The 230,686-nt window shown below is 69.2% G+C and carries 180 protein-coding genes, 1 tRNA gene, 2 pseudogenes and 2 riboswitches (1 of these 185 cut by a window edge); of the genes and pseudogenes, 86 read left to right on the forward strand and 97 right to left on the reverse strand.

The window, feature by feature from the left end:
- Both GPY60_RS00005 and GPY60_RS00010 read left to right on the forward strand, forming a co-directional pair.
- Positions 1 to 843 (forward strand): sensor domain-containing protein (locus GPY60_RS00005; protein WP_156685518.1); only part of this gene is annotated, 843 nt, incomplete at its 5' end.
- A gap of 10 nt (positions 844 to 853) precedes the next feature.
- A complete protein-coding gene (locus tag GPY60_RS00010) occupies positions 854 to 1,822 on the forward strand; it encodes an aldo/keto reductase (protein ID WP_156685519.1) in 969 nt (322 codons plus the stop codon).
- Between the two features lie 90 nt (positions 1,823 to 1,912).
- Here GPY60_RS00010 and GPY60_RS00015 read toward each other — a convergent pair whose 3' ends face one another.
- The 5 genes from GPY60_RS00015 to GPY60_RS00035 all read right to left on the reverse strand — a co-directional run bounded on the left by GPY60_RS00015 (position 1,913) and on the right by GPY60_RS00035 (position 8,897).
- Positions 1,913 to 2,665, reverse strand: coding sequence for an SDR family oxidoreductase (locus GPY60_RS00015; protein ID WP_197283494.1), 753 nt, complete (start codon positions 2,663 to 2,665; stop codon positions 1,913 to 1,915).
- An 87-nt stretch (positions 2,666 to 2,752) separates the two neighbouring features.
- Positions 2,753 to 4,507 (reverse strand): diguanylate cyclase domain-containing protein, encoded by a 1,755-nt coding sequence (locus tag GPY60_RS00020; RefSeq protein WP_156685521.1) that lies wholly within the window; start codon positions 4,505 to 4,507, stop codon positions 2,753 to 2,755.
- A gap of 147 nt (positions 4,508 to 4,654) precedes the next feature.
- Positions 4,655 to 6,805: a glycogen debranching protein GlgX gene (gene glgX, locus GPY60_RS00025; protein WP_156685522.1), complete on the reverse strand. Its 2,151-nt coding sequence runs from the start codon at positions 6,803 to 6,805 to the stop codon at positions 4,655 to 4,657.
- A gap of 103 nt (positions 6,806 to 6,908) precedes the next feature.
- Complete coding sequence (locus tag GPY60_RS00030) at positions 6,909 to 8,090, reverse strand: zinc-dependent alcohol dehydrogenase (RefSeq protein WP_156685523.1); 1,182 nt, start codon at positions 8,088 to 8,090, stop codon at positions 6,909 to 6,911.
- Between the two features lie 99 nt (positions 8,091 to 8,189).
- Positions 8,190 to 8,897 carry a GAF and ANTAR domain-containing protein gene (locus GPY60_RS00035; RefSeq protein WP_231639179.1) on the reverse strand — a complete coding sequence of 236 codons (708 nt, stop codon included), beginning with the start codon at positions 8,895 to 8,897 and terminating at the stop codon, positions 8,190 to 8,192.
- Between the two features lie 328 nt (positions 8,898 to 9,225).
- On the opposite strand from GPY60_RS00035, the gene GPY60_RS00040 reads away from it, so the two are divergent.
- Positions 9,226 to 10,536, forward strand: coding sequence for an NAD(P)/FAD-dependent oxidoreductase (locus tag GPY60_RS00040; protein ID WP_156685525.1), 1,311 nt, complete (start codon positions 9,226 to 9,228; stop codon positions 10,534 to 10,536).
- A gap of 107 nt (positions 10,537 to 10,643) precedes the next feature.
- On the opposite strand, the gene GPY60_RS00045 is transcribed toward GPY60_RS00040, so the two are convergent.
- Positions 10,644 to 11,189, reverse strand: coding sequence for a DUF1360 domain-containing protein (locus GPY60_RS00045; protein ID WP_156685526.1), 546 nt, complete (start codon positions 11,187 to 11,189; stop codon positions 10,644 to 10,646).
- 112 nt (positions 11,190 to 11,301) lie between these two features.
- Positions 11,302 to 11,706, reverse strand: a complete 405-nt coding sequence (locus GPY60_RS00050; RefSeq protein WP_156685527.1) for a MerR family transcriptional regulator — start codon at positions 11,704 to 11,706, stop codon at positions 11,302 to 11,304.
- A gap of 144 nt (positions 11,707 to 11,850) precedes the next feature.
- On the opposite strand from GPY60_RS00050, the gene GPY60_RS00055 reads away from it, so the two are divergent.
- The gene (locus GPY60_RS00055; protein WP_156685528.1) at positions 11,851 to 12,294 is read left to right on the forward strand and encodes an Hsp20/alpha crystallin family protein; all 444 of its coding nucleotides are present in this window, start codon (positions 11,851 to 11,853) and stop codon (positions 12,292 to 12,294) included.
- Positions 12,295 to 12,420: 126 nt separating this feature from the next.
- Positions 12,421 to 13,110, forward strand: coding sequence for a PAS and ANTAR domain-containing protein (locus tag GPY60_RS00060; protein ID WP_156685529.1), 690 nt, complete (start codon positions 12,421 to 12,423; stop codon positions 13,108 to 13,110).
- Positions 13,111 to 13,120: 10 nt separating this feature from the next.
- Here the strand turns inward: GPY60_RS00060 and GPY60_RS00065 are convergent, their stop codons facing one another.
- Entirely contained in the window at positions 13,121 to 14,557 is a 1,437-nt protein-coding gene (locus tag GPY60_RS00065) for a WS/DGAT/MGAT family O-acyltransferase (protein WP_156685530.1), read from the reverse strand.
- Between the two features lie 109 nt (positions 14,558 to 14,666).
- On the opposite strand from GPY60_RS00065, the gene GPY60_RS00070 reads away from it, so the two are divergent.
- From GPY60_RS00070 to GPY60_RS00105, 8 genes are read left to right on the forward strand one after another with little or no spacing between them, the layout of a single operon-like run.
- Positions 14,667 to 16,352, forward strand: a complete 1,686-nt coding sequence (locus tag GPY60_RS00070) for an NAD(P)-binding protein (protein WP_156685531.1) — start codon at positions 14,667 to 14,669, stop codon at positions 16,350 to 16,352.
- Positions 16,349 to 19,939 (forward strand): pyruvate:ferredoxin (flavodoxin) oxidoreductase, encoded by a 3,591-nt coding sequence (gene nifJ / locus GPY60_RS00075; protein WP_156685532.1) that lies wholly within the window; start codon positions 16,349 to 16,351, stop codon positions 19,937 to 19,939. Before GPY60_RS00070 ends, nifJ begins: the two co-directional genes overlap by 4 nt.
- Positions 19,939 to 20,958 carry a dihydroorotate dehydrogenase-like protein gene (locus GPY60_RS00080; RefSeq protein ID WP_156685533.1) on the forward strand — a complete coding sequence of 340 codons (1,020 nt, stop codon included), beginning with the start codon at positions 19,939 to 19,941 and terminating at the stop codon, positions 20,956 to 20,958. The genes nifJ and GPY60_RS00080 overlap by 1 nt, the downstream gene beginning before the upstream one ends.
- A 40-nt stretch (positions 20,959 to 20,998) precedes the next feature.
- The gene (ppsA, locus tag GPY60_RS00085) at positions 20,999 to 23,395 is read left to right on the forward strand and encodes a phosphoenolpyruvate synthase (RefSeq protein WP_156685534.1); all 2,397 of its coding nucleotides are present in this window, start codon (positions 20,999 to 21,001) and stop codon (positions 23,393 to 23,395) included.
- 57 nt (positions 23,396 to 23,452) lie between these two features.
- A complete protein-coding gene (gene otsB / locus GPY60_RS00090) occupies positions 23,453 to 27,436 on the forward strand; it encodes a trehalose-phosphatase (RefSeq protein WP_197283474.1) in 3,984 nt (1,327 codons plus the stop codon).
- Positions 27,437 to 27,467: 31 nt separating this feature from the next.
- The gene (locus GPY60_RS00095) at positions 27,468 to 29,120 is read left to right on the forward strand and encodes an acyl-CoA dehydrogenase family protein (RefSeq protein WP_156685535.1); all 1,653 of its coding nucleotides are present in this window, start codon (positions 27,468 to 27,470) and stop codon (positions 29,118 to 29,120) included.
- A 1-nt stretch (position 29,121) separates the two neighbouring features.
- Entirely contained in the window at positions 29,122 to 36,993 is a 7,872-nt protein-coding gene (locus GPY60_RS00100; protein ID WP_156685536.1) for a type I polyketide synthase, read from the forward strand.
- Between the two features lie 12 nt (positions 36,994 to 37,005).
- Entirely contained in the window at positions 37,006 to 42,540 is a 5,535-nt protein-coding gene (locus GPY60_RS00105; protein ID WP_156685537.1) for an ATP-binding protein, read from the forward strand.
- On the opposite strand, the gene GPY60_RS00110 is transcribed toward GPY60_RS00105, so the two are convergent.
- The 6 genes from GPY60_RS00110 to GPY60_RS00135 all read right to left on the reverse strand — a co-directional run bounded on the left by GPY60_RS00110 (position 42,529) and on the right by GPY60_RS00135 (position 48,842).
- Positions 42,529 to 43,311: a 4'-phosphopantetheinyl transferase family protein gene (locus tag GPY60_RS00110; protein ID WP_156685538.1), complete on the reverse strand. Its 783-nt coding sequence runs from the start codon at positions 43,309 to 43,311 to the stop codon at positions 42,529 to 42,531. The genes GPY60_RS00105 and GPY60_RS00110 overlap by 12 nt on opposite strands.
- A 64-nt stretch (positions 43,312 to 43,375) precedes the next feature.
- Positions 43,376 to 44,260: a 3-oxoacyl-ACP synthase gene (locus tag GPY60_RS00115; RefSeq protein ID WP_156685539.1), complete on the reverse strand. Its 885-nt coding sequence runs from the start codon at positions 44,258 to 44,260 to the stop codon at positions 43,376 to 43,378.
- Entirely contained in the window at positions 44,244 to 45,347 is a 1,104-nt protein-coding gene (locus GPY60_RS00120) for a 3-oxoacyl-ACP synthase III family protein (RefSeq protein WP_156685540.1), read from the reverse strand. The genes GPY60_RS00115 and GPY60_RS00120 overlap by 17 nt, the downstream gene beginning before the upstream one ends.
- Before the next feature lie 25 nt (positions 45,348 to 45,372).
- The gene (locus tag GPY60_RS00125) at positions 45,373 to 46,362 is read right to left on the reverse strand and encodes an Acg family FMN-binding oxidoreductase (protein ID WP_156685541.1); all 990 of its coding nucleotides are present in this window, start codon (positions 46,360 to 46,362) and stop codon (positions 45,373 to 45,375) included.
- A 107-nt stretch (positions 46,363 to 46,469) separates the two neighbouring features.
- On the reverse strand, positions 46,470 to 47,939 hold the full coding sequence (locus tag GPY60_RS00130) for a bifunctional aminoglycoside phosphotransferase/ATP-binding protein (RefSeq protein WP_156685542.1): 1,470 nt from the start codon (positions 47,937 to 47,939) through the stop codon (positions 46,470 to 46,472).
- A 15-nt stretch (positions 47,940 to 47,954) separates the two neighbouring features.
- On the reverse strand, positions 47,955 to 48,842 hold the full coding sequence (locus tag GPY60_RS00135; RefSeq protein WP_156685543.1) for a universal stress protein: 888 nt from the start codon (positions 48,840 to 48,842) through the stop codon (positions 47,955 to 47,957).
- A 142-nt stretch (positions 48,843 to 48,984) separates the two neighbouring features.
- On the opposite strand from GPY60_RS00135, the gene otsB (GPY60_RS00140) reads away from it, so the two are divergent.
- Positions 48,985 to 52,695 (forward strand): trehalose-phosphatase, encoded by a 3,711-nt coding sequence (otsB, locus tag GPY60_RS00140; protein ID WP_231639182.1) that lies wholly within the window; start codon positions 48,985 to 48,987, stop codon positions 52,693 to 52,695.
- A gap of 121 nt (positions 52,696 to 52,816) precedes the next feature.
- Complete coding sequence (locus GPY60_RS00145; RefSeq protein WP_156685545.1) at positions 52,817 to 53,632, forward strand: universal stress protein; 816 nt, start codon at positions 52,817 to 52,819, stop codon at positions 53,630 to 53,632.
- A gap of 15 nt (positions 53,633 to 53,647) precedes the next feature.
- Here GPY60_RS00145 and GPY60_RS00150 read toward each other — a convergent pair whose 3' ends face one another.
- The 10 genes from GPY60_RS00150 to GPY60_RS00195 form a co-directional block, all read right to left on the reverse strand.
- Entirely contained in the window at positions 53,648 to 54,535 is an 888-nt protein-coding gene (locus GPY60_RS00150) for a universal stress protein (RefSeq protein WP_156685546.1), read from the reverse strand.
- Between the two features lie 17 nt (positions 54,536 to 54,552).
- A complete protein-coding gene (locus GPY60_RS00155) occupies positions 54,553 to 55,086 on the reverse strand; it encodes a GNAT family N-acetyltransferase (RefSeq protein ID WP_156685547.1) in 534 nt (177 codons plus the stop codon).
- Between the two features lie 97 nt (positions 55,087 to 55,183).
- Positions 55,184 to 56,830 carry a GAF domain-containing sensor histidine kinase gene (locus GPY60_RS00160; protein WP_197283495.1) on the reverse strand — a complete coding sequence of 549 codons (1,647 nt, stop codon included), beginning with the start codon at positions 56,828 to 56,830 and terminating at the stop codon, positions 55,184 to 55,186.
- A gap of 211 nt (positions 56,831 to 57,041) precedes the next feature.
- Entirely contained in the window at positions 57,042 to 57,713 is a 672-nt protein-coding gene (gene dosR, locus GPY60_RS00165) for a hypoxia response regulator transcription factor DosR/DevR (protein ID WP_156685549.1), read from the reverse strand.
- A gap of 98 nt (positions 57,714 to 57,811) precedes the next feature.
- Positions 57,812 to 58,639 (reverse strand): universal stress protein, encoded by an 828-nt coding sequence (locus GPY60_RS00170; protein ID WP_156685550.1) that lies wholly within the window; start codon positions 58,637 to 58,639, stop codon positions 57,812 to 57,814.
- Between the two features lie 17 nt (positions 58,640 to 58,656).
- Positions 58,657 to 59,427 (reverse strand): universal stress protein, encoded by a 771-nt coding sequence (locus tag GPY60_RS00175; protein ID WP_156685551.1) that lies wholly within the window; start codon positions 59,425 to 59,427, stop codon positions 58,657 to 58,659.
- 66 nt (positions 59,428 to 59,493) lie between these two features.
- Entirely contained in the window at positions 59,494 to 60,507 is a 1,014-nt protein-coding gene (locus tag GPY60_RS00180) for a 1-phosphofructokinase family hexose kinase (protein WP_156685552.1), read from the reverse strand.
- Between the two features lie 19 nt (positions 60,508 to 60,526).
- A complete protein-coding gene (locus GPY60_RS00185) occupies positions 60,527 to 62,566 on the reverse strand; it encodes an erythromycin esterase family protein (protein ID WP_156685751.1) in 2,040 nt (679 codons plus the stop codon).
- A 94-nt stretch (positions 62,567 to 62,660) separates the two neighbouring features.
- Entirely contained in the window at positions 62,661 to 62,945 is a 285-nt protein-coding gene (locus tag GPY60_RS00190; protein WP_156685553.1) for a DUF1918 domain-containing protein, read from the reverse strand.
- A gap of 36 nt (positions 62,946 to 62,981) precedes the next feature.
- Positions 62,982 to 63,968 (reverse strand): Acg family FMN-binding oxidoreductase, encoded by a 987-nt coding sequence (locus GPY60_RS00195; protein WP_156685554.1) that lies wholly within the window; start codon positions 63,966 to 63,968, stop codon positions 62,982 to 62,984.
- A 178-nt stretch (positions 63,969 to 64,146) separates the two neighbouring features.
- On the opposite strand from GPY60_RS00195, the gene acsA reads away from it, so the two are divergent.
- From acsA to GPY60_RS00230, 7 genes are all read left to right on the forward strand, one after another.
- Entirely contained in the window at positions 64,147 to 65,946 is a 1,800-nt protein-coding gene (gene acsA, locus GPY60_RS00200) for an acetate--CoA ligase (protein ID WP_156685555.1), read from the forward strand.
- Positions 65,943 to 66,929 (forward strand): pyruvate dehydrogenase (acetyl-transferring) E1 component subunit alpha, encoded by a 987-nt coding sequence (gene pdhA / locus GPY60_RS00205; protein ID WP_156685556.1) that lies wholly within the window; start codon positions 65,943 to 65,945, stop codon positions 66,927 to 66,929. The genes acsA and pdhA overlap by 4 nt, the downstream gene beginning before the upstream one ends.
- Complete coding sequence (locus tag GPY60_RS00210; RefSeq protein ID WP_156685557.1) at positions 66,926 to 67,903, forward strand: alpha-ketoacid dehydrogenase subunit beta; 978 nt, start codon at positions 66,926 to 66,928, stop codon at positions 67,901 to 67,903. The genes pdhA and GPY60_RS00210 overlap by 4 nt, the downstream gene beginning before the upstream one ends.
- The gene (locus GPY60_RS00215; protein WP_156685558.1) at positions 67,900 to 69,099 is read left to right on the forward strand and encodes a dihydrolipoamide acetyltransferase family protein; all 1,200 of its coding nucleotides are present in this window, start codon (positions 67,900 to 67,902) and stop codon (positions 69,097 to 69,099) included. Before GPY60_RS00210 ends, GPY60_RS00215 begins: the two co-directional genes overlap by 4 nt.
- Before the next feature lie 22 nt (positions 69,100 to 69,121).
- Entirely contained in the window at positions 69,122 to 69,382 is a 261-nt protein-coding gene (locus GPY60_RS00220) for an acyl carrier protein (protein WP_156685559.1), read from the forward strand.
- 102 nt (positions 69,383 to 69,484) lie between these two features.
- Positions 69,485 to 70,465 carry an Acg family FMN-binding oxidoreductase gene (locus GPY60_RS00225; protein ID WP_156685560.1) on the forward strand — a complete coding sequence of 327 codons (981 nt, stop codon included), beginning with the start codon at positions 69,485 to 69,487 and terminating at the stop codon, positions 70,463 to 70,465.
- Positions 70,466 to 70,573: 108 nt separating this feature from the next.
- Positions 70,574 to 70,993 (forward strand): pyridoxamine 5'-phosphate oxidase family protein, encoded by a 420-nt coding sequence (locus GPY60_RS00230; protein WP_156685561.1) that lies wholly within the window; start codon positions 70,574 to 70,576, stop codon positions 70,991 to 70,993.
- Between the two features lie 98 nt (positions 70,994 to 71,091).
- Here the strand turns inward: GPY60_RS00230 and GPY60_RS00235 are convergent, their stop codons facing one another.
- From GPY60_RS00235 to GPY60_RS00285, 11 genes are all read right to left on the reverse strand, one after another.
- The gene (locus tag GPY60_RS00235; protein WP_156685562.1) at positions 71,092 to 72,501 is read right to left on the reverse strand and encodes a bifunctional lysylphosphatidylglycerol flippase/synthetase MprF; all 1,410 of its coding nucleotides are present in this window, start codon (positions 72,499 to 72,501) and stop codon (positions 71,092 to 71,094) included.
- A gap of 70 nt (positions 72,502 to 72,571) precedes the next feature.
- Complete coding sequence (locus GPY60_RS00240) at positions 72,572 to 73,045, reverse strand: hydrogenase maturation protease (RefSeq protein WP_156685563.1); 474 nt, start codon at positions 73,043 to 73,045, stop codon at positions 72,572 to 72,574.
- Positions 73,042 to 74,334 carry a Ni/Fe hydrogenase subunit alpha gene (locus tag GPY60_RS00245; protein WP_156685564.1) on the reverse strand — a complete coding sequence of 431 codons (1,293 nt, stop codon included), beginning with the start codon at positions 74,332 to 74,334 and terminating at the stop codon, positions 73,042 to 73,044. Before GPY60_RS00245 ends, GPY60_RS00240 begins: the two co-directional genes overlap by 4 nt.
- Positions 74,331 to 75,086: an oxidoreductase gene (locus tag GPY60_RS00250; RefSeq protein ID WP_156685565.1), complete on the reverse strand. Its 756-nt coding sequence runs from the start codon at positions 75,084 to 75,086 to the stop codon at positions 74,331 to 74,333. The genes GPY60_RS00245 and GPY60_RS00250 overlap by 4 nt, the downstream gene beginning before the upstream one ends.
- A complete protein-coding gene (locus GPY60_RS00255) occupies positions 75,087 to 75,950 on the reverse strand; it encodes an FAD/NAD(P)-binding protein (protein WP_156685566.1) in 864 nt (287 codons plus the stop codon).
- Positions 75,943 to 77,055 (reverse strand): 4Fe-4S dicluster domain-containing protein, encoded by a 1,113-nt coding sequence (locus GPY60_RS00260; RefSeq protein ID WP_156685567.1) that lies wholly within the window; start codon positions 77,053 to 77,055, stop codon positions 75,943 to 75,945. Before GPY60_RS00260 ends, GPY60_RS00255 begins: the two co-directional genes overlap by 8 nt.
- 87 nt (positions 77,056 to 77,142) lie before the next feature.
- On the reverse strand, positions 77,143 to 77,715 hold the full coding sequence (locus GPY60_RS00265) for an Rv1733c family protein (protein ID WP_156685568.1): 573 nt from the start codon (positions 77,713 to 77,715) through the stop codon (positions 77,143 to 77,145).
- A gap of 7 nt (positions 77,716 to 77,722) precedes the next feature.
- The gene (locus GPY60_RS00270; protein ID WP_156685569.1) at positions 77,723 to 78,721 is read right to left on the reverse strand and encodes an Acg family FMN-binding oxidoreductase; all 999 of its coding nucleotides are present in this window, start codon (positions 78,719 to 78,721) and stop codon (positions 77,723 to 77,725) included.
- A 129-nt stretch (positions 78,722 to 78,850) separates the two neighbouring features.
- A complete protein-coding gene (locus GPY60_RS00275) occupies positions 78,851 to 79,117 on the reverse strand; it encodes a hypothetical protein (protein ID WP_156685570.1) in 267 nt (88 codons plus the stop codon).
- A gap of 270 nt (positions 79,118 to 79,387) precedes the next feature.
- Entirely contained in the window at positions 79,388 to 80,767 is a 1,380-nt protein-coding gene (locus GPY60_RS00280; protein WP_156685571.1) for a cytochrome P450, read from the reverse strand.
- A 124-nt stretch (positions 80,768 to 80,891) separates the two neighbouring features.
- Entirely contained in the window at positions 80,892 to 82,208 is a 1,317-nt protein-coding gene (locus GPY60_RS00285) for a hypothetical protein (protein ID WP_156685572.1), read from the reverse strand.
- A 606-nt stretch (positions 82,209 to 82,814) separates the two neighbouring features.
- On the opposite strand from GPY60_RS00285, the gene GPY60_RS00290 reads away from it, so the two are divergent.
- From GPY60_RS00290 to GPY60_RS00325, 8 genes are all read left to right on the forward strand, one after another.
- Positions 82,815 to 83,567 (forward strand): thioesterase II family protein, encoded by a 753-nt coding sequence (locus GPY60_RS00290; RefSeq protein WP_156685573.1) that lies wholly within the window; start codon positions 82,815 to 82,817, stop codon positions 83,565 to 83,567.
- Between the two features lie 417 nt (positions 83,568 to 83,984).
- Positions 83,985 to 85,307 (forward strand): beta-ketoacyl [acyl carrier protein] synthase domain-containing protein, encoded by a 1,323-nt coding sequence (locus GPY60_RS00295; RefSeq protein ID WP_156685574.1) that lies wholly within the window; start codon positions 83,985 to 83,987, stop codon positions 85,305 to 85,307.
- Entirely contained in the window at positions 85,307 to 88,342 is a 3,036-nt protein-coding gene (gene mbtD / locus GPY60_RS00300; RefSeq protein WP_156685575.1) for a mycobactin polyketide synthase MbtD, read from the forward strand. The genes GPY60_RS00295 and mbtD overlap by 1 nt, the downstream gene beginning before the upstream one ends.
- A gap of 39 nt (positions 88,343 to 88,381) precedes the next feature.
- Positions 88,382 to 94,855, forward strand: coding sequence for a non-ribosomal peptide synthetase (locus tag GPY60_RS00305; RefSeq protein ID WP_156685576.1), 6,474 nt, complete (start codon positions 88,382 to 88,384; stop codon positions 94,853 to 94,855).
- Entirely contained in the window at positions 94,852 to 99,270 is a 4,419-nt protein-coding gene (locus tag GPY60_RS00310) for a non-ribosomal peptide synthetase (protein WP_156685577.1), read from the forward strand. Before GPY60_RS00305 ends, GPY60_RS00310 begins: the two co-directional genes overlap by 4 nt.
- Complete coding sequence (mbtG, locus tag GPY60_RS00315) at positions 99,267 to 100,550, forward strand: NADPH-dependent L-lysine N(6)-monooxygenase MbtG (protein WP_156685578.1); 1,284 nt, start codon at positions 99,267 to 99,269, stop codon at positions 100,548 to 100,550. Before GPY60_RS00310 ends, mbtG begins: the two co-directional genes overlap by 4 nt.
- Positions 100,528 to 100,737 (forward strand): MbtH family protein, encoded by a 210-nt coding sequence (locus GPY60_RS00320; protein ID WP_156685579.1) that lies wholly within the window; start codon positions 100,528 to 100,530, stop codon positions 100,735 to 100,737. The genes mbtG and GPY60_RS00320 overlap by 23 nt, the downstream gene beginning before the upstream one ends.
- Before the next feature lie 38 nt (positions 100,738 to 100,775).
- Complete coding sequence (locus GPY60_RS00325; RefSeq protein ID WP_156685580.1) at positions 100,776 to 101,429, forward strand: GNAT family N-acetyltransferase; 654 nt, start codon at positions 100,776 to 100,778, stop codon at positions 101,427 to 101,429.
- Positions 101,430 to 101,438: 9 nt separating this feature from the next.
- Here GPY60_RS00325 and GPY60_RS00330 read toward each other — a convergent pair whose 3' ends face one another.
- Positions 101,439 to 103,853: an FHA domain-containing protein gene (locus GPY60_RS00330; RefSeq protein ID WP_156685581.1), complete on the reverse strand. Its 2,415-nt coding sequence runs from the start codon at positions 103,851 to 103,853 to the stop codon at positions 101,439 to 101,441.
- A 198-nt stretch (positions 103,854 to 104,051) separates the two neighbouring features.
- Here GPY60_RS00330 and GPY60_RS00335 point away from each other — a divergent pair, with 198 nt between their 5' ends.
- Positions 104,052 to 107,126: an MMPL/RND family transporter gene (locus GPY60_RS00335; protein ID WP_370462633.1), complete on the forward strand. Its 3,075-nt coding sequence runs from the start codon at positions 104,052 to 104,054 to the stop codon at positions 107,124 to 107,126.
- 5 nt (positions 107,127 to 107,131) lie between these two features.
- Here the strand turns inward: GPY60_RS00335 and GPY60_RS00340 are convergent, their stop codons facing one another.
- Both GPY60_RS00340 and GPY60_RS00345 read right to left on the reverse strand, forming a co-directional pair.
- A complete protein-coding gene (locus GPY60_RS00340) occupies positions 107,132 to 108,301 on the reverse strand; it encodes a cation:proton antiporter (protein ID WP_231639210.1) in 1,170 nt (389 codons plus the stop codon).
- A 136-nt stretch (positions 108,302 to 108,437) separates the two neighbouring features.
- Positions 108,438 to 108,914 (reverse strand): winged helix-turn-helix transcriptional regulator, encoded by a 477-nt coding sequence (locus GPY60_RS00345; RefSeq protein WP_156685584.1) that lies wholly within the window; start codon positions 108,912 to 108,914, stop codon positions 108,438 to 108,440.
- An 86-nt stretch (positions 108,915 to 109,000) separates the two neighbouring features.
- On the opposite strand from GPY60_RS00345, the gene GPY60_RS00350 reads away from it, so the two are divergent.
- From GPY60_RS00350 to GPY60_RS00360, 3 genes are all read left to right on the forward strand, one after another.
- Positions 109,001 to 109,501: a tautomerase family protein gene (locus GPY60_RS00350; RefSeq protein WP_156685585.1), complete on the forward strand. Its 501-nt coding sequence runs from the start codon at positions 109,001 to 109,003 to the stop codon at positions 109,499 to 109,501.
- Positions 109,502 to 110,469: 968 nt separating this feature from the next.
- Positions 110,470 to 110,715, forward strand: coding sequence for a hypothetical protein (locus GPY60_RS00355; protein ID WP_156685586.1), 246 nt, complete (start codon positions 110,470 to 110,472; stop codon positions 110,713 to 110,715).
- Positions 110,716 to 110,777: 62 nt separating this feature from the next.
- On the forward strand, positions 110,778 to 111,353 hold the full coding sequence (locus GPY60_RS00360) for a hypothetical protein (RefSeq protein WP_156685587.1): 576 nt from the start codon (positions 110,778 to 110,780) through the stop codon (positions 111,351 to 111,353).
- Positions 111,354 to 111,396: 43 nt separating this feature from the next.
- Here GPY60_RS00360 and GPY60_RS00365 read toward each other — a convergent pair whose 3' ends face one another.
- Positions 111,397 to 111,666: an SHOCT domain-containing protein gene (locus GPY60_RS00365; RefSeq protein ID WP_156685588.1), complete on the reverse strand. Its 270-nt coding sequence runs from the start codon at positions 111,664 to 111,666 to the stop codon at positions 111,397 to 111,399.
- Between the two features lie 265 nt (positions 111,667 to 111,931).
- On the opposite strand from GPY60_RS00365, the gene GPY60_RS00370 reads away from it, so the two are divergent.
- From GPY60_RS00370 to GPY60_RS00405, 8 genes are all read left to right on the forward strand, one after another.
- Positions 111,932 to 112,267, forward strand: a complete 336-nt coding sequence (locus GPY60_RS00370) for a hypothetical protein (RefSeq protein WP_156685589.1) — start codon at positions 111,932 to 111,934, stop codon at positions 112,265 to 112,267.
- Positions 112,268 to 112,321: 54 nt separating this feature from the next.
- The gene (locus GPY60_RS00375) at positions 112,322 to 114,844 is read left to right on the forward strand and encodes a heavy metal translocating P-type ATPase (protein WP_231639187.1); all 2,523 of its coding nucleotides are present in this window, start codon (positions 112,322 to 112,324) and stop codon (positions 114,842 to 114,844) included.
- A gap of 35 nt (positions 114,845 to 114,879) precedes the next feature.
- A complete protein-coding gene (locus GPY60_RS00380; protein WP_197283475.1) occupies positions 114,880 to 115,470 on the forward strand; it encodes an L-2-amino-thiazoline-4-carboxylic acid hydrolase in 591 nt (196 codons plus the stop codon).
- A gap of 68 nt (positions 115,471 to 115,538) precedes the next feature.
- Positions 115,539 to 116,033 (forward strand): pyridoxamine 5'-phosphate oxidase family protein, encoded by a 495-nt coding sequence (locus tag GPY60_RS00385; protein ID WP_231639189.1) that lies wholly within the window; start codon positions 115,539 to 115,541, stop codon positions 116,031 to 116,033.
- A 214-nt stretch (positions 116,034 to 116,247) separates the two neighbouring features.
- Positions 116,248 to 116,538 (forward strand): metal-sensitive transcriptional regulator, encoded by a 291-nt coding sequence (locus GPY60_RS00390; protein ID WP_156685752.1) that lies wholly within the window; start codon positions 116,248 to 116,250, stop codon positions 116,536 to 116,538.
- A gap of 199 nt (positions 116,539 to 116,737) precedes the next feature.
- Positions 116,738 to 117,646, forward strand: coding sequence for a hypothetical protein (locus GPY60_RS00395; RefSeq protein WP_197283476.1), 909 nt, complete (start codon positions 116,738 to 116,740; stop codon positions 117,644 to 117,646).
- Between the two features lie 762 nt (positions 117,647 to 118,408).
- The gene (locus GPY60_RS00400) at positions 118,409 to 119,065 is read left to right on the forward strand and encodes a DUF5134 domain-containing protein (RefSeq protein WP_231639191.1); all 657 of its coding nucleotides are present in this window, start codon (positions 118,409 to 118,411) and stop codon (positions 119,063 to 119,065) included.
- Positions 119,066 to 119,864: 799 nt separating this feature from the next.
- Positions 119,865 to 120,737, forward strand: coding sequence for a universal stress protein (locus tag GPY60_RS00405; RefSeq protein ID WP_156685593.1), 873 nt, complete (start codon positions 119,865 to 119,867; stop codon positions 120,735 to 120,737).
- Positions 120,738 to 120,891: 154 nt separating this feature from the next.
- Here the strand turns inward: GPY60_RS00405 and GPY60_RS00410 are convergent.
- From GPY60_RS00410 to GPY60_RS00425, 4 genes are all read right to left on the reverse strand, one after another.
- Positions 120,892 to 120,968 (reverse strand) — tRNA-Met (locus tag GPY60_RS00410).
- Between the two features lie 109 nt (positions 120,969 to 121,077).
- On the reverse strand, positions 121,078 to 121,302 hold the full coding sequence (locus GPY60_RS00415; protein ID WP_156685594.1) for a deoxyribodipyrimidine photolyase: 225 nt from the start codon (positions 121,300 to 121,302) through the stop codon (positions 121,078 to 121,080).
- A 177-nt stretch (positions 121,303 to 121,479) separates the two neighbouring features.
- Positions 121,480 to 124,470 carry a UPF0182 family protein gene (locus tag GPY60_RS00420; RefSeq protein WP_156685595.1) on the reverse strand — a complete coding sequence of 997 codons (2,991 nt, stop codon included), beginning with the start codon at positions 124,468 to 124,470 and terminating at the stop codon, positions 121,480 to 121,482.
- A gap of 139 nt (positions 124,471 to 124,609) precedes the next feature.
- Positions 124,610 to 125,632, reverse strand: a complete 1,023-nt coding sequence (locus GPY60_RS00425; RefSeq protein WP_156685596.1) for a YlbL family protein — start codon at positions 125,630 to 125,632, stop codon at positions 124,610 to 124,612.
- Between the two features lie 78 nt (positions 125,633 to 125,710).
- Between GPY60_RS00425 and GPY60_RS00430 the strand changes: the two genes are divergently transcribed.
- From GPY60_RS00430 to GPY60_RS00445, 4 genes and pseudogenes are all read left to right on the forward strand, one after another.
- Positions 125,711 to 127,063 carry a zinc-dependent metalloprotease gene (locus tag GPY60_RS00430; RefSeq protein WP_197283477.1) on the forward strand — a complete coding sequence of 451 codons (1,353 nt, stop codon included), beginning with the start codon at positions 125,711 to 125,713 and terminating at the stop codon, positions 127,061 to 127,063.
- Positions 127,064 to 127,139: 76 nt separating this feature from the next.
- Complete coding sequence (locus GPY60_RS00435; protein ID WP_156685598.1) at positions 127,140 to 127,877, forward strand: C39 family peptidase; 738 nt, start codon at positions 127,140 to 127,142, stop codon at positions 127,875 to 127,877.
- Positions 127,878 to 127,946: 69 nt separating this feature from the next.
- Positions 127,947 to 128,525, forward strand: a pseudogene (locus GPY60_RS00440) (cyclodehydratase); the annotation flags it as partial.
- Positions 128,526 to 128,626: 101 nt separating this feature from the next.
- Positions 128,627 to 129,460, forward strand: coding sequence for a hypothetical protein (locus GPY60_RS00445; RefSeq protein ID WP_156685599.1), 834 nt, complete (start codon positions 128,627 to 128,629; stop codon positions 129,458 to 129,460).
- Between the two features lie 77 nt (positions 129,461 to 129,537).
- Here the strand turns inward: GPY60_RS00445 and GPY60_RS00450 are convergent, their stop codons facing one another.
- The 3 genes from GPY60_RS00450 to GPY60_RS00460 form a co-directional block, all read right to left on the reverse strand.
- On the reverse strand, positions 129,538 to 130,125 hold the full coding sequence (locus GPY60_RS00450; protein WP_156685600.1) for a hypothetical protein: 588 nt from the start codon (positions 130,123 to 130,125) through the stop codon (positions 129,538 to 129,540).
- 48 nt (positions 130,126 to 130,173) lie between these two features.
- Positions 130,174 to 131,235 (reverse strand): hypothetical protein, encoded by a 1,062-nt coding sequence (locus tag GPY60_RS00455; RefSeq protein WP_156685601.1) that lies wholly within the window; start codon positions 131,233 to 131,235, stop codon positions 130,174 to 130,176.
- Between the two features lie 421 nt (positions 131,236 to 131,656).
- Positions 131,657 to 132,442, reverse strand: coding sequence for an abortive infection family protein (locus tag GPY60_RS00460; protein WP_231639193.1), 786 nt, complete (start codon positions 132,440 to 132,442; stop codon positions 131,657 to 131,659).
- A gap of 120 nt (positions 132,443 to 132,562) precedes the next feature.
- Here GPY60_RS00460 and GPY60_RS27650 point away from each other — a divergent pair, with 120 nt between their 5' ends.
- Positions 132,563 to 132,796 carry a DUF3761 domain-containing protein gene (locus GPY60_RS27650; protein ID WP_156685602.1) on the forward strand — a complete coding sequence of 78 codons (234 nt, stop codon included), beginning with the start codon at positions 132,563 to 132,565 and terminating at the stop codon, positions 132,794 to 132,796.
- Positions 132,797 to 133,312: 516 nt separating this feature from the next.
- On the opposite strand, the gene GPY60_RS00470 is transcribed toward GPY60_RS27650, so the two are convergent.
- A complete protein-coding gene (locus GPY60_RS00470) occupies positions 133,313 to 133,612 on the reverse strand; it encodes a hypothetical protein (protein WP_156685603.1) in 300 nt (99 codons plus the stop codon).
- 7 nt (positions 133,613 to 133,619) lie between these two features.
- Positions 133,620 to 133,737: riboswitch (SAM riboswitch) on the reverse strand.
- A 246-nt stretch (positions 133,738 to 133,983) separates the two neighbouring features.
- Here GPY60_RS00470 and GPY60_RS00475 point away from each other — a divergent pair.
- Both GPY60_RS00475 and GPY60_RS00480 read left to right on the forward strand, forming a co-directional pair.
- Positions 133,984 to 137,427, forward strand: a complete 3,444-nt coding sequence (locus tag GPY60_RS00475) for a caspase family protein (RefSeq protein ID WP_197283479.1) — start codon at positions 133,984 to 133,986, stop codon at positions 137,425 to 137,427.
- The gene (locus GPY60_RS00480) at positions 137,424 to 141,101 is read left to right on the forward strand and encodes a CHAT domain-containing tetratricopeptide repeat protein (RefSeq protein WP_156685605.1); all 3,678 of its coding nucleotides are present in this window, start codon (positions 137,424 to 137,426) and stop codon (positions 141,099 to 141,101) included. The genes GPY60_RS00475 and GPY60_RS00480 overlap by 4 nt, the downstream gene beginning before the upstream one ends.
- A gap of 224 nt (positions 141,102 to 141,325) precedes the next feature.
- Here GPY60_RS00480 and GPY60_RS00485 read toward each other — a convergent pair whose 3' ends face one another.
- Positions 141,326 to 141,820, reverse strand: a complete 495-nt coding sequence (locus GPY60_RS00485; protein ID WP_231639195.1) for a hypothetical protein — start codon at positions 141,818 to 141,820, stop codon at positions 141,326 to 141,328.
- 161 nt (positions 141,821 to 141,981) lie between these two features.
- Positions 141,982 to 143,742 (reverse strand): putative alpha/beta hydrolase, encoded by a 1,761-nt coding sequence (locus tag GPY60_RS00490; RefSeq protein ID WP_231639197.1) that lies wholly within the window; start codon positions 143,740 to 143,742, stop codon positions 141,982 to 141,984.
- A 287-nt stretch (positions 143,743 to 144,029) separates the two neighbouring features.
- A riboswitch (SAM riboswitch) is annotated at positions 144,030 to 144,141 on the forward strand.
- Positions 144,142 to 144,174: 33 nt separating this feature from the next.
- On the opposite strand from GPY60_RS00490, the gene GPY60_RS00495 reads away from it, so the two are divergent.
- A complete protein-coding gene (locus GPY60_RS00495; protein ID WP_156685606.1) occupies positions 144,175 to 144,780 on the forward strand; it encodes a hypothetical protein in 606 nt (201 codons plus the stop codon).
- A 25-nt stretch (positions 144,781 to 144,805) separates the two neighbouring features.
- Positions 144,806 to 144,931 (forward strand): hypothetical protein, encoded by a 126-nt coding sequence (locus tag GPY60_RS27395; RefSeq protein ID WP_255457193.1) that lies wholly within the window; start codon positions 144,806 to 144,808, stop codon positions 144,929 to 144,931.
- A 1,247-nt stretch (positions 144,932 to 146,178) separates the two neighbouring features.
- Here the strand turns inward: GPY60_RS27395 and GPY60_RS26485 are convergent.
- Positions 146,179 to 146,541, reverse strand: a complete 363-nt coding sequence (locus GPY60_RS26485; RefSeq protein WP_197283480.1) for a hypothetical protein — start codon at positions 146,539 to 146,541, stop codon at positions 146,179 to 146,181.
- Between the two features lie 69 nt (positions 146,542 to 146,610).
- On the opposite strand from GPY60_RS26485, the gene GPY60_RS00500 reads away from it, so the two are divergent.
- From GPY60_RS00500 to GPY60_RS00510, 3 genes are all read left to right on the forward strand, one after another.
- Positions 146,611 to 147,654, forward strand: a complete 1,044-nt coding sequence (locus GPY60_RS00500; RefSeq protein ID WP_197283481.1) for a glycosyltransferase — start codon at positions 146,611 to 146,613, stop codon at positions 147,652 to 147,654.
- Between the two features lie 798 nt (positions 147,655 to 148,452).
- Complete coding sequence (locus GPY60_RS00505; protein ID WP_231639199.1) at positions 148,453 to 149,412, forward strand: hypothetical protein; 960 nt, start codon at positions 148,453 to 148,455, stop codon at positions 149,410 to 149,412.
- Positions 149,413 to 149,728: 316 nt separating this feature from the next.
- On the forward strand, positions 149,729 to 151,201 hold the full coding sequence (locus GPY60_RS00510; protein ID WP_156685609.1) for a hypothetical protein: 1,473 nt from the start codon (positions 149,729 to 149,731) through the stop codon (positions 151,199 to 151,201).
- A 202-nt stretch (positions 151,202 to 151,403) separates the two neighbouring features.
- On the opposite strand, the gene GPY60_RS00515 is transcribed toward GPY60_RS00510, so the two are convergent.
- Together GPY60_RS00515 and GPY60_RS00520 are read right to left on the reverse strand one after the other, a co-directional pair.
- Positions 151,404 to 151,649, reverse strand: a complete 246-nt coding sequence (locus tag GPY60_RS00515) for a hypothetical protein (RefSeq protein WP_156685610.1) — start codon at positions 151,647 to 151,649, stop codon at positions 151,404 to 151,406.
- A 71-nt stretch (positions 151,650 to 151,720) separates the two neighbouring features.
- On the reverse strand, positions 151,721 to 152,371 hold the full coding sequence (locus GPY60_RS00520) for an 8-oxoguanine DNA glycosylase OGG fold protein (RefSeq protein ID WP_156685611.1): 651 nt from the start codon (positions 152,369 to 152,371) through the stop codon (positions 151,721 to 151,723).
- 218 nt (positions 152,372 to 152,589) lie between these two features.
- On the opposite strand from GPY60_RS00520, the gene GPY60_RS00525 reads away from it, so the two are divergent.
- Positions 152,590 to 154,410, forward strand: a complete 1,821-nt coding sequence (locus tag GPY60_RS00525; protein WP_156685612.1) for a TOPRIM nucleotidyl transferase/hydrolase domain-containing protein — start codon at positions 152,590 to 152,592, stop codon at positions 154,408 to 154,410.
- Between the two features lie 18 nt (positions 154,411 to 154,428).
- On the opposite strand, the gene GPY60_RS00530 is transcribed toward GPY60_RS00525, so the two are convergent.
- From GPY60_RS00530 to GPY60_RS00555, 6 genes are all read right to left on the reverse strand, one after another.
- Entirely contained in the window at positions 154,429 to 155,019 is a 591-nt protein-coding gene (locus GPY60_RS00530; RefSeq protein WP_156685613.1) for a recombinase family protein, read from the reverse strand.
- A gap of 182 nt (positions 155,020 to 155,201) precedes the next feature.
- Positions 155,202 to 155,681: a hypothetical protein gene (locus GPY60_RS00535; protein WP_156685614.1), complete on the reverse strand. Its 480-nt coding sequence runs from the start codon at positions 155,679 to 155,681 to the stop codon at positions 155,202 to 155,204.
- A gap of 229 nt (positions 155,682 to 155,910) precedes the next feature.
- A complete protein-coding gene (locus GPY60_RS00540; protein ID WP_156685615.1) occupies positions 155,911 to 158,430 on the reverse strand; it encodes an HsdM family class I SAM-dependent methyltransferase in 2,520 nt (839 codons plus the stop codon).
- Positions 158,379 to 161,504: a type I restriction endonuclease subunit R gene (locus tag GPY60_RS00545; protein WP_156685616.1), complete on the reverse strand. Its 3,126-nt coding sequence runs from the start codon at positions 161,502 to 161,504 to the stop codon at positions 158,379 to 158,381. Before GPY60_RS00545 ends, GPY60_RS00540 begins: the two co-directional genes overlap by 52 nt.
- 1 nt (position 161,505) lies before the next feature.
- Positions 161,506 to 162,726, reverse strand: a complete 1,221-nt coding sequence (locus GPY60_RS00550) for a restriction endonuclease subunit S (RefSeq protein ID WP_156685617.1) — start codon at positions 162,724 to 162,726, stop codon at positions 161,506 to 161,508.
- Positions 162,723 to 164,459: a type I restriction-modification system subunit M gene (locus tag GPY60_RS00555; protein WP_156685618.1), complete on the reverse strand. Its 1,737-nt coding sequence runs from the start codon at positions 164,457 to 164,459 to the stop codon at positions 162,723 to 162,725. The genes GPY60_RS00550 and GPY60_RS00555 overlap by 4 nt, the downstream gene beginning before the upstream one ends.
- Positions 164,460 to 164,694: 235 nt before the next feature.
- Here GPY60_RS00555 and GPY60_RS00560 point away from each other — a divergent pair, with 235 nt between their 5' ends.
- A complete protein-coding gene (locus GPY60_RS00560) occupies positions 164,695 to 165,168 on the forward strand; it encodes a DUF488 domain-containing protein (RefSeq protein ID WP_156685619.1) in 474 nt (157 codons plus the stop codon).
- Between the two features lie 348 nt (positions 165,169 to 165,516).
- Here the strand turns inward: GPY60_RS00560 and GPY60_RS00565 are convergent, their stop codons facing one another.
- Positions 165,517 to 166,485, reverse strand: coding sequence for a hypothetical protein (locus GPY60_RS00565; RefSeq protein WP_156685620.1), 969 nt, complete (start codon positions 166,483 to 166,485; stop codon positions 165,517 to 165,519).
- Between the two features lie 252 nt (positions 166,486 to 166,737).
- Here GPY60_RS00565 and GPY60_RS00570 point away from each other — a divergent pair, with 252 nt between their 5' ends.
- Positions 166,738 to 166,929: a hypothetical protein gene (locus tag GPY60_RS00570; RefSeq protein WP_156685621.1), complete on the forward strand. Its 192-nt coding sequence runs from the start codon at positions 166,738 to 166,740 to the stop codon at positions 166,927 to 166,929.
- Positions 166,930 to 167,249: 320 nt separating this feature from the next.
- On the opposite strand, the gene GPY60_RS00575 is transcribed toward GPY60_RS00570, so the two are convergent.
- The 6 genes from GPY60_RS00575 to GPY60_RS00595 form a co-directional block, all read right to left on the reverse strand.
- Positions 167,250 to 168,485 carry an ATP-binding protein gene (locus GPY60_RS00575; RefSeq protein ID WP_156685622.1) on the reverse strand — a complete coding sequence of 412 codons (1,236 nt, stop codon included), beginning with the start codon at positions 168,483 to 168,485 and terminating at the stop codon, positions 167,250 to 167,252.
- Positions 168,476 to 169,369, reverse strand: a complete 894-nt coding sequence (locus GPY60_RS00580) for a bifunctional DNA primase/polymerase (protein ID WP_156685623.1) — start codon at positions 169,367 to 169,369, stop codon at positions 168,476 to 168,478. The genes GPY60_RS00575 and GPY60_RS00580 overlap by 10 nt, the downstream gene beginning before the upstream one ends.
- Entirely contained in the window at positions 169,362 to 169,829 is a 468-nt protein-coding gene (locus tag GPY60_RS26490; RefSeq protein ID WP_197283483.1) for a hypothetical protein, read from the reverse strand. Before GPY60_RS26490 ends, GPY60_RS00580 begins: the two co-directional genes overlap by 8 nt.
- Entirely contained in the window at positions 169,826 to 169,966 is a 141-nt protein-coding gene (locus GPY60_RS26495; protein ID WP_197283499.1) for a hypothetical protein, read from the reverse strand. The genes GPY60_RS26490 and GPY60_RS26495 overlap by 4 nt, the downstream gene beginning before the upstream one ends.
- Positions 169,959 to 170,150: a hypothetical protein gene (locus tag GPY60_RS00590; RefSeq protein WP_231639201.1), complete on the reverse strand. Its 192-nt coding sequence runs from the start codon at positions 170,148 to 170,150 to the stop codon at positions 169,959 to 169,961. Before GPY60_RS00590 ends, GPY60_RS26495 begins: the two co-directional genes overlap by 8 nt.
- A gap of 294 nt (positions 170,151 to 170,444) precedes the next feature.
- On the reverse strand, positions 170,445 to 171,932 hold the full coding sequence (locus GPY60_RS00595; RefSeq protein WP_231639203.1) for a recombinase family protein: 1,488 nt from the start codon (positions 171,930 to 171,932) through the stop codon (positions 170,445 to 170,447).
- Positions 171,933 to 171,983: 51 nt separating this feature from the next.
- Between GPY60_RS00595 and GPY60_RS00600 the strand changes: the two are divergent.
- Positions 171,984 to 172,277 (forward strand): annotated as a pseudogene (locus GPY60_RS00600) (cyclodehydratase); the annotation flags it as partial.
- On the opposite strand, the gene GPY60_RS26500 reads toward GPY60_RS00600, so the two are convergent.
- A complete protein-coding gene (locus tag GPY60_RS26500) occupies positions 172,274 to 172,447 on the reverse strand; it encodes a hypothetical protein (protein ID WP_197283484.1) in 174 nt (57 codons plus the stop codon). The pseudogene GPY60_RS00600 and the gene GPY60_RS26500 overlap by 4 nt on opposite strands.
- 84 nt (positions 172,448 to 172,531) lie before the next feature.
- Here GPY60_RS26500 and GPY60_RS00605 point away from each other — a divergent pair, with 84 nt between their 5' ends.
- Positions 172,532 to 173,875: a macrolide-binding ATPase MABP-1 gene (locus tag GPY60_RS00605; RefSeq protein WP_156685625.1), complete on the forward strand. Its 1,344-nt coding sequence runs from the start codon at positions 172,532 to 172,534 to the stop codon at positions 173,873 to 173,875.
- Between the two features lie 9 nt (positions 173,876 to 173,884).
- Here GPY60_RS00605 and GPY60_RS00610 read toward each other — a convergent pair whose 3' ends face one another.
- The 3 genes from GPY60_RS00610 to GPY60_RS00615 all read right to left on the reverse strand — a co-directional run bounded on the left by GPY60_RS00610 (position 173,885) and on the right by GPY60_RS00615 (position 176,647).
- Positions 173,885 to 174,145 carry a WhiB family transcriptional regulator gene (locus GPY60_RS00610; RefSeq protein ID WP_156685626.1) on the reverse strand — a complete coding sequence of 87 codons (261 nt, stop codon included), beginning with the start codon at positions 174,143 to 174,145 and terminating at the stop codon, positions 173,885 to 173,887.
- 127 nt (positions 174,146 to 174,272) lie between these two features.
- On the reverse strand, positions 174,273 to 174,428 hold the full coding sequence (locus GPY60_RS26505) for a hypothetical protein (protein ID WP_197283500.1): 156 nt from the start codon (positions 174,426 to 174,428) through the stop codon (positions 174,273 to 174,275).
- Positions 174,429 to 174,547: 119 nt separating this feature from the next.
- Positions 174,548 to 176,647, reverse strand: a complete 2,100-nt coding sequence (locus tag GPY60_RS00615) for an ATP-dependent DNA helicase UvrD2 (protein ID WP_197283485.1) — start codon at positions 176,645 to 176,647, stop codon at positions 174,548 to 174,550.
- 116 nt (positions 176,648 to 176,763) lie between these two features.
- Here GPY60_RS00615 and mrx1 point away from each other — a divergent pair, with 116 nt between their 5' ends.
- Positions 176,764 to 177,018, forward strand: coding sequence for a mycoredoxin Mrx1 (mrx1, locus tag GPY60_RS00620; protein WP_156685628.1), 255 nt, complete (start codon positions 176,764 to 176,766; stop codon positions 177,016 to 177,018).
- Positions 177,019 to 177,045: 27 nt separating this feature from the next.
- On the opposite strand, the gene nudC is transcribed toward mrx1, so the two are convergent.
- From nudC to GPY60_RS00645, 4 genes are all read right to left on the reverse strand, one after another.
- Entirely contained in the window at positions 177,046 to 177,978 is a 933-nt protein-coding gene (gene nudC, locus GPY60_RS00625) for an NAD(+) diphosphatase (protein ID WP_156685629.1), read from the reverse strand.
- Between the two features lie 106 nt (positions 177,979 to 178,084).
- Positions 178,085 to 179,155 carry a potassium channel family protein gene (locus GPY60_RS00635; protein WP_156685758.1) on the reverse strand — a complete coding sequence of 357 codons (1,071 nt, stop codon included), beginning with the start codon at positions 179,153 to 179,155 and terminating at the stop codon, positions 178,085 to 178,087.
- Between the two features lie 61 nt (positions 179,156 to 179,216).
- Positions 179,217 to 182,486 (reverse strand): ATP-dependent helicase, encoded by a 3,270-nt coding sequence (locus GPY60_RS00640; protein WP_156685630.1) that lies wholly within the window; start codon positions 182,484 to 182,486, stop codon positions 179,217 to 179,219.
- Entirely contained in the window at positions 182,483 to 185,632 is a 3,150-nt protein-coding gene (locus tag GPY60_RS00645) for an ATP-dependent DNA helicase (RefSeq protein ID WP_156685631.1), read from the reverse strand. Before GPY60_RS00645 ends, GPY60_RS00640 begins: the two co-directional genes overlap by 4 nt.
- A gap of 74 nt (positions 185,633 to 185,706) precedes the next feature.
- On the opposite strand from GPY60_RS00645, the gene GPY60_RS00650 reads away from it, so the two are divergent.
- Genes GPY60_RS00650 through GPY60_RS00660 form a run of 3 tightly spaced genes read left to right on the forward strand, consistent with a single transcriptional unit; the run spans position 185,707 to position 186,987 of the window.
- Positions 185,707 to 185,907 (forward strand): hypothetical protein, encoded by a 201-nt coding sequence (locus GPY60_RS00650; protein ID WP_156685632.1) that lies wholly within the window; start codon positions 185,707 to 185,709, stop codon positions 185,905 to 185,907.
- Complete coding sequence (locus GPY60_RS00655) at positions 185,894 to 186,676, forward strand: alpha/beta fold hydrolase (protein ID WP_156685633.1); 783 nt, start codon at positions 185,894 to 185,896, stop codon at positions 186,674 to 186,676. The genes GPY60_RS00650 and GPY60_RS00655 overlap by 14 nt, the downstream gene beginning before the upstream one ends.
- A gap of 2 nt (positions 186,677 to 186,678) precedes the next feature.
- Positions 186,679 to 186,987 (forward strand): MGMT family protein, encoded by a 309-nt coding sequence (locus GPY60_RS00660; RefSeq protein ID WP_156685634.1) that lies wholly within the window; start codon positions 186,679 to 186,681, stop codon positions 186,985 to 186,987.
- A gap of 49 nt (positions 186,988 to 187,036) precedes the next feature.
- Here GPY60_RS00660 and GPY60_RS00665 read toward each other — a convergent pair whose 3' ends face one another.
- From GPY60_RS00665 to GPY60_RS00675, 3 genes are all read right to left on the reverse strand, one after another.
- Entirely contained in the window at positions 187,037 to 187,891 is an 855-nt protein-coding gene (locus GPY60_RS00665; protein WP_156685635.1) for a TIGR02569 family protein, read from the reverse strand.
- A gap of 36 nt (positions 187,892 to 187,927) precedes the next feature.
- Complete coding sequence (moeZ, locus tag GPY60_RS00670) at positions 187,928 to 189,097, reverse strand: adenylyltransferase/sulfurtransferase MoeZ (protein WP_156685759.1); 1,170 nt, start codon at positions 189,095 to 189,097, stop codon at positions 187,928 to 187,930.
- A gap of 133 nt (positions 189,098 to 189,230) precedes the next feature.
- Positions 189,231 to 190,256 carry a DUF3152 domain-containing protein gene (locus GPY60_RS00675; RefSeq protein ID WP_156685636.1) on the reverse strand — a complete coding sequence of 342 codons (1,026 nt, stop codon included), beginning with the start codon at positions 190,254 to 190,256 and terminating at the stop codon, positions 189,231 to 189,233.
- Positions 190,257 to 190,419: 163 nt separating this feature from the next.
- Here GPY60_RS00675 and GPY60_RS00680 point away from each other — a divergent pair, with 163 nt between their 5' ends.
- Positions 190,420 to 191,106 carry a TetR/AcrR family transcriptional regulator gene (locus GPY60_RS00680; RefSeq protein ID WP_156685637.1) on the forward strand — a complete coding sequence of 229 codons (687 nt, stop codon included), beginning with the start codon at positions 190,420 to 190,422 and terminating at the stop codon, positions 191,104 to 191,106.
- Here GPY60_RS00680 and GPY60_RS00685 read toward each other — a convergent pair.
- Positions 191,093 to 191,368: a DUF3107 domain-containing protein gene (locus GPY60_RS00685; protein ID WP_197283486.1), complete on the reverse strand. Its 276-nt coding sequence runs from the start codon at positions 191,366 to 191,368 to the stop codon at positions 191,093 to 191,095. The genes GPY60_RS00680 and GPY60_RS00685 overlap by 14 nt on opposite strands.
- A 202-nt stretch (positions 191,369 to 191,570) precedes the next feature.
- Between GPY60_RS00685 and GPY60_RS00690 the strand changes: the two genes are divergently transcribed.
- Complete coding sequence (locus tag GPY60_RS00690) at positions 191,571 to 192,341, forward strand: MmpS family transport accessory protein (protein WP_156685639.1); 771 nt, start codon at positions 191,571 to 191,573, stop codon at positions 192,339 to 192,341.
- Between the two features lie 3 nt (positions 192,342 to 192,344).
- Here the strand turns inward: GPY60_RS00690 and GPY60_RS00695 are convergent, their stop codons facing one another.
- On the reverse strand, positions 192,345 to 193,052 hold the full coding sequence (locus GPY60_RS00695) for a ferritin-like fold-containing protein (protein ID WP_156685640.1): 708 nt from the start codon (positions 193,050 to 193,052) through the stop codon (positions 192,345 to 192,347).
- Between the two features lie 263 nt (positions 193,053 to 193,315).
- On the opposite strand from GPY60_RS00695, the gene GPY60_RS00700 reads away from it, so the two are divergent.
- Positions 193,316 to 194,806, forward strand: a complete 1,491-nt coding sequence (locus GPY60_RS00700; RefSeq protein WP_156685641.1) for a DEAD/DEAH box helicase — start codon at positions 193,316 to 193,318, stop codon at positions 194,804 to 194,806.
- 15 nt (positions 194,807 to 194,821) lie between these two features.
- A complete protein-coding gene (locus GPY60_RS00705) occupies positions 194,822 to 196,033 on the forward strand; it encodes an Rv3212 family protein (protein ID WP_156685642.1) in 1,212 nt (403 codons plus the stop codon).
- A 199-nt stretch (positions 196,034 to 196,232) separates the two neighbouring features.
- Here the strand turns inward: GPY60_RS00705 and GPY60_RS00710 are convergent, their stop codons facing one another.
- Entirely contained in the window at positions 196,233 to 197,033 is an 801-nt protein-coding gene (locus tag GPY60_RS00710; RefSeq protein ID WP_156685643.1) for a ParA family protein, read from the reverse strand.
- A 152-nt stretch (positions 197,034 to 197,185) separates the two neighbouring features.
- On the opposite strand from GPY60_RS00710, the gene GPY60_RS00715 reads away from it, so the two are divergent.
- The 3 genes from GPY60_RS00715 to GPY60_RS00725 all read left to right on the forward strand — a co-directional run bounded on the left by GPY60_RS00715 (position 197,186) and on the right by GPY60_RS00725 (position 199,448).
- On the forward strand, positions 197,186 to 197,797 hold the full coding sequence (locus GPY60_RS00715; protein ID WP_156685644.1) for an acid phosphatase: 612 nt from the start codon (positions 197,186 to 197,188) through the stop codon (positions 197,795 to 197,797).
- 83 nt (positions 197,798 to 197,880) lie between these two features.
- Positions 197,881 to 198,975 (forward strand): isochorismate synthase, encoded by a 1,095-nt coding sequence (locus tag GPY60_RS00720; protein WP_156685760.1) that lies wholly within the window; start codon positions 197,881 to 197,883, stop codon positions 198,973 to 198,975.
- Between the two features lie 44 nt (positions 198,976 to 199,019).
- Positions 199,020 to 199,448, forward strand: a complete 429-nt coding sequence (locus GPY60_RS00725; protein WP_156685761.1) for a GNAT family N-acetyltransferase — start codon at positions 199,020 to 199,022, stop codon at positions 199,446 to 199,448.
- Here the strand turns inward: GPY60_RS00725 and GPY60_RS00730 are convergent.
- Positions 199,400 to 199,843, reverse strand: coding sequence for a hypothetical protein (locus tag GPY60_RS00730; RefSeq protein WP_156685645.1), 444 nt, complete (start codon positions 199,841 to 199,843; stop codon positions 199,400 to 199,402). The genes GPY60_RS00725 and GPY60_RS00730 overlap by 49 nt on opposite strands.
- Positions 199,844 to 199,912: 69 nt before the next feature.
- Between GPY60_RS00730 and GPY60_RS00735 the strand changes: the two genes are divergently transcribed.
- Positions 199,913 to 200,887 carry a diacylglycerol/lipid kinase family protein gene (locus GPY60_RS00735; protein WP_156685646.1) on the forward strand — a complete coding sequence of 325 codons (975 nt, stop codon included), beginning with the start codon at positions 199,913 to 199,915 and terminating at the stop codon, positions 200,885 to 200,887.
- Between the two features lie 268 nt (positions 200,888 to 201,155).
- Positions 201,156 to 201,410: a transcriptional regulator WhiB1 gene (gene whiB1, locus GPY60_RS00740; protein ID WP_156685647.1), complete on the forward strand. Its 255-nt coding sequence runs from the start codon at positions 201,156 to 201,158 to the stop codon at positions 201,408 to 201,410.
- 57 nt (positions 201,411 to 201,467) lie between these two features.
- Here the strand turns inward: whiB1 and GPY60_RS00745 are convergent, their stop codons facing one another.
- Together GPY60_RS00745 and GPY60_RS00750 are read right to left on the reverse strand one after the other, a co-directional pair.
- A complete protein-coding gene (locus GPY60_RS00745; RefSeq protein ID WP_156685648.1) occupies positions 201,468 to 202,982 on the reverse strand; it encodes a sensor histidine kinase in 1,515 nt (504 codons plus the stop codon).
- 25 nt (positions 202,983 to 203,007) lie between these two features.
- Positions 203,008 to 203,223, reverse strand: a complete 216-nt coding sequence (locus GPY60_RS00750; protein WP_156685762.1) for a biotin/lipoyl-binding carrier protein — start codon at positions 203,221 to 203,223, stop codon at positions 203,008 to 203,010.
- Positions 203,224 to 203,397: 174 nt separating this feature from the next.
- Here GPY60_RS00750 and GPY60_RS27655 point away from each other — a divergent pair, with 174 nt between their 5' ends.
- Entirely contained in the window at positions 203,398 to 203,472 is a 75-nt protein-coding gene (locus GPY60_RS27655; protein WP_011728008.1) for a 50S ribosomal protein bL37, read from the forward strand.
- A gap of 4 nt (positions 203,473 to 203,476) precedes the next feature.
- Here GPY60_RS27655 and rsrA read toward each other — a convergent pair whose 3' ends face one another.
- Positions 203,477 to 203,782 (reverse strand): mycothiol system anti-sigma-R factor, encoded by a 306-nt coding sequence (gene rsrA, locus GPY60_RS00760; RefSeq protein WP_156685649.1) that lies wholly within the window; start codon positions 203,780 to 203,782, stop codon positions 203,477 to 203,479.
- Positions 203,779 to 204,441 carry a sigma-70 family RNA polymerase sigma factor gene (locus tag GPY60_RS00765; RefSeq protein WP_197283487.1) on the reverse strand — a complete coding sequence of 221 codons (663 nt, stop codon included), beginning with the start codon at positions 204,439 to 204,441 and terminating at the stop codon, positions 203,779 to 203,781. The genes rsrA and GPY60_RS00765 overlap by 4 nt, the downstream gene beginning before the upstream one ends.
- A 273-nt stretch (positions 204,442 to 204,714) precedes the next feature.
- On the opposite strand from GPY60_RS00765, the gene GPY60_RS00770 reads away from it, so the two are divergent.
- Entirely contained in the window at positions 204,715 to 205,563 is an 849-nt protein-coding gene (locus GPY60_RS00770) for an SDR family oxidoreductase (RefSeq protein WP_156685651.1), read from the forward strand.
- Positions 205,564 to 205,569: 6 nt separating this feature from the next.
- Positions 205,570 to 206,055 (forward strand): aminoacyl-tRNA deacylase, encoded by a 486-nt coding sequence (locus GPY60_RS00775; protein WP_156685652.1) that lies wholly within the window; start codon positions 205,570 to 205,572, stop codon positions 206,053 to 206,055.
- 26 nt (positions 206,056 to 206,081) lie between these two features.
- On the opposite strand, the gene GPY60_RS00780 is transcribed toward GPY60_RS00775, so the two are convergent.
- Genes GPY60_RS00780 through GPY60_RS00790 form a run of 3 tightly spaced genes read right to left on the reverse strand, consistent with a single transcriptional unit; the run spans position 206,082 to position 210,141 of the window.
- Entirely contained in the window at positions 206,082 to 206,909 is an 828-nt protein-coding gene (locus GPY60_RS00780; protein WP_370462634.1) for an alpha/beta fold hydrolase, read from the reverse strand.
- 26 nt (positions 206,910 to 206,935) lie between these two features.
- Positions 206,936 to 208,627, reverse strand: a complete 1,692-nt coding sequence (locus GPY60_RS00785) for a PHA/PHB synthase family protein (protein WP_156685653.1) — start codon at positions 208,625 to 208,627, stop codon at positions 206,936 to 206,938.
- Positions 208,628 to 208,629: 2 nt separating this feature from the next.
- Positions 208,630 to 210,141: a long-chain-fatty-acid--CoA ligase gene (locus GPY60_RS00790; protein ID WP_156685654.1), complete on the reverse strand. Its 1,512-nt coding sequence runs from the start codon at positions 210,139 to 210,141 to the stop codon at positions 208,630 to 208,632.
- Positions 210,142 to 210,284: 143 nt separating this feature from the next.
- Here GPY60_RS00790 and GPY60_RS00795 point away from each other — a divergent pair, with 143 nt between their 5' ends.
- Positions 210,285 to 211,478, forward strand: coding sequence for a PucR family transcriptional regulator (locus tag GPY60_RS00795; protein WP_156685655.1), 1,194 nt, complete (start codon positions 210,285 to 210,287; stop codon positions 211,476 to 211,478).
- Between the two features lie 98 nt (positions 211,479 to 211,576).
- Here GPY60_RS00795 and GPY60_RS00800 read toward each other — a convergent pair whose 3' ends face one another.
- Positions 211,577 to 212,179, reverse strand: a complete 603-nt coding sequence (locus GPY60_RS00800; protein ID WP_156685656.1) for an HdeD family acid-resistance protein — start codon at positions 212,177 to 212,179, stop codon at positions 211,577 to 211,579.
- 179 nt (positions 212,180 to 212,358) lie between these two features.
- On the opposite strand from GPY60_RS00800, the gene GPY60_RS00805 reads away from it, so the two are divergent.
- The gene (locus GPY60_RS00805) at positions 212,359 to 213,123 is read left to right on the forward strand and encodes an alpha/beta hydrolase family protein (protein ID WP_156685657.1); all 765 of its coding nucleotides are present in this window, start codon (positions 212,359 to 212,361) and stop codon (positions 213,121 to 213,123) included.
- Here GPY60_RS00805 and GPY60_RS00810 read toward each other — a convergent pair.
- Positions 213,120 to 213,998: a 3-hydroxyacyl-CoA dehydrogenase family protein gene (locus GPY60_RS00810; protein ID WP_156685658.1), complete on the reverse strand. Its 879-nt coding sequence runs from the start codon at positions 213,996 to 213,998 to the stop codon at positions 213,120 to 213,122. The two genes, GPY60_RS00805 and GPY60_RS00810, sit on opposite strands and share 4 nt — an antisense overlap.
- Positions 213,999 to 214,127: 129 nt before the next feature.
- Between GPY60_RS00810 and GPY60_RS00815 the strand changes: the two genes are divergently transcribed.
- On the forward strand, positions 214,128 to 215,471 hold the full coding sequence (locus GPY60_RS00815; RefSeq protein ID WP_156685659.1) for a PE domain-containing protein: 1,344 nt from the start codon (positions 214,128 to 214,130) through the stop codon (positions 215,469 to 215,471).
- A 4-nt stretch (positions 215,472 to 215,475) separates the two neighbouring features.
- Here GPY60_RS00815 and GPY60_RS00820 read toward each other — a convergent pair whose 3' ends face one another.
- The gene (locus GPY60_RS00820) at positions 215,476 to 216,246 is read right to left on the reverse strand and encodes an SOS response-associated peptidase (RefSeq protein ID WP_156685660.1); all 771 of its coding nucleotides are present in this window, start codon (positions 216,244 to 216,246) and stop codon (positions 215,476 to 215,478) included.
- 44 nt (positions 216,247 to 216,290) lie between these two features.
- Between GPY60_RS00820 and aroA the strand changes: the two genes are divergently transcribed.
- Both aroA and rsgA read left to right on the forward strand, forming a co-directional pair.
- Positions 216,291 to 217,559: a 3-phosphoshikimate 1-carboxyvinyltransferase gene (gene aroA, locus GPY60_RS00825; protein WP_197283488.1), complete on the forward strand. Its 1,269-nt coding sequence runs from the start codon at positions 216,291 to 216,293 to the stop codon at positions 217,557 to 217,559.
- Entirely contained in the window at positions 217,556 to 218,539 is a 984-nt protein-coding gene (gene rsgA, locus GPY60_RS00830; RefSeq protein ID WP_156685661.1) for a ribosome small subunit-dependent GTPase A, read from the forward strand. Before aroA ends, rsgA begins: the two co-directional genes overlap by 4 nt.
- 71 nt (positions 218,540 to 218,610) lie before the next feature.
- Here rsgA and GPY60_RS00835 read toward each other — a convergent pair whose 3' ends face one another.
- On the reverse strand, positions 218,611 to 219,084 hold the full coding sequence (locus tag GPY60_RS00835) for a winged helix-turn-helix transcriptional regulator (protein ID WP_156685662.1): 474 nt from the start codon (positions 219,082 to 219,084) through the stop codon (positions 218,611 to 218,613).
- Between the two features lie 88 nt (positions 219,085 to 219,172).
- Here GPY60_RS00835 and GPY60_RS00840 point away from each other — a divergent pair, with 88 nt between their 5' ends.
- The 5 genes from GPY60_RS00840 (at position 219,173) to GPY60_RS00860 (ending at position 223,740) form a co-directional block, all read left to right on the forward strand.
- Positions 219,173 to 220,348: a thiolase family protein gene (locus GPY60_RS00840; protein ID WP_156685663.1), complete on the forward strand. Its 1,176-nt coding sequence runs from the start codon at positions 219,173 to 219,175 to the stop codon at positions 220,346 to 220,348.
- Between the two features lie 22 nt (positions 220,349 to 220,370).
- Entirely contained in the window at positions 220,371 to 221,249 is an 879-nt protein-coding gene (locus GPY60_RS00845) for an NAD(P)H-binding protein (protein WP_197283489.1), read from the forward strand.
- Positions 221,242 to 221,742, forward strand: a complete 501-nt coding sequence (locus GPY60_RS00850; RefSeq protein ID WP_156685665.1) for a DUF302 domain-containing protein — start codon at positions 221,242 to 221,244, stop codon at positions 221,740 to 221,742. Before GPY60_RS00845 ends, GPY60_RS00850 begins: the two co-directional genes overlap by 8 nt.
- A 218-nt stretch (positions 221,743 to 221,960) precedes the next feature.
- Positions 221,961 to 222,461 (forward strand): nitroreductase/quinone reductase family protein, encoded by a 501-nt coding sequence (locus GPY60_RS00855; RefSeq protein ID WP_156685666.1) that lies wholly within the window; start codon positions 221,961 to 221,963, stop codon positions 222,459 to 222,461.
- Between the two features lie 37 nt (positions 222,462 to 222,498).
- The gene (locus GPY60_RS00860) at positions 222,499 to 223,740 is read left to right on the forward strand and encodes an FAD-dependent oxidoreductase (RefSeq protein WP_156685667.1); all 1,242 of its coding nucleotides are present in this window, start codon (positions 222,499 to 222,501) and stop codon (positions 223,738 to 223,740) included.
- Between the two features lie 128 nt (positions 223,741 to 223,868).
- On the opposite strand, the gene GPY60_RS00865 is transcribed toward GPY60_RS00860, so the two are convergent.
- From GPY60_RS00865 to GPY60_RS00885, 5 genes are all read right to left on the reverse strand, one after another.
- The gene (locus GPY60_RS00865; RefSeq protein WP_156685668.1) at positions 223,869 to 225,158 is read right to left on the reverse strand and encodes a fatty acid desaturase family protein; all 1,290 of its coding nucleotides are present in this window, start codon (positions 225,156 to 225,158) and stop codon (positions 223,869 to 223,871) included.
- Positions 225,159 to 225,244: 86 nt separating this feature from the next.
- Positions 225,245 to 226,435, reverse strand: a complete 1,191-nt coding sequence (locus GPY60_RS00870) for a ferredoxin reductase (RefSeq protein ID WP_156685765.1) — start codon at positions 226,433 to 226,435, stop codon at positions 225,245 to 225,247.
- Positions 226,436 to 226,553: 118 nt separating this feature from the next.
- Positions 226,554 to 227,057, reverse strand: coding sequence for a DUF6912 family protein (locus GPY60_RS00875; protein ID WP_156685669.1), 504 nt, complete (start codon positions 227,055 to 227,057; stop codon positions 226,554 to 226,556).
- Positions 227,057 to 227,923 (reverse strand): polyphosphate kinase 2, encoded by an 867-nt coding sequence (ppk2, locus tag GPY60_RS00880; RefSeq protein WP_156685670.1) that lies wholly within the window; start codon positions 227,921 to 227,923, stop codon positions 227,057 to 227,059. The genes GPY60_RS00875 and ppk2 overlap by 1 nt, the downstream gene beginning before the upstream one ends.
- 18 nt (positions 227,924 to 227,941) lie before the next feature.
- Positions 227,942 to 229,360: a WS/DGAT/MGAT family O-acyltransferase gene (locus tag GPY60_RS00885; protein WP_156685671.1), complete on the reverse strand. Its 1,419-nt coding sequence runs from the start codon at positions 229,358 to 229,360 to the stop codon at positions 227,942 to 227,944.
- A gap of 191 nt (positions 229,361 to 229,551) precedes the next feature.
- Between GPY60_RS00885 and GPY60_RS00890 the strand changes: the two genes are divergently transcribed.
- Positions 229,552 to 230,088, forward strand: a complete 537-nt coding sequence (locus GPY60_RS00890; protein ID WP_156685672.1) for an Rv3235 family protein — start codon at positions 229,552 to 229,554, stop codon at positions 230,086 to 230,088.
- A gap of 2 nt (positions 230,089 to 230,090) precedes the next feature.
- Here GPY60_RS00890 and GPY60_RS00895 read toward each other — a convergent pair whose 3' ends face one another.
- Positions 230,091 to 230,686, reverse strand: partial view of a cation:proton antiporter gene (locus GPY60_RS00895; RefSeq protein WP_156685673.1) — the 3' portion only. It continues 556 nt past the right edge of the window; 596 of the gene's 1,152 nt are visible here — the last part of the coding sequence; the start codon falls outside the window, past its right edge; its stop codon occupies positions 230,091 to 230,093.

Genomic DNA, 230,686 nt, shown 5'->3' on the forward strand with positions numbered 1-230,686 from the left:
GTGTTCGCGTTCGTCTTCGCCCCCGTGGGTGCGGTGCTGGGACACCTGGGGCTCGCCCAGATCCGCCGCACCGGCGAGCTCGGCCGCGACCGCGCCGTGGTCGGGCTGGTGCTGTCCTACGCGCTGATCGCCTCGACCGTCGTCGCCCTGGGCGCCTGGGCCGTCGTCACCGCCGTTGCCCCGGCGCCCCACCGGACGGCCGCGCCCGCCCCGACCGGCGCCGCGCCGCCCGCGGCTCCCGTCGTGGCGCCGGAGGCGGTCGGCACGCTGCTGCCCGGGCTCGACGCGCTGCGGAACATCACCGGCGACGCGAACCTCGAGGCGGGCCCCACGCGCGACCGTCCCGGCAGGACGGTCGACGACGGCGCCGTCGACCGCGCGGAGTGCTGGGGCAGCATCGGCCCGGGACTCCCCGACGCCTATTCGGTCGACGCCATCGCGGGCTACCACGCGCAGAAATTCGGCGACACGCGCAGCATGTTCAAGTCGCTGGAGGTGCTCCAGGTGGCCCTCGCGTTTCGCGATTCGCCAACGGCCCAGGCCCAATTGGCGAACGTGCTGTCCGGCTGGCGCCAGTGCGGCGGCAAGACCGTGAACGCGACCTTCACCGAGGGCGTGTCGCTGCCGTTCTCGTTGGGCGCCCCCGCCGACGCCGGCAACGGCATCACCACCCTGGACCTGGTGCCCAAGGGGATACAGGTGCGCTGCGCCCGCGCGATCGCCGCCAAGGCCAACGTCATCATCGACCTGATGGTGGTTTCCAACGGCACGACCGACGGCGACGGCCCCCGCCAGGCGGCCGTCGGCATCGCCAACTACGTGCTGGCCAAGATCCCCGGCTAGGGTGGGCGGGGTGAAATACCTCGACGTCGACGGCGTGGGACGAGTCAGCCGAATCGGCCTGGGCACCTGGCAGTTCGGCTCACGGGAATGGGGATACGGGGACCGGTACGCCTCCGGCGCCGCGCGGGACATCGTCCGGCGTGCGCTGGACTCGGGCGTGACCCTGTTCGACACGGCCGAGGTCTACGGACTGGGCAAGAGCGAGCGGATCCTCGGCGAGGCCCTCGGCGACCGGCGCGCCGACGTCGCCGTCGCCAGCAAGATCATGCCGGTCGTCCCGTTTCCCGCGGTGGTCAAGCAGCGCGAAGCGGCAAGCGCCAAGCGGCTCGGCATCGACAAGATCCCGCTCTATCAGATCCACCAGTCCAACCCGGTGTTCCCCGACTCGGTGATCATGCCGGGCATGCGCGACCTGCTCGACGGCGGAAAGATCGGCGCGGCAGGCGTTTCCAACTACTCGCTGGACCGCTGGCGCAAGGCCGACGCCGCCCTGGGGCGGCCGGTGGTCAGCAACCAGGTGCATTTTTCGCTGGCGCACGCGGGCGCGCTCGAACGCCTGGTGCCCTTCGCCGAGCGCGAGAACCGCATCGTGATCGCCTACAGCCCGCTCGCGCAGGGGCTGCTGGGCGGCAAGTACGGGCTCGACAACCGCCCGGGCGGGGTTCGGGCGGTGAACCCCCTGTTCGGCACCGAGAACCTGCGCCGCATCGAGCCGCTGCTGCAGACGCTGCGCGACGTCGCGTCGGAGGTGGGCGCGAAGCCGGCGCAGGTGGCGCTGGCCTGGCTGATCAGCCTGCCGGGGGTCGTCGCGATCCCGGGCGCGTCCAGCGTCGAGCAACTCGAGTTCAACGTCGCGGCCGCGGACATCGAGCTGCGCCCGGAGTCGCGCGACGCGCTGACCGCCGCCGCCCGCGCGTTCCGTCCCGTCTCGAGCGGGCGCTTCCTGACCGACCTCGTCCGGGAGAAGCTCGGCCGCTAGTTCGATGGCCTGAGCGCGCCGAACGTCGAGTTCATGAGGCGAGAAGGCTGATTTCGCATCAACAAGTCGACGTTGGGCGGGGATTCAGTGTCACGCGAACGCCGGCGGACTCGCGGAGGCGCCCCTGGCGACGACGACAGGCATCGAGGTCGCCGCGTCGGTGCCCAGGATCGTGTGGACGACGTTGACGAGGTCCTCGACCGGCATCAGCTTGCCCGGCATGCAGCCTCGTGACGACCACAGCGGGTGGGCGACCATGGCCAGCTCGCGATCCCAGTCGCCGCTCATCTCCGTCTGCGCCTCGCCCTCGCCGCCGGTGCACTCCCCCGCGATGAGGCAGGTGAAACCGATGCCGGGGTGCTCGGCGCGCCACGACTCCACCAGCCGGTCGAGGGCCGCCTTGCTCACCCCGTACGCCCCAAGTCCCGGCCAGGGCGGCCCGAAACTGCCTGCGGGAGAGGACAAATAGACCGCCTTGCCCGCGGAGGCCGTCAGGTGGGGCACCACCGCCGCCGTCGCCAGCGCCGCGCCGATGACGTTGGTGTCGAAGACGCGCCGCCAGGTGTCGGCGTCGGTGTCGGCGAGCGGGGCGAGCGGACTGATGCCCGGGGTGTAGACGAAGTTGTCGATCCCCCCGAGTTCGGCCGCGGCCCGGCCGATTGCCGACCGGCACGACGCCTCGTCGGTCACGTCGCATTCGATGGCGACGGCGTCCGGGCCGGCGTCCCTGGCGGCCGCCTCGATGCGCTCTCGGCGCCGGGCCAGCAGCGCGACCCGATCACCGCGCCGGGCGAGGCCGACACCGATGCAGCGACCGAGCCCGCTCGAGGCGCCCACCACCACTGTCCTTGACATATTCGCCCTCTCCTGTAACGAGCCGCCGTCGCGGAGAAACCTACCGCACCGGTCGCGGCGTGACGGCCGAGCCGCTCAGTTCAGGACGACGGTGTTCCGCTTTTCGAACTTGGCGCGGTACATGGCCGCGTCGGCGCGGGCGATGACAGTGTCGACGGAGTCGCCGGGAACGGCGAGCGTGGCGCCGATGCTCAGAGTGGTGGTGATCGTCCTGTCGGCCACCTCGATGGGTTCGGCCGCGCGACCGCGAATCTTCTGCGCTATCCGGCCGAGCTCGTCGTCGGTCTGGACGCCGGGCAGTAGGACGAGGATCTCGTCGCCTCCAGTCCTGCCTACGGTGTCGCCCCGGCGAACGCTTCCCCGGATGCGTGCCGCCAGGGTGGCGAGCACGCGGTCGCCGACGCCGTGTCCCCAGGTGTCGTTGATCTGTTTGAAATGGTCGATGTCGCAGAACAAGACGCCCACGGACGCGCCATCGCTGCGCGGATGCTCGAGCGCGGCGGCGAGCCGGCTCAAGGCTTCGGCCCGGTTGGCCAGGCCGGTGAGGGGGTCGAAGCGCGCCAGCCGTTGGAGTCGCTGCTCCGCCTCCACCTGCTCGTCGATGATGCGCAGCGCCGCGATCACGCCGTCGGTGTCGCCTTCGGCGCCGACGTACGGTTTCCCGTGACCCTCGACCCAGTGGTATTCACCGTCGGCCGAGCGAACCCGAAAACGCTCCAACAGCCGCTCGCCGGCCGCGACCCTGCCCATCGCGGAGATCACCGTCTCCCGATCCCGCGGATGGATGTGGCGTTCGAAGTCCGGACCGGTCCAGCTCTCCGGCGGCCAGCCCAGGGCGGCGTGGATCGACGGAGAGACCCACGCAATCTCGCCGTCGCGGAAATGCACGACGACGTCCACCGCATTGTCGGCGAGGATGCGGTAGCGCCGCTCGGCCTCGGCGCGCTCCGCGCTGATCAGCTCCCGTTCGATCAGCAGGCGCTGCTCGTTCTGGATGAACAGGAACGTAATCGCCCCGACGACGAGGGTGCCCAGCAGAATCGAGAAGGTCCACTCCGCGTGTTCGCCTACCCCCAACCCCAGGAAGACTTGCCGCGACACCGCGACGACAATCGGTAGCGCCGCGAGCAGGCCCGTCAACCGCAACAGCGACTTCCGGTCGGGCCGGCCGAGCAGCCAGGCGACCGGAAACCGGTCGGGGCGTGCCAGCCAAATCGCCGCGGCCACCAGCAACAGAGCCACGGCGGTCGACAGCGCCTGGCCGGTCGACGACGACGAGCCCACCACCGCCAGGGCGTCGAACACGTAGGCCCCGACCGTCACAAACGGGATGGCCCCGCCGGCCGCCACCAACAGGGGCCGGACGATGCGTGTCCCCCGGTCCACTCGAATGAGAGCGGCCGCCGCCGACAAGAACAGGCACGAAACGCCGGTCTGCGGGCTCGGCCGCCCCGGCCACGTCCATTGCGACGCGCGGACCGCGTCGCCGAACCACACCTGGTCCAGGCCGGACGACGGCCTGCCCCTGGCGTACTCGACGAGGGTGATCACGGCGAGGGCGCCGATCATCAGGGCCAGAACCCGCCCGGCCCACACCCGCCCCGGCGAGGGGCTCCCCGACTGGAGCGCGATCGCCGCACCCAGCCCGACCAGCCACACCGAGGTCCACGGCATCATCTGCGGCCAGGCCGTATAGAAGCGGGTCAGCGAATCGACACCGGCAGCCCAGCCCACCCAGGTCAAAGCGGCGAGGGCGGAAACGGCCAGCAAAGCGATCCGCCTGGACCAGGCCACGTCGTTCAGACACGCGTCGGGGCTTCGACCGGGCATCGGCTGCCCCTTCCTTCCCCCGCCGCAAGCACCCGACAGTGTGCACGCATCGACACCCGATGCCCGAGGGCACAAGGTAATCAATACAGGGGCGGAAAGTCACCGATCCCACGTCCGCCGGCGACGGCCGGCGTCATGTGGAGCGGATCAGCCCCTGTCCGGGGCGTGCAGCACCACGGCGGTGTGCGCGTCCACGGTGAGCGCGCCTCCCCCGGGCACCTCCTCCGCGGGCGTCTCCTCCTCGGGTCCGGTGAACACCACGAGTTGCCAGGAGGCACCGAATTCCTTTGCTGGCAGCGTGAATTCGATCGGCTCGTAGTGGGCGTTGAAGCACAGCAGGAACGAGTCGTCGAGCACCCGCTGACCCCGCGCGTCCCGGTCGGGGATGCCGTGGCCGTTGAGGAATACCGCGACGGATTTCGCGAAGCCCGCGCCCCAGTCCTCCTCGGTCATCTCCGTCCCCTCGGGGGTGAACCAGGCGATGTCGGGCAGGCCGTCCTGACCCCGCCGGCCCAGTGGCTTGCCCGAGAAGAACCGCCGCCGGCGGAACACCGGGTGATTGGCGCGCAGCGCCGTGACCGTGCGGGTGAACTCCAGCAGGCCGTTGTCGGCCTTGGACCAGTCGATCCAGGTGATCTCGTTGTCCTGGCAATACCCGTTGTTGTTGCCGTTCTGGGTGCGGCCGAGCTCGTCGCCGTGGCAGATCATCGGCACGCCCTGCGACAGCAGCAGCGTGGTGAGGAAGTTGCGCTGCTGGCGCGCGCGCAGGGCGTTGACCTCGGGGTCGTCCGTCGGCCCCTCGACGCCGCAGTTCCAGGACCGGTTGTGGCTCTCGCCGTCGTTGTTGTCCTCGCCGTTGGCCTCGTTGTGCTTCTCGTTGTAGGAGACCAGGTCGCGCAGCGTGAAGCCGTCGTGGGCGACGACGAAGTTGACCGAGGCCACCGGCCGGCGCGCGGTGTGCTCGTAGAGGTCGGCGGACCCCGACAGGCGGTAGGCGAACTCGTCGAGCGTCGACGGCTCCCCGCGCCAGAAGTCGCGCACGGTGTCGCGGTACTTGCCGTTCCATTCCGTCCACTGCGGCGGGAAGTTGCCGACCTGGTAGCCGCCCGGGCCCACGTCCCAGGGTTCGGCGATCAGCTTCACCTGGCTGACGGTCGGATCCTGTTGCACCAGTTCGAAAAAGGTGGCCAGCCGGTCCACGTCGTAGAACTCGCGGGCCAGGGTCGAGGCGAGGTCGAAGCGGAAGCCGTCGACGTGCATCTCGGTGACCCAGTAGCGCAGCGAGTCCATGATCAGCTGCAGGGCGTGCGGATGCCCGACGTTGAGGCTGTTGCCGGTGCCGGTGTAGTCCATGTAGTACCGCTTGTCGTCGTCGACGAGCCGGTAGTAGGCGGCGTTGTCGATGCCGCGGAAGGACAGCGTCGGGCCCATGTGGTTGCCCTCGGCGGTGTGGTTGTAGACCACGTCGAGGATGACCTCGATGCCGGCCTCGTGCAGGGCGCGGACCATCGCCTTGAACTCCTGCACCTGCCCGCCAGGGGATGTCGAGCTGGAGTACTTGAAGTCGGGCGCGAAGAAGCCGATCGTGTTGTAGCCCCAGTAGTTCGACAGACCCTTCTCGACGAGGGTGGAGTCGTTGGCGAAGTGGTGCACGGGCATGAGCTCGATCGCGGTGATGCCGATGCTCTTGAGGTGCTCGATGATCGCCGGGTGCGCCACGCCCGCATAGGTGCCGCGCAACTGCTCGGGGAGGTCCGGGTGGGTCTGCGTGAGGCCCTTGACGTGCGCCTCGTAGATGACGGTGTCGGCGTACTGGTGGTCCGGCGGCCGGTCGTTGCCCCAGTCGAAGTAGGGGTTGATCACCACCGACTTGGGCATGAAGGGCGCGGAGTCCTCGTCGTTGCGGCTGTCCGGGTCGCCGAAGTTGTAGCCGAACAGGGCCTGGTTCCACTCGAAGCTGCCGTCGATGGCCTTCGAGTAGGGGTCCACCAGCAGCTTGTTCGGGTTGCACCGCAACCCGTTCGGTGGGTCGTACGGGCCGTACACGCGGTAGCCGTACCGCTGCCCCGGCTCGATGTTGGGAATGTAGGCGTGCCAAACGAATCCGTCGACCTCGGGCAGAATGACCCGGCTCTCGGTGCCGTCGGCGTCGAACAGGCACAGCTCCACCCGCTCGGCCACCTCGCTGAACACGGCGAAGTTGGTGCCCGCACCGTCGTACGTCGCGCCCAGGGGATACGCCCTGCCTGGCCACACTTCTCCGGTGGGCGTGGGGGCGGTCCATTCTGCGGTTGTCATGGCGCAGTCAATACCCGGCCCGCGCGGCGGTCAAACCGGCGGGTCGCGCCGCGCGCAGCCGGCCGTCTCCAGGATGCGGAAACCCGCTGCGCCACTTATACTTTTATGGCCTCAGCATGACCTTGACGGCCCCGTCCTGCTTCTTCTGAAAGATGTCGTAGCCGTGCGGCGCCTGGTCCAGCGGGAGCACATGCGTGGCGAAGGTGTCGACTCCCAGCGGGTCGTCGTCGGTGAGCAGCGGCATGATGTCGTCGACCCACCTCTTGACGTTGGCCTGTCCCATGCGCAACGTCACCTGCTTGTCGAACAGCGTGAGCATCGGCAGCGGGTCGGCCATGCCCCCGTACACGCCGATCAGCGAGATCGTTCCGCCGCGCCGCACGATGTCGATGGCGGAGTACAGCGCGCTCAGCCGGTCGACGCCGGCGTTCTGCATCACCCGCTTGGCGACGAAGTCCGGCAGCAATCCCGTGGCCTGCTGCAGCACCTGGGCGGCCGGGGACCCGTGGGCCTCCATGCCGACCGCGTCGATCACCGAGTCGGCGCCGCGGCCGTCGGTGAGGTCGCGGATCGCCTCCCCGAGCGAGGAGTCCAGGTGCGCCAGGTCGACGGTATGGATGCCGCGCTGGGCGGCGCGGGCCAGGCGCTCCGGCACCAGGTCGACGGCGATCACCCGGTATCCGAGGTGATCGGCGATGCGTGCGGCCATGTCCCCGATGGGGCCCAGGCCGAGCACCGCCACGGTGCCCCCGTCGGGAATGTCGGCGTACGCGACCGCCTGCCAGGCGGTGGGCAGCACGTCGGACAGGTAGACGAATCGCGAATCAGGCGGTCCCGCAGGGACTTTGATGTGCGTGAACTGGGCCTGAGGGACGCGCAGCAGCTCGGCCTGGCCACCGGGGACCTCGCCGTAGAGCTCGGAATAGCCGAAGAGCGCCGCGCCCATGCCCTGGTCGCGCACCTGGGTCGTCTCGCACTGCGTGTAGAGCTTCTGGTCGCACATCCAGCAGTGGCCGCAGGAGATCTGGAAGGGGATCACGACGCGATCCCCGACGCGCAGGTCGCCGGTCTCGCCACCGACCTCGCGGACGACGCCCATCGGTTCGTGCCCCAGCACGTCGCCCGGCTTCATGAAGGCGCCGAGGATTTCGTAGAGGTGCAGGTCGGATCCGCAGATGTTGGTCGACGTGACCTCGATGATCGCGTCGGTGGGTTGTTCGATCCGGGGATCGGGCACCGACTCCACGCGTACGTCGCGCTTGCCGTGCCAGGTGACGGCCTTCATGGTCGATTCGATACCCGGGTTCGCGACTTTCAAACCCGTGCCGCGCGTCGGCTCGAATCGGCAAGTCCGGCAGGGCGTTTCGGGAAGCGGCCCGGCCCGTCAGTCGCGCCGGCGCTTCAGCGGGTGTTCGCTTTCGATCAGGGCCTGGGCGATGTCGACCACCTTCTTGTTCGACTGCTGCGACAGGCGGGTGAGGAGGTCGAACGCTTCGACGGCGTCCAGGTCGAAGCGTTCCATGATCACTCCCTTGGCCTGGCCGATGGTGTCGCGGGACGCCAGCGCGCTGCGGAACTGGTCCTGGCGGCGCATCACCGACCACGCCAGCGCGGTGTGGGCGGCGAACACGCCGCCCAGATGGATCGAGTCGTCGCCGAACGCGCGCGGCTGCTCGGCATAGAAGTTGAGCGCCGCCATGGCGTGGCCGTCGACGAACAGCTCGTAGGACAGTATCGAGCGGATCGGGGTCCGCTCGAGCGCGAATTGTCGGTAGCGCGGCCAGCGCCGGTCGGCGTCCAGGTCGTCGATGTGCATGACGCAGTGCCGCCAGGCCGACTCCAGGCACGGCCCTTCCCCACAGTCGTTCTGGATGGTGTCCAACAGTTTCGGATAGCGATGCGTCGCGGCGACGTTGACGACGGCGCGGCCCCTCTCCGCGAGCGTGATTCCCGCGTACTGGGAGCCGGCCACATTGCGGACGCCGGCGTCCATGAGGGTGTGCAATGCGGGTTCGGTCGCGGTCTCCTCGCGCTCCAGGCCGGCGACCAGTTCCGCGAGCTGAGAGACGACGGACGTGTAGTCGGTATGCACGGCCCCACCCCCTGTTCTCGAGAGCATTCCGTTTCCAACGTACGCGAAATTCGGGTCCCACCCCGTCTATCAAGTCTTGTCCTCACGGCGAAGTTGTCTACGCAGAAAACGAAATCGGCAGTCCACTCAACGAACATCATCGGCGAAATTCGTTGTGCCGCCGAACCGGGCAGGCCCGACGGGGATGCGGGGACGCGTAAGGCGATCGAATCCCAGTCGGTCGCCGTGATCTGGAAAGCTCTCGCGTGCAAGGGTTTTGGCTTCTTCTGCGGTGATGCTGCGGCCGCCTCGGCCACCCCGCCGCTCGATCGGCCCTACACTCGGCTTGGTGACCTCGATTGTGATCGTCGGCAGTGGCTTCACCGGATTCACCTGCGCCCGCCGGCTGGCGAAGATCCTGCGCCGGCGCCGCGAACCCGTCGACATCACGATCATCTCCCCGGTCGACTACATGCTCTACACGCCGTTGCTGCCCGACGTCGCCGGCGGGATCGTCGACGCCCGCTTCGTCGCCGTCCCGTTGGCGAACGCGCTCAAGGGCGTGCACGCCGTGCGCGGTCGCGTGGACGGCGTGGACTTCGCCCGGCGCACGCTGACGTACTGCGACCCGGAGGAGCGCAGCCACACCCGGACGTGGGACCGGCTGGTGCTCACCCCCGGATCGGTCACCCGGCTGTTCGACGTGCCGGGGCTCGCGACGTGCGCGCGGGGCCTGAAGACGACGGCGGAGGCGCTCTATCTGCGCGACCACTTCATCGAGCAGTTGGAACTTGCCGCCATCGAGGAGGACCCGGGGGTCGCGGCGGCCCGGCGCACCGTCGTCGTGGTGGGCGCGTCGTATTCGGGTACGGAATTGGTGGCGCAGCTGCGCGCCCTGGCCGACGCGGCGGCCAAGCAGATGAGTTTCGACCCCTCCGACGTCCGCTTCCTGCTGCTCGACCTGGCCGAGCAGGTGATGCCCGAGGTCGGCAAGAAGCTCGGCGACGCCGCGCAGAAGGTGCTCCGGCGGCGCGGCATCGACGTGCGGCTCGGCGTGACCCTCAAGGAGGCACACGCGGATCACGTTGTGCTGAGCGACGATTCGCGTGTCGACACCCACACGGTCGCATGGGTGACCGGGGTGACCGGCGCGCCGCTGATCCAGGACCTGGGTTTGCCGACCGAGCGCGGCCGGCTCAAGGTTGGGGCCGACCTGCAGGTGCCGGATCAGGCGGGGGTGTTCGCCGCCTGCGGGGCGGCCGCGGTCCCCGACCTGACCGAGCCCGGAAAGATCACGCCGCCGACGGCCCAACACGCGACCCGGCAGGCCAAGGTGCTGGCCAACAACGTCGCCGCCAGCCTCGGGCACGGCACGCCCAAGCAGTACAAGCACCGCAACCTGGGCCTGGTCGTCGACCTGGGACCGTGGCATGCGGTCGCCAACCCGATGGGTATGCATCTGTCCGGGCTGCCGGCCAAGTTCGTGACCCGGTCCTACCATCTGTATGCGGTGCCACGGGCGGTCAACCGGTGGGCGCTGTCGTTGGCCTACCTCACCGACCTGTTGTTCGAGCGTTCGGTGGTCTCCATCGGGTTGGCCTCCGAGGCGGACGCGCAATTCGCGGCCAGCGAGGGCATCCCGATGCCGAAGACGGGCTGAGCGACCGCTGTCACATCGCGGCGGGCCGCGAGACGTAAATGACTGCGTCCGATTGCGGCTTGGGCTCAAGGGGTTAGGTGTCGCGGCGTACACGTCACCGAGAAAGGTCAGCCCTCGGCCGACTGCTGCGCCATGGCGTAGACGAGCTGGAGGAAGTCCGCACCGGTGAGCACGGTGAACACTCCGGCGATGAGGCGGGTGTAGCGCGGGGCGAAGACCAGGCCGATGGCGAAGCCGGTCGCCACCCACATGTCGAGGCAGAACGGACAGGTCAACAGCTCGCCCAGGCTGTGACGCAGCGGGCTCTCGCCGCGCACCTCCTCCATGACCTCCGCCGGGCCGCCGGCGCCCTTGAAGCGGGTGAATGGCGCCCGCAGCGGGCTCGTCACCGCGTCCTTGGTGATGGTGCGCGAGAGCTTGTGCGTCCCGAGGGTGACGGTGATCAGGTCCTGCAGCGGCCACCGCGCGGGCAGCCGGCGCCCCGTCACCATCGCGACGAGCGTGGCGACGGCCACCACGGTGGTGTAGACCACCAGCACCGTCGCGTAGCCCGCCAGCGGCTGCGGGCTGTCCCCCCGATATGCGTCGGCTTCCCGCCGGGCGCCGTCTATGACTTGGCCGACGGGGGCCTCGGCGTCCGTGAGATCTCCCATTCGCAGATTCCTCCAAGGTCGTCAACGCGCACTCCGGCGCGGTAAGGGGGTTCAGCACGCTGAATACCCGGTGTCGGCGTCGGCAACCCCGCAACGCCGGATTGGCCGCCGGTCAGGAGGCGTCGCCGTCGACGGCGATGTAGTCGGCGGGGCGGCCGTCCGGCTCCCCCGCCGCCCGCGCCGTCTTGACCGCCTTGCGCAGGGTGCGGTTGGTGGAGCGCAGGTCGGTGTTGGCGGCGGACAGGGTGGCGTTGTGGTCCTCGAGCTCGAGAATCCGCGCAATCCCGGCGAGGTTCACGCCGGATTCGACAAGCTCGCTGATGCGCCGCAGCCGCGCCAGGTCGTCGGCGCTGTATCGCCTCGTCCCGCCTTCGCTGCGGGCGGGCGTGACCAAGCCATGCCGCTCATAGAGGCGCAGGGACTGAACCGCGATGCCGGACAGCTCGGCCGCCACCGAGATGCCGTACACCCCGTGATCGCGCGGTGGGGCGCCGCCGTCGACGCCGGCGCCGGCCATCGCACCCCTCCTTAGATCCCCGATGTAGAAAATCTATTTATCACACTTGCACCGGCGTGTCGACAGTGCTATATAAAATCTGTGTCATTAGACATAGGAAATAGCCGATCCCACCACGAAAGATTGGAGTGAGAGGTGACTGCCATGCTGATGCGATCCGACCCGTTCCGTGATCTAGACCGCTTCGCCAACCAGGTCCTCGGCACCGCCGCGCGGCCCGCCGTGATGCCGATGGACGCCTGGCGGGAGGGCGAGAACTTCGTCGTCGAATTCGACCTGCCCGGCATCAACGCCGACACGCTGGACATCGACATCGAGCGCAACGTGGTCACGGTCCGCGCCGAGCGGCCGGCCGTCGACCCCAACCGCGAGATGCTGGCCACCGAGCGGCCGCGCGGCGTGTTCAGCCGCCAGCTCGTGCTCGGCGAGAACCTCGACACCGAACGGATCGAGGCGTCTTACAGCGAGGGCGTGCTCAGGCTGCACATCCCGGTGGCCGAGAAGGCCAAGCCGCGCAAGATCTCCGTCGCGCGCGGCAACGGGCACAAGGTCATCAAGGACCCGCAGCACGAGGTCATCAACGCCTGACCGGACGCAGGGCGGCGACCGCAGCCGGCGGGCCTACCCGTCGCGGCCGCCGCCCTGAGCCGCATGCCGGGATGCCGGGATGCCGGGATGCCGGCTCGAACCCTCTCGAAAGGTCAAGGGTGCGCGATGGATTGGCATCTCAACGGCCAAACGGCCGACGTGGAGACGGCCCTCGCCGGCGGTGTCGGGCGGCCCGCCGGCTGGTTCCGGTTCCACTTCCCCGACCAGCGCTGGGAGTGGTCGGAACAGGTGCAGCTCATGCACGGGTACGCGCCGGGCACCGTAACGCCGACCACCGAGCTGGTGCTCTCCCACAAGCACCCCGACGACCGCGGGCAGGTTGCGGCCACCATCGACCAGATTCTCAACACCCGCGAGGCGTTCAGCACCCGCCACCGGATCGTCGACACGCACGGGACGGTGCGCGACGTAGTGGTCGTGGGCGACCGGCTCCTCGACGACGACGGCGAGGTCGTCGGGACGCACGGCTTCTACATCGATGTCACCCAGCCGGAGGCGCGGGCGCGGCACGACCAGGAACAGATGGTCACCGACCGGCTGGCCAAGATCAGCGAGAACCGCGCCGGCATCGAGCAGGCCAAGGGCATGCTGATGCTGGTTTACGGCATCGACGAAGGCGCCGCGTTCGACCTGCTGCGCTGGCTGTCGCAGGAAGCGAACATCAAGCTACGGCCGCTTGCCGAGCAGATCGCCGAGGACTTTCGCAACCGCGGGGTAGGGCTCGACTCGCGATCGGAGTTCGATCACCTGCTGCTGACCGCGCATCGGCGCGTGCGCCGCGCCGACGACGAATGACGGCGCGCGCTCAGGCGCCCTTGGGTGTGGCGCGCCCCCGGGCGGGCTTGCGCCGCCGCGTGCGGGCCGCCTCGACGAGTTGGGCGACCCCGCGCTCGATCCCCGCGGCCAGCGCGTCGATGTCCGGCGCGGTGTCGTAGTCGGCCGTGATGCCGAAGACGAACGTGTCGGCGTAGCTGACCATCGCGATGCCCGTGCGCACCTGCAGCGCGATCGGGGGGATGGGCAGGATCTCGAGCACCCGGCGGCCCATCAGCGTCTGGTGGCCCCGCGGGCCGGGCACGTTGGTGGCCAGCGCGACGACCGCCCGCTGCGGCAACCGGGACAGTAGCCGAATGGCCCACGCGGACAACGCAAACGGGGCGGCCCTCGCCGCCGACTGCGCCGCGTTGCCGCCTTCGCTCTGGCCGCTGGCCTTGGCCCGGGCGAGCCGGTCGTGCACAAGGTGCAACTGCTCGACCGGGTCGCCCTCGTCGACCGGCAGCAGCGGCAGCATCGCCGAGACCTGGTTGTCGGTCATACCGAACTGGTTGGCCGCGCGCACCGACACAGGAACCAGCGTGCGGAGCGAGTTGCGGCTCGGCCGCTCGCCACGGTCCAGCAACATCTGGCGGTAGCTGGAGGTAATGGCCGCCAGCGCAACGTCATTGAGCGTCACACCGAACGCGCGGCTGACCTTCTTCAGGTCCGACAGCCGCACGCGGGCGGCGCTGTAGCGCCGCATGGAGGTGACCGGCCCGTTGAGCGACGACGACGGCGCCGGATGCAGCAGGCTCGCCGTCAGCTCGGCCATGCCCAGCGCCGCGTGCTCGGCGGCGGTCGCCACCCCCAGCGCGCCCCGCGCCGCCGCGCCGATCCAGGTCAGTGCCTTCAGCGGGTTGAGCCCCGGCCCCTTCGCCGGCAGGCTCACGCCGCGGCTGGCCGGCTGCTTGCTGCCGTGGATCTTGGTGGCGAAGGAGCCGCTTCCGTCTTCGTCGGCTCCCCCGTCGCTAAATCTCGCCAGCATCTGCGCGGTCGCGATCCCGTCGGCGATGCAGTGGTGGACCTTGGTCAGCACGGCCCACCGGTTGTCGCTGAGGCCCTCGATCATCCAGCAGTCCCAGAGCGGGCGCTTGCGATCGAGCCGGCGCTCCATCATCGTCGCGACCATCTCGAACAGCTCGGCGTCACCGCCGGGCTGCGGCACGGCGACGTGGTGCAAGTGGCGCCTCAGGTCGAAGTGCGGGTCGTCGACCCATTCGGGCGGGCGCAGATCGAGCGGATGCGTCCGCAGCACCTGGCTGCACCGCGGCATGGACGCGACGCGTTCGGCGAAGGCGGCGACGAACTCGTCGAAGGCGGGCGCCGGGCCCTCGACAATCGACACGCCGCCGACCGCCAGGCTCACGTGCGGGTCGGAATCCTCCACCTCCAGGAAGCCGGCATCCAGTGCGGTCAGTTGCTCCATCCCGCTACTGTCCGCGCCGGAGTGCCCCTGACGGCAGGGTCGTAAGTCCTCATGTTCTGAGGCCAAACGGCGGCTGTGCGGCCGCGCGCCCGGTCATATCGTGTGCGGGGTGACGGGCGATCAATTCGACGGCGAGGCAGACGCTTTCGCCGCCGTCGCACACGCCGACCTCACCGCGCTGCCAGACCTGCTGCACGACCGGCCGCGCACCGGCCCGGTCCGCGAACGCCGGCCGGTGTACGTCGACCTGCTGCCGCCGTGCAACGCGGGATGCCCGGCGGGCGAGAACATCCAGGCGTGGCTGGCGCACGCGCGGGCGGGACGCCTGGAGGAGGCCTGGCGGCAGCTGACCGCCGACAACCCCTTCGCCGCGATCCACGGCCGCGTCTGCTACCACCCGTGCGAATCCGTCTGCAACAGGGCACGTCTGGACTCCTCGGTGTCGATCCATGCGGTGGAGCGGCTGCTCGGCGACACCGCCCGCGCCCGCGGCTGGGGATTCGCGCCGCCCGCGCCGGCGACGGGCAAGCGGGTGCTGGTGATCGGGGCGGGGCCCAGCGGGCTGTCGGCCGCCTATCACCTGGCCCGGCTCGGTCACCGGGTGGAGGTTCGTGACTCGGGCGCGCAGCCCGGCGGGATGATGCGTTACGGCATCCCCCAATACCGGCTGCCGCGCGACGTGCTCGACGCCGAGATCGACCGCATCGCGGCGCTGGGCGTGCAATTCACCTGCGGGCACCGGGTCGACAACCTGGCCGCCGAACGCGACGCCGGGGGGTTCGACGCGGTGTTCGTCGCCGTCGGCGCCCACCTCGCCAAGCGGGTGGACATCCCCGCCGCCGACGCAAGCTCGTTGCTCGACGCCGTCACCTTCCTGCGCGCCGTCGCCTCGGGCGACACCCCGGAGGTGGGCCGCCGCGTCGCCGTCTACGGCGGCGGCGACACCGCGGTGGACGCCGCCCGGGTCGCGCGCCGGCTGGGCGCCGAGGACGCCGTCATCATCTACCGCCGCACCGCCGCGCAGATGCCGGCCCATGAACACGAGGTCGCCGAGGCCGAGCGCGAGGGCGTGCGGATCAACTGGCTGCGAACGATCACGGCCTTCGACGGCCCGGAGCTGCGGGTCGAGCTCATGCGGCTCGACGAGTCGGGGCGTCCCACGCCCACCGGGCAATTCGAGACGCTCGCGGCCGACACCGTGATCATGGCGCTGGGCCAGGAGACCGAGTCGGCGTTCATGCGCAGCCTGCCCGGCGTCGAGTTCGACCGCGACGGTTCGGTCCGGGTGTCGCCGTCGCTGATGACCGGCTGCCCGGGCGTGTTCGCCGGCGGCGACATGGTGCCCTGCGAACGCACCGTCACGGTCGCCGTCGGCCACGGCAAGAAGGCGGCCCACCACATCGACGCGTGGCTGCGCGGCGGGGACGGGATGCGCCCGCCGAAGCACCCGACCGCCGGGTTCGACCTGCTGCATCCGTGGTACTTCGGCGACGCGTCGCGCCGGTCGGAACCCGAACTCCCTGCGGCCCAACGGATCAGCGGTTTCGACGAGGTGGTCGGCGGACTGTCCGCCGAGGCGGCGGCGTTCGAGGCCGGCCGGTGCCTCTCGTGCGGCAACTGCTTCGAGTGCGACGGCTGCCTGGGCGCCTGCCCGGAGGACGCGGTGATCAAGCTCGGCCCCGGCCACCGCTACCGCTTCGACTACGACCGCTGCACCGGGTGCGGCACCTGCTACGAGCAGTGCCCGGTGCACGCGATCGACATGGTCCCCGAGACGGTTCTAGAGGCGCGATGACACGCACCACCGTCGACGGCAACCAGGCGGCGGCGTCGGTCGCCTACCGCCTCAACGAGGTGTGCTGCATCTACCCGATCACGCCCTCGTCGCCCATGGCCGAGCTGGCCGACGACTGGTCGAACCGGCACCGCGCCAACGTCTGGGGCACGGTGCCGTCGGTGATCGAGATGCAAAGCGAGGGCGGCGCGGCGGGCGCGCTGCACGGCGCCCTGCAGGGCGGGGCGCTGGCGACGACGTTCACCTCGTCGCAGGGCCTGCTGCTGATGATCCCCAACATGTACAAGATCGCCGGCGAACTGACCTCGGCGGTGATCCACGTCGCGGCGCGATCGATTGCGGCCCAGGGGCTTTCAATCTTCGGCGACCACCAGGACGTGATGGCGGTGCGGCAGACCGGCTTCGCGCTGCTGGCGTCGGCGTCGGTGCAGGAGGCCCACGACCTGGCCCTGGTCGCCCAGGCGGCCACGCTGCGCACCCGGGTGCCGTTCGTGCACTTCTTCGACGGCTTCCGCACCTCCCACGAGCTCAACACGATCGAATCGCTTAGCGACGACGACCTGCGGGCCCTGGTCCCCGAGGAGGTGGTGCTGGCGCACCGGGCCCGCGGGCTGTCCCCGGAGCGGCCGTTCATCCGCGGCACCGCGCAGAACCCCGACACCTACTTCCAGGCCCGCGAGACGGTCAACCCGTTCTACGCGCGGGTGCCCGAGGTGGTCGAGGGCCTGATGGACGAGCTCGGCCGGCGCACCGGGCGGGGAATGCACATCGTCGAGTACGCGGGGCATCCCGAGGCCGAGCGGGCCGTCGTCCTGATGGGATCGGGCGGGCAGACCGCGGCCGAGACGGTGACGGCGCTGGCCGCGCGCGGCGAACGGGTCGGGGTCATCCAGGTTCGGCTGTACCGGCCCTTCCCCACCCGGGCGCTGCTCGCCGCGCTGCCGCCGACCGTCCGCGTCGTCGGGGTGCTGGACCGCACCAAGGAACCCGGGTCGCAGGGCGAGCCGCTGTATCTCGACGTCGTCGCGGCGCTGGCCGGCGCCTGCCGCGACGGCGAACGGTCGCAGCTGCCGACGGTGGTCGGGGGCCGTTACGGGTTGTCCTCCAAGGAATTCACGCCGGCCATGGTCGCCGGGGTGTTCGCCGAGCTGGCCCGCGAGCGGCCGCGCGACCGGTTCACCGTGGGCATCGACGACGACGTGAGCGCCTCGAGCATCGGCTGGGACGCCGGCTTCGACCTCGAACAACCCGGCGTCACCAGCGCGGTGTTCTTCGGCATGGGCTCGGACGGCACCGTCGGCGCCAACAAGAACACCATCAAGATCCTCGGCGGCGAGGAGAACGTCTACGCGCAGGGCTATTTCGTCTACGACTCGAAAAAGTCGGGTTCGCAGACGGTTTCGCACCTGAGGTTTGGGCCGGCACCGATCCGCGCGCCGTACCTGGTGCAGCAGGCGTCCTTCGTCGGCTGCCACCATCAACGCTTCCTCGACAAGGTCGACGTCCTGAGCCGCGCCGCCCCCGGCGCCGCGCTGTTGCTCAACAGCTCCCGCCCGCCCGAGCGGGTGTGGGACCGGCTGCCCGGCGCGGTGCAGAAGCAGATCATCGACAAGCAGATCCGGCTGTACGTGGTGGACGCCGGAAAGATCGCGCGCGAGGTCGGACTGGCCGGGCGCATCAACATCGTCCTGCAGACCTGTTTCTTCGCGATCGCCGGCGTGCTGCCCGTCGACAAGGCCGTCGCGAAGATCAAGGACAGCATCGCCAAAACCTATGCGGGGCAGGGCGCGGACGTGGTTGCCCGCGACGTCGAGGCGGTCGACCGCGCGCTCGCCGGACTGCACCGGGTGGCGGTGCCCGAGGCGGCGACTTCCACCCGGCTCCTGGACCCGCCCGTGCCGGCCGACGCCCCCGACTTCGTGCGCAGCGTCACCGGCGAGATGATCGCGGGGCGCGGCGACGCGCTGCCGGTCAGCGCGCTCCCCGTCGACGGCACCTACCCCACCGGCACGGCCGCCTACGAGAAGCGCAACATCTCCGACCTCGTCGCGGTGTGGGACCCCGACACCTGCATCCAGTGCGGCAACTGCGCATTCGTGTGCCCGCACAGCGTCATTCGCACCACCTTCTACGACACCGACCGGCTCGGCGACGCGCCCGCGACGTTCCCCTCCGCGCCGCTGAACGCGGTCGGCCTGCCCGACACCCGCTACACCCTGCAGGTGTACGCCGAGGACTGCACGGGCTGCGACCTGTGCGTCGAGGCGTGCCCGGCCGTGCTGCCCGGCACGCCGGTGCGAAAGGCCATCAACCTGGCGCCGCGCGAGCCGCTGGTCGCCGCCGCGCGCGAGAACATCGCGTTCTTCGAAACCCTGCCGCCGCCCGACCGCTCGATGGTCGACTTCGGCACCGTCCGTGGCACACAGTTCCTGCAGCCGCTGTTCGAGTTCCCCGGCGCATGCGCGGGGTGCGGGGAGACGCCGTACCTCAAGCTGTTGTCGCAACTCTTCGGCGACCGCGTGGTGATCGCCAACGCGACAGGCTGCTCGTCCATCTACGGCGGCAACCTGCCCACCACGCCGTGGACGGTCAACGCCGAGGGGCGCGGTCCGGCCTGGTCGAATTCGCTGTTCGAGGACAACGCGGAATTCGGGCTGGGCCTGCGGCTGGCCGCCGACGCCCATCTCGGGCAGGCCCGCCGGCGGCTCGCCGAAGCGCGCGATGCCCTGGGCGCGGACCTCGTCGACGCCATCCTGGACGCCCCGCAGCGGCGCGAGTCCGAACTGCACGAGCAACGGCTGCGGGTGGCCGAACTGCGTGGCCGGCTCGACCGGCTGGACCCGGCGACCGCCGACGAGTTGCGCAGCGTCATCGACCATCTGGTGCGCCGCAGCGTGTGGATCGTCGGTGGCGACGGCTGGGCCTACGACATCGGCGCCGGCGGCCTCGACCACGTGCTGGCCAGCGGCAACAACGTCAACGTGCTGGTGCTCGACACGGAGGTGTATTCCAACACCGGCGGGCAGATGTCGAAGAGCACCCCGCTGGGCGCGGTGGCCAAGTTCGCCGCCGGGGGCAAGACGGTGCCCCGGAAAGACCTGGCGCTGCAGGCCATCTCGTATGGCAACGTCTACGTCGCGCGGGTCGCGATGGGCGCCGATCCGCAGCAGACGCTGCTGGCGTTCCGGGAGGCCGAGGCCTACGAGGGCCCGTCGCTGATCATCGCCTACAGCCACTGCATCGCGCACGGCCTCGAGATGCGCCACGGCCTCGACCAGCAGCACCGCGCGGTGGACAGCGGGCATTGGCCGTTGATCCGCTACGACCCGGTGCTGCGCGCCAGCGGCAACCCGCCGTTCCTGCTGGACTCGCACCGGCCGCGGCTCCCGCTCGCCGACTACCGCAACAGCGAACTGCGCTACCGCAGCCTCACCGACTCCGACCCCGACGAGGCCGACCGCCTGCTGGCGCTGGCGCAGGAGTCGGTCGACCAGCGCTGGAAGGTCTACGAGGACATGGCCTCCCGCGCCCCGCACGAATTTCCCGCCGACGCGGGATCCCCTTCGACGCCGCGAAGGGAGGGCTGATGGACCTGTCCACCGACTACCTCGGGATGAGGCTGCACACACCCTTATTGGCGTCGGCGTCACCGCTCAGCCGCTCGGTCGACGGCGTGCGGCGGCTGGCCCGTGCGGGTGTCGGTGCGGTGGTGCTGTATTCGCTGTTCGAGGAGCAGCTGCGCCGGGAGGCCGCCCTCAACCAGCGGATGGCCGCGCAGGGCAGCGACAGCTTCGCCGAGTCGCTCACGTACTTCCCGGCGACGATCGAGAACGGCGGTGGCGCGGTGCGGTACCTGCGCCTCCTCGAGCGCGCGGTCGCCGCGGTCGACATTCCCGTCATCGGCAGCGTCAACGCGTCGGCGCCCGGCAGCTGGGCGCACTACGCCCGCCGGATGCAGGACGCCGGCGCGGCGGCGATCGAGCTGAACGTCTACTACCTACCCGGCGATTCGGCCGCCGCCACCGTCGCGGGCCGTGCCGTGGAGGAGCGGCACCTCGACGTGCTGGCGGAAGTCAAAGACGCGGCCAGCATCCCGGTCGCGGTCAAGCTGCTCCCCTACTTCAGCTCGACCGCCGAGATGGCGCACCGGCTGGACGCCGCGGGCGCCGACGGCCTGGTGTTGTTCAACCGCTTCCTGCAGCCCGACATCGATCCCGAGACGCTCGGCACGGTGCGTACCGTCGCGCTCTCCACACCCGCCGACACGCGCCTGCCGCTGACCTGGATCTCTTTGCTGCACAGACGGGTACGCGCATCGCTGGCAGCCAGCACCGGAGTCGAGACGGCGAGCGACGTGGCCAAGTACCTGCTCGCCGGGGCGGATGTCGTCCAGACGGCCTCGGCACTGCTGCGCCACGGCCCCGAGTACGCGGCCGTGCTGCTGCGCGACTTGGGCGACTGGATGCGCCGCAAGGGTTTCCGGCACCTCGGCGAGGTGCGGGGGCTGCTCGCGGCCCCCGGGGTCCCGGACTCGGCGGCCCGGGAACGCGCGGACTACGTCTGGGCGATGCGAAAGGCCAACAGCGGCATCTACGAAACCTACTGAACAGACCTGAAAAGACCTTGAAACGATGGAGGAACACACCATGAGCGACTTGACCTACATCCGCTTCTTCGAAGAGATCGGCATCGCCGACGTGCCGCTGGTGGGCGGGAAGAACGCCTCGCTCGGCGAGATGTACCAGAAGCTGTCCGGCGAGGGCGTGCGCGTCCCGCACGGGTTCGCCACCACGGCGCAGGCCTACCGGCACATGCTGGACCGGACCGGGGCCTGGGACGCCCTGCACGCCGAGCTCGACGACCTCGACCCCGACGACGTCGCCGCGCTGGCGCGCAAAGGCAAACGCGCCCGCGAAATCGTCTACGGCGCAGGCCTTCCCGACGACCTGGCCACCGAGATCACGGCCGCCTACCGCAAGCTCCAGGACGAGTACGGCGAAGACGTCAGCCTCGCCGTGCGCAGCTCCGCGACGGCCGAGGACCTGCCGACCGCCAGTTTCGCCGGCCAGCAGGAAACCTTCCTCAACATCACCGGCGTCGAGAGCCTGCTCGACGCCTGCCGCCGCTGCTTCGCCAGCCTGTTCACCGACCGGGCCATCCACTACCGCATCGACCAGGGCTTCGACCACTTCAAGGTGTCGCTGTCGATCGGCGTGATGAAGATGGTGCGCTCCGACCTCGCCTCCTCGGGGGTGATGTTCACCATCGACACCGAATCCGGCTTCGGCGACGTCGTTTTCGTGACGGGCGCCTACGGGCTCGGCGAGAACGTCGTGCAGGGCGCCGTCGACCCCGACGAGTTCTACGTCCACAAGCCGACCTACCTGGCCGGCCACCGCGCCGTGCTGCGCCGCCTGGTCGGCGACAAGGCCATCAAGATGGTCTTCGTCGAGGGCGGGACGAAAGACACGACCCGCAACATCCCGACCCCCAAGGCGGACCGCGCCCGCTTCTGCGTCAACGACACCGACGTCCTCGAGCTGGCCGGCTACGCCTGCGCCATCGAGCGGCACTACGGCCGGCCGATGGACATCGAGTGGGCCAAGGACGGACTCGACGGAAAGCTCTACATCGTGCAGGCTCGTCCGGAGACCGTTGCCTCGCAGCGCAGTTCGACAAAGCTGCAGACCTACGTGCTGGAGGGCAGGGGCGAGGTGCTCACCGAGGGGCGGTCGGTCGGCGAGCGGATCGCCTCGGGCGTGGCCAACAAGATCGACCACCTCGAGCGCCTGTCGGACTTCCAGCCCGGCCAGGTCCTGGTGGCCGACACCACCACACCGGACTGGGAGCCGGTCATGAAGACCGCGGCCGCGATCGTCACCAACCGCGGCGGGCGCACCTGCCACGCGGCGATCATCGCCCGCGAACTGGGCATCCCCGCGGTCGTCGGCGCGGGTGATGCGACCACCAGCGTGCCGGACGGCACCCTCGTCACGGTCTCGTGCGTGGAGGGCGACACCGGCCGCGTTTACCGCGGCGAGGTGGGCTTCCACGTCGAGGAAACGGAGGTGTCCGACCTCGAGCGCCCCCGCACGGAGATCATGGTGAACCTCGGCAACCCGGACCTGGCGTTCAAGACGTCGTTCCTTCCGAACGACGGTGTGGGACTTGCCCGGATGGAGTTCATCATCAACGAATACATCCGGGTGCACCCGCTCGCCCTGCTGAACCCGGAGAAGGTGGCGGACCCCGAGGCCCGGCGGATCATCGAACGGCTCACCTACGCGTACTCGGACGGCGCCGAGTTCTTCGTCGAGCGCCTGTCGGAGGGAATCGGCACGATCGCCGCCGCCTTCTGGCCCAAGCCGGTGGTGGTCCGGATGTCCGACTTCAAGACCAACGAATACGCCAGCCTGGTGGGCGGCAGCGGTTTCGAGGCGGCCGAGAGCAACCCGATGATCGGGTTCCGCGGCGCCTCCCGCTACGCGCACCCGGCCTACGCCGAGGGCTTCGCGCTCGAGTGCCGGGCGATGAAGCGGGTGCGCGAAGAGATGGGGCTGACCAACGTCGTGCTCATGCTGCCGTTCGTGCGCCGGGTGGCCGAGGCGGACCTGGTCCTGGCGGAGATGGCCAAGCACGGCCTGCGCCGCGGCGAGAACGGCCTCAAGGTGTACGCGATGTGCGAGATCCCCAACAACGTCATCCTCATCGACGAGTTCGCCAAGCGTTTCGACGGGTTCTCCATCGGCTCCAACGACCTGACCCAGCTCACCCTGGGCGTCGACCGGGACAGCGAGATCGTGGCCTTCGACTACGACGAACGCGACCCCGGGGTCAAGGAGATGATCCGGCTGGCGGTCGAGGGCTGCCGCCGCAACGGGATTCACTCCGGGCTCTGCGGTCAGGCGCCCTCGGACTACCCCGACATGGCCGAGTTCCTCGTGCGCACCGGCATCGACTCGATCAGCCTGAACCCCGACGTGGTGGTGAAGACCACCCGCCAGATTCTCGAACTGGAAAAGGAGGCGGCGCAGCTGCAATGAGTCCCAGGCCAACGATGCCGGCGGGGGTCACGGGGAAACGGTCCAGGGAGTTGTGAATTGAACCCACCGGTTGTCATCGACCCGCGCTACTACGACGCGGTGATCTTCGACCTCTACGGGGTGCTCAGGGACGCCGCGTCCATCCAACGGCAGTCCTGGGCTTCGCTTTTCAACGACTACATGGTGCTCAGGCCGACTTTTCGGGGAGAGGACCACTCCCTGTTCACCGACGCCGACTACGACCGGCACCTGAATGGCAAACCCGGACCCGACGGCGTCGCCGCCTTTCTGACGTCGCGGGGCATCACCCTGCCCTTCGGCGCGGCATCGGACGCCGGCGACGACACGATATGCGGTCTGGCGAACCGCCAGCGGCGGCTGTACGCCGAGCTGCTGGACCGCGACGTCCCGCTGCTCGCGGCCATGGTCACGCTGACCCGCAAACTGGCCGAGGCCGGTGTCGCCGCGGCCGCCCACGCGCCTTTGGCCGAGGGCCATCATCTTTGGAGCGCCGACGGGATGGGTGACGGCCTGCTCGACGTCTTCATCGAGGCGGCCGGGCGCGACGCGCAAGGTGACGGGCCGGCCGGCGCCGACGCGGGACTGGTCGTCCTGCGGGACGCCCCGGACGTCCGGGCGGCGGCGAACGCCCTCGGCGTGCGGGCCCACCGCGCGGTGGTCGTGGGCGACAACCAGGCGGGGCTCGCCGCGGGGCGGGACGCGGGATTCGCCCTCGTCGTCGGCGTCGAGGGATCCGACGCACGGCCCGAGGCCGACGCCGACGTCGTGGTCAACGATCTGGCCGACATCGCGGTGCGCACCGGGGACAAGCGGATCTCCGAGATCCCGAACGCGCTGGAAGCGTACGGGCAGCTTGCCGGGATCGCCATCGGCCGCGAATCGGTGCTCTTCCTCAACTACGACGTCGTGCTGCCCCAGGCGGTCGCGGACCCGGGCGCGGACGCGCGCATCCAGAAGGCCGCCCAGGCGCTGGGGAACCTCGCCGCGTTGTCCCCCGTCGTCGTCATCAGCGGCCGCGACGTCGCCGACATCCGCGACCGGGTGGGGATACCCGAGGTCTGGTACGCGGGCAACCACGGGTTCGAACTGCTCGGACCGGACGGTACCCACCACGAACACGACGGCGCGGCGGCTGCGGTCCCCGTCCTGGCCGACGCCGCGGAGAAGCTGCGCGACATCCTGTCCGGCATTCCCGGAATGCAGTTGATACACAAGCGCTTCGCCGTCGCGGTCCACTATCCCGCGGCGGCCGCCGAGCACATCGACGACATCGTCGCGACGACCCACCGGATCGGCAAGAAGAACAAGCTGCAGATCTGTCCCGGTCACGGCCTGGTCGAGTTGCGGCCGAACGTCGCGTGGGACGAGGGCACCAGGCTGGCGTGGATCCGCTCCCACGTGGACAAGCCGCGGTCGCTGATCCCGATCTACATCGGCGGCGACCTCGTCGACGAGGACGCGTTCGACGCGGTGCAACTCGGCGGCGTCGGAATCGCCGTGCGCCACAACACCGACGGCGACCGACGGACGGCCGCGCGGTTCGTCCTCGACGGTCCCGACGAGGTGGGCGAGGTGCTCGAGATGGGCTCGCGGTGGCTGGCCTACACGCACCAGACGTCAACCGAGGCCTGGAAATTCGGCTTCGACGGATACGACCCGGCCACCGAGAAGCTGCGCGAGGCGCTGTGCACCGTGGGCAACGGTTACTTCGCCACCCGGGGAGCCGCGCCGGAATCCAAGGCGGGGCAGGTGCACTATCCGGGCACGTACGCGGCCGGGGTGTACAACCGCCTGTTCGACACCGTCTCGGGTGTCACCATCGACAACGAGAGCCTGGTCAACCTTCCCAACTGGCTGCCCCTCACCTTCCGCGTCGACTGCGGCGACTGGTTCGACATCGACGACGTCACCGTGCTGTCCTACCGGCAGACCCTGGAGACCAGGGGCGCGGTGCTCACCCGGGACGTGCGCTTCCGCGACGGCGCCGGGCGGACCACCACGCTGACACAACGGCGTTTCGTCGCCATGCACGCCCCCCACGTGGCCGGGCTGGCCACGACGATCCGGGCCGAGGACTGGTCGGGCACGCTCACGGTGCGCTCGACGCTGGACGGCAACGTGCGCAACTGTTTGGTCGAACGCTACCGCGACCTGTCCGACCGGCACCTGGATCTGCTCGCAAAGCGCGAGATCGCCGACGACTCGGTGCTTCTGGAGGTCCAGACGAACCAGTCGCGGATCCCGATCGCCCTGGCCGCACGAACCACTTTGTGGCGCAACGGTACCCACTTCCCCCCGGGCGCCGACGCCACGTACCGGCTGGTCGAGGACGGCGCGGAGATCGGTCACGACATCGACGTCACGCTGTCGGCGGGTGAGAAATTGGCCGTCGAGAAGATGGTCACCCTGTTCACGGGCCGCGACGTCGCGACCTCCCAGCCGGCCGACGCGGCCCAGCGCTGGCTGGCCGGGCTCGGCCCGTTCGACGAGGTCCTGGACCGGCACCTGACCACCTGGAGCCACCTGTGGGAGCGCTCGTCGATCGAATTCGACCAATTCACCGACGAACTGCGCGTGCTGCGGCTGCACATGCTGCACCTGCTGCAGACGGTGTCGCCCAATTGCGCCGACCTCGACGTCGGGGTGCCGGCGCGCGGCCTGCACGGCGAGGCCTACCGCGGCCACATCTTCTGGGACGAGCTGTTCATCTTCCCGGTGTTGAACCTGCGCTTCCCGATGATCACCCGGTCGCTGCTGCTCTACCGCCACCGGCGGCTGCCGGAGGCCTGCCGCGCCGCGCGGGAGGCCGGCTACGCCGGCGCCATGTTCCCGTGGCAGTCGGGCAGCGACGGCCGCGAGGAAAGCCAACGGCTGCACCTCAATCCGCGCAGCGGCCGGTGGAATCCCGACGCCAGCGCCCGCGCGCACCACATCGGGATCGCGGTCGCCTACAACGCGTGGAAGTTCTACCAGACCACCGGGGACTTGGCGTACCTGATCGACTACGGCGCCGAGCTGCTGGGCGAGATCGCCCGATTCTGGGTCAGCAGGGCGACTTTCGACCCTGAGCGGGGCCGCTACAGCATCCGCGGGGTCATTGGGCCCGACGAGTTCCACTCCGGATACCCCGAGGCGCCGTACGACGGCATCGACAACAACGCCTACACCAACGTGATGGCGGTCTGGGTCATCATGCGCGCCCTGGACGCGCTGGAGCTGCTGCCCCTGCCGAACCTGCTGGACCTGCGGGAGAAGCTGCGGCTGCGCGACGACGAGCTCGCCCACTGGAACGACGTCAGCCGGCGGATGTTCGTGCCGTTCCACGAGGGCGTGATCAGCCAGTTCGAGGGATACGGCGAACTGGCCGAATTGGATTGGGACCACTACCGGGAGACGTACGGCAACATCCAGCGTCTGGACCGCATCCTCGAGGCGGAGGGCGACGACATCAACCGCTACAGGGCATCCAAGCAGGCCGACGCGCTGATGCTGCTGTACCTGATGTCGTCGACCGAGCTGCGCGAGGTCCTCGACCGGCTCGGCTACCGGTTCACCTCCGAGCAGGTGCCGAGGATGGTCGACTACTACCTGGCCCGCACGTCGCACGGCTCCACGCTGTCGGGCGTGGTGCACAGCTGGGTGCTGGCCCGGGCCAACCGCGACCGTGCCACCGAGTTCTTCCGCGAGGTGCTGAACTCCGACGTCGCCGACATCCAGGGCGGCACCACCTCCGAGGGCATCCACCTGGCGGCGATGGCCGGCAGCGTCGACCTGATGCAGCGCTGCTTCACCGGGCTGGAGACCCGCGGCGGGCGCATCATCCTCGACCCGCACTGGCCGGAAACGCTTGGCGAACTGGCCATCCCGATCCACTACCGCGGCCTGCACCTGCACCTGCGGGTCAGCGGCAAGGGCGTGGTCATCAGCGTCGACCCCCGGGGAACCGGCGAGATCGACGTCGAGTGCCGGGGTCAGGTCAAGCGCCTGACCCCCGGGGGCACCGTCAGATTCGCCGGATAGGGCACGGACACACCACATCGGAGGAGAAGACATGACCGCGACCGTCGGCCTCGACCGCGAGACCCTCGACATGATGCTGGACTCGCTGCAGGAGTTCGTCGCCGCCGCCCTACCGGACGAGCGCCTGCTCGAACTCGACCACGAGGACGTCTGCCCCGAGGAGACCGTCCGCGCGATGTGCGGCGAGGACCTCGGCGTCCAACTCGTGTTCGTCCCCGAGGAATACGGCGGGCTCGGCGGCGGGGCGTTCGACTCCTACCGGGTGTGCGAGAAGCTGGCCCGGATCGACATCGGGCTTGCCACGGCGGTTTTCGCTACGTTCCTGGGTTCCGACCCGATCCTGATCGGCGCGACCGACGAGCAGCGCATCCAGTGGCTGGGCCGCATCGCCGAGGAGGGCATCCTGTTCGCCTACGGCGCCACCGAGCCCGACGCGGGCAGCGACCTGGGCGCCATGAAGACGACCGCCACCCCGGTGGAGACCGACGGGCAGGTGACGGGCTACCGGATCAACGGGCGCAAGCAGTGGATCAGCAACGGCTCGATCGCCGACGTCTACTCCGTGCTGGCGCTGGCGCCCGGCGGCCCGTCCTGGTTCGTCGTGGAGCGCAACACCGAGGGGTTCTCGGCGGCGGCGCCCGAGGACAAGCACGGCATCCGGCTGTCGAACACCGCGGCGCTGTTCCTCGACGACGTGGTGGTGCCGGCCGAGAACCTCGTCGGGCGCGAGGAGGGCCGCGGCCTGACCCAGGCCCAGCAGGTGTTCGGCTACACCCGGGTGATGGTCGGCGCGTTCGGCCTGGGCGGCGGGTGGAGCGCACTGGACCGCGCGATCACCTACTCGCTCAACCGCATTCAGGGTGGCGCGCCGCTGGCGAGCAAGCAGGGTTTCACCCACAAGCTGATCGTGCCGCACGCGGTGCGGCTGGAGGCCGCGCGCGCCTTCCTGGAGGAGACCGCCGCGCGCATCGACGCCGGCGAGGGCGCGGGCGGCGCGCTCAACACCGAGGGGGCGATCGCCAAGTACCTGGCGACCGAGGCCGGCAACGCGGCGGCCGAGGCGGCGATCCAGGCGCACGGCGGGTACGGCTACACCCGCGACTACATGGTGGAGAAGATCAAGCGCGACGTGCGCATCACCATGATCTACGAGGGCACCTCCGAGATCCTGGAGATGACGATCGCCCGCGACCGCTGGCAGCAGCACCTCAAGACGTCCGGGGCCTACTACCGCGACAGGGCGCGCGAACTCGGCGGCGTGGCAAACGAATTCGGCGGCCCCACCGCCGCGCTCGCCCTGGAGTGCCTGGCCGCGGTCCTCGAGGCCTGCCGCGTGGGCCACCTGACCCGCAACCAGCACGTCCTGCTTCGCCTCGGCGAACTGACCGCCTACGCCGAATGCGCCGGGGCGCTCGCCCGCCGCGCCGCGGCGGCGGCCGACGGGGCCCTGCCCGAGAAGGCCGACACCCGCTTCGCGCCCGCCGCGCTGGCCGCCGTTGCCCGCGTGTTCGCCCGGGAGGCTGCGCTCAAGGTCGCCGAGGAGGGCCTGCGGTGGGTGTCGGGGGCCGGCACGGACGCCGACCTGGGCGCCGCACTGCCGCTGGACCGGGTGCGCGCCGCGCAGGCCGGACTGCTCGCCGACATGAACCTGGTCGCGGACGCGCTGTACGGAAGGCAGGCGTGACATGAACCTCTCGGCACCGGAACCCATCGCGGTGGTCGGCGTCAGCGCGATCATGCCCGACGCGCCCGATGTGGAAACATTCTGGGGCAACATCAAATCTGGCCGCTACAGCATCAGCGACGTGCCTCCCGAGCGGTGGGACCCCGAGCTGTACTACGACCCCGACCCGCACGCGCCGGACAAGACGTACTCCCGCATCGGCGGCTGGGTCCGCGACTTCGCCTGGGAGCCGCTGGCGTGGAAGCTGCCGATCCCCCCGGCGGTGAGCGCGCAGATGGACGGCGGTCAGCAGTGGGCCGTCGCCGGCACCCGTTCCGCGCTGCTCGACGCCGGCTGGCCGGACTGGACGGTGGATCCCGAGCGCGTGGCGGTCATCATCGGCAACGCGATCGGCGGCGACAAGCAGCACCGCAGCAACCTGCGCATCCAATTCCCCTCCTTTGCCAGGGAATTGAGCGCCGCGCCGTCCTTCGCCGCGCTGCCCCCCGAGGTCCGCGACGCCGTCCTCGCCGAAACCCACGCGTCCTTCGTCGCCAGCCTGCCGGAGATCACCGAGGACACCATGCCGGGCGAACTGGCGAACGTCATCGCCGGGCGGGTGGCCAACCTGTTCAACTTCCGCGGACCCAACTTCAGCGCCGACGCCGCCTGCGCCTCGGCGCTGGCCGCCATGTCGTCCGCCGTGCGCGGGCTGCAGGCCGGCGACTTCGACGCCGTGGTCACGGGCGGCGTCGACCGCAACATGGACCCGCCCGGCTTCGTCAAGTTCTGCAAGATCGGCGCGCTGTCGGCCACCGGCACCCGCCCCTTCGACGCCGGCGCCGACGGCTTCGTGATGGGCGAGGGCGCAGCGCTTTTCGTGCTCAAGCGGTTGAGTGACGCCGAGCGCGACGGCGACCGGATCTACGCGGTGCTGCTCGGCATGGCCGGGTCCAGCGACGGGCGCGGCAAGGGCATCACCGCGCCCAATCCCGTCGGGCAGCGGCTGGCGGTCGAGCGGGCGTGGCAGGTCGCCGGCGTCGACCCCGCGCACGCGTCCTACGTCGAGGCGCACGGCACCTCCACGCGCGTCGGCGACGCCACCGAGCTGGGCAGCCTGACCGACGTCTTCGGGAAGGCCGGGGCCGCGAGCGGATCGATCGCGCTGGGGTCGGTGAAGTCGAACATCGGCCACCTCAAGGGGGCCGCCGGCGCGGCCGGCCTGCTCAAGACCGTGCTGAGCCTGCACGACAAGGTGCTCGCGCCGAGCCTGCACTTCGAGCACCCCAACGAGAACGTCGACTGGGACGAGATCCCGTTCCGCGTCAACACCCAGCTGCGGGAGTGGCCGGGGTCCGACGGCGGGCCGCGGTGCGCCGGCGTGAGCGCTTTCGGATTCGGCGGCACCAACTTTCACGCCGTCCTGGAGGAGTACGTGCCCGGGCGGCACCGGCCGCCGGACGCGGCGCGATCGTTCCCGGGCGCGGACGTCCGGCGCGACGCCCCGCTGGGCGCGGCCGCCCGCAAGGCGCCGCTGCGGGGCGCGGCAGTGGTGGGCGGCGCCGATGACGCCGACGTGGCCGCGCGGCTCGAGCGGTTGGCCGCCGACGCGGCCGCCGGGCGGGCACCCGAACCCGGGCCGCCCGACCCGGCGCTGGCCGCCGCCGCCCCGGTGCGGGTGGCCATCGACTACGCCGACACCGCAGAGCTGGCGGCCAAGGCCACCAAGGCCGCCCAGGCGCTGCGCGGCGCGAATCCCGCAGGCAGTCAAGCACTTTGGAAGGTGCTGCGCGCCCAGGGGGTGTTCGTGGGGCGCGGCGCGCCCGGCAAGGTCGCGTTCCTCTACACGGGCCAGGGCTCCCAGTACGTGAACATGCTCGCCGAGCTCCGCCGCCGGGAGCCGATCGTGGCGGCGACGTTCGACGAGGCCGACCGAGTGATGCGGCCGCTGCTGGGCAAGCCGCTGACCGAGTACATCTTCGCCGACACCGCCGACGAGTCGAACGCCCGGCGGCTCGAGCAGCAGCTGATGCAGACCGAGATCACCCAGCCGGCGGTGCTCACCACCGACCTGGCCCTGACGCGGATGCTCGACGCGTACGGCGTGCGTCCCGACATGGTGATGGGCCACAGCCTCGGCGAGTACGGGGCCCTGGTGGCCGCCGGCGCGCTGACGTTCGAGGCCGCCCTGGAGGCGGTGAGCGCGCGCGGCCGGGAGATGGCGAGCCTGTCGGTCGAGGACAACGGCGCGATGGCCGCCGTGTTCGCCCCGCTGGCCGAAATCGAGCGCGTCGTCGCCGAGACCGACGGCTACGTCGTCATCGCGAACGTCAACAGCACGAGCCAGGCGGTCATCGGCGGCGCCACCGACGCCGTCGACCGGGCCGTCGAGGCGTTCCGCGCCGCCGGGGTCAACGCGTCGCGCATCCCGGTGAGCCACGCGTTCCACACCGCGATCGTGGCGCCCGTCAGCGAGCCGCTCAAGGCGGTGCTGCGCCGGCTCGACGCGCACCCGCCCAGCCTGCCGATCGTGGCCAACGTGACGGGCGACTTCTATCCCGCCCACGCCGACGTCGACACCATGCTCGACCTGCTCGGCCGCCAGGTCGCGTCGCCGGTCCAGTTCATCGACGGGCTGCGCACCCTGTATGCGGCGGGCGCGCGGGTGTTCGTCGAGGTGGGCCCGAAGAAGGCGCTGCACGGGTTCGTCGAGGACGTGCTGGGCGACGCCGGGGACGTGCTGGCGCTGTTCACCAACCACCCGAAGACCGGCGACGTCGCCTCGTTCAACCAGGCGCTGTGCGGGCTCTATGCCGCGGGGCTGGGGTACGCCGCGCCGCCAGCCGCCGCCGCGCCGCAGCCGAAACCCGTTGAATCACCGAGGAATGCCATGACCGCTCAGATCACCGACCAGCAGTACGCCGAGCTGGGTCGCCGCGTCCTCGACGTTGTGGAACACGGCCTGCCCGGCGGCGCCCCGGGGCTTTCGGGGGCCGCGCGCCCGGTCGCCACCGGATCGGTGGTGATCACCGGCGCGGCGCTCGGGCTGCCCGGCGTCGAGCGGGTCTTCGACGACGACAACATCACCCGGATCCTCGACGGCCAGCAGTTCATCGACGCGATCCCCCACCACCTGCGGCGCGACATGGTCGACCGGCACATCACCCGGCTGGTGAAACGGGCGTCGGGCGATCCCACGTTCGAGGCGATCGACAACGAGGCCCAGGTCGTCAAGCTGGCGGGCCGCGCCGCGCCGCTGGACGTGGTCAGCGAATTCGGCGTAGACGAGGCCCGCGACGGCGCGCTGGACTCGACGACCCGGCTCGCGATCGGGGCGGGATTCGACGCGCTGCGCGACGCCGGCATCCCCTTGGTGCTGCACTACAAGACCACGACCCTGGGCACGCAGCTGCCGGACCGGTGGGCGCTGCCGGAGTCGATGCGCGACGACACCGGCGTCATCTTCGCCTCCGCGTTCCCCGGCATGGACAACTTCGCCCGCGACCTCGAGCGCTACTACGTCGACCGGGCCAACCGCGAGCAGCTGGCGGCGCTGGAGGCGGTGCGCGCCCGGGCCAACGGTGACGACGGCGTCGCCACCGAGCTCGACCGGCGCATCCACGAACTGCGCCACGAAATCGAAACGCACCCCTTCGAATTCGACCGGCGGTTCATCTTCCGCTGCCTGTCGATGGGCCACTCGCAGTTCGCCGAGATCATCGGCGCGCGCGGACCCAACACACAGGTGAACGCCGCCTGCGCCAGCACCACGCAGGCCGTGTCGGTGGCCGAGGACTGGATTCGCACCGGGCGCTGCCGGCGGGTGGTCGTGGTGTCCGCCGACGACGCCAGCTCCGACGCGCTGCTGCCCTGGCTGGCGTCCGGATTCCTCGCCTCCGGCGCGGCGGCCACCGACGACATCGTCGAGGAGGCGGCCACGCCGTTCGACCAGCGCCGCCACGGGATGATCCTGGGCATGGGCGCCGCGGCGTTCGTCGTGGAGTCCGCCGAGGCCGCGGCCGAACGCGGGCTGCAACCGATCTGCGAGGTGCTGAGCACGGTGACCGCCAACAGCGCCTTCCACGGCACCCGGCTCGACGTCGACCACATCGGCGCCGTCATGGAGAAGCTGATCACCCAGGCCGAGGCCCGCGGCGTTGACCGGCACGCCATCGCGGCGAGCACCGAGTTCGTCTCGCACGAGACGTACACGCCGGCCCGAGGCGGCAGCGCGGCCGCCGAAATCCACGCGCTGCGCAGGGTTTTCGGGCCGGACGCCGATGCGCTGGTGATCACCAACACCAAGGGCTTCACCGGCCATGCGATGGGCGCCGGCGTCGAGGACGTCGTCGCGATCAAGAGCCTGGAGACCGGCATCGTCCCGCCGGTGCCCAACTACAAGGAACCCGACCCCGAGCTGGGGCACCTGAACCTGTCGACCGGTGGAACCTACCCCGTCCAGTACGCGCTGCGGCTCGGCGCCGGGTTCGGCTCACAGATCGCGATGACGCTGCTGCGCTGGACGCCGGTGCCCGACGGCCGCCACCGCCTGCCCGATGAACTGGGGTACGAGTACCGGATCGTCGACCGCGACGCCTGGCGGCGCTGGCTCGCGTCGGCGGCCGGCAGCGCCGACGCCGCCCTGGAGGTGGTCCAGCACCGGCTGCGGGTGGTCGACACCGGGCCTTTGGCCATGGCCCCGAAACCCGCGCCGGCCCCGGCGGCTCAACCGGCGCCGGCACCCGTCGTTCAATCACCGCCTCGGTCAACCGAATCCGCGCCGGAGCCGGCAACCGAGGCAGACGACCTGACCGGCACCGTCGTCGGGATTGTCTCCGAGCTGACCGGCTACCCGACCGACCTGCTGGACGTCGACCTCGACCTGGAGGCCGACCTCGGCGTCGACACCGTCAAACAAGCCGAAATCTTCGCCGCCATCCGCGAGCACTACGGCGTCGCCCGCGACGACACCCTCAAGCTGCGGGACTTCCCGACGCTGACCCACGTCGTCGGCTGGATCCGCGAGAAGACCGGCGCACCGGCGTCGTCCCCGCTGGCGGCCCAAACACCGGCTCCCGCAGAAGAACCGGCGCCGGCGTCGGGCGACGACCTGACCGGCACCGTCGTCGGGATCGTCTCCGAGCTCACCGGCTACCCGACCGACCTGCTGGACGTCGACCTCGACCTGGAAGCCGACCTGGGCGTCGACACCGTCAAACAGGCCGAGATCTTCGCCGCCATCCGCGAGCACTACGGCGTCGCCCGCGACGACACCCTCAAACTGCGCGACTTCCCCACCCTCACCCACGTCGTCGGCTGGATCCGCGACAAGACCGCCGATTCCCCGGCGAGCGCCGAGGCGACCCCAAAAAAAGCGCCGGGTGACACGGCGGCGACCGTTGCCGCCGCGTCACCTTTGATCGCCGGGGACGTCGCCGCCACCGACCGGATCCCCCGCCGGGTGCCGGTGCCCACGCTGCGCCCCGGTCTCGACGCGTGCGTGCCGACCGGCGTGGAATTGGGGCCCGGCAGCCGGGTGGCCGTCATGCCCGACCACGGCGGCATCGGCCACGCGCTGGTCAGTCGCCTCACCCGCCTCGGCGTCGAGGTGTTGACGCTGAACCCGGCCGACGACGTCGCAGCGGTGCTCGGGGACAACGTGATTGACGGCGTGTACTGGCTCGCGGCGCTCGACGACGAGGGCCCGCTGGCGGACATGGATCTCACCGGCTGGCGCAAGGCGCTGCGCCATCGCGTCCGCGACCTCTATCTGGCCATGCGGCACGTGTGGGCGCAGAGCCCGTTCATGGTCGTGGCCACCCGCCTCGGCGGCTACCACGGCTACGACGAGGCCGGCGCGACGTGCCCGCTGGGCGGCGCGGTCACCGGGTTCGCCAAGGCCTACCGGCGCGAGCGGCCCGACGCCCTGGTCAAGGCGGTCGACTTCCCGGCCAGCCGCAAGACGTCGGCGCTGGCCGACATCCTCATCGACGAGACGCTGCGCGACCCCGGCTGCGTCGAGGTCGGCCACGCCGGCGGCCGGCGCTGGGGCATCGGCCTGGCCGACCGCCCGTTCCCCGAATCGCCGCCGGCCGAGCTGGTGACCGAAATATTGGGCGAGGAGCCGGTTTTCGTGGTCACCGGCGCCGCCGGCAGCATCGTGTCGGCGATCGTCGCCGACCTGGCCGCCGCGTTCGGCGGCACCTTCCACCTGCTCGACCTGACGCCCGGGCCCGACCCCGCCGACCCGGACCTGATCCGCTACGCCGACGACCGCAAGGGCCTGGAGTCCGAGCTCGCCGACCGGATGCGCGCGCGCGGCGAGCGGCCCACACCGGTCCTGATCAAGCGGGAGCTCGCGCGCCTCGAGCGCCTGGACGCCGCGCTTGCCGCGATGCGGGCCGTCGAGCGGGCCGGCGGCACCGCCCACTACCACAGCGTCGACCTGACCGACGCCGCCGCGGTGGACAAGGTGATGGCCCAGGTGCGCGACACCAGCGCGCGCATCGGCGTGCTCGTGCACGCCGCCGGCATCGAGATCAGCCACGCCCTGGCCGACAAGGAGCCCGGCGAGTTCGACCTGGTGCTGGGCGTGAAGGGCGACGGGCTGTTCAACGTGCTGCGCGCCGCGGACGGCGTACCGCTGGGCGCGGTCGTGGCGTTCAGCTCGGTGGCCGGGCGCTTCGGCAACGTCGGGCAGACCGACTACAGCGCCGCCAACGACCTGCAGTGCAAGGTGCTGAGCGGCCTGCGCCGCACCCGCCCCGAGGTCAAAACCCTGGCCATCGACTGGACCGCCTGGGGCAGCATCGGCATGGCCGCGCGCGGATCGATCCCGACGATCATGGCCGCCGCCGGCGTGGAGATGCTGCCCGCCGAGGCGGGCGTCGCGTGGATTCGCCGCGAGATGACCACCGGCATGCGCGACGCCGAGGTCGTGGTGGCGGGCGCGCTGGGCGCGATGGCCGCCGAGTTTCACGAGACCGGCGGCGTCGACCCGGCGGCCCTCGCGCCGGAGGGCCCCATGGTTGGGGAGGTCGTCCGCGCCGGCGTCCACGACGGGCTCGTCGTCCGAACCGTGCTCGACCCCACCGCCCGGCCGTTCCTCGACCACCACCGCATCGACGGCACGGCGGTGCTCCCCGGCGTGATGGGCATGGAGGCTTTCGCCGAGGCGGCCCGGCTGCTCGCCCCCGACCTGCACGTCGCCGCCATCGAGAACGCCGACTTCCGCGCGCCGCTGAAGTTCTACCGCGACGAGCCCCGGGCCGTGACGATCAGCGCGCTGCTGCGCCCCGACGGCCTCGACCTGCTCGCCGAGTGCCGGCTGTCGGCCGAGCGCGTGCTGCCGGGTTCCGACGAGCCGCAGCGCGTCGTGCACTTCACCGGTCGCGTCCGGCTGACGGCCGATCCGCCCGCGCTCGACGGCCGCGAGCCACCGGCCGAGGACCGGACGCCCGCGCTCACGCCGGACGAGGTGTACCGGCTGTACTTCCACGGCCCGGCCTACCGCGTGGTCGGCTCGGCCTGGCGGCAGGGCGACGGCGCGGCCGCGGAGTTCGCCGACGGCCTCCCGGCGCAGGCCGCCGAGCCCGTCCTGGCCGCGCCGCGGCTGGTCGAGCTGTGCTTCCAGACCGTCGGGCTGCTCGAGGCCGGCGCCGACGGCCACCTGGCGCTGCCGCTGCACGTCGGCGCGGTGCGGCTGAACGGGGCACCGCGGGAGGCGGCCGGGCTGACCGCGACCGTGCGCCGCGACGGCCGGGGCGGCTTCGACTGCGCCGTGCGCGACGGCGACGGCGCCCTGGTGCTGCGCGTCGACGGCTACCGCACGGTGGCGCTGCCCGACCCGCCGCCCGACGACGTCATCGCCCCCATGCGCGCGGTGCTCGGTTAGGAGGACCGACTGATGACCACCGACATCCGGCGCCTGGCGATCGTCAACCGCGGCGAGCCCGCGGTGCGGGCGCTCACGGCCGTCGCCGAGCTGAACCAGGCCGGCGGGCAACCGCCCATCCGGACGATCGCCCTGTACACCGACCCGGACGCCGACGCGTGGTTCGTGCGCGAGGCCGACGAGGCCGTGCCGCTGGGCTCGGCGACCTACGTCGACGAGTCCGACGGCGCGCGCCGGTCGCGCTACCTGGACGAGGCCGCGGTGGTGGCGGCCCTGCGCCGCGCCCGCGCCGACGCCGTCTGGGTGGGCTGGGGATTCGTGGCCGAGCACGCGTCGTTCGCGCAGGCCTGTGAGGACGCCGGCATCATCTTCGTCGGCCCGGACAGCGCCACGATCCGGCTGCTCGGTGACAAGGTGGCTGCCAAGCGCGTCGCCGAGGGGGCCGACGTGCCGGTGGTGCCGTGGAGCGGCGGGCCGGTCGAGGACATCGAAGAGGCCGCCCGGGCCGCCGAACGGCTCGGCTATCCGGTGGTGGTCAAGGCCGCCTCGGGCGGCGGCGGCCGCGGCATCCGCATGGTCGCCGACTCCTCGGAACTGGCCGCCGCGCTGCCGTCGGCGCGCGCCGAGGCGCAGCTGGCGTTCGGCGACCCGACCGTCTTCCTCGAGGCGCTCGTGCCGGCGGCCCGCCACGTCGAGGTGCAGGTGATCGCCGACGGGCAGGGCGCGGTGTGGGCGGTCGGCATCCGCGACTGCACCCTGCAACGACGCCACCAGAAGGTGCTCGAGGAGTCCGCGTCGACGGTGCTCGACGGCCCCAAGGAGCAGGCGATCCGCGACGCGGCCGTCCGGGTGGCCGCCGCCGCGGGCTACCGCAGCGCCGGCACCGTCGAGTTCCTGGTCGACCCCGACACCGGCGGCTTTCAGTTCATGGAGGTCAACACCCGGCTGCAGGTCGAGCACCCGATCACCGAGGCGACGACCGGCCTGGACCTGGTCAAGCTCCAGCTGCACGTGGCCCGCGGCGGACGCCTGGACGGCACCCCGCCCACGGTGACCGGCCACGCGGTCGAGGCGCGGCTGTGCGCCGAGGACCCCGAGAACGGGTTCGCACCCGCGCCCGGCCGGCTGGCACGGCTGCGGCTGCCCGCCGGCGCCGGCATCCGCGTCGACGCGGGGGTGCGCGAGGGCGACCGCATCCCGCCCGACTTCGACTCGATGATCGCCAAGATCGTCGCCTGGGGCTCCGACCGCGGCGAGGCCCTGGCCCGGCTGCGGCGCGCCCTGCGCGAGACCACGGTCGTCGTCGAGGGCGGCACCACCAACCGGTGCTTCCTGCTGGGTCTGCTGGGCCGGCCGGAGGTCACCGCCAGCCGCTTCGACAACCACTGGCTGGACCGGCTGACAAGCGAGGCGGGGCACCTGCCCGAGCCCGATCCCGTCGCGCTGCTGGCGGCGGCCGTGGAGTCCTACGACGTCGACGAGGCCGCCGAGCGGGAGGCGTTCTTCGCGCGCGCCGCCCGGGGCGGGGCGGAGTCGACCGCGGGCGTCGGGCACCGCTGCCGGCTGCGCTACCGCGGGCAGCAGTACGACCTCGACGTCTACCGCACGGGCGCGGCGACCTACCGCGTCACCTCGGGCGGCGGCGTCGCCGACGTCGCCGTCACCCAGCGCGACGCCTACCGCCGGCGGATGGTGGCCGGCGGCCGCATGCACCGCGTGGTCACCGTCGCCGACGGCGCCACGCTGCGCGTCGACGTCGACGGCGCGGCGCACGCCGTGTCCCGCGACGACGGCGGCGTGGTGCGCTGCGGCGGTCCGGCGTTCGTGCTCGCGATCCTCGTCGAACCGGGCGACCGGGTGGCCGAGGGCGACCCGTTGGCGGTCGTCGAGAGCATGAAGATGGAGACCACCATCACCGCGCCGTTCGCCGGCAACGTCGCCTCGGTGGAGACCGCCGCGAACGTCCAGGTGGAGGCGGGCGCCCCGATGGTCCGCATCACCACGTCGCAGGGCGACGACGGCTCGGCCGCGGGCGCGGTTGACTTCGCGGGGCTCGCCGCGGCCGCCGAGCACGGCGACACCCCGCCGTGCGCCCCCGTGTACGGGGCGCTGCGCGGCTACCTGCTCGGCTACGACCTCGACCCCGGCTCGCTGGGCGCGATGTTGAGCCGGCAACGCAAGCTCGGCGAGAGCACCCCACCCGCCGACGCTCACCTGCTGCGGTGCGAGGACGAGCTGCTGGACCTGTTCGCCGACGTCGGCTCCCTCTACCGGCCGCGCGGCGACGCCGACTCCGAGGAACTGACCGGCAGCACCCAGGAGTACATGCTGTCCTACCTGCAGTGGCTCGACCCCGACCGGGCGGGCCTGCCCGACTCATACGCGCAGCGGCTCGAGCAGGCGTTGCAGCGCTACGGCGTGCACGGGCTGGCGCGCACCCCCGAGCTCGAGGAAGCCGTCGTCTGGATGTTCCGCTCGTTCCGCCGGGTCGCCGACCTGGTGCCCGCGGTGACCGCCATCCTCGAGCGGCGGCTGCGCCACCACGCCGAGCTCGCGCAGGCGGCCGACGCGGCGATGCGGGACCGCCTCGACCGGCTGGCCGCCATCGGAGGCCGGCAGCGAACGGTAGCCGAGCTGGCCCGCGACGTGCGGTTCCACTACTTCGACGAGCCCCTGCTGCAGGCGACCGTGTCCGACGAACTCGCCGGCGCCCGAACGGATCTCGGTGCGCTGCGCGACGATCCGGACCGCCCCGACCGGGCCGCCCGCGTCGAGAGGCTCGTCGCCTGCCCGCAGCCGCTGCGGGCGGAGTTGCTGCGCGGGTGGCGCGACAGCCACGACCCCCGGGTCCGGCGGGCGCTGCTGGAGGTCTACACCCGGCGGTTCTACCGGATCAGGGACCTGCGCGCCGTGACGGTCGAATCGCACGACGGCAGGCTGCTCGGCGTCGCCGACTACGACCACGAGGGCCGGCCCGTCCATCTGGTGACGGGGTACGCACCGCTGGCCGAATTGCCGGAGCTCTCGGCGGCGATCGCCGGGCACCTCGCCAAGACCGACGCCGCCAGCGACGTGGTGGCGGACCTGGCCCTGTGGCGCCACGGCGAGGGGTCGGACGACGCGGCGGTGCTCGTCGAGGCCGAAAAGCTGTTGGCCGACTGCGAATTCGGGCGCGCGCTGCACCGGCTGGACCTGACGGTGACCACCGTCGAGGGGTCCGCGCCGGAGCGCTTCCGCACCCACCACTTCACCTTCCGCCAGGACGACGGCCGGTTCGCCGAGGACCCGCTCTACCGCAACCTGCACCCGATGCTCGCCAAGCGGCTCGACCTGTGGCGGCTGGGCAACTTCACGCTGCGCCGCCTGCGCTCGGCGGAGGACGTGTACGTGTTCCACGGGGTGGCGCGCGACAACCCGGCGGACCACCGGCTGTTCGCGCTGGCCGAGGTGCGGGACCTGACCCCGATCGAGGCCGCCGACGGCACGGTGCGCTACCCCCGGCTGGAATTGATGGGTTCGCTTGCCCTGTCGGCGATGTGGGAGGCGCTGGGCACCTTCGACAAGCGGGACCGGCCGGCGGCCAACCGGATCGTCCTCTACGTCCGGCCGCCGTGGACCGTGCCGCGCGACGCCTGGACCGGACTGGCCCGCTCGTCGGCGCCGCTGGCGCTGGGCGCCGCGCTGGAGAAGCTGGTGCTGCGCGTGACGTTCCCGGACGGACGCGAACGCGTCCTGGACGTGGAGGGCCTCGGCGAGGACGTGACGGTGCGGGAACGCCCACTCGGGCCGGAGCCGATCCGGCCGCTGACGCCCTACCACCAGAAGTTGTTGCGTGCCAACCGGATCGGCGCGCCCTACCCGTACGAGATCGTGCGGATGCTGACCCCGCCGGCCGAGGCGGTGGCCCGCTTCCCGACCGGTGAGTTCGTCGAGCACGATCTCGACGAGCGGGGCGACCTGGTCCCCGTGTCGCGGCCGTACGGTGCCAACACCGCCAACGTGGTGGTCGGCCTGCTGCGCAACAACACCGAGAAGGTGCCCGAGGGGATGACCCGGGTGGCGCTGTTCGGCGACCCGACCCGCGGGCTCGGCAACATCGCGGAGCCCGAGTGCCGGCGGATCATCGGGGCGCTGGACCTCGCCGAGCGGATGGGGGTGCCGGTCGAGTGGTTCACGCTGTCGTCCGGCGCCAAGATCGCCATGGACAGCGGCACCGAGAACATGGACTGGATCGGTGCGGTGTTGCGCCGCCTGATCGAATTCACCCAGCGCGGAGGCGAAGTCAACGTCGTCGTCACGGGCGTGAACGTCGGCGCGCAGCCGTACTGGAACGCCGAGGCCACCATGCTGATGCACACGCGCGGGATCCTCGTGATGACCCCCGCCAGCGCGATGGTGCTGACCGGCAAGCAGGCGCTCGACTACTCCGGTGGCGTGTCGGCCGAGGACAACTTCGGCATCGGCGGCTTCGACCGGATCATGGGACCCAACGGCCAGGGCCAGTACTGGGCTCCCACGCTGGCCGACGCGTGTGACATCCTGTTGCGCCACTACGAGCACACCTACGTGGTGCCGGGCGAGCGGTGGCCCCGCCGCCGGGCCACGACCGACCCGGCGGACCGCGACGTCCGCCCGGCGCCCCACATCGCGTCGGGCGGCAGCGACATGGCGACGATCGGCGACATCTTCTCGGCCGAACACAACGCAGAACGCAAGAAGCCGTTCGACATGCGCTCGGTGATGCGGGCCGTGACGGACACCGATTCGGCGCCGCTGGAGCGCTGGCGCCAATGGCGGGGCGCCGAGACCGCGATCGTGTGGGACGCCCACATCGGCGGCGTCCCGGTGTGCCTGCTCGGGATCGAATCGCACACGGTCCCGCGGCGGGGGTTCGTGCCCGCCGGCGGTCCCACCTCGTGGTCGTCGGGCACGCTGTTCCCCCAGGCGTCGCGTAAGCTCGCGCGCGCCATTAACGGCGCCAGCGGCAATCGCCCGCTCGTGGTGCTGGCGAACCTGTCGGGATTCGACGGCTCCCCGGAATCCATGCGGCGCTGGCAACTCGAGTACGGCGCCGAGATCGGCCGCGCCGTAACCAACTTCCGCGGCCCCATCGTCTTCGTGGTGGTGTCCCGCTACCATGGCGGCGCGTTCGTCGTCTTCTCCAAGAAACTGAACGAACGCATCGAGATCGCCGCCCTGGAAGGCTCTTTCGCGTCGGTGATCGGCGGCGCGCCCGCCGCCGCGACGGTGTTCGCCCGGGAGGTGGACCACCGCACCGCCGAGGATCCCGAGGTGCGAGAGGCGGCCGAGCGGGTGCGGCGGGCCGAGGGCGCCAACGCATCGGAGGTCGGCGCCGCGCGGGCGCGGCTGGCCGAGGTCAGCGCGGCCGTCCGGTCGGCGAAACTCAGCGAGGTCGCCGACGAGTTCGACGCCATCCACACCGTCCAGCGGGCGCGGGCGGTGGGTTCGGTGGACCGGATCATCGGCGCCGAGGCGTTGCGGCCCTACGTCATCGACGCGCTCGAGCGCGGAATGTCAAGACAGTAGCGGCCTTTCGAGCCAGGTGTGCCGGGGCAACGCGCGCGCCAGCACGCCGGGAGCGCCGAGGGCCGCCGGCGCCGGGGTGGGCACCCGCGTGACGACGGTCAGCACGAAGCGGCCCTCCCGGCGCCACCAGCCGGGCAACACGGTGCCCTCGGTGTCGCCTTCGACGGCCCGCACGGTCAGCGCGCCCCAGCCGTCGTCGCGCGGCGCGCCGGGGGTGACGTCGAGCGTGTGGGTGTCGCGGTCGAGCCCGGTGCCGAGCGCCTTGAGCGCGCTCTCCTTCGCCGACCACAGGAGGTTGGCCATCGCGTCGCGCTCGTCACCGGGCGCGCACGAGTCGACCAGGCCCCGTTCGGTCGCGGTGAGGAAGTCGCTGACGAAGCCCGGCGAACGGGGCTCGACCAGCTCGAGGTCGCAGCCGACGGGGTCGGCGCCCGCGACCACGCACACCGCCCACCCGGCGCGGTCGCTGATCGACAGTTCCAGGGCGACGCTCACGTAGGGGGCGCCACTCTCGGCGTTGCGCACCTCGATGCCGGCCAACGTCTCGGCGTCGGTCGGCCGGCCGGTGGCCAGGGCGACGGCGTGCTTGGCGACGAGCCGGCGCAGCAGGAACTCGTTGCGCCGCTTGGTGTATCGCAGCCGCGCCGCGATCGCCGCCTCGCCGGGGGCCAGCCAGCGTTCGTCCGGGGGCATCGCGTCGGCGCCCAGCGCGAGCCAGCGGAGCGTCCCCGCGGTCACCTCGGGGCGGTTTCCGCGCGCCGAGATTGCCATGAGGGTTGCGGATCCGGCGTCATCCAGAACCCGGAGCGCGATCTCGCAGAGGACTCACGCGCCATCACCGGGGCGGCTGGCGGTACAGGGCCGCGCCGGCGACCACGTCGGCGCCGGCCGCGACGAACACCACCCGCGCTCCCGTCGGGAGTTCCTCAACCTGCCGGCGGAACGCGGCGGCCAGGGCGGCGGTGTGCATCCGCTCATCGTCGCCGACGCTGATGTTCTCGAGCGGCACCCCGAGCCGGGCGGCCAGCGCGGCGCGGTACCCGGGCCGGGCCGGGGCGGCGACGATCACGTCGACGTCCGGCAGCGCCACCGCGTGCGAGGCCAGGCAATCCGACACGGCCCGCGCGGCCGCGGCGGCGAACCGCTCGTCGCGGTCTTCCGACGAGCTGAACCGCAGCACGTTGCGCGCGTCGGCGTATCCGACTGAGGCGCCGAAGGTCTCGTTGCCGTCGGCGCTGAGCTCGTTCACCCACGAGACGCGGCTGAGGCCGTAGTCGTCGTCGGACCATCCGCACAACATCGCCGCGCCGGAGGCCGAGAACGGGAAGTCCTCGCTCATCCCGTGGCCCGGGTCGGCGTCGCTGGCGACGACGAGCGCGCGCCGGATGGCGTGGCTGCGCATGAAGCCGTCGACGATCTGCAGCGCCGTCAGCATCCCGCAGGTGCCGTTGGCGACGTCGAAGGAGAACGTGCCGTGGCCGCCGGCGTGCGGGTCCTCGGGGTTGGCCCCGATGTCGTCCTGGATCAGCGCGGCGAGCGCCGGCTCGCCGAGGTTGCGGTCGCGGTAGATCCCCGCGTTGACCACCAGGTCCAATTCGTCCGGGTCGCACCCCGCCCCGTGCAGGCAGTGCTTGGCGGTGCGCACCGCCAGGTGCAGGGCGCTGTGCCGGCCACGGAGCCCGGCATGGCCGACCTCGACCCGATCAATGACTGTGCCCATAGCGGTTCACCATGTCCTCGTCCAGGGTTAGCAAAACCACGCCGATCTCCAGACCGGACGCCAGGGCGATCAGCGCGATCGTTTCCCCGGGCCGGATGTGCCCCGCCTCGAGTTCCTCGACGAGGGCCACGGTATGGGTCGTCGACGCCGTGTTGCCGTACCGGTCGACGGTGATGACGGCGTCGTGGCGCGGGCTGTCGCCGAACGCCTCGGTGATCCGGGCCATGCCCTTGCGGATGGCGCGGGCCGAGGTCTGGTGGGTGATGACGTGGTCGATGTCGTGCAACGAAATGCCCACGGTGTCAAGCACTTCGCTCAACAGGATAGGGGTGTTGGCCATGGCGGCCTTGTGGATGCCGCGGGCATCGGTGAACATCCGCGCGCCCGGGTCGTGCCCCTGCGGGTAGGCCAGGCACAGGCGGCTGTAGTCGGCGACCGTGGTGAAGCCGGCCAGCCTGATTCCCGCCGAACCGGCCGGGGCCCGCTCGAGGACCAGCGCCGCGCCCGCGTCGCCGAGGGTGAGGCAGGCCAGCTCCTTGCTCATGATGTTGCGGATGTGCCGTGCCGCGTTGTCGGACAGCTGCGAGATGTATTCGCCGCTCACCACGAGCCCGCGCTCGACGGCGCCCTGCCGGATCCAGTTGTTCAAAATGTTGACGCCCGTGAGCATTCCGGCGCACGCGTTGGAGACGTCGAACGTCATGGCATTGTCCGCGCCGATCCCGCGCGCAATGGCACTGCTCATCGTCGGCTCGAGCCACTGGGTGAGCCCGCCGCGGAACTTCGTGATGCTGCAGCTGATCACCACGTCGAGCGACGCCGGGTCCTGGCTCGCGACGGCGAGCGCGTCGAGCGCCGCCGAGGTGGCCAGGGTATAGGAGTCCTCGTCGCCCACCGAGATCCGGCGTTCGCGGATCCCGGTCAGCTTTTCCAGGTCGATGTGCGTGTGGTGGCGGGTGGACGCCATCACCTCGTCGGTGGTGCGCTGCGTGCCGGGCAGGTGCCGGCCCGCCCCCGCCACCCGCGCGACGAACGGGGCCCGGGCCCCCTCGGCGTCGCTCTCCATGACCAACCAGTGCCGAGTCATCGCACGACACCTCCCTTCTCGGGGATCACCTGAGCACTTCCAGAACCTCGTTCACCGGGCGCCGCGCGGTGAAGTCGACGTGCTCGTCGCCGGCCGGTGACCTGCCGACCCGGATGAGCAGCTGCGGCCGGCCGGAGCCGCCGGTGACCTGCCGGATGATGTCGCGACTCGGCGACAGCTCCGTCATGTGCGTCAGCGTGCAGGTGGCCATGCCGGCGACCGTGCACTCGAGCAGCACCGCCGACAACGCCTCGCCACAACGCAACACCTCCGCCGGGGCGTCGTCGTGGCGCGTGGAGAGCACCACGATCTTCGAGCGGTCGGCCTCGATCGCGGCGCGCCGACGGCCGCCGCCCGCCGGCGGGAACGCGCGGGCGATGTCGACGCGCGCCGCCTCGGAGCTCGACAACAGGGCGCTTTCGGGCACGTGATCCCCGTTCGCCTCGAACGGGGATGTCCACCAGCGCAACTCAGTCAGGTAGGAGGTGTCGTTGCGGCGCAGCTGCTCGGTCAGCCGGGACGCCTCGGCCAGGGCCGGGCGGTCCTCGTCCGCCACCACGTCCAGCGACACGTCGTACGGGATCACCGCGCGGCACAGGTCCGAGTGAAGCGTGGGCCATGCGGCCGACGGGCCCATGGGCAGCCGGTCGGTGCGGCGGCGACGGATCGCGTCGGCCTTCCGGCGGCACGCGGCAGTGACGGCCTCCACCGGCAGGAAACCCAGCGTCGCCAGGTGATCGGGCCTGCCCTCGCTGGGGAACCGTTCGGTGACGCTGTCCCAGCCTGCGGCGGCCATGGCGACCCGCAGATGGTCGAGGACGGCGCCGCAGCTCAACAGCAACTCGCGGCCGGTGTGGTCGGTCCCCGGCATCGAGTGGCGCGGATCGGCCCAGAGGTGGAGCCTGGTGCCGTCGGAGATCCAGCGCCACGGTTGGCTGTTGTGCAGCGAAGGTGCGCGGCACGCGAGCGTCACCGCGTCCCGGATGACCTCGTCCGTCGGCGCTTTCGCGTCCATCTACACCATCCCGTCGCTTCGGTGGAAGCAAATTTAAGCCGCGGGCGCCGGGCGCTGACAGGGCCGTTGGTCCCCGGCGACCGGGACGTTCGATCCCACTGCCGGTCCTACTCGGCGCCCAGCCACACCCCGTGGGCCTCGTGCGCGACCACCTCCGGGTCTCGGGAGGTGTCGATGCGGTGCGCGGTGTCCCAGCCGGCGGGCCGCGCGGCCATGGCCGCCGCGATCTCCGGGGTGACCTCGGAATTGCCCGTGGGCCTGGTCCTGATCCGGTCGGCCGCGGTGTCGTCCGCGGCCGCGCACACCATCTCGATCATCCGCGAATGCGTCTCGGCGGCCACGCTATGCGCCGCCTCGCGGGCCCGCGGGTCGCGCCACGTGCCGTCGAGGATCACCGACCACCCCTCCCCCAACAGTTCCCGTGCCCGGGCCAGGACGGTCTCGTAGACCGTCGCGACGTTGCCGGGGCTGTACAGCCCGGCGTCCAGCACACCGGATTCCCCGCCGATGGCCCCGGAGCCGCGCAGTTCGCGGCGCACGTCGTCGGTCGAAATAATATGGGCGCCAACCCGTTCGGCGAGGCCGCGCGCGGCCGTCGACTTGCCGGTGCCCGGGTTGCCGCCGACCAGGGCCAGGCGGACGGCGGCGTCTTCGAGGTGGCCGGTGGCGATGGCGAGGTGGCGGGCCGCGTCACCGGCGGCCTCGGGGTTGCCCTGCGTCACCCGCACGCAGTCCACCTTCGCGCGGACGCCGGCGCGGTAGGCGATGTAGAAGTCGCGCAGCCCGGGCGGGCCCATCTGCTCTGTGTGCCCCGCATGCTCGGCGTAGCGTTCCAGGAAGTGGTCGCCAAGGTCCTTGCGACCCAGGAACTCCAGGTCCATCGCGAGGAAGGCGGCGTCGTCGACGCAGTCGACGTAGCGCAGCCGGTCGTCGAACTCCAGGCAGTCGAGCAAGGCCGGCTTGCCGCCGACCCAGAAGATGTCGTCGGCGAGCAGGTCGCCGTGCCCGTCGACGATCCGGCCCTCGCGGATGCGCCGCGCGAACAGCGGCCCACGCCCGGCGATGAACTCCGTCACCAGTCGCCCGAGCCGGGCGACGTCGGCGCCCGAGACTCCCGGAATACCCTGCTGTGCATAGGCTTCCAGCTCCGACAGGTTGTCCCGCCAGCGGCGCGCGACCGCGGAAGCCTCACCCTGGGCGGCGATGTCGTCGCCGCGCTCGGCCGCCTCGTGGAAATGGGCCAGCGTGGCGGCCACCGCGTCCAGCGCGCGGCGCACCGTCTCGGTGGATTCGCGAGCCGCCATGGACGCCAGCCGATCGGAGTCGTGGTAGCGCCGCATCACCACGACCGCGGCGCCGGCGCCGCCGGCGGGGTCGGTGAGATGGGCGACCCCGAGATAGCTGTCGGGCGACAGGCGGCTGTTGAGCTCGACCTCCCGGCGGCAGGCCCGCTCCCGCTGCTGCGGCGCGCGGAAGTCCAGGAAGTCGGTCAGCACCGGTTTCTTGGCCTTGTACGCCCGGTCACCCGCCAAAATCACGACGCCCGTGTGGGTTTCGTGAACGGCGACATAAGGCACGGCGGCGGCGCGTCCCTAGGACGGCCGCGCGACGATCACGGGCATCCGGACCGAGTGCACGACGGCGTTGCTCACCGAGCCCAGCAGCATGCCGCTCACCCCGCCCCGGCCGTGGCTGCCCACGACGGTCAGTTGCGACGCTTCGGACTTCTCGATCAGCTGCCGGGCCGGCTGGTCGCACACGACGAGCCGGTGCACCGTCACGTCGGGATAGCGTTCCTGCCAGCCCGCCAGGCGCTCGGACAGGCTCAACTCGGCCTGCGACTTCACGGCCGCCCAGTCTAGCCCCGGAAGTTCGAGGGCCTCGACGTCGCTCCATGCATGCAGGGCGGTGAGCTCGACACCACGCCGGGACGCCTCGTCGAACGCGATGGCGGTCGCCAGCTCCGAGGCGGGCGAGCCGTCGATCCCCACGAGCACCGGCGCCTGCATCGGGTGCGGCATCAGCGGGTCCTCGTCGTGGATGACCGCCACCGGGCAACGGGCGCTGCGCACCACGCTCGAGCTGACCGAGCCGAGCAGCAGCCTGGCCGCCGCGCCCCGTCCACTGCTGCCCACGACCACCAGCTCGGCCTCCTCGGACATGACCGTCAGCGTGGGCACGGGCGGCGAGCAGCGCAGCTCGCTGTGGATCTCGATCGGGTGCTCGGCGCTCACCGCGTCCTGAGCGATCTTGACCCCCTGCTCGAGAACCTGCCGGCCCTGCTCCTCCTGCCACACCGCGACCCCGGCCGAGACCGGCAGCTGCGGCAGCATCGGCACCATCGCGTTCACCATGTGCACGACGGTCAGGGGGACGTGCCGCATCGCCGCCTCGCGAGCCGCCCAGCAGACCGCCGCGTTCGACGCCCCCGATCCGTCCACCCCGACGACGATGCCCCGGCGATTCACTGGTGCGGACATGGCCTTCTCCCTCCGTTACCCCACAACGCTATTGGCCCGATTTGCGCCGTTCAGGAGGCTTAAGTCACCAACCGCATGGCCATCGGACCTTCCTGCGCCGCAGAGTATTGACCGTCGCGTGCGCCGGGCTCATCGTCACAAGGTGACCGAATGGCCCGCGACCATAGACCGCCGCTACCACGACGCGGTGATCTTCAAGCTCTGCAGCCTGGTCCACGAGACCGGAGCTGGCACCCCCGCGGCCGCCGTCGAGACCCGGGATTCGACCATCCCGTTGCTGCGGCGCCTGCGCGACGCCGGCATCGCCACCGCCGTCTATTCCACCGTCCGCGACTGCGCGCCCGTCGTGCGCGCCGCCGGGCTCAACGACCTCGTCACCGCGATCGTCGACGGCGTCGGCAGGCGCGACGCGGCCGCGTTGGCCGACGCGGCGAACCGGCTGGACGTCAGGCCCGTTCGCTGTGTGAGCGTGTTGTGCGACCCGGCGGGCACTGCCGCCGCCAGGGACGGCGGCTTCCGCCTGGTCGTCGGCGTCGAACACAACGGAGGCGGCGACGACCTGCTGACCGGCGGCGCCGACACCGTCGTCGCCGACCTCGCCGAGATCACCGTGCGGAACGTGGGCAGCCCGATGTCGGAGATCGCCGACGCCCTGCAGGTGTACAGCCAGCTGCAGGAGCTCGCGCGCAGCCGGCGACCGGTGGTCTTCCTCGACTTCGACGGCACCCTGTCCGAGATCGTCGACCAGCCCGATGCCGCGACGCTGGTCGAGGGCGCGGCCGACGGCCTGGCCGCGCTCGCCGCGCGGTGTCCGGTCGCCGTCATCAGCGGTCGCGACCTGGGCGACGTCCGCGACCGCGTCAAGGTCGAGGGCTTGTGGTACGCGGGCAGCCACGGCTTCGAGCTGGCCGCACCGGACGGCACCCATCACGAGAACGCCGCGGCCGCCGGCGTCGCCGAGACGCTGGCGCGCGCCGCGGGCCGGCTCGCCGACGAGCTCGGCGCGATGTCGGGAATAGTGGTGGAGCACAAGCGCTTTGCGGTCGCGGTGCATTACCGCAACGCCGACCCGGGTGAGGTCGACAAGGTGGTCGCGACCGTGCGCCGGCTCGGACGCTCCGAGGGACTGCGGGTCACCACCGGCCGCAAGATCGTCGAGCTGCGCCCCGACATCGACTGGGACAAGGGCAAGGCGCTCAACTGGCTCCTCGACCGCATCCACGGCACCGCGGAGCCGCCCAATTCCGCTGCGGCGCTGCCGATCTACATCGGCGACGACATCACCGACGAGGACGCGTTCGGTGCGATCCACTTCGGCGGCGTGGGGATCATCGTCCGCCATCGCGAGGACGGCGACCGCTATTCAGCAGCGCCGCTCAGCCTGGAGAACCCTTCCGCGGTCTGCACGTTCATCACGCGGCTGGCACATGACCTGGAGAGCCAGGCGGCCGAGCCGCGCCACCCGTGGGAACTGGTGTACGAGGGGTATGACCCCGCCAGCGAGCGGCTGCGCGAGTCGCTGTGCACCGTGGGCAACGGTTACGTCGCCACCCGTGGCTGCGCGCCGGAGGCGGTGGCGTCCGAGTCGCATTACCCGGGCACGTACGCCGCGGGCGTGTACAACGAGCTGTCCGACCGGATCGCGGGCCGCACGATCGAGAACGAGAGCCTGGTCAACCTGCCGAACTGGCTGTCGCTGACCTTCCGCGTCGACGGCGGTCCCTGGTTTCACGTGGACGAGGCCGAATTGTTGTTCTACCGGCAGAGTTTCGACCTGCGCAACGCGACGCTGACCCGCAGGCTCCGGTTTCGGGACGGCTCCGGGAGGATCACGGCCGTCACGCAGGAGCGGTTCGCGTCCATGCACGACCCGCACATCCTGGCCATGCGGACCGCGGTCACGGCCGAGAATTGGTCGGGCTCAGTGGAATTCAGGTCCCTGCTGGACGGGACCGTGCAGAACACCATGGTCGAGCGCTACCGGTCGCTGTCGAGCGCTCACCTCACCGAGACGGTCATCGAGGACCTGGCGCCCGACACGGTGCTGCTGCGAACCCAGACCTCGCAGTCGCGGATCGCGGTCGCGGTGGCCGCGCGCAGCACGGTGTGGCGCGACGAGGGGCCGGCCGGCCAGCCGGCGGAGGCCGAGTGCGTTTCCGTCACCGAGGACGGACGGGGCGGTCACGACATCCGTGTCGAGTTGTCGGCGGGACGGACCGTCACGTGCGAGAAGATCGCCACCCTCTTCACCGGCCGCGACGCCGCCATCTCCGAACCGGCCAGCGCCGCGCTGCAACAGCTTCAGGCGGCCGACCGCTACGCCGAGCTGCACACTCAGCACGTCCGCGCCTGGCGGCGGTTGTGGGAGCAGTGCGACATCGGCCTCGCCGACAACGAGGACGCGCTGCAGGTACTGCGGCTGCATTTCGTCCATCTGCTGCAGACGATTTCGCCGCACACCGCCGAGCTCGACGCCGGCGTCCCGGCGCGCGGGCTGCACGGCGAGGCCTACCGCGGGCACGTCTTCTGGGACTCCCTGTTCGTGTCCCCGGTCCTGAACTTCCGCATGCCCAACGTGTCCCGCTCACTGCTGCTCTACCGCTACCGCCGGCTTCCCGAGGCGCGCCGGGCCGCGCGCCGGGCGGGCCACCGGGGGGCGATGTATCCCTGGCAGTCGGGCAGCGACGGGCGCGAGGTCAGCCAGGAGCTACACCTCAATCCCCAGTCGGGCCGCTGGGTTCCGGACGCCAGCGCGCGGGCGCACCACGTCGGGCTGGCCGTCGCGTACAACGCGTGGCAGCACTATCAGGTGACCGGTGACCGCCAGTTCCTCATCGACTACGGGGCCGAGATGCTCGTCGAGGTCGCCAGATTCTGGGTCGGGTTGGCCACCTTCGACGACAGCCGCGGCCGCTACACGATCCGCGGGATCATCGGGCCCGACGAATTCCACTCGGGCTATCCGGGCAAGGAGTACGACGGCATCGACAACAACGCCTACACCAACGTGATGGCGGTGTGGGTGATCATGCGGGCGATGGACGCGCTGGACCTGCTGCCCTTGCGCGACCGGCTCGACCTGGTGGCCAAGATCGGCCTGGATCCCGACGAGCTCGACCGGTGGGACCACGTGACGCGCCGGATGTTCGTCCCCTTCCACGACGGAGTGATAAGTCAGTTCGAGGGCTATGCCGATCTGGCGGAGCTGGATTGGGAGCATTACCGGCAGCGCTACGGGAACATCCAGCGGCTCGACCGCATCCTCGAGGCCGAGAACGACAGCGTCAACAACTACCGGGCGTCCAAGCAGGCCGACGCGCTGATGCTGTTCTACCTGCTGTCGTCCGAGGAGTTGCTCGGGATCTTGGGCAGGCTCGGTTACCGGTTCCCGCCCGAGCAGATCCCGAAGACGGTCGACTACTACCTCGCGCGCACGTCGGACGGATCGACGCTGAGTTCGCTGGTGCATTCCTGGGTCATCGCCCGCGCCAACCGGCATCACGCCATGAGGTACTTCGTGAAGGTGCTGGCCTCCGACATCGTTGACATCCAGGGCGGCACCACCTCGGAGGGGATCCACCTGGCGGCGATGGCCGGCAGCATCGACCTGCTGCAGCGGTGCTTCACCGGGCTCGAGACCCGCGACGACCGGTTGGTGCTCGCCCCCCACTGGCCCAAAGCCCTGGGGCCCATCGAGTTCGCATTCGTCTACCGCGGCCAGCGCCTGCACCTGTCGATCAGCGGCCGGTCCGGCGCGCTCACCTCCGAGGCCGGCAACGCCGAGCCGATCCTCGTCGAGTGCCGCGGCCGCCTGCACCGCCTGTTGCCCGGGCATACCGCCCAGGTCGTGTGACCGCCGAGGTGACCCCCGCCGGCGAAGCGGGGCCGAAGGACCCTGCCGGGCGGCAGGCGCGGCCCAATAGTGTTGATCGCGGCGACATTCGGCAACAACTCTTCGGATCGGGAGGGCGCTGATGAATCAGGAACCGGGGCGGATCGTGGTGGGTATCGACGGCTCGGACGCCGCGATCAACGCGGCCGAGTGGGCGGTCACCGAGGCCGTCGGCCTCAACGTCCCGATCAGGCTCGTTTTCGCCGTCCCCGAGCGTCAAGGGGAGTCCGGCGGCGACCCCCTGGACGTCGAGTACGCCGAGACGTCGCTGCGCGCCTCGGATGCCGCGATCGCGGCCCTGGGCGAGCCGGTCAAGGTCGAATGCGCGATCGTGCCCGGTGCGCCCGAGGACGTCCTGGTCGGGGAGTCGGGCGGCGCGGCGCTGGTGTGCATCGGGTCCGTCGGGATCGGGCGGGTGGCCCGCCGGGTGCTCGGATCGACCGCCGACGCCGTCGCCCGCAGGGCGCGCTGCCCGGTCGCGATCGTCCGCACCGACCGGGAGGCCCCCGAAGGCGGGGGTACCGATCCCGGGTGGGTCGCCGTGGTCGTCGACGACTCCCGGGGCAACGACGCGGTACTCGCGCACGGTTTCCGCGAGGCGGAACTGCGCGGGGCCCCGATCCTGGCGATGGGGGTGTGGCGCTGGGGCGTCGGCGAGATCCCCTTCCGCCAGCTGGACGAGCGGCTGGGCCCGTGGGTCGAACGCTACCCCGGGATCCACGTCATGCCGGCGGCTGCGCGGCACGGGGCGGCCGAGTTTCTCTCTCACACACAAGAATGCATCCAGCTCGCTGTGGTCGGCACGGCGGACGCCGACAAGGTTGCCCGGATGGTCGGCCCGACGGGTCAGCGCTTCGGCGGCCGCTGCGGCTGCTCGGTGTTGGTGGTGCGCGGCTGACGGCAGGCCGACCGGCTACGCGTGGCGGACGACGATCACGGGCACCCGGGCCGACTGGGCCACCGCGGAGCTGACCGATCCCAGAAGCATCCCGGGGAAGCCGCCTCGTCCGTGGCTGCCGACCACGACCAGCTGCGCCCGCTCGGACTCCTGGAGCAGCCAGTGGGATGGCTTGTCGCAGTGCAGTATTCGCTGCACGTGCACGTCCGGGTACTCCTCTTGCCACCCGGCCAGCCGTTCGGCCAGGATCTCGTGCCCCTCGTTCTCGCGGTCGCGCCAGTCCATGCCCAGGACCGGGAACACCCCGACGTCGCTCCACACGTGCAGCGCCAGCAGGTCCACCCCGCGGCGCGACGCCTCCTCGAAGGCCAGGGCGGTCGCCGCCTCCGACGCCGGGGACCCGTCAATGCCCAGCAGCACCGGCGCACCCGCATCGGGCGTCGCCGCGCCGTCGCCGGAACGGATCACCGCGACCGGGCAGTGCGCGTGGTGGACGAGGCCCGTCGTCACCGAGCCCAGCAGCAGGCGGCCCAGGGCGCCCATGCCCTCGCTCCCGGCCACCACCATCCAGGCGTCCTTGGACGCCTCGATCAGCGCGGGCAGGATGCCGGAATAGACCGTCGCGACGCGGATCTCGGGCTGATCGGAGTCACCGAGGCTGGCGCTCAGCGTCTTTCGCGCCCGGTCGACCACCTGCCGCGCCTCGTCCTGCTGCCAGTCGGGCATCTCGGCGTAGAGCTGGCCCACCGGCCAGCCCACCACCACCGGCGCGACGGCGTGCATCAAGGTGATGGGCAGCCGGCGCAGGGCGGCCTCGCGGGCGCCCCAGGCCACGGCAGCGTCCGACGCCGCCGACCCGTCGACGCACACCAGCACCCCGTGTTTGCTTGCGGTGTCGGTCATTTCGCACTCCTTTGCCATCAGATCCGGTCGGGCAGCTCGATCACGAGGTGGCGAATCGGCCCGCCGTCCGCGGGCTGACACGGCCAGCCCAGGTCGAAGAAGACCGTCAGCATGAGGTGGTTCTCGCCGAGGACGTCGGCGACGAACCGCCCGATCCCGCGCTCCCGTGCGGCCCGGGCGAGGTGCTTGAGCAGCGCTGTTCCCACGCCCAGCGAGTGGTCCTCGTGCGCCACCACGACCGCGACTTCGGCGGCGCCCGGGTCGTCGTCGCCGACGGTGTAGTGCGCGACGCCAATCAGCCGGCCGGCGTCGAAGGCGCCCAGCGCGTACAGCCCGTCGGCGGGGTCGGTGAGCCTGCCGACCAGCTCCGGCAGGTCGACCGGCCGCAGCGTGAAGAACCGGAAGTAGCGGTCGTAGTCGGAGAGGTGCTGATGCAGCGCCAGCACGGCCTCTGCGTCGTCGCGGTCCAGCCGCCGCAACGAGACCACGCGGCCGTCGATCAGCCGCGCCCGGGCGATCGGCTGCGCCGCCCCCACCGCCTGATCGCTCATGCGTGCGACGCTATTCGACGATCGGCGCTCTGCGGCAGAGTCGTTAGGCCCCGGGGGGCGGCCGATGGTCCCCACAGGGGACGTGGGCCGGGCGGGGTCAGTCGGTGATCGGGGCCACCCAGTGCACCCGGGTGCCCCCCTCGGGTGAACCGGTGATCTCGCAGGTCCCGCCGAGCCGTTCGGCGCGGTGCTTCATGTTGGCCAGGCCGCTGTGCCGAGCGTTGCCGGCGGGGATGCCCAGGCCGTCGTCGCAGATGTCGAGGACGAACATGTCGGCGACGTTGATGTCGACGGTCAGGCGCGACGCGCCGGAGTGGCGAAGCGCGTTGCTGATCGCTTCGGTGGCGACGGCCTCGGCGTTGTCGGCGAGCTCGCCGGTGACGGCGGTCATCGGCCCGTGCATGCGGACGGTGGTCACGATGTCGCGGTTCTGGGTCAGATCGGCGATCACCCGCTGGATCCGGTGCCGGAAGTCGACGTCCTTGCCGGGCGGGGACTTGAGCTGGAAGATCGTCGTCCGGATCTCCTCGATGATCGTCTGCAGGTCGTCGAGCGTTCGGTTGAGCCGGTCGGCTACCTCGGGCGAGCGCGACCTGGCCAGCGTGCCCTGCAGGTCCATGCCGGCGGCGAACAACCGCTGGATGACGTGGTCGTGCAGGTCGTGGGCGATGCGCTCGCGCTCGGCGAGGATGGTCAGCTGCCGGGAGTCCTCGCGGGCCGAGGCCAGCACGAGCGCTATCGCGGCGTGCGTGGCGAAATCGCTCACCAGGTCGAGGTAATCCTCGCTGAACGGCGGCTGGTCGGCGGCGCGGGCGATCGCGATGACCCCCGCGACGTGGTCGTCGGCGCGCAGAGGCATGACGATGGCGGGGCGCTGGCCCACGTCGGTGAACGCCTCGATCGGGTAGCGCATCGACTCGGTGATCAACGGCTCGCCGGAGCGGAAGACGCCGCCCGTGGTGGACCCGTCCACCGGGACGCGCTGCCCCAGCACCTGGTCGGCGTGCAGGCCCACGGCGGCGGACACGACGAGCGTGTCGACCTCGTCGTCGGGCACGTCGGCCTCGGCCGGCACCAGCACGATCGCCTGCTCGGCGTCGGTCAGGACGCGGGCGCTCTCGGCGATCAACTGCAGGGGACGGCGGTGCGGCGCGGCGCTGGACAGCAGGGCCGTGGTGATCTCGCGGCTGGCCTCCAGCCACTTCCCGGCGGTGCGCTCGCGCAGGAACAGCTGCGCGTTGTCGATGGCCGCCGCGGCCGCGAACGCCAGCGCGCGGGCCGCCATCTCGTCCGACTCGGAGAACGTCCGCTGCGGGTCGACGTGGGTCAGGTAGATATTCCCGAACACTTTGCCGCGGATCGTGATGGGCACCGAGAGGAAGGCTCGCATCGGGGGGTGGTGCTCCGGGAATCCTGCGGAGGCGGGGTGATCCGCCAGGTTGTCCATCCGCACGGCAGGCTCGTCGAAGATCGAGAGGCTGAGCAGGCCCTTGCCGACGGGCAGGTGCCCGATGCGCTGGACCGTCTCGTCGTCCATGCCCTCGTGCACGAACGAGATCAGGTTGCCGTCGGGGTCGCGGACGGCCAGCGCGCCGTACGGCGCGTTAGTGAGTTCGCGGGCCGCGGCGACGATCCGGCGCAGCGTCGCGTCGAGGTCGAGGTCCGAGCCGATCTGGATGAAGACGCCGAGCAGCTGCTCCATTTGGTCGCGCGCCGCCAGCAGTTCGTCGAGCTGAGCGTGCATCCTGCTCACCAGCCCGCGTTGGCCGAGGCCGGCGAAAGCCGAGCCCCTATCGTCGGCGGTCACCCGACCGTTACCTCCACGAAGGTTGAGGGCGGTGGCCTCTTGCGTTGTGCGAAGCGTGCAGGACACGAAGCGAAAGACCACACACCAGCTTAGACCCGTCCGGCCGCGCTGCCCAACATGGTCGGCGCGGGGTCGGCGGGCTTGCCGGTCAGTCCGGCGGCGCCTCCGGCGTTGATTTGTGCTGGCCAGGCTGCTGGTCGAGCCTTGAGGCGAACACCGCCGCCTGGGTGCGCCGCTCCATGCCGAGCTTGGCCAGCAGACGCGACACGTAGTTCTTGACCGTCTTCTCGGCGAGGAACATCCGGGAAGCGATCTGCCGGTTGGTCAGGCCCTCGCTGAGCAGGCCGAGCAGCGTGCGCTCCTGCTCGGTGAGGCCCGACAGGGGGTCCTCGCGTTCCGCCGCGCCGCGCAGCTTGGCCATGAGCGCGGCGGCCGCCCGGTTGTCGAGCAGGGATTTGCCGGCGCCGACCTCCTTGATGGCGTGCGCGAGCTCCATCCCCTTGATGTCCTTGACGACGTAGCCGCTGGCGCCGGCGAGAATCGCCTCGAGCATCGCCTCGTCAGAGGTGAACGACGTGAGCATCAGGCAGCGCAGGTCGGGGTGGTCCGACACCAGGTCCCTGCACAGCTCGATGCCGTTTCCGTCCGGCAGACGCACGTCGAGTACGGCGACGTCGGGCTGCAGCGCCGGGATCCTCGCCTTCGCTTCTGAGACCGATCCGGCCTCGCCGACGATCTCCAGCTCCGGGTCCGACGCGAGGAGGTCCGCCAGACCGCGCCGAACGACCTCGTGGTCGTCGACCAGGAACACCTTCACCATGACGAGCCCTTCCTCCCCGCCGGGCGACGCGAGTCACCGCTCAACCGACTCAATATCCCACATCTTCATGATGGCGCAGGTTCACGACCGGCTCGGGCTCACAGATGTTGCCGATTGATGATGAGCAGCGAGCATCCGGCGTCCTGCAGGATGGCGCTGCCCGCCGGCCCGACGAGTTCGCCCACGTGCTGCCTGTTGTGGCAGCCGACGACTACCAGCCCCACCGACCGGCGGTGGTCGGCCACGTACTCGAGCAGGGTGCCGTGTACGGCCGCCGTCTCGACCCGCAGCCCGGGGTCGCGCCGCTTCCACGTCGAGAGCCGCCGATCCAGGTCGGCCAGCGCCCGCCGGTCGCTCTCGGTGTCGGCCAGGCCGTCGTCGGTGACGGTCCGCCGGCACACGATCGCCTCCACCGTGGCGCCGCGCAGCTTGGCCTCCTCGACGGCGGCGCTCAGCAGGACCCCGCTGTCGGGGGATCCGTCCACCTCGACGACTACCGCGCCGGTCGGCGCGGGCGGGTGGTCGTCGCGACCCCTGATGATCGCCACCGGGCAGCGCGCCGACACCACGAGCGCCGCGGCGGTGGAACCGACGCGGCCCCGGCGGAAGTGGCGCAAGCCGACGGCCCCCACGCAGACCATGGCCGCCGAGGCCGAGGCGCGGATCAGCGACGCGACCGCCGGCTCGTGGCACACCTCGGTCTCCAGCTCGACCGGCGTCACCGGCTTTTTGCGGGCCAGCACGGCGGTGCGGGCCTGGGCGATCGCCGTGTCCGCGGCCTGCCGGGTGTCCCCCGGCTCCACCGCGTAGAGCAGGCGCAGCGGGACGTCGCGACTGACCGCCTCGTCGACCGCCCAGAGGGCCGCCCGGATGGCGCCCTTGGAACCGTCGATGCCGGCGATGACGGGCTGCGGGTGGGCGCTCATGCCTACTCAGTGCCTGGTCAATGCCGGACGACGAGCACCGAGCAGTCGGGATAACCCACGATGGGGTGGCAGTTCGGCGTGGCCAGGCCGGCCATCGCTTCGGCGTCGACGCTGCCCACGACGGCCAGTTCGATGGCGCTGCCGGCCGGCCCGCCCGCCCGCACGCCCGTGCCCGCCGCGACGGTCTGGACGGCGACGTCCGGGTACCGCCGCACCCAGCTGTTCAATCGCCGGTCGATCTGCCGCACGATGGCGTGGCGGCGGCGCCCCTGCTCCATGGCCTGGTGGACGACTTCGTCGTTGTCCGGCTCGTCGTTGAGGACCACGGCGATCACGCCCAGATCCGTCGGGGATCCGTCGGGGTTGGTGCGGATGACCGCGACCGGGCAGTGCGCCCGCGCCACCAGTCCGGCGGCGGTGGGGCCGAGCAGCCCGTCGCAGGCCCAGCCCCGCCGGGCGGTTCCCACACACACCATGGCCGCGGCCAGCGACTCGTCGACCAGCACCTGCGCCGGATCCCCCGAGAGGATCGCCGTGTCGACCTCGACGGGCTTGTGTTCGCTGCGCACCGCGCTCTCCGCCTGGGCCAGCGCCATCTCGCCGCGCTCGATCTCCCAGTCCGACGGCGGGTTCGGGGCGTCGTGCGCCTCGCGGCGAGCGACCACGTACACCAGGCGCAGCGGCAGCTGGCGGCCCACCGCCTCGTCGACCGCCCACTTGGCGGCGTTCACCGCGGCGCGGGAGCCGTTGACGCCAACGACCACCGACTTGGCGTCCAGCTCACTCATGTCGGCTCCTGATCGGTCATCGTCGTTGTCAGGTTATTGCTGCCGGTGCACGGCGCGAAGGGGTCGTTAGGCCCCTCCTGGAATGCCGTTCGTCCCGACGTCGGCGAGGCCGGGGATCTCTTCCGGTGGGGCGACGAGCTCGAACAGCTCCTCGGTGTCGGAGCGCTCGCAGGCCGCCGTGCCGGGGGTCATCAGCATCGCGGCACCGGCGGCGATGCCGAAGGCCACGGACTTCGCCAGGGTCCATCCCCGGGTGAGGGCCACCGCGATCGCGGCGACCATCGCGTCACCTGCGCCGACGCCGCTGCCGTCGGGCATCGGGATGGCCGCGAAGCGCTGGCTGCCCTGGCGTGTCGCGAGCAGCGCGCCCGCCGAGCCCAGCGACACCAGCACCGCCTCCGCGCGGCCGCCGTCGACGAGCTCGCGGGCGGCGGCCAGCTGGTCCTCCTCGGTGTCGAGCGCGCGCCCGACGCACTCGCCGAGCTCCCGCACGCTGGCCTTGAGCAGGAAGACCCCGGACGACACCTCCCGCAGGCCGCCGCCGGAGGTGTCGAGGATCAGGCGGGCGCCCAGCCCCCGGCACATCTCGGCGACGCGCCCGTAGAAGTCGGTCGGAACGCCGGGTGGCAGGCTGCCGCTGGCCACCACCAGTTCGGCGGAGCGTGCCGCGATGCGCAGCTCCTGCAGGCACCGCTCCTGCTCCCGCGCGGTGAGGTGTGGCCCCGGCAGGACGAACCGGTACTGCTCGCCGGTGCTCGTCTCGTTCACGGTGAAGCTTTCGCGCGTCGCGTCGCGGATCGGGATTTCCGCGAAGGGCACGCCGGCGTCGCTGAGCAGCCTCGTCACGTGGCCGCCGTGGGAGCCGCCCGCGGGAAACACCGCGAACACCGACCCGCCGAGGACGTGCGCGATCCGGGCGACGTTGATCCCCCCGCCGCCCGGGTCGTACCGGGTCGCCGAGCACCGAAGCTTCCGGGTCGGGCGGACGACGTCGACGCTGGTGGTGATGTCGAGCGCCGGGTTCATGGTCAACGTGACGATCTGCGGCCGGCTCGCGGCCGGGTCCACCGGGTTGTTCATGGTCGCTCACTCACACGTGCTAGAGGCCGCTGGGGTAGGTTTCCGGGGTCTCGCCGGCGATCCACACGCTGGTCACCTCGAGCGGCTCCAGCGCGCGGGTGCGGTCGATGTGGATCATCGCGTCGAACTGGTCGGCGGGCCGGACGTGGAAGTAGTGGCTCTGCCGCTCGGTCTCGGGCCGGTAGATCACGCCGATGGCGCGGCCCAGGCGAACGGCGCTCAGCGGCTCGCCGGCCTCCGGGGTCAGGGCCGCCGACACCATGAACGCGCCGTTGCCCGTCTCGTGCAGCAGTTCCTCGATGCTGCCGGCCAGCGCGGGGCGGACGGCCTTGCGCTCGGCGATCCCGCCCCAGTCGCTGGCCGCGGTCACGGTCCCCGTGTACGTGCTGAACCCGATGAGCCGGGACTCCGCGCCGAACCGCTGCCGGGCGAGCTGGCCCAGCGTGAGCTGGCCGTCGGCCCACACCTCGGTCGCCCGCGCGTCGCCGACGTGAGAGTTGTGGGCCCACACGACGATTCGCGCGGACGGCGCGTCGTGATGGCGGTCCAGGTGCGCGAGCAGCGCCTCGAGGGTGTGCGCCATGTGCTTGTCGCGCAGGTTCCAGGATGTGACGCGCCCGCTGAACATCGCGCGGTAGTACACCTCCGCGTCGCGGACCGTTTGGGCGTTCTGCTCGGCGTAGAACAGTTCGTCCTCGGCCAGCAGCCCGTCGCGCCGGGCGTAGGCCAGGGCGTTGCGCTGGATCTCGACGAGTTGATCGACCGCCTGGCGTTCGCAGGAGGGCCCGGCGCCGAACGCCGCCGAGTAGCCGTAGGCCTGGCCGTCGTCGGCCGAGGCGTGGTCGAAGCACGAATAGCGTTGCCGCGCACGCCCGGCCGCCCTGGGGTCGACCTTGTCGAGGTAGCTGATCACTTCGTGCATCGAGCGGTGCAGGCTGTACAGGTCCAGGCCGTAGAAGCCGGCCTGGGACTTGGCGCCCGAGCGCAGATTGTGGTCGCGCAGCCAGCCGACGAAGTCGAGCATGACGGTGTTGCGCCACATCCACGCCGGGAAGCGCTCGAAGCCGCTCAACGCCTCGTCGGCGCCGGTGTCGTCGCCGAGCCCGCGGACGTAACGGTTCACCCGGTACGCGTCGGGCCAGTCGGCCTCCGCGGCGACGGCGCAGAAGCCCTTCTCCTCGATCAGCCACTTGGTGATGGCGGCCCGCGACTCGTAGAACTCGTGTGTGCCGTGCGAACTTTCGCCGATCAGCACCACCCGCGCGTCGCCGATCAGCTCCTCGAGCGCCTCGCGCGGCGGGACGCCGCCGGGCGAGTCGATTGCGACGGCGGCGATCACCTCGGCCGGCGTGCGCGCCGGGGGCGCCGCCGGCGCGCCGGTGGTGGGGGTGGCCAGCAGCTGGCGGACCTCCTCGTCGCCGACCTGCCGGAAGTCCCAGAACGACTCGCCGACGGCGAGGAACGGGGTGGGCATGCTGGCGCACACGACGTCGTCGACCAGCCCGGCGAATTCGCGGCAGGTGGACTCGGGGGCCGCCGGCACCGCGATCACGATGGCCGCCGGCGTGGCCTCGCGCAGCGCCTGCACGGCCGCGAACATGCTTGCCCCGGTTGCCAATCCGTCGTCGACGAGGATGACCGTCTTGCCGGTCACGTCGAGGGGCGGGCGGCCGCCGCGGTAGGCGGCCTCGCGCCGGACCAGCTCCCGGCCCTCGCGCTCGGCGATGGCGCGCAGCTTTTCCGGACCGATGCCCAGCCCCCGCACGACGTCGTCGTTGATCACCACCCGGCCGCCGCTCGCGAGCGCCCCGACCGCGAATTCCTCGTGACCCGGCGCGCCGAGCTTGCGGACGATGAAGGCGTCGAGCGGCGCGCGCAACGCCGCGGCCACCTCCCACGCCACGGGTATTCCGCCGCGCGCCAGGCCCAGGACGATGACGTCGCCGCGGTTGCGGTAGGCGCCGAGCAGGTCGGCCAGCACCCGGCCGGCCTCGCCCCGGTCGGAGAAGACGCGCCGCGGTGACCTTCGGGCGGTGTCGGCTGCGCTGGTCATGGTGATACCTCCGATGTGGCTTTCGACCCGTCCATCCGAACAGCAGCGCGGCGATCGCCGATAGGGACGGAAGTCCCGCGGTCGCGGGTCGTTCGTCGCGTCAGCGGCTTTCGGCCTCCTGCCGGCCCTGGCGCGACCGGATGGCCGCCTGGACCGCGGCGAACCGCGACCGCGCCCGCTCGTCGGCGGCCCGCTGTTCGGCGGCGGTGACGACGATCGCGTCGGGTCCCGGGAAGACGGTCGTCTCCTCACCGGTGGTGAGCCACCGGACCTGGAACGGCGGCTCACCGTCCGGCGAGCGCACCGCGGTGACCAAGCCCCGCATGTCCGGGTGCCCGAGCGTGCCGCTCTTGATCACCAGCCAGTCACCCACGTGGGCCTTCATCGACCACGCTCCAATCCTGAATCAAGACAAACGGTTTCAGTGCCTGATCGCCAGCACCTCGCGCACGGGCCGCCGCGGAGTGGGCTCCGGGGGCCGCTTGGTGGCCGGCTCGACGCCCACCCGGACCAGGGCCTGCGGCACCGCCGCGGAGCCGGGCAGCAGGGAGCGGATGACGTCGCGGGCGGCCCCGACTTCCGTCAGGTGTGTCACCGTGCAGCTGGCCAGGCCCGCCATCGTGCATTCCAGCAGCACCGCCGAGAGGGCCTGACCGCAATCCAGGGCGTCCGCCCGGGTGTCCCCGGCCGTCGACAAGACGACGATTTTCGCCTCGTCATGGCCGCCGCCCGCAGCGCTTCCGGTGCGGGCCTCGCCCGGGAAACGGCGGTTGAGCTCGACGGCGGCGTTCTGGGACTCCGACGGCAACGCGCCTTCGGGTATCCCGTCCGCGCGCCGCGCCGGCGCGGTCCACCAGCCCAGCTCCTCGTGGTAGACGTCGTCGTAGCGGCGCAACGCCTCGGTCAGGCGCGACGCCTCGACCAGGCGGGGCCGCGCCTCGTCGCCGAGCACCTCGAGGGTCGCCAGATCTGCGCCGAATGCGCGGCGCAGCAACGGCTCGAACGCCGCCCAGTCCCTCGGCGCGCGGAACGGGCGCCGGTCCGTCCGGCGCCGCGAGATCGCTTCGGCGCGGTCGCGTCGGGCCGCCGCCACGTAGTCGGCCGGGGCGAAGTCGACCGAGGCGAGGTGGTCGCGGTTGTTCGGGTTCGGGAACCGGTCGACGGCGGTCTCCCAGCCGGCGGCGGCCATCGCGACCCGGAAGTGGTCGAGCACCGCCCCGCAGCTGATGATCGCCTGCCGGCCCGAGTCGTCGATGGACTCCACGAAGCGTTCCGGGTCGACGAACAGGTCGACGCCGGCGGGGCCGGCCACCCAGCGCCAGGGTTGGCTGTTGTGCAGCGAGGGTGCCCGGCACGCCAGTTCCACCGCGCTCTTGATCACGTTGGTGTCGACCACGGTCTGGGTCATCGCTTGCCGCCTCTCCGTCCGATTCGACCCTCGCCGCACGCCGGCCCGGACCGCCAGAGTCCTTGGTCCCCGGGCCGGCGACATTGGGCTCGACACTGGTGACTTTCGTCTCTATTGCGGTGTCGTGGGCCGGGCAAACGATGAAGGCCCCACGCGAGAGAACCGGGACGGGATGCCCATGGACGTCATCCACAAGACGGCGCACGACCTCGCCATCCGGCCCAACCTCACGGACTACGAGCGCACCCGCGCGCAGTTCCGGTGGTCCGACATGCCCGAGTTGTGTGCGGGCATGGGGCCCGGCCGCTGCAACATCGCGTACGCCGCCCTCGACCGGCAGGCCGCGGGCCCGGCCGCGACCCGCACGGCGCTGCGGTTCGTGGCCGACGAGGCGTGGGACGGGGCCATCACGACGCGAGACCTCAGCTACGCGGAGCTGGCCCGGCTCGCCGCGCGCTTCACCTATGTGCTGCGCTCGCTCGGCATCAACAAGGGCGACAAGGTGTTCACGATCCTGGGCCGCACTTCCGCGCTCTACATCGCGATGCTGGGCGCGCTGCGCAACGGCAGCGTCGTCTCCCCGTTGTTCTCGGCCTTCGGCCCCGAGCCCATCGCCACCCGGGTCAACCTCGGCCGGGCCGACGTGCTGGTGACGACCCGGGCGCTCTACCGGCGCAAGATCGCCAAGGTGCGCGACCGGCTGCCGTCGGTGCGGCACGTCTTCATCGTCGATGACGACGACAACGCCGGCGACCCGCCGGACGGGACGCTGAGCTTCTGGCGCTGGATGGACGCGGCCGAGGACACCGCGGACATCGAGCCCACCACGCCCGACGACCCGGCGTTGCTGCACTTCACCAGCGGCACCACCGGAACACCCAAGGGCGCCATGCACGTTCACGGCGCCGTCGCCATGCACTACGTCACCGGCCTGTACGCCCTCGACCTGCACCCCGACGACACCTACTGGTGCACAGCGGATCCCGGGTGGGTGACCGGCACGTCCTACGGGATCATCAGCCCGCTGCTGCACGGCGTCACCTCCATCGTCGACGAGGCCGACTTCGACGCCGAGCGGTGGTACCGGATCCTGCAGGACCAGGCGGTGTCGGTGTGGTACACCGCGCCGACCGCCATCCGCATGCTGATCAAGGCGGGGCCCGAACTGCCTGCGCGATACCGGTTTCCACGCCTGCGGTTCGTTGCGAGCGTCGGCGAGCCGCTCAACCCCGAGGCGGTCTGGTGGGGAAAGCGCGTGCTGGGCCTGCCGATCCACGACAACTGGTGGCAGACGGAGACGGGCGGCATCATGATCGCCAACACGCCCGCGTTCGACATCAAGCCCGGCTCGATGGGGCGCCCGCTGCCCGGGGTGGAGGCCTGCATCGTCCACCAGAACGACGACGGCACAACGGAAGTCGTCGACGAGCCCGGGGTCGAGGGCGAGCTTGCGCTCAAGCCGGGCTGGCCGTCGATGTTCCGCGGCTACCTCAACGCCGAGGAGCGCTACCGCAACTGCTTCGCCGACGGGCTCTACCTCACCGGTGACCTCGCGACGAGGGACGCCGACGGCTACTTCTGGTTCGTCGGGCGCAAGGACGACGTGATCAAGTCCGCCGGGCACCTGATCGGCCCGTTCGAGGTCGAGAGCGCGCTCACCGATCACCCCGCGGTGGCCGAGGCCGCGGTGATCGGCAAGCCCGACCCGACCGTCGGCGAGGTGGTCAAGGCGTTCGTCACGCTGAAGGACGGCGTCGTCGCCGACGAAGACCTGCGCCTGGAATTGCTGGGCCACGCCCGCAAGCGACTGGGAGCCACCGTGGCGCCCAAGGAGATCGAGTTCGTCGACACGCTGCCGCACACCAGCAGCGGCAAGATCATGCGGCGGCTGCTGAAGGCCCGGGAACTCGGGCTGCCCGAGGGCGACACCTCGACCATCGAGCGGCAGCCGGCCCGCGCGGAAGGGGTGCCATCGTGAGCGATACCAAGTTGGCGCACGAGTTGCTCTCCGACATGGTGCGGGTGCGCCGCATGGAGGAGAAGTGCGCGGAGCTGTACAGCGCGGCCAAGATTCGCGGCTTCCTGCACCTCTACGTCGGCGAGGAGGCCGTCGCCGCCGGGTCGCTGCGGGCGCTGGCCGACGACGACGCCGTGGTCGCCACCTACCGCGAGCACGCGCACGCGCTGCTGCGCGGCATCCCGATGACCTCGATCATGGCCGAGATGTTCGGCAAGCAGGAGGGCTGCTCGCGCGGCCGGGGCGGGTCGATGCACCTCTTCGACGCGGCCAAGCGGTTCTACGGCGGCAACGCGATCGTCGCCGGGGGCCTGCCGCTCGCGGTGGGCATCGCGCTGGCGGACGCCATGCTGCGGCAGAAGCGGGTCACCGCGTGCTATTTCGGCGACGGCGCGGTGGCCGAGGGCGCCTTCCACGAGTCGCTGAACCTGGCCGCGCTGTGGAACCTGCCGGTGTTGTTCTGTTGCGAGAACAACCTTTACGCGATGGGCACCGCGCTCGACCGCGCCCAGTCGCAGACCGACCTCACCGTCAAGGCGGCGTCGTACAACGTTCCCACGCTGGCCGTCGACGGGATGGACGTCGAGGCCTGTCACACCGCCGCCCAGGAGGGCGTCGACCGCGTCCGCGACACCGGCGGGCCCTTCTTCATCGAGTTCCGCACATACCGTTTCCGGGCGCACTCGATGTTCGACCCGGAGCTGTACCGCGACAAGGACGAGGTGGCGCGGTGGCGCGAGCGCGACCCGATCCGCGCGTTCACCGAGCAGTGCCTGCGCGACGGCGCGCTGTCCGAGGCCGACGTCCGGGCGATCGAGGAGGCGGCCGTCGCCGAGATCGACGAGGCGGTGGCCTTCGCCGAGGCCGGAACCTGGGAGGACGCCGCGGATCTCGAGCGCGACGTGCTGACGCCCGCAAACGGGTCGGCGGAGGCCCCGCGATGAAGACCACGTACCGGACCGCCGTCCACGACGCCATGCGCGACGCCCTGCGCGACGACCCGCGCGTCGTACTGATGGGCGAGGACGTCGGGCGCTACGGCGGCACGTACGCCGCGTCCAAGGGACTGCTCGAGGAGTTCGGCCCCGAGCGCGTGCGGGACACGCCCCTGTCGGAGCTGGGCTTCGTCGGCGTCGGGATCGGCGCGGCGCTCAACGGGCTGCGGCCGATCGTCGAAGTCATGACCGTGAACTTCAGCCTGCTGGCGCTCGACCAGATCGTGAATACCGCTGCGGCGCTTCGTCATATGTCCGGGGGACAGTTTTCCGTTCCCCTCGTCGTCCGGATGGCGACCGGGGCCGGGCGCCAGCTCGCCGCCCAGCACTCGCACAGCCTCGAGCCGTGGTACGCCCACATCCCCGGCATCAAGGTGCTCGCCCCGGCCACCGTCGAGGACGCCTACGGCATGCTGGGGCCGGCGCTGGCCGACCCGGATCCGGTCGTCATCTTCGAGCACGTCCAGCTGTACAACACCTCGGCCGACATCGAGGCCCTTGCCCCCACCGACATCTCGCGGGCGGCGATCCGGCGCAGCGGCAACGACGTCACCGTGGTGACCTACGGCGGGTCCCTGTGGAAGGCTCTCGACGCGGCCAACGAGCTTTCCCTGGCGGGAATCGACTGCGAGGTCATCGACCTGCGGGTGCTGCGCCCGCTCGACGACGGCACCGTCCTCGATTCCGTCCGCAAGACGCACCGCGCGGTCGTCGTCGACGAGGCCTGGCGCAGCGGCAGTTTGGCGGCCGAGGTCACCGCCCGGGTGATGGAGGGCGCGTTCTACGATCTGGACGCCCCCGTCGCCCGGGTGTGCAGCGCCGAGGTTCCGATGCCCTACGCCAAGCACCTCGAGCAGGCCGCCCTCCCCCAGACCGCCGCGATCGTCGCGGCCGTGCAGGGCCTCTTCGGTGACCGGCCGTGATCGAATTCACCATGCCCTCCCTGGGTTCCGACATGGACGAGGGCACCCTCGACGAATGGCTGATCAAGCCGGGCGACACGGTCACCCGCGGCCAGGTCGTCGCGGTCGTCGAGACCACCAAGGCCGCGGTCGAGGTCGAATGCTGGCACGAGGGCACGGTCGGTGAGCTCCTGGTCCCGGTCGGTGAAACCGTCCAGGTGGGAACGCCGTTGGCGACCCTGCTGGCCCCGGGCGAGCAGGCGACGGCCACGACCCACGAGCGCCGTGAGCCCGCCAAGACGCCGGCGTCGGCACCCGTGGCACCCGCACCCGCGGCCCCCGCGCCCGCACCGCAGGCGCGGCGCCGCTGGGTGTCACCGGCCGCCCGCCGCCTGGCCACCAGCCTGGGCGTCGACATCGACTCGGTGACCGGCACCGGCCCCCAGGGTGCGGTGACCATCAACGACGTCGAACACGCGGCCGCCGCGAAACCGGCCGCCCAACCCGCCGCCAAGCCGGCCGGCACCAAGCCGTCGGCGGCCGAGCGCGGCGCGCAGATGCGCAAGTCGATCGCCGCGGCGATGAGCCGGTCGAAGCGCGAGATCCCGCACTACTACCTCGCCGACGAGATCGTCCTCGAGACATCGCTGGCCTGGCTGACCGAGCGAAACGCCCAGCGCTCCATCGACGAACGCGTGCTGCCGGCGGTGCTGCTGCTCAAGGCCGTCGGCCTGGCCGCCCAGAAGTTCGGCGAGTTCAACGGGTTCTGGCGCGAAGACGGCTTCGAGCCCGCGACGGGGGTGCACGTGGGCGTCGGCATCTCGCTGCGCGGCGGCGGCCTCGTCGCGCCCGCGATCCACGACGTTCCCGAGAAGAAGCTCGACGAGCTGATGGACGACCTGACCGACCTGGTGGCCCGGGCGCGTTCCTTCTCGCTGCGCAGTTCGGAGATGTCGGACCCCACCATCACCGTCACCAACCTCGGAGACCAGGGCGTCGACAGCGTGTTCGGCGTGATCTACCCGCCGCAGGTGGCCATCGTCGGGTTCGGCAAGCCCGCTCAACGGGTCCGCGTGATCAACAACGGAATCCGTATCGTCCCGACCGTACAGGCGACCCTCGCCGGTGATCACCGCGCCAGCGACGGTCACCGGGGGGCGCTGTTCCTCGCCGCAATCAATGAGCTGCTCGGCCAGCCCGACCTCCTCGAAAAATGACGAGCCGGAGAAGTGACGTGCCATGACGACCAACGAAGACACCCGCGCGGTGGTGCTGTCGGTGCTGACGACCATCGCCCCCGAGGTCGAGCCCGACGAGATCAGCGACGACGACCTGCTGCGCGACCAGGTCGACCTGGACTCCATGGACTGGCTGAGCTTCCTGCGCGGCATCCACAAGCGGCTGCACGTGGACATCCCGGAGGCCGACTACAAGTCCCTGCGGACACTGGCCGACGTCGTGGGCTACGTCGACAAGAACGCGGCCCGGCCCGGCGTATGAGCGCCGGGCGGTAACAAACGGCCCCCGCCTGCAGGGCCGAACGACCCTACTCGCGGCGCCGCCGTCGCCGTAGCCTCGGCGACAAACCGGAAGGCGGCCGACATGATCCAGGCGGTGATAGACACCCACGTGCTGCGCGAGGCGGTGGAACTGGCATGCCGCGCGCCGTCCGTGCACAACAGCCAGCCGTGGCGGTGGGTGGTCATCGACGGGCGGGTGCACCTGTTCGTCGACCGCAACCGGGCGGTGCCCGGCACCGACCGCTCGGGCCGCGAGACGATCCTGAGTTGCGGGGTGGCGCTCGACCATCTGCGCGTCGCCATGCTCGCCGCCGGCTGGGAGCCGCGGATCACCCGGTTCCCCGACCCGCACGACCCGGATCACCTGGCGTCCGTCGAATTCCGGCCGGCCGACCACGTCACCGGGGTGCACCACGACCTGGCCCGGGCGATCCTGCAACGGCGCACCGACCGCCTCCCGCTCGGCCGGCCCACCTACTGGGACCTGTTCGAGCCCGTGCTGCACAAAGCCTACGACGACGGCGTCGTCATGCTCGACGTGCTGTCCGACGACGCCCGCCCGCTGTTGGCCGAGGCGTCGCAGCTCACCGCGGAACTCCGCCGCGACGACCTGTCCTACCACGCCGAACTCGAGTGGTGGACTTCGCCATTCGCCCTCACCGAGGGCGTGCCGCCGCGGGCGCTCGCCTCCGACTCCGAGCGGCACCGGGTGGACGTGGCCCGCGACTTCCCGGTTCGGGGCCACGAGAACCGGCGCCCGGAGGTCGGGGCCGACTGGTCGAAGATCCTGGTGCTCTCGACCCCCGGCGACACCCGGACCGACGTCCTGCGGTGCGGGGAGGCGTTGTCCCGCGTCCTGCTCGAGTGCACGACGGCGTTCATGGCCACCTGCACGCTGACGCACCTGATCGAGCAGGAGGACAGCCGCGACGTCGTGCGCGGCCTGCTCGAGAAACGGGGCGAACCGCAGGTGCTGATCCGGGTGGGCATAGCCCCGGCGACCGAACCGCTCGCGACGCCGACCCCGCGGCGCCCGCTGCGCGACGTCCTCGAGATCCGCTGACGAACAACTTTGGTCCCTGCCCCCGCGTGACTTTCGGCCGGCGACGCCGCGGGGGGCGGTTCACTAGCCTTGGTACGTACCGGACGCTTGGATGAAGGGGATTGGCCGATGTCGGTAATCGATGGTGGGGTCAGCATCCTGCCGGTGAGCGAATGCTGGGACCTGCTCGGGAGCATGACGCTGGGGCGGCTGGTGACCAGTGTCGACGGCCAGCCCGAGATCTTCCCGGTCAACTACGCCATCCAGCGTCGCACCATCCTGTTCCGCACGGCCGAGGGCACCAAGCTCGTCAGCACCGCGATCAACCACCGCGTCCTCTTCGAGGTCGACGACCACACCGCCGCCGAGGGGTGGAGCGTCATCGTCAAGGGCACCGCCCGCTCGCTGCGCACCTACGAGGAGATCGAGGAGGCCGAACGCGCCCAGGTCCTGCCGTGGGTGTCGTCGGAGAAGTCGCACTACGTGCGGATCGTCCCCGAAACCGTGACGGGACGACGGTTCCGCTTCGGCGCTCCACTGGACGAGTGACGCTGCTTGCCCGATAAGTGGATGCGCCGAGGGCGGGTGCTAGGTATTGAAATTCACGTGATTTCGTCCCTGCCCCCCACCTTCGGCACGCATAAGCGCTAGGCCGGCCGCCGCAGGCGGCGCGGGCGCGGAACGAACTCCAGCGACAGCAGCACCAGCAACGCGGCCGGGATGTGGTGGACGCACAGCACCACATAGCGCCGCTCCGACAGCGCGTGGAACTTGCGCAGGTAGCGGTACAGCGACTCGAGCCGGATCATCGGGTCGAGCAGGTGAATCAGCCGCAGCGCCACCCGCTGCGCCGCGCCGGGCCTCGCCGCCTCGAAGATCTCCGGGAATGCGGCAAAGGCGAGCGAAACACGCCGCGCGCCATGGGCATTGGCGTAGGTGATCATGTCGACGGTGAGCCGCTCGTCGACGCCGTTGGGGGCGTCCGGGCGCCGGAACGGCACGTCGAGGCTCACCTCCGACCCCTCGCCGGCGGTCGCGTACCGGTGAAACGCCACCACACGGCCCCGCCGGTCGCGCGCGACGGCCAGCTTGACGCCGGGGAAGCGGCCCTGCAGGGCCGCATCGAGGTTCATGCAGAACCCGCGCTCGGTGCGCGCCGCGCGGTGCGCGGCGTAGAGGACGTCGGTGAGCTCGGCGGTCAGCTCCTCGTCCAGGCCTCGTTCGTCGACGACTTCGGTTGTGACGCCGACGTTGTGGGTCCGCTGCACCGCCTGGCGCAGGTTGCGGAAGCGGCGGCCGTGCAGGGTGAACCGGCGGACGTCGACGACGACGTCGCGACCGATCGGCACGGCCAGCATCGGCTGGCCCACGGTCTCCTTCCGCCACAGCCCCAGGTTCCGCTCGCCGCCGGCCAGCACGATGATCTGCCAGCCCCGGCCGCGGCACATGCGGACGAAATCGGCCGCCAGGTCGGCGAAGCGGGACGGATCGCCGATCGGGTCACCGCTGACGACGGCGAAGCCGAGCCGGGTGCGGTAGGCGATCGCCGCCGCGCCGTCGGCGCCGAAGTGGTAGCTCTTGCTCGTGTGCATCGCGAACGGCGCCAACGGATCCGAACGCGTGGCGTCGACCAGCGGCCACACCCGGTCGAGCAGCTCCGGTTGGGGGCGCGCCGCGGTGGGCAGCATCAGCGCGAGCCCGCCGCCGGCGACGAGCAGGTTGCCGGGCAGCCCGAAGCCGAGGAAGTGCGCGAACACCCCGGCGCCCAGGGCGGCGGCCGCCAGCAGCGCGTGCCCGCTGGTCACCGGCCGGCCCAAAAAGATTCCCCGCGCGATGAGCGCCACCGCGGCGAGCAGCGCCACCGACCAGCCGAACCGCCCGGGAGCGAAGCGGTCGTCGCCGAGGTGTTGGCGGGCGACGAGCACCGCCAGACAGGCCAGCGCGCACAGGAAGAGAATCAGCCCCGCGACGCGGACCGCCCGGACGTCGGCGTGGAGGAGAACCCGCTCGCGCCGCCGGGCGGCGACGGTCCCGGCACCGCCCCGCTGGCCCTTCACATCACACTCGCCGCCATTGACGTGACGATAACCGCGCGACGGGCGCGGGGCCAGGGCCGTTGGTCATCGGTCAGCGTTCTCTACCGCACGAGATCTCGTCGCGGACAAGGCGCACGGCTTCCGGCACGGCACGCGCGACGGCCGGGGTCAGGCCGGTGCCGTGCCCGGTGTCGGCCGCCTCGACGGTGACCACCACCACCGCGCCGGGCGCCCGCCCCAGTGCCTGGGCCAGCTCGTGGGCGCGCGCGACATCCACGCTGTGCGAACTCAATCCGTCCCGCCCGGCACCGAGGTCGGCCAGGGCGCAGCGGCGGACGCGGCCCGGCGCCGGCGGGGCCCCCACCGCGGCGTCGACCACGACGGCCAGCCCGGCGCCCGACCACGCCTCCACGAGGCTCATAGGATCCGAAATACCGGTCACCACAACCACATCCGCCAGGCCCAGGGCGTCGACCGCGTCCGCGACCGCGGGGCCGACACCGTCGTCGCGCCGGTAGGGGTTGCCGAGGCCCACGACCACAGTCGCCTTGAGGCGATCGGTCACCCCCGGTGCACCGTCAGGGTGAGGAAGTGCGCCGAGCACGAGATGCAGGGGTCGTAGCTGCGAATCACGCGCTCGCACAAGGAGGTCAGCGCGGCGTCGTCGAGGGTGAGGTTGTCGGAGACCACGCTGGCCAGGTCGGCCTCGATGGCGGCCTGGTTCTGCGACGTGGGCGGGATCATGGTGGCGGCCTTGACCAGCCCGTCGGCGCCGATCTCGTAGCTGTGGTAGAGCAGCCCGCGCGGCGCCTCGCTGACGCCGTGCCCGACGCCCGGGCGAGCCGGCACGTCCACGTGCGGCCGCGACGGCCGCTCGTAGGAGTCGATGATGCGCAGCGCCTCCTCGATCGCGTACACCACCTCGACGGCGCGGACGACGATGCTGCGGAACGGGTTTCGGCACTCCCCCGAGAGCCGCGCCGCGGCGGCGGCCTGGGCGGCGACCGGCGAAAGCGCCGAGGAGTTCAGGTTGTAGCGCGCCATGGGCCCGGTGAGGTAGCGCCCGCCGTCGAGCGTGGCGTGCAACGCGGTGGAATGCGGCACCTGCGACTCGCGCACGTGCGCGGTGAAGTCGGCCACGCCGAAGGTCGGACCGGCGCTGCGGGCGATGACCCCGTTCTCGATCGGGTACCGGCCGTCCTGGCTCAGCGCCAGCATCTCGTGGTCGATGTCGAGGTCGGGGAAGTCGAACCCGGCCACCCACTCGACCGTCGCCAGCGCGTCGTCCAGGGCGCGGCGCAGCTGCTCGGCCACCGGGGCGAACTGCGACCGGGTGGGCACGGAGTAGAACCCGCCGAGCCGCACGTTGATCGGGTGGATCGCCCGCCCGCCGACGAAGTCCATCAGCTTGTTGCCGGCCTTCTTCAGCCGCAGCCCGCGCTCGACGACCTCGCGCTCGTCGCGCGCCAGCGCGATCGCGTCGGGGTAGCCCAGGAAGTCCGGGGCGTGCAGCAGGTAGATGTGCAGCATGTGGCTGTGAATCCACTCGCCGCAGTACAACAGGCGGCGCAGCGCGACGATCTCGGGGTCGACCTCGACGCCGCAGGCGCTTTCGATCGCGTTGCAGGAGCTCACCTGGTAGGCGACCGGGCAGATGCCGCAGACCCGGGCGGTGAGGTCCGGCGGCTCGGTGTGGGCGCGTCCCCGCAGGAACGCCTCGAAAAACCGTGGCGGCTCATAGATGTTCAGCTCGACGCTGTCCAGCGCGCCGTCCTTCAGCGTGACGTGCAGCGCCCCCTCCCCTTCCACCCGGGTCAGCGTCCCGACGCTCAGGGTGCGGCCCTCGGGGTTCACTGCTTGGCCCTTTCTTCGGCGAAGGAGGCCACGTTGAACGTCGAGAACACCCGGTCGACGTCGCCGTCGGACATGCCGTCGCGGCGCAGCACCGGGATCAGAGTCTGAATCTGCGGCGTGGCCGCCGGGCCGAAGCAGCCGTAACAACCGCGAGAGTGGCTGGGGCACAACGCCCCGCAGCCCGCGTGGGTGACCGGCCCCAGGCACGGGGTGCCGTCGGCGACCAGCACGCACGTCACGCCGCGCATCTTGCACTCGGTGCACACCGTCTTGGCCGGCAGCCGCGGCTTGCGCCCGATCAGCAGCGCGGCCAGCGTGTCGAGCAACTGGCCGCGGTCGATCGGGCACCCGGGTATCTGGTAGTCGACGTTCACGTGCGCGGCCGCCGGCGTGGACGTCGCCAGCGTGTCGATGTAGTCCGGCCGGGCGTAGACGACCGAGGCGAACTCGTCGACGTCGGCGAAGTTGCGCAGGGCCTGCACCCCGCCGGCCGTCGCGCACGCGCCGATGGTGACCAAAACCCTGGACTGCTCGCGGATCTCGCGGATGCGCTCCTCGTCGTGGCGGGTGGTGATCGAACCCTCCACCAGCGACACGTCATAGGGTCCGCCGACCATGGCGCTCGACGCCTCGGCGAACGTGGCGATCCGCACTTGGTCGGCCAGCGTCAGCAGCTCGTCCTCGCAGTCCAACAGGGTGAGTTGGCAACCGTCGCAGGAAGCGAACTTCCACACCGCCAGGCTTGGGGTCATCTACAGCTCCTTGACTCGCATCAGCGGTCCCGCGACGTCGTAACCCACCACCGGCCCGTCGCGGCAGATCAGCAGCGGTCCCAGCTGGCAGTGGCCGCAGAGCCCGATCCCGCACTGCATGTTCCGTTCCAGCGACACCCGAATGTCGGCCGCCGCCAACCCCTTCGCCATCAGGGCCTCGGCGGCGAACCGCATCATCGGCTCGGGCCCGCACAGCAACGCGGTGGTCCGCGCCGGATCCACCGCGAGCCGGCGCAGCGGCTCGGTGACCAGACCGACCTGGCCGTGCCATCCCTGCACCGGCACGTCGACGGTGAGATGCAGATCGATCCCGGGGTCGCGGGCCCACTCCTCGAGCTGGCCGGTGTACACGAAGTCCAGCCGGGAGCGGGCGCCGGCGATCAGCGTCAGTGTGCCGTACTGCGACCGCCGGGCCAGCGCCCACAGCACCGCCGGGCGCAACGGGCACAGGCCGACGCCGCCGGCGACCACGACGAGATCACGCCCCACGACGTCGTCCATCCCCCAGCTGGTGCCGCACGGGCCCCGCACGCCGACAACGCTGCCCGGCCGCGCGCCGTGCAGCGCGCGGCTCACCGCCCCGACGGCGCGGATGGTGTGGGTGAGCGAGCCGTCGGTGATGGCGGGGTCGCCGCTGGTCGAGATCGCTATCTCCCCCACGCCGAACGCGTAGAGCATCATGAACTCCCCGGGCAGCGGCGCCGGCAGCGCTTCGCCGACCGGCTCCAGGCACAGCGTCGCCGAATCGGCGCTTTCCACAACGCGGCTGCGAACGCGGTACGGGACCGGCGCCATCTGGTCGCGGGCGGTCGCCGGTGGCGCCGGGCTGAAGGTCTCAGTCATCGCGGGCCATCTTGTTCATCTCTTCGGTGATGTCGATGCCGGTGGGGCACCAGGCGATGCACCGCCCGCAGCCCACGCAGCCGGACATGTCGAATTGGTCGTGCCAGGTGCCGAGCTTGTGGGTGATCCAGTGCCGGTAGCGCGACGCCCCCGACTGCCGCACGCTGCCGCCGCCGTGCACGTAGGTGTAGTCGAACTCATAGCAGGACGCCCAATGCTGCCAGCGTTCGGCGTGCTCGCCGGTGAGGTCGCTGACGTCCTCGGTGCTGGTGCAGTAGCAGGTCGGACAGACCATCGTGCAGTTGCCACAGGTGAGGCAGCGGCCGGCGACCTCCTCCCACTGCGGCGATTCGCGGTTGTCGATCAGCAGGTTCCGCAGGTCGGCGTCCGGCATCGCGCGGCCCATGCGGTGCGCCGCGGCCTCGACCTCGGCGCGCGAGGCGGCCACCTCGTCGCCGCCGGCCGGCCGGTGCGGTATGGCCGCGAGCACCTCGGCGCCCTCGGGCGTGCCGACGTCCACCAGGTAGGTCACGTCCGCGACCCCAAGGGACCCCACGCGCTCGGTCAGGGACAGGTCGTACCCCGGACCGGCCGCCGGACCGGTGCCCATCGAGGCGCAGAAGCACAGCCTGCCGGGCTCGGTGCAGTTGACGGCGACGATGAACGCCCCACGGTGCCGCCGGACGAACGAATCGTCGGGAAATCGGCCGCGGCCCAGCACCTTGTCCAGCGTCGCGATCGCGGCCAGGTCGCACCCGCGCACCCCGAGGAAGGCGTACCGGGGCGCCTCCTCCTCGGGCTCGACCGTGCCGTCGGAGTTGCCGGACCACAGCCGGCGCCTCGGCGGGTGCAGGAACTGCTTGAAGGACTGCGGCCCCGACGAGTGCCCGAAGGCCGCGTCGTCGTCGCGCCGGCGCAGCCGGTAGTGCCCGGGCGCGACGTCGACCCCCCAGCCGCGCGGCAGGTCCGACGCCGACTCGAGCTCGTCGAGCACGATCGCGTTGTCCCGCAACGTCGGGCCGACCACGCGGTAGCCACGTTCGATCAGGACCTCGACCAGGCGATGCAGCGCGCCGGCATCGCAGAGCGCAACGTCGGGAGTCATCGACGCATCATCCGCCTAATCGCCTGTGCCGTATGGATTTCCTACCGCAGGAACCACTGTCGCACACCGGGTGCGGTCCGGTGAAGGTCATGGCCTGTTGGTCCGGCCTTCCACCAGAGACCTGAGGTCCCGATCCCAGGCGGCGTAGCGGACCCGGTTGAGGCGGGCGTACGCGGCCGCCATCAGTGACGTCATCACGAACGCCCCGAGCAGCACCGCCACGCCCGCCATGCCGACCGCATCGATGACGGCGTGCCAGGCGGGGGTCGGCGGCAAGGCCGGCTTCCCGTCCCTGTCCACCCAGATCTCCTCGGTCTCACCGGGTTTGGCCAGGCGGGCCAGCTGCACCGGGCCGCCGCGCTCCCCGGATGCCACGGGCCATCTCGCCTGGACGACGGTGGTCCCGGACTCGACGACGAGCACCTCGGACACCGTGGCGAGAACGCGGTGCCGCTCGTGCGCCTCCTGGATGTAGACGTGTTGCCGGTGGCCGTACGTCACGGCGCCCACCACACCCGAGACCGGTACCAGCGCGATCGATGCCAGGAGGGCGGCCAGCACGACCAGGGCTTCGACGCGGTCGGTCCGCCGGAGCAGCGGGTTGCGGCCGACGATGCGGGCGACCCGCCAGCGGCGCGGGTCGAGCGTGAAGGTTTCCATTGTGGCCCTAGGACGCGACGTGATGCTCGTGCTCGACGAGCCACTCGACGACGTCGGACAATTCGCGCCGCGGCGTGGCGGGCAGCGGGTCGGCGTTGATGGGCGCCCAACCCACGCGAAGCAGCATCTGCGGATAGTTGATGTCACCGAAGACGTCGGAGCGCACCGCCTCGCGACTGCCCGGCATCTCCAGCGGTTCGGTGACGGGGCAGCTGGCCAGGCCCATCGACGTCGCGGTGAGCAGCACGACGCTGGTGGCCTCCCCGGCGCGCAGCCGCGCCAGGCGGTCGTCGTTGCGGGTTCCCAGCGCGAGCACGACGGCGTTGTCGTCGTCGGCCGACGAATCCGGCGGCATCGGCAGCACCGCGCCGGCGAAGTACCGGCCGGGTATCCGCGCGGCCGGGTCCGCGACCGGCGTGTTCCGCGCCGGCACGCCCGCCACCGACGCGTAGCGCCCGCTCCACGCCGTGAGCTCGGCGAGGTAGTCCTGGTTCAGGTGGTCCTGCACGGACTGCACCACGATCTTGCGGAGGTTGTCGATGTCGTCGACCCGGCACAGGGTCACCCCGTGGCGGGCCGCCCGCGCGGCCATCAGCGCGATGTCGGCCACGGGCACCGGCCAGTGGCTGTAGTGGCGCCGGTCGGTTCGCCGCCGGGGTATGGCGGCCGCGAGCGCGATGTCGACGGAGTCGGCGGGGTACGGGGAGAGTTCGATCGCGGCCAGGTGATCGGGGTCGGCCGGGTTCGGCAGGCGGGTGACCTTGGTGTGCCAGCCCACGGCCGCGAAGGCCACGGTGCAATGATGCAGCGCCGCGCCGCAACTCAGCATGAGGTCGCGGCCGTCGGGGTCGGTGTTGGGCAGCTGCCGGCCGGCGTCCGCGTACAGGTGGACGCTGGCGCTGCCGACCCGCCACCGCCAGGGCTGCGTGTTGTGGACCGACGGCGCCCGCGATGCCAAAGTCAGGACCGTCCGGATCGTTCCCTCATCCGGAAACCGCGCGTTCATGACTGTGAATCCCTTCGGTCGAGCTCTCTGCGGTCCACCATCGCGCGTCCGCACCCGCCCGCACGAGGGCAGGACGGCACTTGCCCAAGGGACTTTGTTCCAATGCCCCGCATGGTCGGATCCCGGCCGCTACGCCGCGACCGCGAGGCTCACGTCGACGGACAGCTGGTCACCGAAGGCGTACGCGGCCGCCCAGTCGCCGGCGCAGGCCGCCCGGGCCAGGTCGTCGACCAGCGGGCTGTGCACCCCGAGCTCCGCCAGCCACCCCGAGACCAGGGGCGCGATCTGGTGGCCGGGCACCCAAACCGCGCGGCCGCTGTGCAGGCGGTCGCTGACGCGGTACATCGCAGGGGTGCGCACGTGAGGTTGCCGTCGCAGGTGTGTCGTGAGCTTCATTGCGGCCTCCTCCGTCGGCGCCAAAGGTCAATCCGACCACCGCGACGCGGTGGCCCCTAGGGCCGAACGGAGTGAGACGGGAGTGCTTCGGTCGCACGTCGGAAGGTTCCGAGGTCCCCGCCGGAAGGGTCTTTGGTCACACCGGCGCCGACGTGAGCGCGACGGGTTCGCGGCCGGGCCGGTCGCTGAACGGCCGAGCGGCCGGGGACGCCCTCCGGCTGCGGCGCGACGACGCCGACGCTGGTCGCGCGAATCCGTTGCGGCGCGGACCTATTGGGCGCCGTCCAGGGTCCGACGCGGCGATGCCGCCGGCGTTGCGCGGCGGCGGACCACGATGCGGCCGCCGGAGCCCGGCAGATAGCCCATGCCGCCGGCGCGGAGCTTCTCCCCCGGGGCGGTGGTGGTCTCAATAGTCAAGTGCCGCAGCACCGTTCGCAGCACCACGTTCATCTCCATCTTGGCGAACGCCGCGCCCGCACAGCGCCGCGCGCCGCCGCCGAAGGGAATCCACGCGAACGGGGACGGCCGGCTTTCGATGTAGCGCTCGGGGTCGAAACGCTCCGGCGCGGGGAACGTCTCGGGGCTGGCGTGGCACCGCGAGATGCTCACGATCAGCGAGTAATCCCGCGGAAGCACCCACTCCCCGAGTTGCAGGGTGTCCGCGCGCACACGGCGACCCGAGAAGTCGATCACCGGGCGGACGCGTTGCACCTCGTAGACGGCCGCGTGGCGCAGGGTGTCGTCGCCGGTGTCCGCCTCCTCGGCCAGGGCCGCCAGCACCGACGGTTGCCGGCTGAGCTGTTCGAAGGCCCACGCCAAAGTCGTTGCGGTGGTTTCGTGCCCGGCGACGAGGAGGGTGAGCAGGTCGTCGCGGATGTCCGCGCGCGACATGGCCGAACCGTCGTCGTGGACGCTGCGCACCAGCAGCGCGAGGATGTCGGTCCGCTCGGCCAGGGCCGGATCCGCCAGCGCGGCTTCGATCATCCGGTCGATGACGACGTCGTACTTGCGTCGCCACTCGGCCAGCCGGCCCCAGGGGGTGTGACGGCCGTAGGTCCGGGACGGCATCGGCAGGATGGACAGCCGCGCCCCCAGCTTCGCCCACGGCACGAGGATGTCGCGCAGCTCGTCGAGCTCGCCGCCCTGGGCGCCGAACACGGCCCGCAGGATGACGTTGAGCGTGATGCTCTTCATGGGCGGCAGGGTGGCGAAAGGCTCGCCCTCTGGCCACCGCTCGATCTCGCGAAGCGTCTCCTCCTCCACGATCCGTTCGTAGTTCTTCATGTTGTTGACGTGGAACGGCTGGGCGAGCAGTTTTCGCCGGCGGCGGTGGTCGGCGCCGTCGAGGCCGAACACCGAGCCGGACCCCAGCAGCCGGCTGAGGTTGGGCTGGATGGCCCCCAGGTCGTCGGGCTTGCTGGTGAACACCTGCTTGGCCAGCCCGGGATCCACCACGACGACCAGCTGACCGAACACCGGGACGTCGAGCCGGAAGCACCCGCCGTATCGCCGTGCCATGCGCTGGGTGACCCACGAGCGCGCCGTGAAGAAGGCGATCCCCTGCACCGCCCTGGGAATGAAGCGCGGCACGCCGGGCGGAAGTTTCGCGGCGAGAGGAGGCTGCGTCGGACTGTCGACGGCGGCGGTCATGGTGATTCCTTCTTCCTGGCGGCGTGCGTGCCACCGCGGGATACCCGATAATTCGCGGAGCGCACTGGGGTGTTTCGAATTTCGTTTCGGCGCGGTTCTCTTCGCGCGCGCAGGGGCGGCGCCGTCACCCGATCACGCCGGTGAGGCCGAAATCGGACAGGGCATGCGCCGCCAGCTCGCGCAGTGCCGGCTTCGAGTTGTCCCCGCGGGGCCGGTACGCGTCGACCGTGATGCACACCTTGCCGCCGATCCGCAGCAGGAACAGCGCAAGTTCGCCGCGCGCCCGCTCGAGATCCCGTCGCAGCGCCCCCTGGATCGCGCCGCGCCCGAAGCAATATGCGGGCTCGGTGCCGTCCACGCAGGCGGCGATCGGCGGCATCTCGCCCATACTCGAGAAGGCGACGGGCAGATCGGCATAGGCGAACGCCGCCTCCGTCACTTTCTTCAAAACGCGCTTCGGGGCGAACGGCGCCAGCGGAACCAGGGGCGAGACCGGCTCCGGAGACTCACGGTGTCGCTCGAAGGCCCGCCGGATGGCCGCACGGGCGCCGGAGAGATCGGTGGTGATGCCGGCCGGGTCGACGTTCACACTGACGAAAGCCAGCATGTTGGCACACGTGTCGCTGGGGGTGCGGTCGGTCAGGGGAATCTGCAGGGTCACCGCCCCGTCCGCTGGGCGCGTGCGCCCCATGCGCTCGGCAAGCCGCACGGCGTATCCCGCCGCCAGATGGTGACCGTTTCCCCCGAGGGCCGCCGCGCGCGCGTCCCACTCGCTGACGTCGACGTGGACGGTGATGGCCGGAACCACGATCGATTCGGCGGTCGCGATGCCGTCGACGGCGGCCGGCCGCGCGGGTGCCGGTCGAGCCTCGCCCTTCGAATTGTGACGGGCCGCGCGCGCCGCCTCGGCGACCACCCGCGCAAGCCCGGGAGCGCCCTTCGCGGTTTCCCGCCCGTCCTGCAGGAGCGCACGTCGCCGGGTTCGCGAGCGAGGCGGTGGGTAGCAGAGTTCGCGGTCGGTGCCGAGCACCGCCTCGGCGACGGCGCTGACGACACCGAGACCGTCGATGAGGCAGTGGGAAGCCACCAGGCTCACGACCGTCGAGCCGTCCGTCGTAGGCAGCACTCCCAGATGCCAGCCCGGGCCCCGCTCGGGGTCGATCCGCAGTTGCGCGCGCTCGTCGAGCCAGTCGCCGAGTTCGGCGCGCGGGCGGGCTAGTTCGGCGACATCGATGTCGGCCGGGCCCGGATCGGACACCCACCGATGGCGGGCGAACGGCAGCGGCGACCGTTCGATGCGCCGTCCCAGCAGGCCGCGGCCAAGATTGCGGTGAAAACGCCGCAACCCGTCGAAGTCGATCGGGCCCTCATAGACCCACACGCACTGCACGATGGCGTAACGCCCGGTGGCGCGCTGCATCAGATACATGGCCTGATCCATGAACGACAGCCGATTGTCCTGTGGCGCTTTGCTTTCGGGTGACCGACGTCTTTCGGTTGAACGACGTGACGGCCGGACGCGCTCCGGCTGCAGCTGCGTGGGCACAGGTGCCCTCCAATCGCCGACGGGGTCGAGCCGCGTTGCACGGACTCGCGACCGTCGCCTCGTATTGATGGCGTCCCACGTTTCTGGAGACTTCGGCGAGACGCCCGCGGCCACCGTGGCTTCCAGGGGACCGCCGACCGCCGGGACCGGCCGCCGACGGCTGATCCATATGAATTCATCTCGACGCTAATTGAGACTCGCCGCGCGGTCAACACGATGCTCACCCTCATCGCCCCGATACCGGCCGTGACCGTGGCATACGTCGTCGCCCACTTCGACGCGACGAACCGTTGGCAGTCAAGACTTTCCGCACAGTGGGCGCATAGCGACGATGTGTAGCCTGGGCCGGGTGTCACCCCGTGCCGGTATGGCCGCGTCACCGACCGACGACTTCGCGTTGTCGCCCAACCGGGCGACCCGCGGTTCCGAATACATGCAAGACGACTACAGCAGTTGCGGTCGTGAGCCCACCTTCCATCGCCGCGGGCAGGACGGATCACCATGACAGCTGAGAGAAACGCCTTCGCACCGTGGATAAAACACGTCCCGGGAGGAAATCGCGGGCCCGGCCGCGGCGCCATCGTGGTGTTCCCGCACGCGGGGGCGGCGGCCTCGAGTTATCAGCGCCTGGCGAGGAGCCTGGCCGCCGGCGGTGACACCTTCGTCATGCAGTACCCCCGGCGGGCCGACAGGCTGCATCACCCAGCCCCGAAAACGCTGCACGACCTGGCCCGCGAGCTGTTTCAGGCCGGGCCGTGGCGCCGGTTCGCGCCCCTGCGGCTGTTCGGGCACAGCATGGGCGCGGTGGTCGCGTTCGAGTTCGCCCGGATCGCCGAGCAGCGCGGGATCGCCGTGCAGAAACTCTGGGTGTCGGCCGGCCCACCACCCTCGACCGTTGCCGGCAGGCCGCAACTGCCGACCGACACCGGCGGACTGCTCGCCGACATCGCCGACATGGGCGAAACCGATCCCCGGCTCCTGGCCGACGAAGAGTTCGCGGAACTGCTGGTCAACGCCGCGCGGTGCGACTACGAAGCACTCAACCGCTACGCCTGCAGCGACACCGTGCGGATCCGGGCGGACATCCACGCCATCGGCGGCCTGGACGACCGGCGCGTCGACGCCGGATCGCTGCACCGGTGGGCCGATCACACCGAGGGCTCGTTCATGCTGTCCTTCTTCGACGGCGGGCATTTCTACATCAAGGAGCACGTCAACACCGTGCCGAACCGCGTGATCACGGACGCCGGGTAGCGCGCTGGCCTTGTGCGGGTGGCGGTCCGCCCGCGGTCGCTCTCTTGGCGAACTATGTCCTATAGCGATAATTAAGTAGATGAATATTGACCTAGGCGTCAGATTTACCGCAAGTGAACGGAAATCTTTTTGAGAACACCGCGTTTCGCGTCCTTCAGCCCGGGTATCTAACGGCAGCCGCGCAAAAAGGTCGCGGCCCAGAACTTGTTGCCGCACGACCCAATCGGGGCCCGAACCCAGTCGTCAAGCCTCTTGGCCGGCCGACCGGATGCGGGTGCGCCACCGCGTGACGCCTCGGACGTCGACCGGTGAACCGGAGACAGCGTTGTCTCGCCGGGCCGCAAGCGTCCACCTCCACGACGAAAGTGGCGCCGATGGACGCACGAGAACCCCCGTGGCGGAAAGGAATACTCGCCGATGGCTGATCAGCAATCCGGTACGCCCATCGACGACGACCCTGTGGTCGTCGTCGGCATGGCGATCGAGGCACCCGGCGGTGTGGAGACCGCGGACGACTTTTGGGCGGTGCTGTCGGAACAGCGGGAACCGCTGTCGCCCTTCCCCACCGACCGGTGCTGGCCGGTCCGCGACCTGCTGGCCGGCTCGCGCCGCGAGGGCTTCAAGCAAATCCACGACGCCGGCGGATTCCTCTCCGGTGCGGGCCATTTCGACCCTCAGTTCTTCGGGATCTCACCCCGCGAGGCCACCGCGATGGACCCCCAGCAGCGCGTGGCCCTGCGGGTGGCGTGGCGGGCGCTGGAAAACAGCGGCATCAACCCGGACGACCTGCACGGCCACAATGTCGGCTGTTACATCGGGGCGTCGATGACCGGGTACGGACCGGACATGGCCGAGTTCTCCCGTCACACCGGCCACCTGCTCAGCGGTACGGCGCTCGGGGTGATCTCCGGGCGAATCGCCTACACGCTCGGCCTGGCCGGGCCGGCCCTCACCGTCGACTCCTCGTGCGCTTCGGCGTTGGCGGCGCTGCACGTCGCGGTCCAGTCGGTGCGGGCCGGGGACTGCGACATGGCGGTGGCCGGTGGGGTGTGCGTGATGGGCTCCCCCGGCTACTTCGTCGAATTCTCCAAGCAGCAGGCGTTGTCGGACGATGGTCACTGCCGCCCGTACAGCGCGCACGCCAGCGGAACGGTCTGGGCGGAAGGCGCGGGCGTGTTTGTGCTGCAACGCAAGTCGTGCGCGCTGCGCGACGGTCATGCCGTCGTCGCCGAGATCCGGGCCAGTGCGGTGAACCAGGACGGCCGCAGCGCGGGCCTGGCCGCCCCCAACGGGGACGCGCAGAAGCGCCTCTTCCACCGCGCCATGGAGCGCGCCGGGGTGCGCGCCGAACAGGTGGGCATGGTCGAGGGACACGGCACCGCGACGCGGCTCGGCGACCGGACCGAGTTGCGGTCGCTGTCACAGACGTACGGCGCGACCGAACCGGGCGAAGGCCCGCTGCTGGGATCCGTGAAGTCGAACCTGGGACACGCGCAGGCCGCCGCCGGAGCGTTGGGCCTGGCCAAGGTCATCGTCTCGGCCGAGCGCGGGGCGGTACCGCCGACCCTGCACGCGAGCGAGGCCAGCCGGGAAATCGACTGGGACAGCCAGGGATTGCGCCTCGCCCAGGCCCTCACTCCGTGGCGCCCCGTCGACGGGCGGCGCCTGGCGGCGGTGTCCGCGTTCGGCGTCAGCGGCACCAACGCCCACGTGATCGTGTCCGTCCCGGAGCCGGTGTGATGGCCGGCAACGAGTTCCCCGATCGCCGCGTTCCGGTGCTGCTCAGCGCGCACGAGCGGGAGCTGATCGCCCGCGACGCCGCGGCGGTCCTGGACTACCTGGACCGCAAGGCGAGCGTGTCCGGCGTCGCGTCGACGCTCATGCGCACCCGCCGGGTGCGCCGGTACCGCGCCGTGGTCAGGGCGGCCGACGCCGGCGAACTCGCCGCGGGCCTGCGCGCGCTGGCCCGGGACGAGGAGCACCCGCTGGTCACCACCTCGTCGACGGGCGCAAGCCCCCGGACGGCGTTCGTCTTTCCCGGCCAGGGCAACCAATGGCCGTCGATGGGCGCCGACGCCTACCGGCAGCTCGCGACCTACCGCGCCGAGGCTGACCGGTGCGCCGCGGCGTTCGCCGCGGCAGGCATGCCGTCGCCGCTGCCGTACCTCGTGGACGACAGGGCCGAGCGGGACTGGTCGCAGGTCGAGATCCAGGGAGCGCAGTTCACCCATTCCGTCGCCCTGGCGCAGGTGTGGCGCTCGTGCGGCGTCCTGCCCGACATCACCCTGGGCCACAGCCTCGGCGAGGCGGCGGCTGCCCACGTGGCCGGCGCCATCACCCTGGCCGACGCCGTCGCGGTGGTCGGGGCGAGGGCCACCGCCGTGGGCCGGTTGGGCGGATGCTACGGCATGGCCGTGCTCGGCGCCGACGCCGCGGAGGCCGACCGCCTCATCGCCGAAATTCCCGGCTGGCTCGAGGTTTCGGCCGTCAACGCCCCGTCCTCGACCGTCGTCTCCGGAGAGCGGGAGGCGGTGGACCGCATCGTGCGGCTCGCCGACGAGCGGGGCATCTTCTCGCGGTCGATCGCGGTCGACTACCCCGGGCACACCAGCGCCCTGGAACCGCTGCGGCCCATGTTCTACGACCTGTTGCCCGCGTCGGCGTTCAATGACGCGCCCGTGGAGTTCGTCAGCTCGGCGGTGGGCGCGGTGATCGGTCCGGACACCGACTTCACCGACTACTGGTATGAGAACCTGCGCAACACGGTCAGATTCGACCGGGCGGTCGCCCTGGCCGTCGAGCGGGGCGTCAACGTGTTCATCGAGCTGTCGGCGCACCCGGCGCTGCTCTCCCCGCTGGCCGACCTGGTCGACGACGAGTCGGCCACGCTCCTCGGATCGGGTGCCCGCGGCGAGCCCATCGCCGACCGGCTGGCCGCGAACATCGCCGCCGCCGCGCTGGCCGATCCGGCCTATCGCTGGGCCGACGTCCCCGGCGCGAGCGGGCACCCGCCGCTGCGGGACTTCCCGCACGCGCCGATGCGGTCGGTGCACCTGTGGGCCAAGCGGGAGCCGCTTCCCCCGCTGCCGGGCAAGGCCGTCGCGGTGGCGACCGAACAATGGCTACCGAGCGACCCCGCCGGCGGGCCGAGCCGGCCCGGCCGCCGCGTGGCGGTCGTCGAACCCGGCGCCACCGCCGGGTCGTTGGCGCGCCGACTGGTGGAAGCCGTTGCCGCACACAATGACTGCAGGATGGCGGCCCCCGAGGACGCCGACATCACGGTGATCATCGCGCCAGCGCTCGAACAAACCGGCCCGACGGCCGCGGCCGGCGCCCTGGTCGAGGCCCGCCTGCCCGACTACCGGCGACTCGTCGGGCAGCGCTGTCGCACCGTGTGGTTGGTCACGGCCTGCGGAGAACAGGTCCAGCCGGGAGAGCCCGCGGGGCTGCCGGCCCAGGCGGCGCTGGCCGCGCTGCATCGCAGCGTGGGATTCGAGTTTCCCGACAAGACGTTCGCGCATCTGGACCTGCCCACCCGGAACATCGCCGCGCAGGAGGCGCACGCGTGCCTCGACGTCGTGCTTGGCGAGCCGGACGAGACCGCCTTGCGCGAGGGCCCGGACGGGGACATGCGGCGCTTCGTCCGCAGGCTGCGCGAAGTCGCCGAGCCCACGCCGACGAGTGCCCTCGACCCGGCCGAGATGGAAACCGTGGTGATCACGGGGGGCAGCGGGCCGATCGGCCTGGCGTACGCGCGGCTCTGCATCCAGCGCGGCGCCAGGCGGGTTATCCTGTTGAGCCGCAAGGGAGTTCCGCAAGCGGACCTGGACCGGCTCATCGACGGGCACGAGGCCGAGGTGCTCGCCCCCGCGTGCGACATCACCGACGACGCCGCGGTGCGAACCACCGCGGGCGAGCACGCCGGCGACGGCGCGACGTTGCTGATCCACGCCGCCGGCACCGCGGCCTTCGGCGCGCACCACCAACTCACCCCCGACCAGTGGGCCGACATGTTCGGCGCGAAAGTCGCCGGGCTGGAACGCATTGCCGAAGCGTGGCCGTTGCGCAAGGACGCGCGGGTCCTGCTCTGTTCCTCGGTGTCCGGGGTGTGGGGCGGATACGGCCACGGGGCGTATGCGGCATCGAACCGCATGCTCGACGTCCTCGCCGCCCAGCTGCGCGCCCGGGGCCTGGACTGCACGTCGGTGCGCTGGGGGCTCTGGCAGGGCACCACGATCGCCGGCGCCGACGAGGTCGCCCGCATCGAGCGGTCCGGGCTGGTCGCCATGGACCCCGACGAGGCCGTGCGGGCCGGCCTGCAGCGGCACGACGGGGACCCGGTGATCCTCGCCGCCGACTTCGACCGGCTACGGCTGTTCTTCGAAAGCCAGGGCATCGCATCGCCGTTCGCCGAGCCGGCCGCCGCGCCGTCCGAGGGGTCCGGCACCGGATCGGCGCTTGACGAAACCGGTGACAAGCCGGTCGAGGTGGTTGTGCGCACGGAAGTGGCCGCCCTGCTGGGAGCGGGCGATCCAGCGTCGGTCGACTGGACCGCGCCGTTGGTCGACCTCGGCGTGGACTCGCTGTTGGCGGTCGACCTGCGAAAGCGACTGCGCCGCAAGATCGGTCGCAGCGCTCCACTGGCCCAGCTGCTCGGCGGCATCACGGGCGTCGGGCTGATCGACCTGCTCGAGTCGGGCGTCCCCGGCGAGCCGCCCCCAGACAACGAAACGACACCGCAGGACGCTTCGCGGCCGGTGTCCTCGGCAGGATGAGCCCCGGTTGGGGAATCGAAGGAAGGTTGGAGCTTTCGCGTGACCGATACCGTTGACGTCCGGATCACAGACGAGGACCTGGAGTCGTTGCAGCGCAGGCTGATCGAACGCGGGCTGGCGAGGTCCGGCCCGGCGGCCGACGCCGCGGTCATGTCGGCCGGCCAACTGCGGATGTGGTTCGTGCAGTTGCTCGACCCGGGCAGCGCACTGCTCAACGTGTGCACGTCCTACCGGATCACGGGCGCCGTCGACATCGCCCGGCTGCACCGGGCCGTCGACGCGGTGGCCGCCCGGCACGCGGTGCTGCGCACCACCTACCACACCGACGGCGCCGGCGAACCCCGTCCGGTCGTGCACGACGCACTTAAGCCGGGCTGGGCCGAACACGACCTCTCGGGGCTCAGGGAGCAGGCCGGCCGGCTGCGGCTGGAAGTGCTGGCCCAGCGCGATTTCGGCCGGCCGTTCGACCTGACCGCGGAATCGCCCCTGCGCGTCTCCGCGGTCCGGCTCGGCGCCGACGACACGATGCTCCTGCTCACCGCCCACCGCATCGCGTGGGACGACGGCTCGTGGGCGCCGTTCTTCGGCGACCTCGTGCGCGCCTACGCCGACCCGGCCGCGGTCGCGCGGTCCGTGGTGGAACCGACGATCGCCGATGCCGGCGCCGCCGACGACGACGTCGACTACTGGCGGGCCCTCATGTCGGATCTGCCCGAGCCGCTGGAACTTCCGGGCCCCAACGGTTCGGTGGTGCCCAGCACGTGGCGATCGCAGCGCGTGGCGCTGCCGTTGTCCGCGGCGACGGTCGAACGCGCCGCCGCGCTGGGCAGCGAATGCGGCGCCACCCCGTACATGGTGCTGCTGGCCGGATTCTCCGCCCTCCTCATGCGCTACACCCAGGCCACCGACTTCCTGATCGCGGCGCCGGTGCTCGACCGCAGCCCCGGAACGGAGCACGCCATCGGCTGCTACGACAACCTGGTCATCCTGCGGGCACGGCCCCGGCCCGGCCTGACCTTCCGCGGCTTGCTGGCCGACACCCGCGACGACACCGCCGGCGCGCTGGCCCACCAGCGCGTCAACCTGGACTGGCTGGCCCGGGAGGTCAATCCCGACCGCCGCCACGGCGCCGAGCGAATGACCTGGGTGGGCTTCGGATTCCGGCAGCCCGACGGCGGCGGCTTCTGCCCGCCGGGCGTGGAGTGCCGGCGCGGTGACCTGCGCGGCCAACTCAGCCACCTGCCCCTGAACTTCACCGTGGAACCCGCCGCCGACGGCGGGGCACTGGTCGAGGCCGAGTACCAGGTCGAGGTGCTGGACCAGCCCGTGACGCAGCAGATGCTGGAGCACTACGCCGTCCTGCTGGACAGCGCGCTGGCCGCCCCCGACGCCGAGTTGGGCCGGCTGACGTTGATCAGCGACGCGGACGCCGAGTGGCTGCGTGGCGCCTCGTCGGGTCCCCGGTTCGACACGCCGGCGACCACCCTGCCGGGCCTGGTCACTAAGCGCGCGGCCCTGACGCCGGACGCCGTCGCCGTCGTCTACGAAGGACGCCACTACACCTACCGGGAGATCAACGAGGAATCGAACCGCTTGGCGCGCTGGCTGATCGAGCGGGGCGTGGGCACCGAGGACCGGGTCGCCGTCCTGCTGGACAAGTCGCCGGAGCTGGTCATCACCGCGCTCGGCGTGCTCAAGGCCGGCGCCGTCTACCTGCCGGTCGACCCGACCTATCCCGAGGACCGGCTGACCTTCATCCTCGACGACGCCCAGGCCAAACTCGTTGTGCGCGAGCCTGTCACGGGTCTAGCCGGTTACTCCGGCGCCGATCCGGGCGAGGATGAGCTGATCCGGCCCCTGCGCCCGGACAACACCGCCTACCTGATCTACACGTCGGGTTCCACCGGGCTGCCCAAGGGCGTGCCGGTCCCGCACAAGCCGATCGCCGAGTACTTCGTCTGGTTCGGTGACGCCTACCAGGTCGACGAGACGGACCGCCTGCTGCAGGTGGCGTCCCCCGGGTTCGACGTGTCCATCGCCGAAATCTTTGGGCTGCTGATCTGCGGTGGCCGCCTGGTGATCCCGCGGCCCGACGGCCTGCGCGACATCGGCTACCTGACGGACCTGCTGCAGCGCGAGGGCATCACGTCGATGCACTTCGTCCCGTCGCTGCTCGGCCTGTTCTTGTCGCTGCCCGGGGTGAACCAGTGGCGCACCCTGCGCCGCGTGCCGGTCGGCGGCGAGGCGCTGCCGGGCGAGGTCGCCGACAAGTTCAACGCCACGTTCGACGCGCTGCTCTACAACTTCTACGGGCCCACCGAGACGGTCGTCAACGCGACCAGCTACCAGGTGGAGGGCGCCCAGGGCACCCGGATCGTGCCCATCGGGCGCCCCAAGATCAACACCCAGATCCACCTGCTCGACGACGCGCTGCAGCCGGTGCCCGCGGGCGTGATCGGCGAGATCTACATCGGCGGAACGCACATGGCCCACGGCTACCACCGCCGGCCGGCGCTCACCACCGAGCGGTTCGTCGCCGACCCCTTCACGCCCGGCGGCCGCCTGTACCGCTCGGGCGACCTGGCCCGCCGCAACGCCGACGGGGACATCGAATTCGTCGGCCGCGCCGACGAACAGGTCAAGATCCGCGGCTTCCGCATCGAGCTGGGCGAGATCGCCGCGGCCATTTCGGTGGACCCCAGCGTCGGTCAGGCCGTCGTCGTCGCGGCCGACCTGCCCGGGCTGGGCAAGAGCCTGGTCGGCTACGTGACGCCGGCCGAGGGCGGCCCGGACACGGTGGACGTCGACCGCATCCGCGCGCGGGTCGCCGTCGCCCTGCCCGACTACATGACCCCCGCCGCCTATGTCGCGCTCGACGAGATCCCGATCACCGCGCACGGCAAGATCGACCGGAAGGCGTTGCCGCAGCCGGAGATCGCCGCGGCCACCGAGTACCGCGAGCCGACGACGGAATCCGAGCGCGCCGTCGCCGGGCTGTTCTCGGCGCTGCTCGGCCACGAGCGGGTGGGCGCCGACGACTCGTTCTTCGACCTCGGCGGGCACTCGCTGGTCGCCACCAAACTAATCGCGGCGATCCGCAGCGAATGCGGCGTCGAGGTCGGCATCCGCGACATCTTCGAGCTGGCGACGGTCGCCCGGATCGCCGAACGAGTCGACCAATTGCATTCGGGCGCGGCCACGTTCACCCGGCCGAAGCTGGTCAGGACCCCCCACGACGGGCCGCTCCCGCTGTCGGCGTCGCAGCTGCGGAGCTGGTTCGCCTACCAGATCGAGGGCCCCACCGCGGTCAACAACATCCCGTTCGCCGCCCGGCTCACCGGGCCGTGCGACGTCGACGCCCTGGTCGCCGCCCTCGGCGACCTCGCCGCCCGCCACGAGATCTTGCGAACGACTTACGCCGAGATCGACGGCGTGCCCTACCAATTGGTCGACCCGGCCGCTCCGCTGCCGGTGCGGCAGGCGACCGGCGACGGCGAGCCGTGGGTGCAGCGGGAACTCGACGCCGAGCGCGCCTACTGCTTCGAACTCGACCGCGAGTGGCCGATCCGGGCCGCCGTGCTGCACACCGGCGACGAGCACGTGCTCTCGCTGGTGGTGCACCACATCGCCATCGACCACTGGTCGGGCGGTGTCCTGTTCACCGACCTGCTCATCGCCTACCGCGCCCGCCGGGCCGGCGAGAGGCCGTCGTGGGCGCCGCCTCCCGTCCAGTACGCCGACTACGCCGCCTGGCAGGGCGCCCTGCTGGCAGAGCCGGCCGGGGACGAGCCGAGGGTCGCGGCGTCCCAACGCGATTACTGGAAGCGGCAGCTGAAGGGATTGCCGGAGGACACCGGGCTGCGGCCCGACTTCCCGCGGCCCCCGGTTCCGAGCGGCGCCGGTCACTCCGTCGAGTTCGGCATCGACCGGCGCACCCGCGACCGGCTCGCCGAGCTCAGCCGCGAGCTGGGCGTCACCGAATTCATGCTGCTGCAGGCGGCCGTGGCCATCGTGCTGCACAAAGCCGGCGGGGGCGCGGACATTCCGCTGGGCACCCCCATCGCGGCGCGCGCCGAACCGGAACTGGACCAGCTGATCGGCTTCTTCATCAACATCCTGGTGCTCCGCAACGACCTGCACGGCAACCCCACCCTGCGCGAGGTGCTGGCCCGCGCCCGCGAGACAGCCCTGGGCGCCTACGCGAACCAGGACCTGCCGTTCGACCGGGTCGTGGATGCCGTCAACCCGGTCCGCACCCTCTCGCGCAACCCGCTGTTCCAGGCCGTCGTCCACGTGCGCGACCACCTGCCGGCCGCGCGGGTGATCGACTCGGGCCCGGCCGGGGACACCGTCTTCACCGCGATGGAGCCGACGTTCGACGTCGCGCATGCCGACCTGAGCGTGAACTTCTTCGGCACCGACGAGGGCTACCGGGGCAATGTCCTCTACCGCACCGAGCTCTACCGCCGCAGCACCATCGAGCGCCTGGTCGGCTGGCTGACCCAGGTGGTCGACGCCTTCGCCGGCGACCTGGACCGGACGCTGCGGGATGTGCAGCTGATCGGTGCGGGCGAGCGCGGGCGAATCGTCACCGAGTGGAGCCGCGGCCCCGAGCCGCCGGCCGAGCGTCCGCTCACCATCGCCGAGCTGCTCGAGCCGAGCCGGCAATGGGGCTCCGACCGGACCGCGGTGCGGTGCGGGGGCGAGCGCATCGATTATGCCGCGCTGCACCGCCTTTCCGACAACTTCGCGCGCCTGCTCGCCTCGCACGGCGTGGGACCCGGCTCGCTCGTGGGCCTGTCCACGCGACGGGGCATCGACATGGTGGTGGCGCTGGTCGGCATCATGAAGGCCGGCGCGGGCTTCTTCCCGCTCGACCCCGGGTATCCGCGGGCGCGCAAGGAGCTCATGCTCGACGACGTCGACCCGCGGGTCGTCGTCGTGACCGGTGAGGCGCTCGACGGCATGCCGGAGCGGCCCGGCATGACGCTGATCTCGCTCGACGATGAGGCGGTGCGCGACGCCATGGAGGGCGAGCCCGCGGGCGGTCCGCTGCCCGCGGCGCACCCTGACGACCCGATGTACCTGGTGTTCACGTCGGGATCGACCGGCAAGCCCAAGGGCGTGCTCGGCACGCACCGCGCGATGACGAGCCGGCTGAACTGGCAGCTCTGGGATTATCCGGTGCGCGGCAACGACATTCGCCTGGCGCAGGCCTCGTACACGTTCCTCGAGGGCTGCATGGAGACCCTCGGCGGCCTGGCCGCCGGCGCGACCACGATCCTGGCCGACGACGCCGAACACCGCGACCCCGAGGCGCTGGCGTCGCTGGTGCAGGTGCATTCGGTGGCGCAGGTGACCGCCGTGCCCACCCTGGTGTCGGCGATCGTCGGGTCGTGGCCCGAGGCGTTCGGGTCGCTGACCCGCCTGGTGTGCGGCGCGGAGCCGCTGACGGTGTCGCTGCAGGAGCTCCTGCTCGCCACCTACGGCGACGACGTCGAGTTGCTGAACAACTTCGGCGCCACCGAGACGTCCGGCGCCCTGGTGCGCGGGCCGATGACGCCGCCCGTGCCGCTGTTGGGCACCCCGATGACCGACGCCCAGGTGTACCTGCTCGACGACGGCCTGAACCCGGTGCCGCCGGGCGTGGTTGGCGAATTGTATTACGCCGGTGGCCAACTGGTCCGGGGTTACTGGAAGCGGGCTGGCCTGACCGCGTCGCGGTTCGTGCCCAACCCGTTCGCCGCCGAGCCGGGCGCGCGGTTCTACCGCAGCGGCGACCGCGCCCGCTGGACCGAGGACGGCCGGCTGGAGTTCGTCGGCCGCACCGACCACCAGGTGAAGGTCCGCGGCTTCCGCGTCGAGCTCGGCGAGGTCGACCAGGCGCTGCGGGCGGTCGACGGTGTGGCCGCGGCCGCGGCGCGGGCGTGGGACGTCGAGGGCAGCACCACGCTGGCCGGTTACGTGGTGCCCGAACTCCCGCTCGCCGACGAGGCGGACCGGTCGGCGTTCGCCGCGGCGGTCCGCGCCGAGGTCGGCCAGGCGCTGCCCGGGTACATGCTGCCCTCGTCGATCACGGTGCTCGACGCCATGCCCAAAACCGAGTCGGGCAAGCTGAACCGGCCCGCGCTGCCGCGGCCCGCGGTGAGCACCACCGGCCACAGCGAGCCCCCGTCCACCGACACCGAGCGGGCGCTCGCGGCGGTGTTCGTGGACCTGCTGCCGATCACCGAGATCGGCCGCTTCGACGACTTTTTCGCGCTCGGCGGCGACAGCGTCCTCTCGGTGCAGCTGGCGTCGCGGGCACGCGAGGCGGGCCTGACGGTCAGCCCCCGCATGGTGTTCGAGAACCCGACGCTGCAGCTGCTGGCCGCCGCGGTGGACGCCGGGCGCGGCGCCGAGACGGATGCGACCGACGCCGAGCACGCGCCGATGAGCACGTCGGGGCTGTCCCCCGACGACCTGGCGGCGCTCACCCAGTCGTGGGGCGCGTCGCAGGACGGGCCCCCGTGACCGCGGCCAAGGCCGGCGCGGCGCCGGCCATCGAGGACGTCATGGCGCTCAGCCCCCTTCAGGAGGGGCTGTATTCGCTGACCGTGTTGTCGGAGCTGGCGGACGCGTCCGTCGACGGTCCGGTCGACGATCCCTACCTGATCGGGATGACCGCCGACATCACCGGCCCGCTCGACGCCGAGTTGCTGAAGCGCTGCGCCGCAGCGATGCTGGTGCGCCACCCGAACCTGCGGGCCAGCTTCATCAGCCGCGACATCCCCCGCCCGGTGCAGATCGTGCCGTCGCATGTCGAGCTGCCGTGGCGGCAGGTCATCGCGGCGCCGGAGGACATCGAGAAGCTGGCCGCCGCGGAGCGGTCCCGTCCCTTCGACTTCGAACGGACCCCGGCGATCCGCTTCCTGCTCATCGAATTGCCCGATGACCGTTGGCATCTGGTGATCACGGCGCATCACATCGTCATCGACGGCTGGTCGCTGCCGATATTCGGGCTGGAGATGATCGCGCTCTACGGCGCCGGCGGGGAGCCCGACGCGCTTCCCACCCGGCCGCGGCCCTACCGCGACTACATCGGGTGGCTGGCAGGTCGCGACCGCGCCGCAAGCGAACAGGTTTGGCGCGAGCACCTCGCCGGGTTGCCCGGCCCCACAATGCTTTCCGCGGCGATGACCGCTCAGCACGGCAGCGCGGGCGGGTCCGCCGCCGGCCTGCCGCGGCGCACCAAGTTGCGCGCCGACCGGCGGGCGACCGCGCGGTTGACTGAGGGTGTCCGCTCGCGGGGCATCACCGTGAGCACCCTCATGCACATGGCGTGGGCGTTGGTGCTGTCGCGCCTGACCGACCGCGACGACGTGGTCTTCGGCGTCACCGTGTCGGGTCGGCCCCCCGAGCTGTCCGGCGTCGAAAACATGGTCGGCTTGTTCATCAACACCGTTCCGCTGCGAGTCCGTCTCGACTCCGACGCCGCCGTCGGCCCGCAATGCCTTGCGCTGCAACGCACGGCGGCGCTGCTCCGCGACCACAGCTACCTCAGCCACGCGCAACTGCGGGCCATGGGCGGAGTCGGCGACATGTTCGACACCCTGCTGGTCTACGAGAATTTTCCCACCGCGGGCGTCGCCGACAGCGACGGGTTGACCGCCGGCGGCGTGACATTCCGGCCGGCCGAACTGGAAAGCGTGTCGCACTTCCCGGTGGCGCTCGCGCCCCACATGGACGACGGCGAGCTGGTGGTGTGGGTCGAGCTGCTCGACGGCGCGCTGGGCGCCACGACCGGCGAGCAACTCGGCCGCCGGGTGCTGGACACCGCCGAGCGCCTGCTGTCGAGGTGGGACGACCCGCTGCGCGACGTCAGCGTGCTGCTCGACGACGAGACGGTCCCGCTCGCCGGTGCGGGCACCCCGGCGCCGACGACCGGCTTCCACAGCCGGTTCGCCGCGGTCGCCGCGGCCAACCCCGAGGCCCCCGCGTTGAGCTGGGCGGGTGGCGCGATGACCTACGCCGAATTGGACGCGGCCGCCGACGGGCTCGCCGCGACGCTGACCGAGCGGGGCGCCGGGGCGGAAACCCCGGTCGCCCTGCGGCTTCCGCGGGGCCCCGAGTACATTGTCGCGGTGCTCGGCGTCCTCAAGGCCGGTGCCACCTGCGTTCCGCTCGAACCCGGGATGCCCCCCGAGCGGGTGAAGTCGATCCTGCGCCAGACCGGCGCGACCATCGTCGTCGACGACGAGATGGTGTCCGCCGCCGGGCGCGCCCCCGCCGGCTTCCGGCCCGCCAACGTCCATCCCGGCCAGGCCGCCTACATCGTCTTCACGTCCGGAACCACCGGAGAGCCCAAGGGCGTCATCGGAACTCATGGCGCGCTGGCCGCCTATGCCGACGACCACATCCATGCCGTCCTGCGCCCGGCCGCCGCCCGCCTGGGGCGCAGCCTGCGCGTCGCCCACGCCTGGTCGATGGCGTTCGACGCCGCCTGGCAGCCCCAGGCCGCCCTGCTGGACGGCCACGCGCTGCACATCGTCGACGAACACACCCAGCGCGACGCCGAGGCCCTGGTCCGCACGATCGCCGAGCACCGCCTCGACATGCTCGACACCACGCCATCGATGTTGGCCCAACTGCGGGCGTTCGGCCTGCTCGACGCCGTGCCCCTGGCGGTGCTCGGGGCCAGCGCGGAGGCCATCGGGCCGCCCGGCTGGCGGGCGATCCAGGACGCGTGCGCGCGCAGCGGGATGGTGGCGTACAACTACTACGGCCCCACCGAAACCACCGTCGAAGCGGTCGTCGCGGCGATACCCGACTTCGACGAGCCGACGATCGGTCGCCCGACCCGGCACACCCGCGGCTACGTCCTGGATTCCGCGCTGCGGCCGGTTCCCTTCGGGGCCGCCGGCGAGCTGTACCTGGCCGGCGCCCAACTGGCCCGCGGCTATCTCGGGCGTGCCGGGGAGACCTCGATCCGGTTTGCCGCCGACCCGTTCGGCCCCGGCGAGCGCATGTACCGAACCGGTGACGTGGTGCGCCGGCAACCCGACGGCTCGCTGCATTACCTCGGCCGGGCGGACGCGCAGGTGAAGATCCGCGGCTACCGCGTGGAACCCGGCGAGATCGCCGCGGCGCTGGAGTCCCACCCCGCGGTCCGGCACGCGCATGCCGTGGTGCGCGAGCAGCACGGCGGCCCGCGGCTCCTCGCCTACGCCGTGCGCGCGGACGGCCGGGCGCCCACGCCCTCCGAACTCCGCGACATGCTCGGTGAGCGCCTGCCGCGCTACATGGTGCCGCAGCGCGTCGTCGTGGTCGACGACATCCCGCTGACCCCGAACGGCAAGATCGACGAGGTCGCGCTCGCCGGCGCCGACACCGACACCGAGGCAAACGCCGACTCTTCGGCCGAGACGGACACCGAAGCCGCTCTGGCGCAGGTGCTTTCCGAACTGCTGCAGGTTCCCGATGTCGACGTGACGGCGGACTTCGTGCAGCTCGGGCTGGACAGCATCGTCGCGCTGTCGGTGGTGCAGGCGGCACGCCGCCGCGGCGTCCCGCTGCGCGCCCGGCTGATCCTCGACTGCGCCAACATCCGCGAGCTCGGTGCCGCCGTCGATCGCGAGGCCGACGGCGCCGACCGCCCGACCGCGGAAGACGGTGGCCCGATCCCGTTGCTGCCCAACGCGATATGGCTCTACGAATACGGGGAGGCCCGACGGCTCGCGCAGACCGAAGCGATCCGGGTGCCCGACGGCACCACGGGCGAGCAATTGCGGGCGGCGTTGTCCGCCGTCCTCGACGGCCACCCGGTGCTGCGTTCGCGGCTCGACCGCGCCGGCATGACACTGGTGCCCGGCCCGGCGCCGGAGATCCTCACCGAGGTCGCGGTCACCGGTGACCTGACGGCGGCGGTCACCGCGCACGGCAACCGGGCCGTCGAGGGACTCGATCCGGAGAACGGCCGCGTGGCGGCGGCGCACTGGCTGCGACCGCCCACCGGGCCGGGCGTGCTGGTGCTGACCGCGCACGTGCTGGCGATGGACCCGGCGTCGTGGCGCATCCTGCTCGGCGAACTGGACACGGCGCTGCACGCGCTGAGCGCCGGGCACGCGCCCCCGGCCGTCCGCGAACACACCAGCTACCGGCGCTGGGCCCGGGCGCTCGGCGCACGCGCCGAAAGCCTTGACAGCGCGCCATTTTGGCTGTCCCAGCTGGACGGCGCGGACCCGGACCTCGGCGCGCGACGGGTGGACCCCGCCCGGGACCGGGCGGGCGACCTGTTGCTGCGGCCGGCCGCGGCCGACGCCGACGTCTCCGGGCGCCTGCTCGCGTCGGGGATGCCGGTGTTCGACCTGTTGATCGCGGCAATGGCGCGCACGGTGAATCGGTGGCGCCGGCGACGCGGTCAGCCCACTCCCCCGCCGCTGTTGGCGCTGGAGACGCACGGCCGCGCCGACACCGTCGTCGATGCCGACGAGCCCGTCGACCTCACCGACACGGTGGGGCTGCTCAGCTCGATCTACCCGCTGCGGATACCGACCACCGACCCGCGTCGGGTCGCCGCGCGGCTGGCCTCCATCCCGGGCGCGCCAATCGATTACGGGTTGCTGCGCTACCTTCGCGCCGAGACCGCCGAGCAGCTCGGGGGGCAGCCCCAACCGCAGGTGCTGCTCAACTACTTCGGGCGGATCGACGTGGGCGATATCGGCACCGGGCTGCGCCTGGACCGCGAGCTGCTCGGCGGCATGCCGCCGCTGCCGGAGCCCGACCTGGCGGTGCGGCACGAGCTGACCGTCATGGCCACCTTCCTGGGCGCCGGCGACCAGCAGGTGCTGGTGACGCAGTGGCGCGCGCTGCCCGACGTCCTCAGCGAGGCGGACATCGAGGACCTCCAAAACATTTGGACCGAGGCGCTGAGGGAGCTGGTGGCATGACCACACTTGCGATCATCGGGGCGGGCGCCAAGGCGGTTGCCGTCGCGGCCAAGGCGTCCGCGCTGCGCGCGATGGGCGTCGACACCCCGGAAGTCATCGCCGTCGAACGCACCGGGGTGGCCGCCAACTGGCAGGCCAGCGGGGGCTGGACCGACGGCGCCCAGAGCCTGGGGACGAGCCCGGAGAAGGACGTGGGTTTCCCGTACCGCTCGTCGGTGGCACCGCGGCGTAACGTCGAACTCGACGAACGGATGACGTCGTTCAGCTGGCAGGCCTACCTGATTGCGACCGGTCAGTTCGCCCACTGGGTCGACCGCGGCCGCCCGGCGCCCACCCACCGCCGGTGGGGGCAGTACCTGCGCTGGGTCGCCGAACGCACCGACATGGACGTGGTGCGGGGCGAGGTCAACCGGATCGCGGTCGCCGGACAGCGCTGGGCCGTGCACACCACCGACAGCACCGTCCATGCCGACGCGCTGATGGTCACGGGACCGGGGCAGGCCGAGCGGACCCTGCTGCCGGGCAACCCCCGCGTGCTGTCGATCGCGCAGTTCTGGCATCGCGCCGCGACGCACGACCGGATCAGCGCCGAACGGGTCGCCATGATCGGCGGCGGCGAAACGGCCGCGGCCATGCTCAACGCGCTACGCCGGCAACCGATCTCGACGATCACGGTGATCTCCCCCCAGGTCACCCTGTTCACCCGCGGGGAGGGGTTCTTCGAGAACTCCCTGTTCTCCGACCCCACCGACTGGGCCGCGCTCACCTTGGCCGAACGCCGGGACGCCATCGCGCGGACCGACCGCGGCGTGTTCTCGTCCAGCGTGCAGGACTCGCTGATGGCGGACGACCGCATCCGCCACCTGCGCGGCCGGGTGGCGCACGCGGTGGCCCGCGACGACCAGGTCCGGCTCACCCTGAGCACGAACCGCGGCAGCGAAAACTTCGAAACCGTGCACGGATTCGACCTCGTCATCGACGGGTCCGGGGTCGACGCGCTCTGGTTCACCGGCCTGTTCAGCCAGGACGCGCTCGACCTGCTCGAGCTCGGGCTGGGCGGACCGCTCAGCGGCGAACACCTGCAGGACGCGATCGGCTACGACCTTTCCGTCGACGGCGTCACACCGAAACTCTTCCTGCCCAACCTGGCCGGGCTCAACCAAGGCCCGGGGTTTCCCAACCTCAGCTGCCTGGGACTGCTGTCCGACCGCGTGCTGGGCGCCGACATATCCGCCACCGATCCGATGAGGAGAAACCATGAGCACCAACCCATTCGATGACGAGACCGGCACCTTCGTCGTCGTGGTCAACGACGAGGAGCAGCACAGCCTGTGGCCCACCTTCGCCGAGATCCCGGCTGGCTGGCGGCGGGTGTACGGCGAGGCTGGCCGCGCCGAGTGCCTGCAGTACGTCGAGGAGCACTGGACCGACATGCGGCCGAAAAGCCTGCGCGAATCGCTGAATTGACACCGACGCCCGCGGACGAACACCCCGAAAGGACGGCCATGACCTCGATACCCAAAACGGACCAGCCGGAAGTGGAAGTGGTGCTGCCGCGGGAACTTACCGACCTGCCCGACGCGGTTCGCGACGTCCCGCCGCCACCGTCCGACGTCGAGGTGCCCCCGCCCTACGCGTTCCGGCTGGTCGACCCCGACGCCGACGCCGAGATGATCGCGGAGTGGATGCGCCGCCCCCACCTCGCCGAGGCCTGGGAGTACGTGTGGCCCGTGTCGCGGTGGCATCGCCACCTGCGCGCCCAGCTGGACGGCGGCTACTCGCGCCCGTTCATCGCCAGCATGGACGGCATCGACCGCGCCTACATCGAGTTGTACCGGGTGGCAAAGGATTCCATCGCCGACCGGTATGATTGCCACCCCTACGATCTCGGCATTCACGCCGGAATCGCCGATCTGACGATCGTCAACAAGGGCGTCGCCCAGTTCGTGTTGCCGTACTTCGTGGCCAGTGTGCTCACCATGGAGCCGGGTTGCCGTCGGGTGGTGTTCGACCCCGACCACCGAAACACGATGGCGCGCCGCTTCTGCGAGAGCAGCGGCTGCGTGTTTCTGGGCGAACACGACATGGCGAACCGCCGGATGGCGCTGTACGCGCTGCCGCGCACGCCGGCGGACATCCCGGCCGGTCGCGCGGGCTGACCGCGTCGGTCACCCACCGGTCCTGCGCCTGAGCAGCTTTCGCGCGATCGCTCGCGGCCGCCAGGTCAGCAGGGTCACCCACGCCGCCGCGGACGCGAGCAGCAGCGCCATGTCGAGGGCCCACCGGCCCGCCGAGTGGGTCCACAAGCTGTCCCCCGGAACGCCGACGGTGGCGGCCGCCGCCGCGAATCCCCACCGGGACGGCACGATCCACGAGATCTCGTTGACGCCGAGCCGGCCGGTCAGCGGGAACATGCCGCCGCAGAGCACCAGCGAGACCACGACGGCAAGCATGAACAACGGGACCACGTCGCGCTTCTGGTGCGCCAGCGCCGACAGCGCCAGCCCGATGACGGCCGAGGCGAGCGCGGTCGCCAGCAGGGCGAGCAAGAGCTCCGCGACGGGCGCGTGCGTCAGGACCGCGCCGCGGGCGGGCGGTCCCTGGCCGAGGACCGCGATCGTGGTCAGGATGGCGACCTGTGCGGCGGCGAGGACGCCGAAAACCATTGCCTTGCCGGCCAGATAGGCACGCGCCGACAGGCCCGCGGAACGCTCGCGAAGGAAGATTCGCCGTTCGGCGACGAGTCCCCGGATGGTCAGTGCCGTCCCCATGAAGACTGCGGCTAAGACAAGTACCACCAGGATCTCGACAGGGCGCGAGCCGCGCGGGGCGGCCAGGCCGGCCCGGCCGGGCACCGCCAGCGCGAGCCCCCCGAAGGCGAACGGCAGGAGGGCAAGGAAGGCGAGGTGCCGGCGGTCGGCCAGGATCAGCCGGACCTGGCGGCGAGCGACCATCGCGGCCTGGCGCGGCGGGCTCACGCGGCGAATCCTGCGCGCGCGCAACGGCACCGGCTCGGACTCCGCCTCCGACGCGACGGGTTCGGTGGCACCGGACGCATCGGGCACGCTGTCGACGGGCCGGCCCGCCTCGGCCACCTCCGCCTTCATGCGTGCCGGGGCGCCGACGAAAGCCGTTCGGCCGCCGGAGGTCAGCAGCACCACCTGGTCGCAGCGGCTCAGGGATGCCAGCGACTGCGTTGCCACCACGACGATCCGGCCGGCGTCGGCGAGTTTTCGCGCGATCGTCATCGTCTGCCGGCCGATGGACGGGTCGGCCTCGGTGACGTCGTCCTCGAAGATCACCAGCGTCGGCCCCGTCAGCAATTCGATCGCCGCGGTGACGCGCCTTCGCTCGGCCCGCGACAGCGTGCCCACCCGGGCCAGCCGGTGCGGGGTGAGCTCCAGCTCGTCGATCACCCGCTTGACGATCCCGCGGCGCTCGGCCGTCGACGTGTCGGACGGCAGGCGTAGTTCGGCTGCGTAGCAGAGGACTTGGTCAACGGTGAGCCCGTCGTGCATGACGTCGTCGGAAGGCACCGTCGCGACGCGCGCCCGCACGTGCTCGGCGTGGATATCCATTCCGTCGCAGCGCACCGTGCCGGTACTCGGGGAGGCCTGGCCAGCCAGCAGCGTCAGCAGCGCGGATTTCCCGGCGCTCGGTGGTCCGATGACGGCGGTCAGGCTACCGCGACGTGCGCTGAGGTCGACGGCGCCGAGCACCTGGGCGCCGTCGACCGCCAGACCGAGGTGACGGGCCTCCACTCCGGGGCGGGCCGCCTCCGGTGGGGGCACCAATTCACCGCCGGAAACGGTGTAGTCGGCATTGCCCACGGTGACGACGTCACCGTCGCGCAGCAGTGCGCGCCGGACGCGCCTGCCGTTGACGAACGTGCCACCGCGCGCCTTCAACTCCGGCCCCGCGTCGGTGGGCGTCAACGTGGCATGCCGCCGGGACACCAGCGAGTCGTCGACGCGGATGTCACTGCGCGGCGACCGGCCGATGGTCAACGGCTTGCGGCGGCCGCGAAAAAGCTTGCGCGCGGGCCTGATCCCGGGTTCCGCGGCGGGCGCCCCGTCGTCCACAGCGCGCGCCGCAAATGGCGCCGTGACCGCGTCGTCCGGGGGCGCCGCGGGCACCGGCGTCGTCGCGAGTTCGGGTTGCGCCGGCAAACCCGGGACCGTCTCGGCGTGGATCGGCGACGGATGCACCCGCCCGGCCGGGCGGCGCCGCCACGCCGTAAATGGCTGGGGCGCCGGATGACGCGCGTGACTGAGGCGGACGACGACGCGCGCCCCCCGGTGGGGATCGCCGATATGGAACGCCTGGCCGTCACGGACGGGAGCGGTGGACACCGGCCTGCCGTCGACGAAGGTACCGTTCTGGCTCTGGTCGATCGCCAACCAACACGTGCCGTCAAACCGCAGGACCAGGTGCGTGCGCGAGGCCCACTCGTTGGCCGGGCCGTCGAGCCGGACGTCTGCCCCTTCACCGCGACCCACCGTGACGTCACGGCCGGGTGCAAACGTGTAGACCGCCGACCCGACCTGCACGGTCAGCGGCGGCGCGAACGTCTGGGTCCGCATGGCCAGCACCTTCCGTCACCACCGCCACCTGAGGCGATGCACCGCTTGACGGGCTACCCGCTCGCCGACCCGCTACACGGCCGGCGCGGCTGAGGATTCGCTGAGCATTCGTGTGGGACGGGGGACGTTGGGTATCTCCCAGGGGTGTTACGCCGCGACCCGGCACTCGAGCCGCCGGCCGGAGGATTCTTCCCGCGCCTGGCGCGGCTCGTCGTGCGCCGGCCATGGGCCGTCATCGGGTTCTGGATTGCGCTGGCCGCGACGCTGAACCTGACGGTGCCGCCGCTGATGCAGGTCGTCAGGGAACACTCGGCCGAAATCCTGCCCAGTGACGCGCCCGTCATGGCGACGGCCAGGGACATGGCCAAGGCATTCCACGAGCCGGGATCGCAGAACGTGGCCGTCGTCGTGCTGACCGACGAGCACGGGCTGTCCGCGGCCGACGAAGACGTCTACCGAAGGCTGGTCGACCGGCTGCAGGCCGACCACGGCGATGTCGTCGCGGTGCAGAACTTCGTCACGACGCCGGCGCTGCGGGACGTCACGGAGAGCAAGGACCACAAGGCGTGGTTCCTCCCGGTCAGCATCGCGGGGCAGCTGGGCTCGCCCCAGGCAAACGACGCCTACGCGCACGTCGCCGACGCGGTGAAGGAGACCGTCAAGGGTTCCGCGCTCACCGCGAACACGACGGGCCTGACCGCCACCACCGCGGACATGTCGCGGATCGCCGAGCGCGACCTGAAGGTGATCGAGGCCGCGACCATCGTCCTGGTGCTGCTCATCCTGCTGGTGGTGTACCGCAAGTTCGCGACCATGCTGCTGCCGCTCCTGACGATCGGCGTGTCACTCGTGACCGCGCAGCAGGTGGTGGCCGGGCTGGCCAAGATCGGCCTCGGCCTCTCGGACCAGACCGTGGTGTTCATGACCGCGATGATGATCGGCGCGGGCACCGATTACGCGGTGTTCCTGATCAGTCGCTACCACGAATACCTGCGGCGCGGTTGCGATTCCGACGAGGCCGTCGCGAGGGCGTTGCCGTCGATCGGCAAGGTGATCGCCGCCTCGGCGGCGACGGTCGCGGTCACGTTCCTCGGCATGGTCTTCACCCGGCTGAAGGTCTTCAACACCGTGGGACCGGCCCTGGCGGTGTCGGTCGCGGTGGCGTTTCTCGCCGCGGTCACCCTGTTGCCCGCGATCATGGTGCTCGTCGGCCGGCGCGGGTGGATCACCCCGAGACGCGATGTCACCACCCGCTTCTGGCGGCGCTCCGCGGTCCACATCGTGCGTCGGCCGTGGGCACACCTCGCCACGAGCCTGGTGATCCTCGGCGCGCTCGCCAGCTGCGCGACCCTGGTGCGCTACACCTACGACGCGCGTCAGGCCCTGCCGTCCGGCGCGGAGAGCAACGTCGGATATCAGGCGATGGACCGCCACTTCCCCGTCAGTTCCACCGTGCCGCAATACATTTACGTCCAGTCCCCGCACGACCTGCGCAACCCGCGCTCGCTCGCCGACCTCGAGCAGATGGCGCAGCGGGTCAGTCAGCTGCCCGACATCGCCACGGTCCGGGGCGTCACGCGCCCGACGGGGCAGACGCTCGAGGAGGCAAAGCTCAGCTATCAGGCCGGCGAGGTGGGCAAGAAGCTCTCCGACGCGTCGGGCCAGATCGCCGGGTCCAACGGCGATCTGGACGCGCTGACCAACGGCTCGCGCGAATTGGCCGACAGCCTGGGGCAAGTCGCGGGCCAGGTGAACCACGCGATCAGCGCGATCAACGGCCTGGCCGGCGACGTCACCGCAATGGAGAACCGGCTGGCCGGGAGCGGGACGCTGCAGGAGTTCCAGCAGCTGGCCGCCAACATGCGCGCCGCCGGCGGCTCGATCGGGGCCAACGTCGCCAACGTCGACAGCGTGATGCATTCGGCGGACTCGATTCTGGCGGGCCTGCAGGCGAGCCCCGTCTGCTCGAAGGATCCGGCGTGCACCAACGCCCGTCAGCAACTTCAGCTGCTCGTCAACGCCGGGCACTCCGGGGCCTTCGACGGGATCGCGAACCTGGCCAAGCAGCTGCAGTCGACCCCCGAGGTGCAGAACATGGGCGCCTCGCTGCAGGCCATGCGGGCCACGCTCGACCGCGCGGTGCAGACCATCCAATCCCTCGGCCTGGCGAATCCCGCTGGGCTGCAACAGAAGCTGGCTGACATGCAGCGGGGCGCCAACGCGCTGGCCGACGGCAGCAAGAGGGTGGCCGACGGGGTGCGGGCGCTGACCGATCAGACCAAACAGATGGGCCGGGGGCTCTCCGACGCCGCGGCGTTCCTGCTGTCGATGAAGCTCAACGCGTCGCAGCCGGGCATGTCCGGGTTCTACCTCCCGCCCGAGGCCATGAACGACGCCCGATTCGCGGACGTGGCAAAGGTTTTCGTCTCGCCGGACGGGCACGCGGCGCGCTACATGGTGCAGTCCAAGCTCGACCCCTTCAGCACCGAGGCGTTCGACCAGGACAAGGCGATCCTCGACACCGCGCGCGGCGCGCAGCCCAACACCTCGCTGGCCGACGCGTCGATATCGATGTCCGGGATGACCCCGATGTACACCGAGATGCGCGACTACTACAACCACGACATCCGGTTCATCATCGGCATGACCATCGCCGTGGTGCTGCTGATCCTGACGCTGCTGCTGCGGGCGGTGGTCGCACCGCTGTATCTCGTCGGCTCCGTGATCCTCTCGTACCTGTCGGCGCTGGGCATCGGCGTCCTCGTCTTCCAGGTCATCGGCAAGCAGCCACTCGGCTGGAGCGTGCCCGGGATGGCGTTCATCGTGCTCGTCGCCGTCGGCGCCGACTACAACATGCTGATGATCTCGCGGATCCGCGACGAGTCACCGCATGGGATCCGGTCCGGCGTGATCCGGACGGTGCGCACGACGGGCGGGGTCATCACGTCCGCGGGACTCATCTTCGCCGCGTCGATGTTCGGCATGCTGTTCGGCAGTGTCAGCACCATGATCCAGGCCGGCTTCATCATCGGCGTGGGCCTGCTGCTGGACACCTTCCTGGTGCGCACCATCACCGTGCCCGCCTTGGCGGTCCTGGTCGGGAACGCGAACTGGTGGCCGGCGAAGTGGCGTCCCGCGGGATCTCCGGGGCGAGCCGCGTCGAGCGCGAAGGCGTCTCACGCGACCGACGTTCAACCCGCGGCGCCACACGGTGACGACTTCGATCCGGATTCCGCGCTGTGGCTGTGGTCGATGGCCGCTCACGGCCGATAGCAGAATTACCTTGCGGCGTGCGTGGATTCACCTTCCTCGGCCGCCCGCTTGCGGCCCGCGACGGAGCCGGCGATCGAGGCGGTTGCGATGGTCAGCAGAGCGCCCAGCATGAGGGCCGCCGGCTCGCCCCGAGCGAGGAGGTGCTGCTCGGTGCCGATGGTGGCGGCCGCGACCGGTACGCCGAGCTGGGCGGCCGAGAGCACGGCCAGGGTCAGCGGCTGGCCGACTAGCCGTCCGATGCAGTGCGCCACCACGGCGCCCAGCCCGAGGGCCGCCCCCAGCAGGATGAAGGCGGGGTGCGACCCGAGCTCGCGCACGTGTAGCGAGGCGCCCAGCCACACGAAGAACAGCGGGCTGAAGAAGCCTTCCGTCATGCCGAACAGCTGGCGTGCCAGCCGTCGCGGTTCCCCCACCTTCGAAATCACCAGGCCGACCGCGAAACCCGCCAGCATGATCGAGACATGGGTGGTCACGGCCAGCGCCGCCAGTGCGAACAGCACGACCAGGTTGGACCGCAATTCCAGGGCGAAACGGCGCTCCTCGGAGTATTTGTGCACGCGCCGGCGCCAGCCCCGGTGGTCGACGAAGCGCAGCAGGACGAAGAACACCCCCGCGCACGCGGCGACCGCAAGGGCGCCCAGCGCCGCCGTTGGCGCGTGCCGGACGTCGATCACCAAGGGCAGCAGGACGATTCCGGCGGTGTCGGCGATCGCGATCTGCGCCGTCACGGAGAGGACCGCTTGGCCGCGCAGGCCAAGCGAATCGATGATGGGCAGGGCGAGGGCCGCCGAGGACGAGGTCATCAGGACGGCATAAAGGGCGGCGTGTCCCGTTCCGAACGCCGCGGCGATGCCCAGCCCGAAGGCGACCGCGACGACGCCGGCCAGGGCTGCCCGCGTCAACGCGCGCGGCAGCTCCGAGCGCAACTCCCTTCCGCGGAGCGGAACATGGGTGCCCACGACGAACATCACCAGGGCGAAGCCGATGTTCGCGAGCAGCTGCAACGTCGGATTGGTGACGTCGAGGACGTCGATACCGGTCTTGCCGAGGACCATCCCGGCGACGAGCTCGCCTATCACCACCGGCACCCGCAGCCGCGGCACCGAGGCCAGCAGCGGGCCGGCGAGTCCGACCGCGGTCAGCAGCGCCAGCGTGTGAAAGCCGAAGCCGTGCACGTCAGCGGCCTGGCGGCGGCGCGCTGGGCCGGTGATCGGCCCGACATGGGATTGCCACGGAGCCATTGTGCAGTCCTGGGACCGAAAGTCGGTGGAGGCTGGGGCGGTTCCTCGTTCCGGGCGGAAACGGGCTTGATCAAGGGGCGAGCAGTTTTGCACCGGGGCCCGGGACAGGCTCGGTGTCGCGCGCAGTGACCGGGGTGTGGTCGTAGGTGCAGCGAAGGACTGCCTCGACCCGCTTGCCGCAATCGCGGTGGCGCACTTCCACAGGGGGACCGTCTCGGTCGGCCTCCCAGCGATCGCCCCACTGCATGAGAGCGACCACCACAGTCAACAGGTCGAGCCCCTTCTCGGTGAGGCGATACTCGTGGCGCTCACGTTGCCCGGGCTCCCGGTAGGCCACTCGTTCCATGAGGCCCGCGGCCACCAACGTGGCGAGTCGCTCGCTCAACAGGTTGCGCGCGCATCCGATGCGCGCGTGGAACTGCTCGAACCGTCGCGCGCCGTAGAACGCTTCGCGCAGCACCAGCAGGGTCCACTTTTCGCCGACCACGTCGAGAGCGCGCTTCACCGAACAGTTCTCGGCGCTGTAGCGGTCCCGATCGGCGAGCATGTCGCCAAGGGTACCAGGGTTTGACATCGCAACTCAGCCATGGTACGCCTGGGTTGCAAAATTAAATTCAGAGCTATCACACCCACTTGCAGGAGGTCCTCACCATGCCGATGCTCGACGCCTATATCCCCGAGGGAGCTCTCACCGCAGACGCGGAGAAGGCGCTGTTGAACACGCTGACCGATGTGCTGCTCGAGCACGAGGGGGCCGACCCGACCAATCCGGCCGCGCGGGCGTTGGCCAAGGTGTGGCTACATCGGCCCGCGGGGGTGCTGCACGCCGGTCAGGAACCCGAGATGCCGCACTATCGGGTGATCGCTTCGGTTCCCGAGGGTCAGTTCGACGACGAGCGCCGTGCCAGCATGGTGGCCGCTGTGACCGAGGCGATCCTGGCCGCCGAAGGCGACCGGTACGACGGCGATCCGTTGCGGATCTGGGTATTCGCCAACGAGATTCCCGACGGTACGTGGGGCGGCGGCGGGCGCATCGCGCGGCTGGCCGACATTGCCGGGATGGTCTTCGGTGATGCGGACAAGGGCCGCGAGTACGCCGAGCGGCGACTCGCCAAGCGAGCGTTACCGGTCTAAGCCCCTTCGCCGGTCTGGTAAGAGGCCGCGGACGGCACGTCGGTCGTTCGAGTAGCCCGCGGAAGGCGCCACTTCGAGGCGGCGACTCCGCGCGAGTCGGATGGTCATGGGGCCCATGCACCTCATGCACAGCACAATCGGGAAGAAAATGGCCCCCGGAGGACTCTCCGAGGGCCATTCTCGTTTAGTAGCGGGGACAGGATTCGAACCTGCGACCTCTGGGTTATGAGCTACGGGCTGGGAATTTTCGGGTGTCCGCGTGGTCTCGTTTGCGCAGCTCAGCGGGTGTCAGGCGTCCCGTTGCTTCGGCCATGTCCCACTGATTCGGGGCGGTTTCGCGGCGTTTTGTTCCCAAATTTGTTCCCAAATCTTCCGGCCGTGGACAGCTCGGTCTTGATCAGTGGTGGGGCGCCGTTGGTCCCGTCGTCGAAGGCGTTTGCTGACCCGGAGGCCCCATCGGGCCGCCCGGACCCATTCCGCCTGGCCCCATCATGCCGCCTTGTCCCATCATGCCGCCTTGTCCCATCATTCCGCCCTGGCCCATCATCGGGCAGTCACCACTGTGGCCGCCGTAATACCCTCGCTGATGGCCGCTTGAAGACCAGCCCAAGACCAACCCCGAGAAGAAGATCACGGCCACGACGAAGACCGTACCGGCGACGATCAGGACCCCCGCCGCGACTTGACTTAGGCGGCTACGCGCACCGTATCCGCCGTCGTACCGAGTTTTCCCAGTCGCGGCGGTCGGTTCAATCGTGGATTCAGGTGTTTCTGTCATGGTTCGAAGGATGACATCAACATACCCAACCGGGGTAGGGACTATTGGCCCTAAGAAGTGCACATTGCTTATGTTGTCAGCGTGCTCAGACTGGCTCGAGAAGCCGGACCCGACCAGCTGCCAACGCTTGACCACAATACCCTACCGGGGTATAGTTCATGGAATCAGTTACCGCTTGGGAGGCCCTGCAATGACGACGTGGTATTGCGGGAATGGCTGGGGCTGGTGCGGCATGGTCGTCCATCTTCCGTCCATGGTGATTTTGGGGGGCCTTGTCTTCAGCGCCATGGCCCTGGCGGTCGGTTTTGCCATCAGGCAGCGCAACGATCCGCCGACCCCGACGGCCACCGGTTCTCGCCGGCCCGAAGGCGCGGTCACGGCGCCTATTAGCCGCAACGAAACGGACAACGACCAATTCTCGCGCCGATTGATGTAGCTCCGCAGCAAGTCTGATGGCCAAGGCCGTTCAAATGATCGAAGTGGGCGGGAGGTCTCGTATTGCCTAGATTCACCCGACGGGCAGCGCTCGCTGCTCTCGGTGCTAGCGCGGTAATGGGTATCGGGTACGCGCTTCGCGGAATCCTTGGTGCACCTGTCCTGGGCATCCGCCTGACCGACGGCGGCATGATGGGTGCAAGTCCGGCCGACATGAGCCTTTACATGGACATGTTCAACCGCCACAACGAAATCACACGCGCGGTCGAGGAGATCCCTGGCGGTGTGCGGACCACCACCCAGTCAAACGCTCCCGACCTCGTAGCGAGGCTGCACGCGCACGTCTCCAGCATGTACTCCCACCTTGACCAGGGCTCCGAGGTCATGTGTATGAGCCAGAGCCTGCCGACGCTATTCCGTAACGCCGGCAGTTACCGCCGGCGACTGACACTCACGCCCACGGGCGTCATCACTGAGGAAACCTCCGACGATCCCGCCCTCACCGATACCATCCGCGCCCATGCCCGTGAGGTCACGGGGTTCGTACGCGATGGAATGCCCGCAATGATGCAAGGCATGATGGGCCAGGGCGGAATGATGGGACCCGGCGGGATGATGGGGCCGGGTCAACGGCCATAATCGCCTGTGCTGAGATTCTTGAACTCTGGAGTAGCGAGCTTTGTCACCGATGTGCGTGTTCGCGCAGCACAGCTAGTCGGTCGCGATATTCGGTCTCGTTGATCTCGCCGCGCGCGAACCGGGCGGCCAGTACCTGTTCGGGCGAGGCTGTCGCAGTTGTGCCCAGGGGGATTTTAGGCTCGCGGCGATCTCCGCTGACGTAGGCGACGAGTGCAACGATGCCCGCGATAATCAGCCCCCAGAACAACAGCATGCCGATGCCCATTCCCGCCCATCCCCACCACCCCATATTGTGGTCGTTCCAGTACATCACTGTGATCGCCTCCCATCGGACGGTCCGAAAGCTATTCCCTCGCCGTTAGTTTGACTTGCCACAAACCGGTCGTTCGGCGCCGGTCGGCACAAGCGTCCGGGACCTTTGACCCCTTTATGCTGCGGTAGCCGTTGTCGGTGGGCTAGAGACCTATTTCCCCGAAAACAAGTGACTCAAGTCCCTACCCCTAGGGGGTATAGTGGAACGATGCTGGACCTGGCGTGCAGCGATCCGCGCTGCGCTAGCGGAACAGGTAGGCACCGTCATGGCGGCGTCCGGACACACCACGAGTGGCTACGGGGCTGCGCTGCTGATCGGCGTGCTATTGCTGCTCGCCTTGGTCGCAAGTACGACTGCGCGGATCATGCACGCCTACCGAGCACGCGGCAACGAAACGGCGGACGAGCTCCCGGACCGGCTGTCCGATCAATTGCCGTCGGATATGGGTCCAAGCCTGTGGCGGTGTCAGGCCCTTATCGCCGAGGCGATCATTATCCGCCAGAGGCTGTCTGGGGAGATCGATGCCGAGACCTACCAGACCCGCATGAATGCCCTCGCATGTCAGGCCAGCTCCGCGCGCCGTCCACAGCGCAACGTCTAATCCGTACCTGCTGTCGAGGAGTCCATGATGTCTAGCGTTGACATTGCAGTCTTGGTGGGCGGGGCCCTGGCCATCTCCGGGTTGGCGTGGTACTTCTTTGCCCCGCGCCACGCGCGTGCCGCCGCGGTCACCGAGGGGGTGCAGCGGATACAGGTGACGATCCGCGGCGGGTATAGCCCCAACGTTGTTCAAGTGCGCCAGGGCATTCCGGTGGAAATCGACTTCGACCGGCAGGAGACCGGGGATTGCACCTCGCGAGTGGTCTTTCCCGACCTCCATCTCTCGGCGGCACTGCCCGCGCATCAACACACCACCGTGAGGTTCACCCCTGAACAGGCAGGGTCGTTCGGGTTTGCCTGCGGCATGAACATGATTCACGGCACACTGATCGTCACCCCCAACGGGACGGCCGCTGGACCCCCCGAGGCCGAAAAGCCCAACGCCGCTTCTGCTTACACGCTGCCCGACGGCGTCGGCGAGCCTCTCGCCGCGGAAATCGAGGCCGCGCAGGCCGAAGATCGGCGCGCCGAGATCGCCGACCTGACCCGCCGGGTCGTCATCGGCGCGGTGCTTACCGCGCCGGTGTTGTACGCGGTGATGGCTCAACCGGTGGGCGCCCGTTGGGTGCCGACGGTTTTGCTCAACCACTGGGTGCAGCTGGCTTTGATCACCCCGGTGATGTTTTACGTCGGGTGGCCGATCCATCGGACCGGTTGGCTGGCGTTGGCGCACCGCAGCGCCGACATGAACAGTCTCATCACCCTGGGCACCCTGGCGGCCTACGGCTACAGCCTGCTGGTCACCGTCGCACCGGCGCTGTTTCCCCCCGAGGTCCGCGATGTGTATTTCGAGGCAGTCGGGGTGATCCTGACCTTGATCATGCTGGGCCGGCTGCTGGAAGCCCGCGCCAAAGCAGGCACCGGCGAAGCCATTCGGGCCCTGCTGGGCCTACAGGCCCGCACCGCGCGCGTGCTGCGTGGCGGCGCCGAAATCGAAATACCCGTCGACGAGGTCATCGTCGGCGACGAGATCGCGATCCGGCCCGGGGAGAAAATCCCGGTCGACGCCACGGTGCTGTCCGGACAGTCCGCTGTCGATGAGTCGATGGTGACCGGCGAATCGATGCCAGTCACCAAACACACCGGCGACATCGTCATCGGCGCCACCGTCAACACCACCGGCTCGTTGCGGGTGCGCGCAGCCAAAGTCGGTGCCGACACCATGCTGGCCCAAATCATCCGAATGGTGCAGCAGGCACAGGCGTCACGAGCCCCCATCCAGCGGCTGGCTGATGCGATCTCGGCTTACTTCGTGCCGGTCGTAATCGCCATCGCCATCGCCACGTTCGCGATCTGGTTTGTCGCCGGCCCGACACCCGCGTTGACGCAGGCGTTGGTATCGGCGGTGGCGGTGCTCATCATCGCCTGTCCCTGTGCGCTGGGCCTGGCCACCCCGCTGTCGATCATGGTCGGCACCGGCAAGGGGGCAGGGGCAGGCATTCTGATCCGCTCGGCCGAGGCGTTGGAGACCGCGCACAAACTTGACACCATCGTGCTGGACAAGACCGGCACCATCACCGCCGGCAAACCAGCCCTCACCGACATCCACGTCACCGGGACCGTCGCGGAGAGCGAACTGCTCATGCTGGTTGCGGCCGCCGAAGCCGACAGCGAACACCCCATCGCCAGCGCTGTGGTAGCCGGCGCCCGGGATCGCGGCATCAGCGTTCCCTCCGTGTCAGGTTTTGATTCATTTACCGGCAAGGGGGTCCGAGCCACCGTCGCGGGCCGCAGCGTGCTCGTCGGCACTGCGACATTGTTGGCCGAAAATGCTGTCGACACAGTCGAACTCGAGCGCATCAGTGCCGATCTGGCGGCCGCGGGCAAAACCCCGATCCTCGCTGCCGTCGACGGTCACCCCGCCGGGGTGATCGGGGTGGCCGACACCGTCAAGGACGACTCCGTCGCGGCGATCGCCGCGCTGCGCAAGCTGGGCCTCCAGGTCGTGATGATCACCGGAGACAACGCCCGCACCGCAGCTGCGATCGCCCGTCAGGTCGGAGTCGAGCGGGTGCTGGCGGAAGTCCTGCCCGAGCACAAGGCCGACGAGATCCGCCGCCTGCAAGCCGAGGGGCGACGGGTCGGCATGGTCGGCGACGGCATCAACGACGCCCCCGCCCTGGCCCAAGCCGACGTCGGCCTGGCCATCGGCACCGGCACGGACGTGGCCATCGAAGCCGCCGACATCACCCTGATTTCGGGATCACTGGCCGGGGTGGTCACCGCGATCCGGCTCTCGCGTGCCACCATGCGCAACATCCGGCAGAACCTGTTCTTCGCCCTGATCTACAACGCCATCGGCATCCCGCTCGCCGCGGGCATCCTGTATCCGCTTCTGGGACTCCGACTCTCACCGATGATCGCCGCCGGCGCGATGGCGCTTTCGTCGTTGTCAGTGGTCGGCAATGCCAACCGCCTGCGGCGCTACCAGGTTGAACGGCTGCCCGCCACCGAACCACCCGCGATCGAGCCTCAGGTGGAAATTGGTGGCGCGCAACGCCAGAGCGTCACGACCTGACAACGACGGACGTTGGATGCCAACCCATGATGAACATGCGAAAGGTCACGACCCCGCTGCTGTTGTATCTGCTGCAGAACGAGGTGCGCTTCCCGAGGCTGTTTCTGCTCAGCTGTCGCCTCAGAATCGGTCGGTTCAAACGGAGGATTGATCCGCGCTTTCCGGACGAGCTCATCGAGCTGGCGGCCCTTCCGCTGTGGGTCTATCTCGACCTCAAGCAGCGACTCGGCCAGGCGAAGGCCTTCGAGATAATGCGGGTCGCGATCCTGACCGGAGGTGTTGTGCAGTGGAACCTGGCCTACCAGACCGTCGAGAGGGCGCGCAGTTTCGCGAATCTGTGCGATCTGGAGCTTGAGGTCAACAAGACAGGACCGACACGCTGGAACACTCTCGAGGTCGTTGACCGCACGGATCGGCGCTTCGAGATCAAGATCGCCCGCTGCCTTTATCACGAGCTCGCGAGTTCGCTCGGGATACCCGAGATCACGCCGGTCATCTGCCAGATCGACAACGCCGCCTTCAACGCCTACCTCCCCGACCGCGTGACATTCCACCGCGGCGGACCGGGCCGGCGCATCGCCGACGGGAAGAGCGAGTGCCAATTCATCTGGGAGGTCAACGATTGAGAGCACCACGTGCCCGCACCGAGACGATCGCCCGCACTGCCGCGAGCCGGGGTGTGACGCTCAATCGGGTGCTGCGCGAGCTATCAGCTCACAATTTCGCTGTCCTCTCAACCGTCGACGAGCACGGATGGCCGGACTCAGCGGGGGTGAACTACGGCACCTTCGCCCGCGGAGACGCGCTCGAGTTGTACGTCATGACGAGGCGGCATCTGAAAAAGGCGCGAAATATCGCGCACAACCCGCAGGTCTCGCTGGTCGTGCCCCTGCCCCGGCGAGTATTGCGATTCGTCCCCCCGGCGACGATCCAGTTACGTGGTCGTGCCGAAATCCTCGACAGGACCGACGCGGACGGGATCAACGCCTTCCGCGGCTTCTGGATGGGCCGACAGATTCTCAGCGCTTATGAGAAATCCCGGCGCAGAGGCGAAACGCGAGTCTGCTTTCTCAGGATCACACTGGACCCCGTGATGCGGACCTATGGGGTCGGCCACAGCATCTGGAACCTCCGGCGGCACATGGAGGCCGCCACCGGCACTGTTAACTTCGGCCGCCGCCAGCGTTAAGGGCATGGGCTGCCACGCTGCCGGATCCCGATAGCTTGACCCTCGATTGTTCATACCTTGCGGGTGATTTCATTTCCACGGTCATGGCCAAGACATCACTTTGATGTACCCCCATGGGGTACAGTGGAGCAAAGATGTCATTGGTGGCCAATCCAATCGTCAGTACGCGGCTATGCCCGAGACGACCCGATGACGACAAATGCTGGAAGGTCAAATGGAAACGACACGCGGTTATTCACCGCATAAGGACACCTACGCCAAGCGACTGCGCCGAATCGAGGGCCAGGTCCGGGGCATCGCAAAGATGATCGACGACGACAAATACTGCATCGACATTCTCACCCAGATCAGCGCGGCCAGCAGTGCTTTGCGGTCCGTGGCGTTAAACCTGCTCGACGACCACCTTGACAACTGCGTGACCCAAGCACTTGCTCAGGGCGGAGACGAGGCGAACGTGAAGCTGGCCGAGGCCTCCGCGGCTATCGCACGACTTGTTCGCTCTTGACCGCGACCGCACCGGCGGGCGAACCAAGTCCGAACCATCGTTTCATCAAAAGTTCTGCGCACGTGCACTGGCAGACGCGTTGAACAGCGTAAGTCAAGAGAAAGACGAGGGTGTGTCTCTTAAGGCGTGAGGTGCGCGCTTGGCGAGGGGTCGAGTACGCTTAGGATACCCCGCAGGGGTAGAGCGGTACGCTGACCTCATGGCCATTGCCAGCCTCGCTGGTCGCCGCATCGCATTCGTGGGGGCGGTCTCGGCTATCGCAGCAGTCATTGCGATTGGCGGCTGTAATAGCGGCACTTCGAATCACACGGCAGGCAGCAAGTCGGGTACCTCGGCTCCGTCGACCGCGTCCGGGACTTCAGGCATGCCGGGGATGACCGAGCCAGGACCCGCCCGCGACGGGCTATCGGCGTCGGAAATCGGGTTCACGCTCGTGCCCGGCGGCACGACGATCACGCCAGCCGCGGCCAATACGTTCACGTTCCGAATCACCGCCCCTGACGGCGTACCAGTCACGCGGTTTCTGCCCGAACAGACCAAGCTCATGCACTTCTATCTCATCCGCTCGGATCTGACTGGTTTCGCCCACCTGCACCCCAGCATGGCAGCCGACGGCACATGGAGCGTAATCCTGCCCGCGATGACGCCGGGTGACTGGCGGGCCTACACCCAATTCACTGCCCTTCAAGCGAGCGACGTCGTTGTGCCCTTGGTGCTTTCGACGCCGCTGACCGTGCCAGGGGAAGCAACCAAGGCGCCGATGCCGCCACTTAGCAACACTGCAAGCGTCGATGGCTACACGGTTACCGTGTCAGGTCAGGCCGTTGCCAGCCAACATAACGCACTCACGTTAGATTTCAGCGTCAATGGTCAGCCGGTCACAGACCTGCAGCCATACCTCGACACCTTCGCTCATGTCACCGCCATCCGTTCAGAAAACCTTGCATTCGCGCACCTTCACCCCAGCAACCCGATCAACAGTGATCATGGCGGCCCCACCCTGAGCATCGAGTCCGCCTTCCCCGCCGCCGGCGACTGGCGGCTGTTCATCGAGTTCCAAACCGCCGGCACCCTGCACACCGCAGAAACGACCATCCACGTTGGATGATGGCGCACCACGCCGTCTGCTTGGCTCAGCGTAACCGCCGAATGCTTTGGCGGCCTTGAGCGCTCGCGTTGTGATCGAGATCGATGCGGCCGCCGCCGTGATGACACGCAGCGAAATCGGACACCGCGTCGCCGCCGGCAGAAGAATGCAGACACCCATCGGTAGCGACAGGTCGGCGCCCTCGTACCTGAGGTGTTGTTCAGACCATCGCTACCAGATAGGCACAGTTGCGACTTGACCCTATATACCCTACCCGGGTACTGTTCCCGTATGGACGAAATTAACACCTGCCACTGCAAATCCACCGGTTGTACCTGCGGCGACTCCGCCTGCTCGCAAGCGGGCGGCTGCACCTGCGGTCACCCCGATTGCACGTGCAACGACTGATCACCTTTGAGCCAAGGCCTCGACACCCCCCGGTCGAGGCCTTGGCTCATTTCACGAGCCATGCACCACCAAGCGCCATTTGCAGATGACTGCGCCCCTTCCACAGCCGAGATATCCAGCGTCCGAGGGCATTTACCGGCCTACTCGATCCTCTCGACGGCACCCAACAGCAGTAACGCCAGAACGTCAACAAAGCCGCCCACCGGGCGACAGCCTCGGCGTCGGGTTCGGCGAGGAACTAGTCGACGTACCGAGAGGCAGAGTTGTGAAGAACTCAAGCCGCGCAACCCGTCGCGGGCTTACAGCACCCTTGTGTGCTGAACCGATACAACCATGTCACCTGCTGGCAGCCGTGCAGCACTTAGCATTGGCACCATGTCTTCGGGCCTGATGGGTGATGTCGCAATGCGGTGGGTTGTCACCATCCTCTTCGCCGCGAGCACGACAACATACGTGTATATCCTTGTCGCCCAACGTGCCCGCTGGACAAGCACTGCGAATCACCTGTTGCACCTCGTGATGTCGGTGGCGATGATCTTGATGGCTTGGGGCGTGGGAATGAGCTTGCCAACAGCCGCGCCGATGATCTTCTTTCTGTTGTCGGGCCTCTGGTTTGGACATGCGGCTAGTCGAACATCGACTACTGCTGGTGACCGACTAACCAATGGCTACTACGCGGTGATGATGGCCGCCATGGCCTGGATGTTCGCGGTGATGAGCGGCGGACTGGCGGGCCAGATCGCTCGCACATCAGATCAGGCAGAGCCAGCTGCGGCTGCCATGGATATGTCCGGAGCGGAAATGCCGGCACACGAGACGTTCTCGGCTGAACCTGCGACTGGGTGGATCGCCGCAGTGAACTGGATCGCGGCCCTCGGATTCGCGGTCGCCACGCTGTATTGGGCATGCCGTCACCTCGCTAAGCGCCGAACCATCGCGGTGCCGCATGCCGCGCAGCTCGCACGCCTGGAGCCGCTACATCAGGTGTGCAGCGCGGCCGGTACAGCCCTGATGTTTGGGGCGTTGCTGTAGCGCACGCGGCGGACTCGGTGGTCAAATCGGGCCGCGCATCGGTATCAACGCGGGGCGAATCCGGGACGGTCTCGCTGATGTGCAAGCGACTCAACGGTAAAGAGCCCCTGGCCAACTTCGGCGCAACAGGTCCCCTAGGGTAGAGACTTCTAATGCCACGGTCTCCTCGTCGTAGCGGATCCGGATTCATGCGACCTCAAGCCGCCCCGCGATGGCTTCTCCAGCCCGCTCCGCCGGGAGGGCGGGGTTGCGACCCTATCCTCGCTGCCTGTACTGAACGAAACCTTCGCTAACGCGTATACCCCCTAGGGTAGAGACAAATGACATCGAGAAAGTGACTTAAGTCCCTACCCCCAGGGGGTATAAGTAGCGACGCTGTCAGTATCGGGACATCACTATCAGAACGGAGAGTCCGATGAAATCTCAAATGCGGATGGCGCTGGGAGTGTTCGGCGGTGCAGCCATGATTGCCGCGGCCGGGTTCGGACTTACCGGTGGTCACTCGGTGAGCAGCGCGACTCCCACCACGTCGCCGGGGCCGGCCCCCGCGACCGCCGTGGCCCCGGGACCGGACTTCGCAACCGGAACCCAGCCTGACTCACCGAATGGGTGTATCCCCGGGGCAAACTGCGGCCCCGGCCCCACCCACCCACAGCCACACCCCTGAACCGCACGACGTTCGGGTAGTTGTGTATAGCCAGACCGGTTCGAGCAGGCTGGCTTCGCAATATACGGGCGCATAGGGCCAGATGAATGCACGACATCTGGCCCTGCCTGTGATCTGAAAAGGAAAGCCAACATGGCGGGCGGAAACCAACATCTCGGTGTTGTAGTCGGTGTCGACGGGTCCGCCGCTTCCGATGCAGCAGTGCGGTGGGCAGCCCACGAGGCGGTACTGCGTAAAGTTCCGCTCACGCTTGTGATCGCAACATCGACCCCGTCTCGGGCCGCCGCGTCGACCCCTTCCGAGTTGCGCGAAGACGAGGAACCCCCTTCCCATGCCATCCTCGACAACGCGGTCAAAATCGCGGAAGACACCAATAAGGACGGCGGGCAGGCTGAAATCAACAGGCAACTGCTCCATTCCGCGCCAGTGCCCACGTTGGTCGATATGTCTAACGACGCAGACATGGTCGTGGTCGGCGCTCGCGGGCTGGGAGCGGTGCAAAGCCTGTTACTGGGATCGGTCAGCACCGCGCTGATCCATCACGCTTACTGCCCCGTCGCCGTAATCCACAGTGGAGCTTTCCTGCCCTCACACGAGTCAGTGCTGCTGGGAATCGATGGATCACCGGCCTCGGACCTAGCCACCGCTATCGCGTTCGAAGAAGCATCGTTGCGGGGCGCGCGACTGGTGGCGCTGCACGCCTGGCGCGATAGCGACATAGCCCATATCCCGAGCCTGGAAGAGTCCGCCCAGCGGTCGGCGGCGGAGGAAACCCTGGCCGAGCGGCTGGCCGGTTGGCGGGAACGCTACCCCGAGGTCGAGGTAACCCGGATCGTGGAATACGACCGGCCAGCGACTCGTCTTCTTGAGCACTCCAAACTCGCACAGCTTGTTGTCGTCGGCAGTCGTGGCCGTGGCGGCTTCGCCGGGATGCTACTCGGATCGGTCAGCACTGCCGTGGCACAAGCGGCCGGCACCCCGGTGATCGTTGCCCGCAGCCACTAGCCCTTTCCAAATTACGAGACTCTGCTACTCCCTGTCTGGTTCCGCCAGCACGGCCGTCTCTTTCCAGATTTCATTACCGAAGCTAATGTTCCCAAGTGTGTTCCCATACGGAAAGAAAACGGCTCCCGGAGACATCTCCGGGAGCCGTTTCACCTGGTAGCGGGGACAGGATTCGAACCTGCGACCTCTGGGTTATGAGCCCAGCGAGCTACCGAGCTGCTCCACCCCGCGATGGTGAATGCAAGGTTACCGAACGCGCGTCACGGCCGCCAAATCGCGCCCTGACCAGCGGCTACGTGAGAGGCACGAGCGGCCGACGGAAGGCGCCGGCCGCGACGCGTCACTTCTTGCTGGGAATGACGATGATGACGATCAGCGTCAGGATGGAGAAGAACAACCCCAGGATTCCCCAGCCCAGCGGGTTGCGGCCCTTGGCCATGGCGATGATGCCGCACACGATCGCAGCGATCACGCTGCCGATCGCGACGAAGATGCCCTTGATCCCGCGGAGGATCAATCCGGCCGCAAGCGGATCAGAGCTGGCCAGGATCATCGAGTGCAACATGTCGGGCCCCTTTCTTGGAAGCCTCTAGGTAATACCCAGGCAGAGCCGCTTCTAGGCCCGGCCGCCCATGCTAAAGGCTGACACCGGTCCGCGAGCGTGCGCAGAATGCCGCGATCTACGGCGTGTCGGCGTACAAACACGCACGCTCGCGCCAATGAAGGGGTGGAGTGCCGCGCCTTACTTGGCCGCGTTGTACTTGTTGATCGCGTCGTCGAGTCGCTGCAGCGCCGCGCCGTAGCCGGCGAAGTCGCCCTTCTTCTGGGCGTCCTTCGCCGCGCCGAGCGCCGCCTGGATCTCCTGCAGGGCCGCGGCCTTCGCCGGCGACAGCGTCACCGACCCGTCGGGGACCGGCGGAATCGCGGTCGGCGGCGGCGTCGGCGTCCCGCCAGGCAGCACGGGCGGCGTAGCCGGGCCCGGGGGTGCGTTCGGGGGTGAGCCCCCGTTGTCGGTGGGTTGGATCCCCGTCGCGGCCGCGCCGGCGCCCGGCCCGAACAAGCCGTTCAGTGCGTCGGAAACCGTTGGGCCGTAACCGATCTTGTCGTTGTACATCATCGCCACCCGGATCAGGCGCGGGTACGACGAGGCCGCATCGCTCGCCCCCGGCGAGGCATACACCGGTTCGACGTACAGCAGCCCGCCCTGCCCGACCGGCAGCGTGAGCAGGTTGCCCCAGCGGATGCGGTTCTGGTTGTCGCGCCCGATCACACCGAGGTCCTGGGACACCGCCGGGTCGGTGGTGATCGCGTTGTTGGCCAGCTTCGGGCCGTTGACGTTGCCCGGGATCGTCAGCACCGTGATCTTGCCGTACGTCGCGGGGTCGGAACTAGCGCTGATGTAGGCGGCCAGGAAGTCGCGCTTGAACCGGTTCATCGCGCTGGTCAGCTGATACGACGGCGAATTGTCGCCCTTCAGAATATTTTTCGCGACGATGTAGTAGGGCGGCTGGTAGCTGCTGGCGGTCGGGTTCGGGTCCAGCGGCACGTCCCAGAAGTCGGACGACGTGAAGAACGTCCCCGGGTCGTTGACGTGGTACTTGGCCAGCAGCATGCGCTGCACCTTGAACATGTCCTCGGGGTAGCGCAGGTGCTCGGCGAGCTCGGGGGTGATGTCGCTCTTGGGCTTGACCGTTCCCGGGAAGACCTGCATCCAGGCCTTGAGCACCGGATCCTGCTCGTCCTGCTGGTAGAGCGTCACGGTGCCGTCGTAGGCGTCCACCGTGGCCTTGACCGAGTTGCGGATGTAGGAGACCTGCTTGTCGGGCTGCAGCTTGTTGAACGCCACCTCGTTGGAGTCGGCCGTGGCCGACGACAGGGAGGTGAGCTCGGAGTACGGGTAGTTGTCCAGCGTGGTGTAGCCGTCGATGATCCACACCAGCCGCTTGTTGACGATCGCGGGATACACCGCGCTGTCGGTGGTCAGCCAAGGCGCCACCGCCTCTACCCGCCGTGCCGGGTCGCGGTTGAACAGGATGCGGCTGTTGTTGCCGATCACGCTGGAGAACAAGAAGTTTCGCTCGGCGAACTTCGCGGCGAACACGCTGCGCGACAGCCAACTACCGATCCGCACTCCCCCGGCGCCGGCGTAGGTGTACCGCTTGGTCTCGGTGTTGGTCTCGTAGTCGTACTCGCGGTCGTCACCGTTCTTGCCGACGATCGCGTAGTCGGCCGAGGTGTTGGAGATCACCGGGCCGAAGTAGACGCGCGGCTGGTCAAGCGCCGCGGGCCCGTCGGACACCACCGTGCCGTTCGCCCCGACGACGTTGACCAGAAACTCCGGATAGCCGCCGTTCTGATTCGGATCGTTGGCGATGCCGCGCACCGTATTGGCCGGCGACGCGATGAACCCGTTGCCGTGGGTGTAGACGGTGTGCCGGTTGATCCAGTCGCGCTGGTTCTCGATCAGCCGGTCCGGGTTGAGTTCGCGGGCGGCGACGACGTAGTCGCGCAGCGCGCCGTTGCGGTCGCGGTAGCGGTCGATCGAGAGCTGATCGGGAAAGTAGTAGAAGTTCTTGCCCTGCTCGAACTGCGTGAACGCCGGGCTGACGATCGTCGGGTCGAGCAGGCGGATGTTCGAGGTGGTCGCCCGGTCGGCCGCCACCTGCTGGGCGCTGGCCGGGGCGTCGCCGTTGTAGTTGCGGTAGGTCACGACGTCGTCGGTCAGGCCGTAGGCCTGCCGCGTGGCCGCGATGCTGCGGCTGATGTATTCGCTTTCCTTGCGCTGGGCGTCGGGCTTGACGATGAGCTGTTCGACGATCAGCGGCCACCCGGCGCCCACGATCATCGACGACAGCAGCAGCAGCACCAGACCGATCGCCGGAATCCTCAAGTCCCGCAACGTGACCGCGGAGAAGACGGCGGCCACGCAGATCAGCGCGATGGCCATCAGGATCAACTTGGCGGGCAGCACCGCGTTGATGTCGGTGTACCCGGCGCCGGTGAACGGCTTGCCGCCGCGCGTGTGCGACAGCAGTTCATAGCGGTCCAGCCAATAGGCGACGGCCTTCAGCAACACCAGTAAACCGACCAGCGTGACCAGTTGGATGCGCGCCGAGCGGCTCAGCGCGCCGGTGCGCCCCGATAGCCGGATTCCGCCAAACAGGTAGTGCGACAACAGGTTCGCCACGAAGGCCAGGAACACCGCCACGAACAGGTAGCTGAGCAGCAGCCGGTAGAACGGCAATTCGAACGCGTAGAAGCCCAGGTCCTTACCGAACTGCGGATCCTTGATGCCGAAATCCCCGCCGTGCAAAAACAACTGGACGCGCACCCAGTAGCTCTGCGCGATGATGCCGGCGAGCAGGCCGATCGCCACCGGAACCCCGACCCCGACGACCCGCAGCCGGGACATCACGACCGCCCGATAGCGCGCCACCGGGTCGTTGTCGCTGCTCGGCACGAACACCGGCCGGGTGCGGTATGCCACGGCCAACCCCGCGAACACGATGCCGCCCACCAGCACGCCGGCGATCAGGAACACCAGGATGCGGGTGACCAGCACGGTGGTGAACACCGACCGGTAGCCGAGCTCACCGAACCACAGCCAGTCGACGTAGGCGTCGATCAGGCGCGGGCCGGCGAGCAGCAAGGCGATCACACCCAGTGCGATCAGGATCAGAATCCGGCTACGCCGGGTCAGCTTCGGCATCCTCGCGGTGGGCCGCATTCCCACGGGCTACGTCTCCCTGATCGTCGGCCAGCATCTGCTCAGCTGGCGCCGTCCTGCTGTCCGCGGTTGCTGTGGTGGCCACCGATTTGTCTGGACGGTCACAACTGTACGCATCACGGACGGTGGCGTCGGCGGGCTAGAACTAGCACCTCGGCGGCTGGCCCCCCGACGTGATCGCATGCAGCGCGTCGACCGCCTGGCTGAGCGTCTCGACCTTCACCAGGCGCAAACCGGAGGGGTTGTCGGAGTTCGCCTCGTAACAGTTCTTCGCCGGAACCAGGAACACCGTGGCGCCGGCGGCGTGGGCCGCGGCCATCTTGTGGGTGATGCCGCCGATCTGGCCCACCTTGCCGTCGACGGAGATGGTGCCCGTGCCCGCGATGAAGTTCGACCCGGCCAGGTCGCCGGTGGTGAGCTTGTCCACGACGGCGAGGCTGAACATCAGCCCCGCCGAGGGGCCGCCCACGTTGGCGAGGTTGAAGTCGACGACGAACGGCGCCCAGGGCGCGTCCAGCACCGCGACGCCCATGAACCCGTAGTCGCGGTCCTTGTTGGTGCCGAGGGTGATCTGCGCCACGCCGGCGGGCTCGTTCTTGCGGCGGTAGTCGATCGTCACGACCTGGCCGGGCTTGCTGCTCTTGAGCATTCCGGTGAACTGTTCGACGCCCGTCACCGGCTTGCCGTTCACCGCGTCGATCGCGTCACCGGCCTTCAGCTTGCCCGCCGACGGCCCGGGGTCGGTGACGTTCGCGACGGTCACCGCGACCGGGTACTTCAGGTAACCCAGCGCGGCGTACTCAGCGCTGTCCTCGGACTCCTTGAAGTCGGCGTTGTTGGCCTTGTCCACTTCCTCGCGGGACTTGCCCGGCGGGTACACCAGGTCGCGCGGAATCAGCTGCTCCTGACCCGAAAGCCACAGCGTCAGCGCCTCGCCCAGGCTGAGCTGGTCGCGCTGGGACACCGTCGTCATGTTCAGGTGCCCCGTCGTCGGGTGGGTCTGGGTGCCCTCGATCGCGACCACCTGCTTGCCGTCCACCTCACCCAGCGTGTCGAAGGTGGGGCCCGGACCCAGCGACACAAACGGCACCGTCACCACGGCGAGCAACACACCGAACACCACGATCGGTACCAGCGCGACCATCAGGGTCGCAATCCGCCTGTTCACGCCGCTTACCCTAACCGGGCGCCGCCGCGACACGTTCAGCTACGAGCGTGACCCGAGATCGCGCGTCCGGTTGGCGCGGTGAGTACCGTTGACGGTATGCCTGACCTGCCTTTCGGCTTCTCCAGCGGAGAAGACCCCGAAAACCGCGGCAAGAAAGACCCGGAGTCCGACGCGGGCGCGTTCGGCATGGGCGGTGACTTCGGCATGGGCGACCTCGGGCAGATCTTCACCCAGCTCGGCCAGATGTTCAGCAGCGCCGGCACCATGACCGCGGGCGGCCAGACGTCGGGACCGGTCAACTACGACCTCGCGCGGCGGGTCGCGTCGAGTTCGATCGGCTTTGTCGCACCCATCCCCTCCGCCAGCGAGAAAGCGATCTCCGACGCGGTCCACCTCGCCGAGACCTGGCTCGACGGTGCCACCGCGCTGCCGGCGGGCACCACCCGCGCGGCGGCGTGGCGGCCCAACGACTGGGTCGACAACACGCTGGACACCTGGAAGCGGCTGTGCGACCCGATGGCCGAGCAGATCTCGTCGGTGTGGGCGTCGTCGCTGCCGGAGGAGGCCAAGGCCATGGCCGGCCCGCTGATGGCGATGATGTCGCAGATGGGCGGCATGGCGTTCGGCTCGCAGCTCGGCCAGGCGCTGGGCCGGCTGTCCCGGGAGGTGCTGACCTCCACCGATATCGGTCTGCCGTTGGGCCCCAAGGGAATTGCCGCGATCCTGCCCGACGCCCTCGAGTCGTTCTCCGCCGGGCTCGAAGAGCCCCGCAGCGAGATCCTGACCTTCCTCGCCGCTCGCGAGGCCGCGCACCACCGGCTGTTCAGCCACGTGCCCTGGCTGTCCAGTCAGCTGCTCGGCGCGGTCGAGGCCTACGCCAGGGGCATGAAGATCGACATGACCGGCATCGAGGAGCTGGCCCGCGACTTCAATCCCGCCACCCTGTCCGACCCGGCGGCCATCGAAAACCTGTTGGGCCAAGGTGTTTTCGAGCCCAAGGCCACGCCGGCGCAGACGCAGGCGCTGGAGCGGCTGGAGACGCTGCTCGCGCTGATCGAGGGCTGGGTGCAGGTGGTGGTGACCGCCGCCCTGGGCGACCGCATCCCGGGCGCGGCCGCGCTCAGCGAGACGCTGCGGCGGCGCCGGGCCAGCGGTGGGCCGGCCGAGCAAACGTTCGCGACGCTCGTCGGCCTCGAGCTGCGGCCCCGCAAGATGCGCGAGGCCGCCGCGCTGTGGGAGCGCCTGACGGAGGCCGCCGGCGTGGACGCGCGCGACGCCGTCTGGCAGCACCCCGATCTGCTGCCGTCCGCCGACGACCTCGACGAGCCGGCCGGGTTCATCGACCGCGTCATCGGCGGGGACACGAGCGGCATCGACGAGGCGATCGCCAGGCTCGAGCAGGAGGGCGACCCCGGCCCGGCGGAGAGCTAGGCTCTCCGCTTCACGCTGCCGGGCTGCCGCCCGAGTGTTACGTTGCAGACCAACCGATGGTCTTAGCGAGCGAAAAATGATCCCCTCCCGGATCGCCACCGCGGTGCGCGCCGCGCTGGCATGCGCGTGCGTCGCCGGCGTCCCAGTGGTTTCGGCGTGCAGCTCGGCACCGCCCTCGACGCATGCGGCGACCTCGCCGGTTACGACAGCCACCAGCGGCACCCCGGCGAGCGCGAACACGGCCGCCGACGGGGTTTACGGCGATCCGGAGGCGGCGGCCAAGTACTGGGTGCAGCAGTCGCTGGAGGACACCTGCGGGCTCGCGTCGGTAGCCGACGTGGTCGGTGAGGTCACGGGCAATGCTCCGACCGAGACCCAGATCATCACGCTGGCGCAGCACACACCCTCGGTCATCCGCGACGGTCCGATCTACCTGCCCACCGGCGACCCCGGCCACGAAACGGAGAAGGGTGGCATCGACATGGCCGACACCGTCGTCCTCCTCCAGCACTACGGCATCAAATCCCAGATGTTCTACGACACCGAGCCCGACAAGACCGGGCTGCCGGCGCTGGAACAGTATCTGGGCGCCAACCGCAAGGTGATCGCGTGGGTGAACGGCGGAACGATCCTGGACAGCAACGACCAGCGATCCTCGCCCGACCACTTGCTCGTCGTCACCGGGATCGACACCAACGACGAGACCGTTCACCTCAACGACCCCTACGCCGACCACGCCAACACGAAGGTCAGCATCAAGCGATTCATGACCGCGTGGAAAGTCGGGCAGAAGTCGATCGTCGTCACCGCCTGACGGAGCGGCAGGCGGGCCCTGTGGATAACTGATCCGGACGGTTCCGCGGGCGTGGCACAGTCTCGGTTCATGTCATCGGCCGTGCTCTCCCGGTATGCGTTGGACCCGGCGATGCCGGTGCTGCTGCGGCCCGACGGCGCCGTCCAGGTGGGCTGGGACCCGCGCCGCGCCGTCCTGGTGCGCCCGCCGGGTGGCCTGGCCGCCGCCGAACTGGCCGCCCTGCTGCGGTCGATGCGGTCGCCGACGCCGATCGCCGATCTGCAACGGCACGCGGCGCGCAGCGGGCTGGGGGACGCCGACGGGCTGCGCCGCCTCGTCGAGCAACTGGTCGGCGCGGGCGTCGTCACCGAGTGCGGCCAGTCCCGGGGACGGGCGGCGTCGATCCGGGTGCACGGCCGCGGGCCCCTGTCGGAACTCCTCGTCGACGCGCTGCGCTGCTCGGGGGCCCGGGTGGCCCACAGCAGCCAGCCGCACGCCGGGGTGTCGCCCGACGCCGTCGATCTAGTGGTGCTCGCGGACTACCTGGTCGCCGATCCGCGCCTGGTCCGCGAGCTGCACGGGCAGGGCGTCGCGCACCTCCCGGTACGCGTGCGCGACGGCACAGGCCTGGTCGGGCCGCTCGTGGTGCCCGGCGTGACCAGCTGCCTTGTATAGCACTAAGGGGGCCTACTTACGTATCGGTTCACCTCCCGCCAGTTGTCACCCACCAGAGGGATACTGGGAACACCCGTTCGAGAGGAGGTCAGATAGTGCTGACGATGGTGGCGGTCATCGTGGTCGGGTTGATGGCGTGGGTCCTGGCAATGAACGCTGCGGCGCTCTGGCGACATGCCGAACTGCGACAGGACTACCGACAGACGGTGCGGGCGATCCGGTGGTGGATGTTCCTCCTGGCACCCGCTGTCTTGTTCGTTGTGGTAGCGGTATCCGCTGCGCTGATCTATTTTCTGCCGTCAATGGCGATCGGTTGGTGGCGACTACTCGGAGGCCAGGGCAACATCGTGCTCGGCCGGACCCACAATGCTGGCATTGGCTGGCACCTGATGGCGATTGTGTTACCGGTCGGATTCGGGATTCTCGTTCCCCAGCTTGCAGCCGACGAAGAGTTTAAGTACCGGTTGGGTTCGGAGGACGAGAACCTCCCGCAGCGGTTGCTCCGGCAGTTCCTCTTCGGCATGCGTCACCTGCTGATGGGTATTCCGATCGCGGCAGGTCTGGCGCTGACTTTCGGCGGCCTGTACTACATGGCCGTGTACCTGCGGGCTGTCCGGCGACTCTCACCCGAGATTGAGGCAGCGATGCAACCTCCTCGGTTCGAGCGGCTACCCTACCCCCGCATGGCCGGGACGGCCCGAAGCCGTGAAGACTGGGAGGCACACGACCGAGAGTGGGAGCGGGTCCACGCCGAGAACAGCCGGCTGTTCGACGAATGGGCTAACTCTCTCGAAGACTTTCCCGAGGCAGCAGCGGAACGCGTCGCGCGATTGAAACGCCGGGCCGTGTTCGAAGCCGCCGCCGCGCACGCCGTCTTTAATTGGACCCTCTTAGGCATCCTCGCGGTAATGACGCTGGTCATGCTCTGACTACCCGGGGGCTGCCTGCGTGTCATAACAGGGAATGACCTAACCCATCTACATGGTGGAAGCCGCCCCGCTGGGGACTACGTGCTGTCCTCGGCGTCGTGCGCAACCTCTATGGGGTCTAGGTTTGCCGGGTCGACGACGTACTCGTCCTCACCAGGACGGAGGACATGAAAGTGGGCCAGTAGCTGACTAGCGCCGACCGTGACGGTCCACAATTTGCCCGGCTTCCAGTCGGGCCTGTCATACCGACGACGCTGAAACCACACAGCCCGGTCACGGTCGACGGTCCACGACATTCCGGTTCTCTTTACACCGCCGCGCCACAGCGTGAGCTTGAAGTCTGGCGGCGGGGGCGGCCAACTCGGCGGCCAACTCACGAAAGAATCTTCGATATAGCCGACAGCCCGGAACATTGCCAGCCACTCGTGGGTCGGCAGACATTGCTCAGGTGGGTCCGACCCTGTCCACGCATAGGCGATAGCGATGGGACGCTGCTCGTTCGGAAGGATTTCCCACAGCCGGGACAGCAGCAAGGGCTGTTCGTTGGAAACCCCGAAGCCCAGTTCATTGACCAGTGACGTCCAGAGCGTCGTTGGGTCGGCCTGCATTCGGTTGACCGCTTCCTCGATACGCGCATCCACATCACCCTGCCCGGCGTTGGTCATGCCTGCGCTCCGAGCACGGCGAGCGCGCTCGACTTGATCAACGCAGGGTTATGCCCCACGACGTTCCCTTTGCCAGCACGCCTCGCAGATGCCGCGGTCGCGGCTGATCGGTGCCCAAAGCGGTTGATGGCAGGTAGAGCAACTCGCTTCTGGTTCGGGCAGCTCGGGGACGCGGCGCGGTGGCGGTTGGGCTGAGGGGGCCGCTGGTAGTAGCGGTGCACGTTTCTCGACTGCCGGGCGGTCGGTCGGGTGCGCGGTACATTCGCGGGTGACAGCTTGCACGATTTCCCGCTGCCGTGGTGTCGAGCCGTCCGGTTTCCAAAGCGACGCCCCAGGCCCAGCGCACGAGTCGATGACCTCGATGGCCTCCTTGTAGGCGAGGCTGACTTGCCCTTTGGCACCTGTCGCGACGGCGACAATCTCGCCGGCGGGCATTAGGACGGCCAATTCGTCGAGCAGCACCGCGGTCGGCTCGCGGCGATACCACCAGCCCGAGGGGCGGCTGCCGTCCCGTTCGCGAATCAGCTTGCCGATGATCACGCGGGCGCTGTTGGCCGGCGGCATAACGTCCCAGCCTCGCACGGTCAGCCGGGCGGTTGGAACATGATCGGCCCAGTCGGGGTCGCGTTCGGTGTCGCTTACCCACGCCGTGGGCCAGCCCGCCTCAAACGACTTCATTGCGCGGACCTTGGCCCGGGCTCGTGACAGCTGAGAGCGCTGAACTTCAAACCCAACATCATGCAACCCGCTAACCGCGACGTCGAGGCGGGTGCCGTTCCCGGTCGACTTCTCCAGCACCGCGGGCAGGCCGGCCTCGGCGGCGGCCCGGCAGGTGTATTCCGCCTGCCGGCGGTGCTCGTCGGACATGGTGGTTATGCGGTGACAGTGCCCATCAGAGTTGCCGCCCGGGTAATGCCTCGCATAGAAGCGGCCGGTGTGGTGTCGGTAGACGTACATTGGCTCACCGTTGCCCAGGCAGGTGAGCACGGCGGGCGCCGGTGGCGGGTCGATGTGCCCATGCAGGCTGACGATCTCGTTGTAAAGCCCGGCGGGCAGTTCGGCGAGGTCGATGTCGATGCCGCGTGGATTGTAGCGAACGAGGGTGGTCATGCAATCGCGTCGTTCCGGTGGTTCTTGCTGTGCTCGCAGCCGTCGATGAGGGGTCGGCATCAGTCGGCAACCGTGACGTCACCAAGGATAATCCCGCCACGAACCCAGCGTCACGTGCGCCGAGACAACCCGCACCTGGCGACGTCATTTCAGCGACGAGAACCGACAGAACCGATGGCCCTTCGTGTTGCGGCTCGGCATCATCGCGATCATCGCGGGCCTCGTCGTCGGAAACACCAACATCTCACTCGCCTCGGCGCAGGGCATCTCGTGCGGCTCTGCGTTCCGCGGCGGCTCGGGCAGCCTCTACCCGAAGCAATCTCGGGCAGCTCACGCTGTATGGGTACCTTGATGCTGGGCCGACAGTCACCCGATCGACCCTGCAAACGCGCCGAACCTAGTGGGCAAAGCGCACCTTAGGCTACGTCGCTGACCGCTTTGGTTTTTCGACGTGAGTGTCGATCAGAAAGCCCGCGACGGCGAAGCCGGCATTGACGGCCAGCTTCGCGTGCCGAGGTGCGGGTCGGACGGAAGCCTTGCCACGTCCGTGGGAGTCGCTGAGGCTGTTGCGCATCGCCGCCAGCCCATTCACGACGGTGCCTACCCCACTTAGAATCTGCTTGATGATTTGCTCGGTATGTTGATCCGGTGCGATGTCCATAGCCGCCGCAGCCGCCTTGTACAGCTTCGAGAGCTCGCCGCTGTCGTCGTACGGAGCGCCACGCTCTTCACAGATGTGTTTGCAGATGCTCTCCAGCGTGGTCCTCGTCGCGGTGATCGCACCCTCGGGGTCACTGACGACCTTGGCCAGGGCGGAATCCCACGTCCGCCGGACTGCTTCCCAGTCCTCGAGTTGGTCGAGCCTGTCCGAGGCGGCCATTGCGCCCGGCGCAGCCCCCTCGAGCAACATGCCGCGCAACTTGGCGATGTGCTCATCTGAGGGCCTTGGGTACTTACTTGGACCGTCGTATGTGCAGAGGTCGAGCAGGAGGCGACGTTGGTCATCGACCGAGAGGCTATCGAGCCCTGTTTGGAACAGTTCCCAGCGGGAAGGACCGCCACTACCCATGGTGTACGGACCGAGCACGTCGGTGTAGTCGGCGAACAGTTGGTGAATCTCGGGGCCACTGAACCCGGTGTCGCGCGCGAACATATCGGTCGCGAGCTTGACGATGCGATACGGCAACCCGACCTTCGGCTTCGGCACGATCACATCCTTCCACCTGGGGTTGACCAATCCTGACCCCCTAACTCCCGGCGAGCCGTCCCAGGAACAGGCAGATGGTTTCCGCTTTGTAACCTTGCTGACCGGCGTATAACAAGCGGGATGAGGCTAATCGCGACAGCGGTGGCAGCACTGCTGACGATGGGGATGACGTGGGCCGCTCCGGCACCGCTGTCGCCATCGTGCGATTACGTGAACGTCGATAATCAGTGTCGGCCGGGCCCCGATCACAGCCAAGACGGAGGCGGTCTAGAGCTTCCCTGCCGTGACGGCACGACCAGCCATGCGACGCATCGACAGGGTGCCTGTTCGGGCCATGGGGGCATTGCACACTAGCCCGAGCAGACCAAAATCGCCCGCAGACGCCGGGGCCACTGGGGCGTTCGACCACGCTTCGCCCGGGTGATGCAGGGGCAGAACCACGCCGAGGTGATGGCGATGAGACTGGTTGTCAGGGAGCTCGTCCAACAGCCGGGACAGCAGCAAGTGCTGCTCAACGAAGCGGAATCCCACTCGTGACCAGAGTTATGACCAGAGCGTCTCGAAGGCCGGCCGACCGGAAAATCACGTAGGTCTTGAGCCGAGGTCAAAGCCGCGAACAGAGAGAATCAAGTACAAGTGCGAGCCCGCGGGCGCTTTTCGGCACCGGCAAATGGGCCAATTGGTGTGTAGGGTCCGCGTTTAGGTTGCGTGACCTCGGGCTTTGCGAGCGGGAGGCGCGCTCGGCCACCAAACTTCTTTCAAATATCTGGCCAGCAAGTACCACGCCCTGGAAGGCCAGCAAGTGGTACTTAGCCAAACCCGCGTCCTGCGACCCTGTCGGTGCACCATGCTCAGGAGCCAACTGTTGCCTCAAGGGGGGTGCTTCGCGTTGAGATCCCGCGAAACCCAGAGGCAAGTCAGGCAGATCCGCACGGTCAACGACCGCACCGGCGACGCGTGGTGCGTGACGACCGTGGTCACGTGCGATTCATCGCGTCCACGACGCGGGCCGGTTGCGATCCACTCGTGCCGGGCCTGCTGCCGTTCGGCGAACAGGCCCATGCACATCTCGGTCGTCTTCCACTTCCCGTACCAGTGCGCCGTCGAACCGGGGTCGGCGAATCGGGGGTACAGCACGCGCCAGTAATGGCGGTACGGCTCTTCTTCCATGGTTGGTGCTCCCGTCTTGACCGGCAGCGCCAGCTACCAGCCCCGGCCTTCTCCGAAGGGCACCGTGCCGGGTGGCGCGGTTGCCGTCCGCCCACGTCGGAGGCGTGCGGGCGAATCTCTTGGCCGTGGTCAACAGTACAGAGCTAAGAGGCGATGGGGCCGAGCCCCATGGAGCTGATGACGGCGACGACAGGAGGTCTGGGAAGTCGCCGGTCAGCTTGTAGGCCGGGTAGACAGCGCTCCCAGTTTCGTCGAGGATCACCGTGTGACCGCAGTCACAGGACGGTCTTTCGGTTACACGCGTGCTTGTGAGAAGGGACGCCATGATGCCCAACGAGGCAAAGGCAGACACAAGACTTTTCGCTTTGCTCGTGGGGATCGACACCTATGAGGCGGTCAATGGCCTGCAGGGTTGCGTCAACGACGTCGAAGCGATGCAGATCCTGTTGATGAACCGCTACGCCGTTCCTGACAAGCGGATCCGATTGCTGGTCAACGCGCAAGCAACCCGCAGAGGCATGCTGGAGGCCTTCGCTGACCACCTGATCAACAACCCCGATATCCGGCGCGGTGATCAGATCTTGTTCCACTACAGCGGGCACGGCTCACAGAGCCCGGCGCGCCCCGAGGACTACGAACCCGACGGGCTTAACGAGACACTCGTCCCCTATGACAGCCGCCTCGCTGACGGGTACGACATCACCGACAAGGAGCTGGCTTGCCTGCTTGACCGACTGGCCTCTGCCAAAGGCGATCACATCACGGTCATCCTGGATTGCTGTCACTCGGGCTCGGGCACGCGTGCTCCGCAGAGCGATTCAGCTGCGCGTGTACGTCGCGTGCCGGCCGACACTCGCATGCCGCCTGCCGGTCTAGATGCCGATCTGGTCGGGCCAAGGGGGGGAGATCCTCGATCGGCAGGGTTGTCCGCGGGGGAAGCAAACCGGTTGCCGTACGTGCTTTTGGCGGGCTGCCGGGACGAGGAACTGTCCTACGAGTACTACGGCAGTGTCGAAGACTCCGCCGCCTGGCACGGTGCGCTGACCTTCTTCACTCTCACAACGTGGCGGCAGCTGCCGGAGGGTGCCACCTACAGCGAGCTCTACGACCGCGTCGCACCGCTGGTGAACGCAGAGTATCGAAGTCAGATGCCGCAGTGCGAGGGCGATCGCGATCGCGTCATCTTCAGCGGTGTCCGGGTTGAGCGCGACCCCCTCATCTCGGTGCACGCGGTCAGCCCGGACGGGGCCGCCGTGCAGCTCGCCGCCGGTCTGGTTCATGGCCTGCACCCCGGAACGCAGTTGGCGATCTATCCGCCCGAGGTGCGCACCAAGTCGGAGATCCAGCAGAACCCGCTGGTCACGGTCGGCGTTGTGTCGGTGACTGCGACCACCGCCGAGGCGACGCTCAACGGGCAGGCGACGCAGCCCATCATCGCCGGCGCCCGGGCGCTAATCACCGAGCAGTCCGATACCGGGCTGCGCCTAGCCGTGCGGCTCGCCGGCGACGAAGTTCACCGCGACGCGCTCGACAGGCTGCGCGCCGAGATCGCCGGTGACCCCCTCTCGCCCTATCTGCGGATCGAGGACGACCCGGGTGCCCCTGCCGACCTTGTCGTGGTGGCACACAATCAGACGCTCGGCATATACGGCGACGCCGACATCGAGACCCCATTGGTGGAGCCGTTCGCTATTACTCCCGCTGGGGCGCAAGGTGACCCGATTCTCAGTGCGCGGAGGGCGCTGGAGAGCATCGTACGTTTCCGCGCTGTGCTGAACCTGAGCAACAACACCGGCTCCACGCTCAACGGAAAGGTCAGACTGGGGCTGCGCCGCTACCTTCCTGACGGGCGCCGCGCGGAGAGTCTGCCGGCTGAGGCGATCGGGCCCGGTGGTGAGCTGTCGGTCTACTTCGATCCGCGCGACAGCTCGCGCAACCTGTGGGTCGTCGACGTGTACAACGACTCTGACGTCGATGTGTACCCCCACGTGTTCACGCTGAGCCCGGACTACAGCATCAAGCGGCTCTACCCGGGGGTCGGTCAACCGGACACCTTTGCGCCCGGTCAGAGTGAGCCGTTTCCGGTCGGCCTCGCGAACAAGACAACGCAACTGGAACTGACGCTGCCCGAGGGCTGGGACGCCTCCCGCGACTACGTCAAAGCCATCGTGACGACTCAACCCAGCGATCTCGGGATGCTCGCCCAGGACGCACTGACCGTTCCGGCACCCGTGCGCGCGGCAGACCGGGGGCCGCGATCGGCGATTGAGAAGTTGATCGACGCGGTCACCTTCGGCCAGCAGACACGCTTCGCCTCCCCATACACGCCCGTGGACGAACAGGATTGGACGGTGGCGCAGCTGGCCATCAACACCATCCGCAAGTACCGCACGATCGAGCTGTCGCCGCGGGCCGATCGTGTTGCGTTGGCCGATGGTCTGACCCTGATCAAGCCTGAAGGGTTCACCGGCTCCGTCACGGTCACCACGCTGGGATCGGCCACCCGTGGCGAGCTCGCCGACACCGACCTGCGTCCACCCCCAGGCCTGGCGTGCTGCCCAGACACCTTCCGACTGACGGGAAGGCCGGGAACACGTGGCCTGGGCCCCACGGGACTGATCCTGGGACTTGACATTGACGATGCGGCGCGTCGCGGGATCTCAGCGGACAATCCGTTGCGTATCGAGCTGCCCCCGGCAGAGCTGCACGGCGCCACGGACATGTGGCCGGTCATCTTCGACGGCGAGGACTACCTTCTCGCCGGCTACGGCGGCGAGGACAGCGTCGTGAACGTGGTCTCGCTGCCGACGCCGGTCACCACCCTCACAGACGGCGGCCGCCGCCCGACCACCCGGGGGCTTGGCCGCACCCTCCGCCTATTCATCTACAAGAAGCTGGGCCGGCATACTCCCGAACTCGCGTTGAGGCGCGCGGATCTCGAAGACAATCAGGTGATCTACCACCCCGCAGAGCCTGGGCAGATACGCCGCGGGCAACGGGTTGCGCTGTTCATCCACGGGCTGGTGTCGGACACACGCTGGATGATCCAGGGGCCCGCGCAGTTCCTGCGCGCGCGGGTAGCGCGGTACGACCACTTTTTAACTTGGGATTACGAGTCGTTCGGCACCGGCGCCGAACATAGCGGCGAGCAGTTGGCGCTCGCACTGCGACGGCAGTGCGGCTTTGGCCCCGACGACGACATTACGGTCGATATCTATGCGCACAGCTTGGGCACCCTGGTGGCTCGGTGCCTGATCGAACTGTCGGGTGGACACGCTTTTATCGACCGCGCTGTCCTCGCCGGTCCGCCCAACCACGGTTCCACGCTGGCCACGACCGGCCGCATGTTGGCGTTCCTGGTCACTCACTTGCTCAACCGGGCCTCGGTGATTCCGCTCCTAGGTTCCCTGAACTGGCCGCTGAAGTATCTCTACGAGCAAGGCGTCGCGCTCGCCGACTTGGCTGTCGACTCTCCGCTCACGACAAAACTTAACAGGCTCGAGGCGCCGTCCAATGTTCCCTATCTGGTGTTGGCCGGAAAAAATCTGCAGAACGAGGCTGAGCCAAACCGCGTAAAGCGGCTCGCGACAAAGATTTTCGACAAAGGGCTCTACGAACTCTTCGGCGACGATAACGACATCGCGATCGGCCTCACGAGCATGCTGGGGCTGCGCGATCATGCTTACCCCCTGCTGACCGCCGAGACCCTTCCGTGTGACCACTTCCAGTATTACGCCACGCCGGAAGGTCAGCAGGCCATACAAAGGTGGGCACAGCTGACGCGCCCTGTTCCCTCGGACACTTGGCCCCGATGAGTGAGCCTGACCCTGCAGTCCTGCGCGCGGCCGCGGATCTGCAGATGGAGCTGTTCGAGATGTTCCACCGTGTGCCTGATCTCGATGATGCGATCAACAACTACTTCCAGGCCTTCAGCGGCGCGGCGCCCGGTGATCCCGACTGGCAGCCCAGCTTGGTCGGTTTCAGCAAGGGCCTGTGGAAGCACTACAAATGCAGCCAGGGGCTAGGGGATCTAGAGACGGCAATCAAGAGCCTGCGTCGTGCGCTCGACCTCATCCCGCCTGGCCAGCCGGACCGACATGAGATCGTCTCCACCTTGGGGGACGCACTGCAAGCTCGTTTCACCCGCCTCCCGCTGGCCGACCTTGACGAGGCCATCACCCTCTACCGTGAGGCACTCGGCGCGACCGAAATCGATCCCGCTGACGAACTCGGCATCAAGGCTGCACTCCTGCGCGCCCTGCTGAGGCGGTGGGAGCGCTCCGACACACCCGCTGATCATGAGGCCGTAGCGGATCTCGACGAGGCGATCAGCCTTGGCCGCGAGCTGCTCGATAGCGCCGGGAACGCGGGGCAAGACCGCGCCACGACCCTGATCAATCAGGGAAGCGCATTGCTGGAGCGTTTCGCGCTCACCGCGGTACCGGCCGATCTGGACGACGCGATCGTGGTTGACCGAGAGGCAGTTGGTGCGACAGCGGACAAGCCGCGGCTGCACATGCAGGTGGTGAGCCGCCTCGCGGGATCCCTGGGAACGCGTTTCGAGATCAACCGCACACCGGCCGACCTCGACGAGGCCATCACAGCCGGCCGGGAGGCTCTCGACGTCACCCCGGTCGGTCACCCGAACCGTCCGTCGATCTTCGTCAACTTCGGTAGCGCCCTCCGCCGGCGTTTCACACCCACCGGGGACGCCGCCGCTCTGGACGAGGCGATCACCACCGGCCGTCAGGCGCGCGAGGAAATCTCGATCACCACACCCCAGCGTCCCACGATCTTGATGAACCTCGGTGCGGCGTTGCGGATCCGGTTTGAGCAATCCGGAGTAAGGGCTGACATCGACGAGGCCATCACCGTTGACCGCGAGGCGCTCGATGCCGCCGAGGCCGGGCACGACGCCCGACCGGCAATCCTGACAGACCTCGGGGGTGCGCTGCAGGCCCGGTTCCAGCAAGCTGGTTCCCGGGCCGATCTGGACGAGGCGATCACCGTTGGCCGCAAAGCCCTCACCGCCTCGAGTCCGCGTGACCCCGACTGGCCGGCCTTGGTGGGCAATCTTGTGGCTGGCCTGCTCAAGCGGTCCGCCCGCTTCAAGACCCCGGCCGATCTGGACGAGGCGATCAACATTGGTCGTGACGCGCTCACGGAAATCCCCACCACCGACCTCGGCCGCTCCAGCATCCAAGCGAACCTGGGCGCTGCCCTGCAGCTGAGGTTCGAGCGAACCGGGACACGAGCCTATCTCGACGATGCGATCACTCTATGCGGCGAGGCGCTCGATGGCGTACCGCCCAACAACCGCAACCGGCCTGGGCGCCAGGCCAACCTTGGGAGTGCGCTGCTGAGGCGATTCGCTCGCTACGACGACCCGGCCGATCTCGATGCGGCAATCGCCAACTACCGCCAAGCCGTCGACGCCAGCCCGCCCCAGGACCCCAACCGGCGCCGGCGCCTGTTCAATCTCGTTGGCGCGCTCGACAGTCGTTTCACGCTCAAAGAACAGGATGCCGATCTCGACGAGGCGATCGGCATATGCGAGACGGTTCTGGCAGGCACCTCCGCCGACAACGCTAACCGACCTATGATGCAGGTCATCTTTGGGACCGCGCTGCGGACACGGTTCGCTCACACTGGGAACCCGGTCGATCTCGAAGAGGCGATCACGCAAGGCCGCGAGGCCCTCGATTCACTGCCGGTCGATGACCCTGACCTGCCTGCGGCGTCATACGAGTTCGGCCTGTCGTTGCAGCAGCGATTTGAGCACGCAGGACATAAAGCGGATCTCGACGAGGCATTGGACAAATTCCGGGCGGCGGCAACGACGCCGTCCGCGCCGGCTGACGAGCGGGCCCTTGCCGCCCAACAATGGGGCGCCGCGGCCGTGCAAGCGGAGGACAAAAACCAGGCCGTTGAAGCTTTCGGCACGGCCGTGGAGTTGATGGCACTCGTCGTCCCACGCTCGTTACAGCGCATCGATCAGGAGTACCAGTTACGCGGGCTAGCAGATTTGGCTTCGGAAGCGGCGGCGGCCTGTCTGTGGGCCGACCAACGCGACCGCGCCGTTGAGCTGTTTGAGCAGGGGCGCGCGGTGCTGTTCTCCCAATTGCTGGACACCCGCTCAGATCTGAGCGACCTGGAGCAGAAGTCGAAGCGCCCCGACCTGGTGGCAAAGTTCATTCACTGGCGCGATGTGCTCGATCAACTTGACTCGCCACCCGCCAGCGGGGTCGACGCGGCAACGGCGGCACGATTGGCTGCCGATGGCCGCCGAGATGCGGCCGCCCAGTTCGAGCGGGTGGTGGGTGAGATCCGCGCACTGCCCGACTGCGAGCAGTTCTTGCGGCCGCGCCCGGTCAAGGATCTGCTGCAGGCTGCCGCCGAGGGCCCGGTGGTGCTGATCAACTGCGCGGCATTGCGCAGCGATGCGCTCATCCTCACCCCGTCGGGAGCGGTGGAACTGGTGGAGTTGCCCGATGTGAGCCCCGACTCCGCGGCCACGCAGCTCGACACGTTCCTCGAGGCGCTCGACGTCCTGTCCAAGAGCCGGCACGCCGGCCCTGCCGCCTTCGCGGACGCAGGGGCGAACGCGGACACGAAGTTGAGCCAGGTACTGGGATGGCTCAGTGATCAGATCACCGCTCCCGTGCTCGATCGCCTTGGCTACAACGCCTCGGATGGGCCTACGGGGTTGCCGCGGGTGTGGTGGTGCCCCTCAGGTCCCCTTGCGCTACTGCCGATTCATGCTGCCGGACACCATGATCAACCGGCAGACTCGAGCGGTGCGGCGGCGGTGATTGACCGCGTTATCTCGACGACGATTCCCACCGTGCGCGCACTGTTGCAGGCCCGCCACCCCGAGACGCAGACCGACCCACGTGTGCTGGTGGTGGCCATGCCCACTACAGACGGGCAGGACCCGTTGCCGGGCGCCCAGAGGGAAGCTCAAACCTTACGAGAGCTTCTGCCCGATCGGGTCGACGCGCTCGGGCTGCGTGACACTGATAAGGCCATCTTCGAGACCGTCATGACCGCCTTGCCCCTGCACGGGTGGGCGCACTTTGCCTGCCATGCTCTAAGCGATCTCAAAAATCCTTCGGCCAGCTTTCTGCTGCTGGGCGACTACCACGATCGGCCGCTGTCGGTGCAAGACCTCTCCGAATTGAAACTGCCGCACGCCGAGCTGGCATTCCTATCGGCCTGCACCACCGCGCGCACGGGGGCGACGCTGCCCGACGAGCCGATCCATCTGGCCGCGGCGTGCCAACTCGCCGGATATCGGCACGTCATCGCCTCACTGTGGCCAATCAGTGACCTCGACACCGTCGGGCTGGCCAAAAACTTCTACACCACGATCACCGAGACCACCGTGAACCAAGCCGCCGCCGCCCTGCACCACGCCACGTGCGACCTACGCGCGCGCCACCGCCAACAACCCAGCATCTGGGCCCCGTACACCCACACCGGACCCTGACCAACCGCGTCCGAGATCATGGTGTCGCGCAGGCGCCGAGATGGGCTTTTTGTGTCGAAATTGACCGATTGCGGAACGGGGGGGTGGAGGTCCGCTCTCGGCAGTTGCGTTGGCCACGACCGGCTGCGCCGAAACTACATGCCGAAAGCGCATTGTTATACGGCACTGGTCATTTTCGGTTCACTAATCCTAAGGGGAGGCATCCCGCATCCCGGTTTTGTGGTTCATCTGACCGCAGAGGTTTGGGCTATCTCAGCGGGTACCGGGATCCCCTCCTTTCGGAGGCTGCCCGGGAAGCATGGCGATGTCCCGATGATCGTCGGGGGTGAGCCGGGCGGATACGCGGACTTGATTTGCATGACATAGCCGTCTGGGGCGTAGCCGAATCTGTTGGGCTTCTCGAAGCCTTGCCGCTCAAGGACCTGCCAACCCCAGCCTTTCCAAATGCCTTCGATTTGACCGAAAATGGCGTTGCTGTCAGTACCCGGTGGAAGATTCAGGTCACCCCAGTAGGCGTAGTTGACGGGAGAATTTTGGTCTTTGGGCTCGTCTTCGCAATAGGCGATTCCCGACCCGGTACCCGCGTAGCGGCTTCCGTCAACTTTGGTCCCCGGGGGGAGGGCGTCGACGGTCTGCTGGATGTAGTGGATCACCGTGTTCTGCGCTTCTTCTTGACTCGCAGGTATTTTCGGTGAGGGAACGGCTGGTGTCGATTCCATCGGACCTCCTGGGATTAGTGTTGCACCAGACGGCGCACCCGACGCGGATTGTTTTTTGGCCGAGGGCGACGATCCCGATGAGCAAGCAGCCAAAAGCCCTATCGTGAGCGAGATTGCGAACAAGCAAACCAGGGCGCGGATCGTCGGCTTCATCGCGGTGATCAGGGGGTGAAGGTGGGCGGGGTGACGTCGACTCTTCCGGCGATGATACGGCCCATGTTGTCGAGCGCCGGGTTGCCGGTGTCCCAGTAGCTGCTATGGGCGGCTACCGTCGGCAGTCCGAAGGGCCAGCCCGGTCCGGGCGCTGCTTCAAACGGGATGCCTCCGAACTTCGAGCTCATCGGGTCGGGGCCCAGTGTCATGCCGGTGACCACGCCGATGACGTCGTTTTGGGCGCGGGTCGCGAAGACGTGCGCACCGGGATCGAGGTTGAGGTCGCTGGCATGTCCGGCCAGTACCCCGGGGCTGCCCACCGCGACGACGTTGTTGGCGTCGAGGTGGCGGCCGCCAAGCGCCGCAGCGCCTACTTCGGTGGAGCCGTAGCTGTGCCCGATGACGGTGTTCAATGAGGGGCCGCCGGCGAGCGCGTCGTTGTGGGAGGCGCGCAATCCGGCTTGGAAGTCGTCGAGCGCGGCGGCCCCGTTGTAGGCGTAGCTGGTCGACGCCGCGTCGACGAGGCTCATTGGCCGGTCGTAGCCCATCCACGTCGTCACTGAAACGTCCTGGGGACGGAGGCTCTTGTCGGCAGCGAGCGTGGCCGACAACATGCGCTCGGATTTCAGGGCGCTGGCATCAAAGCGCGTCAGGTCTTGGCCGGTGCCAGGGACGAAGGTGGCGTCGCGTTTTGCCGTGTCCGGGTTGTTGATGGAGACCGCGGCGTGGCCCTTGTCGTCGATGACGCCGAGGTACCTCGGAAGCTTGCCAGGCGCCACCTTGTCCGGTGGCGGGCCGAGCGAGTCTTTCACCTTCGAATATCCGTCGCGGGCACGATTGGCGGCGTCCCATTGCCGTCGCCAGTTCAGGTATTCATTGGTCTTCAGGAAGGGCATCTTCCCGTTGGCCCAATCCGGGTGCTGAGCACGTAGGCGGTCGAGGTCGGCGTTGTTGGCGGTCTGCAGTTCGTCGAGATGGATTCTGTTGTAGTGGTCACGGTCGGTGAACGGCATGCCCCCGTGGTTGCCGATGAAGTGATCGCGGGCGTATTCCGCGTCTTTCTGTTCGGGCGTGAGCGAGTTCCACACTTGCGCAAACCGGTTGGGGTCGTCCGGCAGCTGTGGGGCTGGCGACAGTGGGCCCTCTTGCGCCCGAATCCCCGCGGGGTCGTATCCGTCACCCTTTAGCGTTCCCAGTGCGGTCTGCAGGGTGTTTGAGTAGCCGTCGCGGGTGGATTGCAGTTGGCCGAGGGCAGCCTTCGTGTCGCGAATGGCGTCGTCCTCGAGTGAGGTGATGTAGGCGTCGAGGGCATCTCTGTCGGCCGCGCTCAGGTTTGGGTGCTCGTTTTCGAGCTCGACGGCCTCGGCGATCATGACGTCGAGCCCCTTCAGTTGCGCTTCCAGCGTGCCGATCTGGCCGGCAGCGGTTCTCTGCGCCGCGGCCAAGGAGGCGGCGATTTCCTCGAGGTCTGCACCAATTCTGGGCAGCTGAACAGACTGATTCCCAAGGGATTTGGTCGCCCGCTGCACTTCGGCGGAGTAGTTGATCGGATGATCGCCGTCTTGATGGTTCCAGGCGGCATCGAAGCGGGAGCGGGCTTGAGCGAACGTCGTATCGGCTTCAGCTGTGGAGCGACCCGCGGCATGAAAAGCGTTCGCCAGGTTGGAAATCTGCAGCGGGCTGCCCGCTTGCAAGGTCCGGTTGATCGCCCAGGGGTCACCGCCTGCGAAGGCGATCAACGCCGGGATGCTTATGTACTTGAGGTGCATGGAATCGGCAGGGAGTTTCGATCAAGCCAGGCCCGAGCAGAGTGCCAGAGCTGGCGACTGGCCGGACGACACGCTGATACATCTCGTATCGACCGCATCGCCACCCCTTTCGCGCTGGCGACAAGGTTAATGTTTTAAATCCAGTGGTCAATTCACCTTCCGGGGGACTTGGCCAGCCAATGCGCCCGAGCGGGATCGGCGAGCTCGGGGTGCTCGCGAGGTAGCGGAGGAAAGGGCCTGAGGGCGCTTTCGTTGAACATGTCGGGGTGCTACTTCATACTGGAATCGCTCAAGAGCGGACGGCTGTACGGGTACCTGGCCCGCTGTCCCGGCAACCGCGCATCCACCGCACGGTGCCCCAGGGGAAGAGCCGGTGCGCGAAGCGTGCAAGTGGTGGACGCCCGAGGGTGGCGTCGCCAGGAATGGCGAAGAATGACTGAGCGAAAACTGAGCGCTACCGACGCGGCGCTGCGCGAACGGATCACCGAGTTGTCGGTGCACATTCCGTGCGGAGGGCTACGGGGTCCGCGGCAGCTAAGAAACCCGGCGTATCCGCACTTGCCGGTGAGGTGGCAGTCGTGCCAAGACGAGGACGCCCCCGAGAACTGGGAGGGATGCGACGTCTCGCGCGACTACGACCTGTGCATCATCTGCTTCCGAGCCACGGCTGGCGGCACGTCTCGCTGGTCCTGGCTTGCCTGCGCCGACTGCCGTGCCGTCAACGCAGCACTGGGGTCGAAATGTGGCGCCCTCCCGTTCGCGCTCGGACGGCACAGCCTGATGAATGGGATCGGCGTCCGCGGCGGTAGTCCGCCCGAAGTCCGGGATGCGCAGATCGCCCGGCTCCTGGCGTTCGCGCGGGGCGACAACCGCCTGCGGGAGTGGGAGACACGGGAGTACGGGAGGTTGGCCAGCCGGTTCGACCCGCTCGCCGACGTTCCTTTGAAGGTGTGGCAACAAGAATGGCCGCCGGGCCGAAGCGCATCTTGGGACGCCTTCTTTCGTCTGACTGGGCTCGAAATCCCTGGCCCCCGCTGATTCGAGCCGATGATTAAGAGGCGGCGTGGCGGGCCTCGTCCAGGCGTTCCAACACGGCCTCGAGCGTCGTCCCAATGGCCGCGGCGACGTGGCGGAGCTCGATGACATCCAGTCGGCGTTCGCCGGACTGGTACAGCTGACGAACGATTGAGGTACGTCTAGCCGCTCGGCGACGTCGACCTGGGTGAGTCCAGCGTCCGGCGCAAATAACGCAGCAAAGCGCAAAGTTGCTGGTATTGCGCGGAATAGGTGGACTTTTCCACCTCGTCAGCGGACGGCGCTCCTGCTAACATCCCAATTCTGGATATTCCGGCTATCGCTCCTCCCGGTCACTGCGACCCGGAAAGAACGAAGGGGCAATGATGCTAAACACCATCGCCGCGTTAACTTTCGCAGTGGCGTCGGTAGGAGCGCCGGTGCCCCTTGCCCCGCAGGGATGCCCTGCGAATTGGGTGGCCAGACCCTCCTACACCTGGCCGTACCAAATGGGGTGCTATCCACCAGAGCCACCGCCGCCGCCCAACGGACACTACCCACCGTGCAACAGTGTGGACCCTCGATTTTGCCCGGGATTGTGGAACTGACCCAGAGGCCGTTGCTATTCCTCGAACCGCAAGCGCATTCATTTAGCTGCCCCCGAGAAGTAAGGCCAAGAATGAAACTGCTCGTAGCGGCGCTCACCGCCGCAGCTGTGCTACCGGTGGCTGGTTTCTTCGCTCCCGCAGCAAACGCCGACTGCTACTCGCCCGCGTATCACTGGCGTGAGGTGTGCACCGGGCCTGGGGGTGCACCAGGCCCCGGGCAGACACCGTTCACTGGCTACCCGGACACACCCGCGCCGATTCACTGCACGTACACCGCGACAGGGCAGGTCGCTGATTGTAGTTCGGGTGGGCCGGCCGATATGCCGCAAAGCCCGATCACCGGCGCCCGACCGGTGCCAAATCCGTGCCCCAACGGCATCGACCCGACGCACACCTCACCGAACTGGCAAGACCCGTCGTGGCCCTTCAATCAGTGCGGACTGCCGAAACGATGACCGAGATCAATTCAGGTTCGCAGACCAGCCCACGGCTCGACAGTAAGTTCCCATGCGATTCCAGGGCGCCTTTCAACCGTTGCAATTAGTGGCTCGTGCCGGAGGCTCAGGCCGGAGGGAGGACTAGCGATGGCGAAGAAGCTCCTCGTGGCGGGCCTTGCCGGGATGACGTTCGGGTTATCCACACCGTTTGCTATCGGGGTCGCCCAGGCCGGGTGCACAGGTTCACCGGTGACTCATAACTGGAGGTGCGACTGCAACCCTGGGTCCTACTGGGATCCGGCCATGGGCGGATGTCATGTAACGCAGGATTGGATAGACACCCACCAGCCGAGCGGGCCATGGCCGATCCACACCTGTCAGACGGCGTCCTGCGCCCCGTAGTAGGTAACACGGTCATCGCCGCTGCCCTGGCATAACAACGTTTGGCGAGCGGCGTTGCTGCGCGAAGATGAGTCAAACCTCCAGTGTTTGGCTAAGGACCAGACCCGGCTATCCGGGAGCAGAGGCCCTTGAGTCTTGCCCCGCCCATAGTTGGAGCGATTGATGACCTTTGTCCCTGGCCCTATTCCCTCTGCGAAATTGTCGCCATGATCAGGGTCGCCCTCGATGCACGCCGCCAGCGGGACAATGGAGTTGCCCGCGTGACGCGACTGGTGGCGACGGCTCTCCGCCGATTGCCAATACGGCTCGTCCTGCTCGGCCCAGTCGATGAACTCCACGGTCAGTACCCCGCGTGCGAGCTCGTACCATACGGTGCTCCGCTCCTCTCGTTGCGAGACCTTCACGGTTTGTCACCCCTACTCGACAGCCTCGACGTGGACTGCTTCGTGGCGCCCCAGTTTTACAACTCGCCCTGGACGACCTGTCCCCAAGTGCGCATCCTCCACGACACGTTTCCCCTGGAACCTGGAGCCCAGTTGCCCCGCGCGTCGGATGCGGGACGCGCATATGGCATCGATGCTTTGCGTGCTGTAAGTGCCGCGCTACTGGGCGCCATTCCGCTCGAGGAGGATCGTTGGGCCGAGAGCCTCTACCGCGCTTACTACGAGCTTGCGGTCAAGAACGCAGCGGTGGTTCTGACGGTATCCGCGACCTCGCGGTCAAGCCTCGAAAGGCACTTTCCGGAGACGGTCGGGAAGATTGATGTGTTGCCGCTGGCACCCGACCCGACCTTGGTCGGCGCATCGGTCCCCGCGATGACCGATCGTGAGAACGACGTCATCCATGTCAGCAAGTTTGAACCACGCAAGAATCAGCTGACGCTGCTTGAAGCTTGGAGTTCTCTGGCGGCCACAACAGCGAATTTCCGCGCCTGCATCGTTGGCTCGCCGAGTGCCCTCTTTCACGACTACGGGGTCCAGGTAATTCAGCGAATCGAGCACGCCCACAGAGACGGTTGGCTGAAGTTTCACCGCTCGATCGATGACCTTCACCTTGGTGAGCTTTACCGAGCGTCGAAGATCTTGTGTGCTCCGTCGACGGCGGAGGGGTTCGGGCTCCCAGCTCTCGAAGGCCTCGCGAATGGGTGTGCGGTCATCGCTCAGCCGGGGACCGCCATCGACGAAATCTGTGGAACCGAGATCGTGCACGCTGCCAATAAAGCAGAGGCGATCGCCGCGCGGGTCGCTGAGCTTCTCACCGACCCGTCCGACCTCCAACAACGGTCGGTATCCGCCGTTTCTCATGCCTCGACGTTCACGCTCGAGCGAACGGCAGAAGAGCTTATGCGGGCCATTGAGCGAGCTCTCGACGTAGAAATGCCGCGCCCCTCACCGAAGGGCGCGGCAGCAAATGCTGTTCAGGGCTTTTCTTACGAAGTGAAGAACTCGTAGGTCCGCCATGCCAAGGTTGCGACATTAGCGAGGATGCGAGTGGTCACAGCGATCCAGCGAGCGCGGCGGAGCCGTTCTTCTCCTAGATCTTCATCGTGGTCTTGATTCATCGTCATAGACACCATGAACCCAAATCGGCGATCCGAGGTCACGCAAGGAGAGCTTCCGTTGCAGAAACCGGCGTCATCGGTGCGTTCCCCCAATCCCGGGGTGCCCACGAGGCTGATGATCGGGTCGTCCGAAGTCAAAACGATGCGCCGGTGGCTTTGGGAGCGATTCAACATCTCGGCAAACTTTCGCACGGAACCGCCAGAGTTTGTGCGCCGCGTTTGGAACGCCGATCCAGTGGCGTGTGCGCACAGTCTGACGGCGACGCTTAGTCGCATGATTCGTGAGGAGAGTTGCGATGCTCGAGTCGCGATCACATGGGCCCGCAGCGCAGCTATTGAGGGCCGAAAGGTTTCCCGGGTCACCATCGCTTCCTCCCTTGGCGTACAACCGCGGGACTTGCACCGGCGTCTCGCCGCTCTGGACGACGCCATCGCGGCGCACGTCTCGGTTCACGGATTCGAGCGCCCTCGACCGATCACTCCACGAGAAAGAGTCATAGCTGGACTGGTCCAGTCCGCCGACGCCCGCGTGTGCGGTTTGGTCGACGAGGCCGACGGCTTCTACCTTGCGGCGGCCGATCTGGCAGGTCTTCCGGCATACGTCCGGATCCGTCCCATCGGCAGTGATCGTACGACGCGCGCGCGTGTGCGAGATCGAGCTCGTCGGACGCTCCCACTCTCGCCCAAGGTGTCACTGGGGAGCACCCGGCGCGACCTCGTGCTTGTCCGGTCCACGCTCGAGAGCGAGCCGGCACAGGCGGTTGGACAGCTGGAGCACGCATGGCGCATTGGCGAGTTCGCGGCGCTTCCGTTGCTGCTCGATCATGCGCTATCAATCGCACCCGACCCCGCCTCCGTCGGCCCCGACCTACGAGGATGGCTCCTCGAAGTTGGGGTGAACATCTACCGAGACGCCGAATCGTTAATGGCACTGACCTGGACGTCCACCTGGATCCGAGAGGCAACGGCGGACGACGCACGCGCGAGACGCATCGCGGCGAACGGGCGGAAAACTCGGGCTCACGTGTTGCAACTCCACGGCTTTCTCGATGCAGCCCGTGACGAGTTGGAAGCCGCGGATGCGGAGTTCTCCGGGGTCGACCGCGAAATCGGTGACTATCAGATCATCAATGCCGATCTCCAGATCAGATCAGCCGCCCTGGCTGCCGTCGCCGGCGATATAGCGGTCGCGCGCGAACTGCTCGATGCGATCAACGATGAGGCGCCCGACCAGATGCGGCTCGGCGCCCAGCGCTACCGTCTTCACGCCGAGAGCATGGCGATCGCTCGTTCTCGCCAGCGGAGATCCTTTTCTCCGGTCAGAGCCGCGAGGTACGAACAGGCGCTAGCCGAAATAGATAATGTGTTGCCGAGCGTCCCTGTCGACCGACAGCTCACCGTCATAGACACGGTGATCGGGGCGGCGTTACGGGTCGGCGACGTTGGCGCTATCCGTGCAGTCGTTGACCGGGTCGACTGGGCAAAGGCAGCCGCACAGCCCAACATTGAGTTCCGACTCGCGGGCCGTCTCAGACAGGCCTCGAATTTGCCCTCCCTGGAGGATCTCGGCGACATCCACCTCCGGAGCGAAGATCATCCGCTCCGACAGGCCGGCATGGTGCCACGGGAGTTGAAGTTCCTTTTGTGAGGCGTCCTCATCGACAGCTCACGGACCTGTCGATCTTGAATGGGGCCCCTGACGTTGGCCGTCGGCGTCGATGAAGAGGGCGGCCGGATTTCGCCGTTGCGGAAACGTATCGGGCCCTCGCCCTCGCCCAAGCTACTTGCCGCGACTAGAACCCCCAGCAAGTGGCATGACCTGGCGCTCAGCCGCGGCCAGGCGATGAAGAAGCTCGGATGCCGCCCGTTCTGTGTTGCCTGTCGGTGTCGCCATTTATCGTTGCCCCGCACGACGGGGGCAGAACAACGCGGCGATCGCGCGTCACTAAAGGGGGAGGAATTGCGTGACTCTTGAGGAGATACAGGCCCTCGGCGGCAAGCCGACCCGCGTTCTGGTCATCCGACCCGGGATCGAGCCGTCAGGCCGATGGGCCACGATGTACGGCCTGAGCCACGACAAGAAGCACGTCCGCATCAGGTGGGAAACCGGAGCGGGGGACGTTTGGGAAATGCCCATAAGCATGCTCGAGCGAATCATCCCCTACGACACCCCGGCGCACATCCCGACGGATGACTACGCTTCGAACAATCCAGCTATCGGCTACGACTCGACGCGTGAGTTCCGCGATGATGACCGAGGCTACTTGGCCTGGCTCGGGGGAAACCCCGACGGCTACGTGATCAACATCGCGCGTAAGCACAGCGCGACCGCGGCGCGTATGCACCGTGCCCGTTGCCGGACGATCAGCGGTCAGAACCCACACGGGGGCCCGTGGACCGGACCTTACGTCAAGGTTTGCGCGGAGCAGCTGGCCGAACTCGAGCAGTGGGCGATCGATCAGGTGGGGCAGCCGATCCCGCCGTGCGGAATCTGCCGTCCGGCTAGCGCCGCCGGACAACACACTTTCCCCAAACAGGCCGAGCGGGCGGCTCCCCCGCCGGTGCCCGACGGCCGCTGGGAAATCAATGGGCCGCGCCCGGACAGCGCCATCGTCGAGGCCTGGGCCGATGACTACATCCGCTTCGAGCGCCGACCCGCCTGGCAAGAGCAGTTGCGGACCGAGATCCGGAATCGCTGCCGACAGCTCGAACCGTCAGCGGGGCGGGTGTTGCACGCCACCTTTTTCGGCGACAAACTCCCCAACGCTGACGTCGAGAACCTCCTGCTCTACAACATCGACTCGTTCGCCGTCGCCGGGCGCGACGGAATCCGCTTCGAGCTCGGCGCCGCCGTGCCGCCTGCTCCTAGCGGGGCCGGCTACCGGGTCTGCTACCGCTACTCGCTCGCGCCGCGGTCGGGCACCTTCGCCGACTGGCAGCAGGAGCGTACGTTGGCGTCGTTCGACTGGACCGACCTTGGCGCGTTCTCCGGCGGGAAGAAGCTGGCGCAGGTCTGGTTGGCACTCGCCCGCAGCAACGTCGAGGTGGCCGCGCCACGCACGCCTGGGAGGCCCTTCACCGTTCGAGTCCGAGTCCGCCCACCAGGTGGGCAAAAGGCGGTGCTCGGCGGATTAATGAAGGGGATTCTTGATGGGGTGGTCTGCGCGTTCCAAGCCCACACCGACACGGCGGTCCTGCCGGAGGTCGTTTCGCGGATCGCAGAGGCACTTCAGGCAGATCCCGCAGAGATCGAGAAGCTATTGCTTGATCGACGCCGAGCCGTGCTCGGCGTCGTGCCGCGGCTGGTCCACCCCTACGGCGAAGGCGTGAAGTGGGACCCGGCAGACCACCTCTGCGTCGCGGGCGAGTTGCTCGGCGCTGAACCGGTGGACCGACGCTGGGCGATCAAGGGTGAGGTCGTCGAGCTCTCCCGCTAGGAGCCGACCCGCTGAGCACTCCGTACTGAACCGAAAGCGCTGCCTGCTCCTCGTCCACGCACAAAAGTTGCGGTGAGGCCGATCGACCATGCTCATCAGCCGGTCGTACTCCGGGTCACCGGGCTTGAGCACCTAACCTTCCAGGGCATACCGCACTTCACCTCGTGACGGCACGACGCCGACGTCGACCACCCGGGTGATGCTAGTTGCCGCCGACGTCACCACTTGCTTTTCTCTGCCTGAGATCATTAGCGAGACCCTTTATATAGACGCACGTTTCGAGCAACTTCTCCCGACAGCCTGATGACCACTCCGCGAGCGGCGGGGCGGTCAGGATGCAGTCAATCAGCAGGCCCCGCTTCTCATCGTCGCCCGTTTTCTCTGCCGTGAGGGCCAGGAGGGCTTGGATCGCCGCGTCTCCGGGGTCCACAACGTCATCGGAAGTCATGTTGGGCACCTTAAGCCTGGGCACCGACACACTGCTGGCTTGCGATGCAATGACGTTCTGCGCCTGAAGGATCAACGTCCTCCGATCGCAAACAAGGCGTACTCGACCACTTCTGGCGTCTGCTGCCATGTGGGATCAGACGCCCACCTCTCGGCCTGCTCGAGGTAACGAAGGTAGTCGGGCTGGCGTACCAAACCGGTCGGCGGCACCGTCCCCGGCGCTATGTCGGGTTCATTGAGTGCGTCGCGGACCCGCTTGTCCAGGACGAGCGGTCGTGGCCGGTGATCAGTGGTATAACCGGCGAAATAAAGCAGTTTGGTGCCGAACGACATATTCAGGCCGTCGATCTTGTGGGTATTGAAGAGCGCGTGCCACCCAGCACCAGCGCCCTCGGTCCGGGTTATGGCGACGATGGACCGGATCTTGTCTTCCGCGCCGTTCGTGCCGAGGATTGTCTGGACGCGGTGCGGCCCATAATCCTTCGGTGCGTATCCCCACGCCATCGCCATCATGAATAGGTCGACCGGATCAGCATCAGCCCGGTCGCGAATGAAAGAGCGCGCGATTCCGCCCTCAGTTTCGGAATGGGCAGTTAGCTTGGCGTGGGCAGCTTCGTGGCCGCGGAATACTGCCGTCCACCGTTCGGGTGCCCACCTGACCCGATGCGCGTCGACGTCAGCGACGGTGTAGCGCCGTAGCCGTTCGGGCACACCCTCGTTCATCGCAACCCCCCAGCGCTACGCCGCGAACGGCTTCAATCGGCCCACGACGGGAGCGACGATACTCAGCCTGGGCGACACGCGCCGGGCAACGCGGTTAGCGGGACCAGCCCAGGAGCTCAACACAGCTGTGGCGCGGCCAACGACCCTCGCCTTGCAGCAAGTCGATTGGCTCACGCTTGCAGGGCCGTGAACATCCGGCGAGGGGTACCCTTGTCGACGTGCGGCTCGTCCGGATCTACCTTTCGGGGGGCGGCCCATTGCGGACGATGGAGTTCGAGGCAGGCCCGTTCACGGTCCTGTTCGGAAAAAACAACGCCGGTAAAACCAGCATCCTTGAGGGCCTCTACGAAGCGTTTCAACCCTCCGATAAACGGGCGGTCCGCAGGAGAATGTACGTCCCAGGACACCCTCAATACGGCTATGCCGCCCCACCTCGCTGCGACCTATACGTTGAGTTGGAGCAGGGCGTTCCATTCGACGACGAGGTTTGTGCGGCAGTCGGCGAGAAGACAACTACGCCTCCACCCCGGTATGTCGCGTTTAACGAGGACGGCCTTTTCCCAGGCGGCCCCCTCGGGTATCGGGACCAATACGGCTGGCCGAGCCGGGAACATCCGGGGCGTGAGCACACCATCGCAGGTCCGCTCCCGCACGTGCTGTTTCTCGACTGGGATGTCGAAGACTTGAACACCCGCGTCGAGGACGCGATCGCCGATCTCGCTACGTATGACAGTGTCGGTATGCGCGCGGCTGGCATAGCCCCCGACTGGCCATGGCTTCAGCGCATCGAGCTCAAACGACGGTCTGTGGTGGAAATCAAAGGGGCCAGAACGGAATTGGAGAGAGATTCTGTTGTCTGGCGCGTGTCCCCCGCAGTGCAGCGCAAGCTCGATCAGCTCAACTCGTTAGCGACAGATTTGCTCCCGGATTTCGTCCACGAGCCGATCTCTGTTCAGGTCCTAGAGCCCAGGCGCTGGGGAGTCTCTACCAAGGTCGGCCTCTACTACGGCGACTACCCAAGGTCGGTCGAAGTTGATGCGGCGGGTCACGCGGCGGCACGTTGGGCCGCGGCTTCGTTGCAACTAGCGCTGCACCTAATGGCGGAGTACCCCGACATCACCAGGCTGGAAGACCTGGGAGTCCGGGGGTTCTCAGGACATATCTTGTTGATCGACGAGCCGGAGGCACATCTGCATCCTTCTGGTGCGGCCAGCATTGTCCGTTGGTGCCAGCGAATGGTTGTTCATGGCTTCACGATCGTGGCGGCATCACATCATGAGGAGTTCCTCCGAGCACCAACCGATGAGGTGACACTGGTACACGTCACGAGACCGAGTGTGGACGGCGACGTCTACACGAAGGCTCGCACATTGGACTCCTCGATGACCATTCACCTTCAACAGTTGGCCGCTGACGTCGGTATGCACCCTGCGCACGTGCTGGCGCTGCGCCGAGCGATCTTGTTCGTTGAGGGACCGCTCGACGAGGCAGTCTTGGATGAGTACGGCGGCCTAGAACTGGATGCCGCAGGCGTGAAGGTCATCCCAATACATGGCACGAAGAATCTCGAGGGCCTGGTTTCCGCTGAACTGGCGACGCAGCTAGGGATCAAGATCGGCGTCCTCACTGATGCCACCGACCCAACCACCATCTCGCAACGATCGAGACGGAAGTGGTCTTCCGAAGAACGAAAAGTTGTCAGGCTAATTGAGATGGCCAAGGAGAGAGGCTTACCCCCACCGATGATGTTTGGGGTCCCCGAGGCCGATCTTCTCTTCGCCCTGCCCGTCGACGCAATCCGCGAGTACCTGCAGGGTCCGTTTCCCGGCTGGAAGGAGCTTTTAGCGGAATGTCGTGAGGCGTTGGGCAAGGGGCCGTCAGACTCTGTCGACTGGAAGTCCTATGCGCTCGAACGTTACCGGCTGCCGATCACTACGGCGGGCGGAGTGAGGGATATCGTCCGCACTCTCGACCTTAACAAGGTGCCACTTACATCAATCCGCCGAGTAATAGGCGAAGTTGTGAACTGGGCTAAATGATCCGGCTCGCCTGAGCTTTCAGCGCCATGCTGATACCGACCCCTGCTGCTTCAAGACCTTGAGGGTCCTGAACAGGGTGCTCCGGCTGATGCCAAACATGGTGGTTAACTCACTCACCGGCTCGCCTTGTTGGTAGAGGCGCAGAAGCCGCTTCTGTTGGGCCACATCGAGCTTCATGGGCTTGGTGGCCGCCAGGCCCCGGGCGAGCCGGGCCTCGCGGGAGGCGGCGCGGCGCTCCTTGCCGAGTTCGAGTTCCAGTTCTGCGATGGTGGCCATGATGCTGGTGACTGCGCGCCCCGTCGGTGTGCTCGTGTCGACCCCCTCACGCAGCGAGCGGACGTGGACCCCGCGAGTGGTCAGCTCGTGCAGTGCGGTCGCGACTTCCCGAACCGACCGTCCCAGCCGGTCCACGGCGAACACCACGAGGTGATCACCTTCGCGCAGCCAGCCCATGCACTCGCTCCAGCCCGGCCGGTTGCTGCCGGCGCGGCCGGATGCGGTGTCGGTGAAGACGCGGTCCGGTCTGATGCCTGCAGCAGCGATGGCGTCGTGCTGCTGGTCGACGGATTGCTGCCCGGTGGACACCCGGAGGTACGCGGCGGTGCTCATGGTCACAATTAACCACCGGAGCCCGACATTTAGTTCGATGTCAGATCCTGACGAAGTCGGACTCCCGTTGTGACACCAGGAAATCGGACTTAGCGACCTGCACCAATCCTGCGCCCGAGGTCGTGGCGGCTTGGTCGCAGATCTTTAGATCTGAGACGTCGAGCTGATTGAAGTGTTCCTGGTCATGCGTTCTCCTCGTTGCTGTTGTGCAGATCCTTCACGGTGCCGATGAACACGTCGGTGATCTCAGGTAGCCGGGACACCAAGTCCCACAGCGGCTTATCAGTCTCGTACCGCACGGCGGCGTTTTCCTGGTCCCACTGCTGCTTCCACGCTGCATAACCAGGCAGGTCATCGGGATCGGAGCTGTAGTCCAGCGGGTCAATCCCATCGGGATGCTTCGGCCGGATTATGTAGAAGCGTGCTAATCGTCCAGTGTGGCGGTGGTACGCCACCACGTTGATCTTGAGCTCGCTTGGCAAGTCGCTGCGCATCTGTACGCGGCCCAGAAGCTGCCACTCGTCCAAGTCTGGCACCTGTAGGCAGGTGCCCTCGGTCAGCGTGATGGCCATCCGTCCATCGGAGTGCACGTGCGCAATCACCTGGTCAGGGCTGCTGGGGCCGTAGCCGGGGCGAAGTGGTGGGGTCGGCGTGATGCTCATGCGTGCTTTCCTTCAATGTGCGATTTAGGGACGTTGCCAGCGCCTGAGCCTCTGGTCTCGTTTCTTTTAAATGCGAGACAGCCACTCGGTTTAACTGCTCCACCGCAGCTCTGCCGGCGCAGTCGCGACAGTCGTTGCTCTCGCGTACGGCGAGCTGCGCGTCGTGCGCTGCTTTGAACCCCGGCGTGACGCGCCACGCGGACGGCAGCTCCAAGCTCACGCAGTCTCATCACCTCGACGCCAGTGCCCCAAACTCCGCGCGGAAACTCTCCAGGTCGGCCTGCACTTCGCTCTCCGGTCCGTGCTGGTAGCTGACCATTCGGACGTTGGTCCCTTCAGTCCGGTTATAGAAGTAGGTCGTGTACTGGGCGTTGCGCGGAGCGGTACGAAGCTGTACGAACCGCCCGAGGCGCAATGGCGACTGCGATCCATCTCTCACCAGGTATAGCTCGCCGTCGATCATGGGCTCGCCGACGCTGAAGTCCTGTGTGCGGAACGGGGAGCGGGTGCCGACGGCGACCTCCGCCTGCTGCACGTAGCCGTCCTGTGTGCGCTTGGCGCTTCCTGCGCGGACAAGCAGGAGCTGCGTCCAGACGTTCCCGAGGAGCTGGCGAAGGTTAGTGAGGTCCGAGACGAGGGATGCGACCTGCGCTTCCCATTCGTCCCTAGACGTGAAGCCGGTGTGCCCACTCCACCGGTTACGCTTGGTGTTCAGCTCCTTGAACTTAATGACGACGTCTTTGGAGATCAGGCGTTCTATTCCGGTCTGGCTGAGGTCGCCGAACGCATTGCGGACGCGAGCGACGTTGTCTGGGTCGTTACTCTCGAGCGCGCGACGGAGTTCCTTCGATGTCTTCTCGACGATGACCACCCAGGTCCCGAACGAGGCCCGTTCGATACCCAAATGTTGTTCTCGCAGAGTCTGACTGATCGCTGCTTCGACGTCCCTGCTGCTGCCCGGATCGCAGCGAGTCGCGGAAAGCAGCACCGTTGCATGGAAGGCCACAATGGCCTCCCACGCGTGGAGGTACGCACGCTGCTGGTCGCCAGGCGAAGTGGCGGTTTCAGCAGTCCAAAGCGCCGAGGCGATGGGGAAGGGCAGCTGGTCGAGCCAGGTACTCAAAGAGTCATCGAAAGCAGTCGCGATCCTGCTGACCACGTCTGCCGCGCTGTCGGGAGCTGCCCAAATACTCTCTCGTTGGCGGTTCAGTTCGGCGTGATAAGAGCCGAGCCTTTCGTCCGCCGCCGCGAGTGCGAGCTGTGTGCTGCGCGCGGGCACGGGGATGATGAGCTCGTCGGCCCAGCACATCAGGGATTTTGGGTCGGAGCTCAGCGCCGCGTGGAGTCGGATGGCGACGCCTTGCTCTGAGTTGAGCCATGCCGCCAGGAAAGTCGGCTCGACCACGTTGACATCGAGGTGAATCGAAAGCACTCGGCCAGAGGACTCCTTACCAACAGGTCCCGCGGAAACCTTGCCGCTGCGAGTCGTCGGAATGAACACTTGCCCGTCGACGGCAGCGGTCGAGTGAGTGGCCGATTGAGGCTCTCTGGTGAGGAGTTGGCTCAGACGCCGGCTGGCCCATCCGTTTGCATCTATGTCTTTCAGGAGGTCGCGCGAGTCGTCGCCGAAGAAGGGGCTGGGGTCAAGGTCGACGATGCTGGTCGGCTCGGTGTCGACGGAAATGGCGGAATCTGCCCCGTAGCGAGATTCCAGTAGCCGCTCGTCGATCGCCGTGTTGCCGTAGGTCGTGAGACGCCACGAGAGTCGGTGCCCGTCGCTGGACTCTCGTGTAAGCGAAGCTTCCCTGCGGATGAACTGCCCAACTCCGATCGTGCGGTTGCGGGGTCCGGACTTTCCGGTCCTAAGTCCTGCCTCGAGCTCCCGGAATGCGGACGCAGGGATCGCTCGATCAAGGCGGCTGGTCGTGAACTGCGTCTGCAGGTCGGCGATCGCCACCTTGCCACGTCCAGCTCCGTCGGCGCTGTTCGTAAAGGTCAGGAGGTACACGGTGGTGTTCGGTGCCAGCCTCTCGGGCAGCCGTGTTACTGACTCGAGCAGCTCGGCTTCGACGATCCCCTGCCGCACGGCGCCAGTGTCACCTCCCGCGCTCAACGCTTTGGGAGTGACCAGAGCCGCGACCCGCCCACCTCCCTGGGCTGCCGGTCGCAGCTTCTCCAACGCCAATGATATGAAAAGCCAAGTGGGGTCGGACTGTTGCGGTAGGCCGAACCGGAACGCACCTGATTCTCGACGAGATTCCACAGCCGGCGCTGAAAGCATCCACCCCATGTCCCACTGCGGATCGACGATCACCAAATCGGCTTCGAAATCCGCGAACTCGTCGTTCACGAGAGTATTTCCGACGGCCAGCTCAGCATCTGGCACGGCTTCGAAGCGACGTCGGCTGGCCAACACTGCCCACTCATTGATGTCCTGGCCGCGATATCGGACACGTATCCCGGCTGATTGGAGCGCGTCGACCAGCACAAATCCCGCGAACCCGGAGCCCGCTGCGGGATCCCAGATGTTGACGGACGCGATACTTGGGTCCAAGCGAGCGAGACACCCAACCGCAAGCGCTCGGGCCAACGACAAACTCGTGGTTAGCCCGTGGGCCATCAAATCGCGGTCACGGTCGGAATTCCTGTCACTCTTGGGCTCTTCGAGAACGGCTCGAAGAGCCGGATGCGCATCCCTCATTGCAGCCCCACCTTGCCAGCTTGGTCCGCGACCACCTGGTGGAACCATTTGGCGATGTCGGTGATCAGGTGTGCCCGTCCTGGTGCGTTGGTGAAGAAGTAGTCGCTCATCTTCTCGTGCGCGCCTTGGTTGTCGGCGACCGCGCCTGTCACGGCGTCGTCGAAGTCGGGAGACTCGACGAATTGCTTGGCGGAGTTGACTTTCGCCTGCTGCACGAGCGCATGGTCGTCGAGCAAGGTTCGCAATAGCGCTTCAAGGAAAGAAACCTTTTGCGGCTCGGTGAAGTCCTCAGACCCGAAGAGGTCGTTGAGCCGGTCGAGCACTTGTTGGAAGGCGACCATCTTGGGGTCACGCTTCTCGCCGGACCCCGCGGCGGTGATGCCGGACAGCCCGACCCGCATGCCAAGGCTGATGTCGATCCGTCCCCGGTCGATCTGCTTGACCTGCTTTAGCACGACGTCGGACAGGTCGATGGGTGCGGTGTAGTTGTCGGGCTGGATCACCCGCTCGAGGTTTCGGAGGTAGATCTGCTTCTTCTCCAGGGCCGGGTCGCCGTAGTCGATGATCTGCGACATGAAGTCGTAGAGGCGCACGAAGGATCCGACGTCCTTGCGGAACATGTCCAGCTCGGCCAACGCGGCCTTGTCGCCCTCGCCGCCGTTGTCGATCAGGGCGGCTTGGTAGCGTTCGGCGAAACGCTTCTTGCCGGGGTCGACCGCCGCGGCGAGCGCGTTGTTGCCTTTGTTGGTCACGAACGCCTTTGCGCACTGGTCGATCTCGGCTTCGGTGTAGATGCCGGCCGTGTCGAGTTTCGCGGCCAGATCGTGCACCAGGTTCGGGTCCGTCTCAGTCTCCAGGAACGCGTCGGTGAAGTACGGCTCGAACGCCTTGCGGATCTCCTCGGGCTCGTTGACGAAGTCGACGACCTGTGTCATCGTCGCGGTCTTCTGGACGCCCGATGGGGTGCGGTAGGTGCGGTTGAGCCGCGACAAGGTCTGGACTGCGGTGACGCCGGACAGGATACGGTCGACGTACATCGCGCACAGCAGCGGCTGATCGAACCCCGTCTGGAACTTATTGGCGACGATCATCACCTTGTACTGGTCGCCCCGAAACGAGGTACGGAGATCGTGCACGCCCGGGTTCATCGTGGATTCGGTGAAATCGTCGGGACCCGACTCGGGGTCGTGCACCGTGCCGGAGAATGCGACGAGGGTGCCGTAGCCGTAGCCCTTTTGGGCGATGAACGCGTCGATCGCGAGCTTGTAGCGCACCGCGGCCTTGCGAGAGTCGGTGACGACCATCGCCTTGGCATGCCCGTCGAGCAGGTGCGCCACGTTCTCGCGGAAGTGTTCGACGATGATCGCGGCTTTCTGGGTAATCGTCTGCGGGTTGAGTTTGACCCACCGCATCACCTCTTTGGTGGCCTGGGCCTGATCGACCTCGCCCCCGGCGGCGTTCTGCCCGACCTGGAAGGCCAACTTGAACGAGTGGTATCCGGTCAGCACGTCGAGGATGTATCCCTCCTCGATGGCCTGCTTCATCGTGTAGACGTGGAACGGCAGCGGCGCCTCGTCGGGAGTCGGCTTGCGGCCGAACAGTTCCAGCGTTTTGGCCTTCGGGGTGGCGGTGAACGCGAAGTAGGAGATGTTGGCCGACTCGGCACGCTCGGTTGCCTCGGCGGCCAGCACTGCCTCGACGTCGATCTCGCCGCCTTCTTCCATCTCCCTGAGCTCCTCGGCGGTCAGCACGGCCTTCAACTTGCCCGCAATCTGCCCGGACTGCGACGAGTGAGCTTCGTCGGCGATGACGGCGAAGGTTTTGCCCTTAAGTCCCTTGTTCTTTCGAATCTCTGCCATGGCGAAGGGGAACGTCTGGATGGTCACGACGATGATCAGCTTGCCCTCGATCAACGCTTTGGCCAGCAGCCCGGACTTCGACTTCGATTCGCCGCCCGCCTTCGCGTCCTCGTCGCGGTCGATCGCGACCACGATGCCCTGGTCGTTGTCGATCTGCTTGATCGCGTCCTGCAGCTGGGCGTCAAGCACATTGCGGTCGGTCACCACGATGACCGAGTCAAACACCTTGTGGTTGTTGACCTGCAGGCGTGCCATTCGGTGGGCGGTCCAGGCGATCGAGTCGGTTTTGCCCGAGCCGGCCGAATGTTGGACCAGGTAGCGCTTGCCGACTCCCTCGGCGGTGACCGCGGCGGTGAGTTCGGTGACCGCCTCCCACTGGTGAAAGCGCGGAAAGCGCAGCGACGACGACTTGGTGGTCTTGCCGCTGATCGGGTCGGTGCTCGACTCGTGCTTGATGTACATCAGTCGGCCCAGGATGTTCAGCCAGGCGTCGCGCTGCAGGACCCGCTCCCATAGGTACGCGGATTTCGAGCCGTTGGGGTTGAGCGGGTTCCCGGCGCCGCCGTCTTCGGCACCGCGGTTGAACGGCAGGAAATGTGTTGTGTCATCGGAGAGTTTGGTGGTCATCCAGACCTCGTCGTTGGACACCGCGAAATGCACCAGCGCGCGGGCACCGGAGACGAACAGCGGCTGCACCGCCCCGGTGGCGGGATCCTTCGGCAGCCGGGAAGTCTTGTACTGGGTGATTGCTTCGGAGACAGTTTGGGTGAAGTACGTCTTCAGCTCCGCGGTCGCCACCGGTAGCCCGTTCACGAAAAACACTAGGTCCACCGAGCGCCGATCGGCGGTGGAGAAGTGCACTTGGCGCACGACCCGCACCCGCACCGCCGCGTAGTGGGCGTTGCGTTTCTCATTCAGCGTGGATTCGGGCTTGAATACACACATTTGGAACTTGGCGGCCAGGTGCGAAAAGCCCTTCCGGAGCAGGCTTAGGGTGCCGCCACCGTTGTCGAGCGGGGTGTCAAGAACTTTCGCAATTCGGTCGAACAGCTGTGCCTGCTGCTTGGCGATGTCCCCAGAGCCTGGCTTCACGACCTTCGCCAGCTGTTCGGGCTGGGTGTCGGCCAGCCAGCCGAGGACGTCTTCTGGGAATAGGGCACGTTCGCGGTCGTAGCCGTCGTCATTGGGCGAGTAGAACCAGCCGTGAGCGGCGAGGTATTCGGCGAGTTCCTTTTCAAACTCGATCTCATTGTGCTGCGCCACGTTAGGCCGCTTCCCGCACGTCGACCTGTCCCGTCACGGCGGCTATGATCAGCGCTGACCGCCGTTCCACGGCGAGTTCGATGAACTTTTCGGTCTCGGCGATCAAGGTGTCGATTTTGGCGGTCTCCTTGCGAACCTCGGCCACTACATCTCGCTGTACGTCGGCCGCAGGGAGTGCGACGGGTACACGCGCAAAGGTCGCCCAATTGCGGAAATCGACGCTCCGTTGCCTCACATTCGGAGCTTGGGTCGCCAGATAGCCACTAACGCCGAGGTAGCGGAGAAGCATCGCAAGGTAGACCGGATCGTCGTCGCTGACCACCTCGCACACGTGGTAAACGGGAGTGGCGTTGCCATGACTGTCAGAAATTCCCACCGCCCCAGCGAATCCGTCAAGAGCATGGAACACGAGGTCACCGACGCGGACTTCCTGGTAGCCCTGCTCGGTGTCGGAGAACGTGTACCCCTCATCCCGTTTATTCGACCGGAGGGTTACCGAGCCATCGCGATACGCAGTAACAACGCCGAGTCCTTGGATTGCCGGGCGCGCAAGAGGACGGATTACTCTGCGCAAGGTGGTTTCCCGCTTTCCGCTGCGGGAGTAGAAGTGCCGATCTCCGATCGCCGCCCGCCGTTCTCGCAGCATCTCGATTAGTCGTTGCTGCTCGCCTATCAGTGTGTCGATCTGGAGCGTCTCTCGGTCAAGGTAGTTCGCAATCTCTCGCTGCTCCGGCAGGGCTGGGATTGGAATAGGGAGCGCTCGTAGCACGTCACGGGATAGTGACGGGAGTGTGGCCGTCCGGTTGTTCGCTTCGATAAAGCCGCTCGCGAGACACGCCTTCAGGCAGTAGATGAGAAAGCCAGGCCGTACCGAGCCCCGGCCGCGGACTCGGGCGACGTGGTTCTGGAACCCCCATCCGGGCATGTCTTCGGCGAGAAGATAGCTGCGACCGTAGCCTGCCCCTCCTTCGACCACGACGATGTCACCCTTACGGAGGTCGTACTGAGCGAGTTCGGCTTCGGTGAACGCCATCGTCTTGGTTTCGTCGAGGACGAGGTGTTCCGGCTGGATTGAACCGGCAGCCAGATAGGGAGCCTGGGTTTCGCCAGCTGAGTGTTTGGAGCCGTTCAACATCTTGCCGAGCACAACATCGAAGTAGTATCCGAGAGGCGCGGCCCTCCAAGAGCTGGGCAGGTCCCCGAACCAGTCGCTCCGGCTCACTTCTCCACCTCCCGTAGCAATTCCAAGATCTTTGCGACCTGCTTCTCCAGGTCCGCGTCGATTTCGGCGAGCGGCCGGGGCGGGACGTACTTGTAGAAGTGGCGGGTAAAAGGAATCTCATACCCAACTTTTGTCTTCGCGGCGTCGACCCAGGCGTCGGCGACGTGCGGACGCACCTCGGCTTCGAAGTACGCCTTGATCGTCGATGTCCGGCCCGCGTCACCCTCGGTGTTGCCGCCGTAGGTGAAAGGCACGTTCTCGGTGTCGCGCTTCTTCGCGTCCGGTTTCGGGTTGCCTTTACGGTCGGTCATCGGCTTCCCGTCCTCGTCGAGTAGCGCCCGTTCGACGGTAATGGTCCAGTAAGCGAAGTCGTTGACGGTGAACACTTTCGAGAAGTCGGAGTCGGCCTCTTCGAACGCGTCGTAGAGCGCGAGGATGCGCTCGCGGGACGCGGTGTCGACCTCGCGGTTTTTCGCACCGAGGTTCTTGCGAAGCTTTGTCCAGAACGACGTCGCGTCGATCAACTGGACCTTGCCGACGCGCTCAGGGCGCTTGGTGTTGTCCAGGACCCAGATGTAGGTGGCTATGCCGGTGTTGAAGAACATGTTCGTCGGCAGCGCAATGATGGTTTCCACCAGATCCGACTCGAGCAACCATTGACGGATCTTCGACGGGCCGGATTCGGCGGCGCCGTTGAACAGTGGCGAGCCGTTCAACACGATGCCGCCTCGACCGCCGCCTTCGTGAGCAGGTCGCATCTTGTGCGCGAGGTGACACAGAAACAGCATCTGGCCGTCACCGATCGAAGGCAGACCGTGTGAGAACCTAGAACCGGTGGCGAGCGCTTCCTTCTCGACGGCCCCGTGCGAGGCCTTCCAGTCAAAACCGTACGGTGGGTTGGACATACAGAAATCGAAGGTGCGGTCCCAGAACTGGTCGTCGGCCAAGGTGTCGCCCAGGCGGATGTTGCCAGCGTCCTGACCCTTGGCGATCATGTCGGACTTGCAGATCGCGTACGACTGGTCGTTGATCTCCTGCCCGTACAAGCGCAGCCGGGCGTCCGGATTGCGTTCCAGCAACCGCTCCTCGGCGACCGAAAGCATGCCGCCCGTGCCGGCCGTGGGGTCGTAGATCGTTCGGACGGTGCCGGGTTCGAGCAGGGCCTTATTGTCCTCCGCGAACAGGAGATCGACCATGAGTCGGATCGCGTCACGCGGCGTGTAATGTTCGCCTGCTTCCTCGTTGGAGGCCTCAGCGAACTTATAGATCAGGTGCTCGAACAGGTCTCCCATCTCGGCGTTGGGCACCGTGTCGGGGTGCAGGTCCACCTCGGAGAACTTCGACGTCACCAGGTACAGCCGGTTCTTCTCGTCCAGCGTCGCCAGCTCGTTCTCGAACTTGAACCGCTCGAAAACGTCGATGTTGGCCGAGAACCCGGTGATGTAGTCCATCAGGTTCGCCCGCAGGCCCTCGGGATCCTCCAGCAGCCGCGCGAAGTCAAAGTGGCTGGTGTTGTAGAAGGAAAGCCCCGTCTTGCGCTTAACCTGTACGTCCAGCGCTCCCCCGACGTACTTCGCGGCCAGCGTTCGCACCTCGTCGCGAGTGGGTTCGAGGACGCAGTCGAGGCGTCGGAGGATCGTGAACGGCAGAATAACCCCGCCGTACTGGTGCGGCTTGTACACGCCGCGCAGCTGGTCGGCGATCCCCCACACGAAGTTGCCTAGCTTGCTCAAACCCGTGCTCCCTCTGGCCGTCCCGCATTCAGGCCTGGCACGCACTCTAGCCACAGCAGGCCAGGTTTACGGCGGCGTTGGCGAGGCCGTCATGTTTCGGACGGGAACCACCGCGAAACTTGCGTGCGGTAATCCTGCGACGTGTCGACCAAGACTCCTGAGGCTTGGTCACGGTCGCGTTGCGGCGCCGGGGGTTCCGGCACCCCACTCTATGGACAGTGCACGATTAAGGCCCATGGGACGCTCCGACATCACCGACCCGTACGAAGCCGCCCAAGGGACCGTGGTGAGCATCGGCTACGAGGGCAGAACCGTCGGTGATCTCGTTGCCCAGTTGCTCAATCAGCGTGTGCGCGTGCTGGTGGACGTGCGCCTGACCCCGCTGAGCCGCAAGCCCGGACTGTCGAAGAGAAAGCTGTCCGAGGCGCTGGCCGCCGTGGGCATCGGCTACGTGCATCACCGCGCACTCGGCAATCCGAAGGACAACCGCGCCGGATTCCGCGCCGGCGAGCCGTGGTCCCGCGCCCGGTACCGCGACGTCCTCGAGACCGCCGCGGCGACTAACGCGCTGGCCAAGGTGTCCGAGCTACTCGACGATGGCGTCGTGGCGCTGCTGTGCTTCGAGTACGACCACGCCGCGTGCCACCGCGACCTCGTCGTGCGCAGGCTCCTTGAAGCCAGGCCCACGGCCGACGTGGTGCACATCTAGAACAAGGCGTTCTCGAACTTGGGACGCCAGACGCCGAGGGCGGAGAACGACCGGCGACGGCGGTTCTGATTGCCGACATAGAAATGCACGTCGTTGTCCGCCGACAGAATCTAGTCGCGCCACTTTTTGAGCATCGCCTCCCGGGCGCCGTCAGCGCCGTACTCGCGCAACCACTTCCGACCGCCCTGCCCGGCCTCCCAGTCGAGCACCTTCTGGTCGTGTCCACTGCCTGCCCCTAAAGGCGCAGTGGGCAAAGTTAACGGTCGTCGTGGTCGTATCTGACGAAGTCGATCGAGGTCACCACGCAAGGTGCCTAATGGTCCCGAGCACCTACCCCCACGCGGCGAGTTACTGCAACCGAGGCGGTATGGGGTTGTCGGTGAGATGCTTTCGGACGACGTCGAGGGCGTTAAGTCCATAATCCGGTCCCGGCGAGGCTGGGTAGGTCAAGCGCAGTGCGCGCTTATCTTCGCGTCGGCTGTCGGGAATCCTGCCACGGGTGCGGTCGTCGGGGTCGTATATCTCAATCAGGCCGAACTCGCACAATTCATGCACAGAACCATAGGCCTCGTGGGCCAGGCCGTAGTAGCTCCACTTGAGCTTGTCGGGGATGGCGATGCCGTCTTCGGGCTCAGATTTCCTCCTACCGCGTCGGAGCCGTCGAGTGTGTTCCATGATGACGAGCAACGTCGCCATTTCCTCGGGCGTCAAAACCAGATGCCAACCCGCGCGGAAGAACCCCGCGGGAAGCACGACCGTGTTTGTCGTGGAGGCGCCCGGGACGCTGTAGGGGCGGCGAAACCCGTCGTCGCTGTTGAGACGGAACCCGTGGTATCGGCGAGGGCTGCCAGCGTCTGCGACTGTGACGAGGCCCAGTCGGTCGAGCGTCTTGAGAGCGCGGGTGACCCGGAGATTCAGTTCGCGGGTGTCCACACCGCGCGTTCGCAGTCCGCACAGGTCGGCCCATCCGTCGCGGACCACGTTATGGTGGCGGTTTTCAACCAAGTCGCCGGATTCGAACTCTTGGTGGGCGACATAGATGCCAGTGAGATAGGCCTGTTGAGCGTTACCTGGCCGATTGATGAGTCTGGTATTGGGCGGGCGGGTGGCCGCGTCGGCCTCGCGTCGCGCGAGTGGTGTGCCCGCTTCGCGGGCTGCGCGGGGTTTTTCCAGTCGGATGAAGCCACTGCGGATGCGGATATCCGGATGGTCTCCGGTATCGAGAGATTGATAAAGGTCTACGGCGGCGTTGATGCCGTATTCGCGAGCGCCAAGGTCTTTCAGCCGCTTCTGCCTGATGGCTTCGGCCTTGGCCACCGCCCTCCTATCGTCTTCCTCCCTCTTCCTCAGAAGCGCGACTTCTGCGACAGCCCGATCGAAACCTTCCGTCACGGCGTGTCCAGAATGTCCAAAAAGTCGTGGGTTGTTCCCAGCGGGGTATCTCCTGGCGGCATATAGGTCATAGCTCTATAACTAAGTCTACGTCCCGCCAGCGGCTACCCGATATACCGCTAGGAGCAACCCGGATGCTGCGCGACATCGAGGTTGCCCCCGTCGCAGGATGTGGCCATGACCAACCGCAAAGCCAGCAAAGGCGAGCTGGAACGGGTCGCCGCACGCGGCTGGCTTTTCACATTGCGATATGCCCTGCTATTGCAGGCGAGCACGCCGTCCACGCGGCTGGGCAAGTGGGCCACAGCGCTGGTCTCGGCCATAGGGTCCAGCCTCATGAGCATTGCGGCAGCGCGAGGTTTTCGGTAGCGCGGGCCAATCCCCTGGTCACACTGATGTGAGCAAGTGACATGGCGGGCGGTGGTTGCGATCCCGGCCGGCCGCGGGCCCGGGGGCCAGCGTCACCGATATCACCAGGCGGGGAATCGATCGAAAGCGAGGCAGGGTTGTCCCGAGTAGGTTCACTACCACTGCTGACTGAGTGACTGCGCCCCTAAGGGGCGCAATCGTTGCACTCAGTCCTGGCCGGGTAGGAGCGATGATCCGGGTGCGCGCACTCGGTGGATGCACTCAGTGCTCCGCCCGCGCGTATTTGCCCTGGTAAATGGGCGTTTGACCGATTGCAGTGGTCAGTCCGACTCCGCACTCCCTCGCCGATCCTGCGCGCAGTCGGGATGACTCCCCCGGGCAAGGCCCGTAATCGGTCGTGAGCACACCGAGCACGGGTTCGCCAGGGCGTAGAGGTGGGACTTTCGCGGTCCCGGGGTGCGGGTCAGGGTGCACTGAAGAACACCTTGCCTCAGCGCCGGGTCGATGGTGCGGGCGTTGCGGCCAAATCTCTTGGCCTCCTTGAGGATGGCGTTCCGGGTCAGCTCGGTGCCCTCGCCGCTAGCTAGGTGCTCGACCAGGATCTCGATGACCTCGTTGAGCACCTCGTCCTCGTTGGCTCGGCGCGCACGTGCCTGCCGGGTACCGTCCGTGTAGGTCAACCGCCGGGTGTCGGCGTCGAAGTCCAAGCGACCCTCGGGCACGTCGACGTCACGCCCGTAGGCGGTGAAGTACACGGGCGAGTCGGGTGCGTCCTTCTCGCGGACCAGCCGCCAAATGGCATCGGGCCAGTCCTGCAGCCGGGAATCGCCCCGGGCTCGTTCGCCCGAGTGGCCCATGTGGTGGACGACGACTGCTTCGCCGATGCCGGAATCGGCCAGCAGGGCGTCGAAGGCCACAAGGAACCGGCCGGCATCGTGGTTCTCGTCGAGGCCCAGTGCGTCCAGCACCGGGCGCAGGCAGTCGAGGATCAGGTAGTCGGCCCCGCGGAGGCGCTCGGCCCACTCCGCCCGCACGTCCTCGTTGAAAATGTTGAAGGCGCCGAGGTGCCCGCGCATGGTCACCACGTCGACGCGGTCGGCGTTGGTGATGCGCTGATCCCGGAACCAGCGGCGCAAGGTGTTCTCCGCCAGCTCGTCATCGATGAGCACGGCGCGCCGCGTCTGGGTGGTCACCGGGAACCGGCCCAGGAACGGGTCGCCGTCGGCTAGGGACCGCAGCAGGTTGCCGACCAGGGTGCTCTTGCCCGCCTTGTATTGGGCCGCCAGCAATACGCGTCCCTGGGCCGGTGCCAGCCGATCGATGCGGTACTCGGCATCGGCATCGGGCTCTGCGAGCAGTTCGGCCAAGCTGCGAAACGCGGGAAGGGGGGACGGTGGGTGGACCTCCTGGTCGAAAAGCAGCTTTGCCTCGTGTTTGGCGCGCAGTACGCCGAGCTGGTAATCGACGTCTTCCTTGAAGCTGCCGTCACCGTCCGATCCGCTCCGGTTGGACATCGTCTCGAACTGCGTCTCGCGGCAGGGCCCGGTTACCGCCATGGTCCCTCCTGGACGAGGACCGCGGCGATCGCGTCGCAGATCGTGCGCTCGACTTCGTCGGAGCGCAGCCCGGCATCGGCGGCGGCGTCGGCCAGCGCGGCATAGATGGGGTCATCTTCGTCGATGAGGCCCTCGTCGGCGGCACGGCAGGCCGCCCAGTACAAGACTGAGTGGCGTTGGCCCTCCGAGGCGTTAGCCACAGTGCGTACCAGGCCCCGGCACTTCCGCCGGGCTGCGCTGGGGGACAACCGCCTGCCGTGACGCCCGGGGCGATGTCTTGGTGCCCGTTCCGGCCTGGCAGCCAGCTCGCACAGCCACCGGGGGGCGACGGCGATGTCGGCCAGCGGCTGCTCGAACGTGTAGGGCCTCTCGGTGAGCCCGTGCAGGCTGGGCGGCATGACCACGAAGTTCCGGTCGTGGCAGAGAATGTCAACGCCGCGGCACAAAGTGCTCCGTACCGGCGCCTCGAAGCCGTCGAACCACAGGTGGCGACCGCCGTCGCCGCGGCCGCTGATCGTCGTCAAGGTCTCGGGGAGCGGGCCATGCTCGGCCTCAAACTCGAGCAGCGCGACGTCTCCACCGTGGCGGGGGTCGACATCGAGGACAATCTGGCCTGGGTGCGGCCTAGCGCCGATCCCGTGGTCGGGATGTTCGGCCCAGTGCCGGTCGGCCCACTCCACGTCGCAGCTGGCGTCGTAGAACCCGTGGCCCATCAATCCACATGCTCCGCGGCACTTCCCCTTTTCCCGGCTGTGCCAGGGGTGCGGGCTGGCCAGCGCCGGGGTCTTGCTACATGGGAACAGCGGTATGGTTGCGAACCCGCACTCGCGGTAGGCGGTGGCCACCTGGCGGTAGTCCTCCCGGTATCGGTAGTGACTAGGCATGGTCTCCCCTCCTCCTGCTGGCGCGGCGGTCTTTCTCCGTCCTCCCAGAAGCCCCGGAAATACGCTGAGGCCTATCGCCCTCGGGGTGGGGGGTAAGTGCCTCACCGTCCGTCACGGCGGCTAGGGGGCGCACTTCGTACACCCGGAACCAGGCGGTGTCGCCCCCCGCGAGCGAGCCGTTGGGTCGCCTAGACACAGAGCCAAACGCCACCGCGTACTCGGTTAGGTGTGGGCGCTTAATTTCCGCATTGACCTCGATGATCGTCCCTGTCTTGCCGCGAAATTGCGGCCAGGTGCCCTTGGTCGGGTACCGCGTCTGGTCGCGTTCGATGCGGACTCGCTCGCCGACGGTCAGCTCGGAAACGCCTTGCCCGTTCGGGGTGGTGTCATCGCCACCGGGGTGCCTCCGACGTTTGCGAACCGAGTGGCTTTTCCCAGCGTTCGAGGCGATCGTGGTCACGATGCCGCCTCCAGGGCGCGCGGCCGGACTGGCCGGAGTAATTCGCACAGCCTGATCCGCTGCTCGTCGCTGAGCGGGGGCGCTTCGGCCAGGATCTTCTCGACGTAGTCATCGATAGCCGGGCTGACCTCAGACATGCGCACCCCCGCCGGGGCCCCGCTTGGCGTTGAGCAGGGAGATTAGGTCGTCGATCTGTTCGTCGGTCAGCGACGGGGTGGCGACCAACGCCAAGCGCACGTGTTCTTTGAGCTTGAGCGCGCGAAGGTTCCTGCGCGCCTCGATTAGGTCGGGATCGTCGGGGGAACGCTCTCCGTTCTTCACACAGCGAGCCAAAGCGGCCACGCGGGCGCGTTCAAACTCCCAGGAACGGGACGGTATGGACATGGCTGGGACCTCCGGGCAGTTGAAGAACACTGCCCCGTCCACAGCCCCGACCCGGCGACCTCAGGGGATACATCATTGCTCACGGTTCGCCCCCGTCTTCAGTGTCCGGGTCGGCGCACTTCAGGGGACCGCGTGACAATGGTAGAAGGAGCTAGACCGTTACGCACCTACGGATTGGAATTGCGGTCTAGATCACACGGAGCGCATCCGTCTTAAGGAGCGCTTGTTGAGTCAGTGGTGTCCATTCCAGGTCACCCGAACCGTTTCCGGTTCAAAGCCGGGCCCGTGCTTCTCGCGGGGGATCAGGACCACCTCCATGCCGAGCGTCTCCAGCACGGCCCGTCGGGCGGATACCGGCATCGCCTCCCAGTTCTCGGCGGCCTTCGGTCCGGCGAGCTTTCGCAACACATCGATGTCTAGGGATTGGACCGCGGCGTCACGCTCGCGGCGGGTGGCCTCCAATTCAGGTGCCAGCCGGGCGGTGATGCGCTCGAGCTGGCGAATGGTGATCTTCCCGTCGGCCTGGGAGTCGGCGGCCTCGTCAAGGCGCTGCTGCAGCTGATCACACCGTTCCGATAGTCGGCGGGCCCGGTCATCATCTCCCAGCAGCCAGTCCAGCGCGTCGGGCTTGGCAAGGCGCCCAATGACCACCCTCGCAACGAGGTCGTCGACGGGTTCCTGCAGGCGTCCGGTGCAGCCACCGCCGTCGAGACACAGATAGATGCGAGTACCGTTGCCCCGTCGGCCACCGCGACGGGCGACCCGGAGCGGACCACCACACACACCGCACTTGCCGATTCCGCCAGTCAGTAGATGCTTGCGAGCACCGGGTCGCGGGCCGCTGTGACTGCGCCGCTCCGGCGACGCGAGCAGAGCCACCACACGATCGTGCTTGGCGCGGTCCACGATCGGCGGCCAATCGCCGGGCATCTCGGTGCCGCCGTCGTCGCGCTTCCGATAACGGCGGATGCCCGCGTTGGCGTCACGTAGAAGCAACGTCCTCACTGTGCTCTTGGCCCACGTTTCTGCCGGGATCTTGCGGCCCTTGGATTCCCGCTGCTTGCGCACCTCCGGCGACATCTTCATCCACTGCGAAAAGCCGGGGGATGGTTCACCTCGGGCGTTCATGTCGCGGTAAAGCTCGTTCAGCGACACGCCCGCGAGCACGCGGTCTACCAGCTCTCGCACGATGCGTGCTTCACGCTCGTTGACAACTTGATTTGCATGGATACCCCGGCCTGTCCGGTCCCAGCCGTACGGGCAATAGCCCCACGCTTTCCCGCGCCTCGCCAGGTCCGCGATGGCCGCCGACACCCGTTCGGCCTTTACCTCGCCCTCCATGGAGTCGAACGCGGTCATCATGTCGGCCAAACCCCGCCCGTAGGCAGATCGCAGCTCCAGCGATGGCCCCTTAACGGCGATCACGTCGACGTTGTGCTTACCGAAGGTGGTGATCACCTCGGCGCGGTCCTTGCGGGACCGCATCAGGCGCGAGGATTGCCAGACGATGACGTGATCGACCCGCTCCGAGACGACCAGCTCCCAGACCTTGTCGTATCCGGGCCTGCGCAATGCCTTACTGGCGGTGACGTCGTTCTCTACGATCTCGTCGGCGACCTCATAACTGCGCGCCTGGGCCAACTCGCGCATGTCGTGAAGTTGGCGGTTGACGCCGATCTCCTCGCCGGTTTTGTCCACGCTGATCCGCGCGTAGAGCACAGCCCGTTCCGCCACCCGACCCCTCGATAAAGTAGTTCCTTTTTAGATGGTACTAGCTGCCTGGGATGCGCGGATTTGCATCGCCGCGACCGCGACGCGGCGTGGCCGGCGATCTCGGCCCAATTGCGCGAGACGGTCGGCGTGGCCGACCGCGCGACGATCCTGGCGACCGCGGCGCTGGCGCTGAGCCAGGTGAACCGGGTGATCGCCGCCGTGCGCGGGCGGGAGGCGCTGACGGACGCCGGCCCGCCGCAGACCCTGAACGCCACCCTGGAGTTCGACCTCAACGCCGGCGCCATCGTCGCGCGCCGGTGGACCCGCCACCCGCTGTGTTCGTGCGGCTAGCCCAGCCGAGCCTGGTCCGGAACGCTCGTCGAGACCGCGGCGTACGCACGCGCCAGTTCCTCGAGGACCGTGGCCGTCAGGGTGCCGTCCTTACGGTTCTTGTCGAGCGTCTCGATGATCGCCCGGAACAACGAGTCCGCGGCGTCGTGCTGGGATTGCTTTGCTGCCATGGTGTTCTCTCCTACCACCCTTCGATGCGCGACTCGCCGCGTCGTGACTGTTGCGGAGATCAATACCACGACTACCTAACCGTCGTGGATGATGGACGTGTGGCAGACATCAAACGCGGCCGGGCTGCGCGAAACGCGAAGCTGGCCAGCATCCCGGTCGGCATGGCCGGCCGGGCGGCGCTCGGCATCGGCAAGCGGCTGACCGGCAAGTCGAAGGACGAAGTCCAGGCCGAGATGCTGGAGAAGGCCGCGAACCAGTTGTTCACCGTCCTGGGTGAGCTCAAGGGCGGCGCGATGAAGGTCGGCCAGGCGCTGTCGGTGATGGAAGCCGCGATCCCCGAGGAGTACGGCGAGCCCTACCGCGAGGCCTTGACCAAGCTGCAGAAGGACGCCCCGCCCCTGCCGGCGCATAAGGTCCACCGGGTGCTCGACGCCCAGCTGGGCACCAAGTGGCGGGAGCGCTTCACGTCGTTCGACGACACACCGGTCGCCTCGGCCAGCATCGGCCAGGTGCACAAGGCGGTGTGGTCGGACGGGCGCGAGGTGGCCGTCAAGATCCAGTACCCGGGCGCCGACGAGGCGCTGCGCGCGGACCTCAAGACCATGCAGCGGATGGTCGGTGTGCTCAAGCAGCTCTCCCCCGGCGCCGACGTGCAGGGCGTGGTCGACGAGCTGATCGAGCGCACCGAGATGGAACTCGACTACCGCCTGGAGGCGGACAACCAGCGCGCGTTCGCCAAGGGGTACCAGGGCCACCCGCATTTCGCCGTGCCGCACATCGTCGCGAGCGCGCCGAAGGTGGTGATCCAGGAGTGGATCGACGGCATGCACATGGCCGACATCATCCGCAACGGCACGCCCGAACAGCGCGACCTCATCGGCACCCGGCTCACCGAGCTCACCTTCGACGCGCCCCGCCGCGTGGGCATGATGCACGGTGACGCCCACCCCGGAAACTTCATGCTGCTGGCCGACGGCCGGATGGGCGTCATCGACTTCGGCGCCGTCGCGCCCCTGCCCGACGGCTTTCCGCTCGAGCTCGGCGTCATCATGCGGGCGGCCCGCGACAAGGACTACGAGGTCCTGCTGCCCACCATGGAGAAGGTCGGGTTCATCCAGAAGGGCCAGCAGGTGTCGGTCAACGACATCGAGGAGATGCTGCGCCAGTACGTCGAGCCCATCGAGGTCGACGTCTTCCACTACACGCGTAAGTGGCTGCAGAAGATGACCGCTGTGCAGATCGACCGGTCGGTGTCGCAGATCAAGACGGCCCGGCAGATGGACCTGCCGCCCAAGCTGGCCATCCCGATGCGCGTCATCTCGTCGGTGGCCGCGATCCTGTGCCAGTTGGACGCGCACGTGCCGATCAAGCAGCTCTCGGAAGAGCTGATCCCCGGGTTCGCCGGGCCGGATACCGCCGCCGTCTAGCGCGGGTCGTCAGGCGGCCACCGCGTCCTTGCGGGGCCGCCCGCGCGGGCGTTTGTAGCTGATGACGGAGCCGCGGTCGAAGATCTCGCCACCCCACACACCCCACGGTTCGGCGCGCTGTACGGCAGCCGCCAGGCATTGCCGCCGGATCGGGCAGTCCGCGCAGAGCGCCTTGGCCCGCTCGAGGTCGGCGGGGGCGTCGGCGAACCACAGGTCGGGGTCGCCGGCGTGACACGGCAGGGGCTGTCTTCGGAGGGTCGGTGCCGGCATGTGCATCTACTTCCTGGTCAGTGTGTCCTTCTGCGGTGATCCGGACCAGGGAGTTTTTCCTCTGAGAACGACTATGGCCACGGATCCTGGTGACTTCGGGTCCGTGGCCATTGGGGTGGTGTGGGGCTTAGGTGTGCCCCCGATCCACGGACGCGTCGGTCGCGGCGGCATGCTTTGCAGCGGCCGCCGGTACGGCGGCGTGGGCGGCATGGAAGGTGCGCGCGGACAGCACGGTGGTGCGCAAGGAGCCGGCCGCGACCGTTACGAACGCGTCGTTGATCATGCTGGCCACCCTCCTCTCGCTGCGACTGTCGGCCTGTTCGAGGGTAGACGGCCGCCCGTGATGGACACAACCGAATTTCTGACCTGCGCGTTTACGCCAGGCGCCGCGGCCCGCGCCCGTCAGCGCCCGCGGACCAGCTCCAGCACGTCGGGCCCGTACTGTTCGAGCTTGCGCGCGCCGATGCCCGGGATCGCGACGAGCGCCTTCTCGTCGTCGGGCAGCAGTTCGGCGATCGCGATCAGCGTGTTGTCGGTGAAGACGACGTAGGCGGGCACCTTCTGCTCCTTGGCCACCTCCAGCCGCCACGCCTTGAGCCGCAGCAGCAGGTCCTCGTCGATGTCGGCGGCGCAGGTCTCACACCGGCGCAGCATGACCGCGGCAGGCGTCGTCAGGTCGCGGTTGCAGATCCGGCAGCGGGTCGCGGCGGCCCGATTGCGCCGCGACTTGCCCGGACCGGGCTCGGACCGGGCCTGCGGCGCGATGCCGTTGAGGAACCGCGACGGCTTGCGGCTCTGCCGGCCGCCCGGGTTGCGGGCCAGCGCCCAGCTCAGCGACAGGTGGACCCGCGCCCGGGTGATCCCCACGTACAGCAGGCGGCGCTCTTCCTCGACGGCCTCGCTCTCGGGGCCGTGGGACAGCGCGTGCGAGATAGGCAGTGTGCCGTCGGCCAGGCCGACGAGGAACACCGCGTCCCACTCCAGCCCCTTGGCGGCGTGCAACGAGGCCAGCGTGACACCCTGCACCACCGGCGGGTGCCGCGAGTCGGCGCGCGTCCGCAGCTCGGCGAGCAGGCCCGGCAAATCGAGCCCGGGACGCTGCGCCACTTCGGCGTCCACCAGTTCGGCCAGTGCGCTCAGCGCGTCCCAGCGGTCGCGGGCGCGGGTGCCGGTGGGCGGTTCCGCGGTCAGGCCCAGCGGCTCGAGGACGGCGCGCACCACCTCGGGCAGGGGCCCGCTGAGGTCCGGGCCGTCGCCGCGGCCGGCCGCGCGCTGCAGCGCCAACAGCGCCTGCTTGATCTCCTGTCGGGTGAAGAAGCCCTCGCCGCCGCGGACCTGGTAGGCGATGCCGGCCTCCGTCAGCGCCTCCTCGTAGATCTCCGACTGGGCGTTGACCCGGTAGAGCACGGCGATCTCCGACGCCGCGGTGCCCGCCTCGATCAGCTGCGCGATGGACGCGGCGACGGCCGCGGCCTCGGCGGTCTCGTCGGGATACTCGCGGAACGTCGGGGCCGGGCCCGGCCGGCGCTGGCCGACCAGGTGCAGCTTGCTGCCGGCGACCCGCCCGCGGGCCGCCGCGATCACCTGGTTGGCCAGCGACACCACCTGCGGGGTGGACCGGTAGTCGCGCTCGAGGCGGACCACGGTGGCGTCGGGAAACCGGCGTGAGAAGTCCAGCAGGAACCGCGGCGAGGCCCCGGTGAAGGAGTAGATGGTCTGGTTGGCGTCGCCGACGACGGTCACGTCGTCCCGGCCGCCCAGCCACGCCTCGAGGACCCGTTGCTGCAGCGGGGTGACGTCCTGGTACTCGTCGACGACGAAGCAGCGGTAGCGGTCGCGGAATTCCTCGGCCACCGCCGGGTCGTTCTCGATCGCGGCCGCGGTGTGCAGCAGGAGGTCGTCGAAGTCGAGCAGGGTGACGGATTCGTCGCGGGTCTTCAGCGCCTCGTATGCGGCGTAGACGCCGGCGATCTGGGCGGCGTCGAGCGGGATGTCCCGGCCGGCGGCGGCGACGGCGTCCGGGTACTGCTCGGGGCTGATCAGCGACGCCTTGGCCCATTCGATCTCGCCGGCCAGGTCGCGCACGTCGTCGGTGCTGGCGTTGATCCTCGACCGGTTGGCGGCGCGGGCGACGACGGCGAACTTGCTGTCCAGCAGCTGCCATCCGGTGTCGCCCACGACGCGGGGCCAGAAGTACCGGAGCTGGCGGTGCGCGGCGGCGTGGAACGTCAGGGCCTGGACGGCGCCCACCCCGGAATCGTTGTCGAGCGCGCGCAGCCGGGAGCGCATCTCCCCCGCGGCCCGCTGCGTGAACGTGACCGCCAGGACCTGCCCGGCCGCGACGTGGCCGCCGGCGACCAGCTGCGCGATGCGGTGGGTGATCGTGCGCGTCTTGCCGGTGCCCGCGCCGGCGAGCACGCAGACCGGACCGCGCGGGGCAAGGACGGCCTCGCGCTGCTCGTCGTCGAGACCGGCAGTCAGGGGTTCAACGACCATCGGCATGGCTGCCATCTTGGCAGGGACGGCCGACACATCGTCGCCGCGCCGCGTGCGCGTCGCCGGGTTTTGCCGGGGCCGCCCACTCGGAATCTATTGTCACCGGGCTACGTTAACGAGTCATGACCAACGCTGCACTCACGGTGTACACGACGTCCTGGTGTGGTTACTGCCACCGGCTGATGACGGCGCTGAAGTCCAACGGCATCCCGTACGACACGGTCGATATCGAGCAGGACCCGGCCGCGGCCGAGTTCGTCGGCTCCGTCAACGGCGGCAACCGGACGGTGCCGACGGTCAAGTTCGCCGACGGGTCCGCCCTCACCAACCCCAGCCTGGCCCAGGTCAAGGCGAAGCTGGCAGAAACCGCGGGTTGACGGACCCCGCCCGCATCAGGTAGCGGCTCAGTCGAGCTCCGCCCAGGACTCGATGATCACACGCGCGATCGAAATCGACCCGGGCAGAAGCAGATTCGACGTCGAGGAGCTGCTCCAGTCGCCGGCCTGCAAAGCGGTGCGCACCTCGTCGCGGGTGAACCACCTGGCCTCGGCGATCTCGCCGTCGTTGAACGCGAAGTCCTCGGCGGGATCGCCCACGGCGTGGAAGCCGACCATCAGGGAGCGGGGGAACGGCCAGGGCTGGCTGCCCAGGTAGCGCACGTCGTGCACCGTCAGCCCGATCTCCTCGCGGATCTCCCGCGCGACGCAGGCCTCGAACGACTCCCCCGCCTCGACGAATCCGGCCAGCAGGGAGAACATCCGCTCGGGCCACACCGCCTGACGGGCCAGCACCACGCGGTCACCGCCGTCGTGCACCAGGCAGATCACCGCCGGATCGATCCGCGGGAACTCCTCGTGGCCGGTGACCGGGTTGACGCGCGCCCAGCCCGTCCGCGCCGGCCGGGTCGGCGAGCCGTCCACCGGGCTGAAGCGTGCGCGGTCATGCCAATTGAGCAGCGCGATGGCCGACGAGACCAGTTGGCTGCTGGTGTCGTCGAAGATCGGGCCGAGGCTGCGCAGGTTCAGCACCTCGGCCTGCACGCCGAGGTCGTCGGGCGCCTGCAACGGTCCCCGCATCGCCCACACGTGGCGGCCGTCCTCGAGGCGGCCCAAAAACACCGCGTCCGGCGGCGGCGCGTCCGCGGCGTCGGCCGCCGCGCCGAGCACCACCCGGCCGTTGGCGACCAACACCTGATTGCGCGAATCCACCCGCAGCAGAACCGCTTCCGCCCACCCGGCCGCGGCGGCCTCGACATCGGTGCGCAACTGGTCGGCCCGGTCGGCGCCGACGCGCGAGAGCAACGGAACCTCGCGGAGACGAAAGTCCGCGATCGCCATCAGTGCCCCTCGCGGCGACCCGCTGCGCCCGGCTTCGCCGCGCTTGCGATCGCCCCTGCCTGATGGCGACCCGCCTCGCCCGGCTTCGCCGCGCTTGCGATCGCCATCAGTGCCCCGCGGTCTTGATGTAGAGCAGCCGGTCGGTCGCCTCGATGGCGTCCACCTCCGGCGCGCCGATGCGCAACAGGTGACCGTCGCGCACGACCCCCAGCACGATGTCGCGCAGATGGCGGGGCGATCCCCCGACCTCGGTCTGCTCGACCTCTCGTTCGGCGATCGCCAGCCCGGCGTCCGGCGTCAGCAGGTCCTCGATCATCTCCACGACGCTGGGCGTGCTGGTGGCCAGCCCGAGCAGCCGGCCCGCCGTCTCCGAGGACACCACCACCGAATCCGCGCCCGACTGCTGCAACAGGTGCTGATTCTCCGCTTCGCGGATCGACGCGACGATCTTGGCTTTCGGCGCGAGTTCCCGCGCGGTCAGGGTGACGAGCACCGCGGTGTCGTCGCGGTTGGTGGCGACGACGATCGAGGCGGCGTGCTGGGCGCCGGCGAGGCGCAGCACGTCGAATTTCGTGGCGTCGCCGTGCACCGTGACCAGCCCGGCGGCGGCCGCGTTCTCCAGGACGGTCCGGTCGGTGTCGACGACGACCACCTCGCCCTGGGCGGCCTCGTCGCCGAGGATCGCGGCGACCGCCGTCTTCCCCTTGGTGCCGTAGCCGATGACGATGGTGTGGTTGCGCACTCTGGTCCTCCAACGCTGAATCTTCCACGCCTGCCGGGAGCGCTCCGAGAGCACCTCGAGCGTCGTACCGACCAGCACGGCCAGGAACGCGATCCGCAACGGGGTGAAGATCACGGTGTGCGTGAGGCGCGCGGTCTCGGTGAACGGGGTGATGTCGCCGTAGCCGGTGGTCGACAGCGACACCGCCGAGAAATACACGCAATCCAGAAAGGTCAGCCGCTGGCCCCGGAGGTCGCGGTAGCCGTTGCGGTCGAGGTAGACGATGACGGCGGCGGCGAACAGCACCAGCAACGCGATCGCCACCCGGCGGGCGATGACCCGGAACGGGCTCGCGTGCTCCTCGGGGATGCGCACGACGCCGACCAGTTGGTGACCGGGCTGGGCGGACAGCGTTTCGTCCAGGCCGGTGAGCTTGCGCGACCTACCGTTGCCCACGTTGGCCCGTCGTCGGCTGAACCGCAGCGCAGGTGACACGCACGACTCAATGAAACCACGCTCACCGGGCCCCCCGTGCGTCGACGGCGAGCAGCCCGGCCAGCTCTTCCGGCCCCGGCAGGTCGTCGGGGGCGACGGTGGCGCCCGTGCGCACGTAGTAGAAGGCCGTGCGTACCGACGTTTCCGGCAGTCCGGACAAGGCGGCCCACGCCATGCGATAGACGGCCAGCTGCACCGCGGCCTGACGCATGGCCTCCGCTCCGCGCGGCGGTTCGCCGGTCTTCCAGTCGACGACCGTGGCGCCGCCGTCCGCGTCGGCGAAGACCGCGTCGATGCGGCCACGCACCACCGTGTCGCCGATCGGCATCTCGAACGGCACCTCGATGGCTACGGGAGTTCTTGCCGCCCAGTCGGATTGAGCGAACGAGGCCTGCAGGGCCGCCAGCTCCTTCGCGTCGCCGACGTCGGAGTCCGCCGCGCCGGGCAGGTCGCCGAGGTCGAACAACCACTCGACGCCGTAGAACTTCTGCACCCACGCGTGAAAGGCGTTGCCCAGCAACGCGTGTGGCTCCGGACGCGTCGGCAGTCGATGCAGCAGCCGCTGCGCCGCGGCCACGGGATCGCGCGCCAGGTCGACCAGGCCGCTCACCGACACCTGGCTCGGCAGGCCGGGGGCGGGTGCCGCGGCCGAGCGTTCCCGTTCCGCGAGCAATGCGTCGACGTCCGCCGCCCAGCCCTCGGCGTCGGTGCCGGCCTCCGCCATGTCGCCCGCCATCGCCCGGGCCACCATGTCCGCCCCCCGTTCGACGTCACCGCGGCGCCCGGCCAGGGGGTCGGCAGGCCACACCGCCTCGATCACGTTGTCGCGCAACGGGTTCTGTTCGCCGTCCGCTGGCGCGGGTGCCCAGTGTTCGACCACCCCGCAGGGTTCGCCCGCCGCCGCCCACTCGATCACATCCTTGAGTTCGCAGAGGAACTCCGACGGGCCCCGCGGCTTGATGCCGGTGGCGCCCCACCGATGGCCGGAGACCAGCAGCGTGTCCTCCGCCCGCGTGATCGCGACATACAACAACCGGCGCTCCTCGTCGACGCGCCGCTGGTCCAGGCGGCGGCGGTGCTCGGCGATCCGGTCCGACAACTGCTTGCGGTCGGTGACGTCCGAGCTGTCGAGCACGGGAATGCCCAGCGACCCGGCCGAGGACCGGTCGCCGCGCAGCAGGGGCGGCAGCTCGGCGGCGTCGGTGAGCCAGCTGCTTCGCGACGCGGTCGACGGGAACACCCCACCCGACAGGTGCGCCACCGCGACCACCTGCCACTCCAGCCCCTTGGCCGAGTGCACGGTGAGCACCTGCACGCGGTCGCGCGCCACGGCCGTCGCCGCGGGCGGTAGGCCGTTCTCGACCGCCTCGGCGGCGTCCAGGTAAGCGAGCAGGCCGGCGACCGAGGCCGTCCCCTCGGGCCCCCGGCCGCCGGCGCCGGCACGCTCGGCGTATCCGGCGACGACGTCGGCCAACGCATCGAGGTGTTCCGCCCCGGTCCACCCGGCGGCCGCCCCGGCCGAGGCGCGGGCCTCACAGTCCATTCCCAGCACGCGCCGCACCTCGGCCACGAGGTCGGGCAGCGAGTGGCCGAGGTGGCCCCGCAGGGCGCTCAGCTCGGCGGCGAGCGCAGTGATCCGCGCATACCCCGCCGGCGAGTACGGCCCCGCGGGGCCCGGGTCGCTGATGGCGTCCGCCAGGCAGGCCCGGTCGGCGTCCGGGCCGGCGGCCCTGGCAATCGACTCGGCCGACGCCGCGTCGTCCGCCGGCTCCCCGCCGAGGGCCTGTGCGCGCCGCCACAGCGCGGCGACGTCCCGGCCGCCCAGGCGCCACCGCGGGCCGGTCAGCACCCGCATGGCCGCCGCGCCCGCCGTCGGGTCGGCGACCAGGCGCAGCATCGCGACGACGTCCGCGACCTCGGGGACGGACAGCAGTCCCGCGAGACCCACCACCTCGACCGGGATCCCGCGCGCGGTCAGGGCGGCGGCGATCGGCGCGGCGTCGGCGTTGCGGCGCACCAGCACGGCGGCGGTCGGCGGGGCGGCGCCCTCGGCGCCGGCCGGGTGATATCGCGCGGCGATCTGGTCGGCGATCCACTCGCGCTCGGCGACGACGTCGGCGAGCAGGGCGCACCGGACCGTCCCGGGAGGCGCATCCGGGCGGGGCCGCAACTCGTGCACCGCCACCGATCGGCGCCGGGCCTCCGCCGAGATGGCGTTGGCCACCCGCAGGGCGTTCGGGGGGTTGCGCCAGCTGGTCCGCAGCTCCAGCGTCGGCGCCGGGGTGCCGTCGGACCGCGGGAAGTCGGTGGTGAAGCGCGGCAGGTTGGTCGCCGATGCGCCGCGCCAGCCGTAGATCGACTGGATGGGGTCGCCGACGGCCGTCAGCGCCAGCCCGTCGTCGACCCCGCCGCCGAACAGGGCCGACAGCGCGACGCGCTGGGCGTGCCCGGTGTCCTGGTACTCGTCGAGCAGCACCACGCGGTAGCGGTTGCGCAGGTCCTCGCCGACCTGCGGGAAGGTCGCCGCCAGGCGCGCCGCCGACGCCATCTGCACCCCGAAGTCCATCACCCTCTCGGCCCGCATCCGCTCCTGCAGGGCATCGAGCAGCGGCACGAGTTCCGCTCGCTCGGTCTGGGTGGCCAGCAGCCGCAGCAGCCACTGGTTCGGACCGCGGTCGCGCTGGTAGGGGGCGGCCGGCAGGGTGTGGATCAGCCGCTCGAGCTCGAGGTGGGTGTCGCGCAGTAGCCCGGTGTCGACCAGGTGCTCGGAGAGCTGGCCCCACAACCGCAGCACCATCGAGGTGACCGCGGCCGGCGTCTTGTCGGTGCTCAGCCTTCCGCGGTAGCGGGTGACCACGTCGAAAGCCAGCTGCCACAACTCGGTTTCACCGAGCAGGCGGGTGTCGGGCTCGACGGGCAGGAGCAGGCCGTGCTCGCGCAGCAGCGAACCGGCGAAGGCGTGATAGGTGCTGACGACGGGGGTGCCCGCCGCGTCGGCGGCCGCAGGGCCCGCGATCCCGCCCAGCCGGGCCAACCGGGACCGCACCCTGCGCAGCAGCTGGCCCGCGGCCTTGCGGGTGAACGTCAACCCCAGCACCTGGCCCGGCTCGGCGTAGCCGTTGGCGACCAGCCACACCACCCGGGCGGCCATCGTCTCGGTCTTGCCGGCGCCGGCGCCGGCGATGACGACCAGCGGGCCCGGCGGCGCGGCGATGACCGCAGCCTGTTCATCGGTGGGCGGGAAAAGCCCGAGGGCGCAAGCGAGTTCGGTCGGGGTGTAGCGGGGATTCATCGTGCGTCCTCCGTGTGGGCGGGGCAGCTGGGCCGCAGCGGGCAATGGCTGCACCCGTCGTTGCGCCGCGCGGTGAACTCGGGTCCGGCCGTCGCGTCGGCCGCCTGCCGGACGAGCTCACGCCATTCGTCACGGGCTTCGGCGGTGAGGGGATCCTGCTGACGTTGCGTGGCGCCGGATGCCCCGGTCTTTCCCAGATAGACCAGCCGGGCCCCACCGGGCTCGTCGCCGGCCCCGACCAGGCCTTCGGCCACCGCCAGCTGGTACATCGCCAGCTGGGCGTGCCGACGGGCGTCGTCCTTGCTGACCGGCGTCCGCCCCGTCTTGATGTCGACGATCACCAGCCGGCCGGCCGCGTCGCGTTCGAGGCGGTCGACGCGGCCGCGCACCCGGATCTCGCCGCCTAGAACACCGGCGCCGCGCGTCGCGGGCAGGGTTCCGTCGATCTCGACCTCGACGCCGACCTCGGTCAGCTCGCCGCGGCTGTGCTGTCGCCACTCGACGAACGCCTCGATCATCGCGCGGTGCCGGGCCAGCTCGTTGGCGGAGTGCCACTCGGCGTCGAAGGGCAGGTGCTTCCAGGCGCGCTCCAGCTCGGCCACGAGTTCCGCTCCCCCGCTTGACGATTCGGCGATCAGCGCGTGCACCACCGACCCGAGGGCGGACCGCAGGTCGCGACCGTTCGCCCCGCCGTGCCGCTCGGCCAGCCACCGCAGCGGGCAGTCGTTGAGCGTCTGCAGACTCGAGGGCGTCAACGTGACGGGGTCGTCGGCGTCCCGCAGCGGTTCGCCGGTGCTGACCGGCGCCATGCCGTGCCAGCCCGCCGGGTCGGCGCCGGGCACGCCGGCCCCGGCCAGGCGGGCCAGTTGCGCAGCGGCGCAGCGCCTCTCATCCTCGTCGACGCTCCCGTCGGGCGCACACACGACGCCGCGCAACCGCCCCACGAGCGCGGCGGCGGACAACACCCGCGGCGTGGCAACCGGCTGATCGACGGGCGCATCGGCGTCGGCCAGCCGCGCGATCTCGTGGAAGAACTCCGAGGGCAGCGCGGTGCCCAGGTCGGTGCCGTCGGACTCGCTGTCAACGGCCGTGACCACCAACCGGCGACGGGCCCGGCCCATCGCCGCCACCAGCAGGCGGCGTTCCTCGCTCAGCAGCGGCGCCCGCACCGACGCGTCGCCGCCGACACCGTCCATCATGTCCAGCAACCGCTGGGTGCCCAGCACGCCGCCGCGCGGAACGGTGTTGGGCCACAGGCCATCCTGCAGGCCGGCGACGACCACGAGGTCCCATTCGTGCCCCAGCGCGGCATGCGCGCTGAGGATGCTCACCCGCTCGGGTGCGCACCCGGCGTCGCGGGCGGCGGCCGGCAGCTGCAGCGCAGCGACGTGCTCGACCAGACCCCGCAGCGTCGCGCCGGACGTGCGGGAGACGTAGTCGTCGGTGACGTCGAACAGCGCGGTCACCGCCGCCAGGTCGCGGGCGGCCTGGGCGCCAGCGGGGCCGCCGCGCTCGGCGGCCAACAGCCAGCGGCGCTGCAGACCGGCGCGGTGCCAGGCCGCCCAGAGGACGTAGCGCGGATCTTGGCCGGCGCGATGACAGCGCGCGGCCGCGTCGAGCACCGCGCGCACCCGCTGCAGCGGCCGGGACTGCGCGCCGGTGTCGGCGGACAGCGACTCGACGAGCAGCGTGGCGAAGTCGGCCGGCGACCGATCGGGGTTGGCGCGCTGCAGTTTCCGTCGCAGCTGCCGCAGGGAGACGGGGTCGACGCGACCGATCGGGCCGGTCAGCAACGCCAGCGCCCGCTCGCCGTCGAGCCCGTCGGCTGTCGCGGCCAGCACGGTGAGCAGCGCCGCGGCTGCCGGCTGGCCGGCCAGCGGTGCGCTGGCCGCCGGGGCCGCGACCGGCACCCCGGCGGCCGCCAGCGCGCGGGGCAGCTGGGTGCCCGCCCGCGGTACCGAGCGGACGACGACCGCCATCTGCGACCACGGGACGCCGTCGATCAGGTGTGCGCGCCGAAGCGTGTCGGCGATCAGCGCGGCCTCGGCGTGCGCCGACGCGGCCAGGCGCACGGTGACCGACCCCTCCTCGGGACCGGTGCCGTCGATTCCTTTGCCTGCGGGGCTGCCCGGCAGCCGGCGGGCGATGCCCGTGACGGCACGCGCCACCGCCGGGGCGCAGCGGTGCGACGACGTCAGCGTCAGCTGCGGCGTGGGGGCACCACCCGCTTGCGGGGGATAGTCGCCCAGCAGGCCGGCCGACCCGCCGCCGCGGAAGCCGAACACCGCCTGGTGGGGGTCGCCGGCGATCAGCGCGAGGTCGGGACCCTCGGCGAGCGCGCGGACCAGGCGCGCCGCCTGCGGATCGAGCTGCTGGGCGTCGTCGACCAGCAGGATGCGCACCCGGGCGCGTTCGGCCGCCAGCAGGGCGGGGTCGACCGCGAACGCCTCCAGGGCGGCGCCCACCAGCTCGGCGGCCCCGAGCGCCGGTGTGGTCGCCTGCGGCGCCGCGGTTCCCACTGCCGCCCGCAGCAGCATCACCTGCTCGTACTGGCGCGCGAACTGACCGGCGGCCACCCATTCCGGGCGTCGGCTGCGGCGGCCCAGCCGCTCGAGCTCCTGCGGGTCCACGCCGCGTTCCGCGCACCGGGCCAACAGGTTTCGCAGTTCGGTGGCGAACCCGGCGGTGGCCAGGGCGGGGCGCAGGTGGGCCGGCCAGGCGGCGGCCGCGCGGGGACCGTCCTCGAGGTCGCCGGCCAGCAACTCCCGGATGATGGCGTCCTGCTCGGCGCTGGTGACCAGCCGCGGCGGCGCGTCCCCGCCGCGTTGCGCGGCCCGCCTCAGGACCGCGTACGCGTAGCTGTGCACCGTGCGCACCAGCGGCTCACGCACCGCGGCCCGCACCGCACCCGCGCCGCGCGCCCCGAGCAGCTCCGTGGTCAGGGCGCTGCGCGCCCCGGTCCCGATGCGACCCGAACCCGTAAGCAGCAGAACCGATTCCGGGTCGGCGCCCGACCGGATCCGGGCGACCGCGGCGTCGACCAGTAAGCTGCTCTTCCCGGTGCCCGGACCGCCCAGGACGCGCACCATCCCGCGCAGCTGCGGGGCCAGCAGGGCGGCCGCCTCGTCGTCCCAGGTGTGTGGCATGGCTGCATGCAACCACTGGGGTACGACAAGCCGGCTCCTACGCTGGAGGGCGACAACATGGAAGGGGTCGGAAAGTGGAAGACGTCGAGCGCGGCTTTCCCATCGACGAAGCGCCCGAGGGCGACGCCGTCGAACAACAACAACCCGTCGACGAGGACGACACGGGCTTGGACACCGAATACCTGACCGCCGGGGAGCGCGAGGCCAACGAGGCGGACGTGATCGAACAGGCGTACGTCGTCCCCGCCGAAGACGACTGGGATGACAATCGCTGAGCTGCACGTGCACCGCTACGGCCCGCCCGGGCCCACGCAGGTGTTGGCGATCCACGGATTGACCGGCCACGGGCAGCGCTGGCAGCACCTGGCCGGCTACCTGCCCGAGCTGACGATCGCGGCGCCCGACGTGCTGGGTCATGGCCGGTCGTCGTGGGCGGCGCCCTGGACCATCGACGCCAACGCCGAGGCGCTGGCGGCGCTGCTCGACGAGGAGGCTGACGGGCCGGTGGTGGTGGTCGGCCACTCCTTCGGCGGCGCGATCGCGCTGCACCTGGCCGCGGCGCGCCCGGACCGCGTCAAGGGGTTGCTACTCCTCGACCCGGCCGCGGGGCTGGACGGCGGCTGGATGCGCGACATCGCCGAGGCGATGCTGTCGTCCCCCGACTACCCCGACGCGGCCGAGGCCCGGATGGAGAAGGCGACAGGCGCCTGGGCGGACGTGGACCCCGCCCTGCTCGACGCCGAGCTCGGCGAGCACCTGGTCGAACTGCCCGGCGGGCGATACGGGTGGCGAATCAGCCTGCCGGCGATGATGTCGTACTGGAGCGAGCTGGCGCGCGACCTCGTGCTGCCGCAGCCCGGGACGGCGACGACGCTGGTTCGGGCGAAGCGGACCTCGCCGCCCTACGTCGGCGACCGGCTGATCGCGGGGCTGCGCCACCGCCTGGGCTCCGATTTCGAGCTGCTGGACTTCGACTGCAACCACATGGTGCCCTACGCCAAGCCCGCGGAGGTCGCCGCGCTGGTCCGCAAGCTGGCCGGCTGATCGTGGCCGCGATCACCGACGAGCAGGTCGAGCTGGTGCGCGCGCTGGTCGCGGCGATACCCGCCGGGCGGGTCGTCACCTATGGCGACATCGCCGCCGTCGCAGGGCTTTCCAGTCCCCGCATCGTCGGCTGGATCATGCGGACGGACTCCTCGGACCTGCCGTGGCACCGCGTGATCACCGCGTCCGGACGCCCCGCGCCGCACCTGAGGGCTCGCCAGCTGGAGCTGCTGCGGGCCGAGGGCGTGCTCGCCGACGACGGCAGGGTGGCGCTGCGCGAGGTCCGCTACGAATTCCCGGATCCCGCATAGACCGTCGAAATCGACGGTGTCGCGTCCTGTTTCGGCGTGGCGTAAACCGCTAGAGCACCAAGCGGACCAGCGCCGCGGTGCGGGCCAGGCCGGGAAACGCCTCGGCGGTCGAACGCGGGTGCAGCGCATGGACGGCGAGCCGAAACATCAAGGCGCGCAACAACATCTGCGGCCATTCCGGTAGCGCGCTCCAGCGTTCGATGAGCCCGTCGTCGGCCTCGCCCCACGACAGCGCGTCGACCACGACCACGCCCGCCGCCCAGGACGCGGGTCGCCAGTACGGCGTGATGTCGGTGATCCCCGGCGCCGCCGTGCCCACGAAAAGCACTGTGCCGTAGAGGTCGCCGTGCACCAACTGGTTGGGACTGCGCGTCGGCTTGCGCAGCCGGGCGAGCTGTTCGATCAACTCCACCGACCGCTCGGCGTCCGCGGACGCGGGCGCCGTGCGCGCGCCCGGCGGCACCGACGCCAGGGGGCGCTCCTCCCAGGCCGCGCGGTCGGCGGCGATGAAGACGTCCACCTCACCCCACGGCGCCGTCGGCCCCTGCGTGAGGAACCGCGGTCGCTCGAGTTTGCCCGTCGCCTCGTGCAGGCGGACCGCCGCCGAAACCACCTCGTCGTGGCGGGGCTCCGGCACGCCGGCGACGAAGGTGTCGGCCCGCCATCCCGACACCACGTAGCGGCCGTCGGTCGAGCGCACCGGGCGGGCCAACCGCACGCCGTCGACGAACAGGGTCTCGCGCACCCGCGCCGACCAGGCCGCCCGCGCATGGTCGGGCACGGTCGACAGGACGACCTCGCCGCACCGCCAGCCGCCCTCCCATCCGGGCCCGAGCGGGGCGGGGGTGACGCCCGCCAAGCCGAACGCCGCCAGCACATGCTCCGGCGGTGGCTCGACGATCACATGCGTAGCGTAATGGAGGCGCTACCCCTCAAAGGTTCAGTACATGACCATGTCGGGCTGCATCTGTTCGGCCCAGGCGACGATGCCGCCCTGCAAATGCACCGCGTCGGCGAATCCGGCCCTTTTGACGACGGCCAGCGCCTCGGCGGAGCGGACGCCCGTCTTGCAGTAGAGCACCGGCGTCCGGTCGTGCGGCAGTTGCGCCAGGCCTTCACCGGAGCTGATCAGCGATTTCGGGATGAGCTGGGCGCCGTCGATGTGCACGATGTCCCACTCGGCGGGCTCGCGGACGTCGATCAGCGCTAGGTCCGCCCCGGAGTCCAGCAACGCGCGCAGCTCGCCCGGGGTGATCGTGGAGTTGGTCGGCGCGTCGGCGGGCGCGGTTCCGCAGAGCTGCTCGTAATCGACCAGCCCGGTGATCGTGGGCGCCGACGGGTCCTTGCGGATCGTGATGGTGCGGTAGGTCATCTCCAGGGCGTCGTAGAGCATGAGCCGGCCGAGCAGCGGCTCGCCGATTCCGGCGATCAGCTTGATCGCCTCGGTGCCCATCACCGAGGCGATGGAAGCGCAGACGATCCCGAGCACCCCGCCCTCGGCGCACGACGGCACGCTGCCGGCCGGGGGTGGCTCCGGGTAGAGGTCGCGGTAGTTGAGGCCGCGACCGTCCGGGGCGTCCTCCCAAAACACCGACACCTGACCCTCGAACCGGTAGATCGATCCCCACACGTACGGCTTGCCGGCGAGCACCGCGGCGTCGTTGACGAGGTAGCGGGTGGCGAAGTTGTCGGTGCCGTCGACGATCAGGTCGTACTGCGCGAAGAGGTCGACGGCGTTGCCAGCGTCCAGCCGGAACTCGTGCAGGCGCACGTCCACCAGCGGGTTGATCGCGGCGATCGAGTCGCGCGCCGACTGCGCCTTGGCGCGCCCGACGTCGGCCACGCCGTGGATGATCTGCCGCTGCAGGTTGGACTCGTCGACGGTGTCGAAGTCGACGATGCCGATGGTGCCGACGCCCGCGGCGGCCAGGTACAGCAGCGTCGGCGCCCCGAGCCCGCCCGCCCCGATCACGAGCACGCGGGCGTTCTTGAGCCGCTTCTGCCCGTCCAGGCCCAGGTCGGGGATGATCAGGTGGCGGCTGTAGCGGGCCACCTCTTCACGGGTCAGCCCGGCCGCGGGCTGCACCAATGGCGGCAGTGACACCGAAATTCTCCTCGGTCGACCAGACATCCCCGATCCTAGGCGCGCGCTCCGGCTTGTAGTCCGGCGCCGACGGTCACGCCAGCGTGACGTTCGGCGTCGACGGTCGCGCTGGCGTGACGCTCGGCGTCGAGCAGGCGCCCTAGGCGATCGGATACGGCCAGGGGTTGAACCGGCAGGTCTTGCCGTCGGCCTTGACGACGTCGGGGTCGAACTTGGCGGCGTCGTCGTTGGACGTCGAGAACGTCTGCTGCATCATCACCGGCGCGAGGCCGCCCTGCACATCGCAGGCCTCATGGCGCACGTAGCCGATCGCGTGGCCCACCTCGTGGTTGACCACGTACTGCCGGTACGAGCCGACGTCGCCCTCGAACGGCACGGCCCCGCGCACCCAGCGCGCCTCGTTGATGAAGACCCGCGACTGCCGGTCCGCCCCGAAAGACGGGTTGTAGCAGGACGTTTCGAGCCGGAACTCGTAGCCACACCCCTCGCGCACGGTCACCGGCGACACGAGCGAGATGCGAAAGTCGGGCTTGCCCTGGTCGATCCGGATGAACGCGAACTGCGGGTTATGCGTCCAGCCCTTGGGGTTCGACAGCGTCTGGTCGACCATCTGCGCGAAGGCGTCGTCGCCGCCGAACATCGTGGGGTCGATGCCGTTCTCGACCTCGACGGTGTAGCGGAACACCTTGGCGGTGCCCTGCCCGAACTGGGGGGTGGTGCCCGGCACCACGTGCCACGTCTTGTCGCCCGCCTCGGTGAACGGGCCGCCGGCGGGGAGCGTCCCCGCCGGCAGGTTGGCATCGAAGGCGGCGAGCCCGCGCGGCGGCGCGTCGATGATCTCTGTGCCCACCGCGCCGATGGCCGGCGGATTCACGATGGCCCGGGTGGCCGCCGGCTTGGGCGCGGCGGTGCCGGTCACCGTCTGGTAGATCACCACGGCGGTGAGCACCACCAGGGCGGGCAGCGCGTAGGCGCGCCAACCGTAGGTGGACACGAAACGGCCCAGCCTGGTCTGTTTGCGCCACTGCCGCGGCCTGCCCCGGTCGGCCCGGGTGCGGCCGTCGTCCCGCCCGATCGGGTCGCGCAGCGCGCGAAGGGGTTCCCGCCAGTCGTCCCGCAGCATCGGCACCCGACCGGTGCCGCGCGGGGGCCACTGGGACGTCATTTGCCCAGGATTGCACAGCTTGGACCCGCCCAACCGGAAGGCCGCCCTTGGCGCGCCCGCCGGCGTCGATGGCGGTCGCCGGAGCGTCACGAGTAGTAATGTCTGTGCGACGAGCGCGGATGGGCTCGGGGGGCCACCCGCCAACCGATCAGATGAGGACTCGATGAGCGATCTCGCCAAGACGGCGGCGCGGCGCGCGGTCAGGTCGCCCGACCGCGCCAGGACGGACGCTGGCGTGGCGGCCCAGAACCGGCGCGGCAACCGGCTGCCACGCGACGAGCGTCGTGGCCAATTGCTGGTGGTCGCCAGCGACGTCTTCGTCGACCACGGCTACCACGCGGCCGGCATGGACGAGATCGCCGAGCGCGCCGGTGTGAGCAAGCCCGTTCTCTACCAACACTTTTCGAGCAAGCTGGAGCTGTATCTGGCGGTGCTCGCCCGGCACGTCGAGAACCTGGTCTCCGGGGTGCAGCAGGCGTTGCGCACCACCACCGACAACCGGCAGCGGCTGCACGCGGCCGTGCAGGCGTTCTTCGACTTCATCGAGCACGACAGCCAGGGCTACCGGCTGATCTTCGAGAACGACTATGTGACCGAGCCCGAGGTGGCCGCGCAGGTGCGCGTCGCGACCGAGTCGTGCACCGACGCGGTGTTCGCCCTGATCAGCGCCGATTCCGGGCTCGATCCTCACCGCGCCCGGATGATCGCGGTGGGGTTGGTCGGCATCAGCGTCGACTGCGCCCGGTACTGGCTGGACTCGGACCGCCCGATCTCGAAGTCGGACGCCGTCGAGGGCACCGTGCAGTTCGCCTGGGGCGGGCTGTCACACGTGCCGCTTACTCGCTCTTAGACACCTTCGCGGCCAGCCGCGCCGCCTCCGCGCCGATGCCGAAGCCGACGCGCCGCGCGTCGGGTGCGCCGATCTCCACGTATGCGATCTTGGTGCTGTCCACCAGGAAACGGCGGCCGCGCTCGTCGCTCAGGCTGAGCAGTCCCGAGCCCTGCTTGAGCGCGGCGCCGACGAGTTCCTCGACCTCGGCGGGCGTCTGCGCACTGGCGAAGACCAACTCGCGCGGACTGTCCGTGATACCAATCTTGACCTCCACGGTCACCCCTTCCGATGGCGTTCAAGCCGAAGACCTTGTCAGCAGCAGGCTAGTGGACGCGGGTACCCGTCATCGCCCCGCGGCCCCCGCCCAGCGGTTCGCGGTGAGCGAAACGCCGGTCTCGCTCGCGTAACGATTCGCTTCCAGGTGGATCGACTGCCGCGATGGAGAGCCTCGGCCGTGCTTTCACATCATTACCTTCGGCCCCATGGGTACCACCACGTGGCACATGGGGCCCCGCCTCGACGACCGGATCCGGGACTACCCGGAGGATGACGTCTGGGACGCCGACGTCTCGGACAAAGGCGCCTGGGACAACGACGACACCGACTCCTTTCCCGAGAGCGAGTACGGCTGGACGGGCTGGCCCACGGAGTTTCGCTGGCGGCCGGTGACGGCAATCCTGGGCGCCGTCGTGGCCATCGGGGCGATCGCGACCGCCGTCATCATCAACAGCGGCGACAGTGCGACGACGAAGGCCACGCTCGGGGCGCCGGTGCCGACCGTCACGTCGACGACGCCCTCATCTGCGGCTCCCAAGACGTCGGCGCCGCCGAGCGCCTCGCCGACGCGGACGCTGCCCCCCGAGACCTTGACCACCCTGCCGCCGCGCAGCGCGAGCACCGTGCCCCCGACGGCCCCGCTGGTGCCGACGCCCACCGCCGCGCCGCCGCCGGCCGTCGCCGCGCCGCCCGCGGCGACCCTCGACCCGCGCACGGTCGTCTACAGCGTGACCGGCTCGAAGCAGCTGCTGGACCTGGTCAACGTCGTCTACACCGACGCGCAGGGCTACCCGCAGACCGAGTTCAACGTGTCGCTGCCGTGGTCGAAGATGATCGTGCTGAACCCGGGGGTCCAGACGGTGTCGGTGGTGGCGACCAGCTTCTACGGTCGGCTGAACTGCTCGGTCGTGAACGCGTCCGGTCAGACCGTGGTGGCCTCGGCCAACAACGGGCCACTGGCGACCTGCACCCGGTAGGGCTCAGGCCAGGCCGAGCTCGTGCATGCGCCGGTCGTGCGTCTGCTGCAGCCGGTCGAAGAAGGCGTTCAGCTGGCCGAGACCGCCGGCGCCCGACAGCACCAGGTCGACCAGCTCGTCGTGGTCGGCCAGCACGTACTGCGTCTGGGTGATCGCCTCACCGAACAGCCGGCGTGACCACAGCGCCAGCCGGCTGCGCTGCTTGCCGCTGGCGGTCACCGCGGCGCGCACCTCGGCCACGACGAACTGGGAGTGGCCCGTCTCGGCCAGCGCCGCCCGCACCACGTCGGCGATCTCGTCGGGAAGGCCGTCGGCGATCTCCAGGTACAGGTCGGCCGCCAGGGCGTCGCCGACGTAGGTCTTGACCAGCGCCTCCAGCCACGTGCTGGGCATGGTCAGCCGGTGGTAGTTCTCCAGCGCGGACACGTACTTCGACATCGCCGCCACCACGTCGACCCCACGCTTTTCCAGGGCGTCGCGCAGCAGCTCGTAGTGGCCCATCTCGGCGGCGGCCATGCTGGCCATCGAGATGCGTCCGCGCAGGTTGGGGGCCATGCGGGCCTCGTCGGTGAGCCGGTAGAACGCGGCGATCTCGCCGTAGGCCAGCACCGCGAACAACTCGTTGACCCCGGGGTGGTCGGCCGTCAGCCGGGGGCCCTGAGGATCGTCCACTTGGTCGGCTTGGGAGGGCTGCCAGGAGGACCGGGTCATGGCAACACTGTAGTCGGCGGAATTAGCAGAAAATGGTCGGCGGCTGTCGACCAGCTATCATGTGCGTAGGTATTGGCTGTACACCGTTGCCGCCACTACCGGCGAAATGTGCGTGCACGTGCTGGCCCGCCTGGAATGAGCCCGCTCGAACCGAGCGTGGGGCCGGCGACTCGGCGACGTCTTCGGAGTCGGAACTCGTGTGCGCGTGACCGCGAGAGAACCGACAACAACCGAATCGTCACCGAAAGGCTTCCTTCCGCCGTATGACCGCACTCACCCACACAACTGACCTCACCTTCGCCCAACTCGGTGTCCGCGACGAGATCGTCCGCGCGCTGGCCGAGAAGGGCATCGAACGTCCCTTCGCCATCCAGGAGCTGACCCTGCCGATGGCCCTGGCCGGCGACGACGTCATCGGCCAGGCCCGCACCGGCATGGGCAAGACCTTCGCGTTCGGGGTGCCGATGCTGCAGCGCATCTCCACCGGCGACCGGCCCCTGAGCGGCGCGCCCCGCGCCCTGGTCGTCGTCCCCACCCGCGAGCTCTGCCTGCAGGTCACCCAGGACCTGGCGACCGCCGCCAAGTACCTGACCGCCGAGGGCGGCCGCGCCCTCTCGGTCGTGTCCATCTACGGCGGCCGGGCCTACGAACCGCAGATCGAGGCGCTGCGCGCCGGCGCCGACGTCGTTGTCGGCACCCCGGGCCGGCTGCTCGACCTCGCCCAGCAGGGCCACCTGCAGCTGGGCGGGCTGTCGATGCTGGTGCTCGACGAGGCCGACGAGATGCTCGACCTGGGCTTCCTGCCCGACATCGAGCGGATCCTGCGCCAGATCCCCACCGACCGGCAGGCCATGCTGTTCTCGGCGACCATGCCGGGGCCGATCATCACCCTGGCCCGCACCTTCATGAACCAGCCCACCCACATCCGGGCCGAGGCGCCGCACTCGTCGGCGGTGCACGACAAGACCGAGCAGTTCGTCTACCGCGCCCACGCGCTCGACAAGGTCGAGCTGGTCAGCCGCGTTCTGCAGGCCGAGGGCCGCGGCGCCACGATGATCTTCACGCGCACCAAGCGCACCGCCCAGAAGGTCGCCGACGAGCTCGGCGAGCGGGGCTTCAAGGTCGGCGCCGTGCACGGCGACCTCAACCAGGTCGCCCGGGAGAAGGCGCTCAAGGCGTTCCGCACCGGCGACATCGACGTGCTGGTCGCCACCGACGTGGCCGCCCGCGGCATCGACATCGACGACATCACCCACGTCATCAACTACCAGATCCCCGAGGACGAGCAGGCCTACGTCCACCGCATCGGCCGCACCGGCCGCGCCGGCAAGACCGGTATCGCGGTCACCCTGGTCGACTGGGACGAGCTGCCCCGCTGGACGATGATCGACAAGGCGCTCGGCCTGGAAACGCCGGACCCCGCCGAGACGTACTCGAATTCGCCCCATCTCTACGAGGAGCTCAGCATCCCGGCCGGCGCGGGCGGCACCATCGGCGCGCCGCGCAAGGCCCCGGCCAAGCGCACCGAAAGCGACGGGCAGGCACCCGCCAAGGCGCCGCGCAAGCGCTCCGGCGAGCGCCGCCGCCGCACCCGCGGCGGCCAGCCCGTCACCAGCCATCCCACCGGCGCGGCCGCCGGTGACGGACCGGCCGAGGCGCCCTCGACCACCCCGGCCGGCAATTCCGGGAGCGGCCGGCGTCGCCGCCGGCGCCGCAAACCGGCGGAAGCGTCCGCCGGCGCGCCCACCGACTGAGCGTCCGCTTCAGGCATGGTCAAGCCCGAACGCCGGACCAAGGGTGACCTCCTTGCCGCTGCGGCGATCGTGGTTGTCGTGGCCGCCGCGGCGTCGCTGATCTGGTGGACCAGCGACGCCCGGGCCACCGTCAGCCGGCCGGCCGCCGTGCCGGCACCCAACCCGTCGACGGCGCGCGAGGTGCCGGCCACCCTGCGGCAGCTGTGGACGGCGGCGAGCCCCGCCACCACCGCGCCCATCGTCGTGGGCGGGACGGTCACCACGGGCGACGGCCGCCGTGTCGACGGGCGTGACGCCGGCACCGGAGAGTCGCGGTGGAGTTACTCCCGCGACAGCGACCTGTGCGGCGTCTCGTGGGTCTACCACTACGCCGTCGCGGTCTATCACGACGACCGCGGCTGCGGGCAGGTCAGCACGCTCGACGGCGCCACGGGGCGCCGCGGCGCGGCCCGCAGCGGCTACGCCGACCCGCGCGTGCGGCTGTCCTCCGACGGCACCACCGTGCTGTCGACCGGCGCCACCCGCCTCGAGCTGTGGCGTTCGGACATGGTGCGGATGCTGGCCTACGGCGAGACCGACGCGCGGGTGAAACCGTCGGCGCGGGGACTGCACTCCGGATGCAGCCTGGTGTCGGCGGCGGCCAGCTCGTCGGCGGTGTCGGTGCTCGAGGGCTGCGGCAACCAGGCCGACCTGCGGCTGGTGCTGCTGCGCCCCGGCAAGGAAGACGACGAGCCGCAGCAGCAGGTGGTCCCCGAGCCCGGCGTCGCGGCCGGCTCGGGCGCCCGCGTGCTGGCCGTGTGGGAGAACACCACGGCGGTCTACCTGCCGTCCCCGCAACCCCGGGTCGAGGTGATCGACCAGACCGGCACCACCGTCTCGAGCACGCTGCTGCCCAAGCCGCCGTCGAAGTCCGCCACGGTGTCGCAGGCGGGCAGCCTGGTCACCTGGTGGACCGGCGACACGGTGATGGTGTTCGACGCGGGCACCCTGACGCTGCGCTACACGATCGCCGCGGGCGACAGGGCGCCGCTGGGGCCCGGCACGATGATGGCCGGCCGGCTGCTGGTGCCGCTGACCGGTGGGATCGGCGTCTACGACCCGCTCACCGGCGCCTACCAGCGAGACATTCCGGTGGACCGGGCGCCGATCACGTCCGCCGTGGTTCCCGCGGTCGAGGGCTCGAAAATATTCGAGCAGCGCGGCGACACCGTGGTGGCCCTGGGCTGATCCGGCGGGCTGATTGAGCCGGGCCGCCGCATGTGCCGGGTCGGTAGCGGGGTCGAGACTGCGCTCAGCGCGTGATTTCGCGCAAATTCTCGATCTGTGCGCAGAGTCGGGGCGCAGACCGCGGGCTCGATGCACGAACCTGAGGCTCAGATACAGAAATGGCCCGGAATTCGTCCCTATGCCACACGTTCGACGAGCGCTACACCTCGACGGCGAACGTCGGCAGCGGCTTGCCGGTCTTCCAGTGCTTGAGCAGCGCCTTCGCCAGCTCGCCGTACGCCGACGCGCCCTTGTTCTTGCGCCCGGACATCACTGACGAGCCCGACGCGCTGGCCTCGGCGAACCGCACGGTCCGCGGAATCGGCGGGGCGAGCACCGGCAGGTCGTAGCGGTCGGCGACGTCGACCAGCACGTCGCGGGTGTGAGTGGTGCGCGCGTCGTACAGCGTCGGCAGCGCCCCCAGCAGCTTCAGGTCCGGGTTGGTGATCTGCTGGACGTCGGTGACGGTGCGCAGGAACTGCCCGACGCCGCGGTGGGCCAGGGTCTCACACTGCAGCGGCACGATCACCTCGTCGGCCGCCGTCAGCCCGTTGAGCGTGAGCACGCCCAGCGACGGTGGGCAGTCGATCACCACGACGTCGAACTGGTCGGCGAGCTTGGCCAGCGCGCGCTTGAGCGCGTACTCGCGGCCCGCCCGCATCAGCAGCATCGCCTCGGCGCCGGCCAGGTCGATGTTGGCGGGCAGCAGCGTCATGCCCTCCATCGTGGTGACCAGCGCGGCGTCCGGCTCGACCTCGCCGAGCAGCACCTCGTGGACCGACACCGGCAGCTTGTCGGGGTCCTGGCCGAGCGAGAACGTCAGGCACCCTTGCGGATCCAGATCGACAAGGAGCACCCTCCGACCCTCGTCGACGAAAGCGGCCCCCAGCGAGGCGACCGTCGTCGTCTTGGCCACGCCGCCCTTCTGGTTGGCCACCGCCAACACCCGCGTCTTAGTCAATAGCGCTGCTCTCCCCCGCAAGGGGGTGGTGCCCCCACCTCATCGCTTCACCTGCCTCATATCGTCGCCGCGCACTCACCCTGCCATCCTGGCACGTCCCCCCGCCCTACGCCCGAAGCGACGGGCCCCGGAGTCCGGCAGAATCGGTCGATATGGACTCACACACCCACCGGCTGGTCCTGCTGCGCCACGGCCAGACCGCTTGGTCGAAGTCCGGCCAGCACACCGGCCGCACCGACCTGGAGCTCACCGACACGGGCCGCGTCCAGGCCGAACTCGCCGGGCGGGTGCTCCGCGAACTGAATCTGTCCAATCCGCTGGTGTTCAGCAGCCCCCGCATCCGCGCGCTGACCACGGCCAAACTGGCCGGGCTGTCCGTCGACGAGGTCACGCCGCTGCTCGCCGAATGGGACTACGGCGACTACGAGGGGCTGACCACCGATCAGATTCACGAGTCCGATCCCGACTGGCTGGTCTGGACGCACGGCTGCCCCGGCGGCGAGAGCGTGGAACAGGTCAGCGAGCGCGCCGACTGGGCCGTCGCCCTCGCGCTGGAGCACATGGACTCGCGCGACGTCGTGTTCGTCGGGCACAGTCACTTCTCCCGGTCGGTGATCACCCGGTGGGTCGAGCTGCCGCTCGTCGAGGGCAGCCGCTTCTGGATGCTCGCCGGCTCGATCGCGGTGTGCGGGTTCGAGCACGGCGTGCGCCAGCTCGCCGCGCTCGGATTGACGGCCCAGCCGCAGGCGATCACGCCCGGGTGAGCCCCGAAGGCGACGATGCGCGCCGCGCAGCGGGAGGTGGGGGCACCCCCGGCCTCGAAGAGGCTAGGGGGCGAGGCGAGCATCTGAACCCCGAACCGCCATTCGTGCTCTGCGCGCCGGGGCAGACCCTCATCGCCGAGGGGGTGCGGCGGCGCTACTGCGACGTGCGGGCGGCGCAGGCGGCGTTGCGCGCGGGGTCGGCGTCAATGGTGTTGGGCGCGTTGCCCTTCGACGTCGATCGACCGGCCGCGTTGCTCGAGCCCGAGGCCGTGCGGACCTGCGATGCCCTCCCGGACTGGCCAACGGGCCCGATGCCGCGGGTCCGGATCGCCGCGGCCGTGCCGCCGCCCGCGGACTACCGCGAAGCGATCGAGCGGGCGCGGGGGCGGCTGGCCGCGCCGGGCGAGCTGCGCAAGGTGGTCCTCTCCCGGGCGCTGCGGCTGGCCGCCGACGCGCCGCTGGACGCCCGGGCCGTGTTGCGCCGCCTGGTGGCCGCGGACCCGGCCGCGTACGGCTACCTCGTCGACCTGACCCCCGCCGGGGGCGACTACGCGGGCGCGGCGCTGGTCGGCGCGAGCCCGGAGCTGCTGGTCGCGCGCGCCGGCGACCGCGTCGTCTGCCAGCCGTTCGCCGGGTCGGCCCCGCGCGCCGACGATCCCGACCTCGACGCCGCCAACGCCGCGGCACTGGCGGCGTCGGCCAAGGACCTGCACGAGCACCGGCTGGTCATCGACAGCATGCGGGCGGCGCTGGAGCCGTTGTGCGACGAGCTGACGATCGCCGCCGAGCCCCGGCTGAGCCGCACCGCGACGGTATGGCACCTGTGCACCCCGATCAGTGGGCGGCTGCGCGACACATCGACGAGCGCAATCGATTTGGCGCTGGCGCTGCACCCCACCCCCGCGGTCGGCGGGGTGCCGACACGGGCCGCCACCGAGGTCATCGCCGAACTGGAGGGCGACCGCGGCTTCTACGCCGGCGCGGTGGGCTGGTGCGACGCCGGCGGCGACGGCCGGTGGGTGGTGTCCATCCGGTGCGCGCAGTTGTCGGCCGACCGGCGCACCGCCCTGGCCCGCGCGGGCGGCGGGATCGTCGCCGAATCCGACCCGGATGACGAAGTCGCGGAAACCACAACGAAATTCGCGACCATTCTCAACGCGCTGGGCGTCGGCCGGTGAACATCCGCCGCGCGATTCCGCAGGACGTCGCCGCGATCACCGCGATGATCCACGCGCTGGCCGAATTCGAGCGCGCCGCCGACCAATGCGGCGTCACCGAAAAGCAAATCTCCGCAGCGCTTTTCGGTGACGCGCCGACCCTGCACGGACACGTCGCCGAAGTCGGCGGCGAGGTCGCCGCGATGGCGCTGTGGTTTCTCAACTTCTCCACCTGGGACGGCGTAGCGGGCATGCATCTCGAAGACCTGTTCGTGCGTCCGGAGTTTCGCCGCCGCGGGCTGGCCCGGCGCCTGCTGGCGACGCTGGCCGGGGAATGCGTGAAGCGCGGCTACACGCGGTTGACGTGGGCGGTGCTCAACTGGAACACCGACGCCATCGCCCTCTACGACGGGCTCGGCGGTGAACCGCAGCGCGAGTGGACGACCTACCGGCTGTCGGGCGCCCGGCTCTCGGAACTGGCGGGCCCGGCCTGACCGCCGCCGGCCGCCCAACGGACGGCGGCGGGACTGAACAGCAGGCCCAGCACCACCAGCGCGACAACGCCCAGCGGAACCCCGGCGGCCGGCTGGTGCGAGCCCGTCACCAGGTACCACGCCACGGGCAGCAGCAGCAATTGCGTGATGACGGCCAGGCCCCGGCCCCATCGCCTGCCGGCCCTCAAGGCGCGTCCCCCGGCGAGCACCACGACTCCCACCAGCACGAACCAGGCCGCGGTGGCCAAGCCGTTGACCACCCGCTGGTCGGCTCCCGCGAAGCCCCGCACCACCAGGACCACCGCGACGACCAGGGCGGCGACCCCCTGCACCGCGACGATCAGCCCCGCGGCGCGGCCGGCGCCCGGCACGGCGGGATCGACGGCGGCGTTCACAGCGCCAGAGTAGCCAGTCGCCCGGCTGCCACAGCGGACCCTTAGCCGCCGCGCCTAAGCTCGTGCCTCATGCGCGCCGTCCTGATCGTCAACCCCACCGCCACCTCGACCACCCCGGCAGCCCGCGACCTGGTGGCGCACGCGCTCAAGAGCCGCCTGCAGCTCGCCGTCGAGCACACCACCCACCGGGGCCACGGCACGGAGCTGGCGCAGGCCGCCGTCGCCGACGGGCTCGACCTCGTCGTCGTGCACGGCGGCGACGGCACGGTGAGCGCGATCGTCAACGGCATGCTCGGCCGCCCCGGGTCGGCGCCGCCGGAGCGGGTGCCCGCGGTCGCGGTCCTGCCCGGCGGCTCGGCGAACGTGCTGGCCCGGTCGCTCGGCATCTCGACGGACCCGGTGGCCGCGACGAACCAGCTCATCCAGCTGATCGACGATTACCGCCGGCACCAGGCGTGGCGGCGCATCGGGCTGATCGACTGCGGCGAGCGGTGGGCGGTGCTCAACGCCGGGATGGGCGTCGACGCCGAGGTGGTGGCCGGGGTCGAGGCTCAGCGCGACAAGGGCGTCAAGGTCAACGCCCTGCGCTACTGGCGCGTCGCGGTGCCCACCACCATCGCCTTCCGCCGCCGCGAGCCCCGGCTCACCCTGGAGCTGCCCGGCCGTGAGCCCATCCCGGGGGTGCACTTCGTGTGGGTGTCCAACACCAATCCCTGGACCTACAGCAACAGCCGCCCCTTGCGCCCCAACCCCGGGTGCAGCTTCGAGTCGGGACTCGGGATCTTCGCCCTGACCGGCATGAAGGTCTTCCCCACCCTGCGGCTGGTCGGCCAGATCCTGTCGAAGCGGGGCAATCCGCAGGCCGAACAGCTCGTGCGCGACGACGACGCGGCCTGCGCCCGGGTCACGTGCGCCGGTGACCCCATGGCCAGCCAGCTCGACGGCGATTACCTCGGCGAGCGCCAAACCATGACGTTCCGGGCGGTTCCCGGCCTGCTCCCGGTGGTGGCCCCGCCCGCAAAAACCCGCCGTGAGCTGCGCTGACACGGGCACGTAGGGACCCTCCGGGAGCTCGCTCCTCGGAAAGCAGGCGATGAGTGTAGTACAACGGAGTAAGGGCCCAACTAAGAAAACAATGAAGTGAGATAGCCCACGAGCGAAGTCACGCTATTGACATCTGTTGTGCCTGTGAAACGATCGAAAGGTTGCATGCAGAAATTCATGTAGGGGTACGTCCCTTTTCTTGCACGCTTAACAGCCGAAGAAAAAAGGCCGTGCGCCGTGCTGCGCACTCAGTGAGGAGTAACAACATATGGATTGGCGCCACAAGGCGGTCTGTCGCGACGAGGATCCGGAACTGTTCTTCCCGGTTGGGAACAGCGGCCCGGCGCTCGCGCAGATCGCTGACGCGAAACTGATCTGCAATCGGTGTTCGGTGACGACGGAGTGCCTGTCGTGGGCCCTGAACACCGGTCAGGACTCGGGGGTCTGGGGCGGAATGAGCGAAGATGAGCGGCGCGCGCTGAAGCGCCGCAACGCCCGGACGAAGGCCCGTAGCGGAGTCTGACCCAGTCAGTCGACAGCGCGGCCCCGACGAAAGTCGGGGCCGCGCTGTTGCGTGGACTCAGAGAACCAGCCGGGCCCGGCGGCCGATCGGCACCCGCAGCACCACGTCGGTGCCCTTGTTGCCCCCAGGCCCCGGGGCCTCCCGCATGCCCAGCGTGCCGTCCAGCTCGGCCGACACCAGCGTCCGCACGATCTGCAAGCCGAGGCTGTCGGAGTTCTCCAGGCTGAATCCGTCGGGTAGCCCGCGGCCGTCGTCGTGCACGACGACGTCGAGCCAGCGCGCCGAGCGCTCCGCGCGGATCGTCACCGACCCTTCCTGCGCCGCGGGGTCGAACGCGTGCTCGATCGCGTTCTGGACCAGCTCGGTGATCACCATGATCAGGGCCGTCGCGCGGTCGGAGTCGAGGACGCCGAGGTCGCCCACGCGGTTGATGCGGATGGGCCGGTCGACCGACGCCACGTCGTTCATGATCGGCAGGATCCGGTCGATCACCTCATCGAGGTTCACCTGCTCGTCCACCGACATCGACAGGGCGTCGTGGACCAGCGCGATCGACGACACCCGGCGCACCGACTCGATCAGCGCCTCGCGCCCCTCGACGTTGACGGTCCGGCGGGCCTGCAGCCGCAGCAGCGCCGCGACCGTCTGCAGGTTGTTCTTCACCCGGTGGTGGATCTCGCGGATGGTGGCGTCCTTCGAGATCAGGGCCCGGTCGCGGCGCTTGACCTCGGTGACGTCGCGGATCAGGACCGCGGCGCCGGCGCTGGCGCCGTGGACCACCAGCGGCAGCGTCCGCAACAGCACCGTCGCGCCCCCGGCGTCGACCTCCATCCGCATGCTCTTGCCACCGGCGACCAGGTCCGCGACGTGCTCGGCCACCTCCTGCGCCTCGAACGGGTCGGAAATCAGCGGCCGGGTCACCTCGACCAGGTTGTGGCCCTCCAGGTCGCTGGTCAGCCCCATCCGGTGGTAGGCCGACAGCGCGTTCGGGCTGGCGTAGGCGACGACGCCGTCGACGTCCAGTCGGATGAAGCCGTCGCCGACCCGCGGCGTCGAGCGCGACATGGCCACGTCCCGCACATCGGGGAAGGTGCCCTCCGACAGCATGTGCACCAGGTCGGTCGCGCAGTCCCGGTACGCGGTCTCCAGGTGGCTGGACATGTGGTCGGCCGCGAGCGCGGCCTGGTGGCGGGTGAGGACGGCGACCACCTGGTCGCGGTAGCGCACCGGCGACGCCTCGACGTGCTGTCCGGGCAGCGGCCACCAATGTTCCTGCGACCCGTTGCGCGTCAGCTTCGCGCTGCCCGAGGCGAACGTCTCGGCGACCAGCGGCAGTCGATCGGGGGGCACGACGCTGCCGACGGCGTCGGTCTGCACCACCGTGGGCGCGGTGGTCGGGCGGCATTGCGCCACGCAGACCAGGACGCCGTCGTCGCGGCGCACCCACATGAGGTAGTCCGCGAACGACAGGTCGGCCAGCAGCTGCCACTCGCCCACCACCGCGTGCAGGTGGTCGACCGCGTTGCCCGGCAGCACCGTGTGTTCGGCAAGCAGATCACCGAGAGTCGACAATGTGTTCTCAGGAGCTTTCTGGCGACTAGCTGATCACGGCGATCAGGTCGCCCGCCTGAATGACGTCGCCCACCGCCACGCTGACCTGGCTGACGGTGCCGTCGACCTCGGCCAAGACGGGGATCTCCATCTTCATCGACTCCAGCAGCACCACGACGTCGCCCTTGCCGATCTGGTCGCCCTCGCTGACAACGACTTCGAGCACGCTGGCAACGATCTCGGCTCGAACATCCTCGGCCATCTTCACCCCACTCGTGTCGGCCATTCGCGCAGGCTGGCTAGTGATCCGTCAAAGACCATGTATATCGAACCACAGGGGTGGCCGGGTTCGCGGCGCGCGGGCCGTGAGAGGATGTGAGGCAAGCTAACGGGTGCTCGGCACCCGGTCGAAGAGCAATCAGTGGAGGTTTTCACCATGGCCAAGCGTGGCCGGAAGAAGCGCGACCGCAAGCACAGCAAGGCCAACCACGGCAAGCGGCCCAACGCCTGAGGCGTTACTGCAGTCCGCGGATGATGGTGGTCCGCCGGATTTCCAGGCGGAGCCGTTCCTTGAGCCCCTCGGGGGCCGTCTCGCCCCTGCACTTGGTGGCGATCAGCGCCTTGATCCGCTCCTCGAGCCCGTAGTGCTTGAAGCATCCGGGGCACGCCTCGAGGTGCTGGCGCAGCCGCTCTCGGGCCTCGGGGGTGCATTCGCCGTCGAGCAGGGTCCATACCTCGGCGATCACCTGCGCGCAGCCGACGCCGTGGGAGCCGTGCGAGCCGTCGGCGCTCTGGTCGCCCGTGCGCGGCAAGTCGCTCATGGAGCCACCTCCTCGTGCGCCTGCCGACCGCGGTTGAAGCCCCGCTCCTTGGCCACGTCGGCCAGCAGGCCACGTAGCTGACGCCTGCCGCGGTGCAGCCGAGACATTACCGTCCCGATGGGGGTGTCCATGATCTCGGCGATCTCCTTGTACGGGAAACCCTCGACATCGGCGTAGTAGACGGCCATCCGGAACTCTTCTGGCAGGGCCTGCAACGCTTCCTTGATCTCGGTGTCGGGTAGCGCCTCGAGCGCTTCGACCTCGGCGGACCGCAACCCGGTCGAGGAGTGCTCAGCGTTGGACGCCAACTGCCAGTCGGTGATCTCCTCGGTCGGGTACTCCGACGGCTGGCGCTGCCGCTTGCGGTAGCTGTTGATGTAGGTGTTGGTCAGGATGCGGTACAGCCACGCTTTGAGGTTGGTGCCGGCGCGGAACGAGCGGAAGCCCGCGTAGGCCTTGACCATCGTCTCCTGCAGCAGGTCCTCGGCGTCGGCGGGGTTGCGCGTCATGCGCAGCGCACCGCCGTAGAGCTGGTCGAGCAGGGGGATCGCGTCGCGCTCGAAACGCGCGGTGAGCTCCTCGTCCGTCTCCTCGCGCGGCGGAACCTCTGGTTCGGTGCCGTCTCGGCCAACGCTTTGGCCGTCGTCAACGTCGGGCATGTCGATTAACCCGGTCCCTTCTGCTGCGGTGTCTCCGGGGAGCCACGCAAGCTCCGCCGGACTCGCAAGGAGGCAAGCCAACTGCTCCTCACCCAATAGGGCCGTCGCCGTTGACACGAAGTGCTCCTCCCAATCTAGAGGCTTCCCCCGACAAGATCTGCCCGGGTCCGCCGCCGCTCGCTGCATCAGAAACCGAATTCATCAACAGCGCCGGCCGTCGCGCTATTTCCGGGGCAGGGATGACAGCGGTCCGGCGGGCGTTAGGGTGTCGCCATGTCCCTGAATGGCAAGACCATGTTCATCTCCGGCGCCAGCCGCGGTATCGGCCTCGCGATCGCCAAACGGGCCGCCCAGGACGGCGCCAACATCGCTCTCATTGCCAAGACCGCCGAACCGCACCCCAAGCTGCCCGGCACGGTGTACACCGCCGCCAAGGAACTCGAGGAGGCCGGCGGGCGGGCGCTGCCCATCGTCGGTGACGTCCGCGACCCCGAGTCGGTCGAGTCCGCGGTGGCCAAGACCGTCGAGCAGTTCGGCGGCATCGACATCTGCGTCAACAACGCGTCGGCGATCAACCTCGGCTCCATCACCGAGGTGCCGATGAAGCGCTTCGACCTGATGAACGGCATCCAGGTGCGCGGCACGTACGCGGTGTCGCAGGCCTGCATCCCCCACCTGAAGGGCCGGGAGAACCCGCACATCCTCACGCTGTCGCCGCCGGTGCTGCTCGAGGGCAAGTGGCTCAAGCCGACCGCCTACATGATGGCCAAGTTCGGGATGACGCTGTGCGCCCTGGGCATCGCCGAGGAGATGCGGGAGGCGGGCATCGCCTCGAACACGCTGTGGCCCCGCACGATGGTGGCGACCGCCGCGGTGCAGAACCTGCTCGGCGGCGACGCGGCGATGGCGCGGTCCCGCAAGCCGGAGGTGTACTCCGACGCGGCCTACGTCATCCTCAACAAGCCCGCCCGGGAGTACACCGGCAACATGCTGCTGTGTGAGGACGTGCTGCTCGAGTCCGGCGTCAGCGACCTGTCGGTCTACAACTGCGTGTCGGGTTCCGAACTGGGCGTGGACTTCTGGGTCGACGGCGTCAACCCGCCGGGCTACACCGGGCCCTGACCCCCCATGCCGCGCGCCGCCACCCGCGGGCTGGCCGCGTTGGCGAAAGCCGGTGTGCCGCACGAGGTGGTCACGTTCGAGCACGATCCTTCCCACCGCTCGTTCGGTGACGAGGCGGCAGACGCCCTGACCGAACGCGGCATTGCGCGCGAACAGATCTACAAGACCCTGGTGATCACCGTGACCGGCGGACTGGCCGTGGCGATTCTTCCGGTGCCGGACCGCCTCTCGCTGAAGGCGGCCGCCGCCGCGCTGGGCGTGCCCAGGGCCGGGATGGCCGAGGCCGCCGCCGCCGAGCGGGCCACCGGCTACGTGGTCGGCGCCATATCCCCGTTCGGGCAACGCAAGCCGCTGCCGACGGTGCTCGACTCGAGCGCCCTGCGGTGGGACCGCATCTACTGCAGCGCGGGCCGGCGCGGCTGGGACGTCGCCGTCGCCCCCGGGGATCTGATCCGGTTGACCGGCGCCGTCACCGCCGACGTCTGCGCCTGACGCCTGCGCCCCGAAATGTTTGCCGCTCAGGCCCGTTCGCCCGCCTCGCTGAGAAAGCCCTCGATGACGGGGGCGAGCTCGGGGGCGTTGTGCACGATGTCGATGTGACCGCCCGAATGCAGGTGCAGGATCGAGTGGGGCAGCAGCCTGTGCAGGATGCGCGCGTTGACCACCGGGATGATCGGGTCGTCGGTGCCCGAGACGATCAGCGTCTCCTGCCTGACGGCCGGCAGCGCGAACAGGCTGGTCCACACCGATCCGGCGAGCAGTTGGTGCAGGTAACCCATCTTCGATCCGGCGTGCAGCTGGCGCACGAACAGCTTCGCCACGTCTTCACCGTGGGCGCGGACGGTGCCACCGTAGAGATCGCCGGCGATCGAGGCGGCGTAGTTGGGATCCGAAAACCGGCGCGGCGTGACCATTTTCGACAGGATCCGCGGGCTGGCCGGCACCATCAGCACGCCGGTGCCGGTGGCCACCAGGACCATGCGCCGGCAGCGGCGCGGGTTCTGAAAGGCGAACTGCTGCGCGAGCGCCCCGCCCCACGAGAGACCGAGGATGTCGACCACCCCGACACCGAGCTTGTTCAGCACCCGGCCCAAAACCCAGGCCAGATAGGGGAACCCGTACGGCAGCGGCGAGGTCGGCGACCCCCCGGTGCCCGGCACGTCGAACCTGATCACGGTCATCGGCAGCTGTTCGACCAGCGGATCGAGCACCTCGAGGCTGGCCCCGATGCCGTTGCACAGCACCAGCGGCACGCCCGTGGCTTCGCGCACGTTCACCCGGATCCGCTGGCCGCCGGTGTTGACATAGCGTTCCACGCCGACCGTGCTCGGCGTCACCACGCGCAGGCGCCTCTGCGGCGCACCCCGCTTGCTCACTTCTCCATCACATAACTGCCGGGAGCCGGCCCGAGCGGCGGAAGACCCTCGCCCCCAAGCGCTTTGGGCGCATCGATCTCCGGGCCGCTGCGCTCGGCCAGCCAGGCCACGTAGTCCGGCCACCAGGAGTCCTTGGACTGCTGCGACGACTCGAGCCACTGCTGCGGGTCCTCGGCGTCGACGGGGCCGGTGCGGTAGGACGCCTTCGGGTTGCCGGGCAGGTTGACCAGGGCGGCGATGTGACCGCTGGTGGACAGCACGTAGCGGTTGTCCTTGCTGCCGAGGAGCCGCGCGCTGCGGTAGGTGGCCTGCCAGGGCGAGATGTGGTCGGCCACACCACCGACGACGTAGGCGTCGGCGGTGACCTTCGACAGGTCCACCGGGGTGCCGAGCATGTCGACGCCGCCGGGGGTGACGAGCGCGTTGCGCACGGCCATCAGCACCATGTCGCGGTGCAGGGCCGCCGTCATCCGGGTGGTGTCGGCGTTCCAGAACAGCACGTCGAACGGGGCCGGCTTGCGGCCCTGGACGTAGTTGTTCACCCAGTAGCGCCACACCAGGTCGGTGGGCCGCAGCCAGGCGAACATCTCTGCCATATCGCGCCCGTCGAGGTAGCCCTTGCGGCCCGACACGCGGATCGCCGCCTGGGCCGCACGGTCGCTCATCACCGCGGCCGCGAGTCCCGCCCGATTCTCGTCGAGCACGGTGACCGACAGGTTGAGACCGGCCACGCGGTCGCCGCGGCCGGTCTCCGCCAGGTGGGCCGCCGTCATCGCGGCCAGGATCCCGCCCGAGCACGTGGCCAGCAGGTGGGTGCGGTCGGTCCCGGTGATCTTCTCCACCGCGTCCATCGCCTCGATGATCGCCGCGCCGTACGCGTCGAAACCCCAATCCCGGTGCCGCTTCTGCGGATTGCGCCAGGAGATCACGAACACCTGTTGTCCCTGCTGAACGAAGTACTCGATCATGCTGCGCCCGGGCGCGATGTCCATGATGTAGTACTTGTTGATCACCGGCGGCACCATGAGCAGCGGGACCTCGCGCACCTTGGCGGTCTGCGGGGCGTACTGGATCAGCTCGAACATCGACGTCTGCGCGACGACCGCGCCCTTGGTGACGGCCAGGTCCTCCCCCACGGCGTAGGCGTCGGGTTCGACCATCGCGGGCACCCGGGGCTTGGAAAGCATGTCGCGCGCAAAGGCTTTCAGCCCCCGCACGGCGCTGAGCCCGCCGGTGTCGATCATCGCCTTCCACCCCAGCGGGCTGACGAGCGGGTTGTTGCTGGGGGCCAGGCCCTCGACCAGGTTGTCGACGACGAACCGCATCCTCTCCTGGTCCCGCCAGTCCAGCCGGGCGTCGCCGAGCAGCCCCTCGGCGGTCTCCGCGCCGGCGAGGTAGGCCTGCATGATCCGGTGCAGCAGCGGGTTCTGCTCCCACGCCGAGTCGGCGAATCGCTTGTCACCCCGGCCCGGCACCCGGTGCGAGGTGCCCGCCGCGACGGCGCCCAGCTCGCGCGTGAGGGCGCCGATCCGGCCGGCCACCGTGCCGGGCTGCTTGGCGAGGCTGGCCGCGAACCGGGTCCAGGTGTCGTCGGGCATCATCCGGCTGGCGAACGGCTTGGTGGCGCTCGTCAGCAGCAGGTCGAGCGGGACGGCGAGCTCGTCGGGTTTGGTGGTCTGGGTTGCCATGACTATCTCGTGCTTTCAGTTGCGGGAACGGTGATGTCGCGTTTCTGGACCTTGCCGGTGGGTCCTTTGGGCAGCGCGTCGACGAGCCACACCACACGCGGGTATTTGTAGGCGGCCACGCGGGCCTTGACGTACTCGACCAGTTCGCCGGGCGTCGCGGCCGCGCCCTCCTTGAGCGCGACGGCGGCGCCGACCTCCTCGCCGAGGGAGTCGTGCGGCACGCCGACGACGGCGGCCTCGGTGATGGCGGGGTGCTCGTAGAGCACCTCCTCGATCTCGCGGGGGTAGACGTTGTACCCGCCGCGGATGATCATGTCCTTGGTCCGGTCGACGATGTAGAAGTAGCCGTCATCGTCGATGCGCCCGACATCGCCGGTGTTCAGCCACCCGTCGGGCGTGATGGTTTCCTTGGTGGCGTCGGGAAGGTTCCAGTAGCCCTTCATCACGTTGTGACCGCGGATCTGGACCTCGCCCACCTCACCGCGTGCCACCTCGACGCCGTGGAGGTCGACCACCCGCATCTCGACGCCCTCGATCGGGGTGCCGATCGAGCCGGGCTTGCGGGGCCGGTCGGGGTGATTGAACGCCGCCGCCGGGGAGCTCTCGGAGAGCCCGTACCCCTCGAGAATGGTGCAGCCGAACGCCTTTTCGAAGTCGGTCAGGACCTGGACGGGCAGCGCGGCACCGCCGGACACACAGGTCCGGAGGCTTTGGGTCGCCCCGGGCGCAACCGCGTCGGCAACGGCCAGCAGCGCCGAATACATCGTCGGCACCCCCTGGAACACCGTGACCCGGTCGCGCTCGATCACCTCCAATGCGGCGCGGGGGTCGAACCGGGGAACGAGCGTCAGCGTCGCGCCCGACAGCACGGAGCCGTTCAGTCCGCAGGTCAGGCCGAAGACGTGGAACAACGGCAGGCAGCCCATCACGACGTCGTCCGGCCCGGTCTGCACGAGCGTGCGGACGGCCACCTCGGCGTTGCGCCCAAGGTTGGCGTGAGTGAGCATGGCGCCCTTGGGTTTACCGGTGGTTCCCGACGTGTGCAGGATGACCGCGACGTCCTCGTCGTCGCGTTCCACCGGTGACCCCTGGGCGGGCAGCTCGGCGGTCAGCTCGGCCAAGGCGGCGTCGTCGACGAGCCAGCACTCCGCCCCGGCCTCGGCCGCCCCGGCCGTGGCCTCGTCGGCGAAGGCCGGCGTGGCGAACAGCGCCTTGGCGGCCGTGTTGGACAGGTAGTAGGCGACCTCGCGGGCCTTGAGCAACGGGTTCATCGGGACCGCGACGGCGCCGCGGTAGACGATGCCGTAGAAGGCGACGGCGAACGCGAGGGAGTTCGGCAGCATGATGCCCACCCGGTCGCCGGGTTCGATGCCGGCCCGCTCGAGCATCGTCGCGACCCGGGCCGCCGCGGCGTCGAACTCGGCGTAGGTGAGCCGTGACTCTCCGCACCGCAGGGCCACCCGCTCGGGATGACGGTCTTTTGATGCGACCAGATTCGCGCTGAGTGCGGTCATTGGGTGCCTCCGGGGACGGGGTTCGGTGCGTACTTCCAGCGTGATCCCGGCGACGTCGCGCCACAATGTTCGCGCAAACAACAACCGCGCCGGTTCGCTGTGACCGGTCACATTCGCCGGCGCCCGGGCATAAGGTTCGCGGTATGGGCGTGGCAACGGTCGACCCGCACGTAGTCGAGCTCAGCAGGCTGATGCTGGCCCGCGCCCCCGCGCTGGGCACGGCGATGGCCGACGTGCTCTGCCGCGACATCGAGGCCTACCGTGACGACACCGTCGTCACCAGGGACCAGGTCGCCGAAAGCTGTGTGGCCAACGTGGCGTACATCTTTCACTCGCTGAGCGGCGACACCGAGGTGGACGTGTCGCCCGCCGAGCGCACGGGCACCGAGCGCGCACTGGCCGGGGTGCCCCTCCCCGCGGTGATGACCGCGTACCGCATCGGCTTCCGCTTCATGTGGGAGGAGACCCTGGCCGTCGCCCGGGCCGCGGCGATTCCCACCGACGCGATCCTGGACGCCACCGCACGCATCTTCTTCGCCCAGGAGACCTTCACCCAGGCGATGGCCACCGCCTATCGCCAGCAGGTCACGGCGCAACTCCTCGAGCGCGAGGAGGAGCGATCGGCATTGGTCGAAGCGCTGCTCTCCCGGCGCGTGACCGACAAGCAAAGCCTCTGGGAGGCGGCCGATCTGCTGCGGCTGCCGACTTCCGGTCCCTACGTGGTGGTAGCGGCGGAGCTGCCCGCCATCGGCCGCCTGGGGTTGCCGAACATCGAGAACAAGCTGTCCGCCAAGGACATTCGCTCGGCGTGGCGGCTCCTGCCGGACCTGCAGGTCGGAATCGTCGCGCTGAGGGGTCGGCGGACCCACGACCTCATGAACACCCTCGTCGGCGTGCTGGCGCAGGCCGCGACCGCGCGGGTCGGCATCAGTCCACCGTTCCGGGACCTCGCCGACACCAGCGACGCATTGCGGTTCGCCCGGGTGGCGGTCACCGGCAAGCAGTCCGGGGAATCGCTGGTTTCGGTGTTCGATGACACGCCGCTGGCCGTCGCGGCGGTCAGCGCGCCCGAGGCGATGACCAAGATCAGGTCGCGGCTGCTGCGCCGGCTGGACGAGCTGGCGGGCGAGGAGCGCGGGGTCCTGCTCACCACCTTTCAGGCCTGGCTGGACGCGGGCGGCTCCGCCAACGACGCCGCGGCGACGGTCTTCTGCCATCCCAACACCGTGCGGCACCGGCTGCGCCGTATCGAGGAACTGACCGGCCGGTCCCTCTCGCGGCCAAGGGATCTCGCCGAGCTGTGCCTGGCGTTCGAGGCGGAGCGGCGGCTGCCCTAGCGGTGACCGCAAGCGCGGCCGCGGGGATCGCGAGGTCGGCGAAGCCGGCCGAAGCGGGTCCCCGCCGAAGGCGGGTCAGCGCTAGGGCTAGGGCTGGGTTACGCGGCCGGCCGCGCCAGCGTGTCCGCGACGTGCTTGGCCCGGCTGCGAACCTGGAACGCGTTGATGATGTCGACGAGGCCGATGGCGATCAACCAGCAGCCCGCGACCAGCGTCAGGATCGCGATCGAGTCCAGCGGCGAGACGATCATGACGGCCCCGCCGACCACGATGATCAGGCCGGACAACACCTGCCACCCGCGTCCCGGCACGTGGTCGAGCGCCAACGCCGCGGCGAGGATCGTCATCCCGCGGAACAACCAGCTGACGCCGATCCAGATCGCCAAAAGCGTGACGGCCTCGAATTTGTCGCGGAAGCAGAAAAAGCCCAGCACGACCGACACCACGCCGGTGATGAACGTGAGAACTCTCATGGCCGCGCCAGCGTGCGTGCCGAAGGACGCGAATACGTAGCCGATTCCGGAAACCACCAGGTAGATGCCGAACAGGACACCCGCGACGAACAGTGTCTTGCCCGGCCAGGCCAGCACGATGACACCCAGTGCCACCGCCAGCACGCCAATGAGCAGAAGCAGCTGCCAAGCGCTGCGAGCCAGCTGTTGCAATGGACCTTCGAAAACGGTCCGGTCGGTAGTTGTCATGACAATATGATTGGCCTTTGTCGCCGCAAAGAAAATGGCTTTAGCGACACAATTCGGTATACGCAAACCCAATGGCGAACCATTTTCCCGCCCGGTCCGTCGTCGCCGCCGGGACCTGCCGACGCTCGTGCTCGGTGACTGACGCGAATCCCGCTGTCGGTCGTCGATAGGTTTGACCGATGGCCGAACGCGTCACGTTCCGGAGCTGCACGGGTCCCGACCTTGCCGGGGTTCTCGACGTCCCCGAGGGGCCGGCGCGCGGCTGGGGCGTTTTCGCGCACGGCTTCACCCTCGGCAAGGACTCGCCCGCGGCGGCACGGATCTGCAAGCAGCTGGCGTCGGACGGCATCGGCATGCTGCGCTTCGACGCGCTCGGTCTCGGCGGGTCCGACGGCGACTGGGGCGACGGTTCGTTCACCGTCAAGGTCGACGACATCGTCAGGGCAGGCGAGTTCATGGCCGAACGCGGGACGCCCGCCGACATCCTGGTCGGGCACTCGTGGGGCGGCGCGGCCGTGCTCGCGGCGGCGGGACGGGTGCCCGGCGTGCGGTCGGTGGTCACCGTGGCGGCCCCCGTCGACCCGCGGCACGTCGAAAAGCATTACGACGCAGTGGTCGACCGCGCGCTGTCCGAGGGCGAGGCCGAGTGGATGGTCGGCGGGCGCACCCTCACGCTCAAGCGGGCGTTCGTCGAGGACGTCCGCCGGGCTCACCTGAAGGCCAGAATCAAGGACCTGCGGCTGCCGCTGCTCATCCTGCACTCGCCCACCGACAACACCGTCGGCATCGAGAACGCGAGCGAGATCTTCCGCCTGGCCCGCCACCCTCGCAGCTTCGTCTCCCTCGAAGGCTCCGACCACCTGCTCACGGCCCGCGGCCAGGCCCGCCGGGCGGGCCGGATCATCGGCGCCTGGGCCGACGCCTACCTCGAGGACGGCGGCTAAACGCCCCTCTGGTACGTATAGAAACCCTCGCCGGTTTTGATGCCGAGTTTGCCCGCGTCGACATAGGACTGCAGCAACTCCCGCACGTGCCCGGGGAGGTGCGGGAACTCCTGGGCATAGTGGTTCTCGATGTCGAGCACGACGTCCAGGCCCACCGCGTCCATCATCTGGAACGGGCCGGCGGCCACCCCGAGGTTCACCTTGAACATGCCGTCGACGTCCTCGGGCCGGGCCACCCCCTCGGCGACCACCGCCAGCGACTCCCGTTTGATGGCCGCCCAGATGCGGTTGAAGATGAAGCCGGTCGACTCCCGGCGCGCCTCGAACGGGTGGACGCCGAACTCCGGCAGGACGGCCAGCAGCGTGGCGAGCAGCCCGCGGTCGGTCTCCCCGTCCGACATCAGGTCGACGCCGTTGACGTCGGGCGGCATGTAGAAGTGCATGTTGCACAGACGCGTCCTGTCGCGCACGCCTGCGGCCATCAGGCGCGACGGGTACGACGACGAGTTCGTGGCGAAGATGGTGTCCGCGGGTGCCGCCCGGTCGATCCGCTCCCACAGCGGGATCTTGATGTCCAGCCTCTCCGGAACGGATTCGACGGCGAGCCACGCGCCGTCCAGCGCCTCGTCGAGCGAACTGGTGCCCGACACTTCGCCGACGTCGCCGAACCCCCTGCGCTGCACCACGTTCGGAAGCGTGTCCGTCACATACCGGGTCGCCTCGTCGAGTTGTTCGGCACGCCGGGCATAGATCCGAACCCGGCCGCCGCGGCTGGCGAACATGACCGCGATGCGGCGCCCCAGCGTGCCCGCCCCGATCACGGTTACGGGGCGGTCACGGATGTCGTCGAAAGTGTGGGAATACGAGTCGGTCACACCCGCATGGTAAGCGCGCCGATTCACCGGCGATTCACCCGATGAAAACGCCCGCGCCGCCAACCCCGTTGGCCTAGTGTTTGGCTGCCACTGAACCAGTGGCGATGCGCGATAGCCCGGGGGTCGCCGATGTCGTTCGTGAACGTGGTGCCGGAATTCCTCGAAACCGCCGCCTCCGACGCGGCCCGGATCGGGTCGGCGGTGCAGGCCGGCCACCTGGCCGCGCTGCTCCCGACGACCAACGTGACCGCGGCGGCCGCCGACGAGGTGTCGGCGGCCATCGCGGCGGTGTTCTCCACGCACGCCCAGCAGTACCAGCAGGCCGCCGCGCAGGCGTCGACCTATTACGAGCAGTTCGTGCAGAACCTGGGCGCGGCCGCCGCGTCGTACACCGGCGCCGAGGCGGCCATCGCGGCGTCGTTGCAGTCGTTCACCGATGATCCGGCCCGCGCGGTGGGCGAAGCCTGGGTCGGCAGCCCCTTGGGGCGGGTGCTCGACCCCATCATCAACGCGCCCGCCGAGGTGCTTCTCGGGCGCGACCTCATCGGCGACAGCTCGGCGGTATCGGCGCCCGCCAAGTCGATCGTCATCGACTTCGTGCGCCACGGCCAGTCGGTGGGCAACGCGGTCGGGCTGATGGACACCGCCGTGCCGGGCACGGCGCTCACCCCGCTCGGCGTGCAACAAGCGCAGACCATCGCGGCCGTTCTCGGAAACCCGAACCAATATGCCGGGGTCTTCGCGTCGCAGCTGCTCAGGACGCAGCAGACCGCCGGATACCTGACGAACGCGTTCACGGTGTTGCCGGGTCTCAACGAGATCGACGCCGGCGTCTTCAGCAGCCTCCCCATGATTCCGGCGGGAATCCTCTACCTGCCCGCGCCGCTGTTGTGGACGCTCGGCTTGCCGATCGCACCGATGCTGATCCCGGGTTCGGCGCACTTCAACGGGGTGGTGTTCGACCGCGGCTTCACCAGCGCGCTGCAGACGATGTACTCCCAGGCCATGGCCAACCCGGTCGTCGCGGGCAACGGCCAGATCACCGACGTCGCCTACGCGAGCGAATTCTCCATCGAGGTGGGCACGCTGATGAACGTCAACAACCCCGACCCCCTGCTGATGCTCACCCACCCGCTGCCCAACACCGGTGTCGTCGTGGTGCAGGGCAACCCGCAGAACGGCTGGACGATGACCAGCTGGGACGGGGTGCCCGTCCCGCCGGCGAACCTGCCGACCGAGTTGTTCGTCGACGTGCGCAACCTCATCACCGCCCCGCAGTTCGCCGCCTACGACGGGTGGCAGGCCCTGCTGACCGGCGACCCGGTGACGATCGTCAACTCGTTCGGCGACGGCGCGAACCAGGTCGCCAACGCCGCCCTCAACTTCCCCGGGGCGGTCACCCACGACGTCGTCGGCGCTCTCGGCGGAGCCACCGGCTCGTCGAACCCCATCATCGACGTCGCGAAACTGTAGGCACCTACAGCAGCCGGGCCTGCTCCGGCTCGGGCTCGGCCGGCTCGATCAGCTCGGGCCCGTTGTTGCGCACGTTGTTCACCAGCGTCGACACCTCGCGCATCCGGATCGGATACACGTCGGGTGGCCGGGACAACAGTTCCTCGTCGATCGGCGCGTCGGGCTCCAGCCAGCGGTCCCACTCGTCCTCGGGTATCGCCAGCGGCATCCGGTGGTGGATCTCGCCCAGCGGGCCGGGAGCATCGGTGGTGATGATCGTGCAGCTCAGCAGCGGGGGCCCGTCCTCGGCCTGCCCCTTCGGGCGCCACACCGACCACAGCCCCGCCATGAACAGCGGCTCACCGTCCTCGCGGTACATGAAGAACGGCGTCTTGCGGGACTTCTTGCCGGCGCCCGCGTCGTTGACCCGCCATTCGTAGTAGCCGTCCATCGGGATCAGGCAGCGCTTCGACTTGGCGCTCGACCGGAACGCGGGTGAAGTGGTGACCTTGTCGGCGCGGGCGTTGATCAGCATCGGCCCCTTGGTCTCGGGTCTGCCGTCCGCATCGGCCTTCGCCCACGGCGGGACCAGGCCCCAGCGCATGAGCCGCACCCGCCGCGTCGGCTCGTCGTCGGGCTCGGAATGCCGGCTGACCACAGTCGCGATCGTCGTCGTCGGCGCGACGTTGTAGTTGGGCGTCGCGCCGTCCGTACCGGAGCCCGTCGCCTCGTCGATGGCCTTGATCTTCTGGGCCAGCAGGGCGGGGTCGGTCGTGACCGCGAACCTTCCGCACATGACTCCATGGTGGCAGAGCCCGGCGACACGCAATGATGGACCACGTGACCACCTGGGCGGCCCCACATGCAGCGGCACCCGTGCACGCCACCGTGACCGTCCCGGGCTCCAAGTCGCAGACCAACCGAGCGCTCGTGCTGGCGGCGCTTGGGCGTGGCACGTCCACCGTCAGCGGGGCGCTGCGCAGCCGGGACACCGACCTGATGATCGGGGCGCTGCGCACCCTGGGCCTGCGCGTCGACGGGGACGGGCCCGAGCTGACCGTCAGCGGCCACATCGCGCCCGCACCGCACGCGCGGGTGGACTGCGGCCTGGCCGGCACGGTTCTGCGTTTCGTTCCGCCGCTGGCGGCGCTCGCCGACGCCACGGTGGAGTTCGACGGCGACGAGCAGGCGAGGGCGCGACCGATCGCGCCGCTGCTCGACGCGCTGCGCGGGCTGGGGGTACAAATCGACGGCGACGGCCTGCCGTTCCGTGTGCAGGGCGGCGGGTCGGTCGCCGGGGGCACCGTGGCGATCGACGCCTCGGCGTCGTCGCAATTCGTGTCGGGGTTGTTGCTGTGCGCGGCGTCGTTCACCGACGGCCTGACCGTGCGGCACACCGGCCCGGCGCTGCCCTCGGCGCCGCACATCGCGATGACCGTCGAGATGCTGCGACAGGCCGGCGTCGACGTGGACGACTCGGTGCCGGCCCGGTGGACCGTGCGCGCCGGGGCGGTCGCGGCCCGGCACTGGGAGATCGAACCCGACCTGACCAACGCCGTCCCGTTCTTGGCGGCCGCCGTGGTGACCGGCGGGGCGGTGCGCATCACCGGCTGGCCGGCGCGCAGCGTGCAGCCCGCCGGCAACATCCTGGCGGTGCTGGGAAAACTGAATGCCTTTGTTGCCCAGACGGATTCGTTCCTCGAGGCGCGAGGGTCCGGCGACTACGCCGGCTTCGACGTCGACCTGCGCGACGTCGGCGAGCTCACGCCTTCGGTGGCGGCGCTCGCTGCGCTGGCCGGCCCGGGTTCGGTGTCGCGGCTGTCCGGCATCGCGCACCTGCGGGGCCACGAGACCGACCGGCTCGCCGCGCTGAGCACCGAGATCAACCGCCTGGGCGGCGACTGCGCCGAGACGCCCGACGGCCTCGTGATCACCGCGAGGCCGCTGCATGCCGGCGTCTGGCGCGCGTACGCCGACCACCGGATGGCGATGGCCGGGGCGATCGTCGGGCTGCGGGTTCCCGGGGTCGAAGTCGACGACATCGGCGCCACCACCAAGACGCTGCCCGACTTTCCGCGGCTGTGGGCGCGCATGCTGGAGGCCGCTTGAGGCCTGGCGACTACGACGAGTCCGACGTCAGGATCCGCTCCGGGCGCGGTTCGCGCCCGCGGACCAAGACCCGACCCGAGCACGCCGACGCCGAGGCCGCGATGGTCGTCAGCGTGGACCGTGGCCGCTGGGGCTGCGTGCTGGGCGGCGATCCCGGCCACCGGGTCACGGCCATGCGGGCCCGCGAGCTGGGCCGCACGCCGATCGTCGTCGGCGACGACGTCGACCTGGTCGGCGACCTCTCCGGGCGGCCGGACACCCTGGCGCGCATCGTTCGGCGCGGTGAGCGACGAACGGTGTTGCGCCGCACGGCCGATGACACCGACCCGACCGAGCGGGTGGTGGTGGCCAACGCCGACCAACTGCTGATGGTGGTGGCGCTGGCCGATCCGCCGCCGCGCACCGGCCTCGTCGACCGGGCGCTGATCGCCGCCTACGCCGGCGGGCTCTACCCCATCCTGTGCCTGACGAAAACCGATCTTGCGCCACCCGAGCCGTTCGCCGCACAGTTCGTCGACCTGGACCTGACGGTGGTCGCCGCCGGCCGTGATGATCCCCTGCTGGCGGTCGCCGACCTGCTGGCCGGCACGATCACCGTCCTGCTGGGACATTCGGGGGTCGGCAAGTCGACGCTGGTCAATCGCCTTGTGCCCGAGGCGGATCGGGCCGTCGGGGAGGTCACCGACATCGGCCGCGGCCGGCATACCTCCACGCAATCGGTGGCGTTACCGCTGGCCAACGGCGGCTGGGTGATCGACACGCCCGGCATCCGCTCGTTCGGCCTGGCCCACATCGAGCCCGACGACGTGCTGCGGGCGTTCTCGGACCTGGCCGAGGCGATCGAGGACTGCCCGCGGGGCTGCGGGCACATGGGACCGCCGGCCGACCCCGAATGCGCGCTCGACGCGCTAACCGGGCCCGCCGCGCGGCGGGTCGCGGCGGCCCGGCGGCTGCTGGCGGCGCTGCGCGAGCAGCCCTGAATTCCGGTGCCCAGCGTGCGTGTTTGTACGCCGACACGCCGTGCGTCGCGTACATTTGCGCACGCTCGCGGTCAGGACGACTTGGCGAGCCGCATGCCCAGCTCGTCGGGCGGAACGAGGTGCCCTTCTTTGCAACGGATTTCGACGCTCACCTCGGCGCCACACCCCTCGTGGGTCAGCCGCAGCCTGTTGCGGCCCGGCAGGTGGCGCCGCCCCCACTCGAACAGCGCCCACACCACCGGCATGAAGTCGATGCCGGCCTCGGTGAGCACGTACTCGTCGCGGCTGCGCTGGCCGGGCTCGCGATAGGGCCGGCGGGCCAGCAGGCCGAGGTCCACGAGCTCGGCGAGACGCGCCGACGTGGCGGCCTTCGTGATGCCGACGCGGCGCGCGAAGTCGTCGAACCGGGTGGTGCCGTAGTAGGCCTCGCGCATGATCAGCATCGCGGATTTGGTGCCCACCACGGACATGGTCTTCTCGATCGCGCACTCCCCGACCGCCGACCAGGCGTCGCGGTCGGCGAGTGGGCCCTGCAGCAGTGTCATGCACATCACCTCCCGATCTAGGTTGCTTTCAGCATACCTAGGTGTTATAGCTGGGTATACAAGGAAATACTCAGCTCAAGGAGGAGCCATGACTCGCGACGCCGTCATCGTAGGGGCCGTCCGCACGCCGATCGGCAAGGGCAAGGCCAACGGCGCGCTACACGATGTGCTGCCCGCCGACCTGCTGGCGCACAGCCTGCGCGAAGTGGTGGCGCGCACCGGCGTCGACCCCGCGGAGATCGACGACGTGATCGCCGGGGCCGTCACGCAGGCGGGCGATCAGGCCGTCAACATCGCGCGTAACGCGTTGCTGGGGGCCGGTTTTCCCGAGTCGGTTCCCGGGACCACCGTCGACCGGCAGTGTGGCAGCAGCCAGCAGGCGATCAGCTTCGCCGCCCAGGGCGTGCTCGCCGGCGCCTACGACATCGTGATCGCGGCCGGGGTGGAGTCGATGGGCCGCGTCCCGATGGGCACCTCGGTGCTGCCGGGCAGCAACCCGTTCGGCGAGGACATGACGCGCCGCTACCCCGACGGCCTGGTGCCGCAGGGCATCAGCGCCGAGTTGATCGCCGCCAAGTGGGGCTTCTCGCGGGCCCAGCTCGACGAGTTCTCCGCGGCCAGCCACGAGAAGGCTGCGCGCGCCACCAAGGACGGGCTCTTCGACAACGAGCTCATCCCGATCGCGGGGCTCGCCACCGACGAGTTCATCCGCCCCGGCACCACGGTCGAGACGCTGGCCGGGCTGCGGCCCGCCTTCTACAGCGAGGCGATGGAAAAGCGTTTCCCGCAGATCAATTGGTCGATCACCGCCGGGAATTCCTCGCCGCTGTCCGACGGCAGCGCCGCGGTGCTGATCACCAGCGGCGAGGCCGCCGAGCGGCTGGGACTGCGCCCGCTGGCCCGCATCCACACCGCCACCGTCGTCGGCTCCGATCCGCTCTACATGCTGACCGGGGTGATCTCGGCCACCGAGAAGGTGCTGCGCCGTGCGGGGCTGACGCTGGCCGACATCGACCTGTTCGAGGTCAACGAGGCGTTCGCGCCCGTCGTGCTGGCGTGGGCGCATGACACCGGTGCCGACCTGGCCAAGACCAACGTCAACGGGGGCGCGATCGCGATCGGCCACCCGCTGGGCGCCAGCGGCGCGCGGATCATGACCACCCTGGTCAACGCCCTGGAGCAGCGCGGTGCACGGTACGGCCTGCAGACGATGTGCGAGGGCGGCGGCATGGCCAACGCCACCATCATCGAGCGGCTCGGCTGAGCCGGCCATGACAAGAACCCTGGTGACCACCGCCAACGGCGATACCGGCCGCCCGATGGTCGATTACTTGCTCGACCGCGGGCTGCCGGTCACGGCGATGGTTCGGCAGGATGACGATCGCGCCCAACGTCTTCGCGATGCCGGCGCCGACGTTGTGGTCGGAGACCAGCTGAATCTCCGCGATGTGCGCGCGGCACTCGACGGGGCGCGGCGCGCCTACTTCAATTTCCCGGTAGGTGACGGACTCGTGGAGGCGGCGGTGATGTTCGCCCAGGCGGCCAGGGAGCAAAGCCTTGAGCTGATCGTGAACATGAGCCACATTCAGTCGCGACCGCGGGCGCGGAGCAAGGCAACGCAGAACCACTGGCTCTCCGAGCAGGTATTCGACTGGTCGGGCATTCCGACGACCAATCTGCGGGTCACGTTCTTCATGGAATGGCTGACTTACATCGCGGGGTTGATCCGCGGCGGCCGCTATGTCATGCCCTATGACGCCGACAGTCGCTTCGCTCCGATCGCCGCACGCGATATTGCGCTGACCGCGGCCACCATCTTGAGCAATCCGGATGGACACGCCGGCCGCACGTACACCTTGACCGGACCGGTCGAGTACAGCCATCAAGAGTTGGCCGCCGAGGTCGGCCGCGTCCTCGGTCGGGAACTTCCGTTCGAAAGTGTCAGCGCAGCAGAGTTTTTGGATCTCATCGGGATTCCTGACGACACTGCCAAGCTGAGGCACTTCGAAGCAGTGGCGATCGACCAACGGGAGGGGCGCCTGGCCGGCGTCAGTGATGCGGCGCTCACGATCACCGGCCGCCCGCTCGCCACGGTCGATGACTTCGTCAACGACCACCGCTCGATGTTCGAACGCAACCACGACAGACAGGCCGAACATGTCTGAGCACACTGAAACTCGCTTCGACGGCGTCCGGGTGCGCTATCCCAGCACCAAGGGTTTCGACGAACTGGTCTCCGCGCTACTGGCCGATATCGGCGAGAAACCGGTACCGATCAACGAGATCGCCCAGACGCATGACGACTGGGAATCGTATCGGCAGGAAGTCGAGAAATATGTCGGCCCAAGCGGGTTCATGTTGTTCGCACTGCTCGATCACGGCGCCTGGATCACCAAGGCCGGCATCGACCGCAAGGTGATGCGCGTGATCCTGGGCAATCCCTTGATCGCCATCACGATGCTGCGCCACGACGTGAGCGCCGGCCTGTTCGCCCCGGTCGAGCTGCTCGTGGCCGACGAAGGAACCGGCAGCAGCCTGACCTATGTCAGGCCGTCGTCGCTGATGGTGGTCGAGCCGAACGCCGAGTTGCTCGGCGCGGCAACGCAGCTCGACGTGAAGCTGGCGGCGTTGGCCGAAAAGGTGACCGCCGCCTCCTGAACGGCGCGACCAAGCCCGACTGCAGTGCCGCAAACCGACTCGTGGCGCTTGGTGAACGTCGTGCGCAGAGCCCCGTCATTGCGGGCCGGCATGAGTCCAGCCAACAGACCCATTCTCCGGGCCGCGCTGGGCCATGCCATCCAAAGGGTGTTGGATGAGCGCATGGTGGCCTGAACCGTAGTCAGCCTTTTTCGCCCCGTTCACGTGAGGAAACCACTATGAGCGACGCCGACGCCGCATCGATCCGAGCGACGCGCAGCGAGTGGATCACCGAGCACCTCGAGACCTATCTGACTTCTGGCGGCGTGCGCGGCCACATCATGGACGTGAGTGCCGTCGGCGGCCGTGTGCTGACCACCCACTGCTTGATCAAGTGTGTGGGCCGCAAATCGGGGAAGAGCTATGTCAGGCCGTTGATCTACGGCAACGTCGGCGGCGAGATCGTGATCGTCGCTTCCAAGGGGGGCGCCGACACGCATCCGGAGTGGTACTTGAACGTCTTGGCAAGCAACACGATCGGCGTCCAGATCGCGACCCAGGCGTTCGAGGCCACCTGGCGGGAACCCGAAGGCGAGGAGCGCCATCAGGTGTGGGCCTACATGACTCACCTCTATCCGCCGTACCTCGCATATCAGCAGTCGACGAGCCGTCAGATTCCGCTGGTGATGTTGGCGACCGGACGAGCGATCGACGTTTTCTCCGCGGAAGACCAGCGGTAGCCGTCAACGGCGAGCCCTTTCAAGGAAGCGAGTTGCCATGCCCCCCATCGAGTCCACCACCTGCGCGATCGCGGGCGGCGGTCCCGCGGGAATGATCCTCGGGCTGTTGCTGGCCCGAGCCGGCGTCGAGGTCACCGTCTTCGAGAAGCACGACGACTTCCTTCGCGACTTTCGTGGCGACACAGTGCATCCCGTCACCCTGCGCCTGCTCGACGAACTGGGGCTATTCGGTCGCTTCGACGCCCTGCCGCACAGCAAGTTCGAAAAGACCGAATTCGACGTCAATGGGCGGCTTGTCACTTTCGTCGACTTCCGCCGCCTGCACCAACCCCATCCCTACATCGCCCTGGTGCCCCAGTGGGACCTCCTCGACCTGCTCGCCGAGGCCGGCAAGAGCGAACCCACGTTCAGCTTGCGGATGCATACCGAGGTCACCGGATTGCTGCGCGACGGCGACACCATCACCGGTGTGCGCTATCGGGGGCCCGACGGACCGGGTGAGCTGCGCGCCGACCTCACCGTGGGCTGCGACGGGCGCACATCGACCGTGCGTCGCGAAGCCGGATTGAGCACCCGTGAGTACCCGGTGCCGTTCGATGTCGGGTGGTTTCGGCTCGACCGCAAGGCCGAAGGGAAGTTTCAACTCACGCCGCGCAGTTCGCCGCATTTGACTCTGTTGCTGATACCTCGCGAGGGCTACTTCCAAGCCGGCTGCTTCCTGCCCAAAGGCGGCGAGCAGCAGCTCCACGCGCGTGGGTTCGACAACTTCCGCGCCCAGGTGGCCGAACTGGTCCCCGAAGCCTCCGTGCAGAACCTCCGGTCGTGGGACGACGTCAAAGTCCTCGACGTCCGGGTGAACCGGCTCCGCCGGTGGTACAGCAGGGGACTGCTGTGTATCGGCGACGCCGCCCATGCGATGTCCCCGGCCGGCGGCGTCGGGATCAACCTCGCGATCGCCGACGCCGTGGCCACCGCGCGAATCCTGGCCGACCCCCTGTTGCACCACCGGCTCACCACACGGGACCTGGCCGCGGTCCAGCGACGCCGCTACCTCCCCGCGGCCGTGACGCAGACCGCACAGCAGGTCGCGGCGCGACTTCTCATCCCCGTCGTCCTGCGGGGCGAGGTCAAGGCGCCGCCACCCGTGATCGCCAACGCTGTCGCAAGGCTTTTCGGGTGGGTGCCCTCGCTGGCGGTCATTCCCGCGTACGCCGTCGGCGTCGGATTACGCCCGGAGCATGCGCCGCACTTCGCGCGTCGGGAAGAAGCCAAAAGCTGACGCCGGCCTTCGTCGAACGTGCACTGGTGGCGAGAAAACACGAAAAATCCCGCCGCGAGTTCACGCTCGGCGCGGGGGCCGGGCCGCCGCGGTCGCGCGGCACGACACCATCGAGCTCCCGAGCGACGCTAGGCCGCGAGGTCCTCCCGGGCCACGCGCTCGGCCTGCCGCTTGGCGCGCCGGTCGCGGCGCCAGCCCCGCACGGTGGCAATGGCCGTCTTGAGCCCGCGCCGCCGCCCGGTCTCGGGGTCGGTGCCCGCGAAGCCCGGTTCCAGGGCGTCGAACATCCGCTCGCTGCGGGTCTCGGGCGCGTCGTCGGCGTCGTCGCGCAGGTAGGAGTTGGGCAGCGACAACTTGGCCAGCGTGCGCCAGGTCTTCGCGTACTGCAGCAGGAAAGAGCCTGTGGTGTAAGGCAAGTCGTACTTGTCGCAGATTTCACGGACCCGGACGGCAATCTCCGCATATCGGTTGCTCGGCAGGTCCGGGAACAGGTGGTGCTCGATCTGGTGGCAGAGGTTGCCGCTCATGAACCGCAGCACGGGCCCGGCCTCGAAATTCGCGCTGCCCAGCATCTGACGCAGGTACCACTGGCCCTTCGTCTCGCCGATCATGTCGGTCTTGGTGAACTTCTCGGCGCCGTCGGGGAAGTGGCCGCAGAAGATGACGGCGTTGGCCCAGACGTTGCGGATGATGTTCGCCGTCGCGTTGGCCGTCAACGTCGACCGGTAGGAAGCGCCGGGCGACAACGAGGTCAGCGCGGGGAACGCCACGTAGTCCTTGACCACCTGCCGGCCGGCCTTGGCCAGGAACTCGTCGATCCGCTGCCGGGCGTCCTCGTGGTCCATCCGCTTCTTGGCGATCTTGCCGAGTTCGACGTGCTGCAGGCCGACCCCCCATTCGAAGAGGAGCGAGAGCAGCGTGTTGTAGACGAGGTTGAAGATGTTGAAGCGCTTCCAGCGCTGGTCGCGGGTGACGCGCAGCAGGCCGTAGCCGACATCGTCGTCCATGCCGAGGATGTTGGTGTACTTGTGGTGCACGAAGTTGTGCGTGTACCGCCAGTGCTTGGACGACCCGCTCATGTCCCATTCCCACGTCGTGGAGTGGATCTCAGGGTCGTTCATCCAGTCCCACTGGCCGTGCATGACGTTGTGGCCGATCTCCATGTTCTCGACGATCTTGGCCACGCCCAACGTCACGGCACCGGCCCACCAGGCGGAGCGGCGCGAGCTGGCGGCCAGCGTGAGTCGGGCCGCCACCTCCAGCGCGCGCTGGGCGGCGATGGTGCGGCGGATGTAGCGGGCGTCGCTTTCCCCGCGGGAGTCCTCGATGTCCTGGCGGATGGCGTCGAGCTCGTCGGCCAGGCTTTCGATGTCGGTGTCGGTCAAATGGGCGAATACGTCGATGTCGGTGATCGCCATCGTCTTAGCTTCCCCTGCCGTCGTTGCGTGGTGTAGTACCTACGTTATCGTAACCTACGATTCCGTAGGTTACCTGTGAGTAGCGGTCAGATGTCGAGCGCGCAGTCGCCCGAGGCGGCCGACACACACGTCTGGATTCGCGACCCGGGTTCGTGTTCCCGCCCCGTGCGAAGGTCCCGGACATGGCCGTCGACGAGGCTGACCACGCACGACTGGCAGATGCCCATCCGGCAGCCGAACGGCATCTGGACGCCGGCGCCCTCGCCCGCCTCCATCAGCGACGTCGCGGCGTCGGCGGTGACGGTGCGGCCGCTGCGGGCAAAGGTGACCGTTCCCCCAGCACCGGCGGGCGCGGCCCGGGACACCGCGAATCGCTCGAGGTGCAGCCGGTCGCCAACCCCCGCCGCCGACCAGATCTTCTCGGCCTGGGCGAGCATCCCCTCCGGCCCGCAGGCCCACGTCTGACGTTCGCGCCAGTCCGGCACCTGCTCGTCCAGGGAGGCCAGGTCGAGCCGGCCCTGCGTGCGCGTCTCGCGCAGCACCAGGCGATACCCCGGCTGGTCGGCCGCCAGCGCCGCCAGCTCGGAACGGAACATGACGTCGTCCTCCGTGCGCGCCGAGTGGACGTGCAGGACGTCGCGAATCTGGTTGCGGCGCGTCAGCGTCCGAAGCATCGACATCACCGGTGTGATGCCCGAGCCCGCCGTGAGGAACAGGATCGACGGCGGCGCGGGGTCGGGAAGCACGAAGTTGCCCTGTGGCGCGGCCAACCGGACGACGGTTCCCGGCTCGACACCGGCGACGAGGTGGGTGGACAGGAACCCCTCGGGCATCGCCTTGACCGTGATCGTGATGGTGCGGCGCGCGCCGGGGGTCGCGACCGGGCTGGACGTCAGCGAGTACGACCGCCAGCGCCAGCGCCCGTCGACCGGCAGCCCGATGCCGATGTACTGACCCGGCTGGTAGTCGAAATTGAAGCCCCAGCCCGGCTTGATCACCAGGGTGGCCGAATCCTCCGTCTCGCGGCGGACGGCAACGATGCGGCCCCGCAGCTCACGCGCGGACCACAGCGGGTTGGCCAGGTGCAGGTAATCGTCGGGCAACAGCGGCGTGGTGATGCGCGCGGCCAGCTTGCGCAACGCGTGCCAGCCCGGGTGCCGTTCGGCGCCGGCGATCACGGGACGCTTGGTGTCGACGACATTGCCCTTGATCAACGGGTTATGTCTGCCCAGCGGAAGCTCCTGCTCACTATGAGGCGTCTGGCTCAGGCCCAGCATAGTGGTTGACTCTGTGTGCTCCACGAAACCTACGGTACCGTAACCTACGGTACCGTAGCCAGGGCTGCGGGCCGCGAATGGCTCACACCGCCCTCGCCTGCGGCGGCGCGCTAAGCGCCTACAGCAGCTCGAGCAGGAACGGAAGTTCCTGGTTCGCGTACCACGCCAGGTCGTGGTCCAACGCGTCGCCGACCATGAGTTCGGCGTCCTCGTCACCCAGGTCGGCGGCGTCGATGACGTCGATTGCCCTGGCCACGTCGGGCTCGGCGTCGGCGTTGTCGACGTACGCGGCGATCACGTTCTCCATCGCGACGGGCGCGCCCACCCTGACGACGGCGTCGTCGAGGTCGGGCCGGCACGTCACGTCGTCGACGTCGGCGGTGAGCACCGCGCGGCGCCGCGGGAGTCCTTCGGCGTCGCCCGCCTCGTCCGCCAGCAGCCGCAGCGACGCCAGCGCCGCCTCGCGCAGCGCCACCTCGGCGAGCTCGTCGTCGTCGCCCTCGGCGTACGCCTCGCGCAGCGTCGGCGTCACAGCGAACGCCGTGCCGTTGACGGGCCACAACGAGCCGTCCGCCACCAGCTGCTGCAACATCGCCAGGGTGGCGGGGATATAGATCTGCATTAACGCCCGACCAGTGTCGCCGCATAGTCGTCGACGTAGGTCGACAGCTCGCGCGGCGGCCGATGGTAGTTGTCGCTGACGACGGGATGGTGTGGGAGTTTCACCTTCGGCTGGTCGACGTCCTCATAGGGAATGGTCGACAGTAGGTGGGCCATCATGTTGAGCCGGGCGTGCTTCTTGATGTCGGATTCCACCACGTACCACGGGCTGACCGGCGTATCGGTGTGCACCATCATCTCGTCCTTGGCGCGGGAGTAGTCCTCCCACCGGTACACCGACTCGAGGTCCATCGTGCTCAGCTTCCATTGGCGCACAGGGTCATTCATTCGCGCCCTGAACCGGCGCAGCTGCTCACCCTCGGAGACGGAGAACCAGTACTTGCGCAACAAAATTCCGTCGTCGATCAGCATTTGCTCGAACAGCGGCGTCTGCCGCAAGAACAGCACGTACTCCTGGGGTGTGCAGAATCCCATGACCTTCTCGATGCCGGCGCGGTTGTACCACGACCGGTCGAACAGCACGATCTCGCCCTTGGCGGGCAGGTGGGCGATGTAGCGCTGGTAGTACCACTGCCCGCGCTCGCGTTCGGTGGGCACCGGCAGCGCGGCGACCTGCACGACCCGGGGGCTGAGGTATTCGGTGATCCGTTTGATCGCACCGCCCTTGCCCGCGGCGTCCCGGCCCTCGAAGAGCACCACGATCCGCGCGCCGGTATGCCGCACCCACTCCTGCAGCTTCACGAATTCCGTTTGGAGGCGGAATAATTCGGCTCGGTAGACGGCATCGGAAATCTTGCGTGCGCCTTTGCCGGACGATTTGCTCTTCTTCGCCGGTGCCGGCGCGCCGTCGTTTGTCGCGGTGCTCACATCAACGAATGATAGAGACTATCTGGACGCTTCCAGCAGTTCCTCGAGCGATTGGCTCAACAGGGCGGGCAGCAGGTCGACGTCGCTCATCGCCTCGCGGTCGGCGTTGATGCCGAAGTAGAGCATGCCGTTGTAGGACGTGACGCTGATCGCCAACGCCTGGTTGTGCAGCAGCGGTGGCACGGCATACGTCTCCAGCAGCTTGGTCCCGGCGATGTACATCTGCGACTGCGCGCCCGGGGCGTTGGTGATCAACAGGTTGAACGTGCGCCGGGAGAAGCTGGGAAAGTCGGTGGCGACGCGGATGCCCATGGCGTGCAGCGTCGGTGGCGCGAACCCCGAGAGTGTGACGATGGTCTGGGCGTCGACCAGGCTCCCGGCTGTCGGGTTGGACTCCGTGGCGTGCGCGATCTGCGACAGCCGGACCACGGCGTTGGGCTCCCCCACCGGCAGGTCGACCAGAAACGGCGTCACCTGGCTGATCGCCTGGCCGGGGCCCGTCGCGTCGAGCTGGCCGTCCGCGTAGACCGACAGGGGCGCCATCGCGCGGACCGTCGCGGTAGCCGACACCGCCACCCCGCGCGACATCAGCCAGTTGCCCAGCGCGCCGGCGATCACCGCGAGCACCACGTCGTTGACGTCGCACTCGTAACGGGCGCGCACGGCGCGGTAATCCTCGAGGCTGCCGCGCGCGACCGTGAACCGCCGGTGGCGCGAGACCGGCGCGTTGAGCGGGCTGCTCGGCGCGGTGCCGCGCGCGACGTTGCGGGCGAAATCGAGGGCGCGGCGGCCGGCGCCGACGAGCTCGCCGTAGTTGGTCGGCAGCCCCGCGATCGCCGACCCCACGGCCCGCACCTGCGCTCCCGGGGTGCCCAGCAAGTCGCCGATCGCCCCCAACACCAGCCGGGTGTTGCCGGGGTCGCGTTCCGGAACCCAGATGTCCTCGGGGAACGGCGGCGACCTCCTGGTGCGGTCGGCGATGACCTGGTCGATCTCGGGGGCGGTCATGCCGTTGACCAGCGCCTGGTGCGACTTGGTGTACAGCGCGACGCGGTTCTTCGCCAATCCCTCGACGAGGTACATCTCCCACAGGGGACGCGACTTGTCGAGAGGCCGGGCGGCCAGCCGCGCGATCAGCTCGTGCAGCTGTTCGTCGCTGCCGGGCGAGGGCAGCGCCGAGCGCCGCACGTGGTAGGTGATGTCGAAGTCGTTGTCGTCGATCCACACCGGCCGGGCCGGTCCGACGCGCACCTCGCGGACCTTCTGCCGGTAGCGGGGCACCTGCGGCAACCGCTTCTCGACGGTCGCCAGCAGCGTCTCGTAGCTCAGGCCGGCGCGCGGGCGACGCAGGATCGACAGCGACCCCACGTACATCGGCGTGGTCGTGTTCTCCAGCCGGTAGAAGGACGCGTCCGAAGGGGACAACCGGGTCACCATTACGGCGCTGTCCTCCTTGTCATTTCACGGGGTCTACCCACGTCGCCGCCCACGGTAATCGCCCGGCGGCCGCGCTGCTCGGCGCGGGTACGCGTGCGCGCGACTTGTGCCATGATGACCACTGACCGACCACCGTCTGCACCTCTCCAGCAGGCTCTTGTAGGCAATTCGAGCTCAGTGGAGAGTGCGCGTTGACCAGCAGCCCCGTCATAGGCCCGCGCGACGCCTTCGCCGTCGTGCCCGTCGTCGACTACGAGCCGCCGGCGCAGGACGTGCCGCGCAACGCCGCGCGGTGCCGGCCATCATCCCATGCGCCGTCCCTGCGCCGGCGCCGGCCACAACCCGCGCCGCCCGCTGCCCCGCCGGCCGGCGCCATGTCCGCGCCGATGCGGCAGGCGGCGATGTTCGCCGACGCCGCGCTGCGCCGGGTCCTCGAGGTCATCGACCGCCGTCGCCCGGCCGGGCAGCTGCGGCCGATGCTGGCGCCCACCCTCGTGGACTCGGTGGCCTCGGCGGCCCGCTCCCTGGCCGGGCACGCACCGGCGCAGGCCGCGGTGCTGCGCCGGACGCGGCTGCAGCCCGCCGGTCACCGCGACCCGGACAGCGCGGCGGAGGTGTTCGGCTGCTACAGCCGCGGGGGCCGGATGCACGCCATCGCCTGCCGCGTGGAACTCGTGCCGGCCGGCGACGCGCCCCGGTGGCAGGTGGTGGCCCTCCACATCGGGTGACCTCAGGGGGCGGCTTTGGCCGGCAACGGGCCGCCCGTGTAGCGCGCCAGCACGGGCCCGACGATCGCCATGACGAACACGTACGACGTCGCCAGCGCGGCGACGGCCGGGATCGAGGTCCCGGCGAGCCCGATGATGATCAGCGAGAACTCGCCCCGCGCGATGAGCGCCGCGCCCGCGCGCAGCTGACCCCGGCGCGCCACACCGTCACGCCGGGCGGCGAAGGCCCCGGTGAGCATTTTGGTCGCGGCGGTCACCGCGGCCAACGCCAGCGCCGCCGGGAGCATCGGGACCAGCTCGTGCGGGTCCACCGAGAACCCGATCGCCAGAAAGAAGATCGCGGCGAACAGGTCGCGCAGCGGGCTGAGCACCCGGCGCGCCCTGTCGGCCGTCTTCCCGGTCAGCGTCAGCCCCACGAGGAAGGCGCCGCGGGCCGCCGAGGCGTGCAGCGATTCGGCCACCGCCGCCACGATCAGCGTGATCCCCAGGACCCTCAGCAGCAGCTGCTCGGAGTCGGGGTGCTCCACCAGCCTGCCGACGTGATGGCCCCAGTGATAGGACGCCGCGAACGCCGCCACCAGCGCGCCGACCGCGGCGC

This window comes from Mycobacterium sp. Marseille-P9652, from assembly GCF_902652685.1.
GTDB lineage: Bacteria > Actinomycetota > Actinomycetes > Mycobacteriales > Mycobacteriaceae > Mycobacterium.

Bases quoted from the DNA above. Each gene is read 5' to 3' on its own strand.
- GPY60_RS00020 (WP_156685521.1), bottom strand. From the start codon at position 4,507: ATGCCCGGTCGAAGCCCCGACGCGTGTCTGAACGACGTGGCCTGGTCC.
- glgX (WP_156685522.1), bottom strand. From the start codon at position 6,805: ATGACAACCGCAGAATGGACCGCCCCCACGCCCACCGGAGAAGTGTGG.
- GPY60_RS00030 (WP_156685523.1), bottom strand. From the start codon at position 8,090: ATGAAGGCCGTCACCTGGCACGGCAAGCGCGACGTACGCGTGGAGTCG.
- GPY60_RS00045 (WP_156685526.1), bottom strand. From the start codon at position 11,189: ATGGGAGATCTCACGGACGCCGAGGCCCCCGTCGGCCAAGTCATAGAC.
- GPY60_RS00050 (WP_156685527.1), bottom strand. From the start codon at position 11,706: ATGGCCGGCGCCGGCGTCGACGGCGGCGCCCCACCGCGCGATCACGGG.
- GPY60_RS00055 (WP_156685528.1), top strand. From the start codon at position 11,851: ATGCTGATGCGATCCGACCCGTTCCGTGATCTAGACCGCTTCGCCAAC.
- GPY60_RS00060 (WP_156685529.1), top strand. From the start codon at position 12,421: ATGGATTGGCATCTCAACGGCCAAACGGCCGACGTGGAGACGGCCCTC.
- GPY60_RS00065 (WP_156685530.1), bottom strand. From the start codon at position 14,557: ATGGAGCAACTGACCGCACTGGATGCCGGCTTCCTGGAGGTGGAGGAT.
- nifJ (WP_156685532.1), top strand. From the start codon at position 16,349: ATGACACGCACCACCGTCGACGGCAACCAGGCGGCGGCGTCGGTCGCC.
- GPY60_RS00080 (WP_156685533.1), top strand. From the start codon at position 19,939: ATGGACCTGTCCACCGACTACCTCGGGATGAGGCTGCACACACCCTTA.
- ppsA (WP_156685534.1), top strand. From the start codon at position 20,999: ATGAGCGACTTGACCTACATCCGCTTCTTCGAAGAGATCGGCATCGCC.
- GPY60_RS00095 (WP_156685535.1), top strand. From the start codon at position 27,468: ATGACCGCGACCGTCGGCCTCGACCGCGAGACCCTCGACATGATGCTG.
- GPY60_RS00100 (WP_156685536.1), top strand. From the start codon at position 29,122: ATGAACCTCTCGGCACCGGAACCCATCGCGGTGGTCGGCGTCAGCGCG.
- GPY60_RS00105 (WP_156685537.1), top strand. From the start codon at position 37,006: ATGACCACCGACATCCGGCGCCTGGCGATCGTCAACCGCGGCGAGCCC.
- GPY60_RS00110 (WP_156685538.1), bottom strand. From the start codon at position 43,311: ATGGCAATCTCGGCGCGCGGAAACCGCCCCGAGGTGACCGCGGGGACG.
- GPY60_RS00115 (WP_156685539.1), bottom strand. From the start codon at position 44,260: ATGGGCACAGTCATTGATCGGGTCGAGGTCGGCCATGCCGGGCTCCGT.
- GPY60_RS00120 (WP_156685540.1), bottom strand. From the start codon at position 45,347: ATGACTCGGCACTGGTTGGTCATGGAGAGCGACGCCGAGGGGGCCCGG.
- GPY60_RS00125 (WP_156685541.1), bottom strand. From the start codon at position 46,362: ATGGACGCGAAAGCGCCGACGGACGAGGTCATCCGGGACGCGGTGACG.
- GPY60_RS00135 (WP_156685543.1), bottom strand. From the start codon at position 48,842: ATGTCCGCACCAGTGAATCGCCGGGGCATCGTCGTCGGGGTGGACGGA.
- GPY60_RS00145 (WP_156685545.1), top strand. From the start codon at position 52,817: ATGAATCAGGAACCGGGGCGGATCGTGGTGGGTATCGACGGCTCGGAC.
- GPY60_RS00150 (WP_156685546.1), bottom strand. From the start codon at position 54,535: ATGACCGACACCGCAAGCAAACACGGGGTGCTGGTGTGCGTCGACGGG.
- GPY60_RS00155 (WP_156685547.1), bottom strand. From the start codon at position 55,086: ATGAGCGATCAGGCGGTGGGGGCGGCGCAGCCGATCGCCCGGGCGCGG.
- GPY60_RS00160 (WP_197283495.1), bottom strand. From the start codon at position 56,830: ATGCACGCTCAGCTCGACGAACTGCTGGCGGCGCGCGACCAAATGGAG.
- dosR (WP_156685549.1), bottom strand. From the start codon at position 57,713: ATGGTGAAGGTGTTCCTGGTCGACGACCACGAGGTCGTTCGGCGCGGT.
- GPY60_RS00170 (WP_156685550.1), bottom strand. From the start codon at position 58,639: ATGAGCGCCCACCCGCAGCCCGTCATCGCCGGCATCGACGGTTCCAAG.
- GPY60_RS00175 (WP_156685551.1), bottom strand. From the start codon at position 59,427: ATGAGTGAGCTGGACGCCAAGTCGGTGGTCGTTGGCGTCAACGGCTCC.
- GPY60_RS00180 (WP_156685552.1), bottom strand. From the start codon at position 60,507: ATGAACAACCCGGTGGACCCGGCCGCGAGCCGGCCGCAGATCGTCACG.
- GPY60_RS00190 (WP_156685553.1), bottom strand. From the start codon at position 62,945: ATGAAGGCCCACGTGGGTGACTGGCTGGTGATCAAGAGCGGCACGCTC.
- GPY60_RS00195 (WP_156685554.1), bottom strand. From the start codon at position 63,968: ATGACCCAGACCGTGGTCGACACCAACGTGATCAAGAGCGCGGTGGAA.
- acsA (WP_156685555.1), top strand. From the start codon at position 64,147: ATGGACGTCATCCACAAGACGGCGCACGACCTCGCCATCCGGCCCAAC.
- GPY60_RS00210 (WP_156685557.1), top strand. From the start codon at position 66,926: ATGAAGACCACGTACCGGACCGCCGTCCACGACGCCATGCGCGACGCC.
- GPY60_RS00220 (WP_156685559.1), top strand. From the start codon at position 69,122: ATGACGACCAACGAAGACACCCGCGCGGTGGTGCTGTCGGTGCTGACG.
- GPY60_RS00225 (WP_156685560.1), top strand. From the start codon at position 69,485: ATGATCCAGGCGGTGATAGACACCCACGTGCTGCGCGAGGCGGTGGAA.
- GPY60_RS00230 (WP_156685561.1), top strand. From the start codon at position 70,574: ATGTCGGTAATCGATGGTGGGGTCAGCATCCTGCCGGTGAGCGAATGC.
- GPY60_RS00250 (WP_156685565.1), bottom strand. From the start codon at position 75,086: ATGACCCCAAGCCTGGCGGTGTGGAAGTTCGCTTCCTGCGACGGTTGC.
- GPY60_RS00255 (WP_156685566.1), bottom strand. From the start codon at position 75,950: ATGACTGAGACCTTCAGCCCGGCGCCACCGGCGACCGCCCGCGACCAG.
- GPY60_RS00260 (WP_156685567.1), bottom strand. From the start codon at position 77,055: ATGACTCCCGACGTTGCGCTCTGCGATGCCGGCGCGCTGCATCGCCTG.
- GPY60_RS00265 (WP_156685568.1), bottom strand. From the start codon at position 77,715: ATGGAAACCTTCACGCTCGACCCGCGCCGCTGGCGGGTCGCCCGCATC.
- GPY60_RS00270 (WP_156685569.1), bottom strand. From the start codon at position 78,721: ATGAACGCGCGGTTTCCGGATGAGGGAACGATCCGGACGGTCCTGACT.
- GPY60_RS00275 (WP_156685570.1), bottom strand. From the start codon at position 79,117: ATGAAGCTCACGACACACCTGCGACGGCAACCTCACGTGCGCACCCCT.
- GPY60_RS00280 (WP_156685571.1), bottom strand. From the start codon at position 80,767: ATGACCGCCGCCGTCGACAGTCCGACGCAGCCTCCTCTCGCCGCGAAA.
- GPY60_RS00285 (WP_156685572.1), bottom strand. From the start codon at position 82,208: ATGGATCAGGCCATGTATCTGATGCAGCGCGCCACCGGGCGTTACGCC.
- GPY60_RS00290 (WP_156685573.1), top strand. From the start codon at position 82,815: ATGACAGCTGAGAGAAACGCCTTCGCACCGTGGATAAAACACGTCCCG.
- GPY60_RS00295 (WP_156685574.1), top strand. From the start codon at position 83,985: ATGGCTGATCAGCAATCCGGTACGCCCATCGACGACGACCCTGTGGTC.
- mbtD (WP_156685575.1), top strand. From the start codon at position 85,307: ATGGCCGGCAACGAGTTCCCCGATCGCCGCGTTCCGGTGCTGCTCAGC.
- mbtG (WP_156685578.1), top strand. From the start codon at position 99,267: ATGACCACACTTGCGATCATCGGGGCGGGCGCCAAGGCGGTTGCCGTC.
- GPY60_RS00320 (WP_156685579.1), top strand. From the start codon at position 100,528: ATGAGCACCAACCCATTCGATGACGAGACCGGCACCTTCGTCGTCGTG.
- GPY60_RS00325 (WP_156685580.1), top strand. From the start codon at position 100,776: ATGACCTCGATACCCAAAACGGACCAGCCGGAAGTGGAAGTGGTGCTG.
- GPY60_RS00330 (WP_156685581.1), bottom strand. From the start codon at position 103,853: ATGCGGACCCAGACGTTCGCGCCGCCGCTGACCGTGCAGGTCGGGTCG.
- GPY60_RS00345 (WP_156685584.1), bottom strand. From the start codon at position 108,914: ATGCTCGCCGATCGGGACCGCTACAGCGCCGAGAACTGTTCGGTGAAG.
- GPY60_RS00355 (WP_156685586.1), top strand. From the start codon at position 110,470: ATGACGACGTGGTATTGCGGGAATGGCTGGGGCTGGTGCGGCATGGTC.
- GPY60_RS00370 (WP_156685589.1), top strand. From the start codon at position 111,932: ATGGCGGCGTCCGGACACACCACGAGTGGCTACGGGGCTGCGCTGCTG.
- GPY60_RS00380 (WP_197283475.1), top strand. From the start codon at position 114,880: ATGCGAAAGGTCACGACCCCGCTGCTGTTGTATCTGCTGCAGAACGAG.
- GPY60_RS00390 (WP_156685752.1), top strand. From the start codon at position 116,248: ATGGAAACGACACGCGGTTATTCACCGCATAAGGACACCTACGCCAAG.
- GPY60_RS00395 (WP_197283476.1), top strand. From the start codon at position 116,738: ATGGCCATTGCCAGCCTCGCTGGTCGCCGCATCGCATTCGTGGGGGCG.
- GPY60_RS00400 (WP_231639191.1), top strand. From the start codon at position 118,409: ATGTCTTCGGGCCTGATGGGTGATGTCGCAATGCGGTGGGTTGTCACC.
- GPY60_RS00405 (WP_156685593.1), top strand. From the start codon at position 119,865: ATGGCGGGCGGAAACCAACATCTCGGTGTTGTAGTCGGTGTCGACGGG.
- GPY60_RS00415 (WP_156685594.1), bottom strand. From the start codon at position 121,302: ATGTTGCACTCGATGATCCTGGCCAGCTCTGATCCGCTTGCGGCCGGA.
- GPY60_RS00435 (WP_156685598.1), top strand. From the start codon at position 127,140: ATGATCCCCTCCCGGATCGCCACCGCGGTGCGCGCCGCGCTGGCATGC.
- GPY60_RS00450 (WP_156685600.1), bottom strand. From the start codon at position 130,125: ATGACCAACGCCGGGCAGGGTGATGTGGATGCGCGTATCGAGGAAGCG.
- GPY60_RS00455 (WP_156685601.1), bottom strand. From the start codon at position 131,235: ATGACCACCCTCGTTCGCTACAATCCACGCGGCATCGACATCGACCTC.
- GPY60_RS27650 (WP_156685602.1), top strand. From the start codon at position 132,563: ATGAGGCTAATCGCGACAGCGGTGGCAGCACTGCTGACGATGGGGATG.
- GPY60_RS00470 (WP_156685603.1), bottom strand. From the start codon at position 133,612: ATGGAAGAAGAGCCGTACCGCCATTACTGGCGCGTGCTGTACCCCCGA.
- GPY60_RS00480 (WP_156685605.1), top strand. From the start codon at position 137,424: ATGAGTGAGCCTGACCCTGCAGTCCTGCGCGCGGCCGCGGATCTGCAG.
- GPY60_RS00485 (WP_231639195.1), bottom strand. From the start codon at position 141,820: ATGGAATCGACACCAGCCGTTCCCTCACCGAAAATACCTGCGAGTCAA.
- GPY60_RS00490 (WP_231639197.1), bottom strand. From the start codon at position 143,742: ATGCACCTCAAGTACATAAGCATCCCGGCGTTGATCGCCTTCGCAGGC.
- GPY60_RS00495 (WP_156685606.1), top strand. From the start codon at position 144,175: ATGACTGAGCGAAAACTGAGCGCTACCGACGCGGCGCTGCGCGAACGG.
- GPY60_RS00515 (WP_156685610.1), bottom strand. From the start codon at position 151,649: ATGACTTCCGATGACGTTGTGGACCCCGGAGACGCGGCGATCCAAGCC.
- GPY60_RS00520 (WP_156685611.1), bottom strand. From the start codon at position 152,371: ATGAACGAGGGTGTGCCCGAACGGCTACGGCGCTACACCGTCGCTGAC.
- GPY60_RS00530 (WP_156685613.1), bottom strand. From the start codon at position 155,019: ATGAGCACCGCCGCGTACCTCCGGGTGTCCACCGGGCAGCAATCCGTC.
- GPY60_RS00535 (WP_156685614.1), bottom strand. From the start codon at position 155,681: ATGAGCATCACGCCGACCCCACCACTTCGCCCCGGCTACGGCCCCAGC.
- GPY60_RS00540 (WP_156685615.1), bottom strand. From the start codon at position 158,430: ATGGTTCCACCAGGTGGTCGCGGACCAAGCTGGCAAGGTGGGGCTGCA.
- GPY60_RS00560 (WP_156685619.1), top strand. From the start codon at position 164,695: ATGGGACGCTCCGACATCACCGACCCGTACGAAGCCGCCCAAGGGACC.
- GPY60_RS00570 (WP_156685621.1), top strand. From the start codon at position 166,738: ATGACCAACCGCAAAGCCAGCAAAGGCGAGCTGGAACGGGTCGCCGCA.
- GPY60_RS00575 (WP_156685622.1), bottom strand. From the start codon at position 168,485: ATGGCGGTAACCGGGCCCTGCCGCGAGACGCAGTTCGAGACGATGTCC.
- GPY60_RS00580 (WP_156685623.1), bottom strand. From the start codon at position 169,369: ATGCCTAGTCACTACCGATACCGGGAGGACTACCGCCAGGTGGCCACC.
- GPY60_RS26495 (WP_197283499.1), bottom strand. From the start codon at position 169,966: ATGTCTGAGGTCAGCCCGGCTATCGATGACTACGTCGAGAAGATCCTG.
- GPY60_RS26500 (WP_197283484.1), bottom strand. From the start codon at position 172,447: ATGGCAGCAAAGCAATCCCAGCACGACGCCGCGGACTCGTTGTTCCGG.
- GPY60_RS00610 (WP_156685626.1), bottom strand. From the start codon at position 174,145: ATGCCGGCACCGACCCTCCGAAGACAGCCCCTGCCGTGTCACGCCGGC.
- GPY60_RS26505 (WP_197283500.1), bottom strand. From the start codon at position 174,428: ATGATCAACGACGCGTTCGTAACGGTCGCGGCCGGCTCCTTGCGCACC.
- GPY60_RS00615 (WP_197283485.1), bottom strand. From the start codon at position 176,647: ATGCCGATGGTCGTTGAACCCCTGACTGCCGGTCTCGACGACGAGCAG.
- mrx1 (WP_156685628.1), top strand. From the start codon at position 176,764: ATGACCAACGCTGCACTCACGGTGTACACGACGTCCTGGTGTGGTTAC.
- nudC (WP_156685629.1), bottom strand. From the start codon at position 177,978: ATGGCGATCGCGGACTTTCGTCTCCGCGAGGTTCCGTTGCTCTCGCGC.
- GPY60_RS00640 (WP_156685630.1), bottom strand. From the start codon at position 182,486: ATGAATCCCCGCTACACCCCGACCGAACTCGCTTGCGCCCTCGGGCTT.
- GPY60_RS00645 (WP_156685631.1), bottom strand. From the start codon at position 185,632: ATGCCACACACCTGGGACGACGAGGCGGCCGCCCTGCTGGCCCCGCAG.
- GPY60_RS00655 (WP_156685633.1), top strand. From the start codon at position 185,894: ATGACAATCGCTGAGCTGCACGTGCACCGCTACGGCCCGCCCGGGCCC.
- GPY60_RS00675 (WP_156685636.1), bottom strand. From the start codon at position 190,256: ATGACGTCCCAGTGGCCCCCGCGCGGCACCGGTCGGGTGCCGATGCTG.
- GPY60_RS00680 (WP_156685637.1), top strand. From the start codon at position 190,420: ATGAGCGATCTCGCCAAGACGGCGGCGCGGCGCGCGGTCAGGTCGCCC.
- GPY60_RS00690 (WP_156685639.1), top strand. From the start codon at position 191,571: ATGGGTACCACCACGTGGCACATGGGGCCCCGCCTCGACGACCGGATC.
- GPY60_RS00695 (WP_156685640.1), bottom strand. From the start codon at position 193,052: ATGACCCGGTCCTCCTGGCAGCCCTCCCAAGCCGACCAAGTGGACGAT.
- GPY60_RS00700 (WP_156685641.1), top strand. From the start codon at position 193,316: ATGACCGCACTCACCCACACAACTGACCTCACCTTCGCCCAACTCGGT.
- GPY60_RS00705 (WP_156685642.1), top strand. From the start codon at position 194,822: ATGGTCAAGCCCGAACGCCGGACCAAGGGTGACCTCCTTGCCGCTGCG.
- GPY60_RS00715 (WP_156685644.1), top strand. From the start codon at position 197,186: ATGGACTCACACACCCACCGGCTGGTCCTGCTGCGCCACGGCCAGACC.
- GPY60_RS00725 (WP_156685761.1), top strand. From the start codon at position 199,020: ATGATCCACGCGCTGGCCGAATTCGAGCGCGCCGCCGACCAATGCGGC.
- GPY60_RS00735 (WP_156685646.1), top strand. From the start codon at position 199,913: ATGCGCGCCGTCCTGATCGTCAACCCCACCGCCACCTCGACCACCCCG.
- whiB1 (WP_156685647.1), top strand. From the start codon at position 201,156: ATGGATTGGCGCCACAAGGCGGTCTGTCGCGACGAGGATCCGGAACTG.
- GPY60_RS00750 (WP_156685762.1), bottom strand. From the start codon at position 203,223: ATGGCCGAGGATGTTCGAGCCGAGATCGTTGCCAGCGTGCTCGAAGTC.
- rsrA (WP_156685649.1), bottom strand. From the start codon at position 203,782: ATGAGCGACTTGCCGCGCACGGGCGACCAGAGCGCCGACGGCTCGCAC.
- GPY60_RS00765 (WP_197283487.1), bottom strand. From the start codon at position 204,441: ATGCCCGACGTTGACGACGGCCAAAGCGTTGGCCGAGACGGCACCGAA.
- GPY60_RS00770 (WP_156685651.1), top strand. From the start codon at position 204,715: ATGTCCCTGAATGGCAAGACCATGTTCATCTCCGGCGCCAGCCGCGGT.
- GPY60_RS00775 (WP_156685652.1), top strand. From the start codon at position 205,570: ATGCCGCGCGCCGCCACCCGCGGGCTGGCCGCGTTGGCGAAAGCCGGT.
- GPY60_RS00785 (WP_156685653.1), bottom strand. From the start codon at position 208,627: ATGGCAACCCAGACCACCAAACCCGACGAGCTCGCCGTCCCGCTCGAC.
- GPY60_RS00790 (WP_156685654.1), bottom strand. From the start codon at position 210,141: ATGACCGCACTCAGCGCGAATCTGGTCGCATCAAAAGACCGTCATCCC.
- GPY60_RS00795 (WP_156685655.1), top strand. From the start codon at position 210,285: ATGGGCGTGGCAACGGTCGACCCGCACGTAGTCGAGCTCAGCAGGCTG.
- GPY60_RS00800 (WP_156685656.1), bottom strand. From the start codon at position 212,179: ATGACAACTACCGACCGGACCGTTTTCGAAGGTCCATTGCAACAGCTG.
- GPY60_RS00805 (WP_156685657.1), top strand. From the start codon at position 212,359: ATGGCCGAACGCGTCACGTTCCGGAGCTGCACGGGTCCCGACCTTGCC.
- GPY60_RS00815 (WP_156685659.1), top strand. From the start codon at position 214,128: ATGTCGTTCGTGAACGTGGTGCCGGAATTCCTCGAAACCGCCGCCTCC.
- GPY60_RS00820 (WP_156685660.1), bottom strand. From the start codon at position 216,246: ATGTGCGGAAGGTTCGCGGTCACGACCGACCCCGCCCTGCTGGCCCAG.
- GPY60_RS00835 (WP_156685662.1), bottom strand. From the start codon at position 219,084: ATGACACTGCTGCAGGGCCCACTCGCCGACCGCGACGCCTGGTCGGCG.
- GPY60_RS00840 (WP_156685663.1), top strand. From the start codon at position 219,173: ATGACTCGCGACGCCGTCATCGTAGGGGCCGTCCGCACGCCGATCGGC.
- GPY60_RS00850 (WP_156685665.1), top strand. From the start codon at position 221,242: ATGTCTGAGCACACTGAAACTCGCTTCGACGGCGTCCGGGTGCGCTAT.
- GPY60_RS00855 (WP_156685666.1), top strand. From the start codon at position 221,961: ATGAGCGACGCCGACGCCGCATCGATCCGAGCGACGCGCAGCGAGTGG.
- GPY60_RS00860 (WP_156685667.1), top strand. From the start codon at position 222,499: ATGCCCCCCATCGAGTCCACCACCTGCGCGATCGCGGGCGGCGGTCCC.
- GPY60_RS00865 (WP_156685668.1), bottom strand. From the start codon at position 225,158: ATGGCGATCACCGACATCGACGTATTCGCCCATTTGACCGACACCGAC.
- GPY60_RS00870 (WP_156685765.1), bottom strand. From the start codon at position 226,435: ATGCTGGGCCTGAGCCAGACGCCTCATAGTGAGCAGGAGCTTCCGCTG.
- GPY60_RS00875 (WP_156685669.1), bottom strand. From the start codon at position 227,057: ATGCAGATCTATATCCCCGCCACCCTGGCGATGTTGCAGCAGCTGGTG.
- GPY60_RS00885 (WP_156685671.1), bottom strand. From the start codon at position 229,360: ATGGTGACCCGGTTGTCCCCTTCGGACGCGTCCTTCTACCGGCTGGAG.